The sequence below is a fragment of the Microbacterium sp. SA156 genome, assembly GCF_049065455.1.
Lineage (GTDB): Bacteria > Actinomycetota > Actinomycetes > Actinomycetales > Microbacteriaceae > Microbacterium > Microbacterium barkeri.
The window spans coordinates 1-165,837 of the sequence record NZ_JBAKGU010000008.1 but is presented as its reverse complement, the minus strand read 5'-3'; the positions used below and the strand labels follow the sequence as shown (position 1 = coordinate 165,837).

The following is a 165,837-nucleotide window of genomic DNA, read 5'->3' as shown; positions in this document are numbered from 1 at the left end:
TTGACGAGCTTGATGCCGCATACCAGACAGGTGGTCGAGTTCGTCGCAAGGCCCACGACTAAGGGTCGCGGACCATAGCGATCCCCGTTCTACCGCGAGATTCCGCGGCTAGATCGAGAACCCATCCACTCCTTTTGGCCTATAACCCCCCGCATCCCAGGGGAATCGGCGTCGCGGAGGCTTGCTCCCCACGCATTGTTCGAGGCTTGCTCCGCGCGCATTGTTCCCGGTAACATCCAGGCAGGCGCCGGCGCGGTCGTGTGCACCTCGAGGAGGAGGGTGCAGAAGTGCCGTCAACGAAAACGATATCGATCCGTCGCGAGGGTCACTACGGCGCCTGAACCGCTTGCGGGATCTCAGGATCCCGCTGCCTTCGTGCGCCTTCTCGGGCCATGCGCGAGGCACGACCCCCGTGACATCCACCATGGACAAAGGAGTGCAGCAAGTGAGATCACGACACATCCGTCCCCGCGGGCGGCGACGCCGCGCAGCGGCGGCTCTCGGCATCGCGACGCTGATCGCGTCGTCGGTCACGCTGGCCGGCCAGGTCGCCTATGCGGCACCGGAGGCCGTCGCGGCGCCCGTCCCGGCGGAACTCGGCACCGCGCCGGAGCCGCCCGCCGTTCCCGCCAGCCTCCTGCCGGATGGGCGATTCGTGGAGGATGCCTCCGGCTGGACCAGCCAGCGCGGTGGCACGCTCGCCCTCAGCGACGACGCGGCGAGCGGCGCGCACTCGCTCTCGGTGACGAATCGCGAGAACACCCAGTCGGGTCCGTTCGCCGACGTCGCGGGGAAGCTCGAGCTCGGCGCGACGTACCGCATGACCGGGAAGCTCAAGTACGACGAGGGCGCCGCCGCACAGCAGTTCAACTTCACGTTCTGCCCGTCGAACTTCAACGGGTGCGTCGACTACGGGAACTTGTTCACCAAGGGCCAGTGGGGCACGTTCACGCGGGAGTTCACGGCCGAGGATCGTCACGTCGCGGCGTCGTGGTTCTTCGTCGAGACGCCGTGGGGGTCGTCGGCCCTTCAGGATTTCAAGGTCGACGAGCTCTCGCTGGTGAAGATCGCCGACGCTCCTGAGGCGCCGGCGTACACGAACCTGGAGTCGGTCCAGACGAAGCCGATCGGCGACCACAACCCCCTCGTGGGGCACAAGTTCGGGGCCGATCCGCACCACCTGATCTACAACGGCCGGCTCTACATCTACTCCACGGACGACACCCAGCAGTACGAGGCGAACAGCAAGGACGCGAACGGACTCCCGACCCAGCCGAACGGGTACGGAGCGATCACCCGTCTGAACGTCATGTCGACCAGCGACATGGTCAACTGGGTCGATCACGGCAGCGTGCCGGTCGCGCGCGAGGGAGGTGCGGCCCCGTGGGCGCGCAACTCGTGGGCGCCCGCGGCCATCGAGAAGGATGGCAAGGTCTACCTCTACTTCTGCGACAGCGGCACAGGGACCGCGGTCGTCGTCGGAGGGTCGCCGCTCGGCCCCTGGACGGACCCGGTGGGCAAGAAGATCATCCCCGACACGGTTTCGCCCGAGTACATCGCGAACGGCGGCTTCCCCGCGGGCATGTGGCTGTTCGACCCCGAGGTGTTCATCGACGACGACGGTCAGGGGTACCTGTACTTCGGCGGCAACTCGGTCATCGGCACGAGCCCCAACCAGCAGGGGCCCCAGAACCCGAAGTCGACGCGCGTGGCAAAGCTGGAAGACGACATGGTGACGCTCGCCGGCGACCCCGTCGAGATCGATGCCCGGGCATCTTCGAGGCCTCGAGCATGTTCAAGCACGATGGCCGGTACTACTACTCGTACTCGTCGAACTTCCAGGTGACGCCAGAGCCCGGCAAGTACCCCGAGCGCGGAGCGATCGCATACATGATGACGGACGATCCGATGGACCTGTCCTCCGCGAAGTACGCGGGTGTGGCGTTCCAGAACCCCGCCGTGCACTTCGGCGCGGGCAACGGCGGCAACAACCACTCCGACATGTTCACGTTCAAGGGCGAGACGTACCTCACCTACCACGCCCAGACCCGCGGTGCCGCGTGGGCCGCGGCGCTCGGCACGCCGGGTGCCACCCAGGGATACCGCTCGGTCCACATCGACAAGCTCGAGTTCAACGAGGACGGCACGATCAAGCCGGTCCAGGGCACGCGCGCAGGCGTCGATCAGGTCGAGAGCTTCGATCCGTATCGCACGTTCGAGGCAGAGACGCTCGCGTGGCAGCTGGGCATCAGCACCGAGCAGGCCGACGCCCCGTCCGTGGAGTTCCCCGAGCACAACGGCGGCGGCAACATGCTGCTCGCCGACGTGAACGACGGCGACTTCGCCGCGGTCGCCGGCGTGGAATTCGGCAACGGGGCGAAGACGGTGTCCGCACGGGTCAAGCCGCTCGTCGAAGGCGCCAGCGTCCAGGTGCGCCTGGACGATGTCGACGGGCAGGTCGTCGCGGAGATCCCGGTCGACGGCACGCTCGGGGAGTGGACGACGGTCGAGGCGCCGGTCACCGGCGCGACCGGCGAGCACGACGTGTTCTTCGTGTTCGCCGGGGCGGATGGCGCGGCAGCGGACGCGGATCTGCTGGAGGTGGACAACTGGGCGTTCGCGGCGGACGACGCGCTCGCCTTCACCGTCGAGGTGCTCGACCGCTGCCTGGCCGGCAAGCAGATCATGCAGACCGTGCGGGTGGTGAACGAGGACGATGTGGCGGCGACCTTCGTCGTCGAGTCCGCGTTCGGGCGGCGTGAGCTGGGCGCCGTCGATCCCGGTGCCGCGAGGTCGGCCGCGATCAACACGCGGCACTCGCAGGTCGACGCGGGCTCGCTGACGGTCACGGCGACGGCGACCGTGGACGGAGAGCAGGTCGAGGTGCAGCGCGACATCCCGACCGAGGCCGCCAGCTGCGGCTGACGTCGCGCGCGGATGCGGGGCCGGTCGGGAGTCTCCGACCGGCCCCGTGCCGTTGCACCGAGCGCCGCACCCCCGCTCCATGTGCCGAACCCGCGCCGAGCGCCGCGCCGCCGCCGCCCCTCTCGGCGCCAGCGAACACGCTCGGCGCCAGCGCACACACTCGGCGTCAACGGACACGCTCATGCAACCCCTCGACGCGCGTGGCGCGCTCTCGATAGCGTCGCAGGCATGACCAAGACGAGTGCGAGCATCCTCATCCTCGGTGCAGGCGGCGATCTCACGAAGCGGCTCCTGCTGCCCGGGCTGGCGAGCCTTCTCACCCGACGCGAGTACGACGTCCAGGTCATCGGGGCGGGCCTCGACGACCGCAGCGATGTGTGGGACGAGATCGTCCGCACGAGCTTCGAAGCCGCCGACGTCGGAGCCGACCCCGACGCGCTCCTCGATTCCACCGAGTACATCCCCGCCGACGCGACGAGCGCCGAGGACCTGAAGCGCCTCCTCGATGCGTGCGCGCACACGCCCGTCATCTACTTCGCGCTGCCGCCCGCGGTGAGCGCCAAGGTCTGCGAGGCTCTGCGCGAGGTCGAGGTGCCCGAGGGCACGCGACTCGCTCTCGAGAAGCCGTTCGGGACCGACCTCGAGAGCGCGAGGCGTCTCAATCGCCTGCTCACGCTGCTCGTCCCCGAGGAGCAGATCTTCCGCATCGACCACTTCCTCGGGATGTCGATGGTGCTGAACGTGCTGGGCCTGCGGTTCGCGAATCGCGTGCTCGAGGGCGCATGGCGTGCGGAGCACGTCGAGCGCGTCGAGGTCGTCTTCGACGAGACGCTCGCGCTCGAGGGCCGTGGCGGGTACTACGACAGCGCGGGCGCCCTCGTCGACATGCTCCAGAGCCACCTGCTCGAGGTGCTGTCGCTCGTCGCGCTGGAGCCGCTCCCGCGACTCGACCAGGCCGAGCTCCGCTCCAACATCGCGCAGGTGCTGCGCAGCACCCGCGTCTGGGACGATGACCCCGTCGCCGCGTCGAAGCGCGCGCGGTACACGGCCGGGCGAGTCGGGGAGCGGGACCTCCCGTCCTACGTCGACGAAGAGGGTGTGGACCCGGCCCGCGAGACCGAGACGCTCGCTCAGATCACGTGCGCCGTCGACACGCCGCGCTGGCGCGGGGTGCCGTTCGTCCTCCGGTCGGGAAAGGCCATCTCGGCCGATCGCACCACGGTGACCGTCCGCTTCAAGCCGGCGCCGGAGATCCCGGGCTTCATCGGCGAGCCGAAGAGCGACAGCATCGTGCTCGACCTGCTCTCGGGCGAGGTCGCCCTCGACCTGTCCATGAACGGGAGCGGCGATCCGTTCACTCTCGAGCAGACGCGCCTGTCCACCGACAAGGCCCCGGGCGACCTCCTCCCGTACGGGCAGGTGCTCGAGGGCATCCTCGACGGCGACCCGCTGCTCTCGGTCCGCGGAGACATCGCGGAGGAGTGCTGGCGCATTGTCGCCCCGGTTCTTGAAGCGTGGCGCGAGGGTCGCGTGCCGCTCGAGGACTATGCGGCCGGCAGCGCGGGCCCCGACGGATGGGGGACCGCGGCGGGCTGACCCGTCACTCGACCGGGTCGCGAGCGGGCAGGGGCGTCCCCGAGCTCTCGCGCGCCTCGGCGGGCGTCGGCTCCTTCTCGCGCGTGCCGGTCGCCTCCGCATCGCCTTCGCTCTCGCCGCGCACGTGCGGGGCCAGGTCGTCGCGCCCGCGTCGCGCGATGTCGATCGCGTCCGCGGCGCGGACCAGCGCGAGGTGGGAGAGCGCCTGCGGGGTGTTGCCCATCTGCCGACGGCGCACGGGGTCGTACTCCTCGGCGAGCAGCCCCACGTCGTTGACGGCCTCCAGGGCTCGTGCCATGAGCGCCTCGGCGTCCTCGAGGCGCCCCGACCCCGCGTACTGCTCGACGAGCCAGAAGGAGCACGCGAGGAACGGATGCTCTTCGCCAGCGAGACCGTCGACCCCGGACGAGGTCCGATAGCGCAGCAGCAGCCCGTCCGCCATGAGGTCCTCCTCGATCGCGGCCACCGTGCCCGTCATGCGTTCGTCGTCCGGAGCGAGGAATCCGATCTGCGGCAGCTGGAGCAGCGCGGCGTCGACCTCGTCGGTGTCGTAGTGCTGCCGGAACGAGCCGCGCCGCTCGTCGAATCCGCGCGCGAGGATCTCCGCGCGGATGGTGTCGGCGAGCTCCTGCCACCGGTCCGCGTCACCGGGCAGGCCGAACTCGCGCACACCGCGCGCCCCGCGATCGAAGGCGGCCCAGACCATCGCGCGGGAGTGCGTGAAGTGCCGCTCGTCGCCGCGGATCTCCCAGATCCCGTGATCCGGCCGCTGCCAGTTGTCGGCGAGGAACGCCAGCAGCGCCCGCTGCAGCGGCCACGACGCGGCTGTCTCCTCGAGGCCTGCGACGCGAGCGCCGTGCAGCGCCACCATGACCTCGCCGAAGATGTCCCATTGACGCTGACGGTATGCGCCGTTGCCGATGCGCACCGGTCGAGCGCCGCCATGGCCGCGCAGTCCTTCGAGCTCGAACTCCGGCAGGCGGCGCTCGCCCCCGATCCCGTACATGATCTGCACATCCGCGGGATCCCCGGCGATGGCGCGCAGCAGCCATCCGCGCCATTCCTCCGCCTCCTCGCGGTAGCCGTGCGTGAGCAGCACGGCGATCGTGAGCGCCGCGTCGCGCAGCCAGACGTACCGGTAGTCCCAGTTGCGCACGCCGCCCTCGGTCTCGGGCAGGCTCGTCGTGGCGGCCGCCGAGATGCCGCCGGTGTCCTCGTCGGTGAGCGCCCGGAGCACGAGCAGCGAGCGTCGCACCTCCTGCGCGTACGGGGCGGGCGGCGCACTGCGTCGCGCCCACTCGCGCCACCAGTCGAGTGTCAGATCGAGCGCTGCGTCGACGTCGAGCGGCTTCGGCGGATGACGATGCGACGGGTACCACGTGAGCACGATGTCGATCGTCTGCCCCTCCGACACCGCGTGCTCACCGCGGTGCTCGAGGCCCTGCGCCCGCACACGCGGCCCGCGCCGGATGATCGAGTCGGGCCCCGCTGTCGCGAGGATCGCGGGTCGGTCTCCGTACTCGATCTGACGGACCCAGGGAAGGGCGGCGCCGTAGTCGAATCGCACCGCGAACCGCTCCGTGAACGCGACCGAGCCGCGCAGCCCGCGGATGCGCCGCACGAGATTGGGCCGGCTGTCGCCGAGCGGCATGAAGTCGAGCACCTCGGCCTCGCCGTCGGGCGTCTGCCAGGTGGTCCGCAGAACGAAGGTGTCCTCGATGTACGAGCGTCTCGACGTCGCCGTCTCGTCGACAGGGCGGAGAGACCAGCGGCCCGCGCGCTCGTCGTCCAGGAGTGCGGCGAACAGAGAGGAGGAGTCGAAGCGCGGCAGGCAGAGCCAGTCGATGCTGCCCGTCCGCGAGACGAGCGCCGCGGTGTGGAGGTCGCCGACGAGTGCGTAGTCCTCGATGGGGGCGGATGGTGCCGCCTGCGGTGGGCGCGGATGGTGCGAAGCCATGCGCCCCACCGTAGGCGGGCACGGAGGCGAGCGAAACGCCCTTGCGCTCAGCGGTTGGAGTCGCGCAGCGTTCCGGTGAGCTCCTCGCCGGGCATGTAGGCCATGCACTGGATGAGCCGGTCGGCGACCGAGGGGTCGCTCCACGTGTCCTCGAGGGGCGTGAGGTAGGTCACGTAGAGCTCGGACTGGTCGTAGGGGAGCCCGATGAAGGCCTCGAACGCCTCGCCCGTGCAGCCTTCCTCCGCCGCGGTGTCGACGGCGGCCTCGCCGGGCCACTCGCCGTCCTCCATCTCGAACTCGTGGTAGACCTCGGAGTCGTGAGGCTCGTCGCACGGGACGACCTCGATGTCGGTCACCTCGCCTTCGGCGGTGGCGCCGGTGCAGTCGCCGACCTCGAGCGAGAAGACGTCGACCGTCCCGCCCTCGGTGACTTCCTGCGTCTCCTCGTCGCGCGCGGCGGTCTCGCCGTTGAGCAGGTTGGCGATGCTCGAGCACCCGCCGAGCGAGAAGGCCAGGGCGACGGCGGCGCCCGCGACGAGGACGCGACGGGTCGGGTTGGTGCGAATCATGGGGTCACTCTCCTGTGTGCGTAGGTCGGGGCACCAGAAGCCTCACGCCCGCACCCCACTCAGAACGCTACGCGTCGCCTCGATCCTCGCGCAAAGCGAGCAGGCTCGGAAGAGCCCTTCCACGCGGCGGCGCTCAGGCGTCGAGGTCGTCGACGCCGGGCATCCAGCTCACGCCAGGACGGCCCCACCCGCGCTTCTTCGAGATCTTCTGCGCCGTCTTCCAGTCCCGCTCGGAGAGGCGGTCGACGTAGACGACGCCCTCGAGGTGGTCGAACTCGTGCTGCATGATGCGCGCGCGCCATCCGTCGACCTCGATGCGGACCGGAGCACCCTCGAGGTCGATCCCCGTGACGACGACCCGGTCGGAACGGCGCAGCGGGAAGCGCTCGCCGGGGAACGAGAGGCAGCCCTCCGACTCGAGGTCCTCGTCGGGGTCGCCCGGCTCGAGCGGCACCATCCAGAGCTCGGGGTTGATGATCTCGCCGCGCCAGGGGTTCCCGTCGTCGTCCTCGTACGTGTAGGTGTAGATGCGCAGGCCGACGCCGACCTGCGGCGCCGCGAGGCCGACACCGGGCGCGGCGTCCATGGTCTCGTACATGTCGCGGACGAGCGTGCGGATCTCGTCGGTGATCTCGTCGACGGGCGAAGCGGGGGCGTGCAGGACGGGATCGCCCCAGATGCGAATCGGCAGAACGGCCATCCCTTCAGGGTAGTCGGCGCGATCGGGCGTTAGTCTCGGTGGGTGACCTGGGGAACCTCGGAGGCCATGAGCCTGGCAGCGGCGGACATCGGCGAGCAGCTCGTCGGCGCATTCGAGAACCCCGGCCTGCTGCTCGGCATCCCGCTCGCGATCGCGGGTGCCGTCTTCATGTCGCTCGGCGCCCAGTACCAGAGCCGCGGCGTGAAGAAGGTCGAGCGGCTCGCCGGCGCCGAGGGCCGCGCAGGCCTCGGGGCCGCGCACCTCCTGCGCCTCATGTCCCGCCCGTCGTGGATCATCGGGACGATCCTGCTCGGCGTCGCGATCATCTGCCAGCTGAGTGCTCTCGCCGTCGCACCGCTCATCGTCGTGCAGCCGCTCGGCGCGATCTCGCTCGTCATCACGACCCTGCTGAACGCGCAGATCACGGGTCATATGCCGACCCGGAACTCGATCACCGCCATCGGCCTGTGCGTCGGCGGCATCCTCGTCTTCGTGCTCGTCGCGGCGCTCTTCGCAACCGAGCGCTCGATCACCGACTTCGAGCTGCTCGTGGTGCTCGCGATCCTGCTCGCCGTGATCATCCTTCTCGGCGCGGCTTGGCTCATCCTGCGCCGCCGGATCGGCGCGCTCTTCTACATCACGGCCGCCGGCGCGCTCTACGGGTTCGTCGCGACGCTCGCGAAGATCGTCATCAAGCGCTTCCAGGCCGGCGACGTGGACTGGACCGTCTGGCTCTGCATCGTCGCGCTCGTCGCGGCCGCTGCCGCGGGCGGGTACTTCGTGCAGACCGCGTACGCGTCGGGGCCGCCCGACCTCGTGATCGCCGGCCTCACGGTGATCGACCCGATCGTCGCGGTGCTCATCGGCGCGATCGTCCTCGGCGAGGCGGCGAATGCCCCGCTGTGGGCGCTCATCGTCTTCGTCGTGGTCGGCGCGGTCGCGTCGCTCGGCGTCTTCCTCCTCGCGCGGCACCATCCGCAGGTCGTCAGCGAGAGCCAGGAGCTGTCGATCCGACGCGGCTCGGATGGCGCGGACGGCGACCGAGCGGATGGCCAGAGCGGGTCGTCGGCGCTGGACGCGCTGCGCGCGGCGCGCGACCCCGAGGATCTCCTCTCGCGGCGCAACGGGCCGCGAGACGGCGACGAGGGCTCCGGCCTCGACGCGCGATAGGCTCTAGGGCTGTACGGGGCGGTGGCCAAGCTGGTTAAGGCAGTGGGCTCATAACCCAACGATCGTCGGTTCAAGTCCGACCCGCCCTACCATTTCGGCCCTGGCGATCTGCGCCGCCCTCCCTCCGGGCGGGGCGTCTGTCCCCCATACGGCCGATGGCACGCGCATCCGCCGCTGCGTATGGTTCCCCTATGTGGAACGGGGGCGCCTGGGCCGATCGATCCGATCGGAGCGTGCGGACGCGCAGCTCGCGTGTGTTCGCCATCGCTTCCATCGTCGCGACGCTGGCCATTCCATTCCTGTTCTGCATCTACTTCTCGGTGTACTTCTCCTTGGGCGGCCCCGCCCCGTCGCCGACGTCGGATGAGATCATCGCGTACGAGTTAGCGGCCGGGATCGCGGTCGCCGCCTCCGTCGTCGCAGGTGCCGCAGCCGTCTTCCGAGAATCGGCCTGGAGAGTCGTCGTCGCGATGCTCCTCGCCGTGCTGGTGCTCGGGGCCGCGTACGTCTTCGCGGTCCCTCATCTCCGATGGGCGCCTGCGCCGGCGCCGGCGACACACGAGCTTCCCGGCGACTACGTCCCGTGCTATGGCGAGGGCGACCCGAACTGCGCCGCCGGCTGAGGACAACGACGAACGAAGCGCCGTGCGTCTGGCCGCAAGCGCTCGACCCGCGCTACCCTTCGAGAACGACGCAGGAGGGGGTGCCATGACCTGGATCGAATGGACCTTGGTCGCGCTGATCGCGGCGCCGATCGTCGGGGGTTTCATCTGGGTGCTCGTGCGCGAGCGCAGGTCGGCCTCGCTTCCCGGTGACGAGCAGCCGCTCGCTGAGGACGTCCGGACGAAGTACGACGTGGACATCGCCCGGATCCGCGCGTCGCAGGGGTACACCGGCGGGACCGGCGCGAACGCCGGCGGTGGCGTGTGACGGAGGGCGCTCAGACTCTCCCGCGGACGATGCCGTGCCAGTACAGCTGGGGGAGCACCCACCGATCGAGTGCGAACCACCACGGGCGCGGCCGGAGCGGGTCGAGCAGCGGGATGGTCCGCATGACGCGGTGAGTGCGGCTGTCGTACTCGCCGAAGACGAGTGCGCGCCGCGACGTCGTGATCGGTGCGACGGTATAGCCGTCGTACTCGAGGAGCGGCCGACCGGAGCGGCGCCGAGGGATGTTCTCGACCACCGTCTTGACCTGGTGACGGAGTGCGCCGCCCGTGCGGGCATCGCCGAGGTCGGCCGCGTCGCCGAGTGCCCAGATGTGCGGATGGTCGCGGTGCTGCAGCGTGCGTGGGTCCACGTCGACGAATCCCTGCGTCTGCTCGCCGGCGAGCCCCGATTCGCAGACGAAGGCGGGAGCGCGGTACGGCGGGAGCAGATGAATGAGGTCCGCTGCGATCCGAGCTGTTCCCTCGGGTCCGTCGACGGCCAGCGCGTCCTGTTCGATGCTCTCGACGCGCGTCGAGGCCAGGACCTCTATTCCGTAGTCGTCGATCGCCGTCCGGATGGCCCCAGCGATCTCATCGACGGGATGGAGGCGGTCGGCGTCGTGCACGAGCACGACCCGGACGTCGCTGAGAACGCCCCGGCGTCGCCAGTGGTCGCAGGCCAGGAAGAGAGGTTTCAGCGCGGTCTCACGACCCGAGGCGGGCTGCCCGTGCAGCGTGAACAGGGCCGTCCCGCGGTCGAGAGCGCGGATCCTGTCCCAGGTGCGCTCGACATGCTCGAGCTCGAACGATGTGCACGCGATGCCGTCTCGAAGCGCCCGCCGCGCGCCCGGGAGCGACTCCCAGTCGGTCTCGGCGCCGCACGCGATGACGACATCCCCAGCGACGACGACCGTGCCGTCCGCGAGCATGACCTCCCGTCGGCCCGCATCGACCCGCTGCGCCGCCGACGGATAGAGGCGCACGCCCTGGGGGACAAGCGAGGTCTGCGCCCGCACGAGTTCGTCACGCCGAGCGAGACCGCCCGCGACGTAATTCTGCAGCGGTTTGTAGACATGGTGCGCCGACGGCTCGATGAGCGCGACGTCCGGGCATCCGCGCTTCCGCAGTCGCGCAGCGAGCGACATGCCCCCGTTTCCGCCGCCGATCACTATGACGTCGTGACGTCGCGGGCTCCGAGCAACCGTCTCTGCCATGTCTCGAGGGTCGAGGACACCGCGGGATGTGTCGATGGGGTTGACGTCTCCGCGCGGCGCAGCGAGCATCCGCGAACGGAGCCGCCGGGCATCCACTAGATTCGCGTCGTGAGCCGAGAGACAGCGAGTCGCATGATCCGCACGATCGTCGTCGTGTGCACGGGGAACATCTGCCGGTCGCCGATGGGGGGAGGTCGTGCTGCGCGACCGCTTCGCATCCGCCGGGATCGACGTCACGCTGCGCTCAGCCGGCATCAGCGCGGAGGAGCTCGGAAACCCGATCGACCCGCGCGCGGCATCCGTTCTCGCCGAGAGCGGCTATCGGGTCCCGACCCGGACCGCGCAGGTCGTGAGCCATGACGACCTCGACGCCGACCTGCTGCTCGCGATGACGGAGCTTCACCGCGCGTCGCTTCTGCGCCAGGGTGCGGACCCCGCGCGCACCCGTCTGTGGATGGAGTTCGTCCCCGGTGCCGAGACTCGCGATGTCACGGATCCCTGGTACGGCGACCGCTCCGACTTCGAGGAGACGCTCTCGCTCATCGAAGCCGGAGCACCGGCCATCCTGGATCTGGTCCGGGAGTCTCGCGCGGTCACGCCGGCGGAGTGATCAGTCCGCCATCGAATCCAGGATGCCGCGCAGCGCCTCGATGGTCGTGCGCGGGTTGATGATGGCGAAGCGGGCGTTCGTCCGCCCCTCATGCCCGCTCGGCGTGACGAAGGCGCGCTGCTCGTCGAGCAGACGAGCGGACCAGTCCTCGTAGTCATCCTTGGACCATCCGTCGCGCTCGAACACCACGACCGAGAGCTGCGGGCGGCGCAGGAGCGTGAGATACGGACGCCGCTCGATCTCGTCGGCGATCTCCTGCGCGAGCTCGAGGGACGCGGAGATGGCCGAGCGGTACGCTGCGGCGCCGTAGGAGGCGAGCGAGAACCAGAGCGGGAGCCCGCGCGGGCGGCGCGTCAGGTGGGCGGCGAAGTCCGACGGGCTCCAGTCGGCCTTCTCTGTGAGCGTGTCGAGGTACGCGGCGTGCTGAGTGTGCGCACGGCGCCCCTTCTCGGGGTCGCTGTAGATGAGCGCGCACGCGTCGAACGGCGCGAAGAGCCACTTGTGCGGGTCGACGATCACCGAATCCGCATGCTCGACGCCCGCGAAGAGGTGGCGATGGGATGGCGCGAGCATCGCCGAGAGACCGTACGCGCCATCGACGTGGAGCCAGATGCCCCGTGCGCGCGTCACCTCGGAGATCGACGCCACATCGTCGACGATGCCGAAGTTCGTCGAGCCCGTCGTCGCGACGACCGCGAACACGCTCTCGCCGTGCTCGTCGAGCGCCGCCCGCACGGCGTCGCCGCGCAGGACTCCGTCGGCATCGGGCGCGACACCCACGACGTCGACGTCCATCACCCGGGCCGCCGATGCGATCGAGGAGTGCGCCTCCTCGCTGCAGACGACCTTCCAGCGGGCAACCGTGCGCCCCGTCGAGCGCGCAGACTCCCGCGCGGCGACGAGCGCCGAGAGGTTGCCGAGCGTGCCGCCCTGCACGAAGACCCCGCCGGCGGTCGCGGGCAGGCCGAACTCCGCTGCGAGCCACGACAGCACCTGGTTCTCGGCGTAGACGGCGCCGGCGCCCTCGAGCCAGGACCCTCCGTAGAGCCCGCTCGCCGACACGACGACGTCGAATGCGGCGGCCGCCTTCGTCGGCGCACACGGGATGAAGGAGAGGTAGCTCGGGTCGTCTGTCGTGATGCACGCGGGCGCGAGCGTCTCCGTGAAGTGCGCGAGGGCCTGCTCGGCACCGAGGCCCTCCTCGCTGATCGTCTGTCCGACGAGGGCGTCGAGTGCCGCCTCGGTCTGCGGCTTGTCGAGGGGGGTGTCCTCCGCGAGGAGTCGCTCGCGGGAGTAGCTCAGCACGAGGTCGACGACCTTGCGGTTCTCGCCGGTGATCTCGTGCATGCGCGTCGCGGATGTCGAGGTGCTCAATGTGGCTCCTTGTCGAGGGAATGGGACTTCGGTGCAGTATGGTGCACGGTATGGATGTGACGACGACGGCCCTGTCTGCGGCGATCGGCGCGCGCGTGCGCCAGGAGCGGCAGGCCCGCCGCTGGACTCTGGACGCGCTCGCTGAGACCGCGGGCGTGAGCCGTCGCATGCTCGTGAACGTGGAGCAGGGCGCGACCAACCCGAGCGTCGGGATCCTGCTCCGGATCAGCCAGGCGCTCGGCATCGGGCTGCCCGCCCTCGTCGAGAATCCGCAGGTCGCCGCCGTGAAGGTCACGCGCAGGGGCGAGGGATCGATTCTGTGGCGCGGCGACAGGGGAGGGGTGGGGGTCCTCCTGTCGGGAACCGAGTCGCCCGACGTGCTCGAGCTCTGGGACTGGACGCTGCAGCCCGGAGAACGGCACGAGAGCGAGGAGCACGCGACCGGGACGAAGGAGCTCCTGCAGGTGCTCGACGGCGACATCGAGGTCACGGTCGGCGAGCAGACTCACCCGCTCGCCACCGGCGATGTCATCGCCTTCTCGGGCGACGCGCCGCATGCGTACGCCAACCCCGGCTCGGCCCCGGCGCGGTTCACGCTTTCCGTCTTCGAGCCGGGCGTCGGATCGCCGAAGGCCTCCGAGACGCACGGCGACTGACCTACCGGCGCGCACGGCGCTTGAGGGTGTACGTCGCCGCGGTCGCGCTCGAGGCGTACTCGTCCTGCGTGAGCAGGCCGACGCGCGAGTTGCGACGTCCGTACGCGAGGTACAGCACGGCGCCGACGGCCAGCCATGCGCCGAAGACGATCCAGGTGGTGAGCCCGAGGGTGACCATGAGCAGCAGGCAGAAGAGGAAGCCCAGGACGGGCACGACGGGGTACAGCGGAACGCGGTACGTCCGCTGCAGGTCAGGGCGGTTGCGTCGAAGGTAGATCACGGAGAGGTTGACGAGCGCGAACGCGAAGAGCGTGCCGATGCTCGTCGCGTCCGCAAGCTGGCCGAGCGGAATGAGCGCGGCGGTCACGGCGATCGCGACGCCCACGATGAGCGTGTTCGCGACCGGTGTGCGCGTCCGCTCTGAGACGCGGCCGAAGACGGATGGCACGAGGCCGTCGCGCGACATCGTCAGCAGGATGCGGGTCTGGCCATACAGGACGGTGAGCACGACGCTCATGATCGCGACGATCGCACCCACGGCGAAGAGAAGCGCGATCCACGGCTGGTGCGTGATGTCGACGAGGATGCCGACGAGCGTCGCCTCGGCATCGCTGAACTGCGTCCACGGCTTCGCGCCGATCGCGGCGATCGCGACGAGCATGTAGAGCCCGGTGACGATGACCATGGACATGATGATGGCGCGCGGAAGGTCGCGCCGCGGGTCCTTCGCCTCGTCGCCCGCTGTCGAGGCCGCGTCGAACCCGATGTACGAGAAGAACAGCCGCGACGCGCCCGCCGCGATGCCGGCGGCGCCCATCGGCGCGAGGGGCTCGAAGTTGCCGCCCTGGAATGCGGTGAACGCCACGACGATGAAGAGCACGAGGATGCCGATCTTGATGATGACCATGATCGTGTTGGCCCACGCGGCTTCCTTGGCGCCGCGCAGGAGGAGCACCGTCCCGAACAGCACGACGACCGCGGCCGGTACGTTGAAGACCCCGCCCGCACCCGGAGGCTGCATCCACATGGCCGGTATCTCGATCCCGAACATCAGGAGGGTGTCGTTCACGTACTGGCCGGCTCCCACCGCGATCGCGGCGACCGACACGCCGTACTCGAGGACGAGGCACCAGCCGCAGACCCAGGCGATGCCCTCGCCCATGGTCGCGTAGGAATACGAGTAGCTGGAGCCGGAAACCGGCACGGCCCCGGCCATCTCGGCGTACGACAGGGCGGAGAGGAACGCCGCGACGCCTGCGAGCAGGAAGGCGATCCACACGGCCGGCCCCGCCATGGGCACAGCCGTGCCGAGGACGACGAGGATGCCGGTGCCGAGCGTCGCTCCCACGCTGATCATCGTGAGCTGCCACACGCCCAGAGATCGGCGGAGCCTCTGACCGGGGTCGTGTCCCTCGCTGTCGGAGAGGATCGCGTCGATCGACTTCCGTCGCAGCAGCTGGGTGCCGAGCGGCAGCGCGGTCGTGGTGGTGGAGGGCGGCGTCGTCGCCTGATTCGTCATTGAACAGCTCCCTTCGAAAGCTCCGCCCACTATAGAGCACGGCAGTGCGCACTCCGCGCACAGCAGTGCATCATCGGATGCGCGTGAGAACATCAGTGACAGCGAGGCGGGCGGATGGAACGACACGCTTGTGATTTGACGCGCGGGCGGGTCATAATGCAGGGAGAACTGAAGAGGAATCGCCGGATCGCCCGGTCAGGTCGTAGGGGAAGACGCACCTGACGAACGGAGAAGATCATGGCGACACCCATCGCGCGCGGAGTGGTCTATATCCACTCGGCGCCACGAGCGCTGTGTCCGCACCTGGAGTGGGCGGTCGGCCGATCTCTCGGCCGAGCCGTCAACTTCGAGTGGCAGGACCAGCCGGTGCTGCACGGCGCGCGTCGCACGGAGTACTACTGGGAGGGTCCCGCCGGCACCGGCGCCGCCCTCGCGACCGCCATCCGCGGATGGGAGCACCTCCGGTTCGAGGTCACGGAGGATCCCACTCCGCGCAGTGACGGCGGCCGCTGGATGCACACGCCCGATCTCGGCATCCACTACGCGCAGATGGACTCGGCGGGCAATGTCGTGATCCCCGAGGATCGCGTTCGCTACGCGATGGAGATCGCGGGCTCCGACCCGTTCGAGCTCCGTCGCGAGCTGGACGTCGCCCTCGGCAGCGCATGGGATCAGGAGCTCGAGGCCTTCCGCACCGCCGGCGACGACTCGCCGGTCGTGTGGCTGCACCAGGTCGGCTGAGCCCGCGGCGGGAGCCGCGTCCCGCCGTCCACAGACTGCAGACGCCCCAGGAGAGAACTCCTGGGGCGTCTCGCTGTCCGCTGTGGGATCAGCCGTCGTACGAGGCGAACGCGATGACCGCGTTGTGTCCGCCGAAGCCGAACGAGTTGCTGATCGCGAGCTGGGGGCCGTCGCCGAGCGGCTGAGGCTGGCCGGACAACTTGAACGGCACCTCGGGGTCCTGCTCGGTGATGTTGATCGTCGGGGGAGCGACGCGGTCGCGCAGCGCGAGCACCGTGTAGACCGCCTCGAGAGCGCCCGTGCCGCCGAGGAGGTGCCCGGTGGACGCCTTCGTGGCGGAGACAGGGATCTCGTCGATGCGGTCGCCGAACACGCGCTTGAGGGCGACGTACTCGTTCGGATCGCCGACCGGCGTCGAGGTCGCGTGCGCGTTGATGTGGGTGACGTCGTCGGGCTGAGCGCCCGCGACCTCCAGAGCCTGCTGCACGGCGCGCGCCGCACCCCAGCCCTCGGGGTCGTTGCCCGTGATGTGATACGAGTCCGCGGTGACGCCGCCTCCCACGAGGTACGCGTAGATCCGCGCACCGCGGGCCTTCGCGTGCTCCTCGGTCTCGAGCACGAGCGCGGCCGCGCCCTCGCCCATGACGAAGCCGTCGCGGTCGATGCTGCCCGGACGCGATGCCGTTGCGGGATCGTCGTTCCGGCGCGAGAGAGCCTGCGCGGAGGCGAAGGAGGCCACCGTGATCGGGTGGATGGCCGACTCGGCGCCGCCGGCGATGACGACGTCGGCGAGCCCCTGCTGGAGGTGCTCGTACGCGTTGTAGAGCGACTCCGTGCTCGATGCGCAGGCGCTCACGACCGTGCGCGCGTACGCCTTCGCGTTGAACTGCAGCGAGAGGTTGCCGGCAGCCGCGTTCGGCATGAGCATGGGCACCGTGAGCGGCATGACGCGGCGGGGGCCCTTCTCACGAAGGGTGTCCCATGCGTCCAGCAGCGTCCACACGCCGCCGATGCCGGTCGCGAAGTCGACGCCGAGGCGCTCGGGCGCGACCTCGGGCTCTCCGGCGTCCGCCCAGGCCTCGCGTGCCGCGATGAGCGCGAACTGCGTCGAGGGGTCGAGGCGCTTGGCCTCGTGGCGGGGGAGCACCTCCTCGGGCCGGACGATCGCCTCAGCGGCGAAGGTCACCGGGAGCTGGTACTTCTCGACCCAGTCGTGCTCGAGCGTGCGGGCGCCGGAGACGCCTGCGAGGAGATTGCGCCAGTTGTCCTCGACGTTGCCGCCGATGGCGGACGACGCGCCGAGGCCCGTGACGACGATGCGCTTGGTCATGGCTTGGTTCCCTGTGTTCCTCGGAAGTGCAGATCGGGCGTCACGCCGAGTCGGCGCGACCGCGCGGCGTGACGCCCGGAAGCCTCACTGGTTGGCGGTGATGAAGTCGACGGCGTCCTTCACCGTCTTGAGGTTCTTGACCTCCTCGTCGGGGATGGTCACGCCGAACTTCTCCTCGGCGTTGACGACGATCGTCATCATCGAGATCGAGTCGATGTCGAGGTCGTCCGTGAACGACTTCTCGAGGGCGACCTCGGAAGCGTCGATGCCGGTCTCGTCGGTGATGAGCTCAGCCAGTCCGGCGAGGACCTCGTCGTTCGTGAATGCCATGGGTTTCTCTCTTTCGGGGTTGGGTGATCAGAATCCGGGTCGGGAACCGCCCATCAGTCTAGAGGCGGAGGCGGCCCGATCCGTGGAACGTCAGGGCAGGACGACGACCTGAGCGGCGAAGACGAGCCCCGCGCCGAAGCCGATCTGGAGCGCGAGACCGCCCGAGAGCTCGGGGTTCTCCTCGAGCAGGCGATGCGTCGCGAGCGGGATGGACGCGGCAGACGTGTTGCCCGTGTCGGCGATGTCACGAGCGATCGCGACCGTGTCGGGCAGCCCGAGCTGCTTGGCGAACTCGTCGACGATCCGCATGTTCGCCTGGTGGGGGATGAACGCCGCGAGGTCCGACGGCTCGACGCCTGCGGCCTCGAGCGTCTGCTTGGCGACCTTCGCCATCTCCCACACCGCCCAGCGGAAGACCGTCTGGCCCTCCTGGCGCAGCGTCGGCCACTCCGCCTCGCCGTCGCGGAACGCCGTGAGCGTCGCGTTCATGCGCACGGCCTCCGACTTCGACCCGTCGGAGCCCCACAGGGTCTGGGACACCCCGGGCGTCTCGCTCGGGCCGAGCAGAGCGGCACCCGCACCGTCGCCGAGGAGGAACGAGATCGAGCGATCAGTGGGATCGACGATGTCGCTGAGCTTCTCCGTGCCGATGACGAGCGCGTACCGCGCCGCGCCCGAGCGGATCAGCGCGTCGGCCTGCGCCACCGCGTAGCAGAAGCCCGCGCACGCGGCGTTGATGTCGTACGCCGCGGCCGGGTTCGCGCCGACGCGGTCGGCCACGATCGCCGAGACGGATGGCGTCTGCCGCGGGTTGCTGATCGTGGCGACGATGACGAGGTCGATCTCGGAGGGATCGACGCCCGAGCGCTGGATGGCCTCGGTCGCCGCGTCGGCCGCGAGCTCGACGGCCGTCGTCGCCTTGTCGGCGCGCACGCGCGTGATGATGCCGGTGCGCTGGCGGATCCACTCGTCGCTCGAGTCGATCGGCCCGACGAGGTCGTCGTTGGGCACGGCGTTCTGGCCGCGCGCGGCGCCGTAGGCGTAGATGCGCGAGTGGGCGCTGCCGGTGGCTTCCTTCAGCGTGGGGGTCGTCATCCTGCTCTTCTTCTCCTCACTCACGCGAGCAGCGCCGCTGCCGCGTCGAGATCATCCGGGGTCTTCACCGCGACCGTCGGCACGCCCTTGAGCCCGCGCTTCGCGAGCCCGACGAGAGCGCCCGCGGGCGCGAGCTCGATGAGCCCCGCGATCTCCGCGTCGGCGAACGATGTCATGCACAGGTCCCACCGCACCGGGTGGCTCACCTGGTGGACGATGAGCTCAAGCGCACGGCGCCCGGTCGCCACCGTCGTGCCGTCGCTGTTGGTCCAGAGCGGGAGCGCGGGATCGCCCACTTCGGCGATCCCCTCGACGGCCTCCTGCAGCGGGCCCGTGGCGGGAGCCATGTACGACGTGTGGAAGGCGCCGGCCACCTGAAGCGGGATGACCCGCGCTCCACGCGGAGCGGACGCGGCGAGGCCGGCGAGAGCGTCCGTCGCTCCGGCCGCGACGATCTGCCCGCCGCCGTTGTAGTTGGCGGGCTCGAGGCCCGCGTCGGCGATCGCCTGGAGCACCTGCTCCTCGACGCCGCCCACGACAGCGCTCATGCCCGTCTCCGCCTGGGCGGCCGCCTCGGCCATCGCGCGGCCGCGCAGGCCGACGAGCCGCATGCCGTCCTCGAATCCGATCACGCCGGCGGCGACGAGCGCGCCGATCTCGCCGACCGAGTGGCCAGCCACCCCGCCCGGGGCGGACGCGCGCGCCTGCAGGGCCTCGTACGAGACGAGGCTCGCTGCGACGATGAGCGGCTGAGCGACCCGCGTGTCGCGGATGCGGTCGGCGTCCCACTCCGTTCCGGCCGCGATGAGGTCGACCTGAGCGGCGTCGGAGGCGGCCTCGAGGCGCTCGCGCACCCCGTCGAGCTCGAGCCAGGGGCTGAGGAATCCGGGCGTCTGGGACCCCTGTCCGGGGAATGCGGCGACGATCACTTGACCATCATGCCAACCGGAACGGCGGCTCGCTGGCGAGATCGTCACAAGAATCCCCGGATCCGTTGTGCGTGGCGGACACCTCGGATGGTCATCGTCGCCCGTCGCGCGGACGGCGGACCGGGCGCCGGACGGCATCCTTGGGGCCGATCGAGCCGAGGATGAGCGCCGTCTGCAGGATGAGCGCCTCACGCGGGCCGGTCGCGTCCCAGCCGATCACGTCGCTCACGCGCTTGAGGCGGTAGCGCACGGTGTTCGGGTGCACGAACAGCTCCCGCGCGGTCGCCTCGAGCGAGCGCCCGTTGTCGAGGTAGCTCCACAGCGTCGTGACGAGGTCGGTGGAGTGCGCCTCGAGCGGGCGGAAGATCCGCTCGATGAGGGTCTGCTTCGCCAGCGGGTCGCCCGCGAGCGCGCGCTCCGGAAGGAGGTCATCCGCCTCGACCGGGCGCGGCGCATGACGCCACGCACGTGCGACGGCGAAGCCGGCGAGTGCTGCGCGGGCGCTGCGGCTCGCGTCGACGAGGGCCGGGACGGCCGGACCGAGGACGAGGTGCCCGGAGCCGAAGCAGGGCTCCAGCGCATCGGCGATCTCCACGAAGCTCAGCTCGCCGTTCGGCTCCGACTGCTCCTTGCCGGGGGCGTGCGCTCGGCCGAGCACGAGCACGAGGCGCGAGCCCTGCACGCCGATGAGCACGTCGACCCCGAGCTTGCGCGCCGTGCGCCGCACCTGGTCGACGTCGAACAGCGGGGGAGTGGTGCCCACGAGCACCGACACCTCGCCGTGTCCGTGCCAGCCGAGTGCCGCGATGCGGCTCGGGAGCTCCTCATCGGTCTCGCCCGTGAGGATCGAGTCCACCACGAGCGCCTCGAGTCGGGCATCCCAGAGTCCGCGCGACTCCGCGGCCCTGGCGTAGACGTCGGCCGCCGTGAACGCGACCTCCCGCGAATAGAGGAGGATCGACTCGCGCAGCTGCTCGCCGCGTCCGACGACGCGCTCTTCCATGACATCCACGGTCGCGCGGACGAGCTGCAGGGTCTGCTGGAGGCTGACGCTGCGCAGCAGCTCGCGCGGGGCCGCGTCGAAGATGTCCGCGGCGATGGAGGGTGTGCTCGTCGGATCCTCGTACCACTCGATGAACGAGCTGATCCCGGCCTGCGCGACGAGCCCGACGGCCGACCGACGGGCCGGAGGCATCTCGGTGTACCAGGGCAGCGACTCCTCGAGGCGCTGCAGCACGGCGGTGGCGACGTCGCCGGAGATGCGGCGCAGCCACGCCAGCGTCGCCGCCTTGTCCATCGTCGCCCTCTCCTCCGTCGACACAGGGGCGGGGCCCCGCCTGCCGGGGGCCCCGCCGTCTGCCGTTCCGCTCACGCGGTTCAGGAATCTCCGCCTGCGTTGCCGGACGTGCCGGCCGTCACATCGTGGATGCGGTACTTCTCGATCGCCTGCCCGATGACCGAGCGGTCGACGGCGCCCTGGTCGGCGAGCGACTGCAGCGCGCGCACGACCATCGACGGGCCGTCGATCTTGAAGAACCGGCGAGCCGCGGCGCGCGTGTCGGCGAAGCCGAAGCCGTCGGCGCCGAGCGTGTAGTACGGGCCGGGGATCCACTGCCGGATCTGGTCCTGCACGGCGTGCATGTAGTCGCTCGTCGCGATGAACGGCCCCTCGGCGCCCTGCAGCTTCTGCGTGAGGTACGCCGTGCGCGGCTCCTCCTCGGGGTGGAGGAAGTTGTGCTCGTCGGCGGCGAGGCCGTCGCGGCGCAGCTCCGACCACGAGGTCACCGACCACACGTCGGCGATGACGCCCCAGTCGCTCTTGAGGAGCTCCTGAGCCTCGAGCGCCCACGGCACGCCCACGCCCGACGCGAGGAGCTGGACGCGCGGACCGTCTCCCGTGCCGACCGAGACGCGGTGGATGCCCTTGACGATGCCCTCTGCGTCGACGTCGGCCGGCTCGGCCGGCTGGCGCATCGGCTCGTTGTAGACCGTGATGTAGTACATGACGTCGGGGTCGGGGTGCGATCCGCCGTACATGCGCTCGACACCGGCCTGCACGATGTGCGACACCTCGTAGCCGAAGGCCGGGTCGTACGTGAGGGTCGCGGGGTTCGTCGACGCGAGGAGCGGCGAGTGGCCGTCCGCGTGCTGCGTGCCCTCGCCCGTGAGCGTCGTGCGACCCGCGGTCGCGCCGATGATGAACCCGCGCGCGAGCTGGTCGCCGGCCGCCCAGAACGCGTCGCCCGTGCGCTGGTATCCGAACATCGAGTAGAAGATGTAGACCGGGATGAGCGGCTCGCCATGCGTGGCGTAGGACGTTCCGGTCGCGGTGAAGGCCGCGGCGGCGCCGGCCTCGTTGATGCCGACGTGCATGATCTGGCCCTGCGGGCTCTCCTTGTAGGCCAGGAGCAGCTCGCGGTCGACCGAGGTGTAGTTCTGGCCGTTCGGGTTGTAGATCTTCGCCGACGGGAAGTACGAGTCCATGCCGAACGTGCGCGCCTCGTCGGGGATGATCGGCACGATGCGGTTGCCGAAGCCCTTGACCCGCATGAGGTCCTTGAGCATCCGGACGAACGCCATCGTCGTGGCGACCTCCTGGTTGCCCGACCCCTTCTTCGGGAACGCGTAGTCCTTGTCCTCGGGCATGTTGAGGGGGATGTGCGTGCTGCGGCGCTCGGGGAGGAAGCCGCCGAGCGCACGGCGGCGCTCGAGCATGTACTGGATGGTCTCGTCCTGCGCACCCGGGTGGTAGTACGGCGGGCGGTACGGGTCGGCCTCGAGCTGAGCGTCGGACACCGGGATCTGCATCGTGTCGCGGAACAGCTTGAGGTCGTCCAGCGTCATCTTCTTCATCTGGTGCGTCGCGTTGCGCCCCTCGAAGTGCGGGCCGAGGCCGTAGCCCTTGACGGTCTTCGCGAGGATGACGGTCGGCTGGCCCTTGTGCTCCATGGCCGCCTTGTAGGCCGCGTACACCTTGCGGTAGTCGTGGCCGCCGCGGCGCAGGCGCCACACGTCGTCGTCGGAGAGGTCCTTGACGAGCTCGAGCGCGCGGGGGTCGCGGCCGAAGAAGTTCTCGCGCACGTAGGCGCCCGACTCCGCCTTGTAGGTCTGGAAGTCGCCGTCCGGCGTCACGTTCATGAGGTTCAGGAGCGCGCCGTCGGTGTCCCGCGCGAGCAGGTCGTCCCACTCGCGGCCCCACACGACCTTGATGACGTTCCAGCCGGCGCCGCGGAAGAAGCTCTCGAGCTCCTGGATGATCTTGCCGTTGCCGCGGACCGGGCCGTCGAGACGCTGGAGGTTGCAGTTGATCACGAACGTGAGGTTGTCGAGGCCCTCGTTCGCGGCGACCTGGAGCTGACCGCGCGACTCCACCTCGTCCATCTCGCCGTCGCCGAGGAAGGCCCAGACGTGCGAGTCCGAGACATCCTTGATCCCGCGGTTGGCGAGGTACTTGTTCGTCATCGCCTGGTAGATGGCGTTGATCGGGCCGAGGCCCATCGACACCGTGGGGAACTGCCAGAAGTCGCGCATCATGCGCGGGTGGGGGTACGACGGGATGCCGTTCGGCGCGCCCGACTTCTCCTGGCGGAACGCGTCGAGCTGCGCCTCGCTCATGCGGCCCTCGAGGTAGGCGCGCGCATAGGCGCCGGGCGAGGCGTGGCCCTGGTAGAAGATCTGGTCGCCGCCGGACGGGTGGTCCTGGCCGCGGAAGAAGTGGTTGAACCCGACCTCGTAGAGCGACGCCGCCGACGCGTACGTCGAGATGTGCCCGCCGACGCCGATGCCGGGGCGCTGCGCGCGGTGCACGGTGATCGCGGCGTTCCAGCGGATCCAGTGGCGGTACCGGCGCTCGAGCTCCTCGTCACCGGGGAACTCGGGCTCGTCCTCGGGCGCGATGGTGTTGACGTAGTCGGTCGTCGGCACCATGGGCACACCGAGACGCAGCTGCTTCGAGCGCTGGAGGAGGCTCAGCATGACCTCGCGGCCGCGCTGGTGGCCCTTGACGTCCACCAGCTCGTCGAGGGACTGCTGCCACTCGCTGGTCTCCTCCGGGTCGCTGTCGTGCGCACCCTGCGAGTACGGATCCTGGTCGTGAACAGCCACAGGTGACCTTTCGTCTGGCGGGCAGATCGTGCCGCGGAAACGGGACGAGGCGTGCCGGAGCCCGGTCGGGCCGATGCACGCGTATCGGGGACAGCCTAGTCCTTCCGAGGAGGGGCGGGCACGCGCGGCCAGGGTGGCGTCGGCTCTCGGCAAGCGCTCTCCGGTCGCGTGCCCTCGTCCGGACGCGGCAGAATCGGGGAGTGCCCCACGTCTCCGCGCTCTACCGTCATCCCGTCAAGGGCTTCACCGCCGAGGAGCGCGACGCCCTCGTCGTCCAGGATGACGGCCGCATCGAGGGCGATCGCGTGCTGGCCTTCCGCTTCGCGGACGCGGCCACGCCCGAGGAGCATGACGGACTGGACTACTGGCCCAAGTCCAAGGGGCTCGCGCTCATGGACTTCCCCTCCCTCGCGCGCCTCCGCCTGCGCTTCGACGAGGACCGCGGCCGGCTCTCCGTCCGCCTGCATGACGAGCTCGTGCTCGAGACGACGCTGGATGCCGAGGGGCGACGCGAGGCCTCCGAGCGGATCGCGCGGTTCGTCCTGTCGACGCCCGACGGGCGGCGCCTGGAGCGCGGTGGCCGCCTGCCGCTCGTCCTCGTGGGGGACGGTCGGACGTCGCGCTTCCAGGATCGGCCGCGCGGCTTCGTGTCGCTGCACGGTCGCCCGTCGGTGCGCGCGGTCGACGAGGTCACTCCGGACGCCGTCGTCGACGACCGCCGCTTCCGCTCGAACATCGTCGTCGACGGTCTCGAGCCGTGGAGCGAGCTCGATTGGCGTGGTCGCGTGCGGATCGGGGAGGTGGTCTTCGCCGTGCAGCGCCCGATCATCCGCTGCCTCGCGATCCACGCCGACCCCGATTCGGGAGAGCGGGACGCCCCGCTCCTGAAGACCCTCACCCGCGTCTTCGGCCAGGCGGAGCCCACCCTCGGCATCCTGCTGCTGCCCGCCGAGGGAGGCGGCACCATCCGCCTCGGCGACAGCGTGGAGCTGCTCGACTGAGCTGCTCGACGTGACGGCTCAGAGCGCGGCGCGGATCGCCTGCTCGACCGTCGCGCCGCGGCCCACCTTCGCCGGGATGTCGCCGGGCTGCTCGGCGACGTGGATCGCGTACGAGCCGTCGCCCTCGGCGACGACCCAGCCCCACGGTCGCCGGTCGCGCTTCACGCGCAGGTCGGGGTACCAGATAGTGCTCTGGACCGGCGTCGGCTCGAACGAGTAGAGACTGCCGCCCACGGTCACGAGCTGCGTCGTCTGGATGGCGGCGTCGATGAAATCGCGGTCGAAGGCTCTCATATCCGCACTGTACTCAGGAGCGTCGACAGGCGGTAGACCCGGCCCGCGAGCGGGCCTGCGCGGTGCTCAGACCTCGTCATCGACGTCGTCGTCGCCCGCCGCGAGACGGTCGGCGTCGGCGCTGTCGATGAGGTCGTCGTTCGCATCGGGGTCGAGCACCTCGTCGCCGTCGACCTCGGTCGTGGGCAGGTCGTCACCCCTCTCGCCGTCGTCGGGCAGAGGGTACGGAGCGGGGTAGGGGTTCGACATGATCGCGTCCTTTCGCGTGAGGTGCTGCTCACGCTAGGGGCGGCGGGCGAGGCAGCCCAGGCGCTTGACCGAGAGCTCCGCTCTGGCTAGTCGCCGGCGAGCAGGGCGCGCACGACCTCCGCGTGGCGGAGCAGGAACGCGCGCTCGTCGAGCCGACGCCTCCTGAGCCACGCGGTGACCTCGGCATTGTGCTTGCTCGCGTAGCGTGCCCGCGCCGCCGCGGCGCCGGGGAGGAGATCTTGCGACCGCGGGCCATGCCGCGGTGGTACCGAGCGGTCGGGGAGTCCGCGAGAGGAGGAACGGTGGACCTTCCCGGACGGTTCTCAAACACACGTCCTGCGCTGAGAACCTTGATTTCCCGTGTTCTTCGCGGGCCTGAGGGGCGACGACCACGGCCGCGACCGTCCGAGAGGCACGATGCGCGGTTGGGTGGTCAAGAAATCGGTGAAGTCTCAAACCCGATTGAGCCCTGCCAAGCGTGCCGAGCTGATCGCTGACTACGTGGCGGGGATGCCAGTCGCGGCGATCGCGTCCAAGTTCCGAGTGCACCGCGCGACCGTTCCCGAACTCGCGCGGCGAGCTGGAGTTCCGGTCCGCGAGGCGGGTCTGCCTGCCGGGAAGCGTGCTCAAGCCGCGTCGCTCTACGAGCAGGAATGACACTGGCTCAGGTGGCCGAGCGCGTGTCGATCGATGTCGACACGGTGCGTGCGGCTGTGCTCGCGGAAGGCGGGCGGATTCGACCGCGAGGTCGTCGCCCGCGGAAGCAGCCACGCTGAGCGAAATCGGACCAGGCGGCCGTTCTCGCGGCCATACTGACATCAAGGGAAGTCGAGGTCAGAACGGGCCGAGGTACTTCGTAGACCAGGGACGAAGGGTGCCGCGTGACGACGATCGAGCGTTGTGACATCGACGGCAACGAGTTGTGGTGGCTCAGCGAAGGTCCGGGAGCGCACGCCGAAGAGCCGCAGGACGGCGAAGTCGTGGAAACCGCCCTCAAAGGGCGGTTTCGGTTCGCGGCAGGAACCGAAACAGAAGACGGGCTCCGCCGGCCGCAACTCGGTGCCCTGCACGCGATCTTGGCCTATCGCTCCACCGAAGAGCATGAACCGATCACGGTGGTGATGCCGACAGGGACCGGCAAGACCGAGACGATGCTTGCGGCGTACTGCCACTCACCGGCCCAGACTTTGGTGGTCGTACCGTCGGACGCGCTGCGCACTCAGATCGCGGAGAAGTTCGTGACCCTCGGGGTACTGCCTCGTGTCCATGCCGTCGTCGGGGACTTCTTGTGCCCGGCCGTTCTCGTGCTCAAGAGCGGACTCCAAACTATCGACCAGGTTCGACAGGTTCTCGCGCGATCCAACGTGGTCGTGGCGACTGCACAAGTCTTGAATGCGTGTTCGGAGGAGGCGCGTTCGTACCTGGCTCGGTCGTGTCAGCGTCTGTTCGTCGACGAAGCGCACCACCTGGGCGCCCGCACATGGAGGCAGGTCGTCGAGCTGTTCGATGGGCGGGAGGTTGTCCAATTCACGGCGACTCCCTATCGCGAGGACGGGCGTCACCTCGGCGGCCGCATCGCCTACGCCTACCCGCTCCACCTCGCCCAGGCACACGGCTACTTCGCCAGAATCAACTACCGCTCAGTGATCGACCTCGCCGAGCCAGACCGCGCCGTAGCGATCGCTGGCGTCGAGCAACTTCGAGCCGACGTCGAAGCGGGGCTGGATCACCTCCTGATGGCGCGTGTCCGCTCCGTGGAACGAGCCAAGGAGATTATCAAGCTCTACGAGGAGCTCGGCTCAGAATTCGCTCCAATCCGCATCGACACAGGAATGGCCGAGTCAACCCGCAGCAAGCACCGCGACAAGCTCTTCAAGCGCGAGAGCCGAATCGTCGTGTGCGTCAACATGCTCGGAGAAGGCTTCGACCTCCCGGCGCTGAAGATCGCCGCGATCCATGACCCTCAGAAGAGCCTTGCCGTCACCCTGCAGTTCGTCGGACGCTTCACCCGCGTGGGCAACGAGTCACTTGGAGAAGCCTCAGCATTCGTACCGCTTCAAGTTGCTGGCGTCGACGAGCGGCTCCGCAAGCTCTACGGCGAGGACGCCGATTGGAATGAAGTCATCCGCGACCTGACCGAGCACGGCGTCGGACAGGAGAAGGACCGAACCGACTTCGAGCTTGCGTTTGGATCGGTCCCCCGCGAAGTCGCGATGCGCAGCATCCATCCGAAGATGAGCACCGTCACCTACCAGTCCACCAAGCCGCTGACATGGAACCCCGAGAGCATCTACGACCTATTCGAGGACCGATTGCTGACGACCCGCATCGGCATCAACAACAAAGACAGGGTCGCGTGGTGGGTCTCGCGAGAGGCGACACCCGTCAAATGGGGCGACTTCTCCAGCTTCAACGAACTCGTCCACCACCTCCACGTCGTACATGTCGACGATGCCGCAGGGTTCCTGTACGTCAACAGCACGAACAACGACTCGATGCACGAAGACATCGCCAAAGCCATCGGCGGCGATGACGTCACCTTGGTCAAGGGCGAAACGGTGTACCGAATCCTCTCCAAGGTCAAACGCCGAGTGCCCACCAACGTCGGCCTCCTCGACTCAGTGAGCCGCAACCGGCGCTTTTCCATGCACGTCGGCCAAGACGTACTCCACGCATGGCGCGGAGAAGGCGGCACGAAAATGAAGACCAACATCTTCGCCCACGGCTTTGCTGACAGCCGAGCCGTGAGCTTCGGGGCATCCCGCAAGGGGCGCGTATGGAGCCACGAACAAGCTCGCGACATCCACGACTGGGTGCGCTGGGCAACGCAGGTCGGACCCACCATCACGGACACATCCATCTCCCTGGAGTCCGTCATGTCAGGTTTCCTGCTTCCTGAGCCGGCCCGGGAGCGACCGCCGTACGTCCCCCTGTCCATCGAGTGGCCGTATCAACTCGTCGCAACTTTCAGCGAGCGACGCAAGGTCAGCTACGGAAACCAGTCGTTCTCGCTGCTCGACACCGAGCTCTCCCTCAGCAATCACACGGCGGACCAACCGCTCCGGTTCCAGCTCAAGACACCAGCGTGGGAGCTCGAGTTCGAGTTCGACTTTCATGAAGACGACCCGCCCACTATCCGCCCCGTTACCGAAGACGGGCAGATCATCACGCCAGCGGGCGCAGGAAGCCTCGCAGCCTTCCTCACCGCTAACGGACTGCTCATTACGTTCGAGGGCGAGGCGGTCCTCGTTGAACAAGGATTCATGCTGCGGCCAGATCGCGAGCGACGGCTCTTCCCAGTCGACGCCATCGAGACGATCGACTGGTCTGGCGTCGACATCAAGCGCGAATCGCAAGGCACCGATCGCGACCCGGCCACGATCCAGCACCGCGCGATCCAAGCCCTCTCAGCAGAGGACGAGTGGGAGGTCGTCATCGACGACGACGGCGCCGGCGAACTGGCCGACATTGTTCTCCTAAAGAGGACCGAGGATGCCCTCGACGTCTTGATGGTGCACTGCAAGTACTCGTCCGGCGACAAGCCGGGCGCTCGGATCGACGACCTGTATGACGTCTGCGGGCAGTCGATGAAGATGAACCGCGCTAAGTCGATCCCAGAGCTGCTCACCAAGCGGCTCTTCCGCCGAGAGAAGCAGCGCCAGAGCTCTGGAAAGAGCGGCCTGATCGCTGGCGATATCGCGACACTGGCCGCCATCGCCCGCGAGGCGCGCTATCGGACACTGAACGTCGCCGTCGCGATCGTCCAGCCGGGGATGTCCAAGTCACGCGCGAGTGAGGACATGCGCGCTCTGCTTGGCGGGACCGAGCGTTTCCTCGTTGAGACGCACGGAATGAAGCTGCGGGTCATCGCAAGTCCGTGACGGGCTCCGTCTCATTCACCGCGCCCGATAGCCCAGGGCTCGAAGACGGGAGCGGATCGGTGACGGAACGCCAGTGAGTGCGATCCGTCGGCATGGCGGCGAGCCGCCGCCTCTTGGGCGCGCATCCGGTCAAGCAGACCCGCACGCGCCGCGGTGCTCGCGGCGGCGCTGAGATTCGGCCATGTCTCAACCACGCTGGGCGGCCAGACATTCTGGGGAGAAGCCGGAGCGGCTGGCGGCAGCCAGCGAGAGCTCGAGCCGGGCGCCCGAGGCCCCATCTCAAGGGATGCTCGAATGTCGGAGTCCTTCGCTAGTGTGAGCGAACGCAAGGTATTCGAGGAGGAAACGTGAAGCTTGTCGCGGTCACCGTTCAGAAGTTCCGCAACTTCGTGGAACCGCAGCGCATCGAGATCGAGCCGGACGTGACTGCTCTGGTCGGCAAGAACGAGTCAGGCAAGACGACCATCCTCAAGGCCCTGCATCGGCTCAAGCCGGCGAATGGCGACGCACGGAAGTTCGACCTCGTCACGGAGTACCCGCGTTGGCGGCTCGCGCGCGATCGTCGGAGTGATGCGAACATCGAGGACACGCAACCGGTTACGGCGGAGTTCGCCGCAGAACAGGTCGACATCGACGCTCTCAGCGGAGTTCTTCCTTCGCCGCTGCTCCCCACCAGCAAGGTCGTCGCAGCGCGCACCTACTCGAACAAGTACTACGTCTGGGTCGAGACGGACTTGAAGGACGTCATCGCCGCCGCCTCCACGGATGCTTCAGTTGCCGACGAAGATGCCGCGGAGCTCGCGAAGGAGCCAGACCTCGACGCTGCTATCGCGAAGGCGAAGGAGCTCGCGAAGACCCTCAAGGCGTCCGAGCCTGCCAGGGCGAAGGTGGTCGGCGGGTTCCCGAGCGCCGCCGAGAAGTACCGGTATCACTTCGGCTCTGGTGCTCCGATCGAGAAAGAGCAGCGCGATGCGATCGCCGCGCGCGTACCGCAGTTCTTCTACTTCTCGAACTACAGCGTGCTGCCCGGCGAGACCGACCTAACCGAGCTCGCCCGGAAGGCCGAGACGGGCGAGAGTCTGGACGAGCAGGAGCAGACTGTCGTCTCACTTCTCGCCCATGCGGGCGTGAAGCCGGCGGATTTCCTCGACACGAACTACGACAGCCGCAAGGCCGAACTCCAGGCCGCTGCCGTCGACCTCAGCCGCGAGGTCTTCAAGTACTGGCGAGCCAACACTGACCTCGAGGTCGTATTCGGCGACGACAACGTGCCCGTGGTCGAAGCGCCGAACACGCCAGCCGTGAACCATCGCTTCCTGAAGATCGAGCTACGGGATGGGCGGCACGGGAACGTCGAGACGAACTTCGCCACACGCTCGACCGGATTCCAGTGGTTCTTCTCGTTCTTCGCAGCCTTCAGCGAATACCTGCACACGGACAAGCCGGTAGTGGTCCTGTTGGACGAGCCCGGGACGAGCCTCCACGGCGAGGCCCAGAAGGACTTTGTCAACTACATCTTCAATGAGCTCGGCGCCTCCAAGCAGACGCTCTACACGACCCACTCGCAGTTCATGGTCGATCCCACCGTCTACGAGAAGCTCCGCGCTGTCCACGACAAGGGCACGCGTGAGGACCAGGAAGCCGGCGTCGAGGTCAGCAAGGTCAATCTCAAGGCCGACCGTGACACCGTGCTCCCCGTCGAGTCCGCGCTGGGGTACTCGATCAGCCAGCATCTGTTCATCGGGTCGGGACAGCACCTCTTGGTCGAAGGCAGTAGCGACTTCATCTACCTGATGCGCATGAGCGCCTACATGGAGTCGCAGAAGAAGCCGATCTTGAGCCCAAAGCTCGCCATGATCCCCGTCGGCGGCATCACAAACATGCCTGCGTTCGTCGCGCTGATGGGTCGCAGGCTTGAGGTCTCCGTCCTCGTCGACGGTGAGAAGTCCAGCTCAGTCCTCGACCGAACCAGGCGTGCGGCGCAGGAGAACGACGTCCCCGCGAACCGCATCATCTCGGTCGGAGAGGTCGATCCGTCACTGCCAAGGGACGGCGACATCGAAGACCTCTTTGCTGTCACCGACTACCTCAAGCTCTACAACTGGGCATTCAGGAAGGCACTTACTGAAACCGACCTGAGCGGCAGTACGGGCCGCATCCTCGGTCGCATCGAGTCTGTCGAGAACAAGTTCAACCATGCACTCCCGGCTCACGCGCTGACCGACAACCAGGACGAGTTCTTCGCAACTCTCGATCCGGTATCCGTCGAAAACTTCGAGAAGCTCTTCGAGAAGTTGAACGCCGGCCTCGCTTAGCGAGCCTCAATCTGCCCCTCGTTGCTGGAGGGTCAGAGCGAGCGCCTCTACGGTGCACTGACCATCATGGGGCGTCTGCCGCAGGGAACCTCGCAAGGCACAACGTGGATGGGGAAAGTACGGTCGCTCATCGAAGCTCCTTCGTCGCGCTGCCCGCACGGACGGCGGAAGTGAGACTCCCTGTGGGCCCTGCCGGGATCGAACCGACGACATCCACGGTGTAAACGTGGCGCTCTACCAGCTGAGCTAAAGGCCCCTCCCGACGATTCTAGGCGCACGGGATGTCGCCATCCGACCGTAGGCTGGAGAGGTGAACGCCAGCCCCGCCGACCAGCGCCTCCTCCTCGACCTCGCCGACCTCGACCGCCGACTTCGGCAGGCGGAGGCCGCGCGCCGCAACCCGCCGCAGGCAGCGCGGGTGCAGGAGCTCGTCGCGCAGCGCACCGCGCAGAGCCATGAGCTCGCCGTGCGCGTCGGCGCGCGCGACGAGCTGCAGGCCGAGGTCTCGCGCATCGAGTCGGATGTCGCGCTCGCGCAGCAGCGGCGCGACCGCGACCGGGCGCGCCTCGAGGGCTCGGCGAGCGCGAAGGACGCGCAGGCGCTCGAGCGCGAGATCGCCGCGCTCACCCAGCGGCTGAGCGCGCTCGAGGATGCCGAGCTCGAGCTCATGGAGCGCCTGGAGGCCGCAGAGGCGTCGGTCGCCGAGCAGCAGGCGATCCTGAACGAGACGACGGCCGAGGGCCAGCGGCTGAGCGCCGAGGGCAAGGCCCAGGTCGAGGCGGCCGGCCGCGAGATCGAGACGCTCACGCGCGACCGCGGCGCCGTCGCCGGGCGCATCCCCGACGCGCTCGTGTCCGCCTACGACCGCCTGGCGGCCCGGGGCATCGTCGCCGCCGCGCCGTTCACGCGCGGTGCGTGCGGAGGCTGCCATGTGATGCTCGCGCCGAGCGATCTGCAGGCGCTCCGCTCGGTGCCCGCCGATGCGGTGGCGAACTGCCCCGAGTGCGGGTGCATCCTCGTGCGCACCGAGGAGTCCGGGCTCTGACGGCATCCGTCGTCCTCGGCCGCGCGGGCGACGACATCGTCGCGATCGCGCGTGACGCCGACGCGATCGCGGAGGGCGACGCCGAGCGCATCGCACGGGCGGGCGACGACGCCGCGCTCGCTCGGTGGGTCGCCGCGCGCGAGGAGGCGGACGCCCCGCGCTGGGTCTGGTCGGACACCGCGGAGTGGTACCCGCGTCTGCTCGCGGAGGGCGTGCGGGTCGCGCGCTGCGACGACCTGCGCCTGCGTCACCGCATCCTCCATCACGCCGTCACCCCCGATGCTTCCGCGCACCCGTGGGACGCTGCACCGGCCGAGTCCGAGGTCGCGACGCAGCCGACGCTGTTCGACGTCGAGCCGACGCGCATCGCGGGGGAGTCGATGCACGACCTCGCCGCGACCGTCGCCGAGGCGCGCGCGCAGCAGGGCCTCCTCGCGCGCGCGGAGGATCCGGCGCGCATGCGGCTCCTGCTCGCCGCGGAGTCGGCGGGCGCCCTCGTGGCCGCCGAGATGCGGGCGGCCGGCCTGCCCTGGGATGTCCGCCGGCACGACGCCATCCTCACGGAGGCGCTCGGCCCACGACGCGGCGGCGGCCTCCCTGCGCGCATGGAGGAGACCGCCGCGCGCGTCCGCGAGGCGCTGGGCGATCCGCGCGCGAGCCTCGACTCGCCGCCGCGTCTTCTGCGCGCGCTCCGCAATGCGGGCGTGCACGTCGACTCGACGAGCAAGTGGGAGCTGGCCGAGCACGATCATCCCGTCGTCGCACCGCTGCTCGAGTACAAGAGCATGGCGCGCCTCCTCACCGCCAACGGATGGTCCTGGCTCGACGAGTGGGTCCACGACGGCCGCTTCCGACCGGTCTATGTGCCGGGCGGCGTCGTCACCGGCCGGTGGGCGTCCTCCGGAGGAGGCGCTCTGCAGATCCCGCGCGCGCTGCGCGGCGCGGTCAGGGCCGACGCGGGGTGGCGCATCGTCTCCGCCGATGTCGCTCAGCTCGAGCCCCGCGTCCTCGCAGGCATGGCGCGCGACGAGCGGATGGCCCGGGCCGCCGCGGGCGCGGACCTCTACGAGGGCATCGTGGCCAGCGGCGCGGTCGCGACCCGCGCGGAGGCCAAGATCGCCGTCCTCGGCGCGATGTACGGTGCGACGACGGGCGACGCGGGCCGCCTCGTGCCGCGGCTTCGCAAGGTGTTCCCGACGGCGATGGCGCTCGTCGATGCCGCGGCGCGCACGGGCGAGGACGGGGGAGTGGTGCGCACGTGGCTGGGGCGCACCTCCCCGGCGCCGGATCCGGCGTGGGTGCAGCAGCAGGCCCGGGCGAGCGGTTCGGATGCCTCGGCCGCCGACGAGACGCGGGCGCGGCGCGCGGCACGCGACCGCGGGCGATTCACCCGCAACTTCGTCGTGCAGGGCACGGCGGCCGAGTGGTCGCTCGCGTGGCTCGCCGACCTGCGCCTGCGCCTCGCCGCGCTCGGAGCCGTCGGCGCCGACCGATCGGCTTCGGCGTCGGGCCCGGTGTTCTCCCGACGTCCGCACCTGGCGTTCTTCCTGCATGACGAGGTCCTCGTGCATGCGCCGGCCGATCTCGCCGACGACGTGGCGGCGGCCATCCGCTCCGCTGCGGATGCCGCGGGTCGGCTGCTGTTCGGGACGTTCCCGATCGACTTCCCGCTCGACGTGCGCATCGACGAGTCCGCCGCGAAGTGATCCCGCCCAGCCGCCGTAGAATGGAGGGGCGAATGGGTCGGCCGGACGGTCGCGTCGCGAGCGGTTCGCCGCCTCGCGCCGAGGAACGTCCGGGCTCCGCAGGGCAGGGCGGTGGGTAACACCCACCCGGAGCGATCCGCGAGACAGTGCCACAGAGAACAGACCGCCGGGATCCGTCCCGGTAAGGGTGAAACGGCGGTGTAAGAGACCACCGGGGGCCATGGCGACATGGCCCGCCAGGTAAACCTCGCCCGGAGCAAGGTCAGACAGAGGATGATGACGCGGCCCGCCGAGTCCTCGGGTAGACCGCTGGAGCGGCACGGCAACGTGTCGCCGAGAGAGATGGCCGTCGATGGGGCGCGAGCCCCGGAACAGAACCCGGCGTACAGGCCGGCCCATTCGCCCTGGACGAGAAGCGCCCCGGCTCCATGCGGAGCCGGGGCGCTGTGCGGTCGAGGGGTCAGGCGTTCGCGAGCGAGGCGGCGCCGATGATGCCCGCGTTGTTGCGGTGCACGGCGGTGACCATCTTGGCGCGCGTGGTGATGTACGGCATGAACTTCTCGGGGTTCTTCGAGACGCCGCCGCCCACGACGAGGAGGTCGGGGGAGAAGAGGAACTCGACGTGCGCGTAGAACTTCTGGAGGCGGTGGCCCCACTTCTCCCACGAGAGGCCCTCGCGCTCGCGCGCCGTCGCGGCGGCGTAGCGCTCGATCGACTCGCCCTTCCAGATGAGGTGGCCGAGCTCGGTGTTCGGGATGAGGACCCCGTCGTAGATGAACGCCGAGCCGATGCCCGTGCCGAGGGTCGTGAGGATCGTGAGGCCCTTCTGGCCCTTCGCGGCGCCGAAGCGCGCCTCCGAGAGGCCGGCGGCGTCGGCGTCGTTCACGAAGTGGATGTCGCGGCCGAGGCCGTCCTGGAAGAACTTCTCGGCCTCGAAGTCGATCCACTCGTCGGAGATGTTGGCCGCCGAGAGCGTGCGGCCGTCCTTGACGATGGCGGGGAAGCAGACGCCGAGGGGGAGCCCGGCCGCGTCCTCGCCGAGGAGCTCGAGCAGGTCGTGCGCGGTCTGGAGCACGTCCTTCGGGTGCGCGCCCTTGGGGGTGTCGACGCGCACCCGGTCACTCAGCAGCGTGCCCTCCGAGAGGTCGACGATGCCGGCCTTCATGCCGGTCCCGCCGATGTCGATTCCGACAGCACGATCCACAGTCTTCGCCATGCTGACAGCTTACTGGGAGCGCGCGGAGCCTCCGGACACGAAGAAGACGCCGGCCTCATCGAGACCGGCGTCTGCAGACGTGCGCGTTACGCGCTCTTGACCCGCGTCGGGTCCTGGCCCGCTCCGCGGCGCTCGCGGATGAACGCGAGGCGCTCGGCGAGGATCTCCTCGAGCTCCTCGATCGAACGGCGCTCCAGGAGCATGTCCCAGTGCGTGCGCGCGGCCTTGTCGCCGGAGTGGTCGACCTCGACCGTGCCCTTCTCGAGCTTGAGCAGCGCCTCGCCGCCGCACGTGCGGCACTCCCAGGTCTCGGGAGCTTCGGCGTCCGCTGCGAACATGAGCGTCGTCTCGCGCCCGCAGGCAGCACAGACGTACGTCTGCTCCTTGCGCTCCATGAACACGACGCCCTCTTCGCTCTGAAGACTCTGGGCGCCGAGTCGGATACCACGAAGGCTGCGATCTGCCATGGTGAAGTCCTCTCGTCGGTCACCATTTGTAACGCGTCCGGCTGAGCGGATCATCCGAACGGACGGCGCCGGATGCGCTATTCCCAGGCGACGTTCAGGGCGTCAGAGCGGCCAGCGCCAGGTCGGCGCGATCCGTGACGATCCCGTCGACCCCGCGCCGCACGAGCGCCCTCATCCGCGCGGGATCGTCGACGGTCCAGATGTGCACCTCGACCCCCTCCTCATGCGCCCAGCGGACGAGCCGGCGGGTGAGCACGGGCACGATGCCGCGCCGCTCGGGGATCTGCAGGGCGTCGACTCCGGCGAGCAGCCGTCGTGCGCGCCGCCGTGCACCGAGCGCGGCCGCGAGAACGAGGCGCGCGATGATCGCCGAGCTCGCGCTCGTGGCCGGCCGCGCAGGGAACGCAGCGGCCATGGCCGCCACGCGCCGTGCCTCGTCGAAGCTCGTGAGGAGAACGCGGTCGGCGTGCTCAGCGGCGATGCGGCCGGCGCCCTCGGCGGCGGCCGCGGCCTTCACGTCGATGTTGAAGCGCGTCGACGGGAAGTCCCGGAGCACATCGGCGAGCTGCGCGAGGCCGCCGCGCGGCGCCATGATCTCGTCGAGCTCCCGCAGCGTCACGTCGGCGATCGCGCGCGGGTCTCCCGTCACGCGCTCGAGCGTGTCGTCGTGGAAGAGGACGACGACGCCATCCGCCGTGACATGGCAGTCGGACTCGACGTACTCGACGCCCGCCGCGTGCGCCGCCGCGATCGCCGCGACCGAGTTCTCGACGATGCCGTCGGCGGCCATGTCGGCCGTCACGAGTCCGCGATGGGCGAGCACGCGCGGATGGCGCGTGCCCGCCAGGTACGGATGCGTCACGCGGGCGGCGGGGTGCGGTCGCCCAGCCCCGGGATCCGTCCGGCGAAACCGCCCGAGATGCCCTTGAGGGCCTCCGTCAGCTCACTCGGGATGATCCAGAGCTTGCTCGCCTCGCCCTCCGCGATCTTCGGCAGGGTCTGCAGGTACTGGTAGGCGAGCAGCTTGTCGTCGGGGCGCCCCTCGTGGATCGCATGGAAGACCGTCGTGATCGCCTCCGACTCGCCCTGGGCGCGCAGGACCTGCGCCTGCTTGTCGCCCTCGGCCTTGAGGATCGCGGCCTGCCGCGCGCCCTCCGCGACGAGCACCTGCGACTGCTTCTGGCCCTCGGCGGTGAGGATGGCCGCGCGACGGTCGCGCTCGGCGCGCATCTGCTTCTCCATCGCGTCCTGCAGCGTCGCGGGCGGATCGATCGCCTTGAGCTCGACGCGGCTCACCTTGATGCCCCACTGCCCGGTCGCCTCATCGAGCACGGCGCTGAGCTTGCCGTTGATCACGTCGCGGCTCACGAGCGCCTCCTCGAGGTTGAGGCTTCCGACGACGTTCCTCAGCGTGGTGATGGTGAGCTGCTCGACCGCGCCGAGGTAGTTCGCGATCTCGTAGGTCGCCGAGCGCGGATCGGTGACGCGGAAGTAGACGACCGTGTCGACGGCCACCGAGAGGTTGTCCTCGGTGATGACCTGCTGCGGCGGGAAGGTGACGACCTGCTCGCGGAGGTCGACGCGCGTGCGTGCGCGGTCGATGAACGGCACGATGAGGTGCGGCCCGCCGAACAGGGTGCGGTGGTACTTGCCGAGGCGCTCCACGATGACGGAGTCGCTCTGCGGCACGATCCGGATGGACCGGACCAGGATGGTGATCACGAAGATGACGACGGCGATCACCAGGATCCAGGTGAGCACCATCGCCATGACGTTGCTGTCGTCCATTTCAGCTCTCCTCAGGCGTGCGGGTCGTGACGAACGCGGTCGCGCCCTGGATGGACTCGACGGTGATCGGGGTCTGCGGGGCCAGCGACCGGTCGCCGCGCACGCGCGCGGACCACGAGTCGCCGTTGACGAGCTTGACGCGGCCCGACATCGCGGTGACCGTCTCGGTCACGACGCCGGACAGCCCCACGAGAGCGTCGACGTTGAACGCCTTCGGGTCGGCGCCGCGGCGCAGGCGCCGCAGAAGCGGCGGGCGCACGAAGACGAGCAGGGCGACGGCCGCGGCGGCCGCGACGATCACCTGGAGCCACAGCGGCGCGCCCAGAAGCCCCGATCCGAGGCCGAACACGCCCCCGAGGCCGAGCATGAGGAACGTGAGCTCGCCCGAGACCATCTCGACCGCGAGGAAGATCGCGATGAGCGCCAGCCATCCGATCCAGGCGAACTGCTCGATCGCTTCCATGGGACCTCCTCGGGGCGGGCTCTGCTCGGAACCTATCACGCACGCGCGACGTGTGATCCGCCCGGGATATCGCGTTGCGATTCCCGCGCGCAGACCGCACTTGGTAGGGTCGGACGGTTCCCGTCCCCACGCTCTCGGAGTCCTCGTGTCGCAGCCTCTCGCACCGCAGTCCCTCGCCGGCAAGACCGTCCTCGTGACGGGGTCGTCACGGGGGATCGGCGCCGACACCGTGCGCTACGCGGCGCAGGCGGGGGCGAACGTCGTCATCAACTTCCGCAACAAGGCCCCCCGCGCCGAGAAGCTCGCCGCCGAGGTGCGCGAGCTCGGCGTCAAGGCGCTCGTCGTCGGCGCGGACCTGACCGACCCGGGCTCGGTCTCGGCGATGATCGACGCGGTCAAGGAGGAGTTCGGGTCGCTCGACGTGCTCGTGCTCAACGCGTCGGGCGGCATGGAGACGGGCGTCGGCGAGGACTACGCGCTCCGACTCAACCGCGATGCCCAGGTGAACGTCCTCGAGACCGCGCTGCCGATCATCCCCGCGGGCGGACGCGTCGTGTTCGTCACGAGCCACCAGGCGCACTTCATCCGCACGACGCCCACGATGGACGCGTACGAGCCCGTGGCCCTGTCGAAGCGCGCGGGCGAGGACGCGCTGCGCGAGCGCATCCCCGCCCTCACCGAGAAGGGCGTCGAGTTCGTCGTGGTCTCGGGCGACATGATCGAGGGCACGATCACCGCGACGCTCCTGGAGCGCGTGAACCCCGGCGCGATCGCGGCGCGGCGCGAGGAGGCGGGTCGCCTCTACAACGTCTCGGAGTTCGCCGCCGAGATCGCGCAGGCGATCGTCGACCCGATCCCCGCGGACAACGAGCGCATCGTCGGCGACATCAGCGGGTTCCGCGGCACGGAGTGACCGACAGCGCGCGGGGGCTCTCGCCCGCCTGGTGGGTCGCCATCGGGTTCGCGAGCGCCGCTCTCGCGGCCGTCGGCGCGCCGTTCGAGGCCGCCGTGCACGGCGTCCCGCCGGGCTGGGCGCTCGCACTCGCCCTCCTGCAGGCCGGCGCGATCGCGGTGGCGCCGGTCGCGCCCTGGCCGGCCATCGTCGCGTTCGCCGGCGCGTCGGCGGCACTCGCCCTGTGGGCGCCCCCGGTCGGCGTGCCGTGGCCCTGGTCGGTCACGGGCATCATCGGGTTCGCGCTGCTGTGCGGGCTCGTGGCTCTCCGCCGAGGCTGGCGCACGGGCGTCTGGGCGCTGGTGCTCCCCGGGGCGCTCGTGTCGTCGCACGTGCTCACGGCGCGCGGTGACGCGGTGCCGGCGAACGTGATCGTGGCGCTCTCGATCGGGGCCGGGGCACTGGGCGTCGCCGCGCTGCTCGGCGAGCGACGCGCGCTCGGCGCCGCCCTCGCCCGCGAGCGCGCGATCGCCGAGGACGAGCACGCCGCGCGCGTTCAGGCCGAGGAGCGTCAGCGGATCGCACGCGAGCTGCACGATGTCGTCGCGCACGGCCTGTCGCTCATCCAGGTGCAGGCCGCGACCGCGCGCTTCCGGCTCCCCGAGCTCGACGACGGGGCCGCGGCGGAGTTCGAGGAGATCGGCGGTGCCGCACGCCGCTCCCTCGGCGAGATGCGCCGTCTGCTCGGCGTGCTGCGCTCAGGCGACGAGCAGGCGGCGCTCTCGCCCGTCGCGGGCCTCGCCGACATCCCCGCACTCGTGCGCGACGCGGTCGACGCCGGTGCGGCGGTCACGCTGCGCAGCGGCGCGCACGCCGACGACCTGCCCGCCTCGCTGCAGCTCGCGGCCTACCGGATCGTGCAGGAGGCGCTGAGCAACGCGCTCCGCCACGCACCGGCGAGCGCGACCACGGTGACGGTGCGGGAGGATGGCGGCATGCTCGTGATCGAGGTCGAGAACTCGCGGCCGGCCGCCGCGGTCGAGGCGTCTCCAGGAGCCGGCCTCGGGCTCCGGGGGATGCGGGAGCGCGCCGCGCTCGTCGGCGGCACGGTCGACGCGCGCCCCACGGCAGAGGGCGGCTTCCGCGTGCACGCGGAGCTCCCGGTCGACGTCGCGGGGGAGAGGGGCGAGGCATGATCACGATCGCGGTCGTCGACGACCAGGCCATGGTGCGCGCAGGATTCGCGGCGATCCTCGCCGCTCAGCCCGACTTCCGCGTCGTCGGCCAGGCCGGGGACGGCGAGGAGGCCGTTCGGGTCGTCAACGAGACCCGCCCCGACGTCGTCCTCATGGACGTGCGGATGCCCGTGCAGAACGGGATCGAGGCGACGCGCGCGATCCTGCAGCCGCGGCACCCGCGGCCATCGCCGCCGCGCGTCATCATGCTCACGACGTTCGACATCGACGAGTACGTCTATGACGCGCTGAGCGCGGGGGCGAGCGGATTCCTCCTCAAGGACGCCCGGCCGGACGAGCTCGTCCAGGCGGTGCGCGTCGTCGCCGCGGGCGATGCACTGCTCGCGCCGAGCATCACGCGACGGCTCATCGAGGACGTGGTCACCCGGCGACCCGCCCCGCCCACGCGCGCACGGCTCGACCTCGCCGGGCTCACCGAGCGGGAACGCGAGGTGCTCACGCTCATGGGCCGCGGTCTGTCGAACGGCGAGATCGCGAGCGCGCTCTTCATCGCCGAGCAGACCGTGAAGACGCACGTGCGGAGGGTCCTCCAGAAGCTCGGCGCGCGGGACCGCGTGCATGCGGTCATCTTCGCCTACGACGCGGGGCTCGTCACCCCGGCCTGACGTCCGCGCTCACCCCGAGGGAGGGCAGCGCCGCCACGCAGATCGACCCCCGGGGTGATCCGCTGGGCGCGGTCGCCTCCGTACGGTTCCCCGACACTGACCGTCGAGGAGACCCGCATGTCCGCGCCTGCCGCCACCGCACCATCCGCCCCGCCGCTTCCCGGTCCCGATCGGGACCGCAGCATCGATCTCGCCCGCGCGGGCGCCCTCGTCGTCGTCGTGCTCCTGCACGCCACGATGGTCGGCATCGACGTCCAGGGCGGTCGCCCCGTGTTCTCGAACGCGCTCGACATCGACGGGTTCGCTCCCTGGAGCTGGCTCGTGCAGGTGATGCCCCTGTTCTTCGCGGCGGGGGGATTCACCGCTGCCCGCTCGTTCCGACGCTCGCGCGCTCGCGGGGCCTCCCGTGCGGCGTTCGCCGCCACCCGCGTGCGGCGTCTCCTGCGGCCCCTCCCGCTCGTCATGCTCGTCCTGGCGGCGGGCCTCTCGGCGCTGCTCGTCGCGGGGGTCCCGGGCGATCTCGTCGCGGTCGCGGGATTCCGGATGTCGCAGCCGCTGTGGTTCCTCGGGGTGTTCGTCTTCGCGCAGGCGCTCGTGCCCGCGCTGGTCGCCGCGCATGATCGCGCTCCCGTCGTCACGCTCGCCGTGCTCGCCGCGGCCGTGGTCGCCGGCGACGTCCTCCGGATGACGAGCGGCGTCGAGGCTCTCGGCCTGCTCGGTCTCGCCTCCGTGTGGCTCACGGTGCAGCAGCTCGGCTTCTGGATCGAGGATGGCCGCGCTGACGCGATCGCGGCGCGCGTGCGCTGGCGGATGGCCGCGGGCACCGTCGGCGTCCTCCTCGTCCTCGTCGTGTCGGGCGCCTACGCGGCGGACATGTACGTGAACCTCAATCCGCCGACGGTCGCGCTCGCGCTGTTCGCCTTCGCGCAGGTCACCCTGTTCACGCTCGCGCGCCCGACTCTGCGCCGGTGGGCAGGGCAGCCGCCGGTCGCACGAGCGGTGGATGCGATCGGCGGCCGCGCGATGACCGTCTACCTGTGGCACATGCCGGCGCTCGTAGCGCTCGCGGGAGCCGTCGCGGGGAGCGCCCTCGTCACCGGCGCCGATCTTCCGGCGCCCGCATCTCCCGCATGGTGGCTGGACCGCCCGGCGTGGCTCGTGCTCGGCGCGGTCGTCGTGGGCGCGGTGGCCTGGGCCGCGAGCCGCTTCGAGGCGCGGCACGCGCGCTCGGGTGCGGAGCCGGTCACCGAGCAGGCAGGGCGCGCGGCCCTCGCGACCCTCACGGGGGCGGCCGCGGTGGCCGCGGTGCTCGCGCTCGGACTCGGCCCCGCGACGGCCCTCCTCTCCGCGCTCCTCGCCGCGCTCGCCGTGCGGCTGTCGGCGGCCGGCCCGATCCTGCCCCGCGGGCTCACTCCGGCCGGCGCGCGCGGAGGTCGGCGATCTCCTCTTCGAGGGCCTCGACGCGGCGCCGGAGGGCGAGCACCTTCCGCACGCCGGGCAGGGTGACACCCTCCTCCGTCAGCGTCGCCACCTCGCGCAGTCGATCGACCTCGTTCCGCGAGTACCGGCGCTGGCCGCCCTCGGAGCGCTCGGGCGAGACGATGTCCTGGTCGTCGAGGCGACGCAGCGCAGCCTGCGGCATCCCGAGCAGCGACGAGACCTGCCCGATCGTGTAGAACGGCGCGGTCTGGTCGTCCAGGGGCGACGCAGGCTCGCCGTCGCTCGTCTCGGCGTCATCGCTCATGTCCCCATCCCTTCAGGCAGTCCGGAGACCTCGGTGCGGGTCTCATCTGCGCGGAGGTCGAGCCGCCACGGCCCGATCGGCAGGCCGGTGATCTCGACGCGGCCGATCGCGGGCGGCACGGATCGGATGTCGAGGCGGCCTTCGGGCACGTCGGCATCCAGCCCGAGGCAGATCCGGAGGATCTCGAACGGCGTCGCGGCGGCCCACGCCTGCGGGGAGCACGACGTCGGGTAGGGGACCGGCAGGGGCTTGTCTTCGCGCGCGAAGCCGCAGAAGAGCTCGGGGAGACGCCCGTCGAACGCCTCGAGCGCATCGAGGAGACCGGTCGCGACCTCGACCGCGGCATCCCGGCGCCCGTACCGGGCCATGCCTGCGGCCGCGAGCACGGTGTCATGCGGCCAGACCGACCCGTTGTGGTAGCTCGCGGGGTTGAATCGCCGCGACCGCGACGAGAGGGTCCGGATGCCGAAGCCGGTGAAGAGATCGGGCTGCAGCAGGCGGTCGATCACCCGGTCGGCGACCTCGTCGGGCACGATGCCGGTCCAGAGGCAGTGCCCGACGTTCGAGGAGAGCACGCGCACCGGCTCCTTGCGCGCGTCGAGCGCGAGCGCGTAGAAGCCCTCGTCGGGCAGCCAGAACGCCTCGTGGAAGCGCGCCTGCAGTTCAGCGGCCCGCGAGCGCTGCTCGGCCGCGTACGCCGCCTCGCCCAGCGTCTCCGCGATCTCGGCGGCCGCGAGGCGCGCCGCGTAGCAGTAGCCCTGGACCTCGGCGAGCGCGATCGGCGCCTGCGCGTCGGTGCCGTCGCGGTGGGCGATGGCATCCGAGCTGTCCTTCCACCCCTGGTTCGCGAGCCCGCGGTCGGTGCTGCGCTGGTACTCGACGAACCCATCGCCGTCGCGGTCGCCGAAGCGGTCGATCCACGCGATGGCGCGTCGGACATGCGGCCACAGCTCCTCGATGGCCTCGCGGGGAGCTCCCCAGCGCCGCGCCTGGCCGACGAGCATCGCGAAGAGCGGGGTCGAGTCGATCGATCCGTAGTAGACCCGATCGCCGCCGAGGGCGAGCGACAGGTCCGCTCCCAGCCGCACCTCATGGAGGATGCGCCCGGGCTGCTCCTCCGTCATCGCCGACTCGCGCGCGCCCTGCAGCCGAGCGAGGGCGCGCAGGGTCCCGAGTGCGAGACTCGGCGCGAAGGGCATCATCATCGCGCTGGTGAGCAGAGAGTCCCGGCCGAAGAGGGCCATGAACCACGGCGCTCCCGCCGCGACGACCTCGTCCTCGGGATGGGACGGGTCGACGATGCGGAGCGCACCGAGGTCGCGCTCGCTTGTCGCGAGTGCGGCCGCCAGCACCGTGTTCGCCACCGAGATCGAGGGTGTCGCGTCGTGCCACCCGCGCATGCGCAGCGCCGGCTGCGTGCCCTCCACCGGGTCGCCGAGCGGGAAGGACGCGGCCAGCTCGCTGCCGTCCACGGCCGGCCGAACCTCGATGCTGCCCCGCCACGTGCCGCCCGGCTCGACGACGATGCGGAAGGCGAGCGCTCCCGAGGCGGCCTGCGCTCCGGGCGCCGACACGCGCACGCCCCGCTGGGCCGTCCCCTCGCCCTCCAGGCGGAAGTGGAGTCCGTCCCGGTCGAACCCGCCCGTCACGCCCGCCGGCCGCTCGGCCCGGCGCTCCTTGACCTGGAAGAGGTCGGCGAAGTCCGCGTCGACGTGGAGGACGACGTCGAGACCCGCCGGCTCGCTCCCGTAGTTCGAGATCGCGAGGTCCTCGCGCATGCCGCTGCCGACGAGCCGGCGCCGCTCGACGATGATCGTCGGCTCGATGTTGCCGGGGCGGGCCGGAACGCGGCCGATGAAACGCGTCTCGAAGGGCTCTGCCGGGATGATCCCGAGCGGCTCGACCGAATGGCCGTCGATGCGCAGCTCCCACTGAGACAGCACGCGGGTGTCCTGCACGAAGAGGCCATCGGCCTGACGAGGGACGATGTCGCCATCGGGGCGGGAGACGCAGAACGACGATCCCTCGACGAGGGTCACGGATGCCTGCGGCTGCTGCACGGTGCCGAGTCCTCGGGGCCGGGTGCGATCGTCGTCGATGGGCAGCCGGGAGGTCCGCGGCTCCACGTCGTCTGCGGTCTCGACGGGGGACGACACGATGTCGGTCACGGTGCTCCTCTCTGACGGGCGCTCTGAAAACCTTCACTTGCAATCGTAGGTTTCCTCTCAATAACCTGACAAGCGACGGCTCAACGTCGAGCTCTTCACCCCACCTTGCGATAGCGCCGATGGAGGAGGAGGTACGCGCATGTCGCTGATCGTCGAACGAGAGGGCACACCGGAGGACGAGGTGGCCACGCGCCCGCTGCGGATCGGGATGATCGCGCCGCCGTGGTTCGAGCTCCCGCCGCGCGGCTACGGGGGAACCGAGGCCGTCGTCGCGGCCCTCGTGGACCAGCTCGTCGCCCGCGGACACGAGGTGACCCTCGTCGCCTCGGGGGAGCGCCGCACACGCGCGCAGCGCCACGTGCGGGTGTACGACGAGCCGCCCTCGCACCTGCTGGGGTCGAGCGTCATGCCCGAGGTCGTGCTCGCGGCCGAGGCGGCGCGCTCGCTCGACGAGCGCGAGCTCGACATCGTCCACGACAACTCCGCGGCGGGGCCCCTGCTCGCCCGCTCGCGCACCATCCCGACGCTCGTGACGATGCATGGGCCGGTGACGGGTGACAACGGCGACTACTACCGCCGGCTCGGGTCGAGCGTCGACCTCGTCGCGATCTCCGACGCCCAGCGCCGTCAGGCTCCTGATCTGAACTGGGTCGGGACGGTGCACAACGCGATCGACGTGCCGAGCTTTCCGTTCCGCCCGCACAAGGAGGATCACGTGCTCTGGATCGGGCGCTTCAGCCCCGACAAGGGGGCGCATCTCGCCATCGAGGCCGCGCGGCGTGCGGGGCGTCGCATCGTGCTCGCCGGCAAGCTCAACGAGACCGCCGAGCGCGAGTACTTCGCCGACGCCGTGCGCCCCCTGCTGGGCCGAGACGCCGAGTACGTGGGCGAGGCGGACGCGAGCGTGAAGCGCGAGCTGTTCGCGAGCGCCGCCTGCCTCGTCTTCCCGATCCAGTGGGAGGAGCCGTTCGGCATGGTGATGGCCGAAGCGCTCGCGTGCGGCACGCCCGTCGTCGCGACGCCGCGCGGCAGCGTGCCCGAGATCGTCCGGCACGGCGAGACCGGGTTCGTCGTCGACGGCCTCGACGCCCTCGCGCAGGCGATCCAGCGCGCGGGCGATCTCGATCCCGCGGCCTGCCGCCGCGATGCGGAGACGCGGTTCGATCTGCCGGTGATGGCCGAGGGGTACGAGCGGGTCTACCGCGTCCTCGCCGAGGGGAGCGAGACCATCCGCTCTCTCACGGCCGCCGCTGCCTGAGCCGAGCCCGTCCGGGACGGCCGCGCATCGCTCGCGCGGCCGTCCCGGACGGACACGAGTCATCCTCCAGGGGGATGGGAACGCACCCACGGGGTGACGACGCGCCGCACGCCCCTCCGTAGCGTCGTAAGCGACCCGGAGGGATCCCCATGACCGCGTTCTTCGACCTCGTCGCCACGGTGCTGCTCGACACCGCGACCTCGCCCTGGATCTACCTCGTCGCGTTCGCCGTGTGCGCGGTCGACGGGCTGTTCCCGCCCGTCCCGAGCGAGACGGTGATCGTGTCGGCTGCGGCGATCGGCGCAGCGACGGGGGAGCCGGTGCCCTGGCTCATCGCGCTCCTCGCGGCGTGCGGCGCCTTCGTCGGCGACGGGCTCACCTACCTCCTGGGGCGCGCGATCGGGACCGAGCGCTTCGGATGGACGCGGATCGGGCGCGTGCGGCGGACGATCGAGTGGGCGCAGGCGGGCCTCGATCGGCGCGGCGCCTCGCTCATCCTCATCGCGCGCTACATCCCCGTGGGGCGCGTGGCCGTGAACCTGACCGCCGGCGCGACGCGCTATCCGCCCCGCCGCTTCGTGCCGCTCGCGCTCGTCGCGGCGGCCGCCTGGGCGGCGTACTCCGTCGGCATCGGCCTCATCGCCGGCACCTGGCTCCGCGAGCAGCCGCTCCTGGGCGCCGCGATCGGCGCAGGCATCGCGATCGTGCTCGGGATCGCGATCGATCGCGTGATCGCCCTGCGTCAGCGCTCGCTCAGCCCAGAAGCAGAGCGCACGCGAACAGAGCCGGCAGGCATCCCAGCGTCGTGAGGAACACGGTGTCGCGGGCGACCACCTCGCCGACCTCGTAGCGCTGCGCGTAGTTGAAGACGTTCTGCGCGCTGGGGAGCGCGGCGAGCACGACCACCGCGAGCAGCGCGTGGTCGTCGAGCTGGAAGGCGAATCGGCCGATCGCCCATGCCACGAGCGGCATGAGCGCGAGCTTGCAGACCGTCGCGAGGGCGATGTCGCGGCGCGTGCCGACCTGCGTGAGGACGCGCTGGCCGTAGAGCGACATGCCGAAGCTGATGAGGAGCACGGGCACGGCTCCGCCCGCGAGGAGCCGCAGCGGGTCCATGAAGATGGGCGGGAGCTCGACGTCGAGGAGCGCCACGAGAACCCCGAGGGCCGCGCCGATGATCATGGGGTTGCGCAGCGTCCGCCGCGCGATCGCCCCGAAAGACGCCTCTCCCGATGACGAGCCGTCGAGGATGGCGAGCACGATCGGCGTGAACACGAGGAGCTGGAGGAGCAGGATGGGCGCGGCGTACGCGGCGTCGCCGAGCACGTAGGTGGCGATCGGGATGCCGATGTTGTTCCCGTTCACGTACCCGGCGCCCAGCGCCCCGACCGCCGTGACGCCCCACCCGCGACGCCAGCCGAGCCGGGCGACGAGGCCGTAGAGGATGAAGATCGCCGCGGCCGCGAGCGCGGAGACGGGCAGCAGCGCCGAGAACAGCACGCCGAGATCGGCCTCTGCCAGCACGGTGAAGAGCAGGAACGGGTTCAGCACGAAGAAGCAGAGTCGGCTGAGCACGAATCGGCCCTGCGGCCCGAGGAGGTCGACGCGCCCGACGACGTAGCCGGTGAGGATCGCCACGCCGACGACCGCGAAGCCGGTGAGGACGTCGATCATGCGGGGGTCTCTCTCACCCCTCCAACCTACGCCCCGCGGCGATGCGCCCCGTGCGCTGGATAGGCTCGCGGGGTGAGCGGAATCGAGCGCGTGACGGTGTTCCTGGGGTCGGCGACGGGTGTGCGGCCGGACTACGCCGAGGCCGCGACCGCGTTCGGCCGTGCGCTCGCGGCGCGCGGCACGGGGCTCGTCTACGGCGGCGGGCGGGTCGGGCTCATGGGCACGGTCGCCGACGCCGCATCCGAGGCGGGCGGAGAGGCGATCGGGGTCATGCCCCAGGACCTTGTGGACGCCGAGATCTCGCACCCGGGGCTGACCGCTCTCGAGATCGTGCCCGACATGCACGCGCGCAAGCTGCGCATGGCCGAGCTCGGCGACGCCTTCGTGGCGCTGCCCGGGGGAGCGGGCACGCTCGAGGAGCTCTTCGAAGCGTGGACCTGGCTGCAGCTCGGGATCCACCGCAAGCCGGTCGCCCTCCTCGATGTCGCCGGCTTCTGGCGCCCGCTGCTCGATGCCCTCGACCACATGACGGCGGAGGGCTTCGTCCGCTCCGCGTTCCGCGACACCCTGATCGTGGCGGACGACGCGGGCGCGCTGCTCGACGCCCTCGAGACATGGGAGCCGCCGGCACCGAAGTGGGGGTCGCCCGCACCGCGTCCCTGACCCCCTTGCCGGCGCCGATGGCTCGCGCCTATGGTCAGGGCGGAGTCATCCGGCGACGAGAGGATCTTCATGAGCCGCGTGTTCTGCGATGTCACGGTCTCGCTCGACGGGTGCGTCGCGGGCCCGGACCAGAGTCTCGAGGACCCGCTCGGCATCGGCGGCGAGGACCTGCATCGCTGGATGTTCGAGGCGGCCGAGGAGAACAGGGACGAGCGCGACGCGATCACGCGCGCCGGCGCGTTCATCATGGGCAGGAACATGTTCGGGCCGATCCGCGGGGAGTGGCCGGACGAGTCGTGGCAGGGGTGGTGGGGGAGCGAGCCGCCGTATCACGCGCCGGTCTTCGTGCTGACGAACCACGCGCGTCGCCCGCTCGAGCTCGAGGGCGGCACGACCTTCCACTTCGTCACCGACGGCATCGAGGCCGCGCTCGATCGCGCACGGGCCGCAGCCGGCGATGCGGATGTCTCGGTGTGCGGCGGCGCGCAGACCGCGAACGCGTACCTGCGCGCCGATCTCGTCGACGAGCTGCGGCTCCATATCGCCCCGATCACGCTCGGGCCGGGCGCGCGGCTCTTCGAGGGCGTCGCTCGCTTCGGGCTCGTCCCCGCCTCGGCGCGGTCGACGCCGCTCGCCACGCATCTCGTCTTCCGGCGTGCGGAGAGCCGCTGACCCGGCGACGTCGGCGGGGCATGGCAGGATCGCGTACGTGACGAGCCCACCCGACCCCGCAGACCGGCTTCGGGACCTCGCCCTCCTCCGCCGGGTGCGCGACCGGATGGACCGCGAGTTCGCCCAGCCGCTCGACGTCGAAGCCCTCGCGCGCGGCGTGGGCATGTCCGCTGGCCACCTCAGCCGGCAGTTCAAGCTCGCGTACGGGGAGTCTCCGTACTCCTACCTCATGACGCGGCGGATCGAGAGGGCGATGTCGCTCCTGCGACGCGGCGATCTGACCGTCACGGAGATCTGCTTCGAGGTCGGCTTCGGTTCGCTCGGCACGTTCAGCACGCGCTTCGCCGAGCTCGTGGGAATGCCGCCGAGCGAGTACCGGCGACGGTCCGAGGGCGACCTCGCGGGCGTTCCCACCCTCATCACCAAGCACGTGACGCGACCGATCAGGAATCGAGAAGCGCGACCATCCGACCCGCGGATAGCGTGAGCGACATGACCATCACGATCCACTCCAGCTTCCTGCCGCAGACCGACCCTGAAGCCGCTCTGGGCTTCTACCGCGACGCCCTCGGCTTCGAGGTGCGCAACGACGTGGGCTACGAGGGGCTGCGCTGGCTCACCGTGGGCCCGGCTGACCAGCCCGACACGAACATCGTGCTCTACCCGCCCGCCGTCGAGAGCGGGAACACCGATGACGAGCGCCGCACCATCCTCGAGATGATCGCCAAGGGCACCTATGCGAGCCTCCTGCTCGCGACGCCCGACGTCGACGCCGAGTTCGCGCGGCTCGAGGCCCTGGGCATCGACGTCGTGCAGGAGCCCATGGACCAGCCGTACGGCGTTCGCGACGCGGCGTTCCGCGACCCGGCGGGCAATATGATCCGCCTGCAGCAGCGCCCCTGACCGCCCCGAGCCCCTTCTGCCGACCTGGAGAGACGATGACCGCAGCCTCCGACAGCACCTCCGCTCACGTCGCCGACACGCACGACGTCATCCGCGTGCAGGGCGCGCGGGAGAACAACCTCAAGAACGTCAGCATCGAGATCCCGAAACGGCGGCTGACGGTGTTCACGGGCGTCTCGGGGTCGGGCAAGAGCTCGCTCGTGTTCGACACGATCGCCGCCGAGTCGCGCCGCCTCATCGACGAGACCTACAGCGCGTTCGTGCAGGGGTTCATGCCGTCGGTGCCGCGCCCCGACGTCGACGTCCTGGAGGGGCTCACGACGGCCATCCTCGTGGACCAGGAGCGGCTCGGAGCGAATCCGCGTTCGACCGTGGGCACCGTCACCGACGCGAACGCGATGCTGCGCATCCTGTTCAGTCGGCTGGGGGAGCCGCACATCGGCGGCCCGACCGCGTTCTCGTTCAACATCCCCACGCAGAAGGCGAGCGGCGTGATGACGTCGGCGACGGGGGAGAAGACGATCGTCAAGGACGTCGTGTACCTCGGCGGCATGTGCCCGCGGTGCGAGGGGAGGGGAGCGGTGTCCGACATCGACCTCTCGCAGGTCGTGGACGAGTCGAAGTCGCTCGATGAGGGCGCGATCATGGTGCCCGGCTACACGCCGGACGGATGGATGGTGAAGGGCTTCTCGCAGTCGGGGTTCTACCCGTCGGACAAGCCGATCGCCCAGTTCACCGAGAAGCAGCGGCACACGTTCCTCTACGGCGAGGTGACCAAGGTCAAGATCGCCGGCATCAACATGACGTACGAGGGGCTCATCCCCAAGATCACGAAGTCGATGCTCTCGAAGGACATCGGCGCGCTGCAGCCGCACATCCGCGCCTTCGTGCAGCGCGTGGCGACCTTCGCGACGTGCCCGGAGTGCGACGGCACCCGTCTGACCGAGGCGGCGCGCGGTTCGAAGATCGACGACGTGAGCATCGCCGACGCATGCCGCATGCAGGTGACGGACCTCGCCGAGTGGGTGCGCGGACTGGACAAGCCCGGCGCGGGCCCGCTCCTCGCGGCGCTCGGCGCGAACCTCGACGCGTTCGTGACCCTCGGCCTGGGCTATCTGAGCCTCGACCGGCCATCCGGCACGCTGTCGGGCGGCGAGGCGCAGCGCATCAAGATGCTGCGTCACCTCGGCTCCGCGCTGACCGATGTCACGTACGTGTTCGACGAGCCGACGATCGGCCTGCACCCGCACGACATCCAGCGCATGAACACGCTCCTGCTGCAGCTGCGCGACAAGGGGAACACGGTGCTCGTCGTGGAGCACAAGCCAGAGGCCATCGCGATCGCCGACCGCGTCGTCGATCTCGGGCCCGGCGCGGGCAGTGCCGGCGGAACGATCTGCTACGAGGGGACGGTCGACGGGCTGAAGGCCAGCGGAAGCCTGACCGGGAAGCACCTCGACGACCGCGCGCAGATCAAGCCGAGCGTTCGGGAGCCGAAGGGCGCCATCGAGGTGCGCGGTGCGAGCGAGAACAACCTGCAGGATGTCGACGTGGACGTCCCACTCGGCGTCCTCACGGTCGTCACGGGCGTCGCGGGGTCGGGCAAGAGCTCGCTGATCCACGGATCGGTCGCGCGACGCGAGGGCGTCGTCTCGATCGACCAGGGCGCGATCCGCGGATCGCGACGCAGCAATCCCGCCACCTACACAGGCCTCCTCGATCCCATCCGCAAGGCCTTCGCGAAGGCGAACGGCGTCAAGCCCGCGCTCTTCAGCGCGAACTCCGAGGGCGCATGCCCGACATGCAAGGGCGCCGGCGTCATCGTCACCGAACTGGGGTTCATGGAGACCGTCGAGACGCCGTGCGAGGACTGCGGTGGCAAGCGGTTCCAGGCGGGCGTGCTCGAATACAAGCTCGGCGGGCGCGACATCACCGAGGTGCTCGACCTTCCCGTCGCGGAGGCACGCGCGTTCTTCTCCGAGGGCGAGGCGCGGATCCCCGCGGCCGCGGCCATCCTGGGCAGGCTCGAGGACGTCGGTCTCGGCTACCTGACGCTCGGCCAGCCGCTCTCGACGCTGTCGGGCGGCGAACGTCAGCGGATCAAGCTCGCGAACGAGATGGGGGAGAAGGCCGAGGTCTACGTGCTCGACGAGCCGACGACGGGTCTCCACCTTGCCGACGTCGAGAACCTCCTCGGGCTGCTGGATCGGCTCGTCGACGCCGGCAAGACCGTGATCGTGATCGAGCACCACCAGGCGGTGATGGCTCATGCGGACTGGATCATCGACCTCGGTCCGGGGGCCGGCCACGACGGCGGGCGCATCGTCTTCGAGGGCACGCCGGCCGAGCTCGTCGCCGCGAGGTCGACGCTCACCGGCGAGCACCTGGCGCAGTACGTCAGCGCTCCGGCTGTGACGGAAGCGGGCTGACCCGGTGAGCGACGCCGCGCCGCCGCGCGACCGCGCGACGCGCAAGGCCGATGCGCTCCGCCAGCTGACCGCGCCTGCGGCGGACGGATGGGTGGCGACGGCGTCGCCGGACGGGCGACCCCATCTCGTGCCGCTGTCGATCGCGTGGGTGGACGATCGCATCATCGTCGCGCTCGAGGGCTCGTCTCTCACGGCGCGGAATATCGCGTCCTCGGGCGTCGCGCGGCTTGGTGTCGGGCAGACGAGAGATGTCGTCCTGATCGACGCGTCGCTCGACGCGACGCACGGCGTCGACGACGTCGAGAGCATCGGGCACGCGTATGCCGCGCAGGCGGACTGGGACCCGCGCGGCCTCGCAGGCTATGTGTTCCTCGTGCTGCGCCCGACGCGCATCCAGTCCTGGCGCGAAGTGGACGAGTTCCCCGGACGGATGCTCATGTCGGATGGCGAGTGGCTGATCTGAGGGCAGCCCGCGCGCTCGGGATCATCCGATAATGCACATTATGTCAGTTCGCGTTGAGGGATGGTCCGCGGCGAGATGCGCGCGGCTCCCCTCACTCGGCGGTGACCAGCCCCGCGCGATGCGCGATCACCGCGGCTTCGACACGATTGCGCGCGCCGAGCTTCCCGAGGATCGCGCTCACGTGGCCTTTGACCGTTCCCTCGACGAGATGCAGCTGCGCGCCGATCTCCGCATTCGACGCCCCCGCGCCGAGCAGCGCGAGCACCGCCTTCTCCCGCTCGGTCAATCCCGCAAGCGCCTCCCGCGCGGCCGCGTCGCGCATCCGCTCTCCTCCGCGGTAGGGCGCGATGACCCTTCGGGCGATCGTCGGCGACAGATAGGCTCCCCCGTCGGCGACGGCACGGACGCCCGCGATGAGCTCTCGCGGATCAGCGGCCTTGACGAGGAAGCCCAGCGCGCCCTCGCCCAGCGCGCGCTCGATGTACTCGTCCTCGCCGAAGGTCGTGAGGATCACGACCCTCGTGCTCGGTGCCGCCCGCGCGATCTCCGCGGCCGCGGTGAGTCCGTCCACGCCCGGCATGCGGATGTCGAGGACCGCGACGTCCGGGCGATGCTGCCGCACGCCGTCGATCGCGCTCCGGCCATCCCCTGCCTCGAACACGACCTCGATTCCCGCGTCGGACTCGAGGATCGCCCGCGCCCCTGCCCGGATCATGGGCTCGTCGTCCGCAAGGAGGACGCGGATCACGACGCACCCAGGAGGGTCTTCTCGACGAGCACGCCGTCCTCGAAGCAGAGGCGATACACCGCGTCGGTGAAGTGGAGCCAGCCGTCGCGCGCCGCGAAGTACTCGCACCGTGCCCCGCTCGGTGGCGCGTCTTCCTCCACGACGATCGGCGGCGGCGCGGGGATGCCCGCGGGCAAGCGGGGTGCGAGCTCCGAACGCGAGACGCCCAGTTCGATCTGCTCGTAGACGCTGGACGGGATCGCCGTCTGGGTCACGGTGACCGCCTGCACGACGAGGATGCCGACGATGGCGAGCCCGAGGACGGCCGCAGGAACCACGGCCGACTGCAGGATCCGTCGGCGGGTCTCCTGCGAGTTCGAGGTCAGTGCCGCATCCCACACGCGGTCGTTCGTGTCCATCCGCGGCTCAGGGCGAAGGGGCGCCCGGAGCCGCAGCTCGAAGCCGTCTGCGACCGCTCCCGCCTCGACCGACGCGCCGAGCAGGGCCGCACGGCGCTGGAGACTGGGGATCCCGTGCCCACTCCCCTGCGTCCCCTGCCGGGATGGCGCGCCCGACCGCACCGTCAGGTCGAGGTGCTCAGCGCCATCCGCAGCGAGCTCCACCTGGACGGCCGCTCCGGGTGCGTGGCGCGAGGCATTCGTGAGACCCTCACGCAGCGTGCGCGCCGTGAGCTCGATCATCAGGGGGTGCAGGCGGTCGAGCACGGCCGAGTCGAGGCGCGCCTCGACGGGAACGCCGGCCTGCTGCGCCCCATTCACGAGCGCCGCGATGTCGTCCTTGCCGAGGGGCTCGAGCCGACCACTGGAAGCGGGTCGCGTCATGCGGACGACGTCGTGAAGCCGGCTGCTCGCACGCACCGCCGCTTCCCGGAGCTCAGCGAATCGCTCCCGCTGCGCCTCGTCCAGTCCCCGGCCGAGCTCGAGCGCACCCGCCTGGACCGCGATGAGAGCGAGCTCATGGCCGATGGTGTCGTGCAGGTCATCCGCGATGCGAGCCCTCTCCTCGGCCTGGGCGCGCTCGGCCAGCACCCGCGCGTCGGACTCGCGCTGCTCGGCGCGCAGCCGCCGATATCGCCCGATCCACCAGGGACCGACCACTGTCAGGATGGTGATGAGCGACGCTGCCATCCAATCGCCGGCAGACCCTCCGGGCAGGATGATCGAGAGCGGCAAGAGCGCGACGAGCGTCACTGCGATGGTGAGGATGGCTGCCGCGAGCGATCGCATGCGACGACCGGCGAGGTACGCGCACACCGCGGCAGGCAGAAGGAGAAGCACGACGGCGGAATCGCCCCAGCGTGCCACCGGCAATGACGTCGCGACCGCCACGCCGAGGAGAGCGACCCCGAGTGCAGTCGGCCACGACTGTCGCACGTGATCGGTGATGCGCCGCATGCATTCATCGTAGGGAGCGGGTGTCGCGCGCAGACCTGACGAAAGTAAGGACTCCTCCTGCCGTTCGACCGATTCGCTCGCGAAAGCCGATCCATAACGTCGGCTGCATGGACTTCATCGACCTCCTCACCGCGCTGGTGACCGACCTCGCCGCATCGCCGTGGGTGTACCTCGTGGTGTTCGGCGTGTGCTTCATCGACGGCTTCTTCCCGCCCGTGCCCAGTGAGACGGTCGTCGTCGGCGCAGCGACGATCTCGGTCGCTTCCGGCGAGCCGCATCTGCTGCTTCTCATCGCGACTGCCGCACTCGGCGCGATCGCCGGCGACAACGTCGCGTATCAGCTGGGGCGAGCGATCGGCACGACACGCTTCCGATGGATGCGCACCCCTCGCGTCGCGGCCGCGATCGGATGGGCTCGCCGCGGCCTGCGGGATCGGGCGGCACTCCTCATCTTCGCGGCCCGCTACATCCCGGTCGGGCGCATCGCGGTGAACATGACCGCAGGAGCCACCGGCTACCCGGCGCGGCGCTTCGTGCCGCTCTCCGTCGCGGCCGGAACCTCGTGGGCCGCGTACTCCGCGCTCTTCGGCATCGTCGCGGGCCGATGGCTGCACGACCAGCCGCTCGTCGCCATCCTTCTGGCTGTGTGCGTCGCGACGGCGGTCGGTGCTCTCATCGATGCGATTCTCCGGCGCTTCCTCGCTCGCGACGCCGAGTCGCTGGACGAGAATCGTGCACAGCTGGAGGATCCGGTCGTCCAGGACTGATCCTGTGCGGGTCGCTCGCTCACCGGCGCACGTCGCTCCAGAGCCAGCGCAGGGCGTCGGGGAGAAGGACGCCGGCAACGCACCCCCGCCGCGATAGCCTCTCGCCATGGGCGTGCAAGCGATCGACATCCAGGTGGACGACGTCCCGGCGGCGACGAGACTGCTGTCCGAGGCATACGGGTGGACCGTGCTCACGGACGGCCCGCACTTCGGCGAGCTCGACGCGGGAGGGCTCCGGGTCATGCTGTCTCGCGATGCGATGGTGCCCTGGGGCACGACGGATGGCGTCATCCTGCATCACTACGTCGAGGACGTGGCCGCGGCCACCTCGCGCGCTGTCGCCGCCGGAGCCGAGCTGCTGCGCGGCCCTCTGCTCACGGACTGGGGCACCGAGGCGGCCTACCTCCGCGGGCCCGGCGGCCTGATCGTTGATGTGTGCAGGGACGCCTGACGTGTCGCTCCCCGTGCGATTCGACGAGCGGCCGGGTCGGTGATCATGACGAGCGGATGGCCGCACATCGACAAGTGCGAATGGCTCTTGCCCACTCCTCGGCGCCATGGAACCCTTCAAGCATGCTGATCTACTCGATGGGTGTGTCGGTCGATGGGTTCATCGCCGACCGCTTCGGATCGTTCGACTGGTCGGTGCCGAGCGATGACCTGTTCCGATTCCACCTCGATCGGGTCAGCGAACTCGGCGCCACACTCCTCGGACGTCGCCTGTACGAGACGATGCGGGTCTGGGAGACCGATCCGTCGTTCCGCGACTCTCCTGATGCGAACACCTTCGCCGACGTCTGGACCGCCCTTCCGAAGGTCGTGTTCAGTCACACGCTCGAGGGCGTCGAAGGGAACGCCCGACTCGCTGAGGGCACCTTGGCCGAGGAGGTCGCAGCGGTCATCGAATCCACGCCCAAGGACGTCGAGATCGGCGGGGCGGATCTCGCCGCACACGCCTTCGAGCTCGACCTGATCGACGAGATCCGGATCTTCCGGTACCCCATCATCGTCGGCGGTGGTCCGCCGTTCCTTCCCCCGCTCGCCCGACCGCTCCCCCTCGACCTCATCGAGACGCGCACGTTCGACTCCCGTGTGATCTACGAGCGCTATCGCCGGACACGCTGACAATCCCCTCCCCCAGCGCTTGCCCCTCGATCACACCAAGGCAGAGTCGTTATCGTTCTGTGACCTTTTCGTCGCTTCTTGGCTTCGTAGGGGTCTTCGAATGTCGGTGGTGGGCGGGACACTGGTTTCATGAGCGATGGGGCTGTGTGGGGTGAAGGGGATGGTCCGTGCCCGACGGCTTCGGAGCGTGCGGCGGTGGACGCGGCGATCGAGGCGATCCGGGCGGCGGACAGGGTGATCGCTCATGCCCAGGCGGCGCGTCAGATGGCGTTGGCGTCGGCGTCGCAGGTGGCGTGGGCACAGCATGAGCGGCAGGTCGCAGCCGGGGGTTCGTCGCGGGCGTGGGCGCATCGCGCGATCGCGGAGGAGATCGCCGCGGCCACGCACACCCCGGGCCGGTCGGTGGAGCGGCAGATGAACGACGCGACGGTCCTCGTCTCCCGGTTCCCGGTCGTGCGGGACCGGCTCGCGGAAGGGACGGTGTCGCTCCCGCACGCGCGCACGATCGTGCTGTGCGGGGACCGGCTCGATGACCCTGCCCTGCGGGCGACGTATGAGGTGCGGGTGCTGGAGCGGCTGGACCGGCTGCCGATGACCGCGGCCGCGTTGGCGGAGGTGGCGCGGAAGATCGCGCAGGAACTGGACCCGGTCTCGATCAGCGACCGCCACAAAGCCGCACGCGGGCGCCGGCGGGTGGGGTTCCGTCCCGGGGAGGACGCGATGGGCGCGTTCGACGCGGAGGTCGCGAACGTGCTCGGGGTCGGGATGATGGACCGCATCGACCAGATGGCGAAGTCCGTCATCGCCGCCCGCGCCGCGGCCCGCCAGGCCGGGGACCCCGTCGCGCTCGCGGATGACCGCTCGCTGGATGAGATCCGGGCGGACATCTTCACCGACCTCACCCTCACCGGCACCCCCACCGGCCACGACCACCTCTACGGCGCCACCTTCAACTGGGCGCATGCGAAAGCCGGCGATGTCGGACTCGGCGCCACAGGCACAAGCGGCGCGGATGCGGACGTGAAGGCGGGCGATGTGGGCCTGGGCGTCATGGGCGTCGACGGCGACGCGGACGCGAGCGCTGATGCGGGCGCTCGCGCGGACGCGCGCAGGTCACCCGGCGCGGCCGCCGAATCCGGTTCGGACGCTGCCTCAGCCGCGGGATCGGGTGCGGCGTTCCGTTCCCGGAAACCTCCGGCGGTCGGGCTCGGGGCGATTCGCGGGAGCGTGCACATCACCATCCCCGCCGAAGCGATCTCCGACCCCACGAACCGGACCGAGGGCGCCACGCTCGCCGGGGCGGGCCCCATCCCGATCATCGACGCCAAGCAGATCGCCGCGGACGCGACGATCTGGAACCGTGCGTTCACCGACGCGAACACCGGAGTCCTCCTCACCGTCGACCAGAGATTCCCCACGATGGCGCAGCGGCGGTTCCTGAAAGCCCGGGACGAGCGGTGCCGGTTCCCGGGATGCCGGCAGGCCATCCGGAAGCACTACGTCGACGTCGACCACACCCACCCCCACTCCCGCGGCGGGCCCACGAACGTGGCCAATCTCGAGTACCTCTGTGAAACACATCACATGCTCGAGCAGATGACCCAGTGGGCCGTGAAACAGGGCCCCGGTGGCGTGCTCGAATGGACCTCCCCGAATGGGCACGTCTACACCGACACCCCACCACCCGTCGCCCGCTTCACCCCACCCGACAACGAACCCCCACCCTTCTGAGCGCGGGCCGAGAGGCCGACTTCAGGGGCAGGTTCGTGTGTGCCGGGACAGGTCAGATGCGACCGCGGACGGGAGTCCGCTCGACGGGGTCGCCTCCCTCGGGCATGACCATCTCAGCGCGCACGCCGAGAAGGCGCACCTCGCGCTCGTGGTCCAGCGTCTCACCGAGCGCAACCGCCGCGGCGACGACGACGTCGCGATCGAGTGTTGGCTCTGCCAGCTTCCGGCCGAGCGTCTTCGTGATGAATGGCGCGTAGCGCACCTTCAGGTTCACACGGGTCACGGCGCGCCCTTCGGCCTCGCAGTCGGCGAACGCCTCGGCCGCGAGCTCGCGCAACGCAGACTCCACCTCGGCCGGCGTCGTCAGGTTGCGCTGATAGGTCGTCTCCCGGCTGTGGCTGCGCGCGATCCAGGGCGTGTCATCGACCACCGCTGGACCGAGCCCCGACCCGAGCTCGTGATACCAGACGCCCATCTTCGGGCCGAACTCCGTCACGAGTTCCTGACGATCCGCATCGGCGAGTTGACGCACCGTCTCGATGCCGTGATCGGCGAGGCGCTTCTGCACCTTCGGTCCGACGCCCCAGAGGTCCCGGGTGGGCTTCTCCCCCATCACCTCGAACCAGTTCTCGGCCGTGAGTCGGAACATCCCGCGCGGTTTCCCGAACTCCGTTGCGATCTTCGCGCGCACCTTGTTGTCGCCGATCCCGACCGAGCAGTGCAGCGATGTCGCCTCGAGCACCGCAGCCTGTGCCTCTCGAGCGACCCTCTCGGGGTCGTCGCTCGTGACCCCGAGGAAGCACTCGTCCCATCCGATCACCTCGAGCACCACACCCGGAAGGCCGCGAAGGGTGCTCATCACCTCCTCCGACGCCGCTTCATAGGCAGCGTGGTCGACGGGGAGGAAGACGGCGTCCTCGGGCGCCTTTCGCGCCGCGATCTTGAGCGGCATCCCCGACCCGATCCCGAATTTCCTTGCCTCGTACGAGGCCGTCGAGACGACGGCCCGCTCAGTCGGGTCGCCCCGCCCGCCGACGATGACCGGCTTTCCGGCGAGCTCCGGACGTCGCAGCACCTCGACCGCGGCGATGAACTGGTCCATGTCGACGTGCAGCACCCAGGGAACCGGAGTCATGGAACGAGTGTGTCGCGCCGCGACGCGGATGTCACCCCGTTGCGTCCCGCGACGCGCGGCGCATCCGCGCCTCGACGATCCCAGGAACGGCATCATCGGCCTGTTCCTGGCCATCGAACTCGAACCCGTTCTTGCGGTAGAACGCGATGGCTCGCGGGTTCTCCTTCGCCACCCACAGAACACACGCATCGTGACCGACCGCGGCGTCGAAGAGCGCCTGCCCGATACCTGCTCCGTGCCATCGAGAGCGCACGTAGAGCGTGTACAGCTGGCGTGAAGAGGAGTCGGTGCCGCTCTCGCTGCCCGGTCCGGCGGAGACGAAGCCGACGAGCTCATCCCCCAACGCGGCGGTGAGCACCGTCCATTCGGGTCGCGGGTTCGCGAGGATGCGCTCCCACATCGTCTGACGCATCTCCAGGTGCGCGTCACCGAAGAAGTCGCTTGGAAGCAGATGCCCGTACGTCTCGCGCCACGTGAGCACATGCAGTCGCGCGAGCGCGGGAGCGTCGGCAGGCAGCGGACGCCGGATCAGCATCTCCATGGCGTCATCATGGCAGTCAGCGCTGAAGGACGTGCCAGATGCACCGTTCCCGGCGCCTTCTCATGCCTCAGGAGAACTCGAGCTCGGCGAGACTCGTCACCCTCCGGCACTCGGTCGTCGGCCGCGAGTTCTCACGATCGAGGTACACCGGGAACACCCCCGCACCTCGTGCCCCGCAGACGTCGGCGTCCCAGTTGTCCCCCACCATCCACGCGTCACGAGCGTCGACGTCGATCGCCCCGAGCGCCGCATGGAACGCCCGCGGGTCAGGCTTGCCGGCCGGAAGCTCGCTGCTGAACACGGCCGCATCGATGGCCTCGGCGAGCCCGAACCGCTCGAGCTTCCGCATCTGCTGGGCCGCCTGGCCGTTCGACAGCACGACGATCCGCAGTGAGGCCGCACGCGCTCTCTGCAGAGCGGGAAGGGCGTCCGCGTACCGCTGCCAGCCCGCCTCATAACGCTCGAGGTAGGTCGAGAACAGCTCGGACGCCTCGGCATCGGTCAGCTCCATCCCGAGGAACTCCCGGACGCGCTCGCGCCGCTGATCCTCGAACCCGATCTCACGCAGCTGGTACCGCCGGTAATGGCGCTCGGCGATGAGGTGCCACCGCTCCGCGACGTCCGCGGCGGTGTGCCCCTGCTCCGTCGCCCAGGCGCGTGCGGCCGCGTCCTGCGCCGACCGCGTATCGAGGAGCGTGCCGTCGAGGTCGAAGATCACGCCGCGCAAGGTCATCGCGGCATCAGCCCCTCGAGCGCGTGTCCCACCCGGTCGTCTCGCCCGTCGCCCACGCCCCGAGCCTATGCGGCGCACTCCCCCGCGCCGTGCATCCGCACCTAGCATGAGGAGCATGCAGCCGGAGCTCGCACGCACTTTCCTCGACATGGGCGCCGAATACGAGCGCTACCGCCCCGGGTTCCCGGACGACGCGGTCGCCGTGTTCGCCCCGGAGCGTCTCGGCGACGTCCTCGATCTGGGCGCGGGGACGGGAAAGCTCACCCGCAAGCTCGTCCCGCTGGCCGATCGCGTGGTCGCCATCGACCCCTCGGAGCCGATGCTCGACCAGCTGCGCATGATCCTGCCGGCCGTCGACGTCCGCGTCGGCACCGCCGAGGACATCCCCGCGCCCGATCGGAGTCAGGACCTCGTGACGGTCGCACAGGCGTTCCACTGGTTCGATGAGTCGCTCGCGTGCGCCGAGATCGCGCGCGTCCTCCGGCCGGGCGGTGCGCTGGCCCTCCTGTGGAACACCTACGACCCCGAGTGCGCATGGGATCGCGCCTGCGCCCGAGTGCTGCATCCAGGATGGTCCGACCAGATCTCCGAGCGGACCCTCCCGCCCGCGATGTCGCCCCTCCCCGGTTTCCGCCCCGTGACGTCCGCCTGGATCCCGTGGAGTGAGCGCATCACGCGTGACGACTACCTCGCCCGATGGATGACGGTCAGCACCGCACGCGCGGCCGATGAGGACACGCGCGCCGACATGCTCTCCCGCCTCGAGGAGATCCTCGACCACGACCCGGACACGCGCGGTCGAACGGACCTCGACCTGCACCAGGGCACTGAGGTGTACGTCTACCGGCACGACACCGGGATCGCATGACAGAGTGCACGGAGGTGCCGCTCACAGGCGGCAACGCAACCGGCGACGTCGTCCGCGTCGGAGACACGGTGCGCAAGCCCTGGACGCGGAACTCCGCACGCATCGCGACGTTCCTCTCCGCGCTCCGCGCGCAGGGTGTCGACGCGCCCCGGCCGCTCCCGCGCGACGACCAGGGGCGGATGGTCCTGGAGTACATCGGAGGCACGACCGCGCTCGAAGGCGATCCGCTCACGCTCTCCGAGCTGGCTCGAGTCGGTCGCATGGTTCGCGAGATCCACGACGCGAGCGCGACCATCCCGATGGATGGCACGCACGACTGGGATGTGCTCATCCCGGCAGCGGACGCGGATCTCCTCTGCCACAACGACCTCGCTCCCTGGAATCTCGTCATCGGCGAGCGATGGGTCTTCATCGACTGGGACGGCGCGGGCCCGAGCACGCGCCTGTGGGACCTCGCGTACTCGGCTCAGGCCTTCACGCTCAACGACGCCGCGCAGCCGCCGCTCGAGGCGGCCGCCTGCCTCCGCGCCTTCGTCGACGGGTACGGCGCCGACGCCGATCTGCGCGACGCGCTGCCCCAGGCGATGGCCGCTCGCGCTGCGGCCATGCACCGCCTCCTCGCCGAGGCGCACGCGGACGGGCGCGAGCCGTGGGCGACGATGCATGTCGAGGGTCACGGCCGGCATTGGCGAACCGTGACGTCCTTCGTCGAGGAGCACGTGGACATCTGGACGCGCGCGCTCGCCGTCTGAGCACGCCGGAGGCGCGCGGCCATGGGGCCGCGCGCCTCCGATAGGTCACCTCACTGCACAGGCAGCACGAGCTCCTGGTCGACCTCGATGAGGTCCGGGTTCGAGAGGATGTCCTGGTTGACCGCGAAGATGCCGAGCCAGCCGCTCTCGATGCCGTTCGCCTCCGCGATCTCGAAGAGCGTGTCGCCGGCCTCAACCGTGTAGGTCTCGTCCGACGGCTCGACGTCCGGGAGGTCATACGTCGGCTGGGCGGGAGCGGCCGCTGCCGGCTCCTCCGCCGGCGCAGCAGTCTCGGCGGGGGCGGACTCCTCCGCCGGTGCAGAGTTCTCCGCCGGCGCGGTGTTCTCGGCCGGTGCCGCGGGCGCCGACTGCTCCGAGCCGCTCGTGTCGGCGCCGCCGGTCGCGCCGATCTGCGCCGAGCAGGTGGGCCAGGCGCCCCAGCCCTGTGTTGCGAGCACGTTCTCGGCGACCCGGATCTGCTCCTCGCGCGACGCAGCGGCCGGGTTGCCCGTGCCGCCGTTCGCCTGCCACGTCTCCATCGAGAACTGCAGGCCGCCGTAGTATCCGTTGCCGGTGTCGATCGCCCAGTTGCCGCCGGACTCGCACTGCGCGAGGGCGTCCCACGTGGCGCCGTCGGCCGCATTCGCGGCCGTCGGGATGAACGTCGCCGCCGCTGCCGCAGCGGCGACTCCCGCGACGGCGAAGCCACCCCGCAGGCGTCGGGTCGTGCGGGTGACGGGTCGGGTATTCCTGTTCGGGTGCACTCTGAACTCCGCGGCCCCGTCTCGCTGCGCGCACCTCGCGTGCAGCGACCGCCCGACCGGTGAATCTGTCGATTTCAGGGAACGAAGGACTCTCGGGGCGGACTCGACGGCCATCCTTCGCGGTTCAAGGTGGCCACCTTAGGCAGAGATCACGAACAGATAACAAACCGATCCAGCGTCTTGCCAGCGGGTTCTTGAGTTCCGTTCGAGTCGCGACCTGCCTCCGTCCCGGTCAGCCCAGCCGCTTCCGCAGGAAGACCTGGGCCGTCCCGTCGCCCTCGTCGATCCGCTCCGTCTCGCGGTACCCCTGCCGCTCGTAGAGCCGGATGTTCGCCTCGCTCAGCGAGCCCGTGAAGAGCTCCGCTTCACGGGCGCCGGCGGACGCTCCCCTGGCTTCGACGGCGTCGAGCAGCCGCGACCCGATCCCATGTCCCTGCATGTCGGGCGCGATCGCGATCCGTCCGATGAGGAGGAGCTCGCCGTCGATCCGCGCGCGGAGCGCCCCGACCATCCGCGCGCCGTCGAGCGCGACGCAGCCGAGATTGTCCCGCAGCTCCCAGCGCACCTCGTCGAGGGTCTGGGTGAGCGGCGGCATGTCCGCGCTTCCGTAGATCTGCGCCTCCGAGACGAATGCCGCGCGCTGCAGGGTCATCACCTCTCCCGCGTCCTCTTCGCGGATCTCACGGATGTCCAGGTCGAGTTCGCCCATGCTCGTCACGCTATCGCGCGGGCGCGGAAGGATGGCGCGCGGACGGCGGATAGGGTCGGAGGATGAGCGCAGCGCCGACCGTCGAGGAGTTCTGGGAGCGGGCGAGAGGGGCGGTCGCGGATCTCCCCGCTTCGCCCACCGAGAGCTGGGCGTTCGGCGCGACGCCGGAGCATGCCGACGGCCTGCTCGCTCTCGTGCTGGCCGGCGTGAAGACGGGCACCGCCTCCGCGCTCTGGGACTATGAGGCGAGCGGAGACCGCCTCCCGCAGGCGGGCGACCTCAGCGTCATCCTGGACGGCTCGGGGGCACCGCGCGCGGTCATCCGGACCACGAGCGTGCGCGTCGTGCCCTTCGACGAGGTGGACGCGGAGCACGCGCACGCGGAAGGCGAGGGCGACCGCACCCTCGCCGCATGGCGCGCGATCCACGAGAGATTCTGGTCCGAGCACGGAGAGAGCGGCCGCCCCTTCTCGCCCGACATGCCGGTGCTGTGCGAGCGCTTCGAGCTCGTGTTCGCCGCCGACGACTGAGCCTCACACGACCGCCGCGAGCAGGCGCTCGAGTGCGAGGTGGGCCTGCCGTCGGATCGCGGCGCCGCCGCCCTGCTCCACGATCCACAGCGCCGCCTCGTTCATCGCACCGGAGAGCTGGCGCGCCAGCGCCTCGGCCTCCTGGCCGCGCAGCCCGCAGGCACGCAGGGCGTCGAGAAGGTGCACACCCGACGCCGCGTCGTCCTGCGCGCGCCACTGGCTCCATCCCATCGCGGCGGGCGCCTCGACGAGAAGCACCCGCGCAGCCTCACCCTCGGTGATCGCGTCGACGAAGGCGTGACTGCCGGCGACGAGCTGGGCGCGGGGGTCCTCCCCCGCGGCTTCGGCCGCCGTGATGACGGCTGCCGCGACGTCCTCCTGCAGCCGCGCCGCGGCCGCGTCGAACAGCCCGCGCTTCGAGGCGAAGTGGTGGTAGACCGCGCCGCGCGTCACGTCGGCGGAGCGGGCGATGTCGTCCACGGACGCGTCGGCGAACCCGTGCGTCGCGAAGGCCCGGGTCGCGACGGCGAGGATCCGCCGGGCGGTGACGGCCGCGTCGGCGGCGGATGATCTCGGCATGGCCCTTCCTTTACGTACGTGGCGTATGTATTCTAGCCGCACAATACATACACAATGTACGTAAAGGACCATCATGACCGTGACGAGCTTCTATCCCGTGCTGATGACCACCGACGTCGCGACGACGAGCGCGTTCTACCGGCGCGTCCTCGGCTTCGAGGTGACGTTCGAAGCCGACTGGTACGTCAGCCTCCGCCGCGGGGACGCAGAGCTCGCGATCCTCGATCACGCGCACGAGACGATCCCGCGCGGCTTCGGTCGTCCTCCCGCGGGCGTGATCCTGAACTTCGAGGTCACGGATGTCGACGCCGTGATGGCCGAGATGCCGTCGGACGTGCGCGTGGTGCTCCCGCTGCGCGACGAGGCGTTCGGCCAGCGGCACGCCATCCTTGAAGGTCCGGACGGCGTGCTCATCGACGTCATCCAGCCGATCGAGCCCTCACCGGAGTTCGCGCAGGCGTACGCGGTCTGAGCGCCCGGCCGATGTCGGAGGTGGGCGGCAGGATGGGTCGACATCGACGCCGGGAGGACGCATGACCAAGCTCGTCTACTACACAGCGACCACGCTCGACGGATTCCTCGCGGATCCGGACGACTCGCTGGACTGGCTGCTCCGGCAGCCGCTCGACAAGGGCGGGGCCAACGACTACGACGCCTTCATCGAGGGGATCGGCGCGATCGTCATGGGCTCGACGACCTACGAGTGGGTCGTGCGGCACCACCCCGGGCAATGGCTCTACACGATGCCGGCGTGGGTGATGACCTCGCGCACGCTCGCGCTGCCCGAGGTCGACGCCGCCGACATCCGATTCCGCTCCGGCGGCGTCCGCGCGGTCTACGAGGAGATGGTCGACGCCGCGGAAGGGAAGGACCTGTGGGTCGTCGGCGGCGGCGATCTCGTCGGGCAGTTCGCCGACGAGGGTCTGCTCGACGAGATCATCTCGTCGATCGCTCCGGTGACGCTCGGCGCGGGGCGGCCGCTCCTCCCCCGCCGATTCGACCTCGAGCTGCTCGACGTCGCCCGCAACGCCGGCTTCATCATGGCGCGCCATCGCTTCGTCGGGCCGCTCCAGGAGGACCGAGAGCAGCAGCACTGAGACGGACACGTCGTGTGGGACACTCCCGAGTATGACCACCTTCGCTCGACGACTCGCGGTCGCCGTCGTCGCCACCGGCGCGGTGCTGTTCGCCGGATGCGCCACCCCGCCCACCGATCCGGTGACCTCGGAGACGCCGACGGCGACCCGACCTTCCGGGCTGCTGACGACGCGCGGTGCCGTCACGGTCATCGATCGCGGCGACGGAGCCCACCTCTGCCTCGGCGGCGTCGCCGAGTCGCTGCCCCCGCAGTGCGCGGGTGTGCCGCTGGTCGAGTGGGACTGGAGCGCGCTCGACGGCGAATACGAGGAGCAGAGCGGCGTGCGGTGGGGCGACTTCGCCGTCACCGGCTCGTACGACGCCGATGCCGGGCAGTTCACGCCGGTCGAGATCGTCCCGGCCGCGGAGATTCCCGAGCGGCCGGATTTCCCCTCGGACGAGCCCATCGAGACACCGTGCGCGGAGCCGGATGGCGGGTGGCGGGTCGTCGACGAGTCGCGCGTCTCTCTCGACGACTTCCACGCCGCCACCGCGCACGCTTCCACGGTCGAGGGGTACGCGGCGACCTGGGTGGACATGTCCCGCAACCCGGCAGCGGGCGGGGATCCCCTGGATCCCGCCGTCGAGGCGCAGTTGAGCGACCCGCGCTACACGATCCTCAACGTCGCCGTCGCGGGCGATCCGGCCGCCGCAGAAGCGTCCATCCGAGCCCTGTGGGGCGGGATGCTGTGCGTCACGCGTGCCGAGCGCACGGAGGCCGAGCTCGTGGCGCTCCTCCAGGAGATCATCGACGGCCCGGGCGTTCTCGGCGGCGGTGTCGACGGGATCGCGGGCACCGTCGGCATCACCGTCGTCCACGACGACGGCAGCCTCCAGGAGGAGCTCGACGATCGCCACGGAGAGGGGCTGGTCATCGTGAGCTCCGCCCTCGTCCCCGCCTGACGTCAGCGGCGCGGCGTCCAGCCGGACGGGAGGGGCCCATCCACGAGGGCCCGTTCGCGGTCGGCCGCGGCCGACCATCCCTGGGCAGCGTCGTCGCCGTCGTACGCGCCACGAGCCAGGCGGAAGCCGACATCCTCGTGGTGCATGCGCGGGGCGCCGCCGCGCCGCACCGAGGCGCGCACGCTCCACGCGTCGTCGGCGAATCCGCCGCCGCGGAACACGCGGCAGTCGTCGTACCGCGCGGGGTCGAGCAGGTCCCAGCACCACTCCCAGACGTTGCCGAGCGTGTCGAACAGCCCGTTCAGGTTCGGCATCTTGCCGCCGACCTCCTGCGGGGCGGTCACCCCGTCCGCGGCGGTCCACGCGACGTCCGAGAGCTCGCCGTAGTGCGGGCCCTTCGAGCCGGCACGGCACGCGAACTCCCACTCGGCCTCCGTCGGCAGGCGATAGCCGTCGGCGCCGACGTCCCAGTGCACCTCTTCACCGTCGAATGTGTAGACGGGGTCGAGGCCCTCCCACTCGGATGCCGCGTTGCAGAAGCGGACGGCGCGCTGCCAGCTCACGTCCACGGCAGGCCGTCGCGGATGCGTCGCCGCCACACCGAGGAGCTCGGCGAGCTGCTCCTCGGTCACGGGATACACGCCGATCCGGAACGGCTCGAGCGCGACCGTGCGGCGCTCCTTCCGACGCGCATCGTGCAGGGTGACGGTGCCGGGCGCGATCGACGCCATCTCGAAGTCGACGGAGCTCACTCCCCCATTGTCGCCGCGTTCAGCTCGCGGCGCTCGCCCCGGCGATCATCGCGGGCATGATCGCCGCCGTCATGATCGCCGCGTTCATCGCCTGCACCGCCCGCTCGACTGCCGTGCCCGCCGGCGACGACTCCACGATCTCCCCGATGCGCGCCTTGAGCACCCGCGGGCGCCGCCCGCCCGCCTCGTCGGCGAGCACGTGCCGGGCCACGTCGAGCCCCTGGAGGATGGCGAGGATGGTCGTGTCCGCGACCCCGGGGTCCGCCGCGCCGTCGAGGACGGCCGCGAGCCGCGCCCGCAGGCTCGCCTCCGGCGCGCCGTCCCGTTCCGGCGTGCGCGGCTTGCCGAGCCCCCAGAAGGTGCGCTCGCCGACCTCGAGCACCCCGGCCTGCACGAGAGATGCGACCACCTCCCGCTCGGGATCGAGCTTCGACCAGGTGATGACCGACTCCAGCCGTGCGCCGTCCTTCGCCCGCAGGCGGATCATGGCCTCGTCGAGCACGGGATGGCCGGTGGGCGCGTCCGAGAGCACGCGGATCCGAGGCTTCTTCTCGTCCGTGAGGCTCACCCGCCCCGCGAGCACGAGATCCGTGATGAGCGCGGCCGCCTCTCCGTAGGCGCGCATCGCGCCCGGGCGCTCCTGGGTGCCGGCGGCGTTCGTGAGCAGCAGGTGGAGTTCCTCGACGATCAGCATGCTCCGACGCTACGTCGCGCTGCATCGGCGGACATCCGTCTTCCGACGGATCTCCGCCCCTTGAGCATCCGCTGCCCAGCGGATGCTCGGACGCGGGCGATATCCTCGTACGCGGGGCCGGCACCCGGCCCGCGGACGAGGGAGCCGTACCCGCACCACGACAAGACGGACTCAGAAGGGCCGAGAATGGCTTGGGTCATCCTCATCCTCTCGGGCGTCCTCGAGGCCGTATGGGCCTCGGCGCTCGCCGCATCGAAGGGCTTCCGGCGATGGAAGCCCACCGTCCTGTTCTTCGCGACCATGCTGCTGAGCCTCTGCGGCCTCGCGTGGGCGATGAACGAGCTGCCCACGGGCACCGCGTACGCGGTCTGGGTCGGCGTGGGCGCGACGCTGACGGTCGTCTGGGCGATCGTGACGAAGCAGGAGAAGGCGAGCGCCGCGCGCATCGCCCTGCTCGTGCTGCTCGTGGCCTGCATCGCGGGTCTCAAGGCGGTGAGCTGACATGGCGTGGCTCATCCTCATCGCGAGCGGCCTCCTCGAGGCCGTGTGGGCGACGGCGCTCGGCCTCTCCGAGGGCTTCACGCAGCCGCTCCCGACTCTCGTCTTCGCCCTCTCCGCCGTCCTCAGCATGGTCGGCCTCGGCTGGGCCGTGAAGCGCATCCCGATCGGCACCGCCTACGCGGTCTGGACCGGCATCGGGGCGGCGCTCACCGTCGTGTGGGCCATGGCCACCGGGGTCGAGCCGGTGTCGCTTTGGAAGGTCGTCTTCCTCGCCGGCATCATCCTCGCGGTCGTGGGCCTCAAGCTCGTCCCGGATGGCCGTCCCGAACCCGCCGACGACTAACGTGAGAGGCGTGTCACGCCCTCTCACCCTGATCACCGGAGGCACGCGCGGGATCGGCGCCGCGATCGCGCGACGCCTCGCATCCGACGGCCACGATCTCGTCCTCGGCTTCACGCGGGACGAGGGCGCCGCTGCGCGCACGCGCGCCGAGATGGAGGATCTCGGCGCCCGGTGCCGCGTGGTGCGGGCCGATGTGACCACCGACGCCGGCATCGAGGTGCTGTTCGCGGCCGCCGATCCCGCGCGCCTCACCGGCGTCGTCAACAACGCGGGCGCGACGCTCCACATCGGCCCTCTCGTCGACACCCCGGTCGACGTCATCCGGACGGTCATCGACCTCAACCTCACCGCGGCGGTCCTCGTCGCGCGCCGCGCCGTGTCCCAGCTGCCCGACGGCGGCGTCCTCGTGAACATCTCATCCGGGGCGGCGACGACCGGCTCGCCCGGCGAGTACGTCCACTACGCCGCCGCGAAGGCAGGCGTCGACGCCCTCACGAAGGGTCTCGCGATCGAGGCCGCCGCGAGAGGGATCCGCGTCATCGGCGTCGCGCCCGGAACGATCGAGACCGACATCCACGCCGATGCGGGCGACCCCGGGCGCCCTGCACGCGTCGCGGCCGCGCATCCGCTGGGGCGCGCCGGCCGGCCCGAGGAGGTCGCCGGAGTCGTCGCCTTCGCCCTCTCCCCCGACGCGTCCTACGCGGCCGGCGCGACCATCCGCGTCACCGGCGGGCGCTGATTCTCAGCCGTCGAGCCCGCGATGCCCGGCCCAGAGGCGTGCCGCCTCTCCGGCCGCGGCATCGATGAGCGCGTCGATCTCGGCGTCGCGCCGGACCGCGAAGGACACGTACGCCCCGCGGCCGCCGGCCGTGGGCCGACCGTACGCCTTCGCGGCGAGCGAGCCGTCCGGCAGCAGCCGCACCGTGATGCTCTGCAGCTCGAACTCCTCGCCGCGCCGTTCGTCGCGCCAGCGCAGATGGTCGGGGATCGACACGTTGAAGGCGAGCGCATTGACCTCGGGACTCGTCATGATCCGAGACTACGGCCGCTCAGCGCCAGCCGAGGCCCGGAGCGACGTGACGGAGGATCGACTCGATCGCGTGCGCGTTGTACTCGACGCCGAGCTGGTTGGGCACCGTCAGGAGCAGCGTGTCGGCCTCGGCGATCGCCTCATCCCCCGCGAGCTCCTCGATCAGCTCGTCGGGCTCGCCCGCATACGAGCGCCCGAAGACCGAGCGCGTGCTGTCGATGTAGCCGAACTGGTCGTCGCGGTCGCCGCTGCCCAGGAAGTAGCGGCGATCTCGGTCGTCGACGATCGCGAAGATCGACCGTGAGACCGAGACGCGCGGCTCGAAGCCGTGATCGTGACGCGCCCACTCCTCGCGGAACGCCCGGATCTGCGCGGCCTGCTGCACGTGGAAGGGCTCGCCACTCTCGTCGTCCTTGAGCGTCGAGCTCATGAGGTTCATGCCGTGCTGGGCCGCCCACACTGCCGTCGCGTTCGAGCCCGCACCCCACCAGATCCGCTGACGGAGTCCCTCCGAGTGCGGCTCGAGCCGAAGCAGCCCCGGCGGGTTCGGGAACATCGGGCGCGGGTTCGGCTCGGCGAAGCCCTGGCCCTCGAGCAGCGTGAGCAGGAGCTCGGTCTTCTGGCGGGCGGCCTGCGCGCCCGACGGGTCGTCCTCGGCCGCCTGGTAGCCGAAGTAGCGCCATCCGTCGACCACCTGCTCCGGTGACCCGCGCGAGATGCCGAGCTGCAGTCGGCCGCCCGAGATCAGGTCGGCGGCTCCGGCGTCCTCGACCATGTACATCGGGTTCTCGTACCGCATGTCGATCACGCCCGTGCCGAGCTCGATGCGGCTCGTCTTCGCGCCCGCGGCGGCGAGCAGCGGGAAGGGCGACGCGAGCTGCCTCGCGAAGTGGTGGACGCGGAAGTACGCCCCGTCGGCGCCGAGGTCCTCGGCCGCCTGTGCGAACTCGATGGACTGCAGCAGCACGTCGGCCGCGCTGCGCGTCGCCGACTCGGGGTGCGGCGTCCAATGGCCGAAGGAGAGGAATCCGATGCGCTTCACGTCACCATGCAACCACGGGTGCCGCGCGTTTTATTCCATTGAATAGGTCAGGTCGCGGGGGCGATCGTCGTCCAGCTCGCGTACTTCGCCTGACGTCCGTCACCCGACGAGCGGCGCGTCAAGCGGCGCTTCACCCACGGGAGAACGTGCTCGCGGTAGTACCGCGTGCGCTCGAGGTGCACGACGCCCTCGTGCGGGAGATCCCACCAGGTCTCGGGCGCGTCCGCGCCGAGCGCCGTGAGGACGCGCGCCGCGACGCGGTGGTGCCCGCGCACGTTCATGTGCAGCCGATCGGCAGACCAGAACTCGGCCCGCGACAGCACGCGATCGGGCCAGTTGAGCGCCTGGATGACGTCGCCCCGCCCCTCGATCCGGCGGAGCACCGCCGCCGACAGCTCGTCTCCGCGTCGCTGGATGAGCCCCGACAGCGGAAGCCCGGCCGACGGATTCGCCCCCGACAACAGGATGAGGCGCACGCCCTCCTCGTCGCAGCGCGCGAGCACACGCGAGAAGGCGTCCGCGATGCTCTCGATCGCGACGCCCGGGCGCAGCATGTCGTTGCCGCCCCCGTTGAACGACAGGTGCGTGGGGCGCAGAGCGAGCGCCGGCTCGAGCTGCTCATCGACGATCGGCCAGGCGAGCCGCCCGCGGATGGCCAGGTTCGCGTACTCGATCGGCTCGCCGAGGCTGTCGGCCCATCCCTGGGCGGCGATGTCAGCCCACCCGCGCGGGCGGCCATCCGGCAGCTCGTCTCCCACGCCCTCTGTGAACGAGTCGCCGATGGCGACGTAGCGGATCGTCATCCCTCCAGGCTATCGAGCGTCCGCGAGCGTGGCCTCGAGCACCTCCCCGCGCTTGTCGGCGAGCGGGATGGTCCCGAGCGCCGCGATCGCGAAGAACGCCGAGAACACCGTGAACACGAGGCCCGCGCCGCCGACGGTCAGCGCCCACGGAGTGAACAGCGGGGCGATGATGGATGCGATCCGGCCGGCGCCGGCCGCCCATCCCGCGCCCGTCGCCCGCACGCTCGTGGGGTAGAGCTCGGGGGTCACCGCGTAGAGCGCACCCCACGCGCCGAGGTTGAAGAACGACAGCAGCGAGCCGTAGAGGAGGATCTGCCACAGCTCACCCGACGTGCCGTAGAGGATGGCCGCGACCGCGGATCCGACGAGGAACGTCGAGAGCGTGATGCGGCGCCCCCAGACCTCGATGAGCCAGGCGGCGACCGCGTAGCCGGGCAGCTGCGCGAGGGTGATGAGCAGCGTGAACTCGAACGAGCGGACGAGGTCGTAGCCCTGCTGCACGAGGATCGTCGGGATCCAGATGAACGCGCCGTAGTAGGAGAAGTTCACGCAGAACCACACGAGCCAGATCGCGCTCGTGCGCACGCGGAGCGCGGGCGACCACAGAGCGCCGACGGCCGATGCCCCCTGAAGCGGGGCCGCGGCGTACGGGGTCGGCTTCGGCGCGGGAGCGGCGCTCGGTGCGGGCCGCCGTGACGCGGCCTCGAAGCGCCGCACGATCGCCTCGGCCTCGGCGTGCCGCCCCTTCGACTCGAGCCAGCGCGGCGACTCCGGCATCCCCCAGCGGATGACGAGCGCGTACGCCGCCGGGACGGCGCCGAGCAGGAACGCCCACCGCCATCCGTCGTCGGAGGCCCCGACGACGAACGTCCCGATGAGCGCCGCGAGCGTCCAGCCGATGGCCCAGAACGCCTCGAGCACGACCACGAGGCGCCCCCGGATGCGCGCGGGCGCGAACTCGGCGACGTACGTCGACGCGACGGGCAGCTCGGACCCGAGTCCGAGCCCCACGAAGAACCGCAGCACGATGAGCATCGCGACGCCGCCGACGAGCGCGCTGGCCCCGGTCGCGACGCCGTAGACGAGCAGGGTGAGCGCGAAGACCTGGCGGCGCCCCAGCTTGTCGGCGAGCAGGCCCCCGAGGCTCGCGCCCAGGGCCATCCCGACGAAGCCGACCGAGGTGATGAGCCCCGCCTCGGCGCCCGTGATCCCCCACTGCGCCGTGAGCGCGGCGATGATGAACGAGATGAGGCCGACGTCCATCGCGTCGAGCGCCCACCCGATGCCGGATCCCGTGAGGAGCCGCGCATGCTGCCGGTTGAACGGGAGGTCATCCAGACGCGCAGAGGGGTTCGCCATGCCTCCAGGTTAGTGTCACCTCGACATGAAGCGCGCGCGGCCAGGAGTAGCCTGAGAGGACGACTTCCCCAACACCCGGAGGACATGTGAGAGCCCGCATCGCGCCCCCGTCAGCCGCGTGGATGTGGACGATCTGGATCGTCGCGGTCCTCGCCTATGTACTCTCGGTCGCGAACCGCACCTCGCTGTCCGCCGTCGGCGTCGATGCCGCCGAGCACTTCAGCGCCGATGCGTCGACGCTGTCGATGTTCGCGGTGCTGCAGCTCGGCGTCTACGGCCTCATGCAGATCCCGATCGGCCTCTGGCTCGACCGGTTCGGCGCGCGCCCGATCATGGCGATCGGGATGGCCGTGATGGCGGCCGGTCAGCTCATCATGGCGGTCTCCCCCAACGTGGGCGTCGCGATCTTCGCGCGCATGCTGCTGGGAGCCGGCGACGCCGCGATCTTCCCGAGCGCGCTCCGTCTCGTCGCGACGTGGTTCCCCGCCCAGCGCAACCCGATCATGGTGCAGCTCACGGGCATCGTCGGGCAGATGGGCCAGCTCGTGGCCATCCTCCCCCTCGCCGCGCTCCTGCATGCCACGTCGTGGTCGATCGCGTTCGGGAGCCTCGCCGGCCTCGCCGTGCTCTTCACGATCCTCATCGTGGCGCTCGTGCGGAACCACCCGCCCGAGCGCGAGGCCGATGTGTCCGTCGACACCGAGACGGGCGCGATCCGAGTCGTCACGAGCGCGATCGACACGCGCGTCGGCATCCGCGCCGCCTGGGCGAACCCCGGCACGCGCCTGGCCTTCTGGTCGCACTTCACGACCCCGTTCGCGGGCACGGCGTTCGTCATGCTGTGGGGCTTCCCGTTCCTCACCGCGGGCGAGGGGCTCTCGGCCGCTCAGGCGTCGACCGTGCAGAGCGTCTTCGTGCTCATGGGCATCGTGTTCGGGCCGCTCATCGGCATCCTGTCCTCGCGCAACCCCACGCGCCGCTCGCACCTCCTCGTCCTGCCGATCGTCGCCATCCAGCTCATCGCTTGGATCGCCGTGCTCGCGTGGCCGGGCCCCGCCCCGTTCGCGGTGCTCCTCCTGCTCGCCGTCGCGCTCGCGCTCGGCGGCCCTGCGTCGATGATCGCGTTCGACCACGCGCGGACCTTCAACCCCTCGCACCAGCTGAGCACCGCGACGGGCATCACGAACGTCGGAGGCTTCCTCGCCGGCCTCCTCGCGATCCTGTTCATCGGCGTCGCCCTCGACCTGCAGGGCGCGAGCGACCCCTCGGCCTACTCGCTCGAGGCGTTCCGGATCGCGTTCCTCACGCAGATCCCGATCTGGCTCGTCGGGGCGGCGTTCATCATCCGCGAGCGCAAGCGCACGCGGATCCGGATGGGCCTCGACAAGCCGCGCGGGGAGCGCTGAGGATCAGCCCGCCTCGGCCAGCAGCTCGCGCACGCGCGGGAGCACGCGGGTGCCGTAGAGCTCGATGCTCTTCATCATGAGCTCGTGCGGCATCGTGCCGGTGGCGTACTTCAGGTCGAAGCGCTGCACGCCCAGCGCGCGCGCGGTGTCGGCGATCTTGCGGGCGACGGTCTCCGGCGATCCCGCGTACACGGCGCCTTCGGGCCCGACCTCGTGTTGGAACCGCATGCGGCTGTATGGCGGCCACCCGCGCTCGGCGCCGATCGTGTCGTGCATCGCCTGGAAGCCCGGGTACGCCTCCTCCCACGCCTGCTCGTCGGTCTCCGCGACATGCCCCGGGGAGTGCACGGCGACGGGCAGGTCGGGCTTCTCGAACGACGCGAGCGAACGGCGGTAGAGGTCGACGAACGGCGCGAACCGCCGCGGCGCACCGCCGATGATGGCGAGCATGAGCCGCGCGCCGTGCCGGGCCGCCCGCACGACCGACTCGGGCGACCCGCCCACGCCGACCCACAGCGGCATGCCGTGCTCGGTCTTGGGGAAGACGTCCGCGCTGTCGAGCGCGGGGCGCATCGTGCCGGTCCAGGTGACCGGCTCCTCGCGCAGCAGCCGGACGAGGAGGTCGAGCTTCTCCTCGAAGAGCGCCTCGTAGTCGCGCAGGTCGTAGCCGAACAGCGGGAACGACTCCACGAACGATCCGCGACCCGCGACGACCTCCGCCCGGCCGTTCGAGAGCGCGTCGAGCGTCGCGAACCGCTCGAACACCCGGACCGGGTCGTCGCTCGAGAGCACCGTGACGGCGCTGCCGATCCGGATCCGGGTCGTGGTCGCCGCGATCGCGGCGAGGACCGTCTCAGGACTCGAGACCGCGAAGTCGCGCCGATGGTGCTCGCCCACGCCGAAGAAGTGCAGCCCGACCTCGTCGGCGAGCTGCGCCTGCGCGACGACGTTGCGGATGGTCTGGGCGTGGGAGATCAGCTCGCCGTCGGCGTCGCGCGTGACGTCGCCGAAGGTGTCGAGCCCGAGTTCGATGTCCATGTCGGATCCTCTCTATTCATCCGCATGAACCGCGCGGACCGCGGCCGCATTCCCTCAGGCGAGCAGCGCGGTCTTGAGCGTGTCGAGGCCCACGCCGCCCATGTCGAGCGCGCGCCGGTGGAACTCCTTGATCGAGAACGCGTCGCCGCGCTGCGCGGCATAGGCGTCGCGCACCTGCTCCCAGATGCGCTGGCCGACCTTGTACGCGGGCGCCTGGCCGGGCCAGCCGAGGTACCGGTTCACCTCGAACCGCACGAACTCGTCGGACATGTTGACGTTCTCGCGCAGGAACCCGAGCGCGAAATCGGCGTCCCACGTGCCCTCGCCGTCGGGGCGCGGCTTGCCGAGGTGGACGCCGATGTCGAGCACGACCCGCGCCGCGCGCATGCGCTGGCCATCGAGCATCCCGAGGCGGTCAGCCGGATCGTCGAGGTAGCCCAGCTGCTCCATGAGCCGCTCGGCGTACAGCGCCCACCCCTCCGCGTGGCCCGAGGTGCCGGCGAGCAGTCGCCGCCAGCTGTTGAGCTCGGCACGGTTGTGCACGGCCTGCCCGATCTGCAGGTGATGCCCCGGGACCCCCTCGTGGTACACGGTCGTCAGCTCGCGCCACGTGTCGAACTCGGTGACGCCCTCCGGCACGGACCACCACATGCGCCCGGGCCGCGAGAAGTCATCCGTCGGGCCCGTGTAGTAGATGCCGCCCTCCTGCGTGGGGGCGATCATGCACTCCAGCCGTCGGACGGGCTCGGGGATGTCGAAGTGCGAACGGCCCAGCTCCGCGACCGCGCGATCGCTCGTCTCCTGCATCCACTCCCGCAGCGCCTCGGTCCCCACGAGCTTCCGCGACGGATCGGCCTCGAGGAATGCGACGGCCTCCGCGACGCTCGCTCCCGGCACGATCTCGCGCGCGATCGACTCCTGCTCGGCGACCATGCGGGCGAGCTCCTCGATGCCCCACTCGTACGTCTCGTCGAGGTCGATCGTCGCGCCCAGGAAGCGGCGCGAGTTGAGGGCGTAGAGCTCGCGCCCCACGGCGTCGTCCTCGCCGGCCGCTCCGGCGAGCTCCGCGGTCAGGAACCGCTCGAGGCGATCGTAGGCCTCGCGTGCGGCACGCGAGCCCCGCTCCAGGTCGGACGCGAGCGCGCTCGGCAGCTCGGCGCCGTCGGCCGTCGCGTCGGACGCGAGGCCCGCGAAGAACCCGCCGGCGGCCGTGTAGCGCGGGATCTGCGCGGCCACCTCGCGCACCTGCCGCACGGCGGGCACCACGCCCTGCGCGATGCCCTCGCGCAGCGTCGCGATGTACCCGTCGACAGCCGCGGGCACGGCGCCCAGGCGCCGCGCGATGACGGCCCACTCGTCGGCCGAGCCGGTCGGCATGAGGTCGTACACCTGGCGGATGTCCTGAGGCGCGCTCGCGATGACATTGAGGTCGCGCAGGTGCCACCGCGCCTCGTGCAGCTCGAGACCGAGTCGGAGCTCGCTCGAGAGGTCTGCCCGGGTGACCCGGTCGACGTCGTCGACGGGCTCGGCGGCTTCGAGGGCCGCGAGGGCCGAGCGAGCCGCTTCGGCGTGACGCTCCACGCCCTCGGGGCTGAAGTCGTCGTAGCGATCGTTCGCCTCGTCGCGCCCGATGTACGTCGCGAGGATGGGCGACAGCTCGACGAGCGTGTCGACCCAGCCCTCCGCGATGCGGTCGATCTCGGTGTGCGGGCGCGCGTCGGGCGTCATGGCGTTCTCCTCCATGTCAGTGGGCTGCCTGGTTCCAGTCGGCGCCGAGGCCGATCTGCACGTCGAGCGGGACGGTGAGCTCGGCGGCTCCCGCCATCCGCTCGCGCACGATGCGCTCGACCTCGTCGCGCTCGCCCGGCGCGACCTCGACGACGATCTCATCGTGGATCTGCAGGAGCAGCCGCGAGCGGAGACCGAGGAGGTCCTGGTGCACGCGGAAGAGCGCGATCTTCATGATGTCGGCAGCGGAGCCCTGGATGGGGGCGTTGAGCGCGGCGCGCTCGGCGTTCTCCCGCAGCACGCGGTTCGGGCTCGTCAGGTCGGGGAACGGGCGACGACGGCCGAAGATCGTCTCGGTGTAGCCGTCGACCCGGGCCTTCTCGACCGACGAGCGGAGGTAGTCGCGCACCGCGCCGAACCGGGCGAAGTACTCGAGCATGAGGGTCTTCGCCTCGGACTGCTCGATGCGCAGCTGCTTGGACAGGCCGAATGCCGAGAGGCCGTACACGAGGCCGTACGACATCGCCTTGACCTTCGTGCGCATCTCGCTCGTGACCTCCTCGGGGGCGACCCCGAAGACGCGCGCGCCGACGAACCGGTGCAGGTCCTCCCCCGCGTTGAACGCCTCGATGAGCCCGGGGTCGCCCGAGAGGTGCGCCATGATGCGCATCTCGATCTGCGAGTAGTCGGCCGTCAGCAGCGTGTCGAAGCCCTCGCCGACCTCGAAGGCCGAGCGGATGCGGCGCGACTCCTCGGTGCGCACCGGGATGTTCTGCAGGTTCGGGTCGGTGCTCGACAGGCGGCCGGTCTGCGACCCGGTCTGCACGTAGGTCGTGTGGACGCGGTGGTCGTTGCCGATCGCGAGGTCGAGTCCGTCGATGATCTGCTTGAGCTTCGTCGCCTCGCGGTGCGCGAGCAGGAGGCCGAGGAACGGGTGGTCGGCCTTCTCCTGCAGCTCCGCGAGCGCGCCGGCGTCGGTCGTGTACCCCGTCTTCGTCTTGCGGGTCTTCGGCAGGTCGAGCTCGACGAACAGCACCTCCTGCAGCTGCTTGGGCGACCCGAGATTCACCTCGTGCCCGATCGTGGCGTAGGCGTCCTGCGCGAGCTGCTGCGCGCGGGCGCCCAGCTCGCTCGAGAACGCCGACAGCTTCTCGTGCGAGACGGCCACCCCCGCGAGCTCCATGTCGGCGAGGGCGAGGAGGGTCGGCAGCTCGATGTCGGTGAGGACGGGGACGACCGACTCGGGCAGCGCCGCCCGCAGCGCCTGCGCCACGCGCACGGTGAACCACGAGCGCTGGCCGGGCGTCGCCCCCTCGTTCTCGGGCACGAGCTGCGAGGGGTCGGCTTCCGGCAGCTTCTCCTGCAGGTACGTGTCGACGAGGTTCGCGAGCGTCTTGTCGGGGAAGCTCGGCCTCAGGAGCCATCCGCCCAGCAGCACGTCGAAGGCGAGCCCCGCGACGTCGAGCCCCGCGCGCCGCAGCGCCTTGACCTGCGGCTTCGCATCGGCGAGCACCTTCGGCGCGTCGGACGCGAGCCAGGGCGCGAGCGCGTCGCGCACCTCGTCGCTCCACTCGGCCTCGACGATCGAGGCCTCGGTCGCGAGGCCCACGCGCACGGGAAGGCCGCCCGCGATCACGAGCGTGACGCCGACCTCGCCGTCGGCCGCCGCGTCGACCCACGCGGCGAGCTCGGCCGCGGGGATCTCGGTCGGCGCGGGCACCTCGACAGCGGGCTCCGCCTCGACGCTATCGGCCGGGGCGCCCGCGACCTGCAGCACGCGGCTCATGAGCGCGCGGAACTCGAGCCGCGCGAACACGTCGCGCAGGGCCTGCGCGTCGATGCCGTCGCGCTTCAGGTCGTCGAGCTCGACGGGCAGCTCGACGTCGCGCAGCAGGCGGTTGAGGCGCCGGTTGCGGCGCACGTCCTCGATGTGCTCGCGCAGATTGCCGCCGACGACGCCCTTGATCGAGTCGGCTCCCTCGAGCAGCGCGTCGAGCGAGCCGAACTGGGTGAGCCACTTGACGGCCGTCTTCTCGCCCACCTTGGGCACGCCGGGCAGGTTGTCGCTCGTCTCGCCGACGAGCGCCGCGATGTCGGGGTACATCTCGGGCGGCAGGCCGTACTTCTCGACGACCGCCGCGGGGTCGTATCGCTTGAGCTTCGACACGCCCTGCACCGAGGGGTACAGCAGGGTGATGTCGTCGTTCACGAGCTGGATGGTGTCGCGGTCTCCCGAGCAGACAAGCACGTTCCAGCCCGCCTCGGCGCCGCGCGTCGCGAGCGTCGCGAGGATGTCGTCCGCCTCGTAGTCGGGCTTCTCGAGGACGGTCACGTTCATGGCCCGCAGGCACTCCTGCAGGAGCGGGATCTGGCCCTTGAACTCGGCGGGCGTCTCGGCGCGCGTGCCCTTGTACTCCGCGTACTCCCGCGTGCGGAACGACTCACGCGACACGTCGAAGGCGACCGCGACGTGGGTCGGGTCCTCGTCGCGCAGGAGGTTGATGAACATCGACAGGAAGCCGTGGATGGCGTTCGTGTGCTGACCGTCGGATGTGGAGAAGTTCTCGACCGGGAGGGCGAAGAACGCCCGGAAGGCGAGCGAATGGCCGTCGACGACGAGCAGAGTAGGCTTCGTGGAGTCCGTCACCCGTCCAGCGTAACGAGGGGTGGCGACATCCGAACGACAGGAGCAGGATGACGGAGCTGATCGACGGGATGGCGTGGGCGAAGGCGCGCGGGATGGGCGCGCTCGCCGAGCGGATGGGGATCGAGTTCACGGAGTTCACCGTGGAGCGCGCGGTCGCGACGATGCCCGTCGAGGGCAACACCCAGCCGGTCGGCCTCCTGCACGGCGGCGCCTACGTCGTGCTCGGCGAGTCGCTCGGATCGATGGCCGCCAACCTCTTCGCGGGCCCCGACAAGCTCGCCGTGGGCGTCGACATCAACGCGACCCACACGGCCTCGGCGACGAGCGGACGCGTGACGGGCGTGTGCACGCCGATCCACCTCGGGCGCACGCTCACCGTGCACGAGATCGTCGTCACGAACGAGGAGGGCAGGCGCTGCTCGACCGTCCGCATCACGAACATCCTCAAGGACCGGTGAGCGAAGCGAACCGCTCCGGTCGTCGAGCGAGCGGAGCGAGACGAGACGTGGCGAGCTGACGACGAAGCGCGCACGCGGAACGCGAACGGGCCGAACCTCCGAGGAGGTCCGGCCCGTCGTGCGTGTGCTGCTGCTCAGCTCTTCTTCGGAGCGAGCTGCTCGATGATGGCCTTCGCGACGTCCTGCATCGTCAGGCGGCGGTCCATGGAGGCCTTCTGGATCCAGCGGAACGCCTCTGGCTCGGACAGCCCCATCTTCTCGTTGAGGAGGCCCTTGGCGCGGTCGACGAGCTTGCGGGTCTCGAAGCGCTCGACCATGTCGCTCACCTCGGCCTCGAGCGTGATGATCTGGTCGTGACGGGCCAGCGCGATCTCGATCGCGGGGAGCAGGTCGTTGGGCGTGAACGGCTTCACGACGTACGCGAGGGCGCCGGCCTCGCTCGCGCGCTCGACGAGCTCCTTCTGGCTGAAGGCCGTGAGCAGGACGACGGGCGCGATGTGATTCTTGCTGAGCTTCTCCGCGGCGCTGATGCCGTCGAGCTGGGGCATCTTGACGTCCATGATGACGAGGTCGGGCCGCAGCTCGGTCGCCAGCTGCACCGCGGTCTCGCCGTCGCCGGCCTCGCCCACGACGTCGTACCCGTTGTCGCGGAGGATCTCCACGATGTCGAGGCGGATGAGGGACTCGTCTTCGGCGACCACCACACGACGGGGCGCCGTCGCGGTGCTCTTCTCGGTCTGCTCTTCGGTCACCGTTCCATCCTAGAGGTCTCGTGGCTGGGAGTTCGTGCCGGTGGTGGGGGTCGAACCCACACGCCCTTTCGGACAGAGCATTTTGAGTGCTCCGCGTCTGCCATTCCGCCACACCGGCATGCATCCCCGACGATACGGCAAACGGGGTCCGGTGCTGAACCGGACCCCGTCGCTGGCGCGTCGCGCTAGGCGTTCTTGTAGACGGGCGCGGCGCCGTGCACCGCGTCGCCCACGCGGTGCACGCGCAGGTCGTTGGTCGAGCCCGAGATCCCGGGAGGGGATCCCGAGATGACGATGACCTTGTCGCCGACCTTCGCGAGGTCGTTCGCGAGCAGGTAGTCGTCGACCTGGAGGAACATCCGGTCGGTGTGCTCGACCTGCTCGACGAGAGCCGAGCGGATGCCCCACGTGAGCGCCATCCGGCGGCGGATGGCCTCGTCCTGCGTGAAGGCGATCATCGGCCGCGGGGAGCGCAGGCGCGACATGCGGCGCGCCGAGTCGCCCGACTGCGTGAACACGCACAGGAACTTCGCGTCGACGAAGTCGGCGACCTCGATCGCGGCGAGCGTGATCGCGCCGCCCTGCGTGCGGGGCTTGGCCGTGAGGGGCGCGATGCGCTCGAGACCGTGGTCCTCTGTCGACTCGATGATGCGCGCCATGGTCTGCACGGTGATCGCGGGGTACTCGCCCACGCTCGTCTCGCCCGAGAGCATGACCGCGTCGGCGCCGTCGAGGACCGCGTTCGCGACGTCGCTCGTCTCGGCGCGGGTCGGCACCGGGCTCGAGATCATGGACTCGAGCATCTGCGTCGCGACGATGACCGGCTTGGCCATCCGGCGCGCGAGCTCGACCGCGTGCTTCTGCACGATCGGCACGGCCTCGAGCGGCAGCTCGACGCCGAGGTCGCCGCGCGCGACCATGATGCCGTCGAACGCGTCGATGATCTCCTCGAGGTGGTCGACCGCCTGCGGCTTCTCGATCTTGGCGATGATCGGGACGCGGCGCCCCTCCTCCGCCATGATCACGTGCGCGCGCTGCACGTCCTTCGCGTTGCGCACGAACGAGAGGGCGATGATGTCGGCGCCGTTGCGGAGGCCGTAGCGGAGGTCCGCCTCGTCCTTCTCGCTGAGCGCGGGCACGTTCACCGCGACGCCGGGCAGGTTGATGCCCTTGTTGTTCGAGACCGCGCCGGCGACGACGACCTCGGTCGTCACGACCGTGCCGTCGGTCTCGAGGACCTTGACGCGGACCTTGCCGTCGTCGATGAGGAGGAAGTCGCCGGGCTTCACGTCGTTCGGGAGGCCCTTGAACGTCGTCCCGACGATCTCCTTGGTGCCGAGGATGTCCTCGGTCGTGATCTTGAAGATGTCTCCCTCGGCCAGCTCGTGCGGGGCGTTCTCGAACTTGCCGAGCCGGATCTTGGGTCCCTGCAGGTCGACGAGGATGGCGACCGGCTTGCCGAGCTCCTCGGCGGCCGCGCGCACGTTCGCGAAGTTGTTGTCGTGGACGGTGTAGTCACCGTGGCTGAGGTTGAAGCGCGCCACGTCGAGTCCGGCCTCGATGAGAGACTTCACGGTCTCCTTGGTCGAGGTGGCGGGTCCCAGCGTGGCGACGATCTTGGCACGTCTCAAAAGCTTGCCTTCCGCACTGCTTGCTTCTTCTGTTGTGGACGCATCCGCGTCCGTCGGGTCGATGGGCGCTCCGCACGAGGCCCATCGCGGTTCCACCGGATGCACACCCCACACTACGCGCACCCGGCCATCCGATTCACGCGCACACGACGGCGGCCGGGAGCATCGTGTGCTCCCGGCCGCCGTCCACGCGTGTCGGAGTCAGACGCCGATGGCGACGTCGGTCGGGCGGACCGGCGCCGGCAGCTGCGTCTCGCCCATGAGGAAGGCGTCGACCTCGGCGGCCACCGAGCGGCCCTCGGCGATCGCCCACACGATGAGCGACTGGCCGCGGCCGGCGTCGCCCGCGACGAACACGCCGGGCGCGGTCGCCTGGAACGACGCGTCGCGATCGACGTTCCCGCGCGAGGTGAACTGCGCCTGCAGCTGCGCCTCGAGGTGCTCGCGCTCGGGGCCCGTGAAGCCCATCGCGATGAGGACGAGGTCCGCGGGGATCTCGCGCTCGGTGCCGGGCTTGGGCACGCGACGGCCGTCGACGAACTGCGTCTCCGCGACGACGAGACCGCGGACCTCGCCCGCGTCGTTGGCCACGAACTCGACCGTCGAGGCCAGGTAGTGGCGCTCGCCGCCCTCCTCGTGCGCCGACGAGACCTCGAACACCTGCGGCATCATCGGCCACGGCTGGTGCTCCGGGCGGTCGTCGGACGGCCGCTTGCCGATCGCGAGGTTCGTCACGCTCAGGGCGCCCTGGCGGTGCGCCGTGCCGATGCAGTCCGCGCCGGTGTCGCCGCCGCCGATGACGACGACGTGCTTGCCCTCGGCCGAGATCTGGTTCGCGACCTGGTCGCCCGCGACGACCTTGTTCGACTCGACGAGGTACTCCATCGCGAAGTGCACGCCGTCGAGCTCGCGCCCCGGGATCGGCAGGTCGCGCGGCACCGTGGCACCCGTGGCGACCACGACGGCGTCGTAGCGCGCGCGGAGGTCGTCCCACGTGATGTCCACGCCGATCTCGACGCCCGCCCGGAAGCGCGTGCCCTCGTCCTGCATCTGGCGCAGGCGCGCCTCGAGGTGCCGCTTCTCCATCTTGAAGTCGGGGATGCCGTAGCGCAGGAGGCCGCCGATGCGGTCGTCGCGCTCGTACACGGCGACCGTGTGGCCCGCGCGCGTCAGCTGCTGCGCGGCCGCGAGCCCCGCGGGGCCCGAGCCGACCACCGCGACGGTCTTGCCGGTGAGGCGCGCCGGGGGCTTGGGCTCGACCCAGCCGTTGGCGAACGCCTCGTCGATCGTCGAGACCTCGATCTGCTTGATCGTGACGGCCGGCTGGTTGATGCCGAGCACGCACGCGCTCTCGCAGGGCGCAGGGCACAGACGCCCGGTGAACTCCGGGAAGTTGTTCGTCGCGTGCAGGCGCTCGATCGCGGTGCGGCCCTCGCCGCGCCACATGAGGTCGTTCCACTCCGGGATGAGGTTGCCCAGCGGGCATCCCTGGTGGCAGAACGGCACGCCGCAGTCCATGCAGCGCCCGGCCTGGCGGCGGAGCACGGCCGAGTCGCCCGGCTCGTACACCTCCTTCCAGTCGAGGATGCGCACGGGCACCGGCCGGCGAGCGGGCAGCTCGCGCTCGGTGATCTTCAGAAAGCCCTTCGGGTCAGCCACCCGTCACCTCCATGATGCGGTTCCAGACGACGTCGCCGTCGGGGTCGAGTCCCTCGGCCTCGGCCGCCTGACGCGTCTCGAGCACGGCGGCGTAGTCGCGCGGGAGGACCCGCACGAACTCCTCGACGGCGTTCTCGAAGTCGTCGAGCATGCGCTGGGCCAGCTCGGACTCGGTCTCCGCGACGTGCTGCTGGAGCAGATCGCGCAGGATCTCGGCGTCGCCGGATCCGAGGGGGCCGAGCGTGAGCTCGCCCGATGCAAGAGCCTCGCGGTTCACGAGCTTCTCGTCGAGGCGGTGGACGTAGGCCGTCCCGCCCGACATGCCGGCGCCGAGGTTGCGCCCCGTGCGGCCCAGGATGACCGCGAGGCCGCCGGTCATGTACTCGAGCGCGTGGTCGCCCACGCCCTCGACGACCGCGGTCGCGCCGGAGTTGCGCACGAAGAAGCGCTCGCCGACCATGCCGCGCAGGAAGAGGGTCCCCTGCGTGGCGCCGTAGCCGATGACGTTGCCGGCGATGACGTTCTCGGAGGCGTCGAATGTCGCGCCGCGCGCGGGGCGCACGACGATCTGGCCGCCCGAGAGGCCCTTGCCGACGTAGTCGTTCGAGTCGCCCTCGAGGCGCAGCGTGATGCCGTTCGGCAGGAACGCCCCGAAGGACTGCCCGGCCGAGCCGGTCAGGTTGACGGTGATCGAGCCGGCCTTGAGACCGTGCTCGCCCTGCGCCTTCGTGACGTGGTGGCCGAGCAGCGTGCCGACCGCGCGCGCAGTGTTCCGCACCGGGAGGTCGATCGTGATCTCTCCCCCGTTCTCGATGACGTCGCGCGCGCGCTCGATGAGCTGCACGTCGAAGTGCTCGTCCAGCTCGTGGTCCTGCGCGCGCGCGTGGCGGCGCGGCTCGTCGTCCGCGAACGCGGGCCCCTCGAGGACCGGCGACAGGTCGAGTCCGTCGGCCTTCCAGTGGTCGATCGCGCGATCCACGTCGAGCACCTCGACGTGGCCGACCGCCTCGTCGATCGAGCGGAAGCCGAGCTCGGCGAGGTACTCGCGCACCTCCTGCGCGATGAACTGCATGAAGTTCACGACGTGCTCGGCCTTGCCCGTGAAGCGGCTGCGCAGCAGCGGGTTCTGGGTCGCGACGCCCACGGGGCACGTGTCCAGGTGGCAGACGCGCATCATGATGCAGCCGCTCACGACGAGCGGCGCCGTCGCGAAGCCGAACTCCTCGGCACCCAGCAGGGCGCCGATGACGACGTCGCGGCCGGTCTTCATCTGGCCGTCGACCTGCACGACGACGCGGTCGCGCATGCCGTTGAGCATGAGCGTCTGCTGCGTCTCGGCGAGCCCCAGCTCCCACGGCGTGCCGGCGTGCTTGAGCGAGTTGAGCGGGCTCGCGCCCGTCCCGCCGTCGTGGCCCGACACGAGGATGACGTCGCTGAGCGCCTTCGCGACGCCCGCGGCGACCGCGCCGATGCCCGACTGGCTCACGAGCTTCGTGTGGATGCGCGCCTCGGGGTTCGACCGCTTGAGGTCGAAGATGAGCTGCTTCAGGTCCTCGATCGAGTAGATGTCGTGGTGCGGGGGCGGCGAGATGAGGCCCACGCCCGCGGTCGCGTGCCGCGTGCGCGCGACCCACGGGTACACCTTGCCGGGCGGCAGCTGACCGCCCTCGCCGGGCTTGGCGCCCTGCGCGAGCTTGATCTGGATGTCGTCCGCGTGCGTGAGGTACATGCTCGTGACGCCGAAGCGGCCCGAGGCGACCTGCTTGATGGCGCTGCGGCGCTCGGGATCGAGGAGGCGGTCGACGTCCTCGCCGCCCTCGCCCGTGTTCGACTTCGCGCCGAGGCGGTTCATCGCGATCGCGAGGGTCTCGTGCGCCTCGCGCGAGATGGAGCCGTAGCTCATGGCGCCCGTCGAGAACCGCTTCACGATCTCGGAGACCGGCTCGACCTCGTCGATCGGCACCGGCGGGCGCACCCCCTTCTTGAACGCGAAGAGGCCGCGGAGCGTCTTGAGCTCCTCCGCCTGCTCGTCGACGAGACGGGTGTACTCGCGGAAGATCTCGTAGCTGCCCGTGCGCGTGGAGTGCTGCAGGCGGAAGATCGTCTCGGGCGTGAAGAGGTGGGGCGACCCGTCGCGGCGCCACTGGTACTCGCCGCCGGTCCACAGGCGCTCGTGCGTGCGCACGGCCGGGTCCTCGGGGTACGCGAACGCGTGACGCTCGGCGTTCTCGCGCGCGATGTGCGAGAGCCCGATGCCTCCGATCTTCGACTCGGTCCCGGTGAAGTACTGGTCGACGAACGGCTGCGCGAGGCCCACGGCCTCGAACACCTGCGCGCCCGAGTACGACGACACGGTCGAGATGCCCATCTTGGACATGATCTTCAGCACGCCCTTGCCGAGCGCGTAGATGAGGTTCTTGACGGCCTTCTGCGGCGTGACGCCCGCGATCGCGCCGGAGCGGACGAGGTACTCGACCGTCTCCATCGCGAGGTACGGGTTCACGGCGGTCGCGCCGTAGCCGAGCAGCGTCGCGACGTGGTGCACCTCGCGCACGTCGCCCGCCTCGACCACGAGCCCGACCTTCATCCGGGTCTCGCGGCGGATGAGGTGGTGGTGCACGGCCGAGACCGCGAGCAGCGACGGGATGGGCGCGAGGTCCTGGTTCGAGTCGCGGTCGCTGATGACGATGAACTCCGCGCCGTCCTCGATCGCGCGGTCGGCCTCGGCGCACATCTGCTCGAGGCGCTTCTGCAGGCCCTTCTCGCCCGCCGACACGCGGTAGAGCGAGCGCAGCGTGACCGACGTGCGCCCGGGCAGGGCGCTGTCGATGTGCTGGATCTTCGCGAGCTCGTCGTTGTCGATGACCGGGAAGTCGAGGATGACGCTGCGCGCGTGCTCCGGCCCCCACGAGAGCAGGTTCGGCTCGGGGCCGAGGCCGAGCTTGAGGCTCGTCACGACCTCTTCGCGGATGGAGTCGAGCGGCGGGTTCGTGACCTGCGCGAACTGCTGCGTGAAGTAGTCGAACAGCAGGCGCGGGCGCTTGCTGAGCACGGCGATCGGCGTGTCCGACCCCATGGCGCCGAGGGGCTCGACGCCCGTCTGGCCCATGGGGCGCAGGAGGATCCGGACCTCCTCCTCGGTGTAGCCGAAGGTCCGCTGACGGCGCGTGATCGACGCGATCGGGTGCACGAGGTGCTCGCGCTCGGGGAGGTCGGCGAGGCGGACGGTGCCCTTGTCGAGCCACTCCTGCCAGGGCTCGAGCTTCGCGAGCTGGGCCTTGACCTCGTCGTCCGCGATGATGCGGCGCTCGGCGGTGTCGACGACGAACATCGTGCCGGGGCGCAGGCGGCCGCGGCGCTCGATGCGCTCGGGGGCGAAGTCGAGGACGCCCGTCTCCGAGCCGATCACGACGAGGCCGTCCTTCGTCACGGTCCAGCGGCCGGGCCGCAGGCCGTTGCGGTCGAGCGTCGCGCACACGAGCGTGCCGTCGGTCGCGATGAGGGCGGCGGGGCCGTCCCACGGCTCCATCTGGCCCGCGTGGTACTCGTAGAACGCGCGGAGGTCGGGGTCGACGTACGCCTTCTTCTCGTAGGCCTCCGGCACCATCATGAGCATCGCGTGCGGAAGCGAGCGGCCCGTGAGGGTGAGCAGCTCGAGCACCTCGTCGAACGACGCCGAGTCGCTCTCGGTGTCGCTGCAGATCGGCAGGAGCGGGCGGATGTCGCCGAGCAGCTCGCTCTCGAGCTGCGACTGGCGCGCGCGCATCCAGTTGCGGTTGCCGCCGACGGTGTTGATCTCGCCGTTGTGCGCCATCATGCGCAGCGGCTGGGCGAGCGGCCACGACGGGAACGTGTTCGTCGAGTAGCGCGAGTGCACGACGGCGAGCTCGGTCGTGAAGCGCTCGTCCTGCAGGTCGAGGTAGAACGGCTCGAGCTGGAGCGTCGTGACCATGCCCTTGTAGCCGAGGGTGCGGCTCGAGAGCGACACGAAGTAGGCGTCGAGCTCGTGCTGGGCGCGCTTGCGGAGACGGTAGGCGCGGCGGTCGAGGTCGATCCCGGAGAGAGCGGGGCGGCCATCGACGGGCGCGCTCGTGAGGAAGATCTGCTCGATCGCGGGGCGGGCCTCGCCGGCCAGGCGTCCGAGGTGCTCGGGGTCCACCGGCACCTCGCGCCAGCCGAGGATCGAGAGCCCCTCCTCGGCCGCGATGGCGGCGATGCCGTCCTTCTGCGCGGCGCGCGCCGCGTCGTCCGTCGGGAGGAACGAGAGGCCGGCCGCGTACTCGCCGACGACCGGGAGGTCGAAGTCGACGACCGCGCGGAGGAAGCCGTCGGGCATCTGCGTGAGGATGCCCGCGCCGTCGCCCGTGCCCGCATCGGAGCCGATGGCGCCGCGGTGCTCGAGGTTGCGCAGCGCCTCGAGAGCGAGGTCGACGATGTCGTGCCCCGCCTCGCCGCGCAGGGTCGCGACCATGGCCAGGCCGCAGGCGTCCTTCTCGAACGCCGGGTTGTACATCCCCTGCTTCGGGGGGTACGCGCCGGAGGCTCCGTAAGGGGGCTGGAAGTACATGTGTCTACCGTCCTCGGGGTCGGTTGCGTAGCGCGGGACGACGTTGGCCCAGTGGACGCCGTCTCGCGCGCTCGATCATCCTCGTGCCCTTTCCGAAAGGACAGCAGAGGGGCGGGATCATCGCTACGGTGCTTGTGGCGACGGCTTCAGAGCGGCTTCCGACGCGGGGGGTTCGCTGACATCGACGAAGTCGCCCTGCGATTGTAGCGCGTCCGCGTCGGCCCGCTCGCGGCCCGGTCGGTAGGGGCTGGGCTCGAGGCCCGTGTGCCGCGCCTGCACGACGAGGACGACGGCGCCCACGACGATCGCGGCGATCGCGCCCCAGACGTTCGTGCGCAGGCCGAGGATGATCTCGCTCGGGTCGATGCGGATGGTCTCCCAGACGACGCGGCCCGCGCCGTACCAGATGAGGTAGACCGCGAACAGCCGTCCCCACTGGAACGCGAGGCTCCGGCCGAGCCAGAAGAGCAGGACGACGCCGATGACGTTCCAGACGATCTCGTAGAGGAAGGTCGGGTGGAACAGCGTGTCGTCGGCGAGCCCCGGCGGGAAGGCGGGGTTGTCGGGCTCGATCTCGAGGCCCCAGGGGAGGTCGGTCGGCCAGCCGAACAGCTCGTGGTTGAACCAGTTGCCGAAGCGGCCGAGCGCCTGCGCGAGCAGGAGGCCGGGCGCGAGCGCGTCGGCGAACGTCCAGAACCGGATGCCGGTCCACCGGCAGCCGAGCCACGCGCCGAGCGCGCCGCCCAGCAGCGCGCCGAAGATGGCGATGCCGCCCTCCCAGATCGCCCACACCGAGCCGGGCTCGAGCGGGTTCCACGGGTTGGCGCCCTCGCCGAAGTAGAAGCCCCAGTGCGTGAGCACGTGGTAGGCGCGCGCGCCCACGATCGCGAGCGGCACCGCGAGGAGCGCGATGTCGATGACGACCCACGGCTCCGCCCCGCGCCGCGTGAGACGGCGGTTCGTGATGAGCGTCGCCACGACGATGCCCGTGATGATGCACAGGGCGTAGTAGTGGATTCGCAGCGGGCCGATCTCGAAGAACGACTCCGGGGGGCTGGGGATGCTCGCGACGACGCTCGTCAGGGCGGAGGACAGCATGATCGAGAGTCTAATTCCTCTCGGGTGCGGCTCCGTGACGCACGGTGCCCGCCGCGAGCTCGCGGGTCTTCTCGGCGAGGCCCTCGACTCCGCCGTCGCGCAGCGCGCGCACGAGGGCGGTGCCCACGATCGCGCCGTCGGCGTACTCCACGATGCTCGCGATGTGCTCGGCGCTCGAGACGCCGATGCCGACGCACGCGCGTGCGGCGCCGTGCGCGCGCAGGCGGCCCACGAGCGCCCTGGCGGCCTTGTCGAGCTCCGCGCGCTCCCCCGTGATCCCCATGGTCGAGACGGTGTAGACGAAGCCCGTCGTCGCGCCGACGATGAGATCGAGCCGGTCGTCGGTCGAGGTCGGCGCCGCGAGGAACACGCGGTCCAGTCCCGTGCGCTCGGACGCGGCGATCCAGTCGGCCGCGGCGTCCGGCGTGATGTCCGGCGTGATGAGCCCCGCGCCGCCGGCGGCGCGCACCTCGTCGGCATAGCGGTCGACGCCGCGCTGGACGACGAGGTTCCAGTAGGTCATGACGAGCACGGGCACATCGGTGCGCGCCGTGATCTCGCGCAGCGCCGTGAAGAGGTGCTCGGTGCGGAAGCCCGCCTCGAGCGCCGCGTTCGTCGCCTCCTGGATGATGGGGCCGTCCATCACGGGGTCGCTGTAGGGCGGGCCCAGCTCGATGATGTCGACGCCGTTCTCGGCGAGGGCGACGGCCGCGTCGATGCTCGTCTGCAGGTCGGGGAACCCCACAGGGAGGTAGCCGATGAAGGCTCCTCGTCCGTCGGCAGCGGCCCGGGCGATCGCGTCCTCGACACGGCTCACGCGTCGGCTCCCTCGTCGTAGAGGCCGAACCAGCGGGCGGCCGTGTCCATGTCCTTGTCGCCGCGGCCGGAGAGGCACACCGCGAGCACGGCGTCCGGCCCGAGCTCGCGCCCGATCCGCAGCGCGCCGGCGAGCGCATGGGCCGACTCGATCGCGGGGATGATGCCCTCGGTCCGGCTCAGCAGGCGCAGCGCGTCCATCGCCTCGGCGTCGGTCGCCGGGATGTACTCCGCGCGCCCGATCGAGGCGAGCCACGAGTGCTCGGGGCCGACGCCGGGATAGTCCAAACCGGCGGAGATCGAGTGCGACTCGACGGTCTGGCCGTCCTCGTCCTGCAGCACGAAGGTGCGCGCTCCGTGCAGGACGCCCGGACGACCGCGCTCGATCGACGCGGCGTGACGCGGGGTGTCGACGCCGTCGCCCGCTGCCTCGACGCCGAAGAGCCGCACGCCGGGGTCGTCGATGAACGCGTCGAACATGCCGATCGCGTTCGATCCGCCGCCGACGCACGCGAGGACGGCGTCGGGCAGGCGCCCGACGCGCTCGAGGAGCTGCGCGCGCGCCTCGTCGGAGATGATCTTCTGGAAGTCGCGGACCATCGCGGGGAACGGGTGCGGGCCCGCGGCCGTGCCGAAGATGTAGTTCGTCGTCTCGACGCTCGACACCCACTCGCGGTACGCCTCGTTGATCGCGTCCTTGAGGGTGCGCGAGCCGGTCTTGACGGCCACGACCTCGGCGCCCAGCAGGCGCATGCGGGCCACGTTGAGCGCCTGGCGCTCGGTGTCGACCTCGCCCATGTAGATGCGGCACTCGAGCCCGAAGAGCGCGGCCGCGGTCGCCGTGGCGACGCCGTGCTGGCCGGCGCCCGTCTCGGCGATCACGCGCGTCTTGCCGAGCCGCCTCGTGAGCAGCGCCTGGCCGAGGACGTTGTTGATCTTGTGGCTGCCCGTGTGGTTGAGATCCTCGCGCTTGAGGATGATGCGGGCGCCGCCCGCATGCTCCGCGAAGCGCGGCACCTCCGTGAGGGCCGACGGGCGGCCGGCGTAGTCCGCGAGGAGCGCGTTCAGCTCTGCGTGGAAGGCGGGGTCGGCCATCGCCTCCTCGTGCGCGACCGCGAGCTCGTCGATCGCCGCGATGAGCGACTCGGGCATGTAGCGCCCGCCGAAGTCGCCGAAGAACGGGCCGGGCTGCTCGCGAAGGCTCATGCGCGCCTCTCCCCTGCTGCGAAGTCGCCGGCGGCGAGGAACGCGCCGAGCGTGGAAACCGGGTCGCCCGTGACGAGCGCTTCGCCCACGAGCACGACATCCGCGCCCGCCTCGCGGTAGTGCGCGACGTCATCGGGAGAGAGCACCGCCGACTCGGCGATGCGGATCGCGCCGGCGGGGAAGCCGTCGACGAGCCGCCCGAACAGGTCGCGGTCGAGCTCGAAGGTCGACAGGTCGCGTGCGTTCACGCCGATGAGATCGGCGCCCAGATCCGCGGCGCGCGCGACCTCATCGGCGGAGTGGGCCTCGACGAGGGGCGTCATCCCGAGCTCGATCGTGAGCCGGTAGAGCTCCTCGAGCACGGGCTGCTCGAGCGCCGCCACGATGAGCAGCACGATGTCGGCGCCGGCCGCGCGGGCCTCGAGCACCTGGTACGGGGTCGCGATGAAGTCCTTGCGCAGCACCGGGAGCGAGACGCGGGCGCGCACCGCCGCGAGGTCGGCGAGACTGCCCTTGAACCGGCGCTGCTCGGTGAGAACCGAGATGGCCGACGCTCCGCCCTGCTCGTACAGCCCCGCCTGCAGCGCGGGGTCGGGGATCGCGGCGAGGTCGCCGCGCGAGGGGCTCGCGCGCTTCACCTCGGCGATGATCTTCACCCGGGCGTCGGGACGGAGCGCGGAGACGACGTCGAGCGCAGGCGCCTGTGCGGCGGCTGCGCTCTCGACGACGGCCGAGGGCCGCTCGGCCCTGCGCGCCTCGGCGTCCTCGACGGCCCCGGCCGTGAGCTCGGCCAGGAGCGACATCAGTGCGCCTTGGGCTGGTACTTGGATCCGCCTGCGCCGTAGCCCGCCTTCGTGAGGATGAAGCCCACGATGGGTCCGATCAGGAAGACCGCGGCCGAGGCGATGAGCAGCCACGGCACCCACAGGAACAGCGCGACCGCGGCGACGGAGAGCCCGAGGAGCATGATGAGCACAGCGCTCCAGGCGGCGGGCGAGTGTCCGTGTCCGGGGTCGTCGATCGAGTGGGTCATGTCGTGTCATCCTCCGTGCTGCTGGGAACGTCGTCCAGTCTATCGGGGCCGGGCGCTGGCCCCTGCCGCCGTCAGCGGGTGGGGTCGTCGCCGCGGGACAGGTCGTCCCACGAGTCGATCGCATCGAGCGGGGCGTCGTCGGCCGCGGCCGTGCGGGCGGAGCGCTTCTCGTAGCGGCGACCCGCGCGCCGCCATGCGTGAGCGGTGCCGAGGGTCCACAGGCCCGCGAGCGCGATGAGCGCGCCCGCGACGATGGTCACCGCCGGCCACGGGGTGAGGGCCATCCCCTGCACGAGGTCCTCGATCGCCGACTCCCCGGCGATGCCGGTGTGCTCGGTGACGACGGCCGACGCCGCCGTCGCGCGCGGTGCCGCCACGAGCGCGGCGCTCAGCCACGCGATCCCTCCGCCGACCGCGACCGCGAGCGCCGCGAGGACGTAGCGGACGACCGGGCCCACGATCGCGAGCACGAGCGACAGCGCGAGCGCCGCGAGCGAGAGCGGCTGGAGTACCGAGACCGCCTCGGAGCCGGCGACCGGGAGCGTCGTGCCGGCGACCGAGGCGGTGAGCCACGTCTGCGTCGATCCGATCAGTGCGAGCGCCGCGCCCGAGAGCGCCGCGAGCACCGCGATCATCCGCCCGCGCCGCGCGAGCGCCCCCTCGCCGGGCGCCGCGCCCATCCGCCCGTCGGTCATCCGACCACCGGGTGGAGGTCGCGGTCGCCCACCTCGGGGCGGGAGGTGTCGCTGTCGAAGCACGTGCGCGTGTTCGTGTGGCACGCGGGCCCGATCTGGTCGATCTCGAGCAGGACGACGTCGCCGTCGCAGTCGAGCTTCGCGCCCTTCACGATCTGGATGTGCCCGGACGTGTCGCCCTTGCGCCAGTACTCGCGCCGCGACCTCGACCAGTAGGTCACCCGTCCCGAGGTCAGCGTGCGGCGCAGGGCCTCGGCGTCCATCCATGCGAGCATGAGCACCTCGCGCGTGTCCCACTGCTGCACGATCGCGGGGACGAGCCCGTCGGGGCCGAACGCCACGCGCGCGATGCGGTCGTCGACCTCGCTCATCGCGTCTCGATCCCGTCGGCGCGCAGCGCCTGCTTGACCTCGCCGATCGTCATCTGGCCCGAGTGGAAGACGCTCGCCGCGAGCACCGCGTCGGCGCCCGCGCGCACGGCGGGCGCGAAGTGCGACACGTCGCCTGCCCCGCCCGACGCGATCACGGGCACGCTCGCGAGCTCGCGCATGAGCCCCACGAGCTCGAGGTCGAAGCCGGCCTTCGTGCCGTCGGCGTCGATCGAGTTCACGAGCAGCTCGCCCGCGCCGCGCTCGATCGCCTCGCGCGCCCACGCGAGCGCGTCGAGGTCGCTCTCCTTCTTGCCGCCGTGCGTCGTCACGACGAACCCGGAGGGCGTGCGGGGCGAGCGCTTGACATCGAGCGAGAGCACGAGCGCCTGCGCGCCGAACCGGTCGGCGATCTCGTCGAGCAGACCGGGGCGGGCAATCGCGGCCGAGTTGACGCCCACCTTGTCGGCGCCCACGCCCTGGAGCCGCGCGACGTCGTCGACCGAGCGGACGCCGCCGCCCACCGTGAGCGGGATGAAGACCTCCTCGGCCGTGCGCCGCACGACATCGTAGGTCGTGGCGCGCTCGTCGACCGTCGCCGTGACGTCGAGGAAGGTGAGCTCGTCGGCGCCCTGCTCGAAGTACCGGCGGGCGAGCTCGACGGGGTCGCCCATCTCGCGGAGGTTCTCGAAGTTGACGCCCTTGACGACGCGGCCGCCGGCCACGTCGAGGCACGGGATGACCCGGGTGACGACGCTCATCAGAGGCGCGCGTTGTGGATGGCCGTGACGAGGATCGCGCGCGCGCCGATGCCGTACAGCTCGTCCATCACGCGGTTCACGCCGCGGCGCGGGACCATGACGCGCACGGCCACCCACTCGGGGTCGCGCAGCGGCGACACGGTGGGCGACTCGATGCCGGAGGCGATCTCCACGGCGCGGTCGACGAGCGCCGCGGGGAGGTCGTAGTCGAGCATGACGTACTGCCGGGCGACCATCACGCCGCGCAGGCGACGCAGGAGCGTCTCGATGCCCGCGTGCTCGCGCGGGCCCTGGATGAGGACGGCCTCGGACTCGAGGATCACGGGCCCGAAGATGTCGAGTCCGGCCTGCCGGAGGGTGGTGCCGGTCTCGACGACGTCGGCGATCGCGTCGGCGACGCCGAGCTCGACGGCCGACTCCACGGCGCCGTCCAGCGGCACGAGGTCGGCGGCGACGCCGTGGCTGTCGAGGAACGAGTCGACGAGCCCGGGGTACGACGTCGCGATGCGCGCGCCGTCGAGATCGGCCACGCCCGCGAAGCGCCCGGGAGGGGCGGCGAAGCGGAACGTCGACGTCGCGAAGCCGAGCGTCTCGATCTCCCGGGCGGACATCCGCACGTCCAGGAGCAGGTCGCGGCCGGTGATGCCGACGTCGAGCGCACCGGCGGAGACGTACGTGGCGATGTCGCGCGGGCGCAGGTAGAAGAACTCGACGTCGTTGGCGGCGTCGATGAGGTGCAGCGACTTCGAGTCGCGGCGACCGGCGTAGCCGGCCTCCGCGAGCATCTCGGCGGCGGTCTCGGAGAGCGAGCCCTTGTTGGGAACGGCGATGCGGAGCATGCGAGGTCTTTCGATCGGGGTGTCAGACGGATGAGCGGTGCGGCTCACAGATGTCGGTACACGTCCTCGAGGGTGAGGCCCTTCGCGAGCATGAGCACCTGGAGGTGGTACAGCAGCTGCGAGATCTCCTCCGCGGCCTCGGCGTCGGACTCGTACTCCGCGGCCATCCACACCTCGGCGGCCTCTTCCACGATCTTCTTGCCGATGAAGTGGATGCCGGCGTCGAGCTCCTTGACGGTCCCGGAGCCCTCCGGACGCGTCTGGGCCTTCTCAGCCAGCTCGGCGAACAGGTCGTCGAAGTTCTTCACCCGTCAAGGCTACCGGTTCGCGTGCACGTGCTCCGCGGCGAGGGCGCGGAGGTCGGCGATCGCGACGTCGATGTCGGCGGCGCCGAACACCGCGGAGCCCGCGACGAACGTGTCGGCGCCGGCCTCGGCGGCCTGCGCGATCGTGGACTCGGAGATGCCGCCGTCCACCTGGAACCACACCGGCGCCCCGACGCGACGCGCCTCCTCGGCGAGAGCCCTGAGCTTGGGCATCATCTCGGGCATGAAGGACTGGCCGCCGAACCCGGGCTCGACCGTCATCACGAGGATCTGGTCGAACTCGTGCAGGTGCTCGTAGAGGGCGTCGGCCGGCGTGCCGGGCTTGATGGCGACACCGGCCCTCGCGCCGATGCCGCGCAGGCGGCGGGCGAGCGCGACCGGGTCGTGCGACGCCTCGAGGTGGAACGTCACCGACGCCGCCCCCAGCTCGGCGTAGCCCGGCGCCCACCGGTTCGCATCCGTGATCATGAGGTGGACGTCGAGCGGCACGGGGCTCGTCTCCTGGATGCGCTGCACCATCTGCGGTCCGAACGTGAGGTTCGGCACGAAGTGGTTGTCCATGACGTCCACATGCACGAAGTCGGCCGTCGCGATCCGCTCGAGGTCGGCCTGCATGTTGACGAAGTCGGCGGACAGGATGCTCGGGTTGATGCGCGGCGCGCCGGGGAGTGTCACCCCGCCATTATCGCGCGTCGCGGCGGGTCACCGCCTCCGCAGGAGCGCGAGGAACATCGCGTCGGTCCCGTGCCGATGCGGCCACAGCTGCGCGTGGCCCGACCCGTCTACCGGGGCGGGGAGGTCGAGGGGCGTGCGGGCGACCGCCTGCAGCGCGGCGCGGGCGTCGAGCTCCTCGACGTCGGATCCGCGTCGCTCGAGGATCTCGCGCACGATCGCCGCCGTCTCCGCGAGATGCGGGGAGCACGTCACGTACGCGACCGTGCCGCCCGGCGCGAGCGCGGTGACCGCGGCGTCGAGCAGCTGTGCCTGGATGGCGGCGAGCTCGGCGACATCGGACGGCTGCTTGCGCCACCGCGCCTCCGGCCGCCGACGGAGAGCGCCGAGCCCCGTGCACGGCGCGTCGACGAGGATCCGGTCGAACGAGCCGGGCTGGGCGGCCGCGAGCTCCCGCCCGTCCCTCTCGTGCACGACGACCTCGAGCGGCACAGGGGCGAGCGCCCTGCGCACGAGGCCGGCCCGCGCGGGCACGACCTCGTTCGCCTCGAGGCGCGCGCCGCCCGCGAGCGCCTCCGCGGCGAGGAGCGCGGTCTTGCCGCCCGGGCCCGCGCACAGGTCGAGCCACCGCTCGCCTGGCGCGACCGGTGCGAGGCGCGACAGCGCGAGCGCGACGAGCTGCGAGCCCTCGTCCTGCACGCGCAGGGCTCCGGCCGATGCGCGCACGAGGGGCTCGGGATCGCCGCCGCCCAGGCGGAAGCCCACCGGGGAGTGCGGCGTCGGCTCGCCCTGCGCCTCCGCGAGACCGGGCAGCGCCGCCATCGTCACCGACGGCGAGGCGTTGTCGGCCGCGAGCAGCGCGTCGAGCTCGCTCTCGCGCCCCTCGGCCGCGAGGGCGCGCCGCAGCGCCCGGATCACCCACACCGGGTGCGCCGACGCGATCGCGAGGCGCTCGTCGTCGGATCGGGCCGACGCGGCCGCCCGGTCGGTCCACGAGGCGAGATCGTCCTGACCGATCCTCCGCAGCACGGCATTCGCGAAGCCCGCGGCGCGCGGCCCCGCCTCGTCGCGCACGAGCTGGACCGACTCGTTGACGGCGGCATGCGGCGCCACGCGCGTCGCGAGGAGCTGGTGCGCGCCGAGGCGCAGGGCATCGAGCACGGGCGCATCGATCGCATCCGGCTCGCGATCGGCTGCGAGGCGGATGATCGCGTCGTACGTCCCGAGACGGCGGAGCGTGCCGTATGCGAGCTCGGTCGCGAGGCCCGCGTCGGGTCCTGTGAGGCCCGCGCGCTCGATCTCGCGCGGCAGCAGGAGGTTCGCGTACGCGTCGGACGACGAGACCGCGCGCAGCACGGCGAACGCGACCTGGCGGGCCGGCTGCACCCGGACGACGGTGCGGCGGTCGCCGCGGCGTGGTGCGGCGCTCATGCGCCCAGCCGCGCCGTCTCGCGCAGCCCGCGGAACCAGTCGGCCGCGGCCATCGCCCCCTTGCCCGCCGGCTGGACGCGGGTCAGCAGAAGCGGCTCGGTCCCGGTGCCGACGAGGACGCCGTCCTTCGCCGCCGCGGTCTCCCCCGGCGCGAGCGGCGCGCCCGCGCCCGCCCTCGCCATCCGCAGCACCTTGAAGCGCGCGCCGTCGAGGGTCGTGTGCGCGCCCGGCTCGGGCGTCACGCCCCGGTACCGCGCGAACACGCGGTCCGCGGGCTCGGTCCACTCGAGGAGGCCGTCGGCGAGCTCGAGCTTGGGTGCCGGGGTCGGGTCGCCCTCCTGCGGCCTCGCCAGCGCGTTCCCCGCGGCGATCGTCGACACGACGTCGACGAGCTGCGCCGCGCCGGCCTCGGCGAGGACCGCGAGGGCCTCCCCCGCTGTCGCGTCGTCGGGAAGCGGCACGGCCTCCTGTGCGTAGACGTCGCCCGCATCGAGCTCGCGCACGAGCTGGAACACGGCGGTCCCGAGCTCGGCGTCGCCCGCGATGAGCGCGTGCTGCACGGGGGCGGCCCCGCGCCAGCGCGGCAGGAGCGAGAAGTGGAGGTTGATCCATCCGTGCCGCGGAGCCGACAGGAGGGGCTCGCGCACCAGGCCGCCGTAGGCGACGACGACGGCGAGCTCGGGGGTCAGAGCGGTGATCGCCTCGGTCGCGTCGGCGTCGAGGCGCGCGGCCCTGATCACGCGCAGGCCGAGCTCGTCGGCCGCCTGCGCGACGGGCGACGGGGTGAGCACGCGCTTGCGGCCGAGCGGCGCGTCGGGGCGCGTGACGACGGCCGCGATGTCGTGACCGGCCGCGTGCAGGGCGCGCAGCGAGGGCACGGCGACGTCGGGGGTGCCGGCGAACACGAGCCGGAGCGGGCGAGGGGAGGTCATGACGGCTGGTCCTTCAGAGCTCGGGGTCGGCGATGTCGACGCGCACTGCGAGTGTATTGCGGGCCGCCTTGCGGCTTCGTGAGTCCTTCGCGCGGCCGCGCGCCTTCATGGCCGCCGCGACGACCGACGCGCGCAGCGACCGGGTCACCGCCGGTCCGCGGCCGTAGTCGAAGCGGATGAGCGCGCGCGAGCCCGGATACCCGTCGCGATCGATCGGCACCGGCCCGAGGATCGCGTCGAGCGGGAGCCCGGGCACGTCCTCCGCGAGCGAGCGGAGCGCCGCGTCGACGGCCGACGTGTCGCCCTCCAGCCGGGCCACGCGCGAGGCCGGCGGCATGCGCAGGGGCGCGCGCTCGCCGAGCTCCAGCCGGGCGTAGTGCGGCTGCGTCCAGCTCGCGAGGGCTCGGCCGACCGGCCCCGTCACTCCGACGAGATGCACGGGCGCGTCGGGCGCCGCGAGGGCCGCGGCGTTTGACCACCAGCGCAGGCAGTGCTCGCCGATCCTGAGGTCGGGCGCCTGGAGCATGCGGTCGCCGTCCAGGAGGAGCACGGCGCGGTAGCCGCCCGGCGCGAGCGGCTCGGCGCCGCGCGTCGCGACGACGAGCGCCGGCCGGTCGTCGACCTCCCGGACGGGATGCGCGCCGTCGGCCACGACGACCCGCGCACCGGGGAACGCGCGACCGAGCTCGTCGGCCGTGCGCTCGCTGCCCGATGACGCGAGCCGGAGCCGCGTCGATGAGCACTGCGGGCAGGACCACGCATGAGCCGACCGCCCGCACCACGCGCACACGGGCGTCGCACCGCGCGCTCGCGCGTGGAGCGGTCCTCCGCAGTGGGCGCAGCGCGTCGGCGTGCGGCAGGCCGCGCACACGAGCGACGGCGCATAGCCCGGACGCGCGACCTGGACGAGCACGGGTCCCTCGGCGATCGCCTCGCGCACGGCGCGGAAGCTCGCCGACGGGATGCGCGCGGCGACCTGCTCGTGCTCGGGAGCCGTGCTGAGCACTACGCGCGGCGCGATCCGGCGCGGCGCCTGCACCTCCGCGACGAACCCGATCGACACGAGCCGCTCGACGTCGGTCGTCCGCGTGTGCCCGGCGAACAGGAGCGCGCAGCCGTCGATGCTCTGACGCACGAGAGCGACGTCGCGCGCGTGGGCGTACGGCGCGAGCGGCTCCTCGAGCAGCGGGTCGCCGTCGTCCCAGATCGCGACGAGCCCCGCGTCGCTGACGGGTGCGTAGACGGCCGAGCGATTGCCGATCACGATGCACGGCGCGGCCTCGAGCGTGCGCAGGTATCCCGCGTAGCGCTCGGGGCCGGACTGACCCGCATCGTGGCGGACGATCGCCCCGTCCGGGACCAGCGGGAGGAGCTGCTCCTGCAGGAGGTCGAGATCTCGGTGGTCCGGGACCGCGACGATCGCCGAGCGTCCGGCGGCGAGCATCGTGGCGGCGGCGGCCGCGAGCAGGCGCGCCCAGGCCGGCCGGCCGTCGACGAGCCGCGGCGGCGCATCCACCGCGACGCGCTCCCCCGCGAGCAGCTGCTCGCGCAGCGTCGGGAACTCCTCGAGCACGGCCTCGGCCCGCCGCCTCTCCGCCGACAGCACCACCGGCGCCGTGCGCGCCTCTGACGCGAGCCACGCCTTCTCGGCCCTCACCATCCGCTTGGGCACGGCGAGGCGCAGGACGTCCGCGGCGGAGCCCGCCGCACGGTCGGCGACCGAGCGCGCGAGACGGTAGAGGCGCTCGGGCAGAACGGGCGCGCTCGAGACGACCTGGTCGATCTCCGACAGCGGCCGGTCGGCGTCGTCCTCGTCGTCGATCTCGACGACGAAGCCCTCGACGACCCGCCCGGCCGTCCGCAGGGGCACCTTCACCCGCACGCCCTGCGCGACGTCGTCGAGGAGCTCGCGCGGGATCGCGTAGTCGAAGAGCCGGTCGAGCTGCGGCAGCGGGGAGTCGAGCTGCACGCGCGCGATGCGGCGTGTCATCGCCCGCGTCCCGTCGTCAGAGCCCTGCGGCGCGCCGCAGCTCCTCGACGCGCGTGGTCTGCTCCCAGGTGAAGTCGGGCAGCTCGCGGCCGAAGTGGCCGTACGCGGCGGTCTGCGCGTAGATCGGGCGCAGCAGGTCGAGGTGCTCGATGATCGCCGCGGGGCGCAGGTCGAAGACCTGCTCGATCGCGCGGATGATCACGTCGTCCGAGACCTTGCCCGTACCGAAGGACTCGACGTACAGGCCCACCGGGTTCGCCTTGCCGATCGCGTACGCGACCTGCACCTCGAGGCGATCGGCGAGTCCCGCAGCCACGGCGTTCTTCGCGACCCACCGCATGGCGTATGCGGCCGAGCGGTCGACCTTCGACGGGTCCTTGCCGCTGAAGGCGCCGCCGCCGTGGCGCGACGCGCCGCCGTACGTGTCGATGATGATCTTGCGCCCCGTGAGGCCCGCGTCGCCCTTCGGACCGCCCGTCACGAACGGCCCTGCGGGGTTGATGTAGAGCTTGACGCCCTCGGCGTCGAGCCCGGTCTGCTCGAGGACGGGGCGGATGACCGACCTCTCGACCTCGTCGCGGAGCTCCTCCTGCGTCATCTTCGGGTGGTGCTGCGTCGAGAGCACGACCGCGTCGATCGTCCGGGGGGTGAACCCCTCGTAGCCGAGCGTGACCTGGGTCTTGCCGTCGGGGCGCAGGAACGGCAGCTCGCCGCTGCGCCGCACCTCCGTGAGGCGCTCGGCGAGCCGGTGCGCCGTCCATGCCGCCATCGGCATGAGCTGCGGGGTCTCGTTCGTGGCGAAGCCGAACATGATGCCCTGGTCTCCCGCACCGAGCACGTCGAAGCGGTCGATCGAGTCGCCCTCGCGCTGCTCGAGCGCCTTGTCGACGCCGTGCGCGATGTCGCTCGACTGCTCGCCGACCGAGACGCTCACGCCGCACGAGTCTCCGTCGAAGCCCATGTCGCTCGAGGTGTAGCCGATGCGGTTGATCACGCGCCGCACGATCGCGGGGATCTCGACGTAGCCGTCGGTGCGGATCTCGCCCGCGACGTGCACGAGGCCGGTCGTCACGAGCGTCTCGACGGCCACGCGGCTGTCGCGGTCGACCGCCAGGAGCCCGTCGAGGATGCTGTCCGAGATCTGGTCGCAGATCTTGTCGGGGTGTCCTTCGGTGACCGACTCGGACGTGAACAGGCGCAGGCTCATGGCGGCTCCAGACGATCGGGCGGGCGCGGCGCCTGCGGGCACCGCGCCCTCCAGTATGACGAGGGCCCCCGACACGCGGTGACGGAGGCCTGTCGGTGTGACGAGTTCTTACGCGGTCACTCCGCGGGGCGCAGGCGCAGCTTGTCCTGGTGGATCTCGTGCAGCGCGATCGTCAGCGGCTTGTCCTCGACCGACGAGTCGACGAGGGGCCCGACGTTGTCGAACAGGTTCCCCTCGTGGAGGTCCGTGTAGTAGTCGTTGATCTGACGCGCGCGCTTGGCGCCGTAGATCACCAGCTGGTACTTCGAGTCGACCTTGTCGAGAAGCTCGTCGATGGGCGGGTCGATGATGCCCTTGTGCTCACTGCTCATAGCAGTCCTCCTGTTCGGCGACGTCGGTCGCTCGTCGAGACCATGGCGGGATGGCGCGCGGGTGTCAGCGCGCGGACGCCTGCACCAAGTCTACGACCTGGCGCGCGGCCTCGGCGACCGACTCGTTCACGATGCGGAAATCGAACTCGTTCTGCGCGGCGAGCTCGGTGCGCGCCGTGCGCAGGCGACGGGCCCGCTCCTCCTCGTCCTCGGTGCCGCGCCCGACCAGCCGCGCGGTCAGCTCGTCCCAGCTCGGCGGGAGGAGGAAGACGAGCGTCGCCGACGGATCGGCCGCGCGGACCTGACGGGCGCCCTGCAGGTCGATCTCGAGCAGCACGGCGCGCCCCTCGGCGAGGGCCCGCTCGATCGGCTTGCGCGGCGTGCCGTAGCGGTGCCGGTTGTGCACGACCGCGTACTCGAGCAGCTCGCCGTCCGCGATGAGCCGATCGAACTCGGCGTCGTCGACGAAGTAGTAGTGCTGGCCGTCGACCTCACCCGGCCGCGGCGCGCGCGTGGTCGCGGAGACCGAGATGAGGAGCTCCGGATGGTGCTCGCGGATGTGCGCCGCGACCGTTCCCTTGCCCACCGCGGTCGGCCCGGCGAGGACGATGAGCCGGCTCCGGCCGGGCCGCGCCTGCGGCTCGGGCATCCGACTGTCGAGCCAGCCGCGCAGAGCGTGCCGCTGCCGGCTGCCGAGGCCGCCCAGCCGCTTGACCGGCGAGATCGCCAGCTCCTCGAGCACGCGGTCGCGCTTGCCCTCGCCGATCGCGGGGAGCGCCATGAGGAACTCGGGCACGCGCATCGTGCCGGCCGCGGACTGCGGGTCGGCCTCGGCCCGGCGCAGGACCTCCTGCGGCGTGACGACGCGGGTCGCGAGGTCGCGCTTGAGGCTCGCCCGCGCACGCCGCGCGGCGACCGCCTTCCGCGATGCGGCGGCGCGGTCCACCTCGGGCGGCTTCGGACGGCCCGGTGCGGTGCTCTCAGACATCGGCTTCTCCCTCCGACGATCCCCGGTAGGCGGCCGCGGCGTCGGCGATCGCCTGGGCGAGGCCGTCCGGGCCGGCGGCGAGGATGCTGCGGCTCTCGGATGCGATGACGCACGGCGCCATCTCGCGGAAGACCTCGGGCAGCGCGGCGGCGGCGGCGCCCTGGAACCCGAACCCTGGCGCGAGGATGGGCGCGGGCGGAGCGAACGGCGCCAGCCCCGCCGCGTGCCAGTCGACCGTGGCGCCGATGACGAAGCCCGTGCTGCCCCACTCCCCCTCGCGCGCGACGCGCGCGTTGCGCGCCGACACCTCGGCCACGATCGCCGCCGCGACGCTCGAGCCGTCGGCGGTCGCACGCTGGAGGGCGGTCGCCTCGGGGTTGCTCGTGGCGGCGAGGACGAACGCGCCCTTGCCGTGCTCATCCGCGAGGGCCAGCGTGCCCTCGAGCGCGCCCACGCCCAGATACGGGCTCACCGTGAGCGCGTCGGCCTCGAGCGGCGACCCCGGCGTGAGCCACGCCGCGCCGTACGCGTCCATGGTCGATCCGATGTCGCCGCGCTTGGCGTCCGCGATCACCACGAGATCGGCCGCGCGCGCCGCCGCGAGCACGTCCTCGAGAGCGGCGATCCCCGCCGACCCGAAGCGCTCGTAGAACGACACCTGCGGCTTGACGAAGCCCGCGCGCCCCGCGGCCGCCTCGACGACGCGCAGCCCGAACGCCCGCGCGCCCGCGGCATCCGCCTCGAGACCCCACTGCGCGAGCAGCGGAAGGTGCGGGTCGATCCCGACGCAGAGCGGGCCGCGCGCGTCGAGGACGGCGCGGACCCGCTCTCCGAACGACGGCACTACGCGCTCACCGCCGCCTCGCGCTGGACGCGGTCGGAGGCGTACTCCTGCAGGCTGCGCACGCCGAAGCCGCCGCCCATCGAGTCCATCGCGCTCACCGCGGCGCCGAGCACCGAGATGGTCGTGAAGAGCGCCTTGTCGGCGCCCACCGCCGCGGCGCGGATCTCGTAGCCGTCCGCGCGCGCCGACATCCCGCTGGGGGTGTTCACGATGATGTCCACGCGCCCCTCGTTGATGAGGTCGACGATGTTCGGCACGCCCGAGTCCTGCGTCTCGCTGTACTTGCGGACCACCTCGACCTCGATGCCGTTGCGCATGAGGATCTCGGCGGTGCCCTCGGTCGCGAGCAGGCGGAAGCCCAGCTGGCGCAGACGGTGCGCGGGCAGGATGACGTCGCGCTTGTCGCTGTCGGCCACCGAGATGAACACGGTGCCCGACAGCGGGATCCCGCCATACGCGGCCGCCTGGCTCTTCGCGAACGCGGTCGGGAAGTCGCGGTCGATGCCCATGACCTCTCCCGTCGAGCGCATCTCCGGGCCGAGCACGGAGTCGACCACCGCGCCCTCGCGCGTGCGGAAGCGCTTGAACGGCAGCACGGCCTCCTTGACGGCGACGGGCGTGTCGAGCGAGACCCGCGAGCCGTCCTGCTCAGGCAGCATGCCCTCCGCCTTGAGCTCGGCGATCGTCGTGCCCGCCATGACCCGGCTCGCCGCCTTCGCGAGCGGGATGCCGAGCGCCTTCGACACGAACGGCACCGTGCGGCTCGCGCGGGGGTTCGCCTCGATCACGTAGAGCACGCCGGCGCTGATCGCGAACTGCACGTTCAGCAGCCCGCGCACGCCCACGCCCTGGGCGATCGCGAGGGTCGCCTCGCGCACGCGGTCGATCTCGGTGCGGCCGAGCGACATCGGCGGCAGCGTGCAGCTCGAGTCGCCGGAGTGGATGCCGGCCTCCTCGAGGTGCTCCATGATGCCGCCCACGTAGAGCTCGTGCCCGTCGTAGAGCGCGTCGACGTCGATCTCCACGGCGTCGTCGAGGAAGCGGTCGACGAGGAGCGGCTGGCCGGGGCCGATGATGGCCTGGTCGGCGATGCGGAGGAAGTAGTCGCGCAGGCTCGCCGTGTCGTACACGATCTCCATGCCGCGCCCGCCGAGCACGAAGCTCGGGCGCACGAGCACGGGGTAGCCGATCTCCTCGGCGATCGCGACGGCGCCCTCGACGTCGGTCGCGGTGCCGTTGCGGGGCGCGACGAGGGCGGCGCGCTCGAGGATCTCGGAGAACAGGCCGCGCTCCTCGGCGAGGTCGATCGCCGCGGGGCTCGTGCCGAGGATGCGGTAGCCCGCGTCCTCGATGCCCTTCGCGAGCCCGAGGGGCGTCTGCCCGCCGAGCTGGCAGATGACGCCGAAGATCTCGCCCGACTGGGCCTCGGCGTGGAGGACCTCGAGCACGTCCTCGAGCGTGAGCGGCTCGAAGTACAGGCGGTCGGAGGTGTCGTAGTCGGTCGAGACCGTCTCCGGGTTGCAGTTGACCATGACCGTCTCGAATCCGGCGTCGCTCATCGCGAACGAGGCGTGCACGCACGAGTAGTCGAACTCGACGCCCTGGCCGATGCGGTTCGGGCCCGAGCCGATGATGACGACCTTGCGGCGGTCGGACGGCGTGACCTCGGTCTCGGACTCGTAGCTCGAGTAGTGGTAGGGCGTCTGCGCGGGGAACTCGCCCGCGCACGTGTCGACCGTCTTGAACACGGGGCGGATGCCGAGGCCGTGGCGGATGCCGCGCACCTCCGCCTCGGACAGGCCGCGCAGCTGCGCGATCTGGACGTCCGAGAATCCGTGGTCCTTGGCCAGGCGGATGGCCCGCTCGTCGAGCTCCGCGGCGTCGGCGACGGCCTGCGCGACCTCGTTGATGAGGACGATCTGGTCGAGGAACCACGGGTCGATGGCCGTCGACGCGAACACCTGCTCGACCGTCGCGCCGAGGCGCAGCGCCTGCTGCACGTCGACGATGCGGCCGTCGGTGGGCGTCTTGATCGTCTCGAGGAGCTCCTCGACCGAGCGCGTCTCCTCGCCCCAGTGGAAGCTCGAGCCGCGCTTCTCGACGGAGCGGAGCGCCTTCTGCAGGGCGGTCGTGTAGTTGCGGCCGATCGCCATGGCCTCGCCGACCGACTTCATGGTCGTGGTGAGCGTGGGGTCGGCGGCCGGGAACTTCTCGAACGCGAAGCGCGGGACCTTGACGACGACGTAGTCGAGCGTGGGCTCGAACGAGGCCGGCGTGACCTGCGTGATGTCGTTGGGCACCTCGTCGAGGCGGTAGCCCAGGGCCAGCTTGGCCGCGAGCTTGGCGATCGGGAAGCCCGTCGCCTTCGACGCGAGCGCCGACGAGCGGGAGACGCGCGGGTTCATCTCGATGACGATGATGCGCCCGTTCTCGGGGTTGATCGCGAACTGGATGTTGCAGCCGCCGGTGTCGACCCCCACGGCGCGGATGATGTCGATGCCGATGTCGCGCAGGCGCTGGTACTCGCGGTCGGTGAGCGTGAGCGACGGGGCGACCGTGATCGAGTCGCCCGTGTGCACGCCGACCGGGTCGACGTTCTCGATCGTGCAGACGACGACCGTGTTGTCGGCCGTGTCGCGCATGAGCTCGAGCTCGTACTCCTTCCAGCCGAGGATCGACTCCTCGAGGAGCACCTCGGTCGTGGACGACTCGTGCAGGCCCGCGCCCGCGATGCGGCGCAGGTCCGCCTCGTCGTAGGCGAAGCCCGACCCCAGGCCGCCCATCGTGAACGAGGGGCGCACGACGAGCGGGTAGCCGAGGTCCTCTGCCGCCTCGAGCACCTCCTCCATCGTGTGGGCGATGCGGCTGCGCGCGACCTCGGCGCCCGCCTCGACGACGAGCTCCTTGAACACCTGGCGGTCCTCGCCCTTGCGGATGGCGTCGACCTTGGCGCCGATGAGCTCGACGTCGTACTTCTCGAGGATGCCGCGCTCGTGCAGGGCCATCGCCGCGTTCAGCGCGGTCTGGCCGCCCAGCGTCGGCAGGATCGCGTCGGGCTTCTCCTTCGCGATGATCGTCTCGATGACCTCGGGCGTGATCGGCTCGATGTACGTCGCGTCGGCGAAGTCGGGGTCGGTCATGATCGTCGCGGGGTTCGAGTTCACGAGGATGACGCGGACGCCCTCCTCCCGGAGCACGCGGCACGCCTGGGTGCCGGAGTAGTCGAACTCGCAGGCCTGGCCGATCACGATCGGGCCCGACCCGATGACGAGCACGGACTGGATGTCGGGGCGCTTAGGCATTGTCTTCCTCGGACGTTGAGCGAGCGGAGCGAGCCGAGATGGTGTCGCGCACCATGTCGACGAAGCGGTCGAAGAGGTAGTTGGCGTCGTGCGGACCGCCCGCGGCCTCGGGGTGGTACTGCACGGAGAACGCCGGGATGTCGAGGGCGCGCAGGCCCTCCACGACGTCGTCGTTGAGGCCCACGTGGCTGACCTCGACGCGGCCGAACCCGGCGGGGCTCTCGAAGACCTCGTCGATCGGGGCGTCCACGGCGAACCCGTGGTTGTGCGCCGTGATCTCGACGCGGCCCGTGAGCTTGTCGCGCACCGGCTGGTTGATCCCGCGGTGGCCGAAGGGCAGCTTGTAGGTGCCGAGGCCGAGCGCGCGGCCGAGGAGCTGGTTGCCGAAGCAGATGCCGAAGAACGGCAGGCCGTCGCGCAGCACGCTCTGCAGGAGGGCGACGTGGGCGTCGCTCGCGGCGGGGTCGCCGGGGCCGTTCGAGTAGAACACCGCGACGGGGTCGATGGCCTTGAGCTCCTCGAAGGTCGTGCTCTGCGGCAGCACGTGCACCTCGAAGCCGCGTCGGGCGAGGTTCTCCACCGTCGCCTGCTTGATGCCGAGGTCGATGACGGCGAGACTGCCGATGCGGTCGCCCTGCGCGGGCGTGACGGCGGCGACATCGACCGAGACCTCGGCCGAGAGGTTGCGGCCGGCCATCGCGGGCGCCTCGGTCACGATGCGCAGCTGCTCGTCGGCGGCGAGGCGGGCGGCCTCGCCCGAGAACACGCCGCCGCGCATCGAGCCGGCCGAGCGGATGTGACGGGTCACGGCGCGCGTGTCGATGCCGCTGATCCCGACGACGCCGTCGCGCTCGAGCGCCGCGTCGAGCGGCTCCTCCGCGCGCCAGTTCGACACGACCCGGCTGGGGTCGCGCACGATGTAGCCCGACACCCAGATGCGGCGGGACTCGGGGTCCTCGGTGTTGACGCCGGTGTTCCCGATGTGCGGCGCGGTCTGCAGCACGATCTGACCCGCGTACGAGGGGTCGGTGAGCGTCTCCTGGTAGCCGGTCATGCCGGTCGAGAAGACGACCTCGCCGAGGGTCGTGCCGCGCGCACCGTAGGCGTAACCGGCGAAGCGCGTGCCGTCTTCGAGGACGAGGACCGCGGGGTCGCGGTCGAGCAGAGAGGTCATGAGGTCGCTCCTGTGGGGGTCGGGGAGGTGCGCAGGTCTTCGATCGCCGCGACGAGCGCGTCGGGATCGCCGCCCTGAAGGCGCACATAGGAATCGCAGATGGTGCCGTCGGAGGCGCGCCACGCGATGAGCACGAGGCCGTCCGTCTCGACGACGCGGTCGATGGTCCAGGTCGCGCGGCCCGCGCCGACGAGCTCGTCCGCGCGGAGGAAGATGCCGGGCGCCCCGGCGAGGTCGAGGGCGACGCCGCGGTCCGTCACCGTGACGCCCGCCTTCGCCCGGAACTCGAGGTGCCGCACGGCGAGCCGATCGAGCGGCTGGTCGTGGCGGGTCGTGGCGACGTAGAGGCCGTCGAAGCGGGCCGTCTCGGCGCCCTCCGCCGCGCGCACGGGCGCGGAGGTGCCGGCGTCCCGCCGGGATCGTCGGCGCCATCCCCACGCCATCGCGCCGAGGATGACCGCCGCGATCGCCGCCATCATGAGGAGGCCGGGGAGGTACGCGCTCATGCGCCCTCCCGCTCGACGAGCTCGCCGTCGGCGAGCGTGAGGGAGCCGCGGTGGATGGTCCACATCACGCGACCGGGCAGCTCGCGCCCGAGGTAGGGCGAGTTCGCGCTGCGTCCGCGCAGGTCGGCTGCGCCGAACGGGGCGGGCGGCCGCGGGTCGTAGAGCGCGATCTCGGCCGGCTCGCCGGCCGCGATCGGCGTGCCGTGCCCCGCGAGCCGCCCGATCCGGGCGGGCGCCTTCGACAGGACCCGCGCGACGTCCTGCCATCCGATGAGGCCCGTCGCGACCATCGCCTCGTGCACGACGCGCAGCGCGCTCTCGAGGCCGACCATGCCGTTGGCCGCGGCCGCCCACTCGCAGCTCTTGCTCTCGGCGGGATGCGGCGCGTGGTCGGTGGCGACGATGTCGATCGTGCCGTCCGCGAGGCCCTCGCGCACGGCCAGGACGTCCTCCTCGCGCCGCAGCGGCGGATTGACCTTGAAGCGCGCGTCGTACCCGCGCACGAGCTCGTCCGTGAGGAGGAGGTGGTGCGGCGTGACCTCGGCGGTCACGTCGATGCCGCGCTTCTTCGCCCATCGGATGATGTCGACCGACCCCGCGGTCGACAGGTGGCAGACGTGCAGGCGCGAGCCCACGTGCTCGGCGAGGAGCACGTCGCGCGCGATGATCGACTCCTCGGCGACCGCCGGCCATCCCGCGAGCCCCAGCTCTGCCGAGACGACGCCCTCGTTCATCTGGGCGCCCTCCGTGAGGCGGGGGTCCTGCGCGTGCTGGGCGACGACGCCGTCGAACGCCTTCACGTACTCGAGCGCGCGGCGCATGATGAGCGGATCCCACACGCAGAACCCGTCGTCGCTGAAGACGCGCACGCGCGCACGCGAGTCGGCCATCGCGCCGAGCTCGGCGAGGCGCTCGCCCTTCTGGCCGACGGTCACGGCGCCGATCGGCTGCACGGTCGCGTAGCCCGCCGCCTCGCCGAGCGCGAGCTCCTGCTCGACGACGCCCGCGACATCCGCGACGGGAGAGGTGTTGGGCATCGCGAACACGGCCGTGAAGCCGCCAGCGGCCGCTGCGCGGGTGCCGGTGAGGATGGTCTCGCTCGCCTCGTAGCCTGGCTCGCGCAGGTGGGTGTGGAGGTCGACCAGACCGGGCAGCGCGATGAGCCCTGCGGCGTCGATGATGCGGGCGCCGGCCCGGCTGAGGCCCGTGCCGACCTCCGCGATGCGGCCGTCCTCGACGAGGATGTCGGCCGTCTCGCCGCCCTCGATCGCGGCTCCTCGGATGAGAAGGGATGTCGACTCGGTCACTTCGTTCCCTCGCTCTCCCGCTCCCCCGCGAGAAGCAGGTAGAGCACGGCCATCCGCACCGACACGCCGGCTCGCACCTGCTCGAGCACGGTGGCCCGGGGCGAGTCGGCTGCGGCCGCGGAGATCTCCAGTCCCCGGTTCATGGGCCCGGGGTGCATGACAATCGTATCCTCCGGCAGCGTGGCGAAGCGCTCGGGGTCGAGGCCCCAGCGCCGCGAATACTCCCGCTCCGAGGGGAAATAGGCGGCGTTCATCCGCTCGAGCTGGATCCGCAGCATCATGAGCGCGTCGGGCCGCGCGGCGATGGCCTCGTCGAGGTCGTAGCGCACGGTCACGGGCCACTGCGACACGTCCTGCGGGAGGAGCGTCGGCGGCGCGACGAGCGTGACCTCGGCGCCGAGGGTCGCGAGGAGCCAGACGTTCGACCGCGCGACGCGCGAGTGCAGGATGTCGCCGACGATCGCGACGCGGTAGCCCGCGAGGTCGCGACCGCGACTGGCCGCCCCGTACCGGCGCTTGCGCATCGTGAAGGCGTCCAGGAGCGCCTGCGTCGGGTGCTCGTGCGTCCCGTCGCCCGCGTTCACGACGCCGGCCGAGATCCAGCCGCTCGTCGCGAGCGTGCGCGGCGCTCCGGACGCGCCGTGCCGGATGACGACGGCGTCGGCGCCCATCGCCTGCAGGGTCTGCGCGGTGTCCTGGAGGCTCTCGCCCTTCGAGACGCTCGATCCCTTCGCCGAGAAGTTGATGACGTCGGCGGAGAGGCGCTTCGCGGCGGCCTCGAACGAGATGCGCGTGCGGGTCGAGTCCTCGAAGAAGAGGTTGACGACCGTGCGGCCGCGCAGGGTCGGCAGCTTCTTGACCTCGCGCTCCTGGGTGTCGGCCATGTCCTCCGCGACGTCGAGGATGCGGATGGCGTCGGCGCGGCCGAGCGTGCGGGTGTCGAGCAGGTGCCGCATCAGCCGGCCGTCTCGATCGACACGTGCTCTTCCCCGTCGACGTCGGCGAGGCGCACGTTCACGCGCTCGGCGCGCGAGGACGGGAGGTTCTTGCCGACGAAGTCGGGGCGGATCGGGAGCTCGCGGTGGCCGCGGTCGACGAGGATCGCGAGGCGCACGGCGGACGGGCGGCCGATGTCGTTCAGGGCGTCCAGCGCAGCGCGGATGCTGCGGCCCGAGAAGAGCACGTCGTCGACGAGGACGACGGTCCGGCCGTCGATGCCCCCGGGCGGGATCTCGGTCGGGCGCGGCGCGCGCGTGGGGTGCTTCGCGAGGTCGTCGCGGTACATCGTGACGTCGAGCGAGCCGACGGGCACGGGGCGGCCGCCGAAGCGCTCGACGAGCGCCGCGAGACGACGGGCGAGCGTGACGCCCCTGGTCGGGATGCCGAGGAGGACGAGGTCGTCGGGGCCCTTGTTGGACTCGAGGATCTCGTGGGCGATCCGCGTCAGGGCACGGGCGATGTCAGCGTCATGCAGCACGGTTCTCGTGCTCATCCGCCGCTCCCTTCTCCGCCTCACGGGACGGTGTTAAAGGTGCAGATGGCTCCAGTCTACCGGGTGCGCGTCAGGGCTCGAGCAGGCCGCGGATGTCGTCGGCCGTGAGCGCCTGCGAGAAGAGCGCGTCGTCGTCCATGACCGCCGAGAACAGGCGCGCCTTGCGCTCCTGCAGGGCCATGACCTTCTCCTCGATCGTGTCGGCCGCGATCATCCGGTAGACCATCACCTGCTTGGTCTGCCCGATGCGATGAGCGCGATCGACGGCCTGCGCCTCAGCCGCCGGGTTCCACCAGGGGTCGAGGAGATACACGTAGTCGGCTTCCGTGAGCGTGAGCCCGAACCCGCCGGCCTTGAGGCTGATGAGGAAGACCGGTGCGTCGCCCGACCGGAAGGACTCCACGACGGCCGGACGGTCGCGGGTCGAGCCGTCGAGGTGCGCGTGCGCGATGCCCTCGCGATCGAGTCGCGCGGCGACGATGTCGAGGTACGACGTGAACTGGCTGAAGACGAGCGCCCTGTGCCCCTCGGCGATGACCTCGGACAGCTGCTCGACGAGCGCGTCGAGCTTGCTCGAGGGGATGTGCGCGTGCGCGGGATCGACGAGCTCGGGTGCGAGGCTCAGCAGGCGCAGGAGGGTGAGCGACCGGAACACGATGAAGCGATTGCGGTCGAGGTCGTCGAGCAGCCCGAGGACCTTCTGGCGCTCGCGCTGCAGCACGGTGTCGTACACCTCGCGGTGCGCGGCGCTCAGCTCGACGTGCAGCCTCTGCTCCTGCTTGGGCGGCAGGTCGTCCGCGACGAGCTCCTTGGTGCGCCGGAGCATGAGGGGGCGGATGCGGCGGCGCAGGCGGGCGAGGCGGCGCTCGCGGTAGTCGGCGCCCTCCTGGTTCTCGGGGACCTTCCCCTTCTCGATCGGCCCGATGTACTCCTCGCGGAACCGCCGTGCCGAGGGGAAGAGCCCGGGGGCCGCGAGCGAGAGGAGCGCCCAGAGCTCGGAGAGCCCGTTCTCGAGCGGGGTGCCCGTCACGGCGAACGTCACGTCGGCTCTGAGGTCGGCCGCTGCCCGGTGCACGCCCGTCTGCGGGTTCTTCGCGAACTGCGCCTCGTCGAGGATGAGGCCCGCCCACTCGACCCCCGCGTACTCCGCCGCGTCGAGCCGCAGCAGCGCATACGACGTCACGACGATGTCGGCCTCGGCCGCGGCGTCGGCGAGCGTGCCCGACCGCTTCGTGCGCGTCGCGTCGATCCGGTGGACGCGCAGCGATGGCGCGAAGCGCGCCGCCTCGTCGCGCCAGGTCGCGGTGACGGACGTGGGCGCGACGACGAGGAACGGGCGCCGCTCCCCCGCCTCGCGCGTGTGCAGGATGAGCGCGAGCATCTGGATCGTCTTGCCGAGCCCCATGTCGTCGGCGAGGATCCCGCCCAGGCGATGCCGCCACAGGAACGCGAGCCAGTCGAGACCCGCCTGCTGGTAGGGCCGCAGACGTGCCGCGAGCCCCGCAGGCGGCGGGGTCGGCTCGATCCGGTCGATGTCGCGCAGGCCCTCGGCCGTCGCGCGCCACGACGCCGCCGGCGCGGACTCGTCTGCGAGGTCCTCGAAGTCCGCCCAGAGCGCCGTCTGATAGCGGCTGATGCGCGGTCCGGCCTCCCACTCCGACAGTGTCGCGGCCTCGTCCACGAGATCGCGGAGCCGCTGCAGCGCCGGGTGCGCGAGCGAGAAGTAGTCGCCGTCGGCGAGCAGCAGCTTCTTGCGGCGCTGGCTGATCGCGGTGAAGAGCGGGGCGAACGGGATGCGGCGGCCGTCGATGGTCACGACGACGCCGAGATCGAACCAGTCGGCGTCGGTGCTCTCGACGGTCGAGACCGAGATCTCTGGCACGCCGGCGAGCTCGCGGTACCGCCGCCGCGAGCCGCTCGTCTCGACGCGGACGCCCTCCGCCTCGAGCGCGGGCAGGATGCGCTCCGAGAACTCCGCCGCGTCGACGTCGCGCAGCTCGCCCGACGGGGCGAACGGCACGTCGGCAGCGCCCTCCCACGCGCGCGCGATGCGCTCCGCGAGCGCCGCCTCGGCCGCGCCGTCCCGATCCGGGTCCGGCGAGGCCGGGCCGCCCGGCTCGCCCAGCGGATGGCGCGCGAGCCCCGCGTAGGCGCACGACAGCGCATACGTCGTGCGGTCGCCGGGATGGAACGTCACGGCGATCACCGCCTGCGGAGCCGGCCGCTCCGGCACCTCGATGCCCTCGGGAGCACGCACCTCGACCCGGCGCGCGATCACGGGCAGGGCGTCGCGGACGAACTCCTCCGCATCCTCGGCCGGCACGTCGAGCTCGCCCTGCGCGCCGACGAGGAGGGCGACCGGATCGGCCAGCGCGACCGGTGCGAGCGTGAGGGAGATGCGTCCGCCCTCAGAAGCGAACGCGTAGACGCCCGAGCGCGCGACAGGGCGGACCGAGGCGAGGTCGACCGGCGCGCCGTCGATCTCGATCTCCGCCCGCACGCTCAGCGCGCCGTCGTCCGCCTCGTCGATGCGCACCCGCGCGGACGCCGACCGCGCGAGCCGCACGTCGAGGAGCTTCTGCGTCGGCACGAGGGGGATGCCGAGGCCGTCGGCCACGCGCAGGTGCGTCCAGAGCAGGGCGGACGGGATCGAGTCGAGCGTGAGCCACTCCGATCCGTCGCCGAACGCGTCGAGCCGGAACACGTCGCGCGCGATGCTGTAGAGCTCGGCGAACCAGCGCGACTGCGCGTGCGGGAATCGGCTGCCGGGGCGTCGGACCGCGTCCCACGACGCATCGCCCTTGATCCACGCGCCCGAGCGGTCGCTGCGCAGGAGCGGCCGCAGCCCCACGAACAGCTCGCCGGCCGTGCCGCGCTCGAGCTGACGCGGATGCGCGGCCTCGGCGCGCCGCGCCTGCCATCCGCTCGCCGAGCGCGCTGGCCGGTGCCGCAGCTCGACCCCGAGCGCGAGCGGGACCGTGTCGGGCGCCGTCGCGGTCTCGGCGGGCGTCACGAGGCTGCGCCACGAGGCGCCGGCTCCGTCGGGGCGCCGCCCCTGCGCGGCGTTCCGCTGCTGCGCGTTGCCCGCGAGCAGCGCCGCGACGACGTGCTTGCAGCGGCTGCGCAGGGGGCAGCTGCACTGCGATGCGACGATCGCCGACGTCCGCGCGTCGAACCGCACCCGCACGGTGTAGCTGCGCGCCGACGATCCGGCGACGCGCGCGGTCAGGGTGACGCCGTCGGTCATCCACCGCGCGTGCTCGACCGCGCCCTCCTGGAAGTACGCGAGCCCGCGCGCGTACGCTCCGTCGTCCGCCATCCTGCGGATGGCGTCGACGGGGACGTACGGCGCGGGCACGCGGAGCGGACCGAGGTCAGTTCGAGCGCGCGATGCGCGCGAGGACGCCGTGCACGAAGGCGCCGGACTCCTCGGTGGAGAGCTCCTTGGCGAGCTCCACGGCCTCGTCGATCGCGACGGCCGTCGGGACCTCGTCGTTGAAGAGGATCTCCCACGTGCCGATGCGCAGCAGCGCCCGGTCGACCGCGGGCATGCGCTCGAGCCTCCAGTCGCGGCTGTGCGTCGTGATCTGCTCGTCGATCTCGTCGCGGTGGTCGATCACGCCGTCGACGATGTCGCGCGCGTACAGCCACGACGCCTGTCGGGCGGGCTCCCCCGCCGCGCGCTTCGCCTCCGCGGCGAGCGTCACCTCGAGGGCGTCGCCGCGGACGTCCGAGGAGAAGAGGATGTCGAGGGCGCGCTTGCGCGCCTTGGTGCGTGCGCTCACTCGCGCGGCTTCAGTTCACGCGGCCGAGGTAGTCGCCCGTGCGGGTGTCGACCTTGACCTTCGTGCCGGTCTCGAGGAACAGCGGGACCTGGATCTCCGCGCCCGTCTCGACGGTCGCGGGCTTCGTGCCGGCCGACGAGCGGTCGCCCTGCAGGCCGGGCTCGGTGTACGTGATCTCGAGCACGACCGACGCCGGCATGTCGAGGTACAGCGGCTGGCCGTCGTGCAGCGCGATCGTGACGAGCTGGTTCTCGAGCAGGTAGTTCGACGCGTCGCCGACGACGGCGGCCGGCACGTTGATCTGGTCGTAGTCCGTCGCGTCCATGAAGACGAACGAGTCGCCGTCGTTGTAGAGGTACGTGAAGTCGCGGCGGTCGACGTTCTGGATGTCGACCTTGGCGCCCGCGTTGAACGTGCGGTCGACCACCTTGCCGGACACGACGTTCTTCAGCTTGGTGCGCACGAACGCGCCGCCCTTGCCGGGCTTGACGTGCTGGAACTCCACCACGCTCCAGAGCTGTCCGTCGATGGCGAGGACGACGCCGTTCTTGATGTCTGCGGTGGATGCCATGTGCGTAGTGATCCGTTCGTGTGGATTCGTCGAGAGAACTCAGGGCCCGCGGACGGGCCGAGAGAAGATCCTAGTTCAGATCGACGTGCGTCGGATGGATGACCCGCTTCAGGAAGTCCTGCATGCGCGGGGTCTGCGGGCTGCCGATCACCTGCGCCGCCGGGCCCTCCTCCACGACGACGCCGCCGTCCATGAAGACGACGCGGTCCGCGACGACCCGCGCGAACTCCATCTCGTGGGTGACGACGAGCATCGTCATGCCGTCGTCGGCCAGCTGCCGCATGATCGCGAGCACGTCGCCGACCGTCTCGGGATCGAGAGCCGATGTCGGCTCGTCGAACAGCATGAGGTGGGGGTCCATCGAGAGCGATCGCGCGATCGCGACGCGCTGCTGCTGGCCGCCCGACAGCTGGTCGGGGTACCGTCCCGCGAGGGCGCCCAGCCCCACGCGGTCGAGGTTGGCCTGCGCGATGCGCTCGGCCTCCGCCTTCGGCCGCCGCAGGACCTTGAGCTGCGCGACCGTGCAGTTCTCGAGCACCGTGAGGTGCGGAAACAGGTTGAACTGCTGGAACACCATCCCCACGTGGCGGCGCAGCTCGTCGATGTCGAGGTCGGGGTCGGTGACCTCGCGGCCGCCGACCTCGATCGCGCCGCCGGTCGGCTCCTCGAGGAGGTTGACGCAGCGCAGCAGCGTCGACTTGCCCGAGCCCGACGGCCCGATGAGGCACACGACCTCCCCGGGAGCGACCTCGAGGTCGATGCCCTTGAGCACCTCGTTCGAGCCGTACGACTTCCGCAGGCCGCGGATCACGACGCCGAACTGCGCGGCGTTCTCGGATGTGCCGGTCATGTCTCGTCCTCCGACGTCTATCGCCTGGTCCGCGCCGAGCGCGACTCGAAGCGCCGCGACAGCTGGCTGAGCGGCAGCGTGATGATGAGGTACATGGCGCCCGCGACGACGAGCGGGGTGATGCCGGCGCCGTACTGCAGGATGCCGTCGCGGCCGAGCTTGGTGAGCTCGAAGCTCTCGGCGGCGAGGCCGATCACGTAGATGAGCGACGTGTCCTTCGTGACGAGGATGAACTCGTTCGTCAGCGGGGGCAGCACCATCCGGAACGCCTGCGGGATGACGATCGTGAGCATCGCGCGCCATCCGGGCATCCCGAGCGACCGCGCGGCCTCGTACTGGCCGCGCGGGACGGCCTGCAGGCCCGCCCTGAGCGTCTCGGCGATGTACGCGGCGGCGACGATCCCGAGCGAGAGCATCACGACGAGGATCGTCGGCCAGCGCGTCCCCGGGAACGCGGCCGGCACGCCGAACCCGAAGGCGATGAACACGAGCAGCGCGGGGATGCCGCGGAAGAACTCGATGTACGCGGTCGCGATCCAGCGGTACGGCGCGAACGACGACAGCTTCATGAGCGCCAGGAGCATCCCGAGCGCGAGGCCGAGCGCGAAGGACACGATCGTGTAGACGATCGTGTTCTTGAGCCCGACGAGGATGATCCCGGGGAACATCCCCGCGACGGCCGGGAAGTCGAAGAACGAGTCGAGGATCCGCGGCCAGTCGATGACGATCGCCAGGACGACGATCAGCGCGACGAAGACCCCGGCCTGCACGTACTGCGCCGTCCGCGCGCGCTGGCGTGCGGTGAGTGCCATCGGGCGCCCCGCCTAGGAGCCCTCGCCGAACCAGGTCGCCTTGAGCTCGTCGAGCTCGCCGGACTCGGTCAGGCGCTGCAGGGTGCCGTTCACGACCTCGAGCAGCGCCGTGTCGCCCTTCTCGACCGCGATGCCGAGCTTCTCGCCGGTCTCGAAGTCGGCCACGCGCTCGAAGCCCTCCTCGTCCTTCACGCCGTACGCGAGGACCGAGACGTTCCCGAGCACGGCGTCGACCGTCCCGGCCTTGAGCGCCTCGAGCTGGAGGCCGGCGTTCTCGAAGCCGATCGGCGAGATGCCGTTCTCCTGCGCGTACGCCTCGCCCGTCGTCCCCGACTGCACGCCGACCTGCTTGCCGACCGCCGACTCGAGGTCGGTGATGCCGGAGTCCGCGCTCGCGATGAGCGTGAGGTCGTCGTCCATGTAGGGCTCGGAGAAGTCCATGTTGCCCTTGCGCTCCTCGGTGATCGAGATCGAGGAGATCGCCGCGTCGCACTTGTCGAACGACAGGCCCGACTGGATGGACTCGAACGAGTCGACGATCACCTCGAGCTCGGCGTCCAGGTCGGCCGCGATCTCGTTGGCGATGTCGATGTCGAAGCCGACGGTGTCGCCGTTGTCGTCGATGAACTCGAACGGCTCGTAGGGGATGTCGGAGCAGACGGTGAACGTGCCGGGCTCGACGAGGGAGACGCCGCCCTCCTCGGCCGGCTCCTCGCCGGCGCCGGAGGCGCATCCTGCGAGGGCGAGGCCGGCCGTGCCGGTGACGAGCAGTGCGGTGATCGCACGGGAGCGGAGCTGCATCATCGCGACGCCTTCCTTCTGGGTGACGAGAGGGACTCTCGGGTGCTGTTGGGCCATCCTAGTCACGGGGTCGGCCGGCCTGGAGGATGCGACCCGCGTCCTCCTCGCCGATCTCCTGGTATGCCGCGAAGAGGAGCGACTCGTCCGGCGCCTGCGCGACCGTCGGCTTCCCGATGTCGTCGAGGAGCACGAACCGCAGCATGCCCGCGCGCGCCTTCTTGTCGCGCTGCATGGTGGCCAGCAGCTGCGTCCACGCGCCCATCCGGTACGTCGTGGGCAGCCCGAGCGCGGTGAGGATGGCGCGGTGGCGGTCGACGGCGGCATCCGAGAGCCGGCCGGCGAGTCGCGACAGCTCGGCGGCGTACATCATGCCGATCGAGACGGCCGCGCCGTGCCGCCAGCGGTAGCGCTCCGCGTGCTCGATCGCGTGGCCCAGGGTGTGGCCGTAGTTGAGCGTCTCGCGCACGCCCGACTCGCGGAAGTCCTCCCCCACGACGTCGGCCTTCATCCGGATCGCGAGCTCGATGCAGCGGCGGAACTCGGGGGTCGACGGGTCGGTCGCACGGGCTGGATCGGCCTCGACGATGTCGAGGATCTCCGGGTACCGGATGAAGCCGGCCTTCACGACCTCGGCGAATCCCGCGACGGCCTCGTTCTGCGGCAGGGTCGCGAGCAGGTCGAGGTCGCACAGCACGGCGCGGGGCGCCCAGAACGCCCCGACGAGGTTCTTGCCCTCCGCGGTGTTGATGCCGGTCTTGCCGCCGACGGCCGCATCGACCATGCCGAGCACGGTCGTGGGGATCTGCACGACGTCGACGCCGCGCAGCCACGTGGCCGCCACGAAGCCCGCGAGGTCGGTCACGGCGCCGCCGCCGAGCCCGACGACCGCGTCCGTGCGCGTGAAGTCGGCCTGGCCCATGATCTGCCAGCAGAACGCGGCGACCTCGACGCGCTTGGCCTGCTCCGCGTCGGGAACCTCGGCGAGGAGGACCTCGCGCACCGTGTCGCCCATGAGGCGCTCGCGCAGCTCCTCCGCGCGCGCCCCGAGCGAGGGCTGGTGCACGACGAGCACCTTCTTCGCAGCCGGCGGGAGCACCTCGCCGAGGCGCGCGAGCACCCCGCTGCCGACGATGACGTCGTACCCTGGCGTGCCGGCCACGCTGATCACGGTGTCGCTCATGACTCCTCCTCCGTGCGCGCCGCGCGCGCTGTCGTCTCGTCGTCGGCCGGCTCGTCGCCGCGCAGCCACGCCACGATCCGCTCGACCGTGCGCTGGGTCGGGCCGCGCGACGTGTCGAACACGGCGTCCGCCACCTCCGCGTACAGGGGCTCGCGCTCGGCGCGGATGCGCGCCCACTCGGCCACCGGATCGACGTCGCCGTTGAGCAGCGGGCGCTTGTGCCCCCGGATGCGGTGGGCGATCGCGGTCTCATCGACCGTCAGGAGCACGACGCGGTGCGCGCGCAGGCGCTCGCGCGTCTCGGCGGAGAGGACGGCGCCTCCCCCGAGCGCCACGACGCCGCCCCCCTCGAGCGCCGTGCGCACGGCCTCGCGCTCGATCTCGCGGAACCGCGCCTCGCCCTCGCGCGCGAAGAGCTCGGCGATCGGGCCATGCGCGCGCACGATCGCGGTGTCGGTGTCGGTGAACGGGAGACCGAGCGCGCGCGCGACGCGCTTGCCGAGGCTCGACTTGCCGGCGCCCATGGGGCCGACGAAGACGATCGCGCCTGCCGCGTGGCCGTCAGAGGACGGCGTCATGCGCGAGGGCGGCCGTGCGCTGCGTCTCGGGGATCGCGGCGAGGTAGGCCTCGAGGTTGCGGCGCGTCTCGGCGACCGAGTCGCCGCCGAACTTCTCGAGCACGGCCTCGGCCAGCACGATCGCCGTCATCGCCTCGGCGACGACGCCGGCAGCCGGCACGGCGCAGACGTCGGAGCGCTGGTGATGCGCCGACGCGGTGTCGCCGGTCGCGACGTCGATCGTCCGGAGCGCGTGCGGCACGGTCGCGATCGGCTTCATGCCGGCCCGCACGCGCAGGACCGTGCCCGTGGACATCCCGCCCTCGGTGCCGCCCGCGCGGTCGGAGCCGCGCACGATGCCGTCGTCGCCGGCGAACAGCTCGTCGTGCGCCTGCGACCCGCGGCGCCGGGTGGTCTCGAAGCCGTCGCCGACCTCGACGCCCTTGATCGCCTGGATGCTCATGAGCGCCTGCGCGAGCTTCGCGTCGAGGCGGCGGTCCCAGTGCACGTGCGAGCCGAGCCCCGGGGGCAGACCGTACGCGAGCACCTCGACGATGCCGCCGAGCGTGTCGCCGTCCTTCTTGGCGGCATCGACCTCCGCGACCATCCGCGCGCTCGTGTCCGCGTCGAAGCAGCGCAGCGGATCCGCGTCGAGCGCTGCGACGTCGTCGGGCGCGGGCAGCGGCGCGTCCTCCGGCACGCGCACGGGGCCGATCGACAGCGTGTGGCTCACGAGGCGGATGCCCAGCTCGGCGAGGAAGCACCGCGCCACGGCGCCGAGTGCGACGCGGGCGGCGGTCTCGCGGGCGCTCGCGCGCTCGAGGATCGGCCGTGCCTCGTCGAAGCCGTACTTCTGCATGCCCACGAGGTCGGCGTGCCCGGGGCGCGGCCGGGTGAGCGGGGCGCCGCGCCCGCGCGACTTCTCGGTGAGCTCGACGGGCTCCGCGCTCATCACCTCGGTCCACTTCGGCCACTCGGTGTTGCCGATGCGCAGGGCGATCGGGCTGCCCATGCTGAGGCCGTGGCGGATGCCGCCCGAGATCGACAGCTCGTCCTGCTCGAACTTCATGCGCGATCCGCGCCCGTAGCCCAGCTTGCGGCGCTGCAGGTCTTCCTGGATGGCGGAGGCCGTGACGGGGACGCCTGCGGGCAGTCCCTCCATGATGGCGATGAGTTCGGGGCCGTGCGATTCGCCGGCGGTCAGCACGCGGAGCATGGCCACTAGTCTCCCATGAGCGCGGAGCGCATCGCGGCCACGACCTCGTCCTCGCGGTCGAGGGGCGCCTCGGGGTCGCCCGTCGTGAAGATCCGCACCTGCAGAACCGCCTGATGCAGCAGCATCCCGAGACCCGAGTGCGCATCGCCGTCCGCCCAGCGTCGGGCGAGCGCCGAGGGCCACGGCGCGTACGCCACGTCGAAGAGCGGCCCTCCGGCCGCCGCGAGGCGGTCGGCCTGCGCACCGGGCAGCTCCGCCCCGCCGGGGAGCGTCGCGATGGTGAGGTCGACCGGCGCGTGCGGATGGTCGAACGACGACACCCGCACGTCGATCCCCGCGCGCTCGCCGATCGCCACGAGCGGCGCCGCGCGCTCGGCGCTGCGGGCGACGACGTCGACGCGACGCGCGCCCATCTCCCCCACCGCGACGAGCGCGGAGGACGCGGTCGCGCCCGCCCCCGCGATGCGCGCGGTCTCGAGCCGCCTGATGCCGAGCTCGTCGAGCGCGCGGACGATCCCGCCGACGTCGGTGTTGAACCCGAGCGGCCCCTCGCCGTCCCACTGCGCGATGCCCGGCAGGTCGGGTGACGGCGTGCCGAAGAACAACGTGTTGACCGCGCCCGTGAGCTCGGCGCGTCGCCCGCGCCACGCCGCCGCGCGGTGCGCCTGCTCCTTGAGCGGCATCGTCACGGCGAGACCGCGCCATGCGCGCTCCGCGAGAGCGGCGTCGAACGCGTCGCGGGAGACCCGCCGCCGCTCGAAGACCCAGTCGAGCCCGAGCACGCGGTACGCGGCCCCGTGGAGCTGCGGCGAGCGGCTGTGCGCGATCGGGTCGCCCCAGACCTCGAGACGGATCTCACTCACAGTAGGTCGAGTTCTCCTCGCTCGCCCTGCACCACTCCTGGAGGCGTGCCACGGCGGCCTCGTGCTCGGCGAGGGTGCTCGAGAACACGGTCTCGCCGGTGGCGAGGTCGACCGGCACGAAGTACAGCCAGTCCCCTTCCGCGGGCGAGATGGCCGCGGCGATCGCGGCCTCGCCGGGGAGGCCGATGGGTCCTGCGGGCAGCCCCTCGTGCACGTACGTGTTGTACGGGTTCGACGCGTCGGCGCGCTGCTCGTCGGTCGTCCACACGGTGTGGGTGCTGTCGGCGCCGTAGGCGACCGTCGCGTCGGACTGCAGGAGCATGCCCTGCTCGACGCGGTTGTAGAACACGCGCGCGATCTTGGGCATGTCGTCCTCGCCGCCGGCCTCGCGCTGCACGAGCGCGGCCATCGTGAGGATCTCGAAGCGGTTCTCGGGCGCGACGCCCTGTGCGTCGAGGCGCTCGAACATCTCGTCCACGAGCACGCGGATGACGTCGTCCGCGGTCGCGTCGGGATCGAACGTGTACGTCGCGGGGAACAGGTATCCCTCGATGCTCGGCGCCTCTTCGGGGATGCCGAAGCGCGTGTAGTCCTCCGCCGCGGCCTGGAGCTCCTCGAGCGGGATGTCGGTGACCTCCGCGATGTTCTCGAGCGCGTCGGCGGCGAAGCTGCCCTCCGTGATGAGCACCGTGTTCTCGAGGCGCGTCGCGGGGTCGTTCAGAGCCTCGAGCGCGGCAGCCGAGGTCATCTTCCTCTGCAGCTGGTACACGCCGGGCTGGAAGGTCGTCTCGTCGCCGGTCTCGATGAGGTGGCGGTAGAAGGAGTCGCTCTCGAGCGTGACGCCGGCCTCGTGCAGCGTCTGCGAGATGGCCTCTCCGGTGTCGCCCTCGGAGATCGTGACGAGCGCCTCGCCGGTCGCCTGCCCCTCCTCGTAGTCGTGCGGGCCGTCCCATCCCATCACCGACGCGATGCGCTCGCCGTATGCGCTCCAGACCCACAGACCGCCCGCGACGACGCCGCCGAGCAGGAGGAGGACGATGAGCGCGGAGATGAGGCAGCCGAGCCGGCTTCCCCTGCGCTTCGCCGGGCGCTCCGCGTGCTCGGGGGCGAACAGGTCCTCGAGGCCGGCCGGACGCCGGTCCTCGGGTGCGGGCTCCGCCGCCTGCCGTTCGGGGGCCGGAGCGGCGAGGGGCGCGGCGGCGCCCGCGACGTCGTGCGCCGCGGCGCTGGGCAGCTTGCGCCGCGCCTCCGCCGCGAGCTCGCGCTCACGGCGCTCGCGCCGGGTGAGGGCGCGCTCGGCGCGGGGATCGGGGGAATCGGGCATGCGGATGTCTACTCCAAACCGGTGCGGACGGCGATCCCGGGGGGGACCCCCGTCTGCTTCTCCGTGTCGACCGCGTGCTGCAGCAGCACGACCGCGGCGACCTGGTCGACAATGCTACGCGACCCCTTCTGGGATCGGCCGGACTGCCGCAGCGCCGTGTGAGCGCTCACGGTGCTGAGCCGCTCGTCGACCATGCGCACGGGCGCCGCCTGCGCGGTCGCGAGCTCGGCGGCGAAGTCCCGTGCGTCCTGCGTCGAGGGCGTGTCGTCGCCGCGCATGTTGAGCGGGAGCCCGACGACGATCTCGGCCGGCTCGTGCTCGGCCGCGAGCTCGACGAGCCGCGCGATCGAGCGGTCGTCGCGCGGCACGGTCTCGACCGGCACGGCGAGCATCCCGTCGGGGTCGCACCGCGCGACGCCGACGCGCGCCTTCCCCACGTCGACGCCGAGGCGGACGCCCCGGCGGAACCCGGTCATGCAGCGAGACCCGCGCGCACCGCGTCGAGCGCGGCCGGCAGGGCGGTCGCGTCGGCGCCGCCGCCCTGCGCCATGTCGTCGCGCCCGCCTCCGCCGCCGCCGAGAGCGGCGGCCGCGGCCTTCGCGAGCGCTCCGGCCTTCGCGCCGGCGCTCCGGGCAGCCTCGTTGGTCGCGACGATGACGACGGGCCGTCCCGACACCTCGGCGCCGAGGGCCACCACGGCCGCATCCGCCCCGAGCCGGTCGCGCACCTGCGTCACGAGGGCGCGCACGTCGTCGGGCGAGCCGACCGATCCGAGGGACTCCGCGACGACCCGGTAGGCGCCCGTGCGCACCGCGGCGTCCGCGAGGGCCGGCACGCGCTCGGCGAGGGCCTTCGCCTCGAACTGGGCGATCCGCTTCTCAGCCGCCTTGAGGGCGGCGGCGAGCTCGGAGACCCGCGCCGGCAGCTGCTCCTTCGGCGTCTTGAGGGCGGCCGTGAGCTCGTTCACGAGAGCGCGCTCGGCGGTCAGCTCGCGGAACGCGTCGAGCCCGACCAGGGCCTCGACCCGGCGGTTGGACGCGCCGACCGAGGACTCGCCCGTGATGCTGATGAGCCCCACCTCCGCCGACGTCGACACGTGCGTGCCGCCGCAGAGCTCGCGCGACCACGGTCCGCCGATGTCGACCATCCGGACCTTCTCGCCGTACTTCTCGCCGAACAGCGCCATCGCGCCCGCGGCCTTCGCCTCGTCCAGCGACAGCACGCGCGTGGTCACCTCGAGGTTGTCCCGCACGGCGTTGTTGGCGATCTCCTCGATCTCGCTCCGCGTGGCGGGGCTCAGCGCCTGCCCCCACGTGAAGTCGAAGCGGAGGTATCCCGCGCGATTGAGCGAGCCGGCCTGCGTCGCGCCCTTGCCGAGCGTGTCGCGCAGCGCGGCGTGCACGAGGTGCGTCGCGGAGTGCGCCTGCGTCGCGGCGCGGCGGTTCGCCGCGTCGACGACCGTCGTCGCGGGCTGGCCGACGCCGACCTCGCCGCGCGTGACCTCGACCGTGTGGCTCACGAGGCCCGCGACCGGGCGCTGGACGTCGAGCACCTCGAGCTCGAAGCCCGGGCCCACGATCGTGCCCTTGTCGGCGACCTGTCCGCCCGACTCGGCGTACAGCGAGGTCTCCGCGAGGATGACCTCGGCGATCTGCCCCTGGAGCGCCTGCGGCACGCTGAGGCCGTCGACGAGCACGCCGAGCACGGTCGACTCGGTCTCGAGATCGGTGTACCCCGTGAACCGGGTCTCGCCGAGCGCGCGGAACTCGCGGTACACGCCGACGTCGGCGATCGCGCGCTTGCGGGAGCGGGCGTCGGCCTTCGCGCGCTGCTTCTGCTCCTGCATGAGCGCGTCGAAGGCGTCGCGGTCGACGCCGAGTCCGGCCTCCTCGGCGATCTCGAGGGTGAGGTCGATCGGGAAGCCGTAGGTGTCGTGCAGGAGGAACGCCTCGGGGCCCGCGAGCGTCGTGCCGCCGGCCGCCTTCGTCTTCGACACGGCCGTGTCGAGGATGGTCGAGCCCGCCGTGAGCGTGCGCAGGAAGGTCTCCTCCTCGGCGAAGGCGTACGACGAGATCCGCTGCCAGTCGGCCTCGACCTCGGGGTAGCCGGCCTTCATGGCGTCGCGCGACGCCTCGAAGAGCGCGGGGAAGGTGGCCTCCTCGACGCCGAGCAGGCGCATCGAGCGGACCGTGCGCCGCATGAGCCGGCGCAGGATGTAGCCCCGACCCTCGTTCGAGGGCGTGACGCCGTCGCTGAGGAGCATGAGCGACGAGCGCACGTGGTCGGCGATCACGCGGAAGCGCACGTCGTCGCCGTGGTCGACCCCGTAGCGGCGGCCGGAGAGCTCGACCGCGCGGTCGAGCACGGGACGCACCTGGTCGGTCTCGTACATGTTCTCGACGCCCTGCTTGAGGAACGCGACGCGCTCGAGACCCATGCCCGTGTCGATGTTCTTCTTCGGCAGCTCGCCGACGATGTCGAACTCGGTCTTGGACCGCACGTTCTCGATCGCGTTCTGCATGAACACGAGGTTCCAGATCTCGAGGAAGCGGCTGTCGTCGACCGCGGGGCCGCCGTCGCGGCCGTAGGCGGGGCCCCGGTCGACGTAGATCTCCGAGCACGGTCCGGCCGGTCCTGGCTGGCCGGTCGTCCAGAAGTTGTCCGCGCGTCCGAGTCGCTGGATGCGCTCCGCGGGGATGCCGGCGACCTTCCGCCACAGCGCGGCGGCCTCGTCGTCGTCCTCGTACACCGTGACCCACAGGTCGCGCTCGGCGAACCCGAGCCCGCCATCCGCCTCGCTCGTCGTGAGGAGCTCCCACGCGTACGCGATCGCGCCCTCCTTGAAGTAGTCGCCGAACGACCAGTTGCCGAGCATCTGGAAGAACGTGCCGTGGCGGGCGGTCTTGCCGACCTCCTCGATGTCGTTCGTCCGGATGCACTTCTGCACATCGGCCGCGCGCGGGTACGGTGCGGGCACCACTCCCGTCAGGTACGGGATGAACGGCACCATGCCCGCGATCGTGAACATGATCGACGGGTCGTCGCTCACGAGCGACGCCGAGGGCACGATGGTGTGGTCGTTCTTCTCGAAGTAGTCGAGGTAGCGCTGCGCGATCTCCGCGGTCTTCATGAGGTGGGGATTCGTCCTTGCTGTACGTGCGAAAGCGGCCGCCGATCGGGCGGCCGCGGGAACGTCGAGGGTCAGGCGTCGACGGCGGCGCCGCGGCGGGCTGCCTCCGCGTTGTAGGCATCCGACATGCGCTCGGTGAACTCGTCGATGCGCGCGTCGATCGCCGCGAGGAGCTCGTGGCCGCGGGGGTCCTTGTTCATGAGGTGCGCGACGACGAGGCCGCCCCCGATGCCGAGCAGGAACCACAGCAGCTTCTTCATGTCATCCGTCCTCGCGCCCGTCGCGTCCGTCGGCGCCGCGCGTGCGGCGCGGCGTCCTCCCATCCTAGTTCCGAAAGGGAGCGCGAAAGCGAGAGGGCGCCGGGGCCGAAGCCCCGACGCCCTCCCGACGCGTGTCGCGATGCGCGATCAGCGCGCCGCGTAGTACTCGACGACGAGCTGGACGTCGCAGGTGACGGGCACCTCGACGCGCTTCGGACGACGCACGAGCTTCGCCTGGAGCTTGTCGAGCTCGACCTCGATGTAGCCCGGGACCGGGGGCAGGACCTCGGCGTGACCGCCGGCCGCTGCGACCTGGAAGGGCTCCAGCGCCTCGCTCTTGGCCTTGACCTCGATGGTCTGGCCCGGCTTCACGCGGAACGAGGGACGGTCGACGATCTTGCCGTCGACGAGGATGTGGCGGTGCACCACGAACTGGCGAGCCTGCGCCGTCGTGCGGGCGAAGCCCGAACGCAGCACGAGGGCGTCGAGGCGCATCTCGAGGAGCTCGACGAGGTTCTCACCGGTCAGGCCGTCCTGGCGACGGGCCTCGTTGAACGCGATGCGCAGCTGCTTCTCGCGGATGCCGTACTGCTCGCGCAGACGCTGCTTCTCACGCAGGCGGACGGCGTAGTCGCTGTCGGCCTTGCGCTTGGTGCGGCCGTGCTGGCCGGGGCCGTAGGGGCGCTTCTCGAGGTAGCGCGCGGCCTTCGGGGTGAGCGCGACGCCGAGCGCGCGCGAGAGGCGGACCTTGCGGCGGTCCTGGGACTTGGTGACCATGGTTTCCTTTCACGTGGCCGCGACTGTCGCGGACACACGGACGTACATCGCTCTTCTCCCGTTGTGGGCGTACGCCGGACTGCCCGGAGGAATGCGAAGAGGGATGTGCCCGGATTTCGAGCCGACTCAGCTTATCAGACCGCGCCGGCGAGGCCGCTCGGCGATCAGCCCTCGAGGATGCGGCGGATGCGCTCGAGCCGTGCCGACACCTCGCGCTCGCCGCCGTGGTTCGTCGGCTCGTAGTAGCGCGTGCCGACGAGCTCATCCGGCAGGTACTGCTGCGGCACGACGCCGACGTCGCTGTCGTGCGGATAGAGGTAGCCCTTGCCGTGCCCGAGGCGCTTCGCCCCCGCGTAGTGCGCGTCGCGGAGGTGCTTCGGCACGGGCCCCATCCGCCCGGCCTTCACATCCGCGATCGCCGAGCTGATCGCACGGTACGCGGCGTTCGACTTCGCCGCGGTCGCGAGGTAGATCGTCGCCTCGGCGAGCGGGATGCGCCCCTCCGGCATGCCGATGAAGGCGACCGCGTCGGCCGCGGCGACCGCGATCTGGAGCGCCTGCGGGTCGGCGAGACCGATGTCCTCCGCGGCGTGGACGACGAGGCGGCGCGCGATGAAGCGCGGATCCTCCCCCGCCTCGATCATCCGCGCGAGGTAGTGCACGGCGGCGTCGGGGTCGGAGCCCCTGATCGACTTGATGAACGCGCTGATGACGTCGTAGTGCTCGTCGCCCTGGCGGTCGTACCGCAAGAGCGCGCGGTCGACGGCCTGGGACACGTGGTCGGCGGTGATCAGGGGCCGGACGTCGGCGTCTCGCTCCTCTGCCGTCGCGCCGTCGTCCGCCGCCTCCGACGCGGCGACCCCCGCGCTCGCCTCGAGCGCCGTGAGCGCCCGTCGCGCGTCGCCCGACGCGAGCTGGATGAGCGCGGCGCGCGCCTCGGGCGCCAGCACGACCGCGTCGGCGAGTCCGCGCGCATCGGACACGGCGCGGTCGATGAGCGAGCCGAGGTCGTCGTCGGTGAGCGGCTGGAGCGTGAGGAGGAGCGAGCGCGACAGCAGCGGCGAGATCACCGAGAACGACGGGTTCTCGGTGGTCGCCGCGATGAGGATGACCCAGCCGTTCTCGACGCCAGGGAGGAGCGCGTCCTGCTGCGCCTTCGTGAACCGGTGGATCTCGTCGAGGAAGAGGATGGTCGACTGCCCGTACAGGTCGCGCTGATTGAGCGCCTCCTGCATGACCTCGCGCACATCCTTCACGCCTGCGGTGATCGCCGACAGCTCGACGAAGCGGCGGCCCGACGAGCGCGCGATGGCCTGCGCGAGCGTCGTCTTCCCCGTGCCGGGAGGCCCCCAGAGGATGACCGAGACGGTGCCGGGCTTGGTGGCGTTCGGATCGGCGAGGGCGACGATCGGCGAGCCCGGCCGCAGCAGGTGCGCCTGGCCGGCGACCTCGCTCAGCGACGTCGGGCGCATGCGCACGGCGAGCGGCGTCTGCCCCTGGAAGAGCGCGGAGGCGGAGGTCATCGTTCCAGGCTAGTCCGGACCGCCGACACCGGCCTGGGCCAGGGCGACACGGCACGGGTTTGGGAGCCCGCGGGGCGGCGGCGTAGTCTCTTGCCCGGCTCAGACCGTGAACGAAGGAGAATCCGTTGGCCAACGGGAAGAACCGTGCCGAGCGCGAGGCGCGTGAGCGCGCGCGTCTGTACGAGGCCCGCAGGCGTCTCCACGAGACGCAGGTCGCCCGACGTCGACGCGACAACGTCATCGCCCTGAGCACCGCCGCCGTCGTCATCGCGGGCGCCATCGCGGCGCAGGCGCTGTTCTACTCCGTCGGCCCCGGCGCACCGGAGCCGACCCCGACGCCGTCGCCGACCGGAACCACCGTCCCGGCGCCGCTCGAGACGCCCGAGGCCACGACGCCCGCCCCCTCGGAGACGCCCGCAGCGGAATGACGTCCGCCGCAGACCGCGGCCACGGCCCGTACTAGGCTGGGGCGCGTCCTGTTCCCCTCCCGCGGATGCCCGCGCAAGGAGATTCCTGTGTCGATTCCCGAGCACACCCCCCAGACCGACTCCACGCCCGAGGAGGCGGCCGTCGCGGCCGACGTCGAAGACACGACCGCCGACGCGGACGCGCTCACGGAGAAGGCCATCGCCGACAGCGCCGTCGTCGAGGCCGGCGAGGTCCCCGCCCCCGACGGCGATGACGCCGCGAGCCCGGCGGCTCCCGCCGACGAGACGCCCGCCGAGGACGCACCCGTTCCGGCGGACGAGACCCCGGCCGAGCCCGCGCCCGCCGCCGAGGCGCCCGCCCCCGTTCCGTCGCCGCGTCCGGGCCCTCCGGCTCCCGCGGCGTCCGCCGAGCCGACCGAGCCCGGCGCCGTCGTCGTCGAGGAAACCTGGGGCCGCGTGACCGAGAACGGCGTCGTGTCCGTCCGCGAGGGCGACCAGTGGCGCGTCGTCGGCGAGTTCCCCGACGGCACGCCGCAGGAGGCGCTCGACTACTTCGTGCGCAAGTTCGCCGACCTCGAGTTCAAGGTCGCGACCCTCGAGCAGCGCCACACGCGCGGCGGCGCCTCCGCGAGCGACCTGCGCGGTCAGGCCACCCGCCTTCAGAAGGACGTCGTCGGTGCGACGGCCGTGGGCGACCTCGCCGGCCTCGAGAAGCGGCTGACGACGCTCATCGAGGCGCTCGCCGAGGCGACGGCCGAGGAGGCCGCGGCCGCCCGCGCCGCCGTCGAGGCCGCGATCGTCGAGCGCACCGCGATCGTCGAGAAGGCCGAGGCCCTCGCGGCGCGCGATCCCAAGACGGTCCAGTGGAAGCAGGCGACGGCCGAGCTGTCCGACCTCTTCGCGGCCTGGCAGAACCACCAGCAGAACGGGCCGCGCCTGCCCAAGGCTCAGGCGCAGGCGCTGTGGAAGCGATTCCGCGATGCCCGCTCGACGGTCGAGCGTCAGCGTCGCGCGTTCTTCGCCGAGCTCGACGAGGTGCACAAGGCCGCGCGGGACGCGAAGAACCGCCTCATCGAGCGGGCCGAGGCGCTCGCGCCGCGCGGCGAGGAGGGCATCCCCGCCTACCGCACGCTCCTCGACGAGTGGAAGCGCTCGGGCCGCGCAGGCCGCAAGGCCGACGACGCGCTCTGGGCGCGCTTCAAGGCGGCCGGCGACGCCCTGTACCAGGCGCGCGCCGAGCGCGACGCCGCCGAGCAGGCCGAGTCGGCTCCCCGCATCGAGGCGCGCAAGGCCCTGCTCGAGGAGGCGAAGGTCGTCCCGGACACGAAGGACCTGACCGAGGCGCGCCGCATCCTGACGGGCATCCAGCGCCGCTGGGACGAGGTGGGCCGCATCTTCCCGCGCGACGTCGAGCGCGGGCTCGACGACCAGCTCCGCAAGATCGAGCAGGAGCTCAAGCAGCGCGAGGACCTCGACTGGAAGCGCAACAACCCCGAGACGAAGGCCCGCGCCAACGACCTCGGCAGCCAGCTCCGCGAGGCGATCGAGAAGCTCCAGGAGGAGCTCGCCGCCGCCGAGGCGAAGGGCGACCGCAAGGCGATCGCCGACGCCAAGGAGGCGCTCGAGGCCCGACAGGCCTGGCTGCGCGCGATCGGCGGCTGACCGCGCGCCGCAAGCGGCCCTCGTCCACCGGACGGGGGCCGCTTCGTCGTCCACAGGCATCCACGCGACCCCCGACGCGCGCGGGACACTGGCCCGCATGAGCCCCGCCGTCCTCTTCCCCGGGCGGCGCTTCAGCGTCGCGGAGCTGCGCGCGGCGTGCCTCGACGGCGAGCTCGTCCCGTTCGGGGAGGGCTTCCTGCCCGCGGACGCGCCCACCCCGCCGCTCGTCCGGGCCGCGGCGCTCGCGCCGCTTCTGTCGCCGAGCTGCGCGTTCGTCGGGATGGCGGCGGCCTGGATCCACGGGGCGACCGGCGAGCCGCCGGATCCGCTCGACGTGCAGCGCGCGGTCCCCTGGCGCATCACCCGCGTCGTCGATCGGCGTCTCCGCTTCCACGACCAGGAGCTCTCCCCCGCCGACGTCGCGCTCCTCGGCGACACCGCGGTCGCCACGCCGGCGCGCACCCTCGCCGACCTGGCGCGGGACGCCGCGCGTCCCGATCCGCGGGACCGCGGATCAGCCGATGCCGTGGCGCGCCTCGCCGCCGACGAGTCCACGCGGCGCGCGGCGCTCGCGTGGTTCCGCGCGCATCCTCGGCGCACCCACGCGGTCGCGGCCGTCGCCCTCCTCCACGAGCTCGGACCGGACGGCCGCGGCGCGGCCGATCAGGAGGACGTCACGCGGTAGACGTCGTAGACGCCGTCGATGCGGCGCACGGCGTTCAGCACGCGATCGAGATGCACCGTGTCGCCCATCTCGAACACGTACCGCGAGATCGCGAGGCGCTCGCGCGTCGTGGACACGTTCGCCGACAGGATGTTGACGTGATGCTCGCTGAGCACGCGCGTGATGTCGGACAGGAGGCCTGCGCGGTCGAGGGCCTCGACCTGGATCTGCACGAGGAAGACGCTCTTGGTCGTCGGCGCCCACTCGACGTCGATCATCCGCTCGGGGTTGTCCTTGAGCGCACGGACGTTCGTGCAGTCCGCGCGGTGCACCGAGACCCCCTGCCCGCGCGTGATGAAGCCGACGATCTCGTCCCCAGGCACGGGCGTGCAGCACTTCGCGAGCTTCACGAGGATGTCGTCGGCTCCGCGCACGAGGACCCCGGAGTCCCCGCCGTGCACCTTCCGCTGCGACGCGGTCGCCGGCAGGTCGAGCGGACCCGTGGCGGGCTCGACCGTCTGGTGCAGCGCGGTGACCTTCTCGAGCACCGACTGCGTCGAGGTATGCCCCTCGCCGACCGCGGCGTAGAGCGCGGAGACGTCCTCGAGGCGCAGCTGGTGCGCGACCTCCGCGAGCGAGTCCTTGAGGTTCTGCAGCGGCATGTTGTGGCGGCGCATCGCGCGCGCGATGGCCTCCTTGCCCTGCTCGATGGCCTCGTCGCGGCGCTCCTTCGTGAACCAGCCGCGGATCTTGTTGCGCGCGCGCGAGCTCTTGACGAACGCGAGCCAGTCCTGGCTCGGGCCCGCGTCGGGGTTCTTCGAGGTGAAGACCTCGACGATGTCACCCGAGTTCAGCTGGGAGTCCAGCGGCACGAGACGTCCGTTGACCTTGGCGCCCATCGTGCGATGGCCGATCTCGGTGTGCACGGCGTAGGCGAAGTCGACGGGGGTCGCGCCCGCGGGCAGTCCGATCACGCGTCCCTTCGGCGTGAAGACGTAGACCTCCTTCGCGCCGATCTCGAAGCGCAGCGAGTCGAGGAACTCGCCCGGATCCTTCGTCTCCGCCTGCCAGTCGCTCAGGCGCGCGACCCAGGCCATGTCGGTGTCGGACAGCCGCTCGTCGACCTGGCCCGAGGCCATCCGCTCCTTGTACTTCCAGTGCGCGGCGACGCCGTACTCCGCCTGCTGGTGCATCTCCTGCGTGCGGATCTGGATCTCGACCGTGCGCCCGCCCGGGCCGATCACGGTCGTGTGCAGGGACCGGTAGAGATTGAACTTCGGGGTCGCGATGTAGTCCTTGAAGCGCCCGGGAAGCGGCGTCCAGCGCGCGTGGATCGCGCCGAGCACCGCATAGCAGTCGCGCACGCTGCTCACGATCACCCGGATGCCGATGAGGTCGTAGATGTCGTCGAACTCGCGTCCGCGCACGACCATCTTCTGGTACACCGAGTAGAGCTGCTTCGGACGGCCGACGACGGTTCCGCGGATCCGGAGCTCGTGCAGGTCGATGCTCACGTCGTCGATGACGCGCTGCACGTACTGCTCGCGCTGCGGGGTGCGCTGCTTCACGAGGCTGTCGATCTCGTTGTAGATCTTGGGGTACAGCACGGCGAAGGAGAGGTCCTCGAGCTCGGACTTGATCGCCTGGATGCCCAGTCGGTGCGCGAGCGGCGCGTAGATCTCGAGGGTCTCCGTCGCCTTCTTCTTCGCCTTCTCGGGGGGCACGAAGCCCCACGTGCGCGCGTTGTGCAGGCGGTCGGCGAGCTTGATGACGAGCACCCGGATGTCCTTGGACATCGCGACGATCATCTTGCGGACGGTCTCGGCCTGGGCGCTCTCGCCGTACTTGACCTTGTCGAGCTTCGTGACGCCGTCGACGAGGAGCGCCACCTCGTCGCCGAACTCGGCGCGGAGGTCCTCGAGCGGGTACCCCGTGTCCTCGACGGTGTCGTGCAGCAGGGCCGCGGCGATCGCCTTCGGGCCGAGCCCGAGATCCGCGAGGATCTCGGCGACCGCGAGCGGGTGCGTGATGTACGGCTCGCCGCTCTGGCGCTTCTGGCCCCGGTGCTTCTCCGCCGCGACCTGGTACGCGCGCTCGATGATCGCGATGTCGCCGCGCGGGTGGTTCGCGCGCACCGAGGTGAGGAGCTTGGAGAGGTCGGCGTAGCGGGGTGCCCTCGAGAAGATCCGCGGCACGAGCCGGCGCAGGCTCGTCGGGCTCGAGATGCTGTCCGCCATCGCTCTCCTCCCGCGCCCGCCGGGCGTGGACATCATCCTACGCCCGGCCGGACGCGCGCCGGTGCGGGGGTCGCGGTCAAGCCCGGGCCTCGAGCACGCGCGCGTCGCGCTGCGCGATGGCGGGCTCCTTCTCGCGCATGAGCGAGTACAGCGGGGCCGACACGAACAGCGTCGAGTACGTGGCCACGATGATGCCCACGAAGATCGACAGCGAGATGTCGGAGAGGGTCTCCGCGCCCAGCCAGAACACGCCGATGAAGAGGATCGCGGCCACCGGCAGGGCGGCGACGATCGACGTGTTGATCGAGCGGATGAGGGTCTGGTTGACGCCGAGGTTCACCGACTCGCCGAACGTGCGGCCGGAGATCTCGCCGTCCTCCGCGGTGTTCTCGCGGATCTTGTCGAACACGACCGTCGTGTCGTACAGCGAGTAGCCGAGGATCGTCAGGAAGCCGATCACAGCGGCGGGCGAGATCGCGAAGCCCGCGAGCGAGTAGATCCCGATCGTGATGACGAGAACGTCGACGAGGCCGATGATCGCCGCGACGGACATCTTCCACGTGCGGAAGTAGATCGCCAGGATGACGAACGTCAGCAGGAGGAAGACGCCGAGACCCCACAGCGACTGGCGGGTCACGTCGGCGCCCCAGGTCGGGCCGATGAACGAGTCGGTCACCTCGGCCTGATCGACGCCGTACCCCTCGGCGAGGGCGGCCGAGACCTCGCGCGTCTCGTCCTGCGACATCTGCGAGGTCTGCACGCGGATGTCGGCGCCGCCGACGACCGTCACCTTCGCCTCGGCGTCCGGGACGACCGAGTGGACCGCCTCGGTCGCGATCGACTGGTCGGTGCTCGACGGCGCCGACACGGTGTACTGCGACCCGCCGGTGAACTCGATCGACAGCTCGACGCCGCGCACGAACGGCGCGAGCACCGAGAGCGCGATGAGCGCGATCGCGAGGATGAACCAGGTCCTGCGGCGGCCGACGAACGGAACCGACGCCTTGCCCGTGTAGAGGTCGTTGCCCCACTGTGCCATCGAGCGCATCAGACGTTCTCCTCCTTGCCGACGCGCTCGGCTGCGAGGCGCTCGGCTTCCTTCCGTTCCGCGATGGTCTGGCGTCGCTCCGCTTCCCCTCGCGCGCGCTGCGCGCGCGGCGCGACGGCGACGGGCTCGCGGAACTGGGCGCGCCCGCGGTACACGGCGCCGAGCGCCTCGGGGTCGAGGCCGGACAGCGGATGGCCGCCGCCGAAGAAGCGCGTGCGAGCGAGCAGCTGCATGACCGGGTGCGTGAAGATCACGAAGATCAGCACGTCGAGGACGGTCGTGAGCCCCAGGGTGAACGCGAAGCCCTTCACGGTCGCGTCGGCGAGGATGTACAGCACCACGGCGGCGAGGATGTTGATCGACTTCGAGATGTAGATCGTGCGCTTCGCGCGCGCCCAGCCGTCCTCGACCGCCCCGGTGATCGTCTTCCCGTCGCGCAGCTCGTCTCGGATGCGCTCGAAGTAGACGATGAACGAGTCGGCGGTGAAGCCGATCGTCACGATGAGGCCCGCGACGCCCGCGAGCGAGAGCCGGTAGCCGAGGCGCCACGAGAGGATGCAGAGGAGGATGTAGGTGAGCACCGCCATCACGGCGAGCGACGCGATGATCACGAAGCCGAGCGCCCGGTAGCTGATGGCGACGACGTACAGCGCGACGAGCCCGAGACCGATGAGGCCGGCGATGAGGCCGATCTGCAGCTGCTGCGAGCCGAGCGTCGCGGAGATCGTGTCGGACGAGACGACCTCGAAGCTGATCGGCAGGGCGCCGAACTTCAGCTGGTCGGCGAGGGTCTGCGCCGTCTCCTGCGTGATGCCCTGGCCCGAGATGCTCGGGCGCCCGTCGGTGATCACGGCATCCATGGTCGGCGCCGAGATGACCTTCCCGTCCAGCACGAACGCGAACATGTTGTACGGCTGGGTCTGGCCGTAGAGCGCCTGGCTGACCTCGCCGAAGGTCTCGGTGCCCTCCGCATCGAAGCGCAGCTGCACGGCCCACTGGCCGTTCTGCTGCTGCACGACCGCCTGCGCGTCGGTGATCGACGAGCCGTCCATCTCGAGCGGGCCGAGGAGGTACTTGGCCGTGCCCGACTCGTCGCACGCGATGAGCGGCTGATCGGGCGACGCCGCGGCCGGGTCGCTCGGCTGGGCGCAGTCGTAGGCGAGGTACTCCGCCTGGAGCCTCGGCGTGATCCACGCGGGGTCGTTGCCCGCGGTCGGCTCAGCCGTGGGCGTCGCGGGAAGCGACGGGTCGGGCGTCGGGTAGGGCGTCGTCTCGCCGTCCTCGCCCACGAACGTGTTGGAGGCCTGGTTGGCGTACAGCACCTTGCGCAGCTGCATCTGCGCGCTCGCCTGGACGCGCTCGCGCGTCGCGTCGTCGGCGACGCCGGGGATCTGCACGACGATGTTGCTCGCGCCCTGCGTCGTCACCTCGGCCTCGGAGACGCCGGATGCGTCCACGCGCTGGCGGATGATCGTCACCGCCTGGCGCATCTGCTCGTCGGTCGGGGTCGCGCCGTCGGTCTGCGCCTCGAGGACGATCTGCGTGCCGCCCTGGAGGTCGAGCGCGAGCTCGGGGACCCACGAGCTCTTCTGGAACACGTGCACGCCGAGCGCGTTGATGCCGAAGAGCACCGCGGTCAGCACGAGGAGGGCGGTGAGAGTGCGCAGCGCTCTGCGCACGGGTGAGGATGTCGCCACGGGACGTCAGCTTTCCGGTCGGCCGGCCGCCCCGCTCTCCGCGGGCCGGCCGGTCAGGGAGATGTCAGTTCTTGGGCTTGTCGTCGCCCGGGAGCTCGGTCGAGCCCGTGCCGTCGGCGTCCGGCGTGCGGTCGTCGGTCGTGGGCTTCTCGACGTCGGCGCCGCTGAGGTTGAGCAGCTCCTGCTCGGCGTCGGCCGGCTCCTCGTCCGCCGGAGCGTCCTCGTCGGCCGTCTCCGTGACGGCCGTCTCGGGAGCGAGGTCGATCGCCTGGGCGTGCACCTCGATCACGACGCCGGGGGCGATCTCGACCTCCGCGGGCTTCGTGAGGTCCTCGGGGTCGAAGGCGACGATCGTGCCGAAGAGGCCGCTGCGCGTCATGATGCGCGCGCCGGGCACCATCTGCAGCTGGCGGCGCTCCTGCTCCTCCTTCATCTTCTTGGTGCGGCGGCGCGAGCTGATGAACATGAACACCAGCAGCGCGGCCAGGACGACGAGGAGGAGGATATCCATGGAGGAAGCGCCTTTCAGACGTGCGTGAGCCGTCATCGGCTCGGGAGGGTGACGACGCCGGAGAGCCCGACGCGAAGTCTTCAGCGATTATAGGTCATCGAGTTTCAGCGGCGTCTGCCCGTGTGCGGCGTGGGCGACGCCGAGGTGCGCATAGGCCTCGGGGGTCGCGATCCGGCCGCGGGGCGTGCGCCCCATGAAGCCGATGCGGACGAGGTACGGCTCGACCACGCTCTCGACCGTGTCGGCCTCCTCCCCGACCGACACCGCGAGCGTGCCGAGCCCGACGGGGCCGCCGCGGAACCGCCGCACGAGCGTATCGAGCACCGCCCGGTCGAGGCGATCGAGCCCGATGCGGTCGACGTCGTACAGCTCGAGCGCGGCGCGGACGTCCTCGAGGGTCGCCGCCCTGCCGCCTGCACGCACGAGCGCGAAGTCGCGCACGCGCCGCAGCAGCCGGTTGGCGATGCGGGGCGTCCCGCGTGATCGGCGGGCGATCTCCTCGCGCTGCGGACCGGCGAGGTCCATCCCGATCACCCGCGCCGAGCGCGCGATGACCTGCTCGAGCTCCTCCGGCTCGTAGTACTCGAGGTGCGCCGTGAAGCCGAACCGGTCGCGCAGCGGGTTCGGCAGCATTCCCGACCGCGTCGTCGCGCCCACGAGGGTGAACGGCGCCAGGTCGAGCGGGATGCTCGTCGCGCCCGCGCCCTTGCCGACCATGATGTCGATCCGGAAGTCCTCCATCGCGAGGTAGAGCATCTCCTCGGCCGTGCGGGCCATCCGGTGGATCTCGTCGATGAAGAGCACCTCCCCCGGCACGAGGCTCGACAGGAGCGCCGCGAGGTCGCCCGCGTGCTGGATGGCCGGGCCGCTCGACATCCGCAGCGGGCGGCCGCTCTCGTGCGCGACGATCATGGCGAGCGTCGTCTTGCCGAGGCCGGGCGGTCCGGCCAGGAGGATGTGGTCGGCGGGGCGGTCCTGGATGCGCGCGGCGTCGAGGAGGAGCTGGAGCTGGCCGCGCACCTTGTGCTGGCCGACGAACTCCTCGAGGCTCGCGGGACGCAGCGCCCCCTCGATCGCGAGCTCGGTGTCGTCTGCGGGCTCGGGCGATGCGATGTCGCGCTCAGCCACGTGCGCCTCCAGGCTGCGCGGGGCCCAGCGCCGCGAGCGTGAGGCGCAGCAGCGCCTGGACCGAGGCGCGATCCGCGTCGGACGCGGTCTCCGCTGCCGCGGCCACCGCATCGGCGGCGACGCGCTCGGGCCATCCGAGCCCCGTCACCGCCTGCGTGACCTGCGACACGACGTCGTGCGGGGCGCCGCCGACGCGCGCCGCCGACGGCGCGGGGGCGGCGAGCTTGCCCTGGAGCTGCAGGGCGATGAGCTTGGCGGTCTTCGGCCCGATGCCGGACACCTTCCGGAACGGCTTGTCGTCCTCGTTCGCGACGGCCTCGGCGATCTGGTCGATCGTGAGGCCCGACAGCACGCCGAGCGCCGACTTCGGGCCCACGCCCGTCACGCCGAGGAGGATCGCGAACACCTCGAGCTCGTCGCGCTCGGCGAACCCGAACAGCGCGAGCTGATCCTCGCGGACGATGAGGTGCGTGTGCAAGAGGATCTGCTCCCCCGTCCGCGCGGTGCGGGCGACGTCGACGGGGACCGCCACGGACAGGCCGACGCCCCCGACCTCGACGATGACGCTGTCGGCGCCGGTGTGCAGCACGGTTCCGCGCAGAGACGAGATCATCCCTCCACCCTACGGTGCGTCGTACCTATGTTCGAGACGACACGCTCACCGCGCGACCGCGCCGCGCGTGCGCCGCTCCGCGGCCGCCCACGCCCGCTGGGCGGGGGTGAGCGCATCGGCCGTCGCCGCGGTCGGAGCGGGGCCGCCCCGCCATGCGTGGCAGAGCGCGAGCGCGAGCGCGTCGGCGGCGTCGGCGGGGCGCGGCAGCTCGTCGAGCCGCAGGACCCGCGCGACCATCGTCTGCACCTGGAGCTTGTCGGCCGACCCGTAGCCCGTGATCGCCGCCTTGACCTCGCTGGGCGTGTGGGTCGCTGTCGGCAGGCCGGCCTCCGCGGCGAGGAGCAGCGCGACGCCGGCCGCCTGGGCCGTTCCCATCACGGTCGAGCGGTTCTGCTGCGCGAACACGCGCTCCACGGCCACGACGTCGGGCGCGTGCGCGGCCAGCACCTCGCGGATGCCGCGCGCGATGATCGCGAGCCGCTCGGCCACGGTCGCGTCGACGGGCGACCGGACGACGCCCACGTGCACGAGCGCGGCGGTGCGATCGCGCTGCACGTCGACGACGCCCACTCCGCAGCGGGTGAGTCCGGGGTCGATGCCGAGCACGCGCATGCCTCCACGCTACGCGCCCGTGGCATCCGCCCCGGGACCCCGCGCCGGAACCCCTGCGGCGGATCCGTCCCCGCCGCCGACACGCCGGCCTCGGCGCCGAGAGTGCGGCCCGGCGCCGAGAGTGCGGCCCGGCGCCGAGGGTGCGCGCCCGCGCCCGGAGGCGCGCCGCCGCCGTGCCCCTGGGCGCCCAGGCGCAGTCTCGGCGCTGGTTCGCGGTCTCACGGGCGCGCGCCGAGCGCAGCGGGAAGCGTCATGAGCAGAGCGTCGCGGGGTGCGCGACGCTGCGGCAGCCCCACGGTGCGGAGCGCGGCGATCAGCTCCGCGGGCGCCCGCACCTCCGACCATCCCCACCGCACGACCTCGCCGCACTCGCGAAGGAAGCGCTCTCGCCGCTTCTCGGCGAGGATGGCCTCCGCGGGAGCGCCCCGCGAGCCGTCGTACTTGAGAGCGCCGTCCGCCTCGCCGGTGATGCGCTCCGCGCGCCACCGCATGTCGACGCGGAAGTCCCCACCGCGCGTCGGCACGACGACCTGGAGCTCGGGGACGTCGAAACCGGACCACGCCACGACGCACCGGCTCGCGCTCTCCAGCGGGGTCTCGGCGAGTCCGTCCGCGAATCGGATGGCCTCCTCCGCCTTCGCGCGGCCGCGGGCACCCCTCCACCGCGCGTTCCGTCGGAGCAGCTCGGCGCCATCCGGTGCGTCCGCGCGTCGCAGGAGCGCGTCGAGCATCGCCGTTCCGATGACAGGGTGCCGGAGGCGAGCGACATCGAGCGCGGTGTCGGCCGGGCCGACCGCCGTGACGCCCGCGGCGCTGACGAGCTCTCGCGGCCGGGCGCTCCGGTGCGCTCGGACTCCCGCGGTCGCGCGGGAGGTGCCGTTCGCCGTCAGCACGTGCACCTCGTCGGGGTGGCCGAAGACGGGTGCGCCCTGCAGAGCCGCCGCGGATTCGAGACAGAGGACGGCCTCGGGATGGAGGAGGGCGAAGGCGTGCACGCGCGCGAGGTAGCGCTCCCACGGTCTCAGCCCGCGATACGCCGCGGCCTCGGCGTACACCCCGCGGAAGAGGCGCACGAGCCTGCCCCGCTGCTGCGCGCGGTCGAGACGGACTTCCGAGTCGCGCGGCAGGAGCAGCGGAATCGGCGAGGGCAGGATCGGCGAGGGCAGGATCGGCGGAGAGACGAGCTCGGACATGACATCAGGCTCTGGTCTCGTCGACGCCGCATCCGCGCCGAGGCGCCGCTGTGGACGCGACGCGCCGGACGACGCACGACGTGCACACGGCGACACCCCGGCGCACAGGCCCCGTCGCGCGCTCGCGCCGTCGAGACAGCACGCCGGCGCCCGGCGACGGTGCGCGCGCCGAGAGACGCGGCAGGGCCTCCCCACTCGGCGCGAGGCCCGGATGAGCCGGGGTCGGCACGCGCGTTGACGCACGGACGGAAGCCCGCGCCGACGCACGGACGGAAGCCCGCGCCGAGGCGCGGACTCCCGTGTGGCGCTACTGCTGCGCGCGCTCGAGGACGAGCTCGCGCACGCGCGCGGCGTCGGCCTGGCCCTTCATGGCCTTCATGACGGCGCCGATGATGGCGCCCGCGGCCTGGACCTTGCCGTCCTTGATCTTCGCGAGCACATCCGGCTGCGCGGCGAGGGCGTCGTCGATCGCGGCCACGAGGGCGCCGTCGTCCGACACGACCGCGAGTCCGCGGGCGTCGACGACCTCCTGCGGGGTCCCCTCGCCCGCGATGACGCCCTCGAGCACCTGGCGCGCGAGCTTGTCGGTGAGCGTGCCCGCCTCGACGAGCCCCTGGAGGGCGGCGACGTCGGCCGGGGCCACGAGCTCGGCGGGCTCGCGGCCCTCCGCGTTCGCGATGCGGGTGATCTCGCCCGTCCACCACTTGCGAGCGGCCGCGGGCGAGGCGCCGGCGGCGACCGTGGCCTCGACCTCCGCGAGCAGCCCGCCGTTCGCGACGTCCTGGAACTCGAGGTCGGTGAAGCCCCACTCCGTCTTGAGACGACGACGGCGTGCCGCGGGCGGCTCCGGCAGCGCAGCGCGCAGCTCCTCGATGAGGGCCTCGGTCGGCTCGACCGGCAGGAGGTCGGGTTCCGGGAAGTACCGGTAGTCGTCGGCGTCCGACTTCGGACGGCCCGGCGAGGTCGTGCCGGTGTCCTCGTGCCAGTGCCGGGTCTCCTGGATGATCGTGCCGCCCTCGGCGAGGATCGCGGCCTGACGCCGGATCTCGTAGCGCACGGCGCGCTCGACCGAGCGCATCGAGTTCACGTTCTTCGTCTCGGTGCGGGTGCCGAGCCGCTCGGCGCCGCGCGGGCGGAGCGAGACGTTCGCGTCGCACCGGATGTTCCCGCGCTCCATGCGCGCCTCGGAGATGCCCAGGCCGCGCGCGATCTCGCGGATCGTCGCGAGGTACGCCTTCGCGAGCTCGGGTGCGCGATGCTCCGCCCCGAAGATCGGCTTCGTGACGATCTCGACGAGCGGCACGCCCGCCCGGTTGTAGTCGACGAGCGAGTACTCCGCTCCCTGGATGCGGCCGGTCGAGCCGCCCACGTGCGTGAGCTTGCCGGCATCCTCCTCCATGTGCGCGCGCTCGATCGGGATGCGGAAGACGTCGCCGCCCTCGAGCTCCACCTCGATCTCGCCCTCGTAGGCGATGGGCTCGTCGTACTGGCTGATCTGGTAGTTCTTCCCGAGGTCGGGATAGAAGTAGTTCTTGCGCGCGAATCGGCTCGACGGCGCGATCGAGCAGCCCAGCGCGAGCCCGAGGCTGATCGACGAGCGGATGGCCTCCGCGTTGACCGTCGGCATGGAGCCGGGAAGACCCAGGTCGACGGGCGCGACGAGCGTGTTCGGCTCGGCGTCGTGGAACGCCGAGTGGGCGGGGTTGCCCGCCTCGGAGAACATCTTCGTCTTCGTGTTGAGCTCGACGTGGACCTCGAGGCCGATCACCGGCTCGAAGAGCTCGAGGGCCTTGTCGAAGTCCATCAGCTTGTCCTTGGCCATCAGCGGGCCCCTCCTTCGAGCAGCGATCCGCCCAGTCGCGGCGCGCGGTCCAGCAGCGGGCCGCCCCACGCGTCGACGAGCAGCGCCTCTAGTGCGGCGCCGACGCGGTAGAGGCGGACGTCCTCGCGCGCCGGCGCGAGGAACTGGATGCCCGTGGGCAGCCCGTCGTCCGACGCGAGACCGGACGGGATCGAGATGCCGGGCACGCCCGCGAGGTTGGCGGGGATCGTCGTGAGGTCGTTGAGGTACATCGAGAGCGGGTCGTCGATCTTCTCGCCGATGCGGAACGCGGTCGTCGGCGCGGTCGGCGTCGCGATGACGTCGACGTCCGCGAACGCGCGCGCGAAGTCCTGCTGGATGAGCGTGCGGACCTTCTGCGCGCTGCCGTAGTAGGCGTCGTAGTACCCGGCGGACAGCGCGTAGGTGCCGAGGATGATGCGGCGCTTGACCTCGGGGCCGAAGCCCGCGTCGCGCGTGGCCGACATGACGTCCTCGACCGTCCCTCCGGGCACGTCGACGCGCATGCCGAAGCGCACGGAGTCGAACTTCGCGAGGTTGCTCGAGGCCTCGGCGGGGAGGATGAGGTAGTACGCGGCGACCGCGTACTCGAAGTGCGGGGCGCTGACCTCGACGATCTCCGCGCCCTGCGCCTCGAGCGTCTCGAGCGCCGCCCGGAACGACTCCGCGACGCCCGGCTGGAAGCCGCTGTCGGGAAGCTCCTTCACGACGCCGACGCGCAGGCCCTTCAGCACGTCGCCGCGCGCGCCCTCGCGGGCCGCGGCGGCGAACGAGGGCCACGCGTCCGCGAGCGACGTCGCGTCGTGCGGATCGTGCCCGCCCACGACGTCGTGCAGGAGCGCGGAGTCGAGCACCGTCCGGGTGACCGGGCCGATCTGGTCGAGCGACGATGCGAGGGCGATCGCGCCGTAGCGGCTCACGCCGCCGTAGGTCGGCTTCACGCCGACCGTGCCGGTGACGTGCGCGGGCTGACGGATCGATCCGCCCGTGTCGGAGCCGAGCGCGAGCGGCGCCTCGAAGGCCGCGACGGCGGCGGCGGACCCGCCGCCCGATCCGCCGGGGATGCGGTCGAGGTCCCACGGGTTGCGCGTGGGCCCGTAGGCCGAGTGCTCGGTCGACGAGCCCATCGCGAACTCGTCCATGTTCGTCTTACCGAGCGGCACGAGGCCCGCCGCGCGCGCCCGGGCGACGACCGTCGCGTCGAACGGCGACATGTACCCCTCGAGGATGCGCGAGCCGGACGTCGACGGCATGTCGGTCGTCACGAGCACGTCCTTGATCGCGAGCGGGACGCCCGCGACGGGTCCGAGCTCCTCGCCCGCCGCGCGACGGCGGTCGACGGCCTCGGCGGCCTCGAGCGCGTGATCGCTCACGTGGAGGAAGGCGTGCACGTCGCCGTCCACCTCGGCGATGCGGTCGAGGTGCGCCTGCGTGGCCTCGACGCTCGAGATCTCGCCCGCGGCGAGCTTCTCGGCGAGGTCGGCGGCGGTCAGTCGGATGATGTCGCTCACTGCTGCTCCTCGCCCAGGATGGCCGTCACGCGGAACCGGGCGCCGTCGGCGTCCGGCGCGTTCTGCAGCGCCTGCTCGGTCGTGAGCATGCGGCCGACCTCGTCGGCGCGGAAGACGTTCTGCATCGGGATGGGATGGCTCGTCGCCGGGACGTCGGAGGTCGCGACCTCGCCGACCTTCGCGATGTTGTCGACGATCGCGTCGAGCTCTCCGGTGAGGCGGGTCACCTCCTCGTCGTCGAGCTGGATCCGGGCGAGCACACCGAGATGGCGCACGAGATCAGGGGTGATTTCAGACACCCGACAAGTCTAGGCGGTGGCGGTCTGCGCTCCGGCTGCGCGCCTCTAGGCTGGAGGCGTGACGCAGCCGTTCGACCCGCCCCGTCCCTGGGTTTCCTCCTACGCGGAGGGCGTGCCCCACGATCTGCCTCCGATCAGCGGATCGCTCCTCGACCTCGTCGACGCCTCGGCACGGGACTTCCCCGGCGCCCCCGCGCTGCAGTTCTTCGGGCGCGTCGTGGACTACGCCGACCTCCGCGCCCAGATCGACCGGGCCGCCGCCGGCCTCCTCGCCCGCGGCGTCCGCAAGGGCGACCCCGTCGCGATCATCCTGCCGAACTGCCCGCAGCACATCGTCGCCTTCTACGCCGTGCTCCGGATCGGGGCCGTCGTCGTCGAGCACAACCCGCTCTACACGCCCCGCGAGCTGCGCAAGCAGTTCGAGGATCACGGCGCGAAGCACGCCATCGTGTGGAGCACCCTCGTCGACACCGTGCGCGCGTTCCCCGCCGACCTCGCCGTGAAGACGCTGATCTCGGTCGACATCACGTGCGGCATGCCGCGTCTCATGCAGCTGGCGCTGCGGCTGCCCGTGCCGAAGCTGCGCGAGACGCGTGCCCAGCTCACGACGTCCGTGCGGGGCGCCGACGCGTGGGAGGACGTCGTCCGGCACGACCCGCTGCCGGCGTCTCACCCGCGGCCCGCGACCGACGACCTCGCGATCATCCAGTACACGAGCGGCACGACCGGCGATCCCAAGGGCGCGGCGCTCACGCACCGCAATCTGCTCGCCAACGCCGCGCAGGCGCGCGCGTGGACGCCGGGCGTCGCGCGCGGCGAGGGCACGGTCGTGTACGCCGTGCTCCCGATGTTCCACGCCTACGGTCTGACCCTGTGCCTCACCTTCGCCATGTCGCAGGCCGCGCGCCTCGTGCTCTTCCCGAAGTTCGATCCCGACATGGTGCTCGCCGTGACGCGACGTCACCCCGCGACCGTGCTGCCCCTCGTCCCGCCGATCGCGGAGCGCCTGCTCAAGCGCGCGATAGAGAAGGGCGTGTCGCTCGCCGGGACGCGCATCGGCGTCTCGGGCGCGATGGCGCTCGACGAGCAGCTCGTCGTGCCGTGGGAGGAGGAGACGGGCGGCTACCTCGTCGAGGGCTACGGCCTCTCCGAGTGCTCGCCCGTGCTCATCGTCAATCCCGTCTCGGAGAACCGGAAGGCCGGCGCGATCGGCCTGCCGCTCCCGGGCACCGAGGTGCGGGTCGCCGACCCGGACGACCCGTCGCGCGATGCCGCACCGGGCGCCCCCGGCGAGCTGCTCGTGCGGGGTCCGCAGGTCTTCGGCGGGTACTACGGCCGGCCGGAGGCCACCGCCGCGGTCTTCCACGAGGACTGGTTCCGCACGGGCGACGTCGTCACGATGGACGAGGACGGCTTCATCTCGATCGTCGACCGCATCAAGGAGCTCATCATCACGGGCGGCTTCAACGTGTCGCCGACCGAGGTCGAGATCGCGCTCCGCCAGCATCCGTCCGTTGCCGACGCCGCCGTGGTGGGGCTGCCGAGCGCGCACAGCGGGGAGGAGGTCGTCGCCGCGATCGTCCTCGACGAGGGAGCCGAGGTCGACGAAGAGGATGTCCGGGCGTTCGCGCGCGGGATCCTCACGCCGTACAAGGTCCCCCGTCGGGTCTTCGTCGTCGACGAGCTGCCGACCTCGATGATCGGCAAGGTGCTGCGCCGCGAGGTGCGGGAGCGGCTCCTCGCGCTCACGTCGGGCGGCTGACCGGCCTCACTCCCCCAGCGCGGCGGGCCCCTCCGTCACGAGGAGGTGGAACTGCGCGGCGTCGATGATGCGCACGCCGAGCGCCTCCGCCTTCGCGAGCTTCGACCCCGCCCCCGGCCCGGCCGCGACGAAGTCGGTCTTCTTGCTCACGCTCGACGCGGCCTTCCCCCCGGCTCGCATGATCGCCTCCTGGGCGCCCTCGCGCGTGTACCCCTCGAGGCTGCCGGTCGCGACGACCGTGAGACCCGAGAGCACACCGCCCTCCGCCTCGGCCGCCCCGGGCCCCGGATGGCCGGGCGTGTGGAAGCGCACGCCCGCCGCCGTCCACCGGTCGACGATCTCGCGATGCCAGTCCACATCGAACCAGTCCAGGAGCGAGTCGGCGATGATCCCGCCGACGCCGTCGACGGCGGCGAGCTCGTCGCGCGATGCCGCGCGGATCGCATCGAGCGAGCCGAACCAGCCGGCGAGGGCGCGCGCGGCGACGGGGCCCACGTGACGGATGTTGAGCGCGACGAGCAGGCGCCACAGCTCCTTCGTCTTGGCCTTCTCGAGCTCCTCGAGGAGCTTCTCGGCCTGAGCGGACGGGTGGAGCACGACGTGGTCCTTGCGGACGCCCGCCGCTCGCCGCTCGGACGGCGTCGCATCCTCCCAGCCCGGCGGGTAGGTCAGCTCCCGCCGCTGGAACGGGGCGCGGCGCACGAACTCGCCGGTCGCCTCATCGACGCGCTTCTCGCCGGTCTCGGCGTCGCGCACGATCACCTCGATCGGCACGAGCTGCTCCATGGTGAGCTCGAACAGACCGGCCTCGGTGCGCAGCGGCGGCTCCGCGGGAACGGACGGCTGGGTGAGCGCCGCCGCCGTGACCTCGCCGAGCGCCTCGATGTCGAGCGCGCCCCGCGAGCCGATGTGCTCGACGCGACCGCGCACCTGGGCGGGGCAGTCCTTCGCGTTGGGGCACCGGAGGTCGATGTCGCCCTCCTTCATGGGGCGCAGCGGCGTGCCGCACTCGGGGCACGTCTCGGGCATGACGAACGCCCGCTCCGAGCCGTCGCGCAGCTCGGCCACCGGGCCGAGCACCTCGGGGATGACATCTCCCGCCTTGCGCAGCACGACGGTGTCGCCGATCAGCACGCCCTTGGCCTTCACGACGTCCTGGTTGTGCAGCGTCGCCTGGCGGACGACGCTGCCCGCCACGAGGACGGGCTTCATGACGGCGTACGGCGTCGCGCGCCCTGTGCGCCCCACCGAGACCACGATGTCGAGGAGCTCGGTGTTCACCTGCTCGGGCGGGTACTTGTAGGCGATCGCCCACCGCGGTGCGCGGCTCGTCGCTCCGAGCTCGTCGTGCAGGGCGAGCTCGTCGACCTTGATGACGATGCCGTCGAGCTCGTGCTCGACCGAGTGCCGGTGCTCGCCGTAGTGCGCGACGAAATCCAGGACGCCGTCCACGTCGTCGGACGTGCGCAGATACGGGCTCGTCGGCAGACCCCACTCGGCGAGCAGGCCGTAGACCTCGCTCTGCGACGCGACCGGCGGATCGGGCCACGCGCCGATCCCGTGCACATACAGCCGCAGCGACTCGATCCGCGCGATGCCCGCTTCGAGCTCGAGACCATCCTTCTTGTCGAGCTGCTGCCGGAGGCCGCCGCTGGCGGCGTTGCGCGGGTTGGCGAACGCCGGGAAGCGCCGGTCGGCGCTGCGGCGAGCCTTCTCCTCGTCGAATCCGGGGCGCGCCGCCGCCTCGGAGACGACGCGCTCGCGCAGGCGGGCCTGCAGCGCGTTCAGCTCCTCGAACGCCGCGACCGGGATGAACACCTCGCCGCGCACCTCCACGAGCGGCGGATGGCCCGTCCCCGAGAGCCGCTCGGGGATCCCGGCGACCCGCAGCGCGTTGACGCGGACATCCTCGCCGACGCGTCCGTCGCCGCGCGTGGCCGCCGAGGTGAGGACGCCGTGCTCATAGCGCAGCGCGATCGCCAGCCCGTCGATCTTGAGCTCGGTCAGCCAGCGCACGGCGCGCCCCGCCGACGCCTGGGTCTTCGCACACCACTCCGCGAGCACCTCGAGGGAGAAGACGTTGTCGAGGCTCAGCATGCGCTCGGCGTGCTGGACGGGCGCGAGCATCGTGGCGTCGGCCGCGCCGACGGTCTGGGTGGGCGAGTCCTGTCCCTGCAGCTCCGGATGGCGCCGCTCGATCGCCTCGAGCCGCTGCAGCCATCCGTCGTAGGTCGCGTCGTCGACGAGGGCCGCGTCCTCGCCGTAGTACGCGTCGCGTGCGCGGAGGATCTGCTCGGTGAGGGTCGCCGCCTCGGCGCGCGCCTCGTCGAGGGTCAGGTCGGGGAGCTCGAAGTCGCCGTCGGTCACGCTCTCAGTCTAGGAACCGGGTCGGACATCCGCGGCGTGTCACGCCTCGACGGGCACGGCGCTCACGGTCCGGTCGATCGTGCACTGGCCGACGACGCGCGTGCCGTCGTAGATGACGGCGGTCTGACCGGGCGCGACGCCGTCGAGGGGCGCTTCCGGCGTGACGACGAGCTCTCCCCCGCGCACGACGGCGATGGCGGGGACCGGGTCGGCGTGCGCGCGGATCTGCACGTCGCACGCGAACGGCTCGTCGGGCGTCTCGGGCGCCGCACCGGCCCACGTGTAGCGCGCGCCCGCGATCTCGGCGGTCGCGAGCGCCTCCTTCGGGCCGACGACGACCTCGTTGGACACCGGGCGGACCTCGAGGACGAAGCGCGGCTTCCCGTCGGGTGCCGGCACGCCGAGCCGCAGCCCCCTGCGCTGCCCCACGGTGAACGCGTGCGCCCCCTCATGGCTGCCGACAACCGAGCCCGTGCGGTCGACGATGTCGCCGGGAGCCGCCCCCATGCGCTCGGCCAGGTAGCCGCGGGTGTCCCCGTCGGGGATGAAGCAGATGTCGTAGCTGTCGGGCTTGGACGCGACGGAGAAGCCGCGAGCCTCGGCCTCGGCGCGCACGAGCGCCTTCGATGGCGTGTCGCCGAGCGGGAAGTACGTGTGCGCGAGCTGCTCGGCCGTGAGCACCCCGAGGACGTAGGACTGGTCCTTCGCCTCCTCGCTCGATCGGTGCAGCTCGAGGCCGCGCGGCCCATCGCGCAGGATCGCGTAGTGGCCCGTGCAGACAGCGTCGAAGCCCAGCTCGAGCGCGCGATCGAGGAGAGCGGCGAACTTGATGCGCTCGTTGCAGCGCATGCACGGGTTCGGGGTGCGCCCCGCGCGGTACTCGCTCAGGAAGTCGTCGATGACGTCGTCGCGGAACCGCTCGGAGAAGTCCCACACGTAGAACGGGATGCCGAGGCGGTCGGCGACGCGCCGCGCGTCCATCGCGTCCTCGATGGTGCAGCAGCCCCGGCTGCCGGTGCGCAGGGTGCCCCCGGCACGCGAGAGCGCGAGGTGCACGCCGACGACGTCGTGGCCGGCCTCGACGGCGCGCGCAGCGGCGACCGCGGAGTCGACTCCGCCGCTCATGGCCGCCAGGACGCGCATGCCCTCCAGTCTACGAGCGCCCGCCTGAGGAGGGGCCAGAGCGTGCGACGAGGCGGCGGTACGCCGCGGGCAGCGCCGTCGCGATCGCCTCCGCGTCGGCCTCGACGGAGGTGCGCCCGAACGAGATGCGCAGGACCTGCCGCGCCTCCTGCTCGGTGCGGCCCGTCGCGAGCACCACGTGCGAGGGCTCGCTGACGCCCGCCTGGCACGCCGACCCCGTCGAGACGGCGATCCCCACCTGGTCGAGCAGGAAGAGCATCGACTCCCCGGCCGCGCCGGGGAGCAGGAGATGGAGGGTGGAGGGAAGTTGGTGCTCCTCATCTCCCAGCACCACCGCCTCCGGGAGCTCGGTCCGCAGGCGGCCGACGACGCGGGCGCGTAGCCTCTCCATCCGGATGGTCTCGGTCTCGCGCTCGCGCTCCGCGAGCTCCACGGCGACCGCGAGGGCCGCGGCGCCCGCGACGTCCTGGGTCCCCGAGCGCAGCGCGCGCTGCTGCCCGCCGCCGTGGAGCAGAGCGTGCGGCGCAGCCGCGCGCGAGACGACGAGCGCGCCTGTGCCGACCGGCGCTCCCACCTTGTGGCCGGAGACGCTCAGCGCGACCAGTCCGCGCGCGCCGTCGACGGAACCGCGCCACGCGCGGAAGTCGACCGGGAGGTGCCCGAGCGCGGCGACCGCGTCGAGGTGAAGGGGCACGCCCGCCTCCGCCGCGCCCGCGCTCAGGGCGGGCGCATCCTGCACGGTTCCCGTCTCGTTGTTCGCGACGAGCGCGGTCGCGAGCGCGACGCGCGGATCGGCGGCGACGCGCGCGAAGGCCGCGGGATCGATGCGCGCACGGTCGTCGATCGGGACCGGCGCGACCTCGGCGCCCTCGACGCGTCGAAGCCAGTCCACCGTGTCGAGCACGGCGTGGTGCTCTCCGTCTGGCAGCACGATCACGTCGCGCCCCTCCGCGCGCGCCCACCAGAGGCCCTTGAGGGCGAGGTTGACGGACTCGGTCCCGCCCGAGGTCAGGACGACCTCGATCGGCTCGCATCCGAGTGCGCGCGCGATGCGCTCGCGAGCGTCCTCGAGCGCGCGTCGCGCGCGCTGCCCCGCGCCGTGCACGGATGACGCGTTGCCCACGAGCGCACTCGCCTCGATCCACGCCTCGCGCGCCTCGGGACGCAGCGGCGTGGTCGCGGCGTGGTCGAGGTACGAGCTCACAGCGACCGCGCGGTCAGAACAGCAGCGAGCTCAGGCGCCCGCGCGCGCGGACGACCCGCGCGTCGGTGGCTCCGATGACGCCGAAGAGCTCCACGAGGCGCTCCTGCACGGGGGCGCGCCGATCGGACGGGAGCGCTGCGAAGAGGTCCAGCAGCCGGTCGAAGGCGTCGTCGACGTGCCCGCCCGCGACGTCGAGGTCCGCCACGAGGAGCTGGGCATCGACGTCCTCCGGCGCCGCGGCGGCGGCTGCGCGCGCCGCGTGGAGGTCGACGCCCTGGATCCGGTGCAGCAGCCGCACCTGCGCGAGGCCGGCCGAGGCCTCCGCGTCGCGCGGGTTCTCCTTGAGCGCGCGCTCGTAGGCGTCGGCGGCGCGGGTGTAGTCGCCCGCCTCGATCGCGTCGAACGCCTCCTGGTGGAGCGGCGGCAGGGCGGGCGCGGCCGCCTCGTCCGCCGGCGCATCGCCGTCGGACGGCACGGGGACCGTCCCGGTGACCCCGTTCTGCGCCGCGAGCTGCAGCAGCTGCGCGAACACCTGGCGCACCTGCTCCTCCGGGACGGCGCCGGTGAACAGCGGGACGGGCTGTCCGGCGACCAGGGCGACGACCATCGGGATCGACTGCGCGCGGAACGCCTGCGAGAGCTGCGGGTTCGCGTCGACGTCGACCTTCGCGAGGACGAGCCGGCCGCCGTGCTCGACGACGACCTTCTCGAGAACGGGGCTCAGCTGCTTGCAGGGGCCGCACCACTCGGCCCACAGGTCGACGACGACCGGCACGCGCTGGGAGAGCTCGAGGACCTCGCCGAAGGTCGCGTCGGTGACATCGAAGACGAGCGCCGGCGCCGGCGCGCCGGGCGCTCCGCCCGCCGGGGGCGACGCGGGCGCGGCCGGGCGGTTCTTCAGCGTCGACAGGTCGACAGCGCCGCGCAGCACGGCGCCGGGGGCGACGTCACTCATGGATCACCTTCCGAGACGGGGATGGGGAGACTTCGAGCCTATTCGCCTTCCGGGGCGTCGGCGTCGCCCTCCGAGGCCTCGGCGTCCTCGGGCTCGGGCAGGAGCTCGGCCGACTGGATGGCGGACGTGTAGCCGAGCAGGCGGATCCGCTCGTCCGACCCCTGCGCGGGCACGAAGAAGAAGAGCTGATCGGTGTAGCGCGTCTCGACGCCCGTGGGCGACTCGGTCTCCCCCGTGAGGAAGGAGAGGGCCGCGTCATCCTCGAAGCGGATGACGGCGTCCTCGTTCGTCGGGCGGACGGTCTCGGTCTCGTCGACGCCGACCGCGACGATCGCGCCGCTGTCGAGCGTGGCCAGCGCGATCGGAGGCGTCGGGTTCGCCCCCTGCGCGTACTCGATCGTGCCCGTCTCGGCGCCGGTCTCGTTGAAGCTGTCGATCGTCGCCTGGCGCTTCTCGGCCACGGCGGTCAGGAAGCCGTCGTTCGAGATGTCGAAGAGATCGGCGTACTCGCTCTCCTCGCCGCGGCCGATGATGTCGGCGTAGGCCGCCGCCACCTGATCGGGCGCCAGCGCGAGGAACGGCGAGTCGGGGGCGACGAGCGCGGCACCCAGCCACGCGGGCGCGAGCTGCGGCGTCTCGGCCGCCGCCTCGAGGTTGGCGAGGTAGGTGACCCGGTAGCGCGACCACGGGTCGTCCTGCGTCATCGAGAGGATCGTGGGGGCGACCGTCGTGTCGTCCTCGTCGGCGACGATGAGCAGCGCCGTCCGCGGCCATCCCTCGACGGCCTGCGGCAGGACGATGCTCGCGGGGCCGGTCGGGATCGAGACCGCCTGCGGGTAGTCCTCGATCTCGGCGCGGAGCCGGTAGTTGACCTCGCGCGTCTCGAGCGCGAGGCCCGAGAGGCGGTGCGAGGCGAGGTCGATGTCGAGGCTCTCGTCGGCCGCGGCGACGGTCTCCGAGATCTCGCCGACAATGCGGTCGGCCTGGGCCTCGGTGAGGGAGGACGGCTGCTGATCGGGCGCGAGCGTGGCGGTCGCCGTCGGGGTCGGGGTCGGCGTCGGGGCGCCGCCGAGCTCGGGCCACGAGTCTGCCGTGCACCCTGCGAGCAGGCCGACGGAGAGGCCGAGTGCGGGCACGGCGACGAGCGCCCGCCGACCGCGGCGCGACGTCGAGATGACGCCCTTCGATGCGCCGTCGTCGTCTCCCTCGGCAGGAGGAAGGGCCGGGCCCTTGCGGATGGGGCCGCGCCGGCGTCGGGTGTGGCGCAGCGCCAGGATGTACAGCACGAGGCCCGTCACCAGGAAGATGCCGCCGAGGACCATGAGCGGCCCGAACCAGGGGGTCTTCTGGTCGAGCGGCCACACGATCGACACGTCCGACGGCGCCGGCTGGCTGCCGTCGACCGCGACGAGCATGCTCATCCCCTCGGGGAGCTGATCCGTCCGGACGATCTCGTCCTCGGCGGTCTGCTCCTCGATCCAGAGGTCGGATCCCTGCGGGTTCCGCCCCTCGGTGCCGTCGGTGGGCTCGACCTCCGGCTCGACGACGCTCGTCACGAGCTCGTCGCCGTCGCCGGCGCTCACGCGGTTGTAGCGCTGGTCCGAGAGCCACGCCTCGAGATCGGCGGTGCGGCCGTAGGCCGTGTAGAGGGGGCCCTCTCCCCGGACCGTGAGGGTCTGCGCGCCGGGGCGCAGCGCGAACGCGTCGCCGTCGATCACGAGGTACGGCAGCTCCTCGTCGACCGAGACGGTCTGCTCGGCGGACTCGGGGCCCAGGAACACGGTGCGCTGCGCCAGTCCGGCGCCGAACGACGCCGCCGCGAGCACGAAGGCCAGAACCGCCCACACGAAACGCACGAAATGACTCCTCGCCGACCCGCGCGAGGGCGGCGGGTCTCGACATCCGACTGCTCAGGTTAGCGAATCGAACTGAAAGGCGCCCACGAGCAGGTCGCTCTCGGGCGCGGCGCCGACGCACCCCTATCCTGGCGAGAGGCCCGCGGCGCGCAGCCGTCGGCCGGGAGAAGGGCGCGTATGAAGATCCACAACCCGTTCCGGCTCGCGCTCGTCGCGACGCTCGGCGTCGGCCTGGGGCTGCTGCTCATCGAGGGCCTGCAGTCGCTCTCGACGATCATCCTCTACGTGGGGACGGCGCTGTTCATCTCGCTCGGCCTCGACCCCGTGGTCTCGTGGCTCGAGCGCCGCCGCCTCCCGCGCTGGCTGGCCGTCACGATCGCGATCCTCGCCGTCCTCGGGCTCTTCACCGGGATCGTCCTGATCATCCTGCCGGTGCTCGTCGATCAGATCGGGCAGCTGGTGGGCCAGATCACGCTCATCGTCAACCGCGGGACCTTCCTCGACGATCTGCGCGAGTGGTCGCTCGTGACCTTCCCGACGCTCGAGATCGACACCGTCCTCGACTTCGTGAACGACTGGCTCACGAGCAACATCGACACGATCAGCGAAGGCGTCGTGGGCGTCACGCTCAATGTCGTCCAGGGTCTCTTCGGCGCGTTCATCGTGCTCATCCTGACGATCTACCTCACGGCGTCGACCCCGTCGCTCAAGTCGGCCCTCTACCGCATGGTGCCCGCGTCGAAGCGCGAGGGCTTCACGAACATCGCCGAGCAGATCACCGACTCGGTCGGCTACTACGTCATGGGCCAGATCACGCTCGCCGCGATCAACGGCGTGCTCAGCGCGATCTTCCTCACGATCATCGACGCCCCCTACCCGACCGTCCTCGCGGTCGTCGCTTTCCTGGGCTCGATGATCCCGCTCGTCGGCACGATCTCGGGCTCGACGATCATCGCTCTCACCTGTCTGATCCCCGGACTCGGCTCCCCCACGACGGCGATCATCGCCGCCGTCTACTACCTCGTGTACATGCAGATCGAGGCGTACGTCCTGTCTCCCCGCATCATGAGCCGGGCGGTCTCCGTCCCCGGCGGCGTCGTCGTGATCGCGGCGCTCGCGGGCGGCGCGCTGCTGGGCCTCCTCGGCGCGCTCATCGCGATCCCGGTGGCCGCGAGCGTGCTGATCATCTACCGGCAGGTGCTCATCCCGCGCATGAACGCGCGCTGATCAGGCGTCGGGCCACTCCGTCGGCAGGGGGGCCGCGGCGGGATTCACGACCTCGACGATCTCGTTCAGCACGCGCGCGGTCTGCTTCTCACCCACCCACAGGTGCTTGCCGCCCTCGACGGGCACGAGCCGGAGGTGCGGGATGAGCGCGAAGCGCTCGGCGGCCTCCGCGGGGCGGAGGTAGTCGTCGAACTCGGGGATGAGCGCGACGAGCGGCCGGGGGTCGCCCTGCCAGGCGCGCAGGTCGTCGTCCCCGGCCCGGTGCAGCGGCGGGGAGAGCAGGATGGCGCCCTCGATCGGATGCGGACGGCCGTGCTTGAGCGCGACCTCGGTCCCGAAGGACCATCCGAGAAGCCAGGGGCGGGGAAGACCGCGCTCTGCGACGAGGTCCATGGCGGCCGCGAGGTCGGCCGCCTCCGCGACGCCGTCTCCGAAGGCCCCCTCGCTCGTACCGCGCGGGGACGTCGTCCCTCGTGTGTTGAAGCGCAGGACAGCGAGGTCCGCGAGCGCGGGGAGGCGCGCTGCGGCCTTCCGGATGATGTGCGAGTCCATGAAGCCGCCCGCCGTGGGCAGCGGGTGGAGCGTGACGAGGGTCGCGACCGGCTCGCGCTCGAGCGGCGTCGCGAGCTCGCCGACGAGCGTCAGCCCGTCGGACGTGCGCAGCTCGATGTCCTCGCGGCGCGCGGGCAGCAGGGCGGCTCCGCGGATCTCCATCCGGTCCTCCTCAGAACAGCTTCCAGCAGTGGGTGTGCCAGTGACGGCGCGCCGCGAGATCCGCCTGGGGGCCGAGGACGCCGTCCTCGCGCCACACCACGACGTGCGCGGCGCCGATCTCGATGAGGTTCGCGCAGCCGGGGCAGGCGTACGTCTTCTCCGAGCGGCCGGGACCGACCGGCTGCACCGACCACTCGTGCCCGCGCCGGAACTCCGTGCGACGCCAGCCGGCGATGAGGCGGTCGAGCGAGGCGTCGCCGCCGCTGTCGCGCCGGCGGCGGTTCGACCGCGGCACGGCTCAGTACCAGCCGACCGACTCGGAGTGCCCCCACGCGCCGCAGGGCGTGCCGTAGCGGCCGCCGATGTAGTCCAGCCCCCACGCGATCTGCGTCGCGGGATTCGTCTGCCAGTCGGCGCCGTGGCTCGCCATCTTGCTGCCCGGGAGCGACTGCGGGATGCCGTAGGCGCCGCTGGACGGGTTGTACGCGCTCACGTTCCACCCCGACTCGCGGTTCCAGAGCGCGACGAGGCAGGCGAACTCGCTGTCGTTCCAGCCGCGGCCGGTCACCATCTCGTAGGCGATCGCCTGCGCGGTGCCGGGGTCGGGTGCGACGAACGGCGCGGCCCAGCTCTCCTGCTGAGGGGCCTGCTGGCCGCCCTCGGGGACCTCCGCGACCTCGGGGGTGGGCGTCGGCGTGGGGGTCGGCTTGACGTACACCTCGTAGGCGCCGAAGTCGAGGCTGCCCGCGTGCGCGAGGTCCGCCGCGGCGATGTAGACCTGCGCCTCGTCGGCTGCCGTGGCGAACGACGACATCCCCTCGGTCGCCTGCTCGGCCTGCGCCATCGAGGCGCCGGTCGTGACGATCGTGCCGCCCAGGAGGCCGAAGGCCGCGAGCCCCGCGAGCACCGACATCACGCGACGGCGGGGCGTGCGCTCGTGCGTCGACGTCTGCAGGAGCGCCGCGTGCTGGGTCGCGATGGCGCGCGCCTCGCGGCGCGTGAGGGCTCGGGTCTGCTCGGGTCCGGAAGTCACAGTTCCTCGAGTCTAGCGTGTGTTATGCGACTGTGACATACCCGGCCCCCGGGTGGTCAGCGCACGGCGAGCATGATCTCGATGACCGCGTCCAGGACCGCGTCGACCTGCTCCTCGCGGTAGCCGTCGCGCGTCATCCGGAACGCCGTCTGGCGGATCTGCTCGACCGTGAGCGGGGCGCCCTGCGCGAGGTAGGCGACGATGCGATCGGCCACGAGGTCGACCTCGGAGCGGGCGTATCCGTACCGCAGGAGGCCGACGCGCGCGAAGCGCTCCCCCTCGGGCCGCTGGAGTCGGTCCAGCACCACCTGCGCCTCGCGGCGGGTGCGCTCGACCCAGGCGTCGGCGCCCTCCGTCCTGACGGCGCGCTCGCGCTCCCGAGCGGCGAACGCGTCCTCGACTCGGGCGAGGGCCGCATCGACCGCGGAGATCCGGTATCCGCCGCGCACGAGCGGGAAGGCCGCCGAGCGCACCTGCTCGGCATCGAGCTCGTCGTCCCCCTGCTGCTCGAAGGCGGCACGGGCGCGAGCGAGGAAGGCATCCACCGCGTCGCGCTGGTAGCCCTTCTCGCGGCCCGTCGCGAGGGGGAACGGCAGGGTGGTCGAGGAGTCCGTCACGATACCGCCAGAGGTGAGAGGAGGAAGTGCAGGGCGAGCGTCGCCACCGCCGACGGCAGGATGCTGTCGAGCCGGTCGAGCACTCCGCCGTGGCCGGGGAGCGCGGACGACATGTCCTTGATGCCCAGATCGCGCTTGATCATCGACTCGCCGAGATCACCCGCGGTCGCCGTGCAGAGGATGACCGCGCCGAAGACGAGACCGGCCCACCACGGGATCCCCAGCATGAACTGCGCGAGGAGCGCGCCCGCCACGAGCGCACCCAGGGCAGCGCCCGCGAATCCCTCCCAGGTCTTCTTCGGGCTGATGCGCGGGGCCATCGGATGGCGGCCGAACGCGAGTCCGGATGCGTACGCCGCGGTGTCGGCGACCACCGCGACGATGAGGAACGCGAGGATCCACCACTCGCCGCGGTCCTCGCGGAGGAGCACGAGCGCGAGGCTCGCGAGGAACGGGACGTACAGCGGCACGAATGCCCCGACGAGCACGTCGGCCAGCACGTCCTGCGGCGTGCGGCCGTCCTGCGCCGTCATCTGCGCGAGGAGGCGCCACACGACGATGAGCGCCATGGCGGCGAAAAGGGCGACCCAGTGGAGCCAGAGGTCGGCGAAGTAGCCGGCGGCGAGGATGAGGACGACCGCCGCGAGCTGCGGAGCGAGGTCGATGCGCCGGCCGCCGTCGCGCAGCGCGCGCCACAGCTCGTGCACGCCGAGCACCGACACGAGCAGCGCGACGACGGCGAAGAGCCACTTCACGACGAGCAGCGAGACGACGACCGCCGCGCCCGCTGCGACGCCGACGAGGATCGCCGCGATGAGGTCGCGCCCCGTGCGCTGCTTGATGCGCTCGTTCTTCTCCTCGAACTGCTCGCGCGCATGCGCGACCTGATGCTCGAACTCGCCGCGCGCCGCGTGCACGCGCTCGTGGAACGTGCCCTGCTCGCCGCGCGGCTCGCTCGGGGGCTCCGATCCGGGGACGTCCGTCATCGCCAGGTCAGACCTCGAGGAGCTCTGCCTCTTTGTGCTTCAGCGCCTCGTCGATCTTGTCCACGTGCGCCTTGGTGATGGCGTCGAGCTCCTTCTCGCCGCGCACGATGTCGTCCTCGCCGATCTCGTCGCGGAGCGCGTCGAGGTCGTCCTTCACCTGACGGCGGATGCCGCGCAGGCGGACCTTGGCGTCCTCGCCCTTCGTGCGCACGATCTTGACGAACTCCTTGCGGCGCTCCTGCGTGAGCTCCGGCATCGTGATGCGCACGATGTTGCCGTCGTTCGTCGGGTTGGCGCCGAGGTTCGGCATCTCGCGGATCGCGTCCTCGATCGCCTTGAGGGCCGACTTGTCGTAGGGCGTGACGATGAGCGTGCGCGCCTCGGGGTTCGCGAGCGACGCGAGCTGCTGGAGCGGCGTGGGCGTGCCGTAGTAGTCGACGAGGATGCGCTGGAAGAGCTGCGGGTTCGCGCGGCCGGTCCGCACGGTCGCGAAGTCCTCCTTCGCCGCCTCGACGGCCCGATCCATCCGGGCAGTGGCATCGGCAAGAACGTCCGCGATCACGGTGACTCCATTCGTCGGTGGTGCTGGGAAAAGTCTAGTGGGCGCCGTGCCGGCGCCCGGCGAGGTCACGCCGTGACGAGCGTGCCGATGGGCTCGCCGCGCAGGGCGGCCGTGACGTTGCCGGCGGGCTCCATGCCGAACACGCGCATGTTCATCCCGTTGTCCATGCAGAGGCTGAAGGCCGTCGCGTCGACGACCTTGAGGCCGCGCATGAGGGCGTCCGAGTAGGTGACGTGGTCGAGTCGCGTCGCCGTCGCGTCCGTGCGCGGATCGGCCGTGTAGACGCCGTCGACGCCGTTCTTCGCGACGAGCACCTCGGTCGCGCGGATCTCGAGGGCCCGCTGCGCGGCGACCGTGTCGGTCGAGAAGTAGGGCAGGCCGGCGCCCGCGCCGAAGATGACGACGCGGCCCTTCTCGAGGTGGCGCTCCGCGCGCAGCGGGATGTACGGCTCGGCGACCTGGCGCATCTCGATCGCGGACTGCACGCGCGTGGCGGCGCCCGCCTGCTCGAGGAAGTCCTGCAGGGCGAGGGCGTTCATGACCGTCCCGAGCATGCCCATGTAGTCGGCGCGCGCCCGGTCCATGCCGCTCTTGGAGAGCTCAGCGCCGCGGAAGAAGTTGCCTCCGCCGACGACGACCGCGACCTCGACGTCCTGTGACGCCTCCGCGATCTCGCGCGCGATCTGGCTGACGACATCCGGGTTGACCCCGAGCTGCCCTCCCCCGAACGCCTCGCCGGACAGCTTCAGCAGCACCCGCCGCTTGGTCACTTCGCTCACTGTGGATCCTCTCGTCGCCGATACACGCTACCGGTCGCAGGCGGCAGCTCCCTGTGGAGGCACGCGGATGTCGCGTGTCGACCTCCGCGCGCAGAGAAAGGGGGCTCGGATCCGCGGATCCGAGCCCCCTTCCGTCACGTCGTTACGCGCCCACCTTGAAGCGCGCGAAGCCCGTGATCGTGATGCCGGCGTCCTGCGCGACCTTCGCGACGGACAGCTTGTTGTCCTTCGCGTAGTCCTGGTCGAGCAGCGCGACCTGCTTGAAGAACGCGTTCACGCGTCCCTCGACGATCTTCGGGAGGGCGGCCTCGGGCTTGCCCTCGTTGCGGGAGATCTCAGTGACGATCTCGCGCTCCTTCTCGACGTCGGCCGCGGGGACCTCGTCGCGCGAGAGGTAGGACGGGTTCGCGAAGGAGATGTGCTGCGCGATGCTGCGCGCCGTCTCCGCGTCGTCGCCCGTGTACGCGACGATGACGCCGACCTGCGGGGGCAGGTCCTTGCTCGTGCGGTGCAGGTAGACCTGGAACGCGTCGCCCTCGAGGGTGCGGACGCGGCGGAGCTCGACCTTCTCGCCGATGATCGCGGCCTCATCGGAGATGAGCTGCTCGACCGTCTGGTCGCCCGCGGTGGCCGCGAGAGCCTCCTCGACCGAGTCGGCGGCGGCCGCGGCGGCGGCGTCGGCGACCTTGTCGGCGAGCGCGATGAAGCGGTCGTTCTTCGCGACGAAGTCGGTCTCGCACGCGAGCTCGACGAGCGTCGCCTTGCCGCCCTGCTCGCGGGCGACCACGAGGCCCTCGCTCGTCGCGCGGTCGGCGCGCTTCGCGTTGCCCTTGGCGCCCTTGAGGCGGAGGATCTCGACGGCCTTCTCGACGTCGCCGTCAGCCTCCTCGAGCGCCTTCTTGGTGTCGACCATGCCGGTGCCGAGCTGCTCGCGCAGAGCCTTGATGTCGGCGATGCTGAAGTTGGCCATGGGTGCTGGCTCTCCTTGTTCGTGGTGGAACGGTGACCTGAGCGAGGCGGGCCCGGTGGGGCCCGCCTCGTCGAGCATTACTCCGCTGCGGGAGCCTCGGCCGGCGCGGCCTCGGCGGCGGGAGCCTCCGCGACCTCGGCGGGCGCCTCGGTCGAGCCCTGCTCGAGGAGCTCGCGCTCCCACTCGGCGAGAGGCTCGGCCTCGCCCTCGGGGTTGTGCTTCTGCTGGAGGCCCTCGGCGGCGGCGTCGGCGATGATGCGCGTCAGCAGCGAGACCGAGCGGATGGCGTCGTCGTTGCCCGGGATCGGGTACTGCAGGTCGTCGGGGTCGACGTTCGTGTCGAGGATGCCGATGACGGGGATGCCGAGCTTCTTGGCCTCGTCGATCGCGAGGTGCTCGCGCTTGGCGTCGACGACCCACAGGGCCGACGGCGTCTTGCTGAGGTTGCGGATGCCGCCGAGCGACTTGTGGAGCTTGTCGAGCTCGCGGCGCTTGAGGAGGAGCTCCTTCTTGGTGAAGCCCGTGCCGGCCGGGTCGTCGAAGTCGAGCTCCTCGAGCTCCTTCATGCGCGCGAGGCGCTTCGACACGGTCGAGAAGTTGGTGAGCAGACCGCCGAGCCAGCGCTCGTTGACGTAGGGCTGGCCCACGCGGGTCGCCTGCTCGGCGAGCACCTCCTGCGCCTGCTTCTTCGTGCCGACGAAGAGGATGGTGCCGCCGCGCGCGACGGTCTCCTTGACGAAGTCGTAGGCCTTGTCGATGTAGCCGAGCGACTGCTGGAGGTCGATGATGTGGATGCCGCTGCGCTCCGTGAGGATGAAGCGCTTGACCTTCGGGTTCCAGCGACGGGTCTGGTGTCCGAAGTGGACGCCGCTGTCGAGCAGCTGGCGGATGGTGACGACGGCCATGGTCGTGCTCCTTGATCTGGGCGCTCGCGCGCCATGCGGTTGATTCCGCCGATCGGACGATCGGCGAGCCTGGTGCCCGACGCACTCCCACCCTTCGAGAAGGGACCGAGGGGAGTCGCGCCACGACGATCGTCCGGAGACGAGGTCGCTGAGGGCACGCGTAGTCATCCCGAGACGGGATGCATCCCCCAGCATACCAGGCGCTCGTCTCCCCCACGGCGCGTGCACAGGCGCGCGACACGCGGCTCCCTCGTCCCCCGCCGCGCATTCGAGCGAAGCGGGCCGCCGCGCGCGCCGAGGCTGAGGACATGCAGCGCACAGCCCGCTCCGTCCTCGTCCTCCTGGTCGCACTCGTGTGCGCCGGCGCGGCTCCCGCGGCGGCGCATGCGCCGTCCGCGGCACCGGCCGACACCGAGGTCCGCATCGAGACCGCCGAGCAGTGGGTGTGGCCCGTGAGCCAGGACGTCCGGATCGTCCGCCCCTTCGAGGCGCCGCCGCACCGCTACGGTCCGGGGCACCGCGGCATCGACCTCGCGGCCGATGCCGCGCCCCTGCGCGCCCCGGCGTCGGGAGTGATCGCGTTCGCGGGGGTCGTGGTCGACCGGCCGCTCCTGACGATCGACCACGGCGACGGGCTCGTCACGACGCTCGAGCCCGCGACGACCGAGCTCGCCGTGGGCGACGCGGTCTCCCGCGGGCAGGAGATCGGCGCGCTCGCGTCGGGCGGCCACGCCGCGCCCGGCGCGGTGCATTTCGGGGTGCGCCTCCACGGCGAGTACATCAACCCGCTCCTCCTGCTCGGCGGGGTTCCCCGGGCGGTGCTCCTCCCCTGCTGCTGAGCGCGGCTCGCCTCCGGGCGATCGCGCGTCAGGCGCGCGGATGCGCGAGGCGGTAGGCCGCCGCGAGGCGCTCGGAAGAGACGTGCGTGTAGATCTGGGTCGTGCCGAGACTCGCGTGACCGAGGATCTCCTGCACCGCGCGGAGGTCGGCGCCGCCATCCAGGAGGTGCGTCGCGGCGGAATGCCGCAGGGCGTGCGGCCCCACCGTCTCGACGCCCATCGCGGGCGCGACGGTGCGGGCGACGAGCTCGTAGACCGTGCGCGGCCCCACGCGCCGACCGCGTGCGCCGAGGAAGAGCGCGGCGCCTGCTCCATCTCCGCGCGCGGCCAGCGCCGGGCGCCCGCGCGTGAGGTACGCGCCGATCGCGCGCGCGGCCGGCGCTCCGAACGGCACGACACGCTCCTTGGCGCCCTTGCCGACGACGCGCGCCGTGGCGCGATCGAGATCGACGTCGTCGACATCGAGGCCGCACAGCTCCGAGACCCGCACGCCCGCGCCGTAGAGGAGCTCGATGAGCGCGTGGTCGCGCAGCGCGAGCGGGTCGCCGTCGGCCGCTGCCGCGGCCATCCGGCGCAGGAGGTCATCGAGGGCAGGTGCCGCGGCGACGTGCGGCAGGGTCCGGCCGCGCTTCGGCGTGACCAGGCGCAGGCTCGGGTCCACCTCGATGAGGCCCTCCTCGCGAGCCCAGCGGAAGAGCGCGCGCGCCGACGACGTGCGCCGGGCGACGGTCGAGCGCGCGTCGCCGCGCTGCGTCGCGCGCCACAGCCAGTCGCGCAGCGCGTCGAGGTCGACGTCGGCGAGATCGCGATCGCCGACCGCATCGGCGAGATCGGCGAGGTCGGCTCGGTAGGCGCGGACGGTCGCGGGCGAGAGGCGCCGCACCGTCTCGAGATGCGCGCCGAACGCGTCGATCGCGCGGAGCAGCTGCATCCTCCGATGGTGCCCCGGCCCGCGCGGGGACCGGGCGCGCCGCGCCGGTTCGCACGCCGCCCATCCGGATCGGCGGCGGCTCCGAAGAGAGATCGACACGGATGGACCGTGCCAGAACGGAGCAAACTCATGCGCACCTCAGTCAATCGGATCGTCGCCACCGTCTTCGGAGCCGTGTACGTCCTCGTCGGGCTGCTCGGCTTCGCCGTGACGGGCGGCGTCGGATTCCTCGCCACGGAGGGCGGGCTGCTGCTCGGGATCTTCCAGGTGAATCCGCTCCACAACATCGCGCACCTCGCGATCGGCGCCGCGCTCGTCGCGGCCGGGATGGCGGGGGTCCGTGCGGCGAGGGCCGTGAACGCGACCGTCGGCGCCGCGTACCTCCTCCTCGGGATCGCGGGCTTCTTCCTCGCCGGCACGGCTCTGAACATCCTCGCGCTCAACACCGCAGACCACGTCCTGCACCTCGCGAGCGCTCTCGTGCTCCTCGCGGTGGGGCTCGGCGCCGAGCGGTCCGTGGGGCGGGAGTCGATCGCGTGACGTTCACCGGCACCTGGCCCGCCCTCGCCGCGTGCGGGGCGGGCCTGGCCCATCTCGCCGTCGCCGCGGGGTCCCCCTGGTGGCTGCTGGCTCTCCTGTGCGCCGCCGGAGTCGCCGAGCTGGGCTGGGGCGCGGCCGCCCTGCGTGCCGGGCGCATCGTCGCGTCGCGCGCGGCGCTCGGCGGCTCGCTCGCCCTCGCCCTCCTGACGACGGTGATCGGCGTCGCGGGCGGGATGGGTCCCGCTCCGATGGCCGTCGCGATCGCGCTCCT

Annotated in this window: 158 protein-coding genes, 3 tRNA genes, 1 other RNA gene, 1 pseudogene and 1 riboswitch; of the genes and pseudogenes, 52 read left to right on the top strand and 111 right to left on the bottom strand. The window is 71.4% G+C overall.

Annotation, left to right across the window (positions count from 1 at the left end; genetic code table 11):
* Positions 1-445 precede the first annotated feature (445 nt).
* The 3 genes from ACOWU6_RS09790 to ACOWU6_RS09780 all read left to right on the top strand — a co-directional run bounded on the left by ACOWU6_RS09790 (position 446) and on the right by ACOWU6_RS09780 (position 4,521).
* Entirely contained in the window at positions 446-1,846 is a 1,401-nt protein-coding gene (locus tag ACOWU6_RS09790) for a family 43 glycosylhydrolase (RefSeq protein ID WP_421075560.1), read from the top strand.
* Entirely contained in the window at positions 1,792-2,925 is a 1,134-nt protein-coding gene (locus ACOWU6_RS09785) for a carbohydrate-binding protein (protein ID WP_421075559.1), read from the top strand. The genes ACOWU6_RS09790 and ACOWU6_RS09785 overlap by 55 nt, the downstream gene beginning before the upstream one ends.
* A gap of 228 nt (positions 2,926-3,153) precedes the next feature.
* Entirely contained in the window at positions 3,154-4,521 is a 1,368-nt protein-coding gene (locus ACOWU6_RS09780) for a glucose-6-phosphate dehydrogenase (RefSeq protein ID WP_421075558.1), read from the top strand.
* 4 nt (positions 4,522-4,525) lie between these two features.
* On the opposite strand, the gene ACOWU6_RS09775 is transcribed toward ACOWU6_RS09780, so the two are convergent.
* The 3 genes from ACOWU6_RS09775 to def all read right to left on the bottom strand — a co-directional run bounded on the left by ACOWU6_RS09775 (position 4,526) and on the right by def (position 7,747).
* A complete protein-coding gene (locus ACOWU6_RS09775) occupies positions 4,526-6,478 on the bottom strand; it encodes a glycoside hydrolase family 15 protein (protein ID WP_421075557.1) in 1,953 nt (650 codons plus the stop codon).
* A gap of 47 nt (positions 6,479-6,525) precedes the next feature.
* Entirely contained in the window at positions 6,526-7,047 is a 522-nt protein-coding gene (locus tag ACOWU6_RS09770) for a septum formation family protein (RefSeq protein WP_271171883.1), read from the bottom strand.
* 133 nt (positions 7,048-7,180) lie between these two features.
* On the bottom strand, positions 7,181-7,747 hold the full coding sequence (gene def / locus ACOWU6_RS09765) for a peptide deformylase (protein WP_271171882.1): 567 nt from the start codon (positions 7,745-7,747) through the stop codon (positions 7,181-7,183).
* A 66-nt stretch (positions 7,748-7,813) separates the two neighbouring features.
* On the opposite strand from def, the gene ACOWU6_RS09760 reads away from it, so the two are divergent.
* From ACOWU6_RS09760 to ACOWU6_RS09745, 4 genes are all read left to right on the top strand, one after another.
* Positions 7,814-8,917, top strand: a complete 1,104-nt coding sequence (locus tag ACOWU6_RS09760) for a DMT family transporter (protein WP_421075564.1) — start codon at positions 7,814-7,816, stop codon at positions 8,915-8,917.
* Between the two features lie 15 nt (positions 8,918-8,932).
* Positions 8,933-9,009 (top strand) — tRNA-Ile (locus ACOWU6_RS09755).
* A gap of 141 nt (positions 9,010-9,150) precedes the next feature.
* On the top strand, positions 9,151-9,540 hold the full coding sequence (locus ACOWU6_RS09750; protein WP_421075556.1) for a hypothetical protein: 390 nt from the start codon (positions 9,151-9,153) through the stop codon (positions 9,538-9,540).
* Positions 9,541-9,625: 85 nt separating this feature from the next.
* Positions 9,626-9,847 (top strand): hypothetical protein, encoded by a 222-nt coding sequence (locus tag ACOWU6_RS09745; RefSeq protein ID WP_421075555.1) that lies wholly within the window; start codon positions 9,626-9,628, stop codon positions 9,845-9,847.
* 10 nt (positions 9,848-9,857) lie between these two features.
* On the opposite strand, the gene ACOWU6_RS09740 is transcribed toward ACOWU6_RS09745, so the two are convergent.
* On the bottom strand, positions 9,858-11,060 hold the full coding sequence (locus ACOWU6_RS09740; RefSeq protein ID WP_421075554.1) for an NAD(P)/FAD-dependent oxidoreductase: 1,203 nt from the start codon (positions 11,058-11,060) through the stop codon (positions 9,858-9,860).
* A 196-nt stretch (positions 11,061-11,256) separates the two neighbouring features.
* On the opposite strand from ACOWU6_RS09740, the gene ACOWU6_RS09735 reads away from it, so the two are divergent.
* The gene (locus ACOWU6_RS09735) at positions 11,257-11,670 is read left to right on the top strand and encodes a low molecular weight phosphotyrosine protein phosphatase (protein WP_421075553.1); all 414 of its coding nucleotides are present in this window, start codon (positions 11,257-11,259) and stop codon (positions 11,668-11,670) included.
* On the opposite strand, the gene ACOWU6_RS09730 is transcribed toward ACOWU6_RS09735, so the two are convergent.
* The gene (locus ACOWU6_RS09730) at positions 11,671-13,017 is read right to left on the bottom strand and encodes a pyridoxal phosphate-dependent decarboxylase family protein (protein ID WP_421075563.1); all 1,347 of its coding nucleotides are present in this window, start codon (positions 13,015-13,017) and stop codon (positions 11,671-11,673) included.
* A 77-nt stretch (positions 13,018-13,094) separates the two neighbouring features.
* Here ACOWU6_RS09730 and ACOWU6_RS09725 point away from each other — a divergent pair, with 77 nt between their 5' ends.
* The gene (locus tag ACOWU6_RS09725) at positions 13,095-13,700 is read left to right on the top strand and encodes a helix-turn-helix domain-containing protein (protein ID WP_282977759.1); all 606 of its coding nucleotides are present in this window, start codon (positions 13,095-13,097) and stop codon (positions 13,698-13,700) included.
* A 1-nt stretch (position 13,701) separates the two neighbouring features.
* On the opposite strand, the gene ACOWU6_RS09720 is transcribed toward ACOWU6_RS09725, so the two are convergent.
* A complete protein-coding gene (locus ACOWU6_RS09720; protein ID WP_421075552.1) occupies positions 13,702-15,219 on the bottom strand; it encodes an APC family permease in 1,518 nt (505 codons plus the stop codon).
* Between the two features lie 237 nt (positions 15,220-15,456).
* Between ACOWU6_RS09720 and ACOWU6_RS09715 the strand changes: the two genes are divergently transcribed.
* Positions 15,457-15,960: a DUF3145 domain-containing protein gene (locus tag ACOWU6_RS09715; protein WP_271171878.1), complete on the top strand. Its 504-nt coding sequence runs from the start codon at positions 15,457-15,459 to the stop codon at positions 15,958-15,960.
* A gap of 88 nt (positions 15,961-16,048) precedes the next feature.
* Here the strand turns inward: ACOWU6_RS09715 and ACOWU6_RS09710 are convergent, their stop codons facing one another.
* The 6 genes from ACOWU6_RS09710 to aceE all read right to left on the bottom strand — a co-directional run bounded on the left by ACOWU6_RS09710 (position 16,049) and on the right by aceE (position 23,748).
* Entirely contained in the window at positions 16,049-17,290 is a 1,242-nt protein-coding gene (locus ACOWU6_RS09710) for a beta-ketoacyl-[acyl-carrier-protein] synthase family protein (RefSeq protein WP_271171877.1), read from the bottom strand.
* 84 nt (positions 17,291-17,374) lie between these two features.
* The gene (locus ACOWU6_RS09705) at positions 17,375-17,620 is read right to left on the bottom strand and encodes an acyl carrier protein (protein WP_271171876.1); all 246 of its coding nucleotides are present in this window, start codon (positions 17,618-17,620) and stop codon (positions 17,375-17,377) included.
* A gap of 90 nt (positions 17,621-17,710) precedes the next feature.
* Positions 17,711-18,715 carry a beta-ketoacyl-ACP synthase III gene (locus ACOWU6_RS09700; protein WP_271171875.1) on the bottom strand — a complete coding sequence of 335 codons (1,005 nt, stop codon included), beginning with the start codon at positions 18,713-18,715 and terminating at the stop codon, positions 17,711-17,713.
* A gap of 20 nt (positions 18,716-18,735) precedes the next feature.
* Positions 18,736-19,644 (bottom strand): ACP S-malonyltransferase, encoded by a 909-nt coding sequence (locus tag ACOWU6_RS09695; RefSeq protein WP_421075551.1) that lies wholly within the window; start codon positions 19,642-19,644, stop codon positions 18,736-18,738.
* 91 nt (positions 19,645-19,735) lie between these two features.
* The gene (locus tag ACOWU6_RS09690; protein WP_421075550.1) at positions 19,736-20,941 is read right to left on the bottom strand and encodes a PucR family transcriptional regulator; all 1,206 of its coding nucleotides are present in this window, start codon (positions 20,939-20,941) and stop codon (positions 19,736-19,738) included.
* A gap of 80 nt (positions 20,942-21,021) precedes the next feature.
* Positions 21,022-23,748 (bottom strand): pyruvate dehydrogenase (acetyl-transferring), homodimeric type, encoded by a 2,727-nt coding sequence (gene aceE, locus ACOWU6_RS09685; protein ID WP_421075549.1) that lies wholly within the window; start codon positions 23,746-23,748, stop codon positions 21,022-21,024.
* A gap of 200 nt (positions 23,749-23,948) precedes the next feature.
* Here aceE and ACOWU6_RS09680 point away from each other — a divergent pair, with 200 nt between their 5' ends.
* Positions 23,949-24,749 (top strand): MOSC domain-containing protein, encoded by an 801-nt coding sequence (locus ACOWU6_RS09680; protein ID WP_421075548.1) that lies wholly within the window; start codon positions 23,949-23,951, stop codon positions 24,747-24,749.
* Between the two features lie 18 nt (positions 24,750-24,767).
* Here ACOWU6_RS09680 and ACOWU6_RS09675 read toward each other — a convergent pair whose 3' ends face one another.
* On the bottom strand, positions 24,768-25,043 hold the full coding sequence (locus ACOWU6_RS09675; protein WP_271171870.1) for a hypothetical protein: 276 nt from the start codon (positions 25,041-25,043) through the stop codon (positions 24,768-24,770).
* Between the two features lie 66 nt (positions 25,044-25,109).
* Positions 25,110-25,292 carry a hypothetical protein gene (locus ACOWU6_RS09670; protein ID WP_421075547.1) on the bottom strand — a complete coding sequence of 61 codons (183 nt, stop codon included), beginning with the start codon at positions 25,290-25,292 and terminating at the stop codon, positions 25,110-25,112.
* Positions 25,293-25,652: 360 nt separating this feature from the next.
* Here ACOWU6_RS09670 and ACOWU6_RS09665 point away from each other — a divergent pair, with 360 nt between their 5' ends.
* The 3 genes from ACOWU6_RS09665 (at position 25,653) to ACOWU6_RS09655 (ending at position 31,488) form a co-directional block, all read left to right on the top strand.
* A complete protein-coding gene (locus ACOWU6_RS09665) occupies positions 25,653-25,949 on the top strand; it encodes a hypothetical protein (protein ID WP_421075546.1) in 297 nt (98 codons plus the stop codon).
* A 224-nt stretch (positions 25,950-26,173) separates the two neighbouring features.
* On the top strand, positions 26,174-29,173 hold the full coding sequence (locus ACOWU6_RS09660; protein ID WP_421075545.1) for a DEAD/DEAH box helicase: 3,000 nt from the start codon (positions 26,174-26,176) through the stop codon (positions 29,171-29,173).
* A 347-nt stretch (positions 29,174-29,520) separates the two neighbouring features.
* Positions 29,521-31,488 (top strand): AAA family ATPase, encoded by a 1,968-nt coding sequence (locus ACOWU6_RS09655; protein WP_421075544.1) that lies wholly within the window; start codon positions 29,521-29,523, stop codon positions 31,486-31,488.
* A 183-nt stretch (positions 31,489-31,671) separates the two neighbouring features.
* On the opposite strand, the gene ACOWU6_RS09650 is transcribed toward ACOWU6_RS09655, so the two are convergent.
* Positions 31,672-31,744: transfer RNA gene (locus ACOWU6_RS09650), tRNA-Val, on the bottom strand.
* A 54-nt stretch (positions 31,745-31,798) separates the two neighbouring features.
* Here ACOWU6_RS09650 and ACOWU6_RS09645 point away from each other — a divergent pair.
* From ACOWU6_RS09645 to rnpB, 3 genes are all read left to right on the top strand, one after another.
* On the top strand, positions 31,799-32,533 hold the full coding sequence (locus ACOWU6_RS09645; RefSeq protein WP_421075543.1) for a zinc ribbon domain-containing protein: 735 nt from the start codon (positions 31,799-31,801) through the stop codon (positions 32,531-32,533).
* Entirely contained in the window at positions 32,491-34,239 is a 1,749-nt protein-coding gene (locus tag ACOWU6_RS09640) for a bifunctional 3'-5' exonuclease/DNA polymerase (RefSeq protein ID WP_421075542.1), read from the top strand. Before ACOWU6_RS09645 ends, ACOWU6_RS09640 begins: the two co-directional genes overlap by 43 nt.
* A gap of 33 nt (positions 34,240-34,272) precedes the next feature.
* Positions 34,273-34,641, top strand: an RNA gene (gene rnpB, locus ACOWU6_RS09635) — RNase P RNA component class A.
* Between the two features lie 58 nt (positions 34,642-34,699).
* Here the strand turns inward: rnpB and ppgK are convergent.
* From ppgK to ACOWU6_RS09610, 5 genes are all read right to left on the bottom strand, one after another.
* Positions 34,700-35,455 carry a polyphosphate--glucose phosphotransferase gene (gene ppgK, locus ACOWU6_RS09630; protein ID WP_421075541.1) on the bottom strand — a complete coding sequence of 252 codons (756 nt, stop codon included), beginning with the start codon at positions 35,453-35,455 and terminating at the stop codon, positions 34,700-34,702.
* Between the two features lie 86 nt (positions 35,456-35,541).
* The gene (locus tag ACOWU6_RS09625) at positions 35,542-35,922 is read right to left on the bottom strand and encodes an RNA polymerase-binding protein RbpA (RefSeq protein WP_271171865.1); all 381 of its coding nucleotides are present in this window, start codon (positions 35,920-35,922) and stop codon (positions 35,542-35,544) included.
* A gap of 94 nt (positions 35,923-36,016) precedes the next feature.
* On the bottom strand, positions 36,017-36,784 hold the full coding sequence (locus ACOWU6_RS09620) for a glycerophosphodiester phosphodiesterase family protein (protein ID WP_271171864.1): 768 nt from the start codon (positions 36,782-36,784) through the stop codon (positions 36,017-36,019).
* Positions 36,781-37,710, bottom strand: a complete 930-nt coding sequence (locus ACOWU6_RS09615) for an SPFH domain-containing protein (protein WP_271171863.1) — start codon at positions 37,708-37,710, stop codon at positions 36,781-36,783. Before ACOWU6_RS09615 ends, ACOWU6_RS09620 begins: the two co-directional genes overlap by 4 nt.
* A 1-nt stretch (position 37,711) precedes the next feature.
* On the bottom strand, positions 37,712-38,173 hold the full coding sequence (locus tag ACOWU6_RS09610) for an NfeD family protein (RefSeq protein ID WP_271171862.1): 462 nt from the start codon (positions 38,171-38,173) through the stop codon (positions 37,712-37,714).
* Between the two features lie 145 nt (positions 38,174-38,318).
* Here ACOWU6_RS09610 and ACOWU6_RS09605 point away from each other — a divergent pair, with 145 nt between their 5' ends.
* From ACOWU6_RS09605 to ACOWU6_RS09590, 4 genes are all read left to right on the top strand, one after another.
* Positions 38,319-39,086, top strand: a complete 768-nt coding sequence (locus ACOWU6_RS09605) for an SDR family oxidoreductase (RefSeq protein ID WP_421075540.1) — start codon at positions 38,319-38,321, stop codon at positions 39,084-39,086.
* The gene (locus tag ACOWU6_RS09600; protein WP_421075539.1) at positions 39,083-40,261 is read left to right on the top strand and encodes a sensor histidine kinase; all 1,179 of its coding nucleotides are present in this window, start codon (positions 39,083-39,085) and stop codon (positions 40,259-40,261) included. Before ACOWU6_RS09605 ends, ACOWU6_RS09600 begins: the two co-directional genes overlap by 4 nt.
* Positions 40,258-40,926 (top strand): response regulator, encoded by a 669-nt coding sequence (locus tag ACOWU6_RS09595; protein ID WP_421075538.1) that lies wholly within the window; start codon positions 40,258-40,260, stop codon positions 40,924-40,926. Before ACOWU6_RS09600 ends, ACOWU6_RS09595 begins: the two co-directional genes overlap by 4 nt.
* Before the next feature lie 117 nt (positions 40,927-41,043).
* Positions 41,044-42,432, top strand: coding sequence for an acyltransferase family protein (locus tag ACOWU6_RS09590; RefSeq protein WP_421075537.1), 1,389 nt, complete (start codon positions 41,044-41,046; stop codon positions 42,430-42,432).
* Here ACOWU6_RS09590 and ACOWU6_RS09585 read toward each other — a convergent pair.
* Both ACOWU6_RS09585 and ACOWU6_RS09580 read right to left on the bottom strand, forming a co-directional pair.
* The gene (locus ACOWU6_RS09585) at positions 42,335-42,670 is read right to left on the bottom strand and encodes a MerR family transcriptional regulator (RefSeq protein WP_271171857.1); all 336 of its coding nucleotides are present in this window, start codon (positions 42,668-42,670) and stop codon (positions 42,335-42,337) included. The two genes, ACOWU6_RS09590 and ACOWU6_RS09585, sit on opposite strands and share 98 nt — an antisense overlap.
* A complete protein-coding gene (locus tag ACOWU6_RS09580; RefSeq protein WP_421075536.1) occupies positions 42,667-44,838 on the bottom strand; it encodes a glycogen debranching N-terminal domain-containing protein in 2,172 nt (723 codons plus the stop codon). Before ACOWU6_RS09580 ends, ACOWU6_RS09585 begins: the two co-directional genes overlap by 4 nt.
* 139 nt (positions 44,839-44,977) lie before the next feature.
* On the opposite strand from ACOWU6_RS09580, the gene ACOWU6_RS09575 reads away from it, so the two are divergent.
* Both ACOWU6_RS09575 and ACOWU6_RS09570 read left to right on the top strand, forming a co-directional pair.
* Complete coding sequence (locus tag ACOWU6_RS09575) at positions 44,978-46,096, top strand: glycosyltransferase family 4 protein (RefSeq protein ID WP_282977743.1); 1,119 nt, start codon at positions 44,978-44,980, stop codon at positions 46,094-46,096.
* A gap of 149 nt (positions 46,097-46,245) precedes the next feature.
* Entirely contained in the window at positions 46,246-46,905 is a 660-nt protein-coding gene (locus ACOWU6_RS09570) for a DedA family protein (RefSeq protein ID WP_421075535.1), read from the top strand.
* Here ACOWU6_RS09570 and ACOWU6_RS09565 read toward each other — a convergent pair.
* The gene (locus ACOWU6_RS09565; RefSeq protein WP_421075534.1) at positions 46,850-47,770 is read right to left on the bottom strand and encodes an AEC family transporter; all 921 of its coding nucleotides are present in this window, start codon (positions 47,768-47,770) and stop codon (positions 46,850-46,852) included. The two genes, ACOWU6_RS09570 and ACOWU6_RS09565, sit on opposite strands and share 56 nt — an antisense overlap.
* A gap of 81 nt (positions 47,771-47,851) precedes the next feature.
* Here ACOWU6_RS09565 and ACOWU6_RS09560 point away from each other — a divergent pair, with 81 nt between their 5' ends.
* From ACOWU6_RS09560 to ACOWU6_RS09535, 6 genes are all read left to right on the top strand, one after another.
* A complete protein-coding gene (locus ACOWU6_RS09560) occupies positions 47,852-48,433 on the top strand; it encodes a TIGR00730 family Rossman fold protein (protein WP_416383306.1) in 582 nt (193 codons plus the stop codon).
* Between the two features lie 69 nt (positions 48,434-48,502).
* Entirely contained in the window at positions 48,503-49,105 is a 603-nt protein-coding gene (locus ACOWU6_RS09555; protein WP_421075533.1) for a dihydrofolate reductase family protein, read from the top strand.
* A 37-nt stretch (positions 49,106-49,142) separates the two neighbouring features.
* Positions 49,143-49,592 carry a helix-turn-helix transcriptional regulator gene (locus ACOWU6_RS09550; protein WP_324011264.1) on the top strand — a complete coding sequence of 150 codons (450 nt, stop codon included), beginning with the start codon at positions 49,143-49,145 and terminating at the stop codon, positions 49,590-49,592.
* Positions 49,593-49,597: 5 nt separating this feature from the next.
* Entirely contained in the window at positions 49,598-50,008 is a 411-nt protein-coding gene (locus ACOWU6_RS09545) for a VOC family protein (protein WP_421075532.1), read from the top strand.
* 35 nt (positions 50,009-50,043) lie between these two features.
* Positions 50,044-52,437 carry an ATP-binding cassette domain-containing protein gene (locus tag ACOWU6_RS09540; RefSeq protein ID WP_421075531.1) on the top strand — a complete coding sequence of 798 codons (2,394 nt, stop codon included), beginning with the start codon at positions 50,044-50,046 and terminating at the stop codon, positions 52,435-52,437.
* Between the two features lie 4 nt (positions 52,438-52,441).
* Positions 52,442-52,900, top strand: a complete 459-nt coding sequence (locus ACOWU6_RS09535; RefSeq protein WP_421075530.1) for a pyridoxamine 5'-phosphate oxidase family protein — start codon at positions 52,442-52,444, stop codon at positions 52,898-52,900.
* Positions 52,901-52,991: 91 nt separating this feature from the next.
* On the opposite strand, the gene ACOWU6_RS09530 is transcribed toward ACOWU6_RS09535, so the two are convergent.
* Positions 52,992-53,648, bottom strand: a complete 657-nt coding sequence (locus ACOWU6_RS09530; RefSeq protein WP_421075529.1) for a response regulator — start codon at positions 53,646-53,648, stop codon at positions 52,992-52,994.
* Positions 53,645-55,042: a sensor histidine kinase gene (locus ACOWU6_RS09525; protein WP_421075528.1), complete on the bottom strand. Its 1,398-nt coding sequence runs from the start codon at positions 55,040-55,042 to the stop codon at positions 53,645-53,647. Before ACOWU6_RS09525 ends, ACOWU6_RS09530 begins: the two co-directional genes overlap by 4 nt.
* A 107-nt stretch (positions 55,043-55,149) precedes the next feature.
* On the opposite strand from ACOWU6_RS09525, the gene ACOWU6_RS09520 reads away from it, so the two are divergent.
* The 4 genes from ACOWU6_RS09520 to ACOWU6_RS09505 all read left to right on the top strand — a co-directional run bounded on the left by ACOWU6_RS09520 (position 55,150) and on the right by ACOWU6_RS09505 (position 58,665).
* Positions 55,150-55,809 carry a DedA family protein gene (locus ACOWU6_RS09520; protein ID WP_421075527.1) on the top strand — a complete coding sequence of 220 codons (660 nt, stop codon included), beginning with the start codon at positions 55,150-55,152 and terminating at the stop codon, positions 55,807-55,809.
* 106 nt (positions 55,810-55,915) lie between these two features.
* Positions 55,916-56,260 (top strand): VOC family protein, encoded by a 345-nt coding sequence (locus ACOWU6_RS09515; protein WP_421075526.1) that lies wholly within the window; start codon positions 55,916-55,918, stop codon positions 56,258-56,260.
* A gap of 122 nt (positions 56,261-56,382) precedes the next feature.
* Positions 56,383-56,934, top strand: a complete 552-nt coding sequence (locus tag ACOWU6_RS09510; protein WP_282977729.1) for a dihydrofolate reductase family protein — start codon at positions 56,383-56,385, stop codon at positions 56,932-56,934.
* Positions 56,935-57,129: 195 nt separating this feature from the next.
* Entirely contained in the window at positions 57,130-58,665 is a 1,536-nt protein-coding gene (locus ACOWU6_RS09505) for a DUF222 domain-containing protein (RefSeq protein ID WP_421075525.1), read from the top strand.
* A gap of 52 nt (positions 58,666-58,717) precedes the next feature.
* On the opposite strand, the gene ACOWU6_RS09500 is transcribed toward ACOWU6_RS09505, so the two are convergent.
* From ACOWU6_RS09500 to ACOWU6_RS09490, 3 genes are all read right to left on the bottom strand, one after another.
* Positions 58,718-59,800 (bottom strand): DNA polymerase IV, encoded by a 1,083-nt coding sequence (locus ACOWU6_RS09500; protein ID WP_421075524.1) that lies wholly within the window; start codon positions 59,798-59,800, stop codon positions 58,718-58,720.
* Between the two features lie 31 nt (positions 59,801-59,831).
* Positions 59,832-60,341, bottom strand: a complete 510-nt coding sequence (locus ACOWU6_RS09495) for a GNAT family N-acetyltransferase (protein WP_421075523.1) — start codon at positions 60,339-60,341, stop codon at positions 59,832-59,834.
* A 67-nt stretch (positions 60,342-60,408) separates the two neighbouring features.
* Entirely contained in the window at positions 60,409-61,074 is a 666-nt protein-coding gene (locus ACOWU6_RS09490) for an HAD family hydrolase (protein ID WP_421075522.1), read from the bottom strand.
* Positions 61,075-61,189: 115 nt separating this feature from the next.
* Here ACOWU6_RS09490 and ACOWU6_RS09485 point away from each other — a divergent pair, with 115 nt between their 5' ends.
* Together ACOWU6_RS09485 and ACOWU6_RS09480 are read left to right on the top strand one after the other, a co-directional pair.
* Positions 61,190-61,942: a class I SAM-dependent methyltransferase gene (locus tag ACOWU6_RS09485; RefSeq protein WP_421075521.1), complete on the top strand. Its 753-nt coding sequence runs from the start codon at positions 61,190-61,192 to the stop codon at positions 61,940-61,942.
* Positions 61,939-62,694: a phosphotransferase gene (locus ACOWU6_RS09480; RefSeq protein WP_421075520.1), complete on the top strand. Its 756-nt coding sequence runs from the start codon at positions 61,939-61,941 to the stop codon at positions 62,692-62,694. The genes ACOWU6_RS09485 and ACOWU6_RS09480 overlap by 4 nt, the downstream gene beginning before the upstream one ends.
* A 50-nt stretch (positions 62,695-62,744) precedes the next feature.
* Here ACOWU6_RS09480 and ACOWU6_RS09475 read toward each other — a convergent pair whose 3' ends face one another.
* Both ACOWU6_RS09475 and ACOWU6_RS09470 read right to left on the bottom strand, forming a co-directional pair.
* Positions 62,745-63,458, bottom strand: a complete 714-nt coding sequence (locus tag ACOWU6_RS09475; RefSeq protein WP_421075519.1) for a transglycosylase family protein — start codon at positions 63,456-63,458, stop codon at positions 62,745-62,747.
* Between the two features lie 232 nt (positions 63,459-63,690).
* Entirely contained in the window at positions 63,691-64,167 is a 477-nt protein-coding gene (locus ACOWU6_RS09470; protein ID WP_421075518.1) for a GNAT family N-acetyltransferase, read from the bottom strand.
* A gap of 62 nt (positions 64,168-64,229) precedes the next feature.
* On the opposite strand from ACOWU6_RS09470, the gene ACOWU6_RS09465 reads away from it, so the two are divergent.
* Complete coding sequence (locus tag ACOWU6_RS09465; RefSeq protein ID WP_421075517.1) at positions 64,230-64,697, top strand: ASCH domain-containing protein; 468 nt, start codon at positions 64,230-64,232, stop codon at positions 64,695-64,697.
* 3 nt (positions 64,698-64,700) lie between these two features.
* On the opposite strand, the gene ACOWU6_RS09460 is transcribed toward ACOWU6_RS09465, so the two are convergent.
* Positions 64,701-65,276: a TetR family transcriptional regulator gene (locus ACOWU6_RS09460; RefSeq protein ID WP_421075516.1), complete on the bottom strand. Its 576-nt coding sequence runs from the start codon at positions 65,274-65,276 to the stop codon at positions 64,701-64,703.
* A 73-nt stretch (positions 65,277-65,349) separates the two neighbouring features.
* Between ACOWU6_RS09460 and ACOWU6_RS09455 the strand changes: the two genes are divergently transcribed.
* The 3 genes from ACOWU6_RS09455 (at position 65,350) to ACOWU6_RS09445 (ending at position 67,316) form a co-directional block, all read left to right on the top strand.
* The gene (locus ACOWU6_RS09455) at positions 65,350-65,748 is read left to right on the top strand and encodes a VOC family protein (protein ID WP_421075515.1); all 399 of its coding nucleotides are present in this window, start codon (positions 65,350-65,352) and stop codon (positions 65,746-65,748) included.
* Between the two features lie 61 nt (positions 65,749-65,809).
* On the top strand, positions 65,810-66,373 hold the full coding sequence (locus ACOWU6_RS09450) for a dihydrofolate reductase family protein (RefSeq protein ID WP_421075514.1): 564 nt from the start codon (positions 65,810-65,812) through the stop codon (positions 66,371-66,373).
* A 31-nt stretch (positions 66,374-66,404) separates the two neighbouring features.
* Positions 66,405-67,316, top strand: coding sequence for a hypothetical protein (locus ACOWU6_RS09445; protein WP_421075513.1), 912 nt, complete (start codon positions 66,405-66,407; stop codon positions 67,314-67,316).
* A 2-nt stretch (positions 67,317-67,318) separates the two neighbouring features.
* Here the strand turns inward: ACOWU6_RS09445 and ACOWU6_RS09440 are convergent, their stop codons facing one another.
* Positions 67,319-68,047, bottom strand: coding sequence for a formylglycine-generating enzyme family protein (locus tag ACOWU6_RS09440; RefSeq protein ID WP_421075562.1), 729 nt, complete (start codon positions 68,045-68,047; stop codon positions 67,319-67,321).
* A 40-nt stretch (positions 68,048-68,087) separates the two neighbouring features.
* A complete protein-coding gene (locus tag ACOWU6_RS09435; RefSeq protein ID WP_421075512.1) occupies positions 68,088-68,762 on the bottom strand; it encodes a GOLPH3/VPS74 family protein in 675 nt (224 codons plus the stop codon).
* A gap of 111 nt (positions 68,763-68,873) precedes the next feature.
* A riboswitch (guanidine-III (ykkC-III) riboswitch) is annotated at positions 68,874-68,938 on the top strand.
* Between the two features lie 10 nt (positions 68,939-68,948).
* Here ACOWU6_RS09435 and ACOWU6_RS09430 point away from each other — a divergent pair.
* The 3 genes from ACOWU6_RS09430 to ACOWU6_RS09420 are packed head-to-tail and all read left to right on the top strand — an operon-like array spanning position 68,949 to position 70,345.
* The gene (locus ACOWU6_RS09430; protein WP_271171826.1) at positions 68,949-69,263 is read left to right on the top strand and encodes a DMT family transporter; all 315 of its coding nucleotides are present in this window, start codon (positions 68,949-68,951) and stop codon (positions 69,261-69,263) included.
* 1 nt (position 69,264) lies between these two features.
* Positions 69,265-69,606 (top strand): multidrug efflux SMR transporter, encoded by a 342-nt coding sequence (locus ACOWU6_RS09425; protein ID WP_324011305.1) that lies wholly within the window; start codon positions 69,265-69,267, stop codon positions 69,604-69,606.
* A gap of 10 nt (positions 69,607-69,616) precedes the next feature.
* Entirely contained in the window at positions 69,617-70,345 is a 729-nt protein-coding gene (locus ACOWU6_RS09420; RefSeq protein ID WP_421075511.1) for an SDR family NAD(P)-dependent oxidoreductase, read from the top strand.
* Positions 70,346-70,348: 3 nt separating this feature from the next.
* On the opposite strand, the gene ACOWU6_RS09415 is transcribed toward ACOWU6_RS09420, so the two are convergent.
* The 4 genes from ACOWU6_RS09415 to ACOWU6_RS09400 are packed head-to-tail and all read right to left on the bottom strand — an operon-like array spanning position 70,349 to position 73,840.
* Positions 70,349-70,636, bottom strand: coding sequence for a hypothetical protein (locus tag ACOWU6_RS09415; RefSeq protein WP_324011309.1), 288 nt, complete (start codon positions 70,634-70,636; stop codon positions 70,349-70,351).
* A gap of 19 nt (positions 70,637-70,655) precedes the next feature.
* A complete protein-coding gene (locus ACOWU6_RS09410) occupies positions 70,656-71,678 on the bottom strand; it encodes an LLM class flavin-dependent oxidoreductase (RefSeq protein WP_421075510.1) in 1,023 nt (340 codons plus the stop codon).
* Between the two features lie 47 nt (positions 71,679-71,725).
* A complete protein-coding gene (locus ACOWU6_RS09405; protein ID WP_421075509.1) occupies positions 71,726-72,481 on the bottom strand; it encodes an SGNH/GDSL hydrolase family protein in 756 nt (251 codons plus the stop codon).
* 9 nt (positions 72,482-72,490) lie between these two features.
* Positions 72,491-73,840 carry an MFS transporter gene (locus tag ACOWU6_RS09400; protein ID WP_421075508.1) on the bottom strand — a complete coding sequence of 450 codons (1,350 nt, stop codon included), beginning with the start codon at positions 73,838-73,840 and terminating at the stop codon, positions 72,491-72,493.
* Between the two features lie 122 nt (positions 73,841-73,962).
* Between ACOWU6_RS09400 and ACOWU6_RS09395 the strand changes: the two genes are divergently transcribed.
* Positions 73,963-75,246: an MFS transporter gene (locus tag ACOWU6_RS09395; RefSeq protein ID WP_421075561.1), complete on the top strand. Its 1,284-nt coding sequence runs from the start codon at positions 73,963-73,965 to the stop codon at positions 75,244-75,246.
* A 3-nt stretch (positions 75,247-75,249) separates the two neighbouring features.
* On the opposite strand, the gene ACOWU6_RS09390 is transcribed toward ACOWU6_RS09395, so the two are convergent.
* From ACOWU6_RS09390 to polA, 3 genes are read right to left on the bottom strand one after another with little or no spacing between them, the layout of a single operon-like run.
* Positions 75,250-76,284 carry an LLM class flavin-dependent oxidoreductase gene (locus ACOWU6_RS09390; protein WP_421075507.1) on the bottom strand — a complete coding sequence of 345 codons (1,035 nt, stop codon included), beginning with the start codon at positions 76,282-76,284 and terminating at the stop codon, positions 75,250-75,252.
* A 54-nt stretch (positions 76,285-76,338) separates the two neighbouring features.
* The gene (locus tag ACOWU6_RS09385) at positions 76,339-78,012 is read right to left on the bottom strand and encodes a DUF885 domain-containing protein (protein WP_421075506.1); all 1,674 of its coding nucleotides are present in this window, start codon (positions 78,010-78,012) and stop codon (positions 76,339-76,341) included.
* A 16-nt stretch (positions 78,013-78,028) separates the two neighbouring features.
* A complete protein-coding gene (gene polA, locus ACOWU6_RS09380) occupies positions 78,029-80,659 on the bottom strand; it encodes a DNA polymerase I (RefSeq protein ID WP_421075505.1) in 2,631 nt (876 codons plus the stop codon).
* 47 nt (positions 80,660-80,706) lie between these two features.
* On the opposite strand from polA, the gene ACOWU6_RS09375 reads away from it, so the two are divergent.
* The gene (locus ACOWU6_RS09375; RefSeq protein WP_282977697.1) at positions 80,707-81,117 is read left to right on the top strand and encodes a hotdog fold thioesterase; all 411 of its coding nucleotides are present in this window, start codon (positions 80,707-80,709) and stop codon (positions 81,115-81,117) included.
* Positions 81,118-81,251: 134 nt separating this feature from the next.
* Here ACOWU6_RS09375 and ACOWU6_RS09370 read toward each other — a convergent pair whose 3' ends face one another.
* The 45 genes from ACOWU6_RS09370 to ACOWU6_RS09150 all read right to left on the bottom strand — a co-directional run bounded on the left by ACOWU6_RS09370 (position 81,252) and on the right by ACOWU6_RS09150 (position 130,733).
* Positions 81,252-81,869, bottom strand: coding sequence for an ANTAR domain-containing response regulator (locus ACOWU6_RS09370; RefSeq protein WP_271171815.1), 618 nt, complete (start codon positions 81,867-81,869; stop codon positions 81,252-81,254).
* Between the two features lie 35 nt (positions 81,870-81,904).
* Positions 81,905-81,987: transfer RNA gene (locus ACOWU6_RS09365), tRNA-Leu, on the bottom strand.
* Between the two features lie 67 nt (positions 81,988-82,054).
* A complete protein-coding gene (pyk, locus tag ACOWU6_RS09360) occupies positions 82,055-83,500 on the bottom strand; it encodes a pyruvate kinase (RefSeq protein WP_421075504.1) in 1,446 nt (481 codons plus the stop codon).
* A 201-nt stretch (positions 83,501-83,701) separates the two neighbouring features.
* The gene (locus ACOWU6_RS09355; RefSeq protein ID WP_282977696.1) at positions 83,702-85,159 is read right to left on the bottom strand and encodes a glutamate synthase subunit beta; all 1,458 of its coding nucleotides are present in this window, start codon (positions 85,157-85,159) and stop codon (positions 83,702-83,704) included.
* Positions 85,152-89,726, bottom strand: coding sequence for a glutamate synthase large subunit (gltB, locus tag ACOWU6_RS09350; protein WP_324011323.1), 4,575 nt, complete (start codon positions 89,724-89,726; stop codon positions 85,152-85,154). Before gltB ends, ACOWU6_RS09355 begins: the two co-directional genes overlap by 8 nt.
* A gap of 123 nt (positions 89,727-89,849) precedes the next feature.
* Positions 89,850-90,824: a prolipoprotein diacylglyceryl transferase gene (gene lgt, locus ACOWU6_RS09345; protein WP_421075503.1), complete on the bottom strand. Its 975-nt coding sequence runs from the start codon at positions 90,822-90,824 to the stop codon at positions 89,850-89,852.
* A 10-nt stretch (positions 90,825-90,834) separates the two neighbouring features.
* A complete protein-coding gene (gene trpA, locus ACOWU6_RS09340; RefSeq protein ID WP_421075502.1) occupies positions 90,835-91,641 on the bottom strand; it encodes a tryptophan synthase subunit alpha in 807 nt (268 codons plus the stop codon).
* Complete coding sequence (trpB, locus tag ACOWU6_RS09335; protein ID WP_421075501.1) at positions 91,638-92,846, bottom strand: tryptophan synthase subunit beta; 1,209 nt, start codon at positions 92,844-92,846, stop codon at positions 91,638-91,640. Before trpB ends, trpA begins: the two co-directional genes overlap by 4 nt.
* On the bottom strand, positions 92,843-93,649 hold the full coding sequence (gene trpC, locus ACOWU6_RS09330; protein ID WP_271171808.1) for an indole-3-glycerol phosphate synthase TrpC: 807 nt from the start codon (positions 93,647-93,649) through the stop codon (positions 92,843-92,845). Before trpC ends, trpB begins: the two co-directional genes overlap by 4 nt.
* Positions 93,649-93,879: a DUF6704 family protein gene (locus tag ACOWU6_RS09325; protein WP_271171807.1), complete on the bottom strand. Its 231-nt coding sequence runs from the start codon at positions 93,877-93,879 to the stop codon at positions 93,649-93,651. Before ACOWU6_RS09325 ends, trpC begins: the two co-directional genes overlap by 1 nt.
* Before the next feature lie 71 nt (positions 93,880-93,950).
* Positions 93,951-94,574 (bottom strand): Trp biosynthesis-associated membrane protein, encoded by a 624-nt coding sequence (locus tag ACOWU6_RS09320; protein WP_282977690.1) that lies wholly within the window; start codon positions 94,572-94,574, stop codon positions 93,951-93,953.
* Positions 94,571-94,945 (bottom strand): phosphoribosyl-AMP cyclohydrolase, encoded by a 375-nt coding sequence (gene hisI / locus ACOWU6_RS09315; protein WP_271171805.1) that lies wholly within the window; start codon positions 94,943-94,945, stop codon positions 94,571-94,573. Before hisI ends, ACOWU6_RS09320 begins: the two co-directional genes overlap by 4 nt.
* A complete protein-coding gene (hisF, locus tag ACOWU6_RS09310; protein WP_421075500.1) occupies positions 94,942-95,703 on the bottom strand; it encodes an imidazole glycerol phosphate synthase subunit HisF in 762 nt (253 codons plus the stop codon). The genes hisI and hisF overlap by 4 nt, the downstream gene beginning before the upstream one ends.
* Positions 95,703-96,542: an ATP phosphoribosyltransferase gene (gene hisG, locus ACOWU6_RS09305; RefSeq protein ID WP_271171803.1), complete on the bottom strand. Its 840-nt coding sequence runs from the start codon at positions 96,540-96,542 to the stop codon at positions 95,703-95,705. Before hisG ends, hisF begins: the two co-directional genes overlap by 1 nt.
* Positions 96,543-96,586: 44 nt before the next feature.
* Positions 96,587-96,850: a phosphoribosyl-ATP diphosphatase gene (locus ACOWU6_RS09300; RefSeq protein WP_271171802.1), complete on the bottom strand. Its 264-nt coding sequence runs from the start codon at positions 96,848-96,850 to the stop codon at positions 96,587-96,589.
* 9 nt (positions 96,851-96,859) lie between these two features.
* The gene (gene rpe, locus ACOWU6_RS09295) at positions 96,860-97,543 is read right to left on the bottom strand and encodes a ribulose-phosphate 3-epimerase (RefSeq protein ID WP_282977689.1); all 684 of its coding nucleotides are present in this window, start codon (positions 97,541-97,543) and stop codon (positions 96,860-96,862) included.
* Positions 97,544-97,570: 27 nt separating this feature from the next.
* Positions 97,571-98,971: an RsmB/NOP family class I SAM-dependent RNA methyltransferase gene (locus tag ACOWU6_RS09290; RefSeq protein ID WP_421075499.1), complete on the bottom strand. Its 1,401-nt coding sequence runs from the start codon at positions 98,969-98,971 to the stop codon at positions 97,571-97,573.
* Positions 98,968-99,903, bottom strand: coding sequence for a methionyl-tRNA formyltransferase (fmt, locus tag ACOWU6_RS09285; protein WP_421075498.1), 936 nt, complete (start codon positions 99,901-99,903; stop codon positions 98,968-98,970). The genes ACOWU6_RS09290 and fmt overlap by 4 nt, the downstream gene beginning before the upstream one ends.
* A 13-nt stretch (positions 99,904-99,916) precedes the next feature.
* Positions 99,917-101,893 carry a primosomal protein N' gene (locus tag ACOWU6_RS09280; protein WP_421075497.1) on the bottom strand — a complete coding sequence of 659 codons (1,977 nt, stop codon included), beginning with the start codon at positions 101,891-101,893 and terminating at the stop codon, positions 99,917-99,919.
* A 16-nt stretch (positions 101,894-101,909) separates the two neighbouring features.
* Positions 101,910-103,100, bottom strand: a complete 1,191-nt coding sequence (gene metK / locus ACOWU6_RS09275) for a methionine adenosyltransferase (protein ID WP_271171797.1) — start codon at positions 103,098-103,100, stop codon at positions 101,910-101,912.
* 116 nt (positions 103,101-103,216) lie between these two features.
* Positions 103,217-103,471, bottom strand: a complete 255-nt coding sequence (gene rpoZ, locus ACOWU6_RS09270; RefSeq protein ID WP_156241330.1) for a DNA-directed RNA polymerase subunit omega — start codon at positions 103,469-103,471, stop codon at positions 103,217-103,219.
* A 64-nt stretch (positions 103,472-103,535) separates the two neighbouring features.
* Complete coding sequence (gene gmk, locus ACOWU6_RS09265; RefSeq protein WP_271171796.1) at positions 103,536-104,459, bottom strand: guanylate kinase; 924 nt, start codon at positions 104,457-104,459, stop codon at positions 103,536-103,538.
* Entirely contained in the window at positions 104,452-105,303 is an 852-nt protein-coding gene (gene pyrF / locus ACOWU6_RS09260) for an orotidine-5'-phosphate decarboxylase (protein ID WP_421075496.1), read from the bottom strand. The genes gmk and pyrF overlap by 8 nt, the downstream gene beginning before the upstream one ends.
* Complete coding sequence (carB, locus tag ACOWU6_RS09255) at positions 105,303-108,605, bottom strand: carbamoyl-phosphate synthase large subunit (RefSeq protein ID WP_421075495.1); 3,303 nt, start codon at positions 108,603-108,605, stop codon at positions 105,303-105,305. Before carB ends, pyrF begins: the two co-directional genes overlap by 1 nt.
* Positions 108,598-109,779, bottom strand: coding sequence for a glutamine-hydrolyzing carbamoyl-phosphate synthase small subunit (gene carA / locus ACOWU6_RS09250; protein ID WP_421075494.1), 1,182 nt, complete (start codon positions 109,777-109,779; stop codon positions 108,598-108,600). Before carA ends, carB begins: the two co-directional genes overlap by 8 nt.
* Positions 109,776-110,285, bottom strand: a complete 510-nt coding sequence (locus tag ACOWU6_RS09245) for a hypothetical protein (RefSeq protein ID WP_282977679.1) — start codon at positions 110,283-110,285, stop codon at positions 109,776-109,778. The genes carA and ACOWU6_RS09245 overlap by 4 nt, the downstream gene beginning before the upstream one ends.
* Positions 110,282-111,592: a dihydroorotase gene (locus ACOWU6_RS09240; RefSeq protein WP_421075493.1), complete on the bottom strand. Its 1,311-nt coding sequence runs from the start codon at positions 111,590-111,592 to the stop codon at positions 110,282-110,284. The genes ACOWU6_RS09245 and ACOWU6_RS09240 overlap by 4 nt, the downstream gene beginning before the upstream one ends.
* The gene (locus ACOWU6_RS09235) at positions 111,589-112,548 is read right to left on the bottom strand and encodes an aspartate carbamoyltransferase catalytic subunit (protein WP_271171790.1); all 960 of its coding nucleotides are present in this window, start codon (positions 112,546-112,548) and stop codon (positions 111,589-111,591) included. Before ACOWU6_RS09235 ends, ACOWU6_RS09240 begins: the two co-directional genes overlap by 4 nt.
* Positions 112,548-113,084, bottom strand: a complete 537-nt coding sequence (pyrR, locus tag ACOWU6_RS09230) for a bifunctional pyr operon transcriptional regulator/uracil phosphoribosyltransferase PyrR (RefSeq protein WP_271171789.1) — start codon at positions 113,082-113,084, stop codon at positions 112,548-112,550. The genes ACOWU6_RS09235 and pyrR overlap by 1 nt, the downstream gene beginning before the upstream one ends.
* 70 nt (positions 113,085-113,154) lie before the next feature.
* Complete coding sequence (locus ACOWU6_RS09225; protein ID WP_421075492.1) at positions 113,155-116,442, bottom strand: SNF2-related protein; 3,288 nt, start codon at positions 116,440-116,442, stop codon at positions 113,155-113,157.
* Between the two features lie 16 nt (positions 116,443-116,458).
* The gene (gene nusB / locus ACOWU6_RS09220) at positions 116,459-116,869 is read right to left on the bottom strand and encodes a transcription antitermination factor NusB (RefSeq protein ID WP_271171787.1); all 411 of its coding nucleotides are present in this window, start codon (positions 116,867-116,869) and stop codon (positions 116,459-116,461) included.
* Positions 116,870-116,879: 10 nt separating this feature from the next.
* The gene (efp, locus tag ACOWU6_RS09215) at positions 116,880-117,440 is read right to left on the bottom strand and encodes an elongation factor P (protein WP_271171786.1); all 561 of its coding nucleotides are present in this window, start codon (positions 117,438-117,440) and stop codon (positions 116,880-116,882) included.
* A 70-nt stretch (positions 117,441-117,510) separates the two neighbouring features.
* Positions 117,511-118,290, bottom strand: coding sequence for an amino acid ABC transporter ATP-binding protein (locus ACOWU6_RS09210; RefSeq protein WP_421075491.1), 780 nt, complete (start codon positions 118,288-118,290; stop codon positions 117,511-117,513).
* 17 nt (positions 118,291-118,307) lie between these two features.
* Positions 118,308-119,102: an amino acid ABC transporter permease gene (locus ACOWU6_RS09205; protein ID WP_421075490.1), complete on the bottom strand. Its 795-nt coding sequence runs from the start codon at positions 119,100-119,102 to the stop codon at positions 118,308-118,310.
* Between the two features lie 12 nt (positions 119,103-119,114).
* The gene (locus ACOWU6_RS09200; RefSeq protein ID WP_309299952.1) at positions 119,115-119,906 is read right to left on the bottom strand and encodes an ABC transporter substrate-binding protein; all 792 of its coding nucleotides are present in this window, start codon (positions 119,904-119,906) and stop codon (positions 119,115-119,117) included.
* 55 nt (positions 119,907-119,961) lie between these two features.
* A complete protein-coding gene (aroB, locus tag ACOWU6_RS09195; protein WP_421075489.1) occupies positions 119,962-121,083 on the bottom strand; it encodes a 3-dehydroquinate synthase in 1,122 nt (373 codons plus the stop codon).
* On the bottom strand, positions 121,080-121,661 hold the full coding sequence (locus tag ACOWU6_RS09190) for a shikimate kinase (protein WP_421075488.1): 582 nt from the start codon (positions 121,659-121,661) through the stop codon (positions 121,080-121,082). The genes aroB and ACOWU6_RS09190 overlap by 4 nt, the downstream gene beginning before the upstream one ends.
* On the bottom strand, positions 121,645-122,856 hold the full coding sequence (aroC, locus tag ACOWU6_RS09185) for a chorismate synthase (RefSeq protein WP_421075487.1): 1,212 nt from the start codon (positions 122,854-122,856) through the stop codon (positions 121,645-121,647). The genes ACOWU6_RS09190 and aroC overlap by 17 nt, the downstream gene beginning before the upstream one ends.
* 5 nt (positions 122,857-122,861) lie before the next feature.
* A complete protein-coding gene (locus ACOWU6_RS09180) occupies positions 122,862-123,719 on the bottom strand; it encodes a shikimate dehydrogenase family protein (RefSeq protein ID WP_421075486.1) in 858 nt (285 codons plus the stop codon).
* Entirely contained in the window at positions 123,712-125,043 is a 1,332-nt protein-coding gene (mltG, locus tag ACOWU6_RS09175; protein ID WP_421075485.1) for an endolytic transglycosylase MltG, read from the bottom strand. Before mltG ends, ACOWU6_RS09180 begins: the two co-directional genes overlap by 8 nt.
* 8 nt (positions 125,044-125,051) lie before the next feature.
* Positions 125,052-125,519 carry a Holliday junction resolvase RuvX gene (ruvX, locus tag ACOWU6_RS09170; protein WP_421075484.1) on the bottom strand — a complete coding sequence of 156 codons (468 nt, stop codon included), beginning with the start codon at positions 125,517-125,519 and terminating at the stop codon, positions 125,052-125,054.
* Complete coding sequence (gene alaS / locus ACOWU6_RS09165) at positions 125,516-128,173, bottom strand: alanine--tRNA ligase (RefSeq protein WP_421075483.1); 2,658 nt, start codon at positions 128,171-128,173, stop codon at positions 125,516-125,518. The genes ruvX and alaS overlap by 4 nt, the downstream gene beginning before the upstream one ends.
* Before the next feature lie 71 nt (positions 128,174-128,244).
* A complete protein-coding gene (locus ACOWU6_RS09160; protein ID WP_271171776.1) occupies positions 128,245-128,433 on the bottom strand; it encodes a hypothetical protein in 189 nt (62 codons plus the stop codon).
* Positions 128,434-128,580: 147 nt separating this feature from the next.
* Positions 128,581-129,210, bottom strand: a complete 630-nt coding sequence (gene rpsD, locus ACOWU6_RS09155) for a 30S ribosomal protein S4 (RefSeq protein WP_271171775.1) — start codon at positions 129,208-129,210, stop codon at positions 128,581-128,583.
* 164 nt (positions 129,211-129,374) lie between these two features.
* Positions 129,375-130,733, bottom strand: a complete 1,359-nt coding sequence (locus ACOWU6_RS09150) for a replication-associated recombination protein A (RefSeq protein WP_421075482.1) — start codon at positions 130,731-130,733, stop codon at positions 129,375-129,377.
* Between the two features lie 125 nt (positions 130,734-130,858).
* Here ACOWU6_RS09150 and ACOWU6_RS09145 point away from each other — a divergent pair, with 125 nt between their 5' ends.
* From ACOWU6_RS09145 to ACOWU6_RS09135, 3 genes are all read left to right on the top strand, one after another.
* The gene (locus ACOWU6_RS09145) at positions 130,859-131,161 is read left to right on the top strand and encodes a dioxygenase (RefSeq protein WP_421075481.1); all 303 of its coding nucleotides are present in this window, start codon (positions 130,859-130,861) and stop codon (positions 131,159-131,161) included.
* Positions 131,162-131,248: 87 nt separating this feature from the next.
* The gene (locus ACOWU6_RS09140) at positions 131,249-132,823 is read left to right on the top strand and encodes a DUF349 domain-containing protein (RefSeq protein ID WP_421075480.1); all 1,575 of its coding nucleotides are present in this window, start codon (positions 131,249-131,251) and stop codon (positions 132,821-132,823) included.
* Between the two features lie 97 nt (positions 132,824-132,920).
* Positions 132,921-133,508 (top strand): SAM-dependent methyltransferase, encoded by a 588-nt coding sequence (locus tag ACOWU6_RS09135; RefSeq protein WP_421075479.1) that lies wholly within the window; start codon positions 132,921-132,923, stop codon positions 133,506-133,508.
* On the opposite strand, the gene ACOWU6_RS09130 is transcribed toward ACOWU6_RS09135, so the two are convergent.
* The 11 genes from ACOWU6_RS09130 to gatC all read right to left on the bottom strand — a co-directional run bounded on the left by ACOWU6_RS09130 (position 133,487) and on the right by gatC (position 146,176).
* Positions 133,487-135,757, bottom strand: coding sequence for a RelA/SpoT family protein (locus ACOWU6_RS09130; protein ID WP_374727728.1), 2,271 nt, complete (start codon positions 135,755-135,757; stop codon positions 133,487-133,489). The genes ACOWU6_RS09135 and ACOWU6_RS09130 overlap by 22 nt on opposite strands.
* Before the next feature lie 43 nt (positions 135,758-135,800).
* The gene (gene secF, locus ACOWU6_RS09125; RefSeq protein ID WP_271171769.1) at positions 135,801-136,772 is read right to left on the bottom strand and encodes a protein translocase subunit SecF; all 972 of its coding nucleotides are present in this window, start codon (positions 136,770-136,772) and stop codon (positions 135,801-135,803) included.
* On the bottom strand, positions 136,772-138,469 hold the full coding sequence (gene secD / locus ACOWU6_RS09120) for a protein translocase subunit SecD (RefSeq protein ID WP_271171768.1): 1,698 nt from the start codon (positions 138,467-138,469) through the stop codon (positions 136,772-136,774). The genes secF and secD overlap by 1 nt, the downstream gene beginning before the upstream one ends.
* A 64-nt stretch (positions 138,470-138,533) precedes the next feature.
* Entirely contained in the window at positions 138,534-138,980 is a 447-nt protein-coding gene (locus ACOWU6_RS09115; RefSeq protein WP_421075478.1) for a preprotein translocase subunit YajC, read from the bottom strand.
* Positions 138,981-139,067: 87 nt separating this feature from the next.
* Complete coding sequence (ruvB, locus tag ACOWU6_RS09110; RefSeq protein ID WP_421075477.1) at positions 139,068-140,108, bottom strand: Holliday junction branch migration DNA helicase RuvB; 1,041 nt, start codon at positions 140,106-140,108, stop codon at positions 139,068-139,070.
* Positions 140,101-140,721 (bottom strand): Holliday junction branch migration protein RuvA, encoded by a 621-nt coding sequence (ruvA, locus tag ACOWU6_RS09105; protein ID WP_421075476.1) that lies wholly within the window; start codon positions 140,719-140,721, stop codon positions 140,101-140,103. Before ruvA ends, ruvB begins: the two co-directional genes overlap by 8 nt.
* Before the next feature lie 45 nt (positions 140,722-140,766).
* Positions 140,767-141,333, bottom strand: a complete 567-nt coding sequence (gene ruvC / locus ACOWU6_RS09100) for a crossover junction endodeoxyribonuclease RuvC (RefSeq protein WP_282977658.1) — start codon at positions 141,331-141,333, stop codon at positions 140,767-140,769.
* A 218-nt stretch (positions 141,334-141,551) separates the two neighbouring features.
* A complete protein-coding gene (locus tag ACOWU6_RS09095; RefSeq protein WP_421075475.1) occupies positions 141,552-142,526 on the bottom strand; it encodes a hypothetical protein in 975 nt (324 codons plus the stop codon).
* Between the two features lie 307 nt (positions 142,527-142,833).
* Positions 142,834-144,348, bottom strand: a complete 1,515-nt coding sequence (gatB, locus tag ACOWU6_RS09090) for an Asp-tRNA(Asn)/Glu-tRNA(Gln) amidotransferase subunit GatB (RefSeq protein WP_282977656.1) — start codon at positions 144,346-144,348, stop codon at positions 142,834-142,836.
* Entirely contained in the window at positions 144,348-145,877 is a 1,530-nt protein-coding gene (gene gatA / locus ACOWU6_RS09085; RefSeq protein ID WP_421075474.1) for an Asp-tRNA(Asn)/Glu-tRNA(Gln) amidotransferase subunit GatA, read from the bottom strand. The genes gatB and gatA overlap by 1 nt, the downstream gene beginning before the upstream one ends.
* On the bottom strand, positions 145,874-146,176 hold the full coding sequence (gatC, locus tag ACOWU6_RS09080; RefSeq protein ID WP_271171760.1) for an Asp-tRNA(Asn)/Glu-tRNA(Gln) amidotransferase subunit GatC: 303 nt from the start codon (positions 146,174-146,176) through the stop codon (positions 145,874-145,876). The genes gatA and gatC overlap by 4 nt, the downstream gene beginning before the upstream one ends.
* 58 nt (positions 146,177-146,234) lie before the next feature.
* Here gatC and ACOWU6_RS09075 point away from each other — a divergent pair, with 58 nt between their 5' ends.
* Entirely contained in the window at positions 146,235-147,938 is a 1,704-nt protein-coding gene (locus ACOWU6_RS09075; RefSeq protein WP_421075473.1) for a long-chain-fatty-acid--CoA ligase, read from the top strand.
* Between the two features lie 6 nt (positions 147,939-147,944).
* Here the strand turns inward: ACOWU6_RS09075 and ligA are convergent, their stop codons facing one another.
* From ligA to ACOWU6_RS09050, 5 genes are read right to left on the bottom strand one after another with little or no spacing between them, the layout of a single operon-like run.
* Complete coding sequence (ligA, locus tag ACOWU6_RS09070) at positions 147,945-150,305, bottom strand: NAD-dependent DNA ligase LigA (RefSeq protein WP_421075472.1); 2,361 nt, start codon at positions 150,303-150,305, stop codon at positions 147,945-147,947.
* A 39-nt stretch (positions 150,306-150,344) separates the two neighbouring features.
* Positions 150,345-151,448 carry a tRNA 2-thiouridine(34) synthase MnmA gene (gene mnmA, locus ACOWU6_RS09065; RefSeq protein WP_421075471.1) on the bottom strand — a complete coding sequence of 368 codons (1,104 nt, stop codon included), beginning with the start codon at positions 151,446-151,448 and terminating at the stop codon, positions 150,345-150,347.
* Between the two features lie 10 nt (positions 151,449-151,458).
* A complete protein-coding gene (locus ACOWU6_RS09060) occupies positions 151,459-152,652 on the bottom strand; it encodes a cysteine desulfurase family protein (RefSeq protein ID WP_421075470.1) in 1,194 nt (397 codons plus the stop codon).
* A 13-nt stretch (positions 152,653-152,665) separates the two neighbouring features.
* Entirely contained in the window at positions 152,666-153,607 is a 942-nt protein-coding gene (locus ACOWU6_RS09055; RefSeq protein WP_271171755.1) for a tetratricopeptide repeat protein, read from the bottom strand.
* Positions 153,608-153,645: 38 nt separating this feature from the next.
* Entirely contained in the window at positions 153,646-155,463 is a 1,818-nt protein-coding gene (locus ACOWU6_RS09050; protein WP_421075469.1) for a glycosyl transferase, read from the bottom strand.
* 177 nt (positions 155,464-155,640) lie between these two features.
* Here ACOWU6_RS09050 and ACOWU6_RS09045 point away from each other — a divergent pair, with 177 nt between their 5' ends.
* Complete coding sequence (locus ACOWU6_RS09045) at positions 155,641-156,690, top strand: AI-2E family transporter (protein ID WP_421075468.1); 1,050 nt, start codon at positions 155,641-155,643, stop codon at positions 156,688-156,690.
* Here the strand turns inward: ACOWU6_RS09045 and ACOWU6_RS09040 are convergent, their stop codons facing one another.
* The 9 genes from ACOWU6_RS09040 to rpsB all read right to left on the bottom strand — a co-directional run bounded on the left by ACOWU6_RS09040 (position 156,691) and on the right by rpsB (position 163,256).
* Positions 156,691-157,404: an alpha/beta hydrolase gene (locus ACOWU6_RS09040; protein WP_271171752.1), complete on the bottom strand. Its 714-nt coding sequence runs from the start codon at positions 157,402-157,404 to the stop codon at positions 156,691-156,693. It abuts the gene before it with no gap.
* Between the two features lie 10 nt (positions 157,405-157,414).
* On the bottom strand, positions 157,415-157,699 hold the full coding sequence (locus tag ACOWU6_RS09035) for a hypothetical protein (protein WP_271171751.1): 285 nt from the start codon (positions 157,697-157,699) through the stop codon (positions 157,415-157,417).
* A gap of 3 nt (positions 157,700-157,702) precedes the next feature.
* Positions 157,703-158,437, bottom strand: a complete 735-nt coding sequence (locus tag ACOWU6_RS09030) for a phage tail tip lysozyme (protein ID WP_421075467.1) — start codon at positions 158,435-158,437, stop codon at positions 157,703-157,705.
* A 56-nt stretch (positions 158,438-158,493) separates the two neighbouring features.
* On the bottom strand, positions 158,494-159,054 hold the full coding sequence (locus tag ACOWU6_RS09025; RefSeq protein ID WP_282977647.1) for a DivIVA domain-containing protein: 561 nt from the start codon (positions 159,052-159,054) through the stop codon (positions 158,494-158,496).
* Positions 159,051-160,040, bottom strand: a complete 990-nt coding sequence (locus tag ACOWU6_RS09020) for a phosphatidate cytidylyltransferase (protein ID WP_271171748.1) — start codon at positions 160,038-160,040, stop codon at positions 159,051-159,053. Before ACOWU6_RS09020 ends, ACOWU6_RS09025 begins: the two co-directional genes overlap by 4 nt.
* Before the next feature lie 7 nt (positions 160,041-160,047).
* Positions 160,048-160,602, bottom strand: coding sequence for a ribosome recycling factor (gene frr / locus ACOWU6_RS09015; protein ID WP_271171747.1), 555 nt, complete (start codon positions 160,600-160,602; stop codon positions 160,048-160,050).
* Between the two features lie 65 nt (positions 160,603-160,667).
* Entirely contained in the window at positions 160,668-161,381 is a 714-nt protein-coding gene (pyrH, locus tag ACOWU6_RS09010) for a UMP kinase (RefSeq protein ID WP_271171746.1), read from the bottom strand.
* 142 nt (positions 161,382-161,523) lie between these two features.
* Entirely contained in the window at positions 161,524-162,351 is an 828-nt protein-coding gene (gene tsf / locus ACOWU6_RS09005) for a translation elongation factor Ts (RefSeq protein ID WP_282977645.1), read from the bottom strand.
* A gap of 77 nt (positions 162,352-162,428) precedes the next feature.
* Positions 162,429-163,256, bottom strand: coding sequence for a 30S ribosomal protein S2 (gene rpsB / locus ACOWU6_RS09000; protein WP_282977643.1), 828 nt, complete (start codon positions 163,254-163,256; stop codon positions 162,429-162,431).
* A 308-nt stretch (positions 163,257-163,564) separates the two neighbouring features.
* Here rpsB and ACOWU6_RS08995 point away from each other — a divergent pair, with 308 nt between their 5' ends.
* A complete protein-coding gene (locus ACOWU6_RS08995) occupies positions 163,565-164,095 on the top strand; it encodes a murein hydrolase activator EnvC family protein (protein WP_282977642.1) in 531 nt (176 codons plus the stop codon).
* 28 nt (positions 164,096-164,123) lie between these two features.
* On the opposite strand, the gene ACOWU6_RS08990 is transcribed toward ACOWU6_RS08995, so the two are convergent.
* Positions 164,124-165,026 carry a tyrosine recombinase XerC gene (locus ACOWU6_RS08990; RefSeq protein WP_421075466.1) on the bottom strand — a complete coding sequence of 301 codons (903 nt, stop codon included), beginning with the start codon at positions 165,024-165,026 and terminating at the stop codon, positions 164,124-164,126.
* A 129-nt stretch (positions 165,027-165,155) separates the two neighbouring features.
* Between ACOWU6_RS08990 and ACOWU6_RS08985 the strand changes: the two genes are divergently transcribed.
* On the top strand, positions 165,156-165,566 hold the full coding sequence (locus ACOWU6_RS08985) for a DUF4383 domain-containing protein (protein WP_271171741.1): 411 nt from the start codon (positions 165,156-165,158) through the stop codon (positions 165,564-165,566).
* A pseudogene (locus tag ACOWU6_RS08980) lies at positions 165,563-165,837 on the top strand (hypothetical protein); the annotation flags it as partial. The gene ACOWU6_RS08985 and the pseudogene ACOWU6_RS08980, both read left to right, overlap by 4 nt.

Coding starts and splice junctions, on each gene's coding strand:
- ACOWU6_RS09785 (WP_421075559.1), top strand. CDS start 1,792: ATGTTCAAGCACGATGGCCGGTACTACTACTCGTACTCGTCGAACTTC.
- trpB (WP_421075501.1), bottom strand. CDS start 92,846: ATGAGCCTTCGCGAGCAGCCCGGCCCGTTCTTCGGCGACTTCGGCGGG.
- ACOWU6_RS09775 (WP_421075557.1), bottom strand. CDS start 6,478: ATGGCTTCGCACCATCCGCGCCCACCGCAGGCGGCACCATCCGCCCCC.
- fmt (WP_421075498.1), bottom strand. CDS start 99,903: ATGACCTCCCCTCGCCCGCTCCGGCTCGTGTTCGCCGGCACCCCCGAC.
- ACOWU6_RS09115 (WP_421075478.1), bottom strand. CDS start 138,980: ATGGATATCCTCCTCCTCGTCGTCCTGGCCGCGCTGCTGGTGTTCATG.
- ACOWU6_RS09705 (WP_271171876.1), bottom strand. CDS start 17,620: ATGGCATTCACGAACGACGAGGTCCTCGCCGGACTGGCTGAGCTCATC.
- ACOWU6_RS09700 (WP_271171875.1), bottom strand. CDS start 18,715: ATGACGACCCCCACGCTGAAGGAAGCCACCGGCAGCGCCCACTCGCGC.
- ACOWU6_RS08995 (WP_282977642.1), top strand. CDS start 163,565: ATGCAGCGCACAGCCCGCTCCGTCCTCGTCCTCCTGGTCGCACTCGTG.
- ACOWU6_RS09565 (WP_421075534.1), bottom strand. CDS start 47,770: ATGATCGACGTCCTCACCGGCTTCGCGGTCGTCGGCGTGGCGATCCTC.
- ACOWU6_RS09460 (WP_421075516.1), bottom strand. CDS start 65,276: ATGCCGAGATCATCCGCCGCCGACGCGGCCGTCACCGCCCGGCGGATC.
- ACOWU6_RS09245 (WP_282977679.1), bottom strand. CDS start 110,285: ATGAGCGCGTACCTCCCCGGCCTCCTCATGATGGCGGCGATCGCGGCG.
- trpC (WP_271171808.1), bottom strand. CDS start 93,649: ATGTCGCTCCTGGCCGAGCTCACGGCCGGGGCCGTCGAGGACGCCGAG.
- metK (WP_271171797.1), bottom strand. CDS start 103,100: ATGAGCCTGCGCCTGTTCACGTCCGAGTCGGTCACCGAAGGACACCCC.
- hisF (WP_421075500.1), bottom strand. CDS start 95,703: ATGAGCGTCGTCACCCGGGTCATCCCGTGCCTCGACGTGGCCGGCGGC.
- ACOWU6_RS09445 (WP_421075513.1), top strand. CDS start 66,405: ATGACCACCTTCGCTCGACGACTCGCGGTCGCCGTCGTCGCCACCGGC.
- ACOWU6_RS09675 (WP_271171870.1), bottom strand. CDS start 25,043: ATGAGAGCCTTCGACCGCGATTTCATCGACGCCGCCATCCAGACGACG.
- gatB (WP_282977656.1), bottom strand. CDS start 144,348: ATGGCCAAGGACAAGCTGATGGACTTCGACAAGGCCCTCGAGCTCTTC.
- ACOWU6_RS09740 (WP_421075554.1), bottom strand. CDS start 11,060: ATGGCAGAGACGGTTGCTCGGAGCCCGCGACGTCACGACGTCATAGTG.
- ACOWU6_RS09780 (WP_421075558.1), top strand. CDS start 3,154: ATGACCAAGACGAGTGCGAGCATCCTCATCCTCGGTGCAGGCGGCGAT.
- ACOWU6_RS09730 (WP_421075563.1), bottom strand. CDS start 13,017: ATGCACGAGATCACCGGCGAGAACCGCAAGGTCGTCGACCTCGTGCTG.
- ACOWU6_RS09625 (WP_271171865.1), bottom strand. CDS start 35,922: ATGGCAGATCGCAGCCTTCGTGGTATCCGACTCGGCGCCCAGAGTCTT.
- ACOWU6_RS09405 (WP_421075509.1), bottom strand. CDS start 72,481: ATGACGATCCGCTACGTCGCCATCGGCGACTCGTTCACAGAGGGCGTG.
- ACOWU6_RS09235 (WP_271171790.1), bottom strand. CDS start 112,548: ATGCGGCACCTGCTCGACACCCGCACGCTCGGCCGCGCCGACGCCATC.
- ACOWU6_RS09055 (WP_271171755.1), bottom strand. CDS start 153,607: ATGAGTGACGTCGCCCCCGGCGCCGTGCTGCGCGGCGCTGTCGACCTG.
- ACOWU6_RS09325 (WP_271171807.1), bottom strand. CDS start 93,879: ATGACCCACTCGATCGACGACCCCGGACACGGACACTCGCCCGCCGCC.
- ACOWU6_RS09040 (WP_271171752.1), bottom strand. CDS start 157,404: ATGGAGATCCGCGGAGCCGCCCTGCTGCCCGCGCGCCGCGAGGACATC.
- hisI (WP_271171805.1), bottom strand. CDS start 94,945: ATGAGCGAGGTCGACGACCGCATCGCGCGCGTGGCGTTCGGCCCCGAC.
- ACOWU6_RS08985 (WP_271171741.1), top strand. CDS start 165,156: ATGCGCACCTCAGTCAATCGGATCGTCGCCACCGTCTTCGGAGCCGTG.
- ACOWU6_RS09435 (WP_421075512.1), bottom strand. CDS start 68,762: ATGCTGATCGTCGAGGAACTCCACCTGCTGCTCACGAACGCCGCCGGC.
- ACOWU6_RS09450 (WP_421075514.1), top strand. CDS start 65,810: ATGACCAAGCTCGTCTACTACACAGCGACCACGCTCGACGGATTCCTC.
- ACOWU6_RS09095 (WP_421075475.1), bottom strand. CDS start 142,526: ATGTCCGAGCTCGTCTCTCCGCCGATCCTGCCCTCGCCGATCCTGCCC.
- ACOWU6_RS09710 (WP_271171877.1), bottom strand. CDS start 17,290: ATGACCAAGCGCATCGTCGTCACGGGCCTCGGCGCGTCGTCCGCCATC.
- carB (WP_421075495.1), bottom strand. CDS start 108,605: ATGCCTAAGCGCCCCGACATCCAGTCCGTGCTCGTCATCGGGTCGGGC.
- aroB (WP_421075489.1), bottom strand. CDS start 121,083: ATGAGCGACACCGTGATCAGCGTGGCCGGCACGCCAGGGTACGACGTC.
- ACOWU6_RS09425 (WP_324011305.1), top strand. CDS start 69,265: ATGGCGTGGCTCATCCTCATCGCGAGCGGCCTCCTCGAGGCCGTGTGG.
- ACOWU6_RS09135 (WP_421075479.1), top strand. CDS start 132,921: ATGAGCCCCGCCGTCCTCTTCCCCGGGCGGCGCTTCAGCGTCGCGGAG.
- lgt (WP_421075503.1), bottom strand. CDS start 90,824: ATGCTGTCCTCCGCCCTGACGAGCGTCGTCGCGAGCATCCCCAGCCCC.
- gltB (WP_324011323.1), bottom strand. CDS start 89,726: ATGTACTTCCAGCCCCCTTACGGAGCCTCCGGCGCGTACCCCCCGAAG.
- alaS (WP_421075483.1), bottom strand. CDS start 128,173: ATGAAGACCGCGGAGATCGCGCAGCGCTACCTCGACTACTTCGAGAAG.
- ACOWU6_RS09670 (WP_421075547.1), bottom strand. CDS start 25,292: ATGTCGAACCCCTACCCCGCTCCGTACCCTCTGCCCGACGACGGCGAG.
- ACOWU6_RS09615 (WP_271171863.1), bottom strand. CDS start 37,710: ATGGACGACAGCAACGTCATGGCGATGGTGCTCACCTGGATCCTGGTG.
- ACOWU6_RS09455 (WP_421075515.1), top strand. CDS start 65,350: ATGACCGTGACGAGCTTCTATCCCGTGCTGATGACCACCGACGTCGCG.
- ACOWU6_RS09720 (WP_421075552.1), bottom strand. CDS start 15,219: ATGACGAATCAGGCGACGACGCCGCCCTCCACCACCACGACCGCGCTG.
- ACOWU6_RS09400 (WP_421075508.1), bottom strand. CDS start 73,840: ATGGCGAACCCCTCTGCGCGTCTGGATGACCTCCCGTTCAACCGGCAG.
- ACOWU6_RS09190 (WP_421075488.1), bottom strand. CDS start 121,661: ATGACGCCGTCCTCTGACGGCCACGCGGCAGGCGCGATCGTCTTCGTC.
- ACOWU6_RS09610 (WP_271171862.1), bottom strand. CDS start 38,173: ATGGAAGCGATCGAGCAGTTCGCCTGGATCGGATGGCTGGCGCTCATC.
- ACOWU6_RS09690 (WP_421075550.1), bottom strand. CDS start 20,941: ATGGACAAGGCGGCGACGCTGGCGTGGCTGCGCCGCATCTCCGGCGAC.
- rpoZ (WP_156241330.1), bottom strand. CDS start 103,471: ATGAGCAGTGAGCACAAGGGCATCATCGACCCGCCCATCGACGAGCTT.
- ACOWU6_RS09280 (WP_421075497.1), bottom strand. CDS start 101,893: ATGACACGCCGCATCGCGCGCGTGCAGCTCGACTCCCCGCTGCCGCAG.
- ACOWU6_RS09540 (WP_421075531.1), top strand. CDS start 50,044: ATGACCGCAGCCTCCGACAGCACCTCCGCTCACGTCGCCGACACGCAC.
- ACOWU6_RS09745 (WP_421075555.1), top strand. CDS start 9,626: ATGACCTGGATCGAATGGACCTTGGTCGCGCTGATCGCGGCGCCGATC.
- hisG (WP_271171803.1), bottom strand. CDS start 96,542: ATGCTCCGCATCGCCGTTCCCAACAAGGGCTCGCTCTCCGAGACCGCC.
- ACOWU6_RS09320 (WP_282977690.1), bottom strand. CDS start 94,574: ATGACCGACGGGCGGATGGGCGCGGCGCCCGGCGAGGGGGCGCTCGCG.
- ACOWU6_RS09160 (WP_271171776.1), bottom strand. CDS start 128,433: ATGAAGAAGCTGCTGTGGTTCCTGCTCGGCATCGGGGGCGGCCTCGTC.
- carA (WP_421075494.1), bottom strand. CDS start 109,779: ATGACCTCTCTGCTCGACCGCGACCCCGCGGTCCTCGTCCTCGAAGAC.
- ACOWU6_RS09525 (WP_421075528.1), bottom strand. CDS start 55,042: ATGCGGCGCATCACCGATCACGTGCGACAGTCGTGGCCGACTGCACTC.
- ACOWU6_RS09440 (WP_421075562.1), bottom strand. CDS start 68,047: ATGGCGTCGATCGCGCCCGGCACCGTCACCCTGCACGATGCGCGTCGG.
- gmk (WP_271171796.1), bottom strand. CDS start 104,459: ATGTCTGAGAGCACCGCACCGGGCCGTCCGAAGCCGCCCGAGGTGGAC.
- ACOWU6_RS09375 (WP_282977697.1), top strand. CDS start 80,707: ATGACGGAGCTGATCGACGGGATGGCGTGGGCGAAGGCGCGCGGGATG.
- tsf (WP_282977645.1), bottom strand. CDS start 162,351: ATGGCCAACTTCAGCATCGCCGACATCAAGGCTCTGCGCGAGCAGCTC.
- rpsB (WP_282977643.1), bottom strand. CDS start 163,256: ATGGCCGTCGTCACCATCCGCCAGCTGCTCGACAGCGGCGTCCACTTC.
- ACOWU6_RS09210 (WP_421075491.1), bottom strand. CDS start 118,290: ATGACCGGCACATCCGAGAACGCCGCGCAGTTCGGCGTCGTGATCCGC.
- ACOWU6_RS09555 (WP_421075533.1), top strand. CDS start 48,503: ATGAGCCGCGTGTTCTGCGATGTCACGGTCTCGCTCGACGGGTGCGTC.
- ACOWU6_RS09760 (WP_421075564.1), top strand. CDS start 7,814: ATGAGCCTGGCAGCGGCGGACATCGGCGAGCAGCTCGTCGGCGCATTC.
- ACOWU6_RS08990 (WP_421075466.1), bottom strand. CDS start 165,026: ATGCAGCTGCTCCGCGCGATCGACGCGTTCGGCGCGCATCTCGAGACG.
- aroC (WP_421075487.1), bottom strand. CDS start 122,856: ATGCTCCGCGTGCTGACCGCCGGCGAATCGCACGGCCCCGAACTCATC.
- ACOWU6_RS09545 (WP_421075532.1), top strand. CDS start 49,598: ATGACCATCACGATCCACTCCAGCTTCCTGCCGCAGACCGACCCTGAA.
- ACOWU6_RS09465 (WP_421075517.1), top strand. CDS start 64,230: ATGAGCGCAGCGCCGACCGTCGAGGAGTTCTGGGAGCGGGCGAGAGGG.
- ACOWU6_RS09130 (WP_374727728.1), bottom strand. CDS start 135,757: ATGTCCACGCCCGGCGGGCGCGGGAGGAGAGCGATGGCGGACAGCATC.
- efp (WP_271171786.1), bottom strand. CDS start 117,440: ATGGCATCCACCGCAGACATCAAGAACGGCGTCGTCCTCGCCATCGAC.
- pyrR (WP_271171789.1), bottom strand. CDS start 113,084: ATGAGCACGAGAACCGTGCTGCATGACGCTGACATCGCCCGTGCCCTG.
- rpsD (WP_271171775.1), bottom strand. CDS start 129,210: ATGGTCACCAAGTCCCAGGACCGCCGCAAGGTCCGCCTCTCGCGCGCG.
- ruvC (WP_282977658.1), bottom strand. CDS start 141,333: ATGCGCGTGCTCGGCATCGACCCCGGACTCACCCGCTGCGGAGTGGGC.
- ACOWU6_RS09390 (WP_421075507.1), bottom strand. CDS start 76,284: ATGGACATCGAACTCGGGCTCGACACCTTCGGCGACGTCACGCGCGAC.
- ACOWU6_RS09500 (WP_421075524.1), bottom strand. CDS start 59,800: ATGACTCCGGTTCCCTGGGTGCTGCACGTCGACATGGACCAGTTCATC.
- def (WP_271171882.1), bottom strand. CDS start 7,747: ATGGCCGTTCTGCCGATTCGCATCTGGGGCGATCCCGTCCTGCACGCC.
- ACOWU6_RS09150 (WP_421075482.1), bottom strand. CDS start 130,733: ATGACCTCCGCCTCCGCGCTCTTCCAGGGGCAGACGCCGCTCGCCGTG.
- ACOWU6_RS09470 (WP_421075518.1), bottom strand. CDS start 64,167: ATGGGCGAACTCGACCTGGACATCCGTGAGATCCGCGAAGAGGACGCG.
- ACOWU6_RS09490 (WP_421075522.1), bottom strand. CDS start 61,074: ATGACCTTGCGCGGCGTGATCTTCGACCTCGACGGCACGCTCCTCGAT.
- ACOWU6_RS09395 (WP_421075561.1), top strand. CDS start 73,963: ATGTGGACGATCTGGATCGTCGCGGTCCTCGCCTATGTACTCTCGGTC.
- ACOWU6_RS09725 (WP_282977759.1), top strand. CDS start 13,095: ATGGATGTGACGACGACGGCCCTGTCTGCGGCGATCGGCGCGCGCGTG.
- ACOWU6_RS09515 (WP_421075526.1), top strand. CDS start 55,916: ATGGGCGTGCAAGCGATCGACATCCAGGTGGACGACGTCCCGGCGGCG.
- ACOWU6_RS09290 (WP_421075499.1), bottom strand. CDS start 98,971: ATGAGCGCCGCACCACGCCGCGGCGACCGCCGCACCGTCGTCCGGGTG.
- ACOWU6_RS09485 (WP_421075521.1), top strand. CDS start 61,190: ATGCAGCCGGAGCTCGCACGCACTTTCCTCGACATGGGCGCCGAATAC.
- ACOWU6_RS09495 (WP_421075523.1), bottom strand. CDS start 60,341: ATGGAGATGCTGATCCGGCGTCCGCTGCCTGCCGACGCTCCCGCGCTC.
- ACOWU6_RS09770 (WP_271171883.1), bottom strand. CDS start 7,047: ATGATTCGCACCAACCCGACCCGTCGCGTCCTCGTCGCGGGCGCCGCC.
- ruvA (WP_421075476.1), bottom strand. CDS start 140,721: ATGATCTCGTCTCTGCGCGGAACCGTGCTGCACACCGGCGCCGACAGC.
- ACOWU6_RS09570 (WP_421075535.1), top strand. CDS start 46,246: ATGACCGCGTTCTTCGACCTCGTCGCCACGGTGCTGCTCGACACCGCG.
- ACOWU6_RS09205 (WP_421075490.1), bottom strand. CDS start 119,102: ATGGCACTCACCGCACGCCAGCGCGCGCGGACGGCGCAGTACGTGCAG.
- ppgK (WP_421075541.1), bottom strand. CDS start 35,455: ATGGCGAAGACTGTGGATCGTGCTGTCGGAATCGACATCGGCGGGACC.
- ACOWU6_RS09385 (WP_421075506.1), bottom strand. CDS start 78,012: ATGACGCCCGACGCGCGCCCGCACACCGAGATCGACCGCATCGCGGAG.
- mltG (WP_421075485.1), bottom strand. CDS start 125,043: ATGCCCGATTCCCCCGATCCCCGCGCCGAGCGCGCCCTCACCCGGCGC.
- mnmA (WP_421075471.1), bottom strand. CDS start 151,448: ATGCGCGTCCTGGCGGCCATGAGCGGCGGAGTCGACTCCGCGGTCGCC.
- ACOWU6_RS09045 (WP_421075468.1), top strand. CDS start 155,641: ATGAAGATCCACAACCCGTTCCGGCTCGCGCTCGTCGCGACGCTCGGC.
- ACOWU6_RS09575 (WP_282977743.1), top strand. CDS start 44,978: ATGTCGCTGATCGTCGAACGAGAGGGCACACCGGAGGACGAGGTGGCC.
- ACOWU6_RS09595 (WP_421075538.1), top strand. CDS start 40,258: ATGATCACGATCGCGGTCGTCGACGACCAGGCCATGGTGCGCGCAGGA.
- ruvX (WP_421075484.1), bottom strand. CDS start 125,519: ATGACCGGGTTCCGCCGGGGCGTCCGCCTCGGCGTCGACGTGGGGAAG.
- ACOWU6_RS09020 (WP_271171748.1), bottom strand. CDS start 160,040: ATGACGGACGTCCCCGGATCGGAGCCCCCGAGCGAGCCGCGCGGCGAG.
- ACOWU6_RS09520 (WP_421075527.1), top strand. CDS start 55,150: ATGGACTTCATCGACCTCCTCACCGCGCTGGTGACCGACCTCGCCGCA.
- ACOWU6_RS09585 (WP_271171857.1), bottom strand. CDS start 42,670: ATGAGCGATGACGCCGAGACGAGCGACGGCGAGCCTGCGTCGCCCCTG.
- ACOWU6_RS09200 (WP_309299952.1), bottom strand. CDS start 119,906: ATGATGCAGCTCCGCTCCCGTGCGATCACCGCACTGCTCGTCACCGGC.
- ACOWU6_RS09430 (WP_271171826.1), top strand. CDS start 68,949: ATGGCTTGGGTCATCCTCATCCTCTCGGGCGTCCTCGAGGCCGTATGG.
- ACOWU6_RS09590 (WP_421075537.1), top strand. CDS start 41,044: ATGTCCGCGCCTGCCGCCACCGCACCATCCGCCCCGCCGCTTCCCGGT.
- ACOWU6_RS09415 (WP_324011309.1), bottom strand. CDS start 70,636: ATGACGAGTCCCGAGGTCAATGCGCTCGCCTTCAACGTGTCGATCCCC.
- ACOWU6_RS09480 (WP_421075520.1), top strand. CDS start 61,939: ATGACAGAGTGCACGGAGGTGCCGCTCACAGGCGGCAACGCAACCGGC.
- secF (WP_271171769.1), bottom strand. CDS start 136,772: ATGCGCTCGATGGCACAGTGGGGCAACGACCTCTACACGGGCAAGGCG.
- ACOWU6_RS09510 (WP_282977729.1), top strand. CDS start 56,383: ATGCTGATCTACTCGATGGGTGTGTCGGTCGATGGGTTCATCGCCGAC.
- ACOWU6_RS09715 (WP_271171878.1), top strand. CDS start 15,457: ATGGCGACACCCATCGCGCGCGGAGTGGTCTATATCCACTCGGCGCCA.